Origin of the sequence: Bacillus sp. JHAA, assembly GCF_036961585.1 — a bacterium.
In the GTDB taxonomy this organism is placed as follows: Bacteria; Bacillota; Bacilli; order Bacillales; family Bacillaceae; genus Bacillus; species Bacillus velezensis.
The window spans coordinates 56636-284041 of record NZ_JBAMDE010000002.1; the positions used below are offsets into that span (position 1 = coordinate 56636).

At 46.4% G+C, this 227406-nt stretch carries 257 protein-coding genes, 4 pseudogenes, 1 riboswitch and 2 other annotated features (2 of these 264 only partly in view); of the genes and pseudogenes, 212 read left to right on the forward strand and 49 right to left on the reverse strand.

Features of this window, described 5'->3' with window-relative positions; all coding sequences use genetic code 11:
- Together V7728_RS04165 and V7728_RS04170 are read right to left on the reverse strand one after the other, a co-directional pair.
- Positions 1 to 419 carry the 5' end (the start) of an ABC transporter substrate-binding protein gene (locus tag V7728_RS04165; RefSeq protein ID WP_099567023.1) on the reverse strand. It extends 859 nt beyond the left edge of the window, so the window shows 419 of its 1278 coding nt (coding positions 1–419); it begins with the start codon at positions 417 to 419; its stop codon lies beyond the left edge, outside the window.
- Between the two features lie 41 nt (positions 420 to 460).
- The gene (locus V7728_RS04170) at positions 461 to 1486 is read right to left on the reverse strand and encodes a LacI family DNA-binding transcriptional regulator (protein WP_038459551.1); all 1026 of its coding nucleotides are present in this window, start codon (positions 1484 to 1486) and stop codon (positions 461 to 463) included.
- A gap of 200 nt (positions 1487 to 1686) precedes the next feature.
- On the opposite strand from V7728_RS04170, the gene V7728_RS04175 reads away from it, so the two are divergent.
- A complete protein-coding gene (locus V7728_RS04175; protein ID WP_003152309.1) occupies positions 1687 to 1869 on the forward strand; it encodes a sporulation protein Cse60 in 183 nt (60 codons plus the stop codon).
- 35 nt (positions 1870 to 1904) lie between these two features.
- Here the strand turns inward: V7728_RS04175 and opuD are convergent, their stop codons facing one another.
- On the reverse strand, positions 1905 to 3440 hold the full coding sequence (gene opuD / locus V7728_RS04180) for a glycine betaine transporter OpuD (RefSeq protein WP_007613202.1): 1536 nt from the start codon (positions 3438 to 3440) through the stop codon (positions 1905 to 1907).
- Between the two features lie 179 nt (positions 3441 to 3619).
- Positions 3620 to 4885 (reverse strand): NAD(P)/FAD-dependent oxidoreductase, encoded by a 1266-nt coding sequence (locus V7728_RS04185; protein ID WP_007408798.1) that lies wholly within the window; start codon positions 4883 to 4885, stop codon positions 3620 to 3622.
- Between the two features lie 207 nt (positions 4886 to 5092).
- Here V7728_RS04185 and V7728_RS04190 point away from each other — a divergent pair, with 207 nt between their 5' ends.
- The gene (locus V7728_RS04190; protein WP_003152313.1) at positions 5093 to 6730 is read left to right on the forward strand and encodes a putative polysaccharide biosynthesis protein; all 1638 of its coding nucleotides are present in this window, start codon (positions 5093 to 5095) and stop codon (positions 6728 to 6730) included.
- 56 nt (positions 6731 to 6786) lie between these two features.
- Positions 6787 to 7506 carry a pseudouridine synthase gene (locus tag V7728_RS04195; RefSeq protein WP_007613195.1) on the forward strand — a complete coding sequence of 240 codons (720 nt, stop codon included), beginning with the start codon at positions 6787 to 6789 and terminating at the stop codon, positions 7504 to 7506.
- Positions 7507 to 7633: 127 nt separating this feature from the next.
- On the opposite strand, the gene V7728_RS04200 is transcribed toward V7728_RS04195, so the two are convergent.
- A complete protein-coding gene (locus V7728_RS04200) occupies positions 7634 to 7855 on the reverse strand; it encodes a DeoR family transcriptional regulator (RefSeq protein ID WP_003152337.1) in 222 nt (73 codons plus the stop codon).
- 280 nt (positions 7856 to 8135) lie between these two features.
- Here V7728_RS04200 and V7728_RS04205 point away from each other — a divergent pair, with 280 nt between their 5' ends.
- Both V7728_RS04205 and V7728_RS04210 read left to right on the forward strand, forming a co-directional pair.
- Positions 8136 to 8840: an ABC transporter ATP-binding protein gene (locus tag V7728_RS04205; protein WP_007408794.1), complete on the forward strand. Its 705-nt coding sequence runs from the start codon at positions 8136 to 8138 to the stop codon at positions 8838 to 8840.
- Entirely contained in the window at positions 8837 to 9997 is a 1161-nt protein-coding gene (locus tag V7728_RS04210; protein ID WP_099567022.1) for an ABC transporter permease, read from the forward strand. Before V7728_RS04205 ends, V7728_RS04210 begins: the two co-directional genes overlap by 4 nt.
- Positions 9998 to 10030: 33 nt before the next feature.
- Here V7728_RS04210 and V7728_RS04215 read toward each other — a convergent pair whose 3' ends face one another.
- Positions 10031 to 11335, reverse strand: coding sequence for an NCS2 family permease (locus tag V7728_RS04215; RefSeq protein WP_012118223.1), 1305 nt, complete (start codon positions 11333 to 11335; stop codon positions 10031 to 10033).
- Between the two features lie 95 nt (positions 11336 to 11430).
- On the opposite strand from V7728_RS04215, the gene pepV reads away from it, so the two are divergent.
- Positions 11431 to 12822: a dipeptidase PepV gene (gene pepV / locus V7728_RS04220; protein WP_099567021.1), complete on the forward strand. Its 1392-nt coding sequence runs from the start codon at positions 11431 to 11433 to the stop codon at positions 12820 to 12822.
- 37 nt (positions 12823 to 12859) lie between these two features.
- Here the strand turns inward: pepV and cysK are convergent, their stop codons facing one another.
- A complete protein-coding gene (gene cysK, locus V7728_RS04225; protein WP_020954278.1) occupies positions 12860 to 13831 on the reverse strand; it encodes a cysteine synthase A in 972 nt (323 codons plus the stop codon).
- Positions 13832 to 13920: 89 nt separating this feature from the next.
- On the opposite strand from cysK, the gene thpR reads away from it, so the two are divergent.
- The 4 genes from thpR (at position 13921) to V7728_RS04245 (ending at position 17481) form a co-directional block, all read left to right on the forward strand.
- On the forward strand, positions 13921 to 14472 hold the full coding sequence (thpR, locus tag V7728_RS04230; RefSeq protein ID WP_003152349.1) for an RNA 2',3'-cyclic phosphodiesterase: 552 nt from the start codon (positions 13921 to 13923) through the stop codon (positions 14470 to 14472).
- Positions 14473 to 14498: 26 nt separating this feature from the next.
- Positions 14499 to 15431 carry a hypothetical protein gene (locus V7728_RS04235; RefSeq protein ID WP_099567020.1) on the forward strand — a complete coding sequence of 311 codons (933 nt, stop codon included), beginning with the start codon at positions 14499 to 14501 and terminating at the stop codon, positions 15429 to 15431.
- A gap of 52 nt (positions 15432 to 15483) precedes the next feature.
- Positions 15484 to 16413 (forward strand): YegS/Rv2252/BmrU family lipid kinase, encoded by a 930-nt coding sequence (locus V7728_RS04240; protein WP_099567019.1) that lies wholly within the window; start codon positions 15484 to 15486, stop codon positions 16411 to 16413.
- A gap of 270 nt (positions 16414 to 16683) precedes the next feature.
- Positions 16684 to 17481 carry a phosphotransferase family protein gene (locus V7728_RS04245; protein WP_003152355.1) on the forward strand — a complete coding sequence of 266 codons (798 nt, stop codon included), beginning with the start codon at positions 16684 to 16686 and terminating at the stop codon, positions 17479 to 17481.
- Here the strand turns inward: V7728_RS04245 and V7728_RS04250 are convergent, their stop codons facing one another.
- Positions 17482 to 17760, reverse strand: a complete 279-nt coding sequence (locus V7728_RS04250) for a YtzH-like family protein (protein ID WP_003152357.1) — start codon at positions 17758 to 17760, stop codon at positions 17482 to 17484.
- A 185-nt stretch (positions 17761 to 17945) separates the two neighbouring features.
- Here V7728_RS04250 and trmB point away from each other — a divergent pair, with 185 nt between their 5' ends.
- The 3 genes from trmB (at position 17946) to V7728_RS04265 (ending at position 21279) form a co-directional block, all read left to right on the forward strand.
- Complete coding sequence (gene trmB / locus V7728_RS04255) at positions 17946 to 18599, forward strand: tRNA (guanosine(46)-N7)-methyltransferase TrmB (RefSeq protein WP_003152359.1); 654 nt, start codon at positions 17946 to 17948, stop codon at positions 18597 to 18599.
- A gap of 58 nt (positions 18600 to 18657) precedes the next feature.
- Positions 18658 to 19503 carry a YtnP family quorum-quenching lactonase gene (locus V7728_RS04260; RefSeq protein WP_025285125.1) on the forward strand — a complete coding sequence of 282 codons (846 nt, stop codon included), beginning with the start codon at positions 18658 to 18660 and terminating at the stop codon, positions 19501 to 19503.
- Positions 19504 to 19581: 78 nt separating this feature from the next.
- Positions 19582 to 21279, forward strand: a complete 1698-nt coding sequence (locus tag V7728_RS04265) for an NAD-dependent malic enzyme (protein ID WP_099567018.1) — start codon at positions 19582 to 19584, stop codon at positions 21277 to 21279.
- 55 nt (positions 21280 to 21334) lie between these two features.
- On the opposite strand, the gene V7728_RS04270 is transcribed toward V7728_RS04265, so the two are convergent.
- Positions 21335 to 21652 carry a PepSY domain-containing protein gene (locus V7728_RS04270; RefSeq protein WP_003152366.1) on the reverse strand — a complete coding sequence of 106 codons (318 nt, stop codon included), beginning with the start codon at positions 21650 to 21652 and terminating at the stop codon, positions 21335 to 21337.
- Positions 21653 to 21810: 158 nt separating this feature from the next.
- On the opposite strand from V7728_RS04270, the gene V7728_RS04275 reads away from it, so the two are divergent.
- Entirely contained in the window at positions 21811 to 22884 is a 1074-nt protein-coding gene (locus tag V7728_RS04275; protein ID WP_003152370.1) for a M42 family metallopeptidase, read from the forward strand.
- Positions 22885 to 22917: 33 nt separating this feature from the next.
- Here V7728_RS04275 and V7728_RS04280 read toward each other — a convergent pair whose 3' ends face one another.
- Positions 22918 to 23364, reverse strand: coding sequence for a YtoQ family protein (locus V7728_RS04280; RefSeq protein ID WP_007408781.1), 447 nt, complete (start codon positions 23362 to 23364; stop codon positions 22918 to 22920).
- A gap of 197 nt (positions 23365 to 23561) precedes the next feature.
- Here V7728_RS04280 and V7728_RS04285 point away from each other — a divergent pair, with 197 nt between their 5' ends.
- The 12 genes from V7728_RS04285 (at position 23562) to motS (ending at position 35179) form a co-directional block, all read left to right on the forward strand.
- On the forward strand, positions 23562 to 23885 hold the full coding sequence (locus V7728_RS04285) for a thioredoxin family protein (RefSeq protein ID WP_003152373.1): 324 nt from the start codon (positions 23562 to 23564) through the stop codon (positions 23883 to 23885).
- Between the two features lie 15 nt (positions 23886 to 23900).
- Positions 23901 to 24710, forward strand: a complete 810-nt coding sequence (locus V7728_RS04290; protein ID WP_012118213.1) for a DUF1444 domain-containing protein — start codon at positions 23901 to 23903, stop codon at positions 24708 to 24710.
- 14 nt (positions 24711 to 24724) lie between these two features.
- Entirely contained in the window at positions 24725 to 25330 is a 606-nt protein-coding gene (gene ytpR / locus V7728_RS04295; RefSeq protein ID WP_007408780.1) for a YtpR family tRNA-binding protein, read from the forward strand.
- A gap of 167 nt (positions 25331 to 25497) precedes the next feature.
- Complete coding sequence (locus tag V7728_RS04300; protein ID WP_099567017.1) at positions 25498 to 28104, forward strand: DNA translocase FtsK; 2607 nt, start codon at positions 25498 to 25500, stop codon at positions 28102 to 28104.
- A gap of 240 nt (positions 28105 to 28344) precedes the next feature.
- Complete coding sequence (gene murC, locus V7728_RS04305) at positions 28345 to 29643, forward strand: UDP-N-acetylmuramate--L-alanine ligase (protein WP_007408778.1); 1299 nt, start codon at positions 28345 to 28347, stop codon at positions 29641 to 29643.
- Positions 29644 to 29798: 155 nt separating this feature from the next.
- The gene (locus V7728_RS04310; protein ID WP_007408777.1) at positions 29799 to 30221 is read left to right on the forward strand and encodes a DUF948 domain-containing protein; all 423 of its coding nucleotides are present in this window, start codon (positions 29799 to 29801) and stop codon (positions 30219 to 30221) included.
- 32 nt (positions 30222 to 30253) lie between these two features.
- The gene (locus V7728_RS04315; RefSeq protein WP_003152380.1) at positions 30254 to 30667 is read left to right on the forward strand and encodes a YtxH domain-containing protein; all 414 of its coding nucleotides are present in this window, start codon (positions 30254 to 30256) and stop codon (positions 30665 to 30667) included.
- A 25-nt stretch (positions 30668 to 30692) separates the two neighbouring features.
- Positions 30693 to 31019: a bacillithiol system redox-active protein YtxJ gene (gene ytxJ, locus V7728_RS04320; RefSeq protein ID WP_007408776.1), complete on the forward strand. Its 327-nt coding sequence runs from the start codon at positions 30693 to 30695 to the stop codon at positions 31017 to 31019.
- Between the two features lie 236 nt (positions 31020 to 31255).
- A complete protein-coding gene (locus tag V7728_RS04325; RefSeq protein ID WP_003152383.1) occupies positions 31256 to 32332 on the forward strand; it encodes a bifunctional 3-deoxy-7-phosphoheptulonate synthase/chorismate mutase in 1077 nt (358 codons plus the stop codon).
- 279 nt (positions 32333 to 32611) lie between these two features.
- The gene (ccpA, locus tag V7728_RS04330; RefSeq protein WP_015240399.1) at positions 32612 to 33616 is read left to right on the forward strand and encodes a catabolite control protein A; all 1005 of its coding nucleotides are present in this window, start codon (positions 32612 to 32614) and stop codon (positions 33614 to 33616) included.
- A 68-nt stretch (positions 33617 to 33684) separates the two neighbouring features.
- Complete coding sequence (gene motP, locus V7728_RS04335) at positions 33685 to 34500, forward strand: flagellar motor protein MotP (RefSeq protein ID WP_007408775.1); 816 nt, start codon at positions 33685 to 33687, stop codon at positions 34498 to 34500.
- Positions 34490 to 35179, forward strand: coding sequence for a flagellar motor protein MotS (gene motS / locus V7728_RS04340; RefSeq protein ID WP_007408774.1), 690 nt, complete (start codon positions 34490 to 34492; stop codon positions 35177 to 35179). The genes motP and motS overlap by 11 nt, the downstream gene beginning before the upstream one ends.
- Positions 35180 to 35188: 9 nt before the next feature.
- On the opposite strand, the gene V7728_RS04345 is transcribed toward motS, so the two are convergent.
- The 3 genes from V7728_RS04345 to V7728_RS04355 are packed head-to-tail and all read right to left on the reverse strand — an operon-like array spanning position 35189 to position 37653.
- Positions 35189 to 36355, reverse strand: a complete 1167-nt coding sequence (locus tag V7728_RS04345) for an acetoin utilization protein AcuC (RefSeq protein WP_015240398.1) — start codon at positions 36353 to 36355, stop codon at positions 35189 to 35191.
- Complete coding sequence (locus tag V7728_RS04350; protein WP_012118206.1) at positions 36352 to 36996, reverse strand: acetoin utilization AcuB family protein; 645 nt, start codon at positions 36994 to 36996, stop codon at positions 36352 to 36354. The genes V7728_RS04345 and V7728_RS04350 overlap by 4 nt, the downstream gene beginning before the upstream one ends.
- Before the next feature lie 24 nt (positions 36997 to 37020).
- On the reverse strand, positions 37021 to 37653 hold the full coding sequence (locus tag V7728_RS04355; protein ID WP_015240397.1) for a GNAT family N-acetyltransferase: 633 nt from the start codon (positions 37651 to 37653) through the stop codon (positions 37021 to 37023).
- 158 nt (positions 37654 to 37811) lie between these two features.
- Between V7728_RS04355 and acsA the strand changes: the two genes are divergently transcribed.
- From acsA to sr7p, 3 genes are all read left to right on the forward strand, one after another.
- Entirely contained in the window at positions 37812 to 39530 is a 1719-nt protein-coding gene (gene acsA, locus V7728_RS04360; RefSeq protein ID WP_015240396.1) for an acetate--CoA ligase, read from the forward strand.
- A gap of 53 nt (positions 39531 to 39583) precedes the next feature.
- Positions 39584 to 39816: a binding site (T-box leader), on the forward strand.
- 50 nt (positions 39817 to 39866) lie between these two features.
- Positions 39867 to 41132, forward strand: a complete 1266-nt coding sequence (tyrS, locus tag V7728_RS04365) for a tyrosine--tRNA ligase (protein ID WP_007613147.1) — start codon at positions 39867 to 39869, stop codon at positions 41130 to 41132.
- Between the two features lie 119 nt (positions 41133 to 41251).
- Positions 41252 to 41377, forward strand: a complete 126-nt coding sequence (gene sr7p / locus V7728_RS04370; RefSeq protein WP_007408768.1) for a small protein SR7P — start codon at positions 41252 to 41254, stop codon at positions 41375 to 41377.
- 40 nt (positions 41378 to 41417) lie between these two features.
- Here sr7p and V7728_RS04375 read toward each other — a convergent pair whose 3' ends face one another.
- The 3 genes from V7728_RS04375 to V7728_RS04385 all read right to left on the reverse strand — a co-directional run bounded on the left by V7728_RS04375 (position 41418) and on the right by V7728_RS04385 (position 43348).
- The gene (locus tag V7728_RS04375; protein ID WP_007408767.1) at positions 41418 to 41741 is read right to left on the reverse strand and encodes an AzlD domain-containing protein; all 324 of its coding nucleotides are present in this window, start codon (positions 41739 to 41741) and stop codon (positions 41418 to 41420) included.
- Positions 41738 to 42469, reverse strand: coding sequence for an AzlC family ABC transporter permease (locus V7728_RS04380; RefSeq protein WP_003152395.1), 732 nt, complete (start codon positions 42467 to 42469; stop codon positions 41738 to 41740). The genes V7728_RS04375 and V7728_RS04380 overlap by 4 nt, the downstream gene beginning before the upstream one ends.
- A gap of 72 nt (positions 42470 to 42541) precedes the next feature.
- Positions 42542 to 43348 (reverse strand): TrmB family transcriptional regulator, encoded by an 807-nt coding sequence (locus V7728_RS04385; RefSeq protein WP_007408765.1) that lies wholly within the window; start codon positions 43346 to 43348, stop codon positions 42542 to 42544.
- 222 nt (positions 43349 to 43570) lie between these two features.
- On the opposite strand from V7728_RS04385, the gene V7728_RS04390 reads away from it, so the two are divergent.
- The 4 genes and pseudogenes from V7728_RS04390 (at position 43571) to V7728_RS04400 (ending at position 45887) form a co-directional block, all read left to right on the forward strand.
- Entirely contained in the window at positions 43571 to 44440 is an 870-nt protein-coding gene (locus tag V7728_RS04390; RefSeq protein ID WP_099567016.1) for a cation diffusion facilitator family transporter, read from the forward strand.
- Positions 44441 to 44611: 171 nt separating this feature from the next.
- A pseudogene (locus V7728_RS20460) lies at positions 44612 to 44662 on the forward strand (hypothetical protein); the annotation flags it as partial.
- A 47-nt stretch (positions 44663 to 44709) separates the two neighbouring features.
- Positions 44710 to 44937, forward strand: coding sequence for a hypothetical protein (locus tag V7728_RS04395; RefSeq protein ID WP_038462250.1), 228 nt, complete (start codon positions 44710 to 44712; stop codon positions 44935 to 44937).
- Between the two features lie 197 nt (positions 44938 to 45134).
- Positions 45135 to 45887 carry an SGNH/GDSL hydrolase family protein gene (locus tag V7728_RS04400; RefSeq protein WP_007408762.1) on the forward strand — a complete coding sequence of 251 codons (753 nt, stop codon included), beginning with the start codon at positions 45135 to 45137 and terminating at the stop codon, positions 45885 to 45887.
- 15 nt (positions 45888 to 45902) lie between these two features.
- Here V7728_RS04400 and V7728_RS04405 read toward each other — a convergent pair whose 3' ends face one another.
- From V7728_RS04405 to V7728_RS20465, 4 genes are all read right to left on the reverse strand, one after another.
- On the reverse strand, positions 45903 to 46031 hold the full coding sequence (locus V7728_RS04405) for a hypothetical protein (RefSeq protein WP_007408761.1): 129 nt from the start codon (positions 46029 to 46031) through the stop codon (positions 45903 to 45905).
- A 151-nt stretch (positions 46032 to 46182) separates the two neighbouring features.
- On the reverse strand, positions 46183 to 46692 hold the full coding sequence (locus tag V7728_RS04410; RefSeq protein WP_007408760.1) for a type 1 glutamine amidotransferase domain-containing protein: 510 nt from the start codon (positions 46690 to 46692) through the stop codon (positions 46183 to 46185).
- A gap of 169 nt (positions 46693 to 46861) precedes the next feature.
- Positions 46862 to 47089, reverse strand: coding sequence for a hypothetical protein (locus V7728_RS04415; protein WP_007408759.1), 228 nt, complete (start codon positions 47087 to 47089; stop codon positions 46862 to 46864).
- Between the two features lie 5 nt (positions 47090 to 47094).
- Complete coding sequence (locus V7728_RS20465; RefSeq protein ID WP_141137932.1) at positions 47095 to 47166, reverse strand: SWIM zinc finger family protein; 72 nt, start codon at positions 47164 to 47166, stop codon at positions 47095 to 47097.
- Positions 47167 to 47326: 160 nt separating this feature from the next.
- Here V7728_RS20465 and hmpA point away from each other — a divergent pair, with 160 nt between their 5' ends.
- The 4 genes from hmpA (at position 47327) to V7728_RS04435 (ending at position 53325) form a co-directional block, all read left to right on the forward strand.
- Positions 47327 to 48517, forward strand: a complete 1191-nt coding sequence (gene hmpA / locus V7728_RS04420) for an NO-inducible flavohemoprotein (RefSeq protein WP_007408758.1) — start codon at positions 47327 to 47329, stop codon at positions 48515 to 48517.
- A gap of 1131 nt (positions 48518 to 49648) precedes the next feature.
- The gene (locus tag V7728_RS04425; RefSeq protein ID WP_406741333.1) at positions 49649 to 51169 is read left to right on the forward strand and encodes a collagen-like protein; all 1521 of its coding nucleotides are present in this window, start codon (positions 49649 to 49651) and stop codon (positions 51167 to 51169) included.
- An 853-nt stretch (positions 51170 to 52022) separates the two neighbouring features.
- A complete protein-coding gene (locus tag V7728_RS04430) occupies positions 52023 to 52430 on the forward strand; it encodes a hypothetical protein (protein WP_015240390.1) in 408 nt (135 codons plus the stop codon).
- A gap of 337 nt (positions 52431 to 52767) precedes the next feature.
- Complete coding sequence (locus V7728_RS04435) at positions 52768 to 53325, forward strand: SMI1/KNR4 family protein (protein WP_099567014.1); 558 nt, start codon at positions 52768 to 52770, stop codon at positions 53323 to 53325.
- 137 nt (positions 53326 to 53462) lie between these two features.
- On the opposite strand, the gene V7728_RS04440 is transcribed toward V7728_RS04435, so the two are convergent.
- Together V7728_RS04440 and rpsD are read right to left on the reverse strand one after the other, a co-directional pair.
- Positions 53463 to 54833 carry an aldehyde dehydrogenase gene (locus V7728_RS04440; protein ID WP_099567013.1) on the reverse strand — a complete coding sequence of 457 codons (1371 nt, stop codon included), beginning with the start codon at positions 54831 to 54833 and terminating at the stop codon, positions 53463 to 53465.
- A 252-nt stretch (positions 54834 to 55085) separates the two neighbouring features.
- Positions 55086 to 55688 carry a 30S ribosomal protein S4 gene (gene rpsD, locus V7728_RS04445; RefSeq protein WP_003152406.1) on the reverse strand — a complete coding sequence of 201 codons (603 nt, stop codon included), beginning with the start codon at positions 55686 to 55688 and terminating at the stop codon, positions 55086 to 55088.
- 290 nt (positions 55689 to 55978) lie between these two features.
- On the opposite strand from rpsD, the gene V7728_RS04450 reads away from it, so the two are divergent.
- On the forward strand, positions 55979 to 57727 hold the full coding sequence (locus V7728_RS04450) for a sensor domain-containing diguanylate cyclase (RefSeq protein ID WP_099567012.1): 1749 nt from the start codon (positions 55979 to 55981) through the stop codon (positions 57725 to 57727).
- Between the two features lie 34 nt (positions 57728 to 57761).
- Here V7728_RS04450 and V7728_RS04455 read toward each other — a convergent pair whose 3' ends face one another.
- A complete protein-coding gene (locus tag V7728_RS04455) occupies positions 57762 to 58244 on the reverse strand; it encodes a GAF domain-containing protein (protein ID WP_007408037.1) in 483 nt (160 codons plus the stop codon).
- A gap of 125 nt (positions 58245 to 58369) precedes the next feature.
- Between V7728_RS04455 and refZ the strand changes: the two genes are divergently transcribed.
- On the forward strand, positions 58370 to 58993 hold the full coding sequence (refZ, locus tag V7728_RS04460; RefSeq protein WP_007408038.1) for a forespore capture DNA-binding protein RefZ: 624 nt from the start codon (positions 58370 to 58372) through the stop codon (positions 58991 to 58993).
- Here refZ and hisJ read toward each other — a convergent pair.
- On the reverse strand, positions 58983 to 59795 hold the full coding sequence (hisJ, locus tag V7728_RS04465) for a histidinol-phosphatase HisJ (RefSeq protein WP_099567011.1): 813 nt from the start codon (positions 59793 to 59795) through the stop codon (positions 58983 to 58985). The two genes, refZ and hisJ, sit on opposite strands and share 11 nt — an antisense overlap.
- 195 nt (positions 59796 to 59990) lie before the next feature.
- Here hisJ and ezrA point away from each other — a divergent pair, with 195 nt between their 5' ends.
- The gene (gene ezrA / locus V7728_RS04470) at positions 59991 to 61682 is read left to right on the forward strand and encodes a septation ring formation regulator EzrA (protein WP_099567010.1); all 1692 of its coding nucleotides are present in this window, start codon (positions 59991 to 59993) and stop codon (positions 61680 to 61682) included.
- A gap of 113 nt (positions 61683 to 61795) precedes the next feature.
- Here ezrA and brnQ read toward each other — a convergent pair whose 3' ends face one another.
- The gene (brnQ, locus tag V7728_RS04475; protein ID WP_015240382.1) at positions 61796 to 63136 is read right to left on the reverse strand and encodes a branched-chain amino acid transport system II carrier protein; all 1341 of its coding nucleotides are present in this window, start codon (positions 63134 to 63136) and stop codon (positions 61796 to 61798) included.
- 193 nt (positions 63137 to 63329) lie between these two features.
- Between brnQ and V7728_RS04480 the strand changes: the two genes are divergently transcribed.
- From V7728_RS04480 to V7728_RS04500, 5 genes are all read left to right on the forward strand, one after another.
- Positions 63330 to 64475, forward strand: a complete 1146-nt coding sequence (locus V7728_RS04480) for a cysteine desulfurase family protein (protein ID WP_099567009.1) — start codon at positions 63330 to 63332, stop codon at positions 64473 to 64475.
- A gap of 3 nt (positions 64476 to 64478) precedes the next feature.
- Complete coding sequence (thiI, locus tag V7728_RS04485; RefSeq protein WP_099567008.1) at positions 64479 to 65684, forward strand: tRNA uracil 4-sulfurtransferase ThiI; 1206 nt, start codon at positions 64479 to 64481, stop codon at positions 65682 to 65684.
- A gap of 80 nt (positions 65685 to 65764) precedes the next feature.
- Positions 65765 to 65986, forward strand: coding sequence for an alpha/beta-type small acid-soluble spore protein (locus V7728_RS04490; RefSeq protein ID WP_007408043.1), 222 nt, complete (start codon positions 65765 to 65767; stop codon positions 65984 to 65986).
- 148 nt (positions 65987 to 66134) lie between these two features.
- Positions 66135 to 67721, forward strand: coding sequence for an acyl-CoA synthetase MbcS (gene mbcS, locus V7728_RS04495; RefSeq protein WP_012118182.1), 1587 nt, complete (start codon positions 66135 to 66137; stop codon positions 67719 to 67721).
- Between the two features lie 23 nt (positions 67722 to 67744).
- Complete coding sequence (locus V7728_RS04500) at positions 67745 to 69340, forward strand: amidohydrolase (RefSeq protein ID WP_038459494.1); 1596 nt, start codon at positions 67745 to 67747, stop codon at positions 69338 to 69340.
- A gap of 16 nt (positions 69341 to 69356) precedes the next feature.
- On the opposite strand, the gene V7728_RS04505 is transcribed toward V7728_RS04500, so the two are convergent.
- Positions 69357 to 70163, reverse strand: coding sequence for an NAD kinase (locus tag V7728_RS04505; RefSeq protein WP_025285105.1), 807 nt, complete (start codon positions 70161 to 70163; stop codon positions 69357 to 69359).
- A gap of 181 nt (positions 70164 to 70344) precedes the next feature.
- On the opposite strand from V7728_RS04505, the gene sppA reads away from it, so the two are divergent.
- From sppA to V7728_RS04575, 14 genes are all read left to right on the forward strand, one after another.
- Positions 70345 to 71352, forward strand: a complete 1008-nt coding sequence (sppA, locus tag V7728_RS04510; RefSeq protein WP_003152419.1) for a signal peptide peptidase SppA — start codon at positions 70345 to 70347, stop codon at positions 71350 to 71352.
- 13 nt (positions 71353 to 71365) lie between these two features.
- Positions 71366 to 71857 (forward strand): RDD family protein, encoded by a 492-nt coding sequence (locus V7728_RS04515; RefSeq protein ID WP_038464156.1) that lies wholly within the window; start codon positions 71366 to 71368, stop codon positions 71855 to 71857.
- A 77-nt stretch (positions 71858 to 71934) separates the two neighbouring features.
- Positions 71935 to 72624 (forward strand): DUF2953 domain-containing protein, encoded by a 690-nt coding sequence (locus V7728_RS04520; protein ID WP_038464154.1) that lies wholly within the window; start codon positions 71935 to 71937, stop codon positions 72622 to 72624.
- 12 nt (positions 72625 to 72636) lie between these two features.
- A complete protein-coding gene (gene ytfJ / locus V7728_RS04525; protein ID WP_003152423.1) occupies positions 72637 to 73077 on the forward strand; it encodes a GerW family sporulation protein in 441 nt (146 codons plus the stop codon).
- A 115-nt stretch (positions 73078 to 73192) separates the two neighbouring features.
- Positions 73193 to 73696, forward strand: a complete 504-nt coding sequence (gene tpx / locus V7728_RS04530) for a thiol peroxidase (protein WP_007613091.1) — start codon at positions 73193 to 73195, stop codon at positions 73694 to 73696.
- Between the two features lie 61 nt (positions 73697 to 73757).
- Positions 73758 to 74744 (forward strand): class I SAM-dependent methyltransferase, encoded by a 987-nt coding sequence (locus V7728_RS04535; RefSeq protein ID WP_082998831.1) that lies wholly within the window; start codon positions 73758 to 73760, stop codon positions 74742 to 74744.
- Positions 74745 to 75054: 310 nt separating this feature from the next.
- Entirely contained in the window at positions 75055 to 76242 is a 1188-nt protein-coding gene (locus tag V7728_RS04540) for an acetate kinase (protein ID WP_007408053.1), read from the forward strand.
- 100 nt (positions 76243 to 76342) lie between these two features.
- Entirely contained in the window at positions 76343 to 76855 is a 513-nt protein-coding gene (locus tag V7728_RS04545; RefSeq protein ID WP_007408054.1) for a MogA/MoaB family molybdenum cofactor biosynthesis protein, read from the forward strand.
- 152 nt (positions 76856 to 77007) lie between these two features.
- Positions 77008 to 78219, forward strand: a complete 1212-nt coding sequence (locus tag V7728_RS04550) for an argininosuccinate synthase (protein ID WP_003152428.1) — start codon at positions 77008 to 77010, stop codon at positions 78217 to 78219.
- Complete coding sequence (gene argH, locus V7728_RS04555; protein WP_082998830.1) at positions 78216 to 79592, forward strand: argininosuccinate lyase; 1377 nt, start codon at positions 78216 to 78218, stop codon at positions 79590 to 79592. The genes V7728_RS04550 and argH overlap by 4 nt, the downstream gene beginning before the upstream one ends.
- A gap of 73 nt (positions 79593 to 79665) precedes the next feature.
- A complete protein-coding gene (locus V7728_RS04560; protein ID WP_007408056.1) occupies positions 79666 to 79794 on the forward strand; it encodes a hypothetical protein in 129 nt (42 codons plus the stop codon).
- 137 nt (positions 79795 to 79931) lie between these two features.
- Positions 79932 to 80699: an SDR family oxidoreductase gene (locus V7728_RS04565; protein WP_043021560.1), complete on the forward strand. Its 768-nt coding sequence runs from the start codon at positions 79932 to 79934 to the stop codon at positions 80697 to 80699.
- 60 nt (positions 80700 to 80759) lie between these two features.
- Positions 80760 to 81446 (forward strand): metal-dependent hydrolase, encoded by a 687-nt coding sequence (locus tag V7728_RS04570; RefSeq protein ID WP_007408057.1) that lies wholly within the window; start codon positions 80760 to 80762, stop codon positions 81444 to 81446.
- 138 nt (positions 81447 to 81584) lie between these two features.
- Positions 81585 to 82901, forward strand: coding sequence for a CBS domain-containing protein (locus tag V7728_RS04575; RefSeq protein ID WP_082998829.1), 1317 nt, complete (start codon positions 81585 to 81587; stop codon positions 82899 to 82901).
- Positions 82902 to 82929: 28 nt separating this feature from the next.
- Here V7728_RS04575 and V7728_RS04580 read toward each other — a convergent pair whose 3' ends face one another.
- Positions 82930 to 83232 (reverse strand): YtpI family protein, encoded by a 303-nt coding sequence (locus V7728_RS04580; RefSeq protein WP_012118174.1) that lies wholly within the window; start codon positions 83230 to 83232, stop codon positions 82930 to 82932.
- Between the two features lie 116 nt (positions 83233 to 83348).
- On the opposite strand from V7728_RS04580, the gene V7728_RS04585 reads away from it, so the two are divergent.
- Positions 83349 to 84290: a DHH family phosphoesterase gene (locus tag V7728_RS04585; RefSeq protein ID WP_003152435.1), complete on the forward strand. Its 942-nt coding sequence runs from the start codon at positions 83349 to 83351 to the stop codon at positions 84288 to 84290.
- Positions 84291 to 84307: 17 nt separating this feature from the next.
- Here the strand turns inward: V7728_RS04585 and V7728_RS04590 are convergent, their stop codons facing one another.
- The 3 genes from V7728_RS04590 to V7728_RS04600 all read right to left on the reverse strand — a co-directional run bounded on the left by V7728_RS04590 (position 84308) and on the right by V7728_RS04600 (position 85446).
- Positions 84308 to 84499, reverse strand: a complete 192-nt coding sequence (locus V7728_RS04590; protein ID WP_007408061.1) for a hypothetical protein — start codon at positions 84497 to 84499, stop codon at positions 84308 to 84310.
- A gap of 105 nt (positions 84500 to 84604) precedes the next feature.
- Entirely contained in the window at positions 84605 to 85108 is a 504-nt protein-coding gene (ytrI, locus tag V7728_RS04595; RefSeq protein WP_007408062.1) for a sporulation membrane protein YtrI, read from the reverse strand.
- Entirely contained in the window at positions 85105 to 85446 is a 342-nt protein-coding gene (locus V7728_RS04600; RefSeq protein ID WP_003152438.1) for a YtrH family sporulation protein, read from the reverse strand. Before V7728_RS04600 ends, ytrI begins: the two co-directional genes overlap by 4 nt.
- Positions 85447 to 85588: 142 nt before the next feature.
- Between V7728_RS04600 and dnaE the strand changes: the two genes are divergently transcribed.
- From dnaE to V7728_RS04635, 7 genes are all read left to right on the forward strand, one after another.
- Positions 85589 to 88927: a DNA polymerase III subunit alpha gene (dnaE, locus tag V7728_RS04605; protein ID WP_099567007.1), complete on the forward strand. Its 3339-nt coding sequence runs from the start codon at positions 85589 to 85591 to the stop codon at positions 88925 to 88927.
- A 139-nt stretch (positions 88928 to 89066) separates the two neighbouring features.
- On the forward strand, positions 89067 to 90299 hold the full coding sequence (locus tag V7728_RS04610) for an NAD(P)-dependent malic enzyme (protein WP_015240371.1): 1233 nt from the start codon (positions 89067 to 89069) through the stop codon (positions 90297 to 90299).
- Positions 90300 to 90627: 328 nt separating this feature from the next.
- Positions 90628 to 91500, forward strand: coding sequence for an acetyl-CoA carboxylase, carboxyltransferase subunit beta (gene accD, locus V7728_RS04615; protein ID WP_003152441.1), 873 nt, complete (start codon positions 90628 to 90630; stop codon positions 91498 to 91500).
- Positions 91485 to 92462 carry an acetyl-CoA carboxylase carboxyl transferase subunit alpha gene (accA, locus tag V7728_RS04620; RefSeq protein ID WP_025285100.1) on the forward strand — a complete coding sequence of 326 codons (978 nt, stop codon included), beginning with the start codon at positions 91485 to 91487 and terminating at the stop codon, positions 92460 to 92462. Before accD ends, accA begins: the two co-directional genes overlap by 16 nt.
- Before the next feature lie 191 nt (positions 92463 to 92653).
- Positions 92654 to 93613, forward strand: coding sequence for a 6-phosphofructokinase (pfkA, locus tag V7728_RS04625; protein ID WP_007408068.1), 960 nt, complete (start codon positions 92654 to 92656; stop codon positions 93611 to 93613).
- Positions 93614 to 93652: 39 nt separating this feature from the next.
- Positions 93653 to 95410, forward strand: a complete 1758-nt coding sequence (gene pyk, locus V7728_RS04630) for a pyruvate kinase (RefSeq protein WP_007408069.1) — start codon at positions 93653 to 93655, stop codon at positions 95408 to 95410.
- Positions 95411 to 95520: 110 nt separating this feature from the next.
- Complete coding sequence (locus tag V7728_RS04635; protein ID WP_012118168.1) at positions 95521 to 95904, forward strand: FxsA family protein; 384 nt, start codon at positions 95521 to 95523, stop codon at positions 95902 to 95904.
- A gap of 31 nt (positions 95905 to 95935) precedes the next feature.
- On the opposite strand, the gene ytvI is transcribed toward V7728_RS04635, so the two are convergent.
- On the reverse strand, positions 95936 to 97051 hold the full coding sequence (gene ytvI / locus V7728_RS04640) for a sporulation integral membrane protein YtvI (protein WP_099567005.1): 1116 nt from the start codon (positions 97049 to 97051) through the stop codon (positions 95936 to 95938).
- A 97-nt stretch (positions 97052 to 97148) separates the two neighbouring features.
- Here ytvI and V7728_RS04645 point away from each other — a divergent pair, with 97 nt between their 5' ends.
- From V7728_RS04645 to coaE, 15 genes and pseudogenes are all read left to right on the forward strand, one after another.
- Complete coding sequence (locus V7728_RS04645; protein WP_015417989.1) at positions 97149 to 97613, forward strand: DUF441 domain-containing protein; 465 nt, start codon at positions 97149 to 97151, stop codon at positions 97611 to 97613.
- 125 nt (positions 97614 to 97738) lie between these two features.
- Positions 97739 to 97854: pseudogene (locus V7728_RS04650) on the forward strand (N-acetylmuramoyl-L-alanine amidase); the annotation flags it as partial.
- 164 nt (positions 97855 to 98018) lie between these two features.
- Positions 98019 to 98429 (forward strand): YjdF family protein, encoded by a 411-nt coding sequence (locus tag V7728_RS04655; protein WP_099567004.1) that lies wholly within the window; start codon positions 98019 to 98021, stop codon positions 98427 to 98429.
- A 191-nt stretch (positions 98430 to 98620) separates the two neighbouring features.
- Positions 98621 to 98751, forward strand: a pseudogene (locus tag V7728_RS04660) (peptidoglycan-binding domain-containing protein); the annotation flags it as partial.
- A 157-nt stretch (positions 98752 to 98908) separates the two neighbouring features.
- The gene (locus tag V7728_RS04665; RefSeq protein ID WP_015240368.1) at positions 98909 to 99346 is read left to right on the forward strand and encodes a hypothetical protein; all 438 of its coding nucleotides are present in this window, start codon (positions 98909 to 98911) and stop codon (positions 99344 to 99346) included.
- A gap of 329 nt (positions 99347 to 99675) precedes the next feature.
- Positions 99676 to 99828: a hypothetical protein gene (locus V7728_RS04670; protein ID WP_017418344.1), complete on the forward strand. Its 153-nt coding sequence runs from the start codon at positions 99676 to 99678 to the stop codon at positions 99826 to 99828.
- 724 nt (positions 99829 to 100552) lie between these two features.
- Positions 100553 to 101671, forward strand: coding sequence for a citrate synthase (gene citZ, locus V7728_RS04675; RefSeq protein WP_015417988.1), 1119 nt, complete (start codon positions 100553 to 100555; stop codon positions 101669 to 101671).
- Positions 101672 to 101831: 160 nt separating this feature from the next.
- Entirely contained in the window at positions 101832 to 103103 is a 1272-nt protein-coding gene (gene icd / locus V7728_RS04680; RefSeq protein WP_007408075.1) for an NADP-dependent isocitrate dehydrogenase, read from the forward strand.
- 45 nt (positions 103104 to 103148) lie between these two features.
- Positions 103149 to 104087 (forward strand): malate dehydrogenase, encoded by a 939-nt coding sequence (mdh, locus tag V7728_RS04685; protein WP_003152455.1) that lies wholly within the window; start codon positions 103149 to 103151, stop codon positions 104085 to 104087.
- Positions 104088 to 104302: 215 nt separating this feature from the next.
- A complete protein-coding gene (locus V7728_RS04690) occupies positions 104303 to 105022 on the forward strand; it encodes a response regulator transcription factor (RefSeq protein ID WP_003152457.1) in 720 nt (239 codons plus the stop codon).
- Positions 105015 to 106754 carry a two-component system histidine kinase PnpS gene (gene pnpS / locus V7728_RS04695; protein WP_099567003.1) on the forward strand — a complete coding sequence of 580 codons (1740 nt, stop codon included), beginning with the start codon at positions 105015 to 105017 and terminating at the stop codon, positions 106752 to 106754. The genes V7728_RS04690 and pnpS overlap by 8 nt, the downstream gene beginning before the upstream one ends.
- A gap of 246 nt (positions 106755 to 107000) precedes the next feature.
- Positions 107001 to 109640 carry a DNA polymerase I gene (gene polA, locus V7728_RS04700; RefSeq protein WP_059368240.1) on the forward strand — a complete coding sequence of 880 codons (2640 nt, stop codon included), beginning with the start codon at positions 107001 to 107003 and terminating at the stop codon, positions 109638 to 109640.
- 24 nt (positions 109641 to 109664) lie between these two features.
- Positions 109665 to 110495, forward strand: coding sequence for a DNA-formamidopyrimidine glycosylase (gene mutM / locus V7728_RS04705; protein ID WP_025285093.1), 831 nt, complete (start codon positions 109665 to 109667; stop codon positions 110493 to 110495).
- A gap of 136 nt (positions 110496 to 110631) precedes the next feature.
- The gene (gene ytaF / locus V7728_RS04710; RefSeq protein ID WP_003152461.1) at positions 110632 to 111264 is read left to right on the forward strand and encodes a sporulation membrane protein YtaF; all 633 of its coding nucleotides are present in this window, start codon (positions 110632 to 110634) and stop codon (positions 111262 to 111264) included.
- Positions 111265 to 111279: 15 nt separating this feature from the next.
- Entirely contained in the window at positions 111280 to 111873 is a 594-nt protein-coding gene (coaE, locus tag V7728_RS04715; protein WP_099567002.1) for a dephospho-CoA kinase, read from the forward strand.
- Between the two features lie 38 nt (positions 111874 to 111911).
- Here coaE and V7728_RS04720 read toward each other — a convergent pair whose 3' ends face one another.
- Together V7728_RS04720 and V7728_RS04725 are read right to left on the reverse strand one after the other, a co-directional pair.
- Entirely contained in the window at positions 111912 to 112754 is an 843-nt protein-coding gene (locus V7728_RS04720) for an aldo/keto reductase (protein WP_007408081.1), read from the reverse strand.
- 58 nt (positions 112755 to 112812) lie between these two features.
- Entirely contained in the window at positions 112813 to 114012 is a 1200-nt protein-coding gene (locus V7728_RS04725; RefSeq protein ID WP_038464123.1) for an MFS transporter, read from the reverse strand.
- A gap of 183 nt (positions 114013 to 114195) precedes the next feature.
- On the opposite strand from V7728_RS04725, the gene V7728_RS04730 reads away from it, so the two are divergent.
- From V7728_RS04730 to thrS, 9 genes are all read left to right on the forward strand, one after another.
- A complete protein-coding gene (locus V7728_RS04730; protein ID WP_003152469.1) occupies positions 114196 to 114582 on the forward strand; it encodes a winged helix-turn-helix transcriptional regulator in 387 nt (128 codons plus the stop codon).
- A gap of 207 nt (positions 114583 to 114789) precedes the next feature.
- Positions 114790 to 115812 (forward strand): glyceraldehyde-3-phosphate dehydrogenase, encoded by a 1023-nt coding sequence (locus tag V7728_RS04735; protein ID WP_007408083.1) that lies wholly within the window; start codon positions 114790 to 114792, stop codon positions 115810 to 115812.
- Between the two features lie 238 nt (positions 115813 to 116050).
- Positions 116051 to 116431 (forward strand): adenosylmethionine decarboxylase, encoded by a 381-nt coding sequence (gene speD / locus V7728_RS04740; RefSeq protein WP_003152471.1) that lies wholly within the window; start codon positions 116051 to 116053, stop codon positions 116429 to 116431.
- Positions 116432 to 116679: 248 nt separating this feature from the next.
- On the forward strand, positions 116680 to 117138 hold the full coding sequence (gene nrdR, locus V7728_RS04745; protein WP_003152473.1) for a transcriptional regulator NrdR: 459 nt from the start codon (positions 116680 to 116682) through the stop codon (positions 117136 to 117138).
- Positions 117139 to 117249: 111 nt separating this feature from the next.
- A complete protein-coding gene (locus tag V7728_RS04750; RefSeq protein WP_014418608.1) occupies positions 117250 to 118659 on the forward strand; it encodes a replication initiation and membrane attachment family protein in 1410 nt (469 codons plus the stop codon).
- A 24-nt stretch (positions 118660 to 118683) separates the two neighbouring features.
- The gene (gene dnaI, locus V7728_RS04755; RefSeq protein ID WP_012118157.1) at positions 118684 to 119619 is read left to right on the forward strand and encodes a primosomal protein DnaI; all 936 of its coding nucleotides are present in this window, start codon (positions 118684 to 118686) and stop codon (positions 119617 to 119619) included.
- Positions 119620 to 119651: 32 nt separating this feature from the next.
- The gene (locus V7728_RS04760) at positions 119652 to 120293 is read left to right on the forward strand and encodes a TVP38/TMEM64 family protein (RefSeq protein ID WP_025285089.1); all 642 of its coding nucleotides are present in this window, start codon (positions 119652 to 119654) and stop codon (positions 120291 to 120293) included.
- Between the two features lie 65 nt (positions 120294 to 120358).
- On the forward strand, positions 120359 to 121189 hold the full coding sequence (gene ytxC / locus V7728_RS04765; RefSeq protein WP_015240356.1) for a putative sporulation protein YtxC: 831 nt from the start codon (positions 120359 to 120361) through the stop codon (positions 121187 to 121189).
- A gap of 409 nt (positions 121190 to 121598) precedes the next feature.
- On the forward strand, positions 121599 to 123530 hold the full coding sequence (gene thrS / locus V7728_RS04770; protein WP_099567285.1) for a threonine--tRNA ligase: 1932 nt from the start codon (positions 121599 to 121601) through the stop codon (positions 123528 to 123530).
- A 55-nt stretch (positions 123531 to 123585) separates the two neighbouring features.
- On the opposite strand, the gene V7728_RS04775 is transcribed toward thrS, so the two are convergent.
- Complete coding sequence (locus V7728_RS04775) at positions 123586 to 124380, reverse strand: HAD family hydrolase (protein WP_015240354.1); 795 nt, start codon at positions 124378 to 124380, stop codon at positions 123586 to 123588.
- 186 nt (positions 124381 to 124566) lie between these two features.
- Here V7728_RS04775 and V7728_RS04780 point away from each other — a divergent pair, with 186 nt between their 5' ends.
- The 8 genes from V7728_RS04780 (at position 124567) to V7728_RS04815 (ending at position 130144) form a co-directional block, all read left to right on the forward strand.
- A complete protein-coding gene (locus tag V7728_RS04780; RefSeq protein ID WP_082998821.1) occupies positions 124567 to 126348 on the forward strand; it encodes a sensor histidine kinase in 1782 nt (593 codons plus the stop codon).
- Positions 126326 to 127060 (forward strand): LytR/AlgR family response regulator transcription factor, encoded by a 735-nt coding sequence (locus V7728_RS04785; protein ID WP_007408091.1) that lies wholly within the window; start codon positions 126326 to 126328, stop codon positions 127058 to 127060. Before V7728_RS04780 ends, V7728_RS04785 begins: the two co-directional genes overlap by 23 nt.
- A gap of 129 nt (positions 127061 to 127189) precedes the next feature.
- Positions 127190 to 127627 (forward strand): antiholin-like murein hydrolase modulator LrgA, encoded by a 438-nt coding sequence (gene lrgA, locus V7728_RS04790; protein ID WP_007408092.1) that lies wholly within the window; start codon positions 127190 to 127192, stop codon positions 127625 to 127627.
- Between the two features lie 12 nt (positions 127628 to 127639).
- Complete coding sequence (gene lrgB / locus V7728_RS04795) at positions 127640 to 128323, forward strand: antiholin-like protein LrgB (RefSeq protein WP_007408093.1); 684 nt, start codon at positions 127640 to 127642, stop codon at positions 128321 to 128323.
- Positions 128324 to 128505: 182 nt separating this feature from the next.
- Positions 128506 to 128636 (forward strand) — a sequence feature (ribosomal protein L20 leader region).
- Positions 128637 to 128694: 58 nt separating this feature from the next.
- A complete protein-coding gene (gene infC, locus V7728_RS04800; RefSeq protein ID WP_071543361.1) occupies positions 128695 to 129216 on the forward strand; it encodes a translation initiation factor IF-3 in 522 nt (173 codons plus the stop codon).
- A 12-nt stretch (positions 129217 to 129228) separates the two neighbouring features.
- Positions 129229 to 129429 carry a 50S ribosomal protein L35 gene (gene rpmI, locus V7728_RS04805; RefSeq protein ID WP_003152493.1) on the forward strand — a complete coding sequence of 67 codons (201 nt, stop codon included), beginning with the start codon at positions 129229 to 129231 and terminating at the stop codon, positions 129427 to 129429.
- A gap of 31 nt (positions 129430 to 129460) precedes the next feature.
- Complete coding sequence (gene rplT / locus V7728_RS04810; protein ID WP_007613019.1) at positions 129461 to 129820, forward strand: 50S ribosomal protein L20; 360 nt, start codon at positions 129461 to 129463, stop codon at positions 129818 to 129820.
- Between the two features lie 57 nt (positions 129821 to 129877).
- A complete protein-coding gene (locus V7728_RS04815) occupies positions 129878 to 130144 on the forward strand; it encodes a DUF1294 domain-containing protein (protein ID WP_032866549.1) in 267 nt (88 codons plus the stop codon).
- Between the two features lie 13 nt (positions 130145 to 130157).
- Here the strand turns inward: V7728_RS04815 and V7728_RS04820 are convergent, their stop codons facing one another.
- Positions 130158 to 130550, reverse strand: coding sequence for a hypothetical protein (locus tag V7728_RS04820; protein ID WP_007408095.1), 393 nt, complete (start codon positions 130548 to 130550; stop codon positions 130158 to 130160).
- Positions 130551 to 130733: 183 nt separating this feature from the next.
- Here V7728_RS04820 and V7728_RS04825 point away from each other — a divergent pair, with 183 nt between their 5' ends.
- From V7728_RS04825 to cstA, 12 genes are all read left to right on the forward strand, one after another.
- Complete coding sequence (locus tag V7728_RS04825) at positions 130734 to 131819, forward strand: M42 family metallopeptidase (protein WP_007408096.1); 1086 nt, start codon at positions 130734 to 130736, stop codon at positions 131817 to 131819.
- Between the two features lie 142 nt (positions 131820 to 131961).
- A complete protein-coding gene (locus V7728_RS04830; protein ID WP_012118149.1) occupies positions 131962 to 132927 on the forward strand; it encodes a glycoside hydrolase family 43 protein in 966 nt (321 codons plus the stop codon).
- Between the two features lie 182 nt (positions 132928 to 133109).
- Complete coding sequence (gene araA / locus V7728_RS04835) at positions 133110 to 134603, forward strand: L-arabinose isomerase (protein WP_041482503.1); 1494 nt, start codon at positions 133110 to 133112, stop codon at positions 134601 to 134603.
- Between the two features lies 1 nt (position 134604).
- Positions 134605 to 136290 (forward strand): ribulokinase, encoded by a 1686-nt coding sequence (gene araB, locus V7728_RS04840; RefSeq protein WP_076425080.1) that lies wholly within the window; start codon positions 134605 to 134607, stop codon positions 136288 to 136290.
- Positions 136283 to 136972 carry an L-ribulose-5-phosphate 4-epimerase gene (gene araD / locus V7728_RS04845; protein WP_003152509.1) on the forward strand — a complete coding sequence of 230 codons (690 nt, stop codon included), beginning with the start codon at positions 136283 to 136285 and terminating at the stop codon, positions 136970 to 136972. The genes araB and araD overlap by 8 nt, the downstream gene beginning before the upstream one ends.
- Positions 136950 to 137756 (forward strand): HAD-IIA family hydrolase, encoded by an 807-nt coding sequence (locus tag V7728_RS04850; protein ID WP_373467137.1) that lies wholly within the window; start codon positions 136950 to 136952, stop codon positions 137754 to 137756. The genes araD and V7728_RS04850 overlap by 23 nt, the downstream gene beginning before the upstream one ends.
- On the forward strand, positions 137753 to 138937 hold the full coding sequence (locus V7728_RS04855) for a sn-glycerol-1-phosphate dehydrogenase (protein WP_076425078.1): 1185 nt from the start codon (positions 137753 to 137755) through the stop codon (positions 138935 to 138937). Before V7728_RS04850 ends, V7728_RS04855 begins: the two co-directional genes overlap by 4 nt.
- Positions 138938 to 138968: 31 nt before the next feature.
- Complete coding sequence (locus V7728_RS04860) at positions 138969 to 140264, forward strand: ABC transporter substrate-binding protein (protein ID WP_012118143.1); 1296 nt, start codon at positions 138969 to 138971, stop codon at positions 140262 to 140264.
- Between the two features lie 41 nt (positions 140265 to 140305).
- Positions 140306 to 141247 carry a carbohydrate ABC transporter permease gene (locus V7728_RS04865; protein ID WP_007408105.1) on the forward strand — a complete coding sequence of 314 codons (942 nt, stop codon included), beginning with the start codon at positions 140306 to 140308 and terminating at the stop codon, positions 141245 to 141247.
- An 18-nt stretch (positions 141248 to 141265) separates the two neighbouring features.
- Positions 141266 to 142093, forward strand: coding sequence for a carbohydrate ABC transporter permease (locus tag V7728_RS04870; RefSeq protein WP_032871724.1), 828 nt, complete (start codon positions 141266 to 141268; stop codon positions 142091 to 142093).
- Positions 142094 to 142111: 18 nt separating this feature from the next.
- Entirely contained in the window at positions 142112 to 143611 is a 1500-nt protein-coding gene (gene arfA / locus V7728_RS04875) for an arabinosylfuranosidase ArfA (protein WP_012118142.1), read from the forward strand.
- Between the two features lie 110 nt (positions 143612 to 143721).
- Positions 143722 to 145518 (forward strand): carbon starvation protein CstA, encoded by a 1797-nt coding sequence (gene cstA / locus V7728_RS04880; protein ID WP_099567000.1) that lies wholly within the window; start codon positions 143722 to 143724, stop codon positions 145516 to 145518.
- A gap of 69 nt (positions 145519 to 145587) precedes the next feature.
- On the opposite strand, the gene V7728_RS04885 is transcribed toward cstA, so the two are convergent.
- The 4 genes from V7728_RS04885 to sspI form a co-directional block, all read right to left on the reverse strand.
- Positions 145588 to 146916, reverse strand: a complete 1329-nt coding sequence (locus V7728_RS04885) for a (Fe-S)-binding protein (protein ID WP_072589440.1) — start codon at positions 146914 to 146916, stop codon at positions 145588 to 145590.
- On the reverse strand, positions 146913 to 148325 hold the full coding sequence (gene glcD / locus V7728_RS04890; protein WP_015417962.1) for a glycolate oxidase subunit GlcD: 1413 nt from the start codon (positions 148323 to 148325) through the stop codon (positions 146913 to 146915). Before glcD ends, V7728_RS04885 begins: the two co-directional genes overlap by 4 nt.
- A gap of 99 nt (positions 148326 to 148424) precedes the next feature.
- On the reverse strand, positions 148425 to 149510 hold the full coding sequence (locus V7728_RS04895; RefSeq protein ID WP_309193380.1) for a CdaR family transcriptional regulator: 1086 nt from the start codon (positions 149508 to 149510) through the stop codon (positions 148425 to 148427).
- Positions 149511 to 149571: 61 nt separating this feature from the next.
- Positions 149572 to 149787 carry a small acid-soluble spore protein SspI gene (gene sspI, locus V7728_RS04900; protein WP_003152527.1) on the reverse strand — a complete coding sequence of 72 codons (216 nt, stop codon included), beginning with the start codon at positions 149785 to 149787 and terminating at the stop codon, positions 149572 to 149574.
- Positions 149788 to 149906: 119 nt separating this feature from the next.
- On the opposite strand from sspI, the gene V7728_RS04905 reads away from it, so the two are divergent.
- The 3 genes from V7728_RS04905 to pheT all read left to right on the forward strand — a co-directional run bounded on the left by V7728_RS04905 (position 149907) and on the right by pheT (position 154477).
- The gene (locus V7728_RS04905) at positions 149907 to 150653 is read left to right on the forward strand and encodes a TrmH family RNA methyltransferase (protein WP_059367992.1); all 747 of its coding nucleotides are present in this window, start codon (positions 149907 to 149909) and stop codon (positions 150651 to 150653) included.
- A 361-nt stretch (positions 150654 to 151014) separates the two neighbouring features.
- Positions 151015 to 152049, forward strand: a complete 1035-nt coding sequence (pheS, locus tag V7728_RS04910) for a phenylalanine--tRNA ligase subunit alpha (protein WP_003152530.1) — start codon at positions 151015 to 151017, stop codon at positions 152047 to 152049.
- 13 nt (positions 152050 to 152062) lie between these two features.
- Positions 152063 to 154477 (forward strand): phenylalanine--tRNA ligase subunit beta, encoded by a 2415-nt coding sequence (pheT, locus tag V7728_RS04915; RefSeq protein ID WP_012118137.1) that lies wholly within the window; start codon positions 152063 to 152065, stop codon positions 154475 to 154477.
- A gap of 36 nt (positions 154478 to 154513) precedes the next feature.
- Here the strand turns inward: pheT and rnhC are convergent, their stop codons facing one another.
- Positions 154514 to 155455, reverse strand: a complete 942-nt coding sequence (gene rnhC, locus V7728_RS04920) for a ribonuclease HIII (protein ID WP_012118136.1) — start codon at positions 155453 to 155455, stop codon at positions 154514 to 154516.
- A gap of 133 nt (positions 155456 to 155588) precedes the next feature.
- Here rnhC and zapA point away from each other — a divergent pair, with 133 nt between their 5' ends.
- The 5 genes from zapA (at position 155589) to V7728_RS04945 (ending at position 161004) form a co-directional block, all read left to right on the forward strand.
- Positions 155589 to 155846, forward strand: a complete 258-nt coding sequence (gene zapA / locus V7728_RS04925; RefSeq protein ID WP_007408114.1) for a cell division protein ZapA — start codon at positions 155589 to 155591, stop codon at positions 155844 to 155846.
- Between the two features lie 7 nt (positions 155847 to 155853).
- Positions 155854 to 156387, forward strand: coding sequence for a CvpA family protein (locus tag V7728_RS04930; protein ID WP_025285079.1), 534 nt, complete (start codon positions 155854 to 155856; stop codon positions 156385 to 156387).
- Between the two features lie 105 nt (positions 156388 to 156492).
- The gene (gene polX / locus V7728_RS04935) at positions 156493 to 158205 is read left to right on the forward strand and encodes a DNA polymerase/3'-5' exonuclease PolX (RefSeq protein ID WP_072589829.1); all 1713 of its coding nucleotides are present in this window, start codon (positions 156493 to 156495) and stop codon (positions 158203 to 158205) included.
- Positions 158206 to 158225: 20 nt separating this feature from the next.
- A complete protein-coding gene (locus V7728_RS04940; RefSeq protein ID WP_059367998.1) occupies positions 158226 to 160583 on the forward strand; it encodes an endonuclease MutS2 in 2358 nt (785 codons plus the stop codon).
- A 16-nt stretch (positions 160584 to 160599) separates the two neighbouring features.
- Positions 160600 to 161004 carry a DUF350 domain-containing protein gene (locus V7728_RS04945; RefSeq protein WP_003152541.1) on the forward strand — a complete coding sequence of 135 codons (405 nt, stop codon included), beginning with the start codon at positions 160600 to 160602 and terminating at the stop codon, positions 161002 to 161004.
- Between the two features lie 138 nt (positions 161005 to 161142).
- On the opposite strand, the gene V7728_RS04950 is transcribed toward V7728_RS04945, so the two are convergent.
- The gene (locus V7728_RS04950; RefSeq protein ID WP_099566998.1) at positions 161143 to 161817 is read right to left on the reverse strand and encodes a DUF2711 family protein; all 675 of its coding nucleotides are present in this window, start codon (positions 161815 to 161817) and stop codon (positions 161143 to 161145) included.
- Positions 161818 to 161922: 105 nt separating this feature from the next.
- Here V7728_RS04950 and V7728_RS04955 point away from each other — a divergent pair, with 105 nt between their 5' ends.
- The 9 genes from V7728_RS04955 (at position 161923) to V7728_RS04995 (ending at position 172554) form a co-directional block, all read left to right on the forward strand.
- The gene (locus V7728_RS04955; protein WP_025285075.1) at positions 161923 to 163611 is read left to right on the forward strand and encodes an AMP-binding protein; all 1689 of its coding nucleotides are present in this window, start codon (positions 161923 to 161925) and stop codon (positions 163609 to 163611) included.
- Positions 163612 to 163699: 88 nt separating this feature from the next.
- Positions 163700 to 164284 (forward strand): TetR/AcrR family transcriptional regulator, encoded by a 585-nt coding sequence (locus V7728_RS04960; protein WP_007408119.1) that lies wholly within the window; start codon positions 163700 to 163702, stop codon positions 164282 to 164284.
- 13 nt (positions 164285 to 164297) lie between these two features.
- Positions 164298 to 165077: an enoyl-CoA hydratase gene (locus V7728_RS04965; protein WP_032866568.1), complete on the forward strand. Its 780-nt coding sequence runs from the start codon at positions 164298 to 164300 to the stop codon at positions 165075 to 165077.
- A gap of 13 nt (positions 165078 to 165090) precedes the next feature.
- On the forward strand, positions 165091 to 165864 hold the full coding sequence (locus tag V7728_RS04970; RefSeq protein ID WP_007408121.1) for an electron transfer flavoprotein subunit beta/FixA family protein: 774 nt from the start codon (positions 165091 to 165093) through the stop codon (positions 165862 to 165864).
- A 31-nt stretch (positions 165865 to 165895) separates the two neighbouring features.
- Positions 165896 to 166873: an electron transfer flavoprotein subunit alpha/FixB family protein gene (locus tag V7728_RS04975; RefSeq protein WP_082998808.1), complete on the forward strand. Its 978-nt coding sequence runs from the start codon at positions 165896 to 165898 to the stop codon at positions 166871 to 166873.
- Between the two features lie 212 nt (positions 166874 to 167085).
- Positions 167086 to 168576 carry an alpha-N-arabinofuranosidase gene (locus tag V7728_RS04980; protein WP_082998807.1) on the forward strand — a complete coding sequence of 497 codons (1491 nt, stop codon included), beginning with the start codon at positions 167086 to 167088 and terminating at the stop codon, positions 168574 to 168576.
- A 152-nt stretch (positions 168577 to 168728) separates the two neighbouring features.
- Entirely contained in the window at positions 168729 to 169043 is a 315-nt protein-coding gene (trxA, locus tag V7728_RS04985) for a thioredoxin (protein ID WP_003152560.1), read from the forward strand.
- Positions 169044 to 169185: 142 nt separating this feature from the next.
- A complete protein-coding gene (uvrC, locus tag V7728_RS04990) occupies positions 169186 to 170958 on the forward strand; it encodes an excinuclease ABC subunit UvrC (protein ID WP_007408126.1) in 1773 nt (590 codons plus the stop codon).
- Positions 170959 to 171019: 61 nt separating this feature from the next.
- Positions 171020 to 171199: riboswitch (Lysine riboswitch) on the forward strand.
- Between the two features lie 125 nt (positions 171200 to 171324).
- A complete protein-coding gene (locus V7728_RS04995) occupies positions 171325 to 172554 on the forward strand; it encodes an aspartate kinase (RefSeq protein ID WP_025285071.1) in 1230 nt (409 codons plus the stop codon).
- Between the two features lie 46 nt (positions 172555 to 172600).
- Here V7728_RS04995 and V7728_RS05000 read toward each other — a convergent pair whose 3' ends face one another.
- Positions 172601 to 173047: a YslB family protein gene (locus tag V7728_RS05000; protein WP_013353101.1), complete on the reverse strand. Its 447-nt coding sequence runs from the start codon at positions 173045 to 173047 to the stop codon at positions 172601 to 172603.
- A 296-nt stretch (positions 173048 to 173343) separates the two neighbouring features.
- Here V7728_RS05000 and sdhC point away from each other — a divergent pair, with 296 nt between their 5' ends.
- From sdhC to V7728_RS05025, 5 genes are all read left to right on the forward strand, one after another.
- Positions 173344 to 173952 (forward strand): succinate dehydrogenase cytochrome B558, encoded by a 609-nt coding sequence (gene sdhC / locus V7728_RS05005; protein WP_003152571.1) that lies wholly within the window; start codon positions 173344 to 173346, stop codon positions 173950 to 173952.
- A gap of 33 nt (positions 173953 to 173985) precedes the next feature.
- The gene (gene sdhA / locus V7728_RS05010; RefSeq protein WP_003152573.1) at positions 173986 to 175746 is read left to right on the forward strand and encodes a succinate dehydrogenase flavoprotein subunit; all 1761 of its coding nucleotides are present in this window, start codon (positions 173986 to 173988) and stop codon (positions 175744 to 175746) included.
- A 2-nt stretch (positions 175747 to 175748) separates the two neighbouring features.
- A complete protein-coding gene (sdhB, locus tag V7728_RS05015; protein WP_003152575.1) occupies positions 175749 to 176507 on the forward strand; it encodes a succinate dehydrogenase iron-sulfur subunit in 759 nt (252 codons plus the stop codon).
- A 59-nt stretch (positions 176508 to 176566) separates the two neighbouring features.
- Positions 176567 to 177004, forward strand: coding sequence for an acyl-CoA thioesterase (locus tag V7728_RS05020; protein WP_043021579.1), 438 nt, complete (start codon positions 176567 to 176569; stop codon positions 177002 to 177004).
- 120 nt (positions 177005 to 177124) lie between these two features.
- On the forward strand, positions 177125 to 177304 hold the full coding sequence (locus tag V7728_RS05025; protein WP_016938666.1) for a helix-turn-helix domain-containing protein: 180 nt from the start codon (positions 177125 to 177127) through the stop codon (positions 177302 to 177304).
- 11 nt (positions 177305 to 177315) lie between these two features.
- Here the strand turns inward: V7728_RS05025 and V7728_RS05030 are convergent, their stop codons facing one another.
- The 3 genes from V7728_RS05030 to V7728_RS05040 form a co-directional block, all read right to left on the reverse strand.
- Positions 177316 to 177792 carry an ImmA/IrrE family metallo-endopeptidase gene (locus V7728_RS05030; protein WP_016938667.1) on the reverse strand — a complete coding sequence of 159 codons (477 nt, stop codon included), beginning with the start codon at positions 177790 to 177792 and terminating at the stop codon, positions 177316 to 177318.
- A 144-nt stretch (positions 177793 to 177936) separates the two neighbouring features.
- Entirely contained in the window at positions 177937 to 178974 is a 1038-nt protein-coding gene (locus tag V7728_RS05035; protein ID WP_016938668.1) for a hypothetical protein, read from the reverse strand.
- A 442-nt stretch (positions 178975 to 179416) separates the two neighbouring features.
- A complete protein-coding gene (locus V7728_RS05040) occupies positions 179417 to 179821 on the reverse strand; it encodes a helix-turn-helix domain-containing protein (RefSeq protein ID WP_129003952.1) in 405 nt (134 codons plus the stop codon).
- A 191-nt stretch (positions 179822 to 180012) separates the two neighbouring features.
- On the opposite strand from V7728_RS05040, the gene V7728_RS05045 reads away from it, so the two are divergent.
- From V7728_RS05045 to V7728_RS05385, 69 genes are all read left to right on the forward strand, one after another.
- Complete coding sequence (locus V7728_RS05045) at positions 180013 to 180243, forward strand: helix-turn-helix transcriptional regulator (RefSeq protein ID WP_129003950.1); 231 nt, start codon at positions 180013 to 180015, stop codon at positions 180241 to 180243.
- Between the two features lie 54 nt (positions 180244 to 180297).
- Positions 180298 to 180438, forward strand: a complete 141-nt coding sequence (locus tag V7728_RS05050; RefSeq protein ID WP_016938671.1) for a hypothetical protein — start codon at positions 180298 to 180300, stop codon at positions 180436 to 180438.
- Between the two features lie 52 nt (positions 180439 to 180490).
- On the forward strand, positions 180491 to 181189 hold the full coding sequence (locus tag V7728_RS05055) for a BRO family protein (protein ID WP_127010347.1): 699 nt from the start codon (positions 180491 to 180493) through the stop codon (positions 181187 to 181189).
- Positions 181190 to 181257: 68 nt separating this feature from the next.
- Positions 181258 to 181830 carry a helix-turn-helix domain-containing protein gene (locus V7728_RS05060; protein WP_127010345.1) on the forward strand — a complete coding sequence of 191 codons (573 nt, stop codon included), beginning with the start codon at positions 181258 to 181260 and terminating at the stop codon, positions 181828 to 181830.
- Positions 181827 to 182105, forward strand: a complete 279-nt coding sequence (locus tag V7728_RS05065) for a hypothetical protein (protein ID WP_016938674.1) — start codon at positions 181827 to 181829, stop codon at positions 182103 to 182105. Before V7728_RS05060 ends, V7728_RS05065 begins: the two co-directional genes overlap by 4 nt.
- Positions 182092 to 182292 (forward strand): YqaI family protein, encoded by a 201-nt coding sequence (locus V7728_RS05070; protein WP_073981971.1) that lies wholly within the window; start codon positions 182092 to 182094, stop codon positions 182290 to 182292. Before V7728_RS05065 ends, V7728_RS05070 begins: the two co-directional genes overlap by 14 nt.
- Before the next feature lie 111 nt (positions 182293 to 182403).
- Complete coding sequence (locus V7728_RS05075) at positions 182404 to 183021, forward strand: hypothetical protein (RefSeq protein WP_335371329.1); 618 nt, start codon at positions 182404 to 182406, stop codon at positions 183019 to 183021.
- A complete protein-coding gene (locus V7728_RS05080; RefSeq protein WP_335371330.1) occupies positions 183014 to 183199 on the forward strand; it encodes a hypothetical protein in 186 nt (61 codons plus the stop codon). Before V7728_RS05075 ends, V7728_RS05080 begins: the two co-directional genes overlap by 8 nt.
- On the forward strand, positions 183199 to 184149 hold the full coding sequence (locus tag V7728_RS05085) for a YqaJ viral recombinase family nuclease (protein WP_335371331.1): 951 nt from the start codon (positions 183199 to 183201) through the stop codon (positions 184147 to 184149). The genes V7728_RS05080 and V7728_RS05085 overlap by 1 nt, the downstream gene beginning before the upstream one ends.
- 2 nt (positions 184150 to 184151) lie before the next feature.
- The gene (locus tag V7728_RS05090) at positions 184152 to 184991 is read left to right on the forward strand and encodes a recombinase RecT (RefSeq protein ID WP_335371332.1); all 840 of its coding nucleotides are present in this window, start codon (positions 184152 to 184154) and stop codon (positions 184989 to 184991) included.
- Between the two features lie 166 nt (positions 184992 to 185157).
- Positions 185158 to 186132, forward strand: a complete 975-nt coding sequence (locus tag V7728_RS05095; protein ID WP_327948300.1) for a hypothetical protein — start codon at positions 185158 to 185160, stop codon at positions 186130 to 186132.
- 46 nt (positions 186133 to 186178) lie between these two features.
- Entirely contained in the window at positions 186179 to 186904 is a 726-nt protein-coding gene (locus V7728_RS05100; RefSeq protein WP_164969222.1) for an ATP-binding protein, read from the forward strand.
- 9 nt (positions 186905 to 186913) lie between these two features.
- Positions 186914 to 187057 (forward strand): hypothetical protein, encoded by a 144-nt coding sequence (locus tag V7728_RS05105; protein ID WP_185855137.1) that lies wholly within the window; start codon positions 186914 to 186916, stop codon positions 187055 to 187057.
- Positions 187058 to 187202: 145 nt separating this feature from the next.
- On the forward strand, positions 187203 to 187640 hold the full coding sequence (locus tag V7728_RS05110) for a YopX family protein (RefSeq protein WP_335371333.1): 438 nt from the start codon (positions 187203 to 187205) through the stop codon (positions 187638 to 187640).
- Positions 187627 to 188085, forward strand: coding sequence for a DUF1064 domain-containing protein (locus V7728_RS05115; RefSeq protein ID WP_335371334.1), 459 nt, complete (start codon positions 187627 to 187629; stop codon positions 188083 to 188085). The genes V7728_RS05110 and V7728_RS05115 overlap by 14 nt, the downstream gene beginning before the upstream one ends.
- Before the next feature lie 119 nt (positions 188086 to 188204).
- Positions 188205 to 188357 (forward strand): hypothetical protein, encoded by a 153-nt coding sequence (locus V7728_RS05120; protein WP_003155895.1) that lies wholly within the window; start codon positions 188205 to 188207, stop codon positions 188355 to 188357.
- 81 nt (positions 188358 to 188438) lie between these two features.
- Positions 188439 to 188642, forward strand: coding sequence for an XtrA/YqaO family protein (locus V7728_RS05125; RefSeq protein ID WP_061527813.1), 204 nt, complete (start codon positions 188439 to 188441; stop codon positions 188640 to 188642).
- An 85-nt stretch (positions 188643 to 188727) separates the two neighbouring features.
- The gene (locus V7728_RS05130) at positions 188728 to 189000 is read left to right on the forward strand and encodes a VWA domain-containing protein (protein ID WP_442893526.1); all 273 of its coding nucleotides are present in this window, start codon (positions 188728 to 188730) and stop codon (positions 188998 to 189000) included.
- Positions 188997 to 189371, forward strand: a complete 375-nt coding sequence (locus V7728_RS05135; RefSeq protein ID WP_335371336.1) for a YopX family protein — start codon at positions 188997 to 188999, stop codon at positions 189369 to 189371. Before V7728_RS05130 ends, V7728_RS05135 begins: the two co-directional genes overlap by 4 nt.
- Entirely contained in the window at positions 189368 to 189628 is a 261-nt protein-coding gene (locus V7728_RS05140; RefSeq protein ID WP_335371337.1) for a hypothetical protein, read from the forward strand. Before V7728_RS05135 ends, V7728_RS05140 begins: the two co-directional genes overlap by 4 nt.
- Before the next feature lie 3 nt (positions 189629 to 189631).
- On the forward strand, positions 189632 to 190045 hold the full coding sequence (locus tag V7728_RS05145; protein WP_335371338.1) for a hypothetical protein: 414 nt from the start codon (positions 189632 to 189634) through the stop codon (positions 190043 to 190045).
- Positions 190046 to 190155: 110 nt separating this feature from the next.
- A complete protein-coding gene (locus V7728_RS05150) occupies positions 190156 to 190293 on the forward strand; it encodes a hypothetical protein (RefSeq protein ID WP_335371339.1) in 138 nt (45 codons plus the stop codon).
- Positions 190294 to 190304: 11 nt separating this feature from the next.
- Positions 190305 to 190523, forward strand: a complete 219-nt coding sequence (locus tag V7728_RS05155; protein WP_073982313.1) for a hypothetical protein — start codon at positions 190305 to 190307, stop codon at positions 190521 to 190523.
- 56 nt (positions 190524 to 190579) lie between these two features.
- Positions 190580 to 190855 (forward strand): hypothetical protein, encoded by a 276-nt coding sequence (locus V7728_RS05160; protein ID WP_335371340.1) that lies wholly within the window; start codon positions 190580 to 190582, stop codon positions 190853 to 190855.
- Positions 190852 to 191286, forward strand: a complete 435-nt coding sequence (locus V7728_RS05165) for a YopX family protein (protein ID WP_335371341.1) — start codon at positions 190852 to 190854, stop codon at positions 191284 to 191286. The genes V7728_RS05160 and V7728_RS05165 overlap by 4 nt, the downstream gene beginning before the upstream one ends.
- The gene (locus V7728_RS05170) at positions 191286 to 191504 is read left to right on the forward strand and encodes a hypothetical protein (RefSeq protein WP_017417270.1); all 219 of its coding nucleotides are present in this window, start codon (positions 191286 to 191288) and stop codon (positions 191502 to 191504) included. The genes V7728_RS05165 and V7728_RS05170 overlap by 1 nt, the downstream gene beginning before the upstream one ends.
- On the forward strand, positions 191492 to 191674 hold the full coding sequence (locus tag V7728_RS05175; RefSeq protein WP_335371342.1) for a hypothetical protein: 183 nt from the start codon (positions 191492 to 191494) through the stop codon (positions 191672 to 191674). The genes V7728_RS05170 and V7728_RS05175 overlap by 13 nt, the downstream gene beginning before the upstream one ends.
- Positions 191671 to 191982, forward strand: coding sequence for a hypothetical protein (locus V7728_RS05180; RefSeq protein WP_335371343.1), 312 nt, complete (start codon positions 191671 to 191673; stop codon positions 191980 to 191982). Before V7728_RS05175 ends, V7728_RS05180 begins: the two co-directional genes overlap by 4 nt.
- Positions 191979 to 192167 carry a hypothetical protein gene (locus V7728_RS05185; protein ID WP_069007369.1) on the forward strand — a complete coding sequence of 63 codons (189 nt, stop codon included), beginning with the start codon at positions 191979 to 191981 and terminating at the stop codon, positions 192165 to 192167. The genes V7728_RS05180 and V7728_RS05185 overlap by 4 nt, the downstream gene beginning before the upstream one ends.
- A 15-nt stretch (positions 192168 to 192182) precedes the next feature.
- The gene (locus V7728_RS05190) at positions 192183 to 192365 is read left to right on the forward strand and encodes a hypothetical protein (protein WP_335371344.1); all 183 of its coding nucleotides are present in this window, start codon (positions 192183 to 192185) and stop codon (positions 192363 to 192365) included.
- 4 nt (positions 192366 to 192369) lie between these two features.
- On the forward strand, positions 192370 to 192780 hold the full coding sequence (locus V7728_RS05195; protein ID WP_335371345.1) for a hypothetical protein: 411 nt from the start codon (positions 192370 to 192372) through the stop codon (positions 192778 to 192780).
- The gene (locus tag V7728_RS05200) at positions 192777 to 193076 is read left to right on the forward strand and encodes a hypothetical protein (protein WP_335371346.1); all 300 of its coding nucleotides are present in this window, start codon (positions 192777 to 192779) and stop codon (positions 193074 to 193076) included. Before V7728_RS05195 ends, V7728_RS05200 begins: the two co-directional genes overlap by 4 nt.
- A 136-nt stretch (positions 193077 to 193212) precedes the next feature.
- Positions 193213 to 193359, forward strand: coding sequence for a hypothetical protein (locus V7728_RS05205; RefSeq protein WP_174165721.1), 147 nt, complete (start codon positions 193213 to 193215; stop codon positions 193357 to 193359).
- Positions 193360 to 193365: 6 nt separating this feature from the next.
- The gene (locus V7728_RS05210) at positions 193366 to 193800 is read left to right on the forward strand and encodes a hypothetical protein (protein WP_335371347.1); all 435 of its coding nucleotides are present in this window, start codon (positions 193366 to 193368) and stop codon (positions 193798 to 193800) included.
- A 33-nt stretch (positions 193801 to 193833) separates the two neighbouring features.
- Positions 193834 to 194124, forward strand: coding sequence for a hypothetical protein (locus V7728_RS05215; RefSeq protein ID WP_014471510.1), 291 nt, complete (start codon positions 193834 to 193836; stop codon positions 194122 to 194124).
- A 55-nt stretch (positions 194125 to 194179) separates the two neighbouring features.
- Positions 194180 to 194383 carry a hypothetical protein gene (locus tag V7728_RS05220; RefSeq protein WP_335371348.1) on the forward strand — a complete coding sequence of 68 codons (204 nt, stop codon included), beginning with the start codon at positions 194180 to 194182 and terminating at the stop codon, positions 194381 to 194383.
- Positions 194384 to 194558: 175 nt separating this feature from the next.
- Positions 194559 to 194687 (forward strand): hypothetical protein, encoded by a 129-nt coding sequence (locus tag V7728_RS05225; protein WP_014470571.1) that lies wholly within the window; start codon positions 194559 to 194561, stop codon positions 194685 to 194687.
- Positions 194688 to 194701: 14 nt separating this feature from the next.
- A complete protein-coding gene (locus tag V7728_RS05230; RefSeq protein ID WP_016938703.1) occupies positions 194702 to 194908 on the forward strand; it encodes a hypothetical protein in 207 nt (68 codons plus the stop codon).
- Positions 194908 to 195369: a sigma factor-like helix-turn-helix DNA-binding protein gene (locus V7728_RS05235; RefSeq protein WP_007408601.1), complete on the forward strand. Its 462-nt coding sequence runs from the start codon at positions 194908 to 194910 to the stop codon at positions 195367 to 195369. The genes V7728_RS05230 and V7728_RS05235 overlap by 1 nt, the downstream gene beginning before the upstream one ends.
- Before the next feature lie 390 nt (positions 195370 to 195759).
- Positions 195760 to 196056, forward strand: a complete 297-nt coding sequence (locus V7728_RS05240; RefSeq protein ID WP_335371349.1) for a YjcQ family protein — start codon at positions 195760 to 195762, stop codon at positions 196054 to 196056.
- Positions 196057 to 196218: 162 nt separating this feature from the next.
- On the forward strand, positions 196219 to 196974 hold the full coding sequence (gene terS / locus V7728_RS05245; RefSeq protein ID WP_335371350.1) for a phage terminase small subunit: 756 nt from the start codon (positions 196219 to 196221) through the stop codon (positions 196972 to 196974).
- Positions 196961 to 198166, forward strand: coding sequence for a PBSX family phage terminase large subunit (locus tag V7728_RS05250; RefSeq protein WP_335371351.1), 1206 nt, complete (start codon positions 196961 to 196963; stop codon positions 198164 to 198166). Before terS ends, V7728_RS05250 begins: the two co-directional genes overlap by 14 nt.
- Before the next feature lie 3 nt (positions 198167 to 198169).
- Positions 198170 to 199603, forward strand: a complete 1434-nt coding sequence (locus V7728_RS05255; protein WP_335371352.1) for a phage portal protein — start codon at positions 198170 to 198172, stop codon at positions 199601 to 199603.
- 266 nt (positions 199604 to 199869) lie between these two features.
- Positions 199870 to 200589 carry a DUF4355 domain-containing protein gene (locus tag V7728_RS05260; protein ID WP_327997730.1) on the forward strand — a complete coding sequence of 240 codons (720 nt, stop codon included), beginning with the start codon at positions 199870 to 199872 and terminating at the stop codon, positions 200587 to 200589.
- Positions 200590 to 200603: 14 nt separating this feature from the next.
- Positions 200604 to 201464, forward strand: a complete 861-nt coding sequence (locus tag V7728_RS05265) for a phage major capsid protein (protein WP_014470561.1) — start codon at positions 200604 to 200606, stop codon at positions 201462 to 201464.
- 13 nt (positions 201465 to 201477) lie between these two features.
- The gene (locus tag V7728_RS05270) at positions 201478 to 201681 is read left to right on the forward strand and encodes a DUF7302 family protein (protein WP_014470560.1); all 204 of its coding nucleotides are present in this window, start codon (positions 201478 to 201480) and stop codon (positions 201679 to 201681) included.
- 11 nt (positions 201682 to 201692) lie between these two features.
- Entirely contained in the window at positions 201693 to 202562 is an 870-nt protein-coding gene (locus V7728_RS05275; RefSeq protein WP_335371353.1) for a phage minor head protein, read from the forward strand.
- A 14-nt stretch (positions 202563 to 202576) separates the two neighbouring features.
- Positions 202577 to 202912: a phage head-tail connector protein gene (locus V7728_RS05280; RefSeq protein ID WP_335371354.1), complete on the forward strand. Its 336-nt coding sequence runs from the start codon at positions 202577 to 202579 to the stop codon at positions 202910 to 202912.
- Between the two features lie 4 nt (positions 202913 to 202916).
- A complete protein-coding gene (locus V7728_RS05285) occupies positions 202917 to 203420 on the forward strand; it encodes a hypothetical protein (protein WP_253600238.1) in 504 nt (167 codons plus the stop codon).
- Positions 203420 to 203809, forward strand: a complete 390-nt coding sequence (locus tag V7728_RS05290; protein WP_103042008.1) for a hypothetical protein — start codon at positions 203420 to 203422, stop codon at positions 203807 to 203809. The genes V7728_RS05285 and V7728_RS05290 overlap by 1 nt, the downstream gene beginning before the upstream one ends.
- Entirely contained in the window at positions 203766 to 204236 is a 471-nt protein-coding gene (locus V7728_RS05295) for a phage neck terminator protein (RefSeq protein ID WP_042635086.1), read from the forward strand. The genes V7728_RS05290 and V7728_RS05295 overlap by 44 nt, the downstream gene beginning before the upstream one ends.
- Before the next feature lie 4 nt (positions 204237 to 204240).
- Entirely contained in the window at positions 204241 to 205275 is a 1035-nt protein-coding gene (locus V7728_RS05300; RefSeq protein ID WP_014470554.1) for a DUF3383 family protein, read from the forward strand.
- 16 nt (positions 205276 to 205291) lie between these two features.
- Positions 205292 to 205687: a phage structural protein gene (locus V7728_RS05305; protein WP_253600236.1), complete on the forward strand. Its 396-nt coding sequence runs from the start codon at positions 205292 to 205294 to the stop codon at positions 205685 to 205687.
- Positions 205688 to 205787: 100 nt separating this feature from the next.
- Complete coding sequence (locus V7728_RS05310; RefSeq protein WP_014470552.1) at positions 205788 to 206087, forward strand: hypothetical protein; 300 nt, start codon at positions 205788 to 205790, stop codon at positions 206085 to 206087.
- Positions 206088 to 206097: 10 nt separating this feature from the next.
- Positions 206098 to 206232, forward strand: a complete 135-nt coding sequence (locus tag V7728_RS05315) for a hypothetical protein (protein ID WP_014472589.1) — start codon at positions 206098 to 206100, stop codon at positions 206230 to 206232.
- A gap of 13 nt (positions 206233 to 206245) precedes the next feature.
- Positions 206246 to 210859, forward strand: coding sequence for a transglycosylase SLT domain-containing protein (locus V7728_RS05320; RefSeq protein WP_335371355.1), 4614 nt, complete (start codon positions 206246 to 206248; stop codon positions 210857 to 210859).
- Complete coding sequence (locus tag V7728_RS05325) at positions 210860 to 211417, forward strand: LysM peptidoglycan-binding domain-containing protein (protein WP_071347911.1); 558 nt, start codon at positions 210860 to 210862, stop codon at positions 211415 to 211417. It abuts the gene before it with no gap.
- 14 nt (positions 211418 to 211431) lie between these two features.
- Entirely contained in the window at positions 211432 to 211791 is a 360-nt protein-coding gene (locus V7728_RS05330) for a phage baseplate plug family protein (protein ID WP_129003885.1), read from the forward strand.
- Complete coding sequence (locus V7728_RS05335; RefSeq protein WP_327948304.1) at positions 211769 to 212743, forward strand: phage protein; 975 nt, start codon at positions 211769 to 211771, stop codon at positions 212741 to 212743. The genes V7728_RS05330 and V7728_RS05335 overlap by 23 nt, the downstream gene beginning before the upstream one ends.
- Positions 212743 to 213090 carry a Gp138 family membrane-puncturing spike protein gene (locus V7728_RS05340; protein WP_016938720.1) on the forward strand — a complete coding sequence of 116 codons (348 nt, stop codon included), beginning with the start codon at positions 212743 to 212745 and terminating at the stop codon, positions 213088 to 213090. The genes V7728_RS05335 and V7728_RS05340 overlap by 1 nt, the downstream gene beginning before the upstream one ends.
- Complete coding sequence (locus tag V7728_RS05345) at positions 213087 to 213443, forward strand: DUF2634 domain-containing protein (RefSeq protein WP_042635093.1); 357 nt, start codon at positions 213087 to 213089, stop codon at positions 213441 to 213443. Before V7728_RS05340 ends, V7728_RS05345 begins: the two co-directional genes overlap by 4 nt.
- Complete coding sequence (locus V7728_RS05350) at positions 213427 to 214611, forward strand: baseplate J/gp47 family protein (protein WP_253600852.1); 1185 nt, start codon at positions 213427 to 213429, stop codon at positions 214609 to 214611. The genes V7728_RS05345 and V7728_RS05350 overlap by 17 nt, the downstream gene beginning before the upstream one ends.
- The gene (locus V7728_RS05355; RefSeq protein ID WP_042635095.1) at positions 214608 to 215237 is read left to right on the forward strand and encodes a hypothetical protein; all 630 of its coding nucleotides are present in this window, start codon (positions 214608 to 214610) and stop codon (positions 215235 to 215237) included. The genes V7728_RS05350 and V7728_RS05355 overlap by 4 nt, the downstream gene beginning before the upstream one ends.
- Before the next feature lie 14 nt (positions 215238 to 215251).
- Positions 215252 to 216493, forward strand: a complete 1242-nt coding sequence (locus V7728_RS05360; protein WP_335371356.1) for a hypothetical protein — start codon at positions 215252 to 215254, stop codon at positions 216491 to 216493.
- A 12-nt stretch (positions 216494 to 216505) separates the two neighbouring features.
- Positions 216506 to 216928 carry a hypothetical protein gene (locus V7728_RS05365; protein ID WP_253600232.1) on the forward strand — a complete coding sequence of 141 codons (423 nt, stop codon included), beginning with the start codon at positions 216506 to 216508 and terminating at the stop codon, positions 216926 to 216928.
- Positions 216918 to 217112 carry an XkdX family protein gene (locus V7728_RS05370; RefSeq protein WP_014470541.1) on the forward strand — a complete coding sequence of 65 codons (195 nt, stop codon included), beginning with the start codon at positions 216918 to 216920 and terminating at the stop codon, positions 217110 to 217112. Before V7728_RS05365 ends, V7728_RS05370 begins: the two co-directional genes overlap by 11 nt.
- A 116-nt stretch (positions 217113 to 217228) precedes the next feature.
- Entirely contained in the window at positions 217229 to 217456 is a 228-nt protein-coding gene (locus V7728_RS05375) for a hemolysin XhlA family protein (RefSeq protein WP_411859513.1), read from the forward strand.
- 15 nt (positions 217457 to 217471) lie between these two features.
- The gene (locus V7728_RS05380) at positions 217472 to 217735 is read left to right on the forward strand and encodes a phage holin (protein WP_095315831.1); all 264 of its coding nucleotides are present in this window, start codon (positions 217472 to 217474) and stop codon (positions 217733 to 217735) included.
- Between the two features lie 55 nt (positions 217736 to 217790).
- On the forward strand, positions 217791 to 218948 hold the full coding sequence (locus V7728_RS05385) for an N-acetylmuramoyl-L-alanine amidase (RefSeq protein WP_335371357.1): 1158 nt from the start codon (positions 217791 to 217793) through the stop codon (positions 218946 to 218948).
- A gap of 195 nt (positions 218949 to 219143) precedes the next feature.
- Here V7728_RS05385 and V7728_RS05390 read toward each other — a convergent pair whose 3' ends face one another.
- Complete coding sequence (locus V7728_RS05390) at positions 219144 to 219776, reverse strand: DUF6338 family protein (RefSeq protein ID WP_335371358.1); 633 nt, start codon at positions 219774 to 219776, stop codon at positions 219144 to 219146.
- A gap of 193 nt (positions 219777 to 219969) precedes the next feature.
- Between V7728_RS05390 and V7728_RS05395 the strand changes: the two genes are divergently transcribed.
- Positions 219970 to 220113 carry a hypothetical protein gene (locus tag V7728_RS05395; protein WP_164969218.1) on the forward strand — a complete coding sequence of 48 codons (144 nt, stop codon included), beginning with the start codon at positions 219970 to 219972 and terminating at the stop codon, positions 220111 to 220113.
- A 250-nt stretch (positions 220114 to 220363) separates the two neighbouring features.
- The gene (locus tag V7728_RS05400; protein ID WP_129003869.1) at positions 220364 to 220594 is read left to right on the forward strand and encodes a helix-turn-helix domain-containing protein; all 231 of its coding nucleotides are present in this window, start codon (positions 220364 to 220366) and stop codon (positions 220592 to 220594) included.
- 275 nt (positions 220595 to 220869) lie between these two features.
- On the opposite strand, the gene V7728_RS05405 is transcribed toward V7728_RS05400, so the two are convergent.
- Together V7728_RS05405 and V7728_RS05410 are read right to left on the reverse strand one after the other, a co-directional pair.
- Positions 220870 to 221808, reverse strand: coding sequence for a hypothetical protein (locus tag V7728_RS05405; protein WP_326244749.1), 939 nt, complete (start codon positions 221806 to 221808; stop codon positions 220870 to 220872).
- A 13-nt stretch (positions 221809 to 221821) separates the two neighbouring features.
- Complete coding sequence (locus V7728_RS05410; RefSeq protein WP_129003865.1) at positions 221822 to 222343, reverse strand: hypothetical protein; 522 nt, start codon at positions 222341 to 222343, stop codon at positions 221822 to 221824.
- A 286-nt stretch (positions 222344 to 222629) separates the two neighbouring features.
- Between V7728_RS05410 and V7728_RS05415 the strand changes: the two genes are divergently transcribed.
- A complete protein-coding gene (locus tag V7728_RS05415) occupies positions 222630 to 223742 on the forward strand; it encodes a response regulator aspartate phosphatase (RefSeq protein ID WP_335371359.1) in 1113 nt (370 codons plus the stop codon).
- Positions 223743 to 223892, forward strand: coding sequence for a PhrK family phosphatase-inhibitory pheromone (locus V7728_RS05420; protein WP_162885924.1), 150 nt, complete (start codon positions 223743 to 223745; stop codon positions 223890 to 223892).
- 112 nt (positions 223893 to 224004) lie between these two features.
- Here the strand turns inward: V7728_RS05420 and V7728_RS05425 are convergent, their stop codons facing one another.
- Entirely contained in the window at positions 224005 to 224193 is a 189-nt protein-coding gene (locus tag V7728_RS05425) for a hypothetical protein (protein WP_129003862.1), read from the reverse strand.
- A gap of 107 nt (positions 224194 to 224300) precedes the next feature.
- Between V7728_RS05425 and V7728_RS05430 the strand changes: the two genes are divergently transcribed.
- The 6 genes and pseudogenes from V7728_RS05430 to racE all read left to right on the forward strand — a co-directional run.
- Positions 224301 to 224528, forward strand: coding sequence for a WYL domain-containing protein (locus tag V7728_RS05430; RefSeq protein WP_151296291.1), 228 nt, complete (start codon positions 224301 to 224303; stop codon positions 224526 to 224528).
- Positions 224521 to 224748: a LexA family protein gene (locus V7728_RS05435; RefSeq protein ID WP_073982288.1), complete on the forward strand. Its 228-nt coding sequence runs from the start codon at positions 224521 to 224523 to the stop codon at positions 224746 to 224748. Before V7728_RS05430 ends, V7728_RS05435 begins: the two co-directional genes overlap by 8 nt.
- A 140-nt stretch (positions 224749 to 224888) precedes the next feature.
- A complete protein-coding gene (locus tag V7728_RS05440) occupies positions 224889 to 226415 on the forward strand; it encodes a recombinase family protein (protein WP_335371360.1) in 1527 nt (508 codons plus the stop codon).
- 31 nt (positions 226416 to 226446) lie between these two features.
- A pseudogene (gerE, locus tag V7728_RS05445) lies at positions 226447 to 226533 on the forward strand (spore germination transcription factor GerE); the annotation flags it as partial.
- Positions 226534 to 226719: 186 nt separating this feature from the next.
- Positions 226720 to 227160 (forward strand): MarR family winged helix-turn-helix transcriptional regulator, encoded by a 441-nt coding sequence (locus tag V7728_RS05450; RefSeq protein ID WP_003152580.1) that lies wholly within the window; start codon positions 226720 to 226722, stop codon positions 227158 to 227160.
- A 7-nt stretch (positions 227161 to 227167) separates the two neighbouring features.
- On the forward strand, positions 227168 to 227406 hold the start of the coding sequence (gene racE / locus V7728_RS05455; protein ID WP_012118125.1) for a glutamate racemase. The gene runs 580 nt beyond the window's last position; 239 of the gene's 819 nt are visible here — the first part of the coding sequence; its start codon is at positions 227168 to 227170; the stop codon falls past the right edge of the window.

Consider the following 227406-nt stretch of genomic DNA (forward strand, 5'->3'; position numbering starts at 1 on the left):
TTTGCCTGATTCAGAGGGAAGGCGTATATTCTGCCTTTGGCGTCTTTGAGCATGCTGTTTAAATTCGGATCGAGCCGCTTCGTCCAAGACATGCCGCTGAGGTCGGCGGTATATTCTCCGTAGCGGATTTTGGCCCAGCCGTGTGTGTCGAAAAGATCGGGCATATCACCGGCCGCCATTCTGACCCTCATCATATTTTCGTAGTCATTGCCTGGGAAATGAACGTTTACTTGAATGTCCGGATGTTCTTTTTGGAATGAATCAGCCAACTTTCTGAATACGGAGCGTTCGCTGTCTGAGGATATGGTGGAATAGACTGTCAATGTTTTCTGCTTTTCTCCGGCGCCGCTCTGTTCTGCCGAGCAGCCGGGAAGTATCATGCAAGTAAAAGAAAGAAACAAAGCCAGTAAGCGTTTCATCTTTTCCTCCTTTAAATATGATATAAACGCTGCGGGACACGTCACCTCCTTTCTTGTGAGCCGCAGCTTTGTCTGACAATCAATGAAGTGGGGAGCGTCACGGCCAGCGGGACGGTTCTGCCGTTTAAACGGTCGAGAAGCAATTTGACACCCGTCCGGCCCATCTCTTCCGTGTATACTTTTACCGTTGATAACGGCGTGCTGGCGTATTCTGCCTCATCAATTCCGTTGAAGCTGACAACCGCCGTATCGCGCGGGACTTGAAGACCGGCTTCCTGCAGGGCTTTTAAAGCGCCGACAGCCATCGAATCACTTGCGATAAAAAAGGCATCGGGGAGACTTCCGCCTTTGATGGCTTCATTCATCAGCCGGAACCCTTCGTGCATGCTGTATTCGCCGATCAGTACATGCTCCGGCTCGGCGCCGGCCATTTGTAAGAAAGCGGTCAGACGCTTATCCTCAATCGTTTTATTGCTGTTTACACCGTCTATGACGGTATGCTCCCGCTCTCGGCCGCCGATATAACCGAGCCGCTGGTAACCGAGCGACAGAAGATGTTCTATCGCCTTTTGCGCTGCGGCATAAAAATCCACGCTGACGGAATCGTAGCGGGCGGGATCGGGGGTGCCGTTAACAAATACCGCGTGCCTGAAAGCGGCGCTGATATTCGTAAGCGCCTCGTCTTGCAGGCTGCCGATGACGATGACGCCGTCCAGTTCGTGAAACATATGCTCTTGAAAAGAACCGAGATGGATAGAAGATGTGATAAAAACTTTTTGCCGAAAGCATTCTTCCTCAATGCCTTTTCGGATCGCCGAAAAATAAGGATCCTGCCGTTCTTCTTCCGGTGACAGGCAGCTGACAACGCCGATCAGGGGCGCTGAATCGCTGCGGCTGCGGTTCTTCCGTTTTTTTGCCGACGGCTGATAGCCCAGCTCATCGGCGATCCTCAGAACTTTTTCTCTAGTTTCATCAGTCACGGCCAAAGAGTCATCCTTATTCAAAATTCTCGATACTGTCGCGCTGGATACAGATGCCTGTAAGGCAATATCTTTGAGACGGACCATTTCGCATCTCCTTTTTACTAAATATTTACTAAACAGAAATGACCTGGTTATTGTTAAAATGATATTATCATACGAGAGTAAGCGTTTTCAACAACTATTTTCGGTTACTTTTAGTAAAAATCAGTAAAAAAGAAAATCTGTTTTTCTCTATCATATTTCAATTGAACCGGAATAAATTGATAGAGAAAGGAGAGGGTGATGTGCTGAAGATAGCTGTTTTTGATGAGGAGCATGAAAAGGATCTGCAGACTGAAGTCAATACATTTTTAAAGGGGATTTCTGATGAACAGCTCGTTGATATTAAATATACGGTAGCGGCGGCCTGTGATCCTGAAGGTGAGCAGCTTTATTGTTTTTCCGCTCTCATTTTATACCGAAAATAAAGAAGCCCGGACGAAATGCCGGGCTTCGTTGTTCATTATGCTTTTTTGACGCGGGGACTTCTTGGTTTTTGGTATTTCTCCGCTTGCTTGATTCCTTTTCTCTCGCTCGCTAATGACTTGTACAGAGACACGATCATCAGAAGGATCACGACTGAAAACGGAACCGCGGCGAGAATGGCCGTGTTTTGCAGTGCGGCCAGACCGCCGGAATATAATAATACCGCTGCCACGGCGGACTGGATGATGCCCCAGATGATTTTCACCCGGTTTGACGGGTCTAAAGAGCCGTAAGACGTTTGCATTCCAAGCACAAATGTCGCTGAATCCGCTGATGTAATAAAGAATACAGCGATCAGAACAAGCGTTAATACGGATGTCACCATTGTCAGCGGATAGTGGCTGAGTGCGCCGAACAGCATCGTATCCGTTGACATTCCCGCGACATTGAATACGCCTTTCTGCTGAAGATCCATCGCGGATACACCGAAGATCGCAAACCATAAGAAAGCCAATATACAAGGTGTCACCAATACCCCGATTAAAAATTCCCGGATCGTCCGGCCCCTTGATACACGGGCGATAAAAATGCCGACAAACGGCGACCAGGATATCCACCAGGCCCAATAGAAAATGGTCCAGCTGTTAATCCATTCGCGCTTTTGAGGATCATTCGGAGACAAGCGAAAGCTCATCTGCACGATATTTTGTATGTATTGGCCGATAGAATCGGTAAATGAGTTCATAATCAGCACCGTCGGGCCTGCAATGAGCATAAAGATCATTAAAATAGCCGCGAGCGCCATGTTGGTATTGCTTAAGTATTTAATCCCTTTGCCGATTCCGCTCCACGCAGAAATCAAAAATAACACGGTCACGACAGCGATCAGGATCAGCTGAATGGAAAATGTTTTCGGAATGCCGAATAAATAATGCAGACCGCCGTTGATCTGAGTCGCTCCGAGCCCTAAGCTTGTCGCCACACCGACAACGGTCGCAAACACGGCGATACAGTCAATCGCTTTGCCGATCGGCCCGTTTACTTTATCGCCCAAAAGCGGTGTCAGTGTGCTGCTGATCAAACCGGGCGCGTCTTTTCTGAATTGAAAATATGCGATACATAAAGCGACAACCGCATAGATGGCCCAAGCGTGCAGCCCCCAGTGGAAAAATGTGTACCGGAGCGCATCACGAAATGCTTGGGGCGTTTCTGTTTCACCTGAGGGAGAGCTGATGGCGTAATGGCTGATCGGTTCCGCAGCCCCGTAAAATACCAAACCGATTCCCATGCCCGCGCTGAAAAGCATGGCAAACCATGATAATAAGCCGAATTCCGGTTTTTCCCCGGGTTTTCCGAGTTTTATTGTGCCGATCGGACTCACAATGAGAAAGAGACAGAAACCGACAAATATAGAAACGACCAGCAGATAATACCAGCCGAAAGAATCCGTAATAAATTTTTGTGCCGTATCAGTGACTTGCTGCAGGCTGTCAGGAGAAATGGCCCCCCATAAAACCGCAGCGGCTGTGATGACAATCACAATCCAAAAAACACTGGAGATGTTCTTCTTCAAACGTTCTCACCCTCTGACTATTTTTTTCAATACGCCATTTTGTTTTAGTATGGTCGTACGATTGCAGATCATTCCTTTCTTCCTATTCCCTCAATCAGGTGAAACAAAACGCAGAAAACTCTATCATGTTTTTGGTCAATTATCAACGGGGACGCTCAGGTAAATGCGCTTTAAACCATTTAGAGCGAGCGTGAGAAACGTCCTGCATTCAAACCGGCGAGACGCCCTGTGACAAAGGCTGAAGTGATATTGTAGCCCCCGGTATAACCGTGAATGTCGAGTATTTCTCCGCAAAAATATAAGCCTTCCATTTTTTTAGACGCCATTTGTTTCGGCTCAATCTCTTTTACGGAAACACCTCCGCCTGTGACAAACGCTTTGTCCAAAGAAAGCGTTCCGTCAGCGGCAACCGTAAATTGTTTGCAGTCTTTGACAAAAGCCCTGAATTGATCCTTCGGCAGTTCCGTAAAGCTTGTCTGCGGATCAAGACCGTTCCGTTCCAGAAGAAAAAGCAGGTACCGTTCCTGCATCCACGGCTTCAGCGCATTTTTGAGCGCTTTTTTCGGTGCGTCTTTCAGTTCCTTGTGCATCTTTTGAAATAACTCTTCCTCGTTGATGCCGGGAAACAGATCGATGCGGAGTTTGACCTCTGGCTGCTTTTTCAGTTCTTTGACGACAAACTGGCTGCAGCGGAGAATGGCGGGGCCTGACAAGCCGAAATGGGTAAACAGCATGTCCATCACGTGTGTGACGATTGGTTTGCCTTTTTTATTCAGGACGCTGACGGCCGCGTTTCTAAGAGACAGCCCCTGAAGTGTTTTTTGTTTAATAAACGGTTCTGACGACGTAACCGGCACTTCCGTCGGAAAGAGTTCGGTCACGGTATGACCGGCCGCTTCCGCCCATGCATAGCCGTCTCCGGTGCTGCCGGTATGCGGGACTGATTTTCCGCCGACCGCGATAATGACGGCGTCTGCGTTAATGTGTTCGTCATTGTTTGTCGTAATGCCCGCTGTCCTGCCGTTCTCGTACCGCACTTCTTTGATTTTTTCATTTGTGCGGATGGTGACGTTCAGTTGTTTTAATCGGTTCAAAAGCGCATCGACAACGCTTTGCGCTTTGTCCGTCACCGGGAACATGCGCCCGTGGTCTTCTTCTTTCAGCTGAATGCCGAGTTTTTCAAAAAAGGCGATGATATCTTCATTATTAAATTCGGAAAACGCGCTGTATAAAAAGCGGCCGTTGCCGGGGATGTGTTTGATGATTTCTTCAACGGGGAGGCGGTTGGTCACGTTGCAGCGCCCGCCGCCGGAAATCGCCAGCTTCCGTCCCAGCTTGTTTCCTTTATCGATTAATAATACGTCCGCGCCTTCTTCGCCTGCCGCAATCGCAGCCATTAAACCGGACGGACCGCCGCCGATCACAATCACGTCATAATGTTTCATCTTTCATCAACAACTTTCTTTTTCACGTATAATAGGCGGAAATGTCCGCTTTCTGCTATTATAGCGAAAGAAAGGGAATCCTTAAACGTATTTTGTTTTTTAAAGAGTTTTCCCAAAAAGTTTCCCGCTGTAATTATTACCGTCTAATTGCCCAGTTGTGTTAAAATAGAAAAGTTGAATCTTCGTAGAAAATGGTGATGAGGAAACATGTCAAGCAAATTGTTAAGGGGCACGTTCGTGCTGACGCTCGGCACCTATATATCGCGGATTTTAGGGATGATTTATCTGATCCCGTTCGGAGCGATGGTCGGAGCGACGGGCGGAGCTTTGTTTCAATACGGATATAATCAATATACACTGTTTTTAAACATTGCCACGATGGGATTTCCCGCCGCGGTTTCAAAATTTGTCTCGAAATATAACTCCAAAGGAGACTATGAGACGAGCAGGCGGATGCTGAGAGCGGGAATGTCGGTTATGCTCGTAACCGGGATGATCGCTTTTTCAATTCTTTATATTTCGGCGCCGTTTTTTGCGGAAACATCTCTCGGCGGCACGAGTAACAACGGACTTACGATTGACCACGTCGTTTATGTCATCCGGATGGTCAGTCTGGCACTTTTGGTCGTGCCGATTATGAGTCTTGTGCGCGGTTTTTTCCAAGGTCATCAGATGATGGGGCCGACAGCCGTTTCACAGGTTGTGGAGCAGCTTGCCCGGATCATCTTTTTATTGGGCGCAACGTATTTGATTTTAAGAGTGATCAACGGCGGCCTTGTCATCGCAGTCGGATACGCGACTTTCGCGGCGCTGATCGGATCATTCGGAGGGCTTGTCGTCCTTTATATTTACTGGAATAAGCGGAAGGGCGATCTTCTGGCGATGAAGCCGAATCTCGTCCCGTCTGCGAACTTAAGTTATAAAAAAATGTTCATTGAGCTTTTCAGTTATGCCGCTCCTTACGTATTTGTCGGACTGGCGATTCCTTTGTATTCTTATATCGATACGAATACGTTTAATAAAGCGATGATTGCGGCGGGCCATAAGGATATCAGCCAGGACATGCTTGCGATTGTCACCCTTTATGTGCCGAAGCTTGTTATGATCCCGGTTTCTCTGGCGACCGCTTTCGGTCTGACGCTGATTCCGACGATTACTGAATCGTTTACGAGCAGGAATTATAAGCTTTTGAACCAGCAGATTAACCAGACGATGCAAATTATTCTGTTTTTGGTTATTCCCGCCGTTGTCGGGATGTCCGTGTTATCGGGCCCGGCCTATACGTTTTTCTACGGCTCTGAAAGTCTTCGCCCGGATATCGGACAGGATATATTGTTCTGGTACGCGCCTGTCGCGATTCTGTTTTCTCTGTTTACCGTAAACGCCGCGATCCTGCAAGGGATTAATAAGCAGAAATTTGCTGTCGTGAGCCTTTTCATCGGCGTCATTATAAAAGTGGTGCTGAACGTGCCGCTGATCAAGCTGTTTCAGGGAGACGGGGCCATCTTGGCAACGGCGCTCGGTTATATCGCTTCTCTTCTGTACGGTTTTATCATGATTAAGCGCCATGCGGGCTATTCGTATACGGTACTTATAAAACGGGTCATTTTAATCGCAGTCCTGTCCGTCGTGATGGGAGTCGCGGTCAAGCTGACTCAATGGCTGCTCAGTTTCTTTGTAACATACCAAAGCGGCCAGGTGCATGCGGCGATTGTCGTCTTTGTCTGCGCCGCTGTCGGCGGTGCGGTGTACATGTTTGCCGCGTACCGAATCGGATTTTTACAGAAAATGTTTGGAAATCGTCTGCCCCGTGTTTTGAGGAGAGGCAGGCATTCCGCCCATTGAGAAATAATGAATAGTCCGCTTATCGCGGGCTTTTCTTTTTAAAGGAGAGGATCAGGATGAGACTTGATAAGCTGCTTGCCAACAGCGGATTCGGCTCAAGAAAAGATGTGAAAAAAATCGTCAAGGCTGGGGCTGTCATGATTGACGGAGAGCCGGCGAAAGATGTGAAAACCCATGTCGATCCGGAAAAACAGGACATCACGGTATACGGAGAGCCGGCAGACTATCGTGAATTTATTTATGTCATGATGAATAAGCCGCAAGGAGTGCTGTCCGCTACAGAAGACAGCCGCCAGCAGACGGTGGTTGATCTGCTGACACCTGAAGAACAGCGATTTGAACCGTTTCCGGCAGGACGTCTTGATAAGGATACGGAAGGCTTTTTGCTTCTGACCAATGACGGGCAGCTCGCTCATCGCCTGCTTTCTCCGAAAAAGCATGTGCCTAAAACATATGAGGTCCGGTTAATTTCACCTCTGTCACCGGAAGACATCGTTCATCTGGAAAGAGGCGTCGTCATTGAAGGAGGCTATAAAACGAAGCCGGCAGCCGTTGAAATCATTACAGAAAGCCCGGATGAAACGGTGATTCATTTGACCATTACAGAAGGCAAATATCATCAGGTGAAGCTGATGGCAAAGGCTGTCGGAAATGAAGTGGCTTATTTGAAGCGGCTTTCGATGGGGGCTGTTTCTCTTGACCCGGATCTTAAACCGGGAGAATTCCGCGAGCTGACTGAAGAAGAGCTCGAAACGCTGAGAGGCGCTGAAGTGTAATCGATATCAGAAAAGCCCAAAACAGATTTGTTTTGGGCTTTTTATATAGAGGAACAAAAAACAAGGCAAAGACGCTGCTTTGCCTTGCAGCATGTCAGGCCGAAAAGGGCCTTATGTAATTGTTCGCTTAAGATGTAATTTTCACTTTTTTTCGTGTTGTCTCCCACTTGCCTCGGCTAGGACTATGAACAAGATCATTGTATGCTAACACATTTAAGTCTCGCTGAATGGTTCTAGGTGTAATGCCGAATTCATCAACCAGTTCCTGTGTTGTCACAAGGCCTTTTTCCTGGATGAACATGTAAACTGATTTAATCCGAGTCAGCATACGATTTGTTGAAGGTTTCAAAAAACCACTCCCTATCATAAGATCGGATGGACTTGATATACCACAACTTTCGACTCTAAAACTTCGTACGAATAAGCAACAAAGGATGACATTCTGTTTTTTCTCTTTTAACTGCCTCCATTATACACGATATGGACAACATGAATCTAGGAATAAGCGCAGATAATTTTTTCCAAATGGGTGCCGCCTTGGTGCATTACTATGCCCGGTCCGCTTTTATTATTATGGAAACTGAAACTTTTTTTATACATGTCCGTATGAAAACGGGGGAGTGAGAAGTTTGGGAGAATTATTGAATGCAAACATTGTCTGCGCCGGTTATGCTGACAGGCCGAAGGTGATTTCTGATGTATCTCTGTCAGTCAATGCGGGTGAAATTGCCGGTTTAATCGGAGCGAACGGCGCGGGGAAAAGTACAGTGATAAAGGCGGTTCTCGGGCTTTCCCGGGATATAGAAGGCGGTATTGAGTGGAATGATTCATCTTATGCTTACATACCGGAGCGTCCGAGTTTTTATGATGAACTGACGCTTTGGGAGCATCTCGAGCTGACCGGGTCATTGCGGGGCATGGAAGGGGAAGAGTGCCGTGAACGGGCAGGGCGGCTGCTTGAAGAGTTTTCGCTGACGTCTGTAAAACATGATTTGCCTTCCGGTTTTTCAAAAGGGATGCAGCAAAAATTGATGCTCATACAGGCATTTTTGGCGAAGCCGGATATTTACATCATTGATGAGCCTTTTATCGGACTTGATCCGATCTCAACGAAGCTGTTTACCGACATGCTGATTGCTGAGAAAGAAAGGGGCGCGGGGATTTTGATGTGCACTCATGTTCTGGATACGGCGGAAAAAATCTGCGACCGGTTTTATTTGCTGGATCAGGGCGCTCTGCTTCTTCAAGGCACGTTAGAGGAGCTTCAGGAAAAAACGGGGAGCCGTTCACTGCTGGATTGCTTTTATTCAGCGGTTCGGAGCAGTCAGCGATGACCGGGCGGGCTTTGTTTTTTCAAAGGCTGTTTCATTATTGGCGGTATCAATGGAAGGTGTTTCAGACGGTCATTGATTGGACGGTCGCGCTGTATATCGTTCTTCCCGCTGCCGCATTTGCCGTTTATCAATATGCTGAATGGCTGAACGGCAGGGGGCTTCTTAATGGAGCGGCAGGAGTATTAGGATGGGGCTGGCTGTATGTATTCAGTGCCCTGCTGTTGTGCACGGGTTTTATTCATACCTTTTTGCTGGAAGCGGATCACGTATTTTTGGTGCATGCAAAACATCTGATGCAAAAGCTGAAACGGTACGCGCTTTTGTATTCGATGTTCCTTTCCCTTATCAAATGGGGTGCGCTTGCCGTATTGTTATTTCCCTTATGGCGCCAATACGGTGACTGCACCTTACCGGCATATTCGGGTATGTTTTGCTGTCTGTTCGGCTTCCATACCGCAATATTAGCGGTGCACCGACACAGAAAAAACAGCAGGCGGACATTCGGGAATCAGGCGGCGGGCTGGCTGAAAGTGATGGTTCTGATGGCGGGTGCGTTTTTTATGATCGTCTTTGCCGCCGAATGGTATTGGCTTTGGCCGGCGGGATGTATATTGTTCATCTGTTCCGCTCTTTTGACTTGGAAAGGGACGGAGACATTATCGGCCTTTGAGGAAGAAGTGCTTGAGGAGAACAGGCGCAAGCTTTCACTCGCGGCCTCTGTTTTGATGCTCAGCCATGATGTGCAGCTCCCGAATGGTAAACATAAAGGGCGGAGCAAGCCGTTTTTATATCCCGGCTCAAAGCACATCTTTACAAAACGGTCGGCGTATACGGCGTGGAAAGAATTGTTCTTTAAAGTGCTGATTCGAAACGGCGGGTATCTCCGGCAGCTTTACCTTTTAACCGCGGCTTTTACGGCTCTTATTCTCGTTCTTCCGCTCTTAGTGAAGCCGGCAGTCCTCATTTTGTTTGCGATCGTCAGCCGCTATGCCGCGTCACTTTTATTTGACCGGATCACGGATAAACCGGTTTTAAGCGGTATCAAGAGAGACAGTGATGACTATTTCAGGGCGCGAAACAGCGCATTAACCGTCATTCAAATCATCTGTTCCGCCTGGTGTCTCATTGCCGCGATTCTTTCCGTTCTTTATATGTGAAAATCCCTTTCCGAAAAAGGAAAGGGATTTTTCTTAATGTCCGTTCAAAATAAAAAGCTGAATAAAAAACAGCACGGCGAAGATGATGACTAAAGGATGGATTTCGCGCCATTTTTTCTTAGCTGCTTTAACAAGCGGATATGAAATGAAGCCGAGTGCGATTCCGGTTGAAATACTGGACGTTAGAGGCATCGCCAAAATGACGAGAAAGGCCGGGAACGCTTCATCAAGCTCATTCCAGCGGATATTCGATACCGCACCCATCATCAGGCTGCCGACAATAATCAGAGCCGGTGACGTAATCGCGGACACTTCCGATAAGACGCTGACAAGCGGGCTGAAAAACATGGAAACGGCAAACATAACGGCAATCGTCAGCGCCGTCAGACCCGTTCTTCCGCCGGCCGCCACACCTGCTGAAGATTCAACGAACGCGGTCGTCGGGCTGGTGCCGAAGATGCTTCCCACCGTTGTAGCGGTCGAATCAGCCAAAAGCGCTCTTCTGGCATTCGGCAGCTGATTGTTTTTGATCAGTCCCGCTTGTTCGGCGACACCGATCATGGTGCCGGTCGTGTCAAAAATCGTAACGAGAAGAAAAGAAAACACAACGGCGTACAGACCGTGATGCACGACATCCCCGAGGGCTCCGAACGGATTTGTGATTAAAAGCCCCTCCGGCAGGTGCGGGAAGGACATGAATCCTTTCGCGAAATGAATCTGCCCGGTCAAAAAGGCAATGACGGCGGTCAGCGCCATTCCGATGAACAGAGCACCGTTAACATTCAGCACCATCAGTACAATACTGATGATAAGTCCGATAAGCGTTAAAATGACGGCGGGCGAATGAAGATCGCCGAGTGCGACCAGATTAGATTTATCAGCCGTGATGATTCCGGATTGGCGTAAGCCGATAAAAGCGATAAATAAGCCGATGCCGGTCGTAATTCCGTATTTTAAATTGTCCGGAATCGCTTCTATAAGTTGTTTTCTTAAAGGCGTTAACGATAAAATAATAAAGATGACTCCCGCGATAAAAACGGCGCTGAAAGCCGTCTGATACGTAATGCCGCTGCCTGTGCCGACAACGTGAAAGGCAAGATACGCGTTTAAGCCCATGCCGGGGGCAATGGCGATCGGAAAATTCGCAGCGAGAGCCATCCATAAAGTTCCGACAATGGAAGCGATAATCGTCGCGGTGAACACCTGGTCAAACGGAATTCCCGCATTGGAAAGGATCACCGGATTGACGACAATGATATACACCATTGTGAAAAAGGTGGTCAATCCCGCGGTAATTTCTCTTTTTATTGTCGTTTGATGCTTGTCGAGATGAAACATAAGTACCTCCAATGACGAACATTTTTTCAAAACATCATCTATATTATTCGTTTTATCGACATTTTGCAAGTCTTTATCAAGAAAGGGGATTTGTGATGAACTGGGAAGTTGAAGTCATCAGAAACAAAGAAGATCTGATCCGTGACACGCAGAAGTTTTTGCAGATCAACAGCGTAATGGACGAATCAACAGCCGGTCCCGGCCGGCCGTTTGGAGAAGGCGTCAATGCCAGCCTGACGTCACTGCTGGAATTCGGTGAAAAAGAAGGCTTCACCGTAAAGAATCTTGATGGCTATGCGGGCCATATTGAATGGGGAACGGGTGATGAAATCGTCGGCGTTCTGTGCCACGTCGATGTCGTTCCGCCCGGAGACGGCTGGACGAGCGATCCGTTTTCAGCTGATATCAGGGACGGCCGGATATATGCCAGAGGCGCCATAGATGATAAAGGGCCGACAATGGCGGCGTTTTATGCGCTGAAAATCGTCAAAGACATGCAGCTCTCTTTATCCAAACGCGTGAGAATCATCATCGGAACGGATGAAGAAAGTGATTGGAGATGCGTGGATCACTACTTCAAACACGAAAAAATGCCTGACATCGGCTTTGCTCCTGACGCGGATTTTCCGATCATTAACGCGGAAAAAGGAATTATAGATGCGTCACTGCGCATTGCAAAAAGCGCTTCTGACAAAGACGCAAAAAACGGGCTTCTGTCATTCCGTTCAGGACTGCGCTTGAACATGGTGCCGGATGCGGCTGAAGCGGTTATTGAAGGGGACGGTCTTGATGCCGTGCACGCATATTTCAGCAAATGGCTTGAGCAGTCAAAAACACAAGGTGAAGCAATTTCGGAAAATGGAAAACTGACGCTTCGGGTATACGGAAAATCATGCCACGCGATGGAACCGGATAATGGTGTCAATGCCGGCTTAAAGCTTGCTGAATGCCTTAACGGAACGGAGCTGGATGGAGCCGGAAAGCACTTTGTCAAAACCGTCAGTGACTATTTTTTAAATGATACACGAGGCAAAAAGCTGAAAATTGATTGCAGGGATGACATCAGCGGAGAGCTTACATTGAATGTCGGCACCTTTACATACAGAAAGGGTGAGGAAGGAGAACTCGGCATCAACATCCGTTATCCCGTCACTTCAGACAGCAATGTCATCCGTGATGCTTTTACGTCTGCTGAAGAATTCCGGCTTGAAGAATTTAAAGACAGCAAACCGCACCACGTTTCTGCCGATCATCCGCTCGTAAAGACGCTTCAAAAGGTTTACGAAGGACAGACGGGAAAGAAAGCGGATCTGATTTCAATCGGCGGAGGAACGTATGCGAGATCCCTTTCGGCGGGCGTCGCGTTCGGGCCGCTGTTCCCCGGCCGGCCTGACAGCGCGCATCAAAAGGATGAGTACATTGAAATCGATGACCTTCTCCGGTCAACCGCTTTATACGCCGAAGCCATTTATGAGCTTGCCAAGTGATAATAAAAAGGGACGCCGAAAGCGGCATCCCTTTTTATCATTCAAATGACCATAAATCCGTTGATAAATAACGTTCTCCCGTATCGGCCGTCATACAGATGACGATCTGTTCGGAAGGGAGGCGTTTTGCGGTTTCAATGGCGGCGAAGCAGGCGGCGCCTGAAGACGGGCCGACGAGTATACCTTCTTCCCGGGCCAGACGGCGTGTTGTCGTATACGCATCTTCATCAGATATTTTCATGATTTCATCGTAAACGTCCTGATTCAGTATGCCGGGAATAAATCCGGGGCTTGTCCCGACAAGCTTATGAGCGCCGGGTTTTCCGCCAGACAGGACGGGAGATCCCGCAGGCTCGGCGACATGAACAATCATATCCGGGAAAAGCTCCTTCAGCGTTTCTCCGGTTCCGGTAATGGTTCCGCCCGTTCCCGCCGTTGCCACAAAAGCACCGAGCGGTCTGTTGAGCTGCTGAACGGCCTGATAGATTTCAATGGCGGTCGTTTTTCGGTGGGCATCTGGATTTGCGCCGTTATCGAATTGCATCGGGATAAAACTTCCCGGAATCTGTTCGGCGAGTTCTTTCGCTTTTTTGATGCTGCCGGGCATTCTTTCCGCCCCCGGTGTTAACACAACCTCCGCGCCGTACGCTTTCAGGAGGTTGATGCGTTCTTTCGTCATCGTGTCAGGCATGACGAGGATTGCCTTGTAGCCGCGCGCCGCCGCGTTCATCGCCAGGCCGATGCCTGTGTTGCCGCTTGTCGGTTCGATGATGACAGAGCCGGGTTTTAAATGCCCGCTGTTTTCCGCTTCAATGATCATATTGTAAGCCGCTCTGTCTTTGACACTGCCGCTCGGGTTAAACGATTCTAATTTTAAATAGACCTGTGCTGCATGTTCTGGCTGAAGACGATTGAGCTTTACGATCGGTGTGCCGCCGATCAGCTCCGCCGTGCTGTTTACGATTTTCAAGGCCGGCTCATTCCTTTCTGTATAAAACGTTCGGTACATAATATCCTATCATAATGAGCGGACAGGGTTCTCCTCTCCGCTTATCCGTTTTATAATAACACCATAACCAAAGAGGGGGAGATCCTCGTATGAAAGCTTCATTGCCGCATTATTTTATCGGCATTCCGATTCCGGCTGACATTGCTGAACCGATTTGGGAAGCAGCCAAAAAGGAGCCGGCGTTATCATTCAAAAAATGGGTGCACCCGCATGACTATCATATTACACTCATTTTTCTCGGAGCCGCGGATGAAGAACGGCTTGCGAAATTATCGTCGCTGCTCGCAGATGCTGCGTCGGCAGCGCAGCCGTTTACCGTACAGTTTCAGCATCTGGATATTTTCGGCGACCGCAGACAGCCGAGAGTGCTTCACCTTGAGCCCGAACGGAATGAACTGCTCTTTGATTTGCGGGAAAAAACAAAACAGGCTGTTTTGAAAGCCGGTTTTCAAGTGGAAAAACGCCCGTATCACCCTCATATGACGATGGCACGGAAGTGGGCGGGAGACCGGCCGTTTTCTGACGATGTGCCGTTTGAAAGCGGCAGGGTGCAAAGTGCCGTCAGCCGGTTTTCCCTGTTTCAGACCCATCTTGACCGGTCGCCTAAATACGAAGAAATCGCACAGTTTCAATTGACATAAACAAATATTCGGAGTGGAGAAATCACATGGCACAGATCATCAAAATTCACGACTGCATATCCAGATATGAACTTGATCCATATCATTATATGAACCAGTTTATCCGGCTGAAGAAAGAACGCTGGGAGGCGCTTCTTGAAGCGTTTGACCGGAAGACGGAAGAAAAAGAAACGAAAACGGCTGCCGGCGGGGAAACCGATCAAGCGCCGGCCAGGAAAAAATTTTCCTTAAAAAAGAGAAAAGAAGAAAATACGGCCGATATAAATGAAAAGAGGCACCAATGGTTTGATGAGCCGGAGGGAGAAGAGGCGCTGTTCGGGAATCTTCCGTCTCAAAAGTCTGAGCTCGCGCCTTTTTTCAAAGATCAGCTGTATGACTTTCAATTAAAATGGGCGAGCTCCACGCTTTCTCAAAAGTCTGAGCTTTCGCAGGCGGTCAAAAGGGACGGGATGTTAAAAATGCTGGCTCAAAAGCTGCCCGATTCCTATTTTGTGATGTATCATCCGGTTCTTCAAATTCAGCAGGCGTCCGTCGAACTGAGCATGATCATCATCTCGCCGCTGGAGATTTTCTGCGCTGCTTTTATGGAAGCGGAAGAGGACAGCGTATATATCGGATCAAAACACCGTTTTTGGGAAGAAAGAGGCTCCGGCAGCACGCGCCAAGTATTGAATCCGTCTCTCAGCCTGCACCGGACGGGCTCGGTCGTTTCGCAAATCGTAAAAGAAAAGCAGGCCGACATTCCCGTGCGGAAGCTTTTGCTCAGCAGAACGTCTTATATTGATTATCCGGAGCCGCCGTACGGGCTGGAAATAGCTGATAAACGGACTGCCGCAGAGTGGCTGGAAAAGCAGCAGAAAAATACGGCGCCGATCAAGCACCACCAGCTGAAGGCGGCGAAGGCTCTTTTGTCTTACGGCTTGAGCGATTCAAGCCGGAGACAGGAATGGCTTGATTAAAACGGACGTTTGCCGGCTGTCTCTTCATCTATGAAGCAGGTGAAAACAAACGATGAGTCAATGGTTTTTTATTATTAATCCGGTCTCAGGAGGCGGGCGGGGCCGGCGTGTCTGGAAATCAGTTCAAAAAGAGCTGAACAGGCGCGGGGTCAGCCACCGCTCTTTTTTGACCGGGCATCCCGGACATGCGGAGGTGCTGGCGAGGCAGATTTCAATGATGCAGGATCATAAGCTTAAGCGGCTGTTCGTCATCGGCGGTGACGGGACGATGCATGAAGTCATTAACGGACTGAAAGGAACGGATCAGATTGAGCTGACCTTTGTGCCCGCCGGTTCGTACAATGACTTTTCCAAAGGGCTCGGTATTAAGAAGTCGGCGCTTCTCCAAGAAATCAAAAGTCTGCACCGCCCGCTCACGCGGAAATTTTTTGCGGGAAACATCAACTTTTTTCATGACAAAGCGCAATCACTTTATTTTATTAACCACCTGTCTGTCGGCTTCGATGCCTCAGTTTTGAAGGCAACGGCGAATTTTCCGTTTTCGCGCGTTCTTCGGTTTTTGCGTCTCGGCTTTGTGATTTACCCGCTCGCGCATTTACATACGGCCTCGGGGTTTCAGCCGTTCAGATTTGTTTGCACGGCAGACGGCCAGAGGCGTGAATTCCGCAATGTCTGGTTTGTCATTGCGGCTAATCACCCTTATTACGGAGGCGGCATGAAAGCGGCGCCTTCAGCAAATCCCCGTCAAAACCGTTTTGATATTGTCATCGCAGAAAACCTGTCCTTTTTCTCGCTGTATCGTTTTTTATGGGCGATGAGCTTCGGCCGGCATATCAAAATGGACGGAGTGACGATGATAAAGGGGAAGGAATTCGTTTTTGAAACAGATGGGAAAATTCCGTTTCACGCTGACGGCGAGCTGATCGGAACGACGCCGTTTCGGCTTATGCCGGGCGGTGCGCCGTTGAAAATAAAAACATAATAAACAAATGAAACCCGTCAAATGTTTCACGGCAAAGAGCGGTTCGCGGCATAAATCTTCAGAATTCACAGGTGTTCTTGCTAGTTTTGCTTGACGAAGTTTGTGCTGTAGCGCTAAAATTTATAGGACGGCTATTGATTAGCATATGAGACTCTCAATAGCTGTCTTTTTTATTCTCATGAAATTGTTTATGACAGGCCGCTCCGCCAATAGAGAAAGGCTGGAGGCCTATTCTAAAATATTTTAAGAAATGATGGGTTGAACATTGATATGAACTGGTTGGGACAATTACTAGGTAGCGATTGGGAGATCTTCCCCGCCGGAGGAGCTACAGGAGATGCATATTATGCGAAACATAACGGCCAACAGCTTTTTTTAAAACGTAATAGCTCGCCCTTTTTAGCCGTGTTATCCGCCGAAGGCATTGTTCCGAAGCTGGTTTGGACGAAACGGATGGAAAACGGTGACGTCATTACGGCTCAGCATTGGATGGCGGGCAGGGAGCTGAAGGCAAAGGATATGAGCGGACGCCCGGTGGCTGAGCTGCTCCGCAAAATCCACACATCAAAAGCTTTGCTCGACATGCTGAAAAGATTGGGAAAAGAACCGCTTGATCCGGGCGCCCTTTTGTCGCAGCTGAAGCAGGCCGTCTTTGCCGTGCGGCAATTTTCGCCGCTTATTCAGGAAGGCCTTGCTTATTTGGAAGCTCATGTGGATCAGGTGCAATTCGGTGAAAAAGTCGTTTGCCATTGTGATGTGAATCATAATAACTGGCTTCTGTCTGAAGACAACCAGCTGTATTTAATAGATTGGGACGGCGCCATGATAGCTGATCCGGCTATGGATCTCGGCCCTTTATTGTATCATTACGTCGAAGAGCCAGCGTGGGACAGCTGGCTTGGGATGTACGGCATGAAGCTCACGGAAGGGCTTCGGCTGCGGATGGCATGGTACATGTTATCGGAGACCATCACCTTCATCGCCTGGCACAAATCAAAAGGAAACGACAAAGCGTATCATGATGCCATGGAAGAGCTTCATGCCCTGATGAAGCGGATTGTCAAGTAGTCAGGAGTACGAATCCATCTGCTCCACCCATTGGGACAAATGGTTTTGGTGCTCCTGAATATGCGTGTCGATGGAATCGGCCGTGATGCCGGACTGGCTGTAGCGGTAGACATCCTCGAGCACGTTTTTTATATTTGAATCAAGCCCGGTGTTGGCCATCAGTGATTTGATGACGCGCTCCAGCTGTTCATACTCGGCAACCGTGCCGCAGCAATCCAATTGATGGTCGGCCAGTATGTCCTTTAATAACCGGACCTGATGTTCGCTTGTTAAGCCCATGATTCATATACACATCCTTTCTGTGTCATACATTGTGCAAAGCGGTGCGGTTTTATGCATCACATGAGTGTTCCGGACCGGGGAGCCTCTTTTTTTATGCAGCCGGCGCCTTTAAAAGGCGCTTGCGGCTCTTTATGTTTCATGGTATGTTGTTACTCGAAATTATAGATAGAGGTGTCAATCATATGAGAATGCGCCATAAACCTTGGGCGAATGATTTTCTGGCAGAAAACGCTGACATCGCCATCAGTGATCCGGCCCAGTATAAAGGGCGGTGGAACACGGTCTTTGGCAATGACAACCCGATCCATATTGAAGTCGGTACGGGAAAAGGGCAGTTCATTTCAGGAATGGCCAAGCAGAATCCGGATATCAACTATATCGGGATTGAGCTGTTTAAAAGCGTCATCGTCACTGCCGTCCAAAAAGTTAAGGACAGCGGGGCTCACAATGTCCGTTTGTTAAATATAGACGCGGAAACACTGAATGACGTATTTGAACGGGGAGAAATCAAGCGCGTATATCTAAACTTTTCTGACCCGTGGCCGAAAAACCGCCACGAAAAGCGCCGTTTAACATTTAAAACGTTCTTGAAAAAATACGAAGAAGTGATGGGCGAAACAGGTGAGATTCATTTTAAAACCGATAACCGCGGTTTATTCGAATACTCTCTGAAAAGCTTTTCCGAATACGGCCTGCTTCTGACGGAAGTCAGCCTTGATCTGCACAACAGCGATCCGAAGGGCAATATTATGACAGAATACGAAGAAAAATTCTCCGCGCTCGGCCAGCCGATTTACCGGGCCGAAGTTGAATGGAGAACAAAAGACAGACTCTGATGCGGGAGTCTGTTTTTTTATGCCGCCATTTGCTACCATTACATCAGGAGGGATCAAGATGGAGACATTGAATATTGGGAATATTTCATTAACATGGCTGGACGGCGGTGTAACACATATGGACGGCGGAGCGATGTTCGGCGTTGTTCCGAAGCCTTTATGGTCGAGAAAATACCCCGTAAATGACAAAAACCAGATTGAATTAAGAACAGACCCGATTCTGATCAGAAAAAACGGCCTGAATATATTGGTTGACGCGGGTATCGGCCGAGGGAAGTTCTCTGATAAACAAAAAAGGAATTACGGCGTAACACAGGAATCCAATCTGAAACAATCTCTTCGTGACCTCGGGCTTTCCTGTGAGGACATTCATATTGCCGCGATGACCCATCTTCATTTTGACCATGCATGCGGCCTGACGGAGTACAGCGGAGAGGAGCTTGTCTCTGTTTTCCCGAATGCCCGCATTATCACTTCTGCAACAGAGTGGCGCGAAATGAGAAATCCTAATATCAGATCGAAAAATACATATTGGAGAGAAAATTGGGAGGCGGTACAAGATCAGGTCGAAACCTTTGAAAACGAGTATCAGCTGACAGAAGGCATTACGATGCACCACACCGGCGGCCACAGCGACGGCCACAGCGTCATCGTCTTAGAAGACGAAGGGGAGACGGCTGTGCATTTTGCCGACCTGATGCCGACGAATGCGCATAAAAATCCGTTATGGGTGCTGGCCTATGATGATTATCCGATGACCTCTATTCCAGAAAAGCAGAAATGGCAGACGTTCGCGGCAGAAAAAGACGCCTGGCTCATTTTCTATCACGACGCGATTTACAGAGCGGTAAAATGGGGAGAAGATGGCGAAGTGGCCGCGTCTGTCAAACGGGAGAAAAAATAAGCGGATCGATGATTTGCCTGTATGAATTTCGGGAATAAAAGCAAACCTAAGACAAATTGCTTTGAAAGGAAGAGACAGGTGAATCAATTTCAAGTGACGAAAGATGGAGAAATCAAAACAACACTGCGCGGATTAGAAGTGCTTTCTACGCCTTTTTTAAATAAAGGGGTGGCCTTTACACAGGAGGAAAGAAAGGAACTCGGGCTCGAGGGATTTCTGCCGCCGAAAGTATTGACAATCGAAGAGCAGGCGAGGCGGGCCTACGAACAATTCAGTTCGCAGCCTGATGAGCTGAGCAAAAATGTGTACTTGACCGCTCTCCATGATCGGAATGAAACGTTATTTTACAGGCTGTTAAATGATCATTTAGGCGAAATGCTGCCGATCGTATATACGCCGACCGTCGGCACTGCGATCCAGCGTTACAGCCATGAGTACAGAAAACCCCGCGGTCTGTATTTGTCAATAGATGACCCTGAAGGAATGCGCGCCGCATTTCAGCAGTTCGGAAAAAATGAAAACATTGACTTAATCGTTGCCACAGATGCGGAGGGCATTCTGGGAATCGGTGACTGGGGCGTCGGCGGCATCGCCATTTCTGTCGGAAAACTCGCGGTTTATACGGCGGCGGCCGGAATTGATCCGTCACGAGTGCTTGCGGTCGTTTTGGACGCCGGAACAAATCAGGAAAGCCTCTTAAATGACCCGCTGTATGTCGGAAACCAGCATTCAAGAGTGCGCGGCGAGAAATATGACCGCTTTATTGATGAGTATGTCTCGCTTGCCCGGGAAACATTCCCGAATGCGCTGCTTCATTGGGAGGATTTCGGTACGGCTAACGCCCGCGGCATATTAAAACGGTATAAAGATAAAGTCTGTACGTTTAACGATGACATTCAAGGAACGGGCGCGGTATCGCTTGCAGCTGTTTTAGCGTGTGCAAAAGCATCAAAAGTGCCTTTAAAAGAGCATAAAGTCGTCGTCTTCGGCGCGGGAACGGCCGGTATCGGAATTGCTGAGCAGCTGCGCGAAGCCATGGTGCATGACGGATTAAGCGAAGAAGAATCCTACAGCCATTTTTGGTGTATCGACAGAAACGGATTGTTAACGGATGTTATGAAGGACTTGCGTGATTTTCAGGTTCCGTACGCGCGCCCTGCTGATGAAGTGAAAGAGTACGGCCGCAGCGGTGAAGGCGGATCAATTGATCTGGCGGAGACTGTGCGTCAGGCCAAGCCGACGATTCTGATCGGCACATCCACCGTATCAGGCGCATTTACGGAAGAAATCGTCAAAGAAATGGCCTCGCATGTCAAACGGCCCGCTATTTTGCCGATGTCAAACCCGACGACATTATCAGAAGCAAAACCTGAAGATTTGATTAAATGGACGGAAGGCCGCGCGCTTGTCACTACGGGTAGTCCGTTTCCGCCTGTTGCGTATAACGGCGTTACCTACCATATCGGACAGGCGAACAACGCGCTCGTATTCCCGGGACTCGGACTCGGCACGATTGTGACAAAAGCAAGGCTCATTACGGACAATATGTTCGTTGCCTGCGCGAATGCCATCGCCGGTATGGTGGACGTCGGCAAGCCGGGGGCGCCGATGCTTCCGAAAGTGGAGGATCTCAGGACGGTATCGGCAACTGTGGCGGTAGCTGTAGCTAAAGCTGCCATTCAGGACGGTGTAGCGGAAAAGGAACCCGAGGATCTGATCCAAGCGGTGCAGGACGCGATGTGGCACCCCGTATATAAACGAATTCGGCCGATGTAACCGAATAAAGCCCAAAACGCTGATGGTTTTGGGCTTTATTTTTTGCTTGTCCGAATTATGAGGCGACAGAATCAATGACATCGACAATCTGGCCTGTTTTTGCATTGACCATAACTTCATATTGCTCCAGTTCGCCGAATGCCGAACGTGTCACGCCGGTTTTGTATACCTGGATGGTTTCTCCGTTTACCTGGTAGGGCTCGGGCTCTGTGTAAATCCATGATCCGTCTATCGGCCCGCGCTGTTTAAAAGCCGCTTTCACGATACGGAGCGCTTTTTCTGAAGAGATATAAGGTTTCATCGCATACTTTTTCACTGCGATGGCAGCGCATAATCCGACTCCTGCACCTAAGAGAAAATGACGTAATTTCAATATGAAGCACCTCCAATTATGTCGTAGTTTTTATTATACAGAAGATGCCAGACGGTGTTAAGTAAAGCGGCGGTTTTCCAGCCCATTCAATCTGAGCGCTTGGAAAACGGTTGTTTTTCTAATAAAATAAAAGCATTACATAGAAATGAGGGGAAAATATGAATGAGGAAACGAAAACGCTTTTCCGGACGCTGACGCAGCTTCCCGGCGCACCGGGAAATGAACATCAGGTCCGCTCCTTTATGAAACGGGAGCTTGCGAAATATGCGGATGACATCGTGCAGGACAGACTCGGAAGTGTTTTCGGAGTAAGGCGCGGCGCTGAAGATGCGCCGACCGTTATGGTAGCCGGCCATATGGACGAAGTCGGGTTTATGGTAACGCAGATTACGGATAACGGCATGCTGAGATTTCAGACGCTCGGCGGCTGGTGGAGTCAGGTGCTGCTTGCCCAGCGCGTCGAGGTGCAGACGGATAACGGACCGATTATCGGCGTCATCTCAAGCATCCCGCCCCACATTTTAACGGATGCCCAGCGCGCAAAGCCGATGGAGATCAAAAATATGATGATTGATATCGGTGCCGATGATAGAGAGGACGCGGTCAAAATGGGGATCAGACCGGGACAGCAGGTCGTGCCTGTCTGCCCGTTCACCCCGATGGCCAACGAGAAGAAAATATTGTCCAAAGCGTGGGATAACCGCTACGGCTGCGGGTTAAGCATTGAACTATTAAAAGAGCTGCACGGAAAAGACCTGCCGAACAATCTGTACGCCGGGGCCACCGTTCAGGAGGAAGTCGGTTTGAGAGGGGCGCAGACAGCGGCCAACATGATTCAGCCTGATCTCTTTTTCGCGCTTGATGCCAGCCCGGCAAATGATATGAGCGGCGATAAGGAGCTGTTCGGCCGTCTCGGCGAGGGGGTGCTGCTCCGCATTCTCGACAGAACGACGGTCATGCACCGCGGGATGAGAGAGTTCGTCCTTGATATGGCGGAAACGCACAATATCCCTTATCAATATTTCGCTTCAGGCGGGGGAACGGATGCCGGACGGGTCCACATATCAAACAGCGGGGTTCCGTCTGCCGTCATCGGCATTTGTTCAAGATACATTCATACAAATGCCGCTATCATCCATGTCGATGATTATGCCGCGGCGAAAGAAATGCTCATTAAGCTGGTCATGGCGAGTGACAAACAGACGGTCGAAACGATCAGAGAAAATGTGTAAAAAAATAAGCAGGACCGCATAAAGGCGGCCTGCTTATTCTGTTTCAAATAAATAAGAGAGTGCTTTCATCGCTTGATTGACGGTTTCGACCGTGATATTCGCTTTTCCGGAAAGCTCTTTCAGCGGATGATGAAGTTCTTTCGGACGGATGAGAATGAGCGGCTTTCCTTTTGCGATGGCATAAGAAGCATCCATCGCGGTATTCCACTGCTTATATTTCTCGCCAAACAGGGCGATCACAAAATCGGCTTTTTCCATCAGCACCTCTGTACGGAAATTGTTGATATCAGAAGCTCTGGCGTCTTTTAAAACAGAATCGGGCTGCACGCCCATAATCTCTTCTCCGATATTGTCTGAGCGTTCATGGTTTTCCATCGGGCCGACAAACGTAATCGGCAGGTCCAGCGCTGTTGCTTTTTGCTTGATCTCGTCCCGCCAATTACTGTGGATTTCACCCGCTAAATACACGACAAACTGCATCTTTTGCCCCTCCTTATGTACATATTCAGATTTTCGTACGGTTACAAGCAAAATGGTAAACGAAACTTGCTTGATAATGCAAATGAAATATGATAATGATATTGCATATAGTTGGTCTTGCTGTAAACAGTCTGGTATGATCCAATTGGACAAACATCAGCATATAAAAAACTCATAATCCAGATGGAGGAATGACAATGAAAAAGATTGAAAGCACGGAAGAATTGCAAAAAGCGGTACAAGACGATTGGGCGGTATTTATGTTTTCAGCGGATTGGTGCCCGGACTGCCGCTTTGTGGAGCCGTTTCTCCCTGAGCTGGAAGCGGACTTTCCTGAATTCACTTATTACTACGTAGACCGCGATCAATTTATTGATACATGCGCGGAATGGGAAATTTACGGCATTCCGAGCTTTGTTGTGTTTAACGGAGGAAAAGAAGTGAACCGCTTCGTCAGCAAAGACCGTAAAACAAAAGAAGAAATTGAGCAATTTTTAACCGATTCCCTTGCTAAAGCATAAAGGAGGCCACGGGCTTTGAAAATGACGTCAAGGAAGCTGGCGGATTTATTAAAACAGCGCCTGCAGCACGAGAACCGATCCTTCTTTTTTGACAGAGAAAAAGACACCCTCCGTGTTGAGGATCAAACGACCAAAAAAGGCATCACATTGGAGCTCCCGCCTATCATTGCGAAGTGGGAGACGAAAAAAGAAGAAGCGATCGACGAAATCGTCTACTATGTGTCAGAAGCAATGGAGGCGATGGAAGGCAGCGGACAGGAGATGTCCGGAAAGGAAGCCGGAATCTATCCGGTCATCCGCTCCACATCATTTCCCGATCAAACGAGCGACGGCATTCCGCTCGTGTATGATGACCATACGGCCGAAACAAGAATCTACTACGCGCTTGACCTCGGTAAGACGTACCGCTTAATTGACAGCCGTATGCTCGAGAAAGAAAACTGGACAAAAGAACGGATCAGGGAGACGGCGTCATTCAATCTCCGCTCTCTTCCTTCAGTTGTGAAACAGGATACGGTTGCAGACAATTATTTTTATTTTTTCAGGGCGAATGACGGCTATGACGCCAGCCGGATTCTCAATGATTCGATTCTTCATGAATACAAGCAGGCCGCTGAAGGCGAATTGGCGATTTCCGTCCCGCACCAGGATGTATTAATACTTGCTGACATTCGAAATGAATCGGGTTATGATATTTTAGGGCAAATGTCCATGAGCTTCTTTGCAAGCGGCACGGTGCCGATTACGGCCCTTTCATTTCTGTATAATGAAGGCAGACTGGAACCTGTGTTTATCATGGCGAAAAGCCGGCCGAAAAAGGATTAGAAAGGATTTTTCTTATGAACGCTTTTTACAATAAAGAAGGTGTGGGAGATACGCTTCTGATCTCTCTTAAAGATGCGGCACGCGAAGAAATCGCCTATGAAAAAGAAGGCGATGTCATCAGAATCTTTAACAAAGAAACAAAAGAAACGACGGGCTTTAACATTTTTAACGTGTCTTCTTACTTACAGATTGAGGACAACGGCCCCGTCGCTTTGTCTGAGACATTCGTTCAGGATGTGAATGAAATACTGAACAGAAACGGTGTTTCAGAAACGCTGACAGTTGACCTTTCTCCGAAATTTGTTGTCGGTCACGTTGAATCGAAAGAAAAACATCCGAATGCGGATAAACTGAATATCTGCCAAGTGAATGTGGGAGAGGAAACCCTCCAAATCGTTTGCGGCGCGCCGAACGTGGACAAAGGGCAAAAAGTCGTCGTTGCTAAAGTCGGCGCGGTGATGCCGAGCGGGCTTGTGATTAAAGACGCTGAATTAAGAGGCGTTCCGTCAAGCGGCATGATCTGCTCCGCGAAAGAACTCGCTTTGCCGGATGCGCCGGCGGAAAAAGGGATTCTTGTTCTTGAAGACAGCCGCGAGGCCGGCGAAGCATTTCAATTCTAACTCCCATAAATAAGCGCACAGAATCGAATGATGTGAGAGAAAGCCGTTAAGCATGCCTGCTTAACGGCTTTCTTCAGTTGGGAGCTTAATCTTTTCTGAGCCGCCCGGCAATGGTATACTAAATATCGTCCCAGACTACTAAAAAGGGAGTTAGAGAGTGATTAAACATGAGTTGGCTGAATAAATTTTTTGACTTATTTTTAGGTGAAAAAGAAGAAGAGCATGAACGTGAACCAAACACGCATGCCCAAATCCCGAAACAGCAGATACCGGATCAGCCAGAAGGCAAATTCACGCGCATGGAAGATCCTAAAATATATTACGAATATCCGAAAGGGAATTTCCGCTTCCCTGTCGTTCCGGACGGCTATAAGCGAACGGAGCAAAACCAAAGACAGCGGGAAAGGCACGAACGCCGCCAGCCGTCCCGGGATTATGCCGCCGGGAAGGAGCAAACCGAGCGGAAACAGCATACACATAAAGAGCCTGATACGGTGAAAAAGCCCTTTAAACCGTCATCCATTCCTTCACCGGTTTACGGCTTTCAATCTCAGCACAGCATAAAAAAAGCGCCTATATCCGAAAAGCGGCGTGAAGAGAACGTAACATTGCTGTCAGAGGAGCAATTTGTTCCGCCAAAAGCCGGTCAGGAAACGGAAAAAGAGCCCGTCTTCACAACATCCGGCATAACAAAACAGACGAATGACCGGCCAGAACCGTTTGCGAAACAAGAAACGGAAGAAATCCCGGCCGTTAAAAAAGAGGAGCTTCACACCGAGGCTGAGAATGCAAAAGAGCAAGTGTTTGCAGCAGCAGAACCGCAGCAGACTGAAGAGCGGGAGCACACGGAAAGCGCGGAGTCTGCCGGCTTTACAGAAGAACAAGAGCATGAACAAACCCGCCCGCAGCCTATTAAAGAGCCTGAGTATGAAGCATCCCGAACGGCTGAAAACACAGAGGAACAAGCGGCGCCGCAGGAGGAACATCAGGAGCCTGAGCCGGAAAAAGCACCGCCTTTTGAAACCGCAGAAGAACCGGTGTATACATACACAGAACCCGGATACGATGAGGAAGTTCAGCCGCAGTCTGAAGACAAGCCCGAATCAGCTGAAACCGACGCGGAACAGGAAACAGACTCGCAGCCTGAGTACAATGAAGTCACGCGGCATTCAGACCCCCCCGAGCCTGAACCTGCAAGCATCAAGACGGCCGATGCCCCGTCCCGGCCTGCCGAAGAAAAAACGGAGCATCACGGACAGCCTCAGCCTGTGAAAAAAGCGGAGCAGCCGAAAGAGCGCAATGTTCCGTTTAACGTCATGATGCTTAAAAGTGATAAACACAAGCAGACGAAGACGCCAGAGGGCGGAGCGAGCTATGCCTTTCCGAATCTGTCGCTTCTGGACGTACCGCCGGCGCAAAGACATGACGACCAATCGTGGATTGAAGAACAGCGCGAGCTTTTAAACGTTACACTGAAAAACTTTAATGTGCGCGCCCAAGTCGTTCATGTCACACAAGGCCCGTCCGTCACACGTTTTGAAGTGCATCCTGAGCCCGGAGTGAAAGTAAACAAAATTACAAACTTAGCAGATGATATTAAATTGAGCCTGTCTGCCAAGGATATTCGGATTGAGGCGCCGATCCCCGGTAAAAACACGATCGGCATTGAAGTTCCGAACCGCGTAAGCAAAGTCGTCGATTTAAGGCAGATGATCAGAAGCGCCGCTTTCAGGACGAATCCGTCTCCGCTTACAGCCGCGCTCGGTGTCGATATTTCCGGAAACCCGGTCGTCATTGATTTGAAAAAGATGCCGCACGGGTTGATAGCGGGTGCGACAGGATCGGGAAAAAGCGTCTGCATCAATACCATTTTGGTCAGTCTGCTTTATAAGGCGGATCCGAGTGATGTCAAAATGCTTCTGATTGATCCGAAAATGGTCGAGCTTGCGCCTTATAACCAAATTCCGCATTTGGTCAGCCCCGTCATCACGGACGCCAAAGCCGCGACCGCCGCGTTAAAATGGGTTGTGGAAGAGATGGAACGGCGATATGAACTGTTTGCCCATTCGGGTGTGAGAGATATCGGCCGCTTTAATGAATTAACCGCCGATCATAAGACAGGCGAAAAGCTTCCGTACCTCGTAGTGGTCATTGATGAGCTTGCCGATTTAATGATGGTCGCGCCGAACGATGTGGAAGAAAGCATTGCCAGAATCGCGCAGAAAGCGAGAGCCTGCGGCATTCATCTGCTTGTCGCGACACAGCGTCCGTCTGTCGATGTCATTACCGGAATGATCAAGGCAAACATACCGACGAGGATTGCATTCTCCGTCTCAAGCCAGGTAGATTCCAGAACAATCATCGACATGGCGGGAGCGGAAAAGCTGCTCGGAAAAGGCGACATGCTGTACTGGGAAAACGGTACCGGAAAACCGGTGCGCCTGCAGGGCAACTTTGTATCCGACAGAGAAATTGACCGCGTCGTCTCTCATGTCAGAAAGCAGCTGCCGCCTTCTTATTTGTTTGAACAGGAAGAACTGATCAGGCAGGGAACCGCCCTCAAGGAAGAAGACGAACTGTTTCCTGAGGCGTGCCAATTCGTCGTGGAGCAAAACAGCGCCAGCACCTCAAGCCTTCAAAGAAGGTTCAGAATCGGTTATAACCGCGCCGCGAGGCTGATTGACATGATGGAAGCCGAAGGCATGATCTCAGAAGCGAAGGGCAGCAAACCCCGTGAAGTGCTGATTACGGCCGCTGACATTGCTCAAGAATAAGAATATCGTTCATTTTTCTCACAAACATGGTATGATAGTGGATGGACCATCAAAACTGCATCACTGTCACGCGCTGAAATATCATGCGGCAGGTTTAATCAAAAAGAAAGTTACAGATACTGACGATAACGTAAAAATAAATGGAAGCGCCGCTGTGCGGGCTTTTTGCCCGCGGCGGTCGCAAAATGAAATGAGCGTCATATACTGGGGAACAGATAGACGTTTGTTGGAGGTACGATTATGACTGTTTATCATTTTGTTGGAATAAAAGGGACAGGTATGAGCCCGCTTGCTCAAATCCTGCATGATACAGGGTATCAGGTGCAGGGATCGGATATCGAGAAGCAGATTTTCACTCAGGCTGCCCTTGAAAAAAGAAATATCCCGATCTATCCGTTCAGCGCCGATAACATCAAACCCGGCTTAACGGTAATCGCCGGAAACGCATTCCCTGATTCTCATCCGGAAATCGCAAAGGCGCTCGCTGAAGGGATTCCTGTCATCAGATATCATAAATTTTTAGCTGAATATATGAAAAAATACACAAGTGTCGCGGTAACGGGCGCACACGGCAAGACGTCCACAACGGGCCTCTTGGCACACGTGATGCAGCAGGCGAAGCCGACTTCGTTTCTTATCGGGGACGGAACGGGCAGAGGAAATGAAAGCAGCGAATACTTTGTATTTGAAGCCTGCGAGTACCGCCGTCATTTCTTGAGCTATCAGCCTGATTATGCGATTATGACGAATATTGATTTTGACCACCCTGATTATTTCGCCAACATTGACGATGTGTTTGATGCTTTCCAAAACATGGCGCTTCAAGTCAACAAAGGCATCATTGCCTGCGGTGATGACGAGTACCTGCCGAAAATTCACGCCAATGTGCCTGTCGTGTATTACGGCACGGGAGAAGAAAATGATTTTCAAGCGAGAAACATCGTAAAAAATACGGAAGGCACGACATTTGACGTCTTTGTCCGCAATACGTTTTACGATACGTTCTACATCCCGGCATACGGGCATCACAATGTCCTCAATTCCTTAGCGGTCATTGCAATCTGCCACTATGAAGAGATAGACGTGAACATGATTAAGCGCGGACTTGAATCATTCGGCGGCGTCAAACGCAGATTCAATGAAAAAGTGATCGGCAGCCAGGTATTGATCGACGACTACGCCCACCATCCGACTGAAATCAAAGTCACGATTGAGGCGGCGCGCCAAAAATATCCCGAACGTGAAATTATCGCGGTATTTCAGCCGCATACGTTTACACGGACGCAATCATTCCTGGATGAATTCGCAGAAAGTTTAAGCGCGGCCGATCGCGTGTATCTGTGCGACATTTTCGGCTCTGCCCGCGAGAACGTCGGCAAGCTCACGATCACGGATCTTCAGGAAAAAATCGATAACGCAGAACTCATTGAAGAAAATGACACATCAGTGTTAAAAGCGCATGAAGGCGCAGTGCTGATCTTCATGGGCGCCGGAGACATTCAAAAATATATGAGAGCCTATGAAAACGTCATAGCGTAACGAAAAAGCAGTGGGGCTCTCACTGCTTTTTTGCGCGTGCTGCAAAGGGATTTACCGAGAAACGGAGAAATAGTATACATACAGATCTTTCATATATGTTTATCATTTTAAGAATTGGGTATATACCACTATATCCTGCATTAAGGAGGTATTAGATGATCATCATTCTTTACTTAAGCGTCGCACTCATTGCCGTTGCATTTCTCATCCTCGTCATCTATCTGTCCAAAACATTAAAGTCCGTGCAGATGACTTTAACAAACGTTGCCTCGACTTTAGACGGCCTTGAAGGGCAGATGAAAGGCATTACCGCAGAGACAACCGAGCTGTTACATAAGACAAACCGTCTCGCGGAAGACATTCAGGAAAAATCAGAGAAATTAAATACGGTTGTCCATGCTGTCCAGGAAGTGGGAACTTCCGTCCAGCAGTTTAATACATCCATAAAGCAGGCAGCAGGTTCCGTTACGGCCTCTGTAAGAGAGAATCAGGATAAGATCAGTCAGGTTGTCACCTGGAGCCAGGCCGCTATGGAAATATGGGACAAGTGGAAGCAAAAGAAAAAAACATCGCTTTAATCATAAGAAAAATCCACTAAGGAGGAATCATAATGAGCAAAGATGGAATCAATAGTAAGGATTTTTTAATCGGAACGCTGATCGGGGGAATTATCGGCGCGACAACGGCGTTGTTTCTGGCGCCTAAATCAGGTAAGGAGCTGCGCGACGATCTCGGCAGTCAGGCTTCTGCGTTAAAGGATAAGACGGACAGAATGACGGCCGACGCGAAAGAAAAAGGCTCTCAATATGTCAGCATCGCCAAAGACAAAACATCTAATATCACCCAGCTGGTAGCTGATCAGTCAGGCCAGATTATGAATAAAGTGAAGGATTTAAAAGACCGTTCTAAGAGCACACTAACCGAGAAAGCCGAAGAGACGAGAAGCGAAATGCAGGACACGGCCCAAAGCATCAAGGCCGAAGCGGAAGACGCCGGGGAAAAAGCCGGTCAGGCAAATCGCTGATCTTCAATAAGGAGAGATAACCGACATGACAAAACAGCTGATATCGTCTGAAGAAGAGTTCAAAAATGCCGCTGAGAAAGAAAACACGCTCGTGTTTTTGAAACACAGCACAACCTGCCCGATCAGCCAAGCCGCCTTTCAGGAGTTTGACGCCTTTGCATCGGCGCATTCGGAAGTGCCTTCTTATTACCTGCAGGTGCAGGACAGCCGGCCGCTTTCAAACTATATCGCCGAGACATACGGCGTGAAACATGAAAGCCCGCAAGTATTCGTCATTGCAAACGGCGAAGTGAAATGGCACGCGTCTCATTCACAAATCACAAAAAACGCAATAGAGCAGCACCTTTCATAATTGCTGGCCGCCGGTTGATACCGGCGGTTTTTTTTTTGAAAAAAACTATTGATCATTTCAGCCGGATCATGTAGGATATCAATATATACCGCTTCAACGCATAAAAGCTTAAAAGCGTTTTTGTGATAAAGCCGAATGTGAAAAAATTTATTATTTCATATTCCTATTTTCGCATAACTGTAGTAAGATGCATGTTAACCATTAAAATAAAACATAGCATAGAAGGGATGAAAAAGATGAGCAACAAGGAATTAGAGAGCCTAAGACAGCAGGCAGACGCACTAAACTTAGAAATCCTTAAATTAATCAATGAACGCGGAGCCGTTGTAAAAGAAATCGGTAAAGCAAAGGAAGCACAGGGTGTCAACCGATTTGACCCTGTCAGAGAGCGTACAATGCTTAACCGCATAATTGAAAGCAATGACGGCCCATTTGAAAACTCAACGATCCAGCATATTTTCAAAGAAATTTTCAAAGCCGGACTTGAACTTCAAGAAGAGGATCACAGCAAAGCGTTGCTCGTCTCCCGGAAGAAAAAAGCAGAAGATACGATCGTTGATATTAAAGGTGAAAAAATCGGTGACGGCGATCAGAGATTCATCGTCGGACCTTGTGCCGTCGAAAGCTATGAGCAGGTTGCCGAAGTCGCGGCCGCAGCGAAAAAACAAGGCATTAAAATCCTGCGCGGGGGCGCGTTTAAACCCCGCACAAGTCCGTATGATTTCCAAGGTCTCGGCGTAGAAGGCCTGCAAATTCTTAAACGTGTCGCTGATGAATATGACCTCGCGGTGATCAGTGAAATCGTAACGCCCGCCCACATTGAGCAAGCGATTGATTACATTGACGTCATTCAGATCGGCGCGCGGAACATGCAAAACTTTGAATTGCTGAAAGCCGCCGGTTCCGTTAAAAAGCCGGTATTGTTAAAACGCGGTCTTGCTGCAACAATTTCAGAGTTCATCAATGCAGCTGAATACATCATGTCACAAGGAAACGACCAAATCATTCTTTGTGAGCGCGGTATCAGAACGTACGAAACGGCAACGAGAAACACACTCGACATTTCTGCCGTGCCGATTTTGAAACAGGAAACTCACTTGCCGGTGTTTGTTGACGTCACACATTCAACAGGCCGCCGCGATCTCCTGCTTCCGACAGCAAAAGCGGCGCTTGCGATCGGCGCTGACGGCGTGATGGCCGAAGTTCACCCTGATCCTTCCGTTGCCCTTTCAGACTCTGCGCAGCAGATGGATATACCTGAATTCGAGAAATGGCTGAACGAATTAAAGCCAATGCTGAAAGTAAAAGCATAATACAACGTTCCGCTCTTTAAAGGCCGCCACGCGCGGCTTTTTTTTCGTATCTTCATTTTATTTAATTATAAAATGAAAGTGAACGTTTTCATCACTGGGAAAAACGTGTATAATTTCATGAGAGATATTTAAATTTGATGAATAATGAAAAATAATGTACACTACTGACTTACGCTTACAATCATAAACGACAGAATGCGAAATCGTACGACATTTCTTTACATAAAGTGTTTATGCTATAGATAAGGATAAGTGTATCCAGTAAAAGGAGTGGTTTCAGTGAGCAACATTACGATATACGATGTGGCCAGAGAAGCAAATGTCAGTATGGCGACTGTTTCCCGCGTCGTGAACGGCAACCCGAATGTAAAACCGACGACCAGAAAAAAAGTATTGGAAGCCATTGATCGGCTCGGCTATCGCCCGAATGCGGTGGCAAGAGGGCTTGCAAGCAAAAAAACGACTACGGTCGGCGTCATCATCCCTGATATCTCAAGCATTTTCTACTCTGAACTTGCGCGTGGAATTGAAGATATCGCGACGATGTACAAATATAATATTATTTTAAGCAACTCGGACCAAAATCTTGAGAAAGAACTGCATCTGTTAAATACGATGCTTGGCAAACAAGTGGACGGTATCGTATTTATGGGCGGCAACATTACGGACGAGCATGTCGAAGAATTTAAGCGCTCTCCTGTGCCGATCGTCTTGGCGGCATCAGTGGAAGAACAGGGCGAGACGCCTTCTGTCGCCATTGATTATGAACAGGCGATTTATGATGCCGTTAAGCTTTTCATTGATAAAGGGCATCGCGATATTGCACTCGTCTCCGGACCGATGCAAGAGCCGATCAACCGTTCGAAAAAACTGCAAGGGTACAAACGGGCGCTTGAAGAAGCGGCGATTCCGTTTAACGAGCAATTCGTAGCGGAAGGCGATTACACCTATGATTCCGGTATGGAGGCGCTTCAAAGCTTGATGGGCCTTGACCGGAAACCGACGGCGATTCTTTCTGCGACGGATGAAATGGCCCTCGGCATTATCCATGCGGCCCAAGATCAAGGTCTTTCGATTCCTGATGATCTTGATATTATCGGTTTTGACAATACGAGATTGAGCCTGATGGTCCGCCCTCAGCTTTCAACAGTCGTGCAGCCTACGTACGATATCGGCGCCGTGGCGATGAGACTTTTGACAAAACTGATGAACAAAGAGCCGGTTGAAGAGCAGATCGTCGAATTGCCTCACCGCATCGAATTAAGACAATCAACCAAGTCATAAAAAAACGGAAAAGCAAGCTTCACTCTGAGGGGTGGAATCTTGCTTTTTTACTTGAGTAAGGAGAAGATATGAAACGTTTTGATTATCTGACGCCCGTTGGCTTTATGTTAGGCTGTATTATTGTCGCAATCGGTATTCTGTCAGGGACGGGACTGGCGGGAATCAGTTCATTTTTAGATCTGACTTCTTTTTTAATCGTCACAGGCGGCCTTGCTGCGGCGATCTTTATCAGCTTTCCGCCGAGGGATTTAAAGAAAACCCCTTCTGTACTGAAACAGGTATTCTCCCGTCAGGATGACAATGTGAAAGAGCTTGTCAGAGTATTTGTCAGCCTTTCGGAGCAGGCGCGCAGGCAGGGGCTTCTGTCTCTGGATGACCAGGCGCGTGAGATCAAGGATCCGTTTTTAAAAAAAGGGCTTTTGCTTGCGATTGACGGCTGGGACGAGGAAACGATCCGGCTGGTGATGGATTCTGAGATCGCCGCGATGGAAGAAAGACACAGAAAAGGAAGACGCGTTTTTGAAAAAGCCGGTGATTTCGCACCCGCCTGGGGAATGATCGGGACGCTCGTCGGACTCGTTCTCATGCTCAAAAACTTAAATGACCCGCATACCCTCGGACCGAACATGGCCGTTGCGCTATTGACGACGCTGTACGGAGCGCTGCTTGCCAACTTGGTATTTATCCCAATCGCGGCAAAGCTTGAAGAAAAAACGGAAAGTGAAATTTTCATCAAACAGGTCATGATCGAAGGGGTTGTCGGCATCCAATCGGGCAAAAATCCCCGCAACCTCGAAAGTCAGCTCGTCGTCTTCAGCTCAAGAGAAGACTGGCGTAAAGGACAGCCTGCGAACAAGAAAAAGGGCGCTGTCCATGAAGCTTAGAAAAGAGCGTTTTGAAAGAAGAAACAAACCGGAACATTCCGGCGGTTCACCGAGATGGATGGTGACGTTCGCTGACTTGATCACGCTCATTCTCGTGTTCTTTATATTGCTTTTTTCGATGTCGCAAATAGACGCGGAAAAATTTCAATCTGCCGTTTCATCGATTCATACAAAAGGCAGCGGGGGTGAACCGGCGTCATCAGACAAAGCAAACGAAAATAAAGAACAGGATTTGCTGTTACAAAACGTGAAGACATACATAAAAGCGCATCATTTGAGTTCGAAATTGACGGCGAAGCGCGATGAGCGCGGAGTGGTTCTGGTGCTGCAGGAGGCCGTTCTGTTTCAGACGGGAAAAGCGGATGTGCTGAAAAACGCCGAGCCGGTTCTGCATCAGATCGCGGTGCTTTTAAAAACAATTCCGAATGACATACAGGTAGAAGGCCATACGGACAGCCGCCGGATTTCCACCTATCAATTTCCGTCAAATTGGGAGCTGTCGTCTGCAAGAGCGGCGAGTGTGATCCGGTATTTTACCGCGAATGAAGACTTTTCCGCCAAACGGTTTATCTCTGCCGGGTATGCGGATACGAAACCTGTGAAGGACAACAAAAGTCCCGGACATATGAAAGAAAACCGCCGTGTAGAAATTGTGATCAAAAAAACGACCTCCTCATAAGGTCGTTTTTTATTTAGTTTTATACCGCTGCTCAGACCGGATGGCAAAAAGTGCTTTTTCCACGGTTTGGGCATTTTTTTCTGAAATTTCTTCTTTGCGGGGAATCGGAGGATATAATTGTTCAGGATCACTCCAAAAAGCGGGCAACGTGCAGGGGGAGTGCTTCTGCCATTTATCAATCCATTTCTGCGGTATGCGCTCCCCGGGATCAATCCCTTTCATCTCAAGCCAAATGCGGCTCCACGCTCTCGGGACGACTCTCCAAATATCGTATCCGCCGCCGCCGACCGCGATCCATCTGCCGCTGCAATATTGATGGGCTAATGAATGAGCAAGCCGCGGGATCTCCTGATAAATGGAGATTGTATTGGACAGGTGTGTCAATGGGTCGTAATAATGGGCGTCCGCACCGTTTTGGGTAAGAATCACATCCGGCTTGAAAAAAGCCGCGATTTCTGAGGCGGCCGTATTGTAAGCGTGAAGAAAGGAATCGTCCTCTGTGAAAGCGTCCAGCGGAATGTTAAAAGAATAGCCGTAGCCTTGCCCGCTTCCTTTTTCCAGTACTTGTCCCGTCCCGGGAAATAAATAACGCCCGGTCTCGTGAAAAGAAACAGTGCAGACATCAGACCTGTCGTAAAACGTAAATTGAACGCCGTCGCCGTGATGAGCGTCTGTATCAATGTATAACACTTTTGCCCCGTAGTTCTTCTGGATGTATTGGATGGCCACGGCGCTGTCATTATAGATACAAAAGCCTGAGGCCCTGCCGCGGAAGCCGTGGTGAAGGCCGCCTCCTAAATTGCAGGCGTGGCTAGCTTGTCCCGTCATGACATAATCAGCCGCCGTTAAGGTGCCGCCCACCAGAAGTGACGCGGCTTCATGCATGCCGGCAAAAACGGGGGTGTCTTCCGTTCCGAGACCGTAGCTTTCTCCTTCTGCGGCAGGGAGCCGGCCCGCACCCGCTAGTTCCACCGCCTGTATATAATCCTCCGTATGAACGAGAGCCAGCTCTTCTTTAGCGGCCGTGCGCGGTGTGACGATATCTCCTTCGTCAAACGCATCCGCCGCCTGAAGCAGATCGTATGTTAAAAGCACACGACGCTGATTGAACGGATGTTCCTGATGAAATTGATACGTCTGATAAGAAGGCGAGTAAACAAAAACGCTGTCTCTCATGGCTGATCCCTCAAATGTTTCGGCCATAAGACATTGTATCCGGCTTCTTGAACGGCACGGATAAAAGGGAGCGGATTCATCGTCTTCACCCGGAAGACGAGAATGTTCGACCCGGCGGAATCATGGGGATAGACGAGCACACTCAGGATTTGCAGCTGAAGATCACGGCACATGCAGCTGAGATCAGCAAGGCTTTTTGTCATATCCGTCACCAGGATTTCCACCTGTGATCCCGGCTGGGCCGCGCCTGTCAGGCTGACGAAAGTCCGGAGCACGTCGGTTTTCGTTAAAATGCCCGTCAGCTTATGGTTTACCGTAATCGGCAGACAGCCGATGCCGTGCTCATAAAAGGAAGCGGATATTTCTTCTACAAAGTCAAGCGGATGAGCGCAGATGACATTCCGCTTCATAATGGTCTCCACTTTGTTTGTCAGAAATGCGCCGCGTTCCTTTTGTTCAAAGCTGCCGGGGCCGGCCTGTTTAATGTCTCTGTCTGTGACAATACCGATGACGTGCAGCTCGTCGTCGATGACAGGGAGATGGCGGATATGATATATCTTCATTTTACGGACGGCTGTTTCAATGGAGTCGTGTTTTGAGACGGTGATGACGTCCCGTTTCATGATTTGTTCTGCAATCATCTTTTTATCCCCTTTGTATGTCAGTCAATACATAAATCGCTGATAAAAACGAAGCCTGTCGAACTGTTCAATTGACTCCTGACTGACGTGCCTGCCGATGCGGGCCATCAGACAATTGGCCGGATGAGAGCTGATTTCCGGTTCATCCGTTGCGAACCAGACAAGACCCCCGGCATTCATCATCTTTTCCATGATCTTTCTGTATTCCCACACATCTTTTTTCATTCCTTTTAAATCCCAATGCCAGTAATATTCCGTCGTCATGATGATGTACCGTTCCATCTGTTCATCCATCATGCTGACTGTCAGCAAAGTTTTTCCGACAGAACAGCCCCTGTAGCCGGGAGCGACCTCGATCGCCCCGAGTTCAAGGAGGTCTTCCATATTTCCGTCAGACCACCGTTCAAGCGGATCAGGATATAAATACGTCACATAGCCGATAATCGTCTGTCCGTCCCTGGCAATAATGATCCGACCTTCAGGAAGCCCGGCGATCTCGATTAACGCTTTGTGCTGTTCATGAGGAAGGCGAAAGGCTGTCAGGCCTTCATGAAACTCATACTGTGCTAGGTCCTCTGGAGGAACGGGCCCTTCTACTAAAAGAGGGCCGGCTGCTGTCTGAATTGATGAAGAATGGTACGTTTTATGATGTTTCACTGATTCACCGCCTGTCGGTTCTTAATAAAAACACATCTCTTTTAAGCATAACAAAATATAAAGCGTTTTCAATAGTGTTGTAATTTATATTTTAAAAATTGAGAAAACTGTGAACATCTACTATAATTAGTCTATAGATAAGCAAAGGGGGATGTTGCATGAATTTGAAAGCGTTGCCGGCGGAAAAGGGGAATTATCATCTGCGAAATTATGAGGAAACGTACCGCAGCTTCGATTGGAAAGAGGTCGAAGCGGCATTTTCCTGGCATCAGACGGGGAAGCTGAATGCGGCGTACGAAGCGATTGACCGTCATGCCGAATCATTTCGAAAAAACAAAGTAGCGCTATATTACAAGGACGCAAACCGGGATGAAAAATACACATTTAAAGAAATGATGGAGGAATCGAACCGGGCGGGAAATGTACTGAGACGGTATGGAAACGTGGAAAAAGGGGACCGCGTTTTTATTTTCATGCCGCGTTCGCCGGAGCTTTACTTTATCATGCTCGGCGCAATTAAAATCGGTGCGATCGCCGGTCCTTTATTTGAAGCGTTTATGGAAGGCGCCGTCAAAGACCGCCTCTTGAACAGCCAGGCAAAGGTTGTCGTGACGACACCTGAACTGGCCGAACGGATTCCGGCGGACAGCCTGCCCGACCTCGAGCATATTTTCATTGTCGGCGGCAGCAAAGAAACGGGAGATAAAATCATTCATTATGATAAAGCGGCTGAGGGAGAAAGCACGAGACTTGATATTGAATGGATGGACAGAAGAGACGGCTACCTGCTTCACTACACATCAGGATCTACCGGAACGCCTAAAGGTGTGCTCCACGTTCATGAAGCCATGATTCAGCAATACCAGACCGGCAAGTGGGTGCTTGATCTTAAAGAAGACGATATTTACTGGTGCACTGCGGACCCGGGCTGGGTGACCGGGACGGTGTACGGGATATTTGCGCCGTGGCTGAACGGAGCGGCGAATGTGATCGTCGGCGGCAGATTCAGTCCGGAAAACTGGTACGGCACGATTGAGAAGCTCGGTGTCAGCGTCTGGTACAGCGCTCCGACGGCTTTCAGAATGCTTATGGGCGCCGGAGATGAAATGGCATCCAGATTTGACCTTACTTCACTTCGTCACGTCCTGAGTGTCGGAGAACCTTTGAACCCCGAGGTCATCAAGTGGGGACATAAAGTATTCGGCAAGCGCATCCACGACACGTGGTGGATGACAGAAACGGGCGGACAGCTCATTTGCAATTATCCTTGCATGGAGATCAAGCCGGGTTCAATGGGGAAACCGATTCCGGGAGTGGAAGCGGCGATCGTTGACAATCAGGGAAATGAGCTTCCGCCGTACCGAATGGGAAATCTCGCCATTAAAAAGGGCTGGCCGTCGATGATGGATTCCATTTGGAACAACAAAGAGAAATATGATTCTTATTTCATGCCGGGCGGCTGGTATGTTTCCGGAGATTCTGCTTATATGGATGAAGATGGTTATTTCTGGTTCCAAGGCAGAGTCGATGATGTCATCATGACATCCGGCGAGCGCGTCGGCCCGTTTGAAGTCGAAAGCAAACTTGTTGAACATCCGGCGATTGCCGAAGCCGGCGTCATCGGAAAGCCGGACCCTGTCCGGGGAGAAATTATTAAAGCGTTTATCGCGCTCAGAGAAGGGCATGAGCCATCCGATCAGCTGAAGGAGGACATTCGCCTCTTTGTAAAACAGGGGCTTGCCGCGCATGCCGCACCGCGGGAAATTGAATTCAAAGATAAACTTCCGAAAACACGGAGCGGAAAAATCATGAGACGTGTGCTAAAGGCGTGGGAGCTGAACCTGCCGGCAGGCGACCTGTCCACAATGGAAGATTAAAGACGGCGTTGACATCGTATCTTATTTATGTTAAAAATGAGTAAGCTTCATACGAAAAGGTTTTGATTGAGACAAGTAGGGTATCTGATTGTTCAAGAGAGCTGATGGCCGGTGAAAATCAGCACATAAGATATGCCGAATACACTCATGAACCGCTTTTGCGAACAAAGCCATTCCAAGGCTTTCAGTAGTGAAAGAACGGACACGGTCCGTTATCAAAAAGAGTGATAAAAGCTTTTTTATGCTTTTATTAGTAGGGTGGTACCGCGATTATATCGTCCCTTCGTTTTAAACGAAGGGGCGTTTTTTATTTTCATAAACAAAGGAGCAGACAAAATGACTAATTTATTAGAGGATTTATCATTCCGCGGCTTAATCCAGCAAATGACGGATGAAGAAGGACTGAATAAACAGCTGAACGAAGAAAAAATCCGTTTATACTCAGGGTTTGACCCGACGGCTGACAGCCTGCACATCGGACACCTTCTGCCGATATTGACACTGCGCCGTTTCCAGCTTGCAGGCCACCATCCGATTGCGCTTGTAGGCGGCGCGACGGGACTGATCGGCGATCCGAGCGGCAAAAAAGCGGAACGTACGTTAAATACTCAGGATATCGTTGTCGAATGGTCGCAAAAAATTAAAAATCAGCTTTCCCGATTTTTAGATTTCGAGGCCGGAGAAAACCCCGCTGTCATAGCGAACAACTTTGATTGGATCGGAAAGCTGAGCATTATTGAATTTCTCCGTGACGTCGGAAAGAACTTCGGAATTAACTACATGCTTGCGAAAGATACTGTAAGCTCAAGAATTGAAACCGGAATTTCTTACACGGAATTCAGCTACATGATCCTGCAATCCTACGATTTTCTGAATCTGTACAGAGAAAAGAACTGCAAACTCCAAATCGGAGGCAGTGACCAGTGGGGCAACATCACGGCCGGTCTTGAACTGATCAGAAAATCAGAAGAAGAAGGGGCGAAAGCTTTCGGTCTTACCATTCCGCTCGTCACAAAAGCTGACGGCACGAAATTCGGCAAAACGGAAGGCGGCGCCATTTGGCTTGATAAAGAAAAAACATCGCCGTACGAATTCTACCAGTTCTGGATCAATACAGATGACCGTGACGTCGTCAAATACTTAAAATACTTTACTTTCTTATCAAAAGAGGAAATTGAAGCTTATGCTGAAAAAACGGAGACGGCTCCTGAGAAAAGAGAAGCGCAGAAACGTCTCGCTGAAGAGGTGACTGTTCTTGTACACGGCCGCGAAGCGCTTGAGCAGGCCGTTCATATCTCCCAGGCGCTGTTCAGCGGCAATATTAAAGAGCTTTCCGCTCAAGACGTCAAGGTAGGATTTAAAGATGTACCTTCGTTTGAAAAAGACCGCTCTGAAGAACTGTCTTTAGTAGACGTGCTTGTGGAATCTAAATTGTCGCCTTCAAAACGGCAGGCCCGCGAAGACATTCAAAACGGAGCTGTTTACATTAACGGCGAGCGCCAGACGGACATCGGGCATCTTCTGACTGCGGAAGACCGCATTGAAGATCAATTTACCGTACTGCGCCGCGGAAAGAAAAAATACTTCCTGATCACGTACTGAAAATAAAAAGCAGTCCGGCCGCTCAATGCGGCAGGCTGCTTTTTTATGTTTTGTGAATACTGCACGGGGAAATGAGTACAGTACATAGTATAAGCAAAACAGGGAAGGGGTGCTGCGCCGTGAATTTCATGTTTACCATCGCAAAAGAAAGATTGCAGCGGGATCATTGGGAACAGCAGCAAAGCATAAACGCCGAAGCCAAAGCCGAGGAATCAGAGACGGAAGAAGAAAATCCGACATCATAAAGGGAAAGCCTCCATTCTGCGGAATGGAGGCTTTTGATTGTCACCATATCAGCCTGACGGCGGCCATCAGCACGACTCCTGTGATGACCGTGATGGATAAGCTTTTTGTCCGCATCGCGCAAAGCAATGTCGGGATGAGAACGATCATTGCTTTCCAATCAAAGGTCAAAGCGCTGTTTGTTTTCACAATCATGCTTTCCGTTACCAGAGCCGTCAAAATGCAAAGCGGAATAAAGGAGAGCCATTTTAAAGCCAACTCAGGCATCTGAATGTTCCGGACAAATATAAACGGAACAATGCGCGGCACAAGTGTAACAATCATGCAGCCGAGTATAATCCAGATCATTTGTGTGCTGATGCTCATTTGTCCGTCACCACCCCGATCGTTGCCACAATCACGGTTGAGACGATGACCGCGATGTGTGACGGGACGAAATACGATAACAAGACCATAAAAATGATCATATAGAGAATTAAGGAGAGGCTGTGCTTCAGCTTTTCCGAAGCGGACGATTGCAATTGCAGCACAAGCAGCGCCGCAAACATAGCGGGCAAAGCAAAGTCCAGGCCGAGCGCGTAAGGATCAGATATCCATTGTCCGAGAAGCCCGCCCATCACGCAGGAAATAACCCAGCACATGTAAGCGGTTATATTGAGGCCGTTCATCCACTTATCGTATAACCTGCCGTTCTGAGCCGCTTTGTTCACCGCTACTCCGAAAGATTCGTCAGTAAGCAAAGCCCCGAAGCCGATATTTTTCGCCAAAGAGTATTTCGTGAAATACGGCGCGATGGTCAGGCTCAGCAGAAGGTGCCGCAGATTGACGATAAACGTCGTTAAAATAATGGCGGAAATCGGACTCCCGGAAACAAGGAGCGAGCAAATAATAAATTGGGCGGCGCCGGCATAGACACACAAAGATAACAAACAAATTTCAAGAATGCTTAGATGAGAGGCAACGCCAACGATGCCGAAAGCAAAACCGATGCTCATATAGCCCAGCAGCGTAGGCACACAATCCCGCACCCCCTGTAAAAACGTATCGTTCATTTCCCGGGAAACGGCGGTTTTTTGCACTTCTGTGTTAATCATTTTTTATACTCCTTTCATAGAGATTATAATGATAACGACTAATGAAAAAATCAAAGAAAATACGGTTCACATTTATATGAACCGATTTCCGGTGACGACATGAAATAACGAATGGTTTTGTTTCATCAGGCCTTCAACTTTCTCAGCCCCGACTTCTTTCACAAGCTCCGCGAACATCAGATCGTGCCTCATATATTCCATGGCCACGAGAACGAGAGCGGGATCTTCTGATTTAATGGCCCAGGCATTCGTCTGCGGAGAAAAATTGGCGATTAAGACTTCTTTATTATCGCGGGCAGCTATCGTTAATCTTCCGCCCATCCGTTTCTCCGCCACTTCAGGAGACATATTATGATTTGTCGTATTTCCGAGCTTCACTTCCGGAGGGCCGAACACAATCGAAAAGACGGGCAATTGTTCGGCGGCGCGTTTGTTAGCGGCTTCTTGAATAAAGGGAATCTGCTGTTCCCAGACAGACAGCCACAACTCTTCCTCGGCTTTTTCAATCATATCCTTCATCTCATTGATGACATGATCATTCGTGCTGATGCGGCGGATGACATTCATCTCCTGCTCGCTTTCCAGTGCCAATAACTTTTCCTCAAGGTAGCCGAATGAGCTCTCGAAATCGTGCCGGAGCCGGTCGATTAATTCCTTTCCGGCAAGCGGAGCATATGTAACCGGATCAGACGGCACAATATGGACAGCGCCTTTATCAACTAATTTCCCCAATACTTCATAGATCATTGAGCGGGGGACGCCTGACCTTTTGCTGATTTCATATCCGGTAACAGGCGAGTGTTTCAACAAGCCGATATATGCTTTACATTCATATTGAGAAAATCCAAACTTCTGTAATTCTTTCAGAACATCCTCCATAAACATCCTCCGTAGTGGTTATTCATGAAACTACTATAATGTAAGCGGTTATATCTTGTCAATGGGACTTGAGTGCTGAAAGAAAGATGCGCCTGTTTTGTCGCTTTCCAACTTAGTTTATGGTGAGTTACATGTATGGCTTTTGTGAAAAACGTTGCCGTAGACCCACACGAATGCCGTTTGATACGATAAATTCAAGAAGTTAAAAAGAGGAGGATCACGGTGGAAAACACCTCTAAAATCGCTTTTTTATCGGTTATAAGCAATTCCCTGGTCGTCATGCTCAAAATAGTGGTGGGTATAATAACCGGATCTGTCGCGATACTTTCTGAAGCCATTCATTCTTTTTTAGATTTGATCGCCGCCTTCATTGCCTTTATCTCCGTCAGGATTTCAAAAAAGCCGGCTGATACAGGGCATCCGTACGGTCATGGAAAAGTCGAGAATCTGTCGGGGACTATCGAGACGATTCTGATTTTTGCGGCAGGGATTTGGATGATATATGAATGCGTTCAAAAACTGGTGAACCCGGCGCCGGTTCATCTGCCCGTATTGGGAATTGTTGTGATGCTTGCGGGGGCTCTCATTAATTTGATCGTTTCGAAGTTCGTAAAAAGAGAAGCCGAAAAGGTTAATTCCGTGGCAATGAAATCAAATGCCCTGCATTTACTGACTGACGTGTACACATCATTAGGCGTAGCGGCAAGTCTTTTGGTCGTTACCGTAACGGAGTGGTACATACTTGATCCCATTATAGGTATGGTGCTGGCGGTGTATATCATATATGAAGCGTTTAAGTTAATGAAAGAAGCATTCCCGCCGCTGATTGATACCCGTTTGTCGGAAGAGGAAGAAAAAACAATTTTAAAGATTATTGAAACATTTCAACAGGAATTTATTGAAATTCACGATTTTCGTACAAGGCGCTCCGGCCCGCAGGAGTATATTGATTTTCACCTGGTCGTAGCCTCTCACGTGACGATTAAAGACGTGCATAACCTGTGTGACCGCATTGAAAGAGATATTACGAATGAATTCAAACAAGCACAGGTAATGATTCACCCCGAGCCGGAGAGCGAGAGGAAGAAATAAATCGATCTTAAGTTTGCTTTTGTTCCCGGCAAAATGCCTGCAAAAGGCCCGTTCCCACGGGTCTTTTTGTTGTATAAATGACTATTTCTCGCTCATATGAGAGATAAGCTTATACACGTGAGGGGTTCATTTCATACGTTATGTTGTAAAGAAAAAGGGAGGTGAACAGAATTGAACGCTATTTCTGTTAAAGAAATTGAACATGGAGTTGCCGTTGCGGAAAGAGAAGGTTTAGGGGAGTATTTATACCAAGAACCGGTTTCTAAAAAATGTTCGCGCCGTTCCCGCAGCAGAAAACGGACACACCGTTCTCGCAGCAGAAGACGGACGCATCACCGGACACACCGTTCCCGCAGCAGAAGACGGACGCATCACCGGACACACCGTTCCCGCAGCAGAAGACGGACGCATCACCGGACACACCGTTCCCGCAGCAGAAGACGGACGCATCGCCGGACACACCGTTCCCGCAGCAGACGGTCTCATCAAAAACGTAGCCGCAAACGCTGTTTTAAATGCTGACTGCAGACTCTATTACAAGTAACGGGGATCTGCTATAATGGCAAGAGAACTGCATAAAAGATCCAGTATCATCATCTGCGGACACTGAACTGACAACATGGCGCTGTTTGTTCGTGTCCGTTTTTTATGTTAAAAAAGATGCCGGAGGGTAAAAAGGAAGGGATGACGCCGAATGAAGCTGAATGAGGATTTTTATAACTCTGAAGGAAAGACAGTCTCTTTGCCAAACATCAGCAGCAAGCTTTTGCATATCACGGACAGCGGGCATATCAGCGTTGACTTCATCAGCATAAGCAGGCTGCGGAAGGCTTCAAAAATCGCGATCTTAGGTGACAGCGTCGCCCGGGGGCTGCGTGCGGAATACGGCTTTGGTGACATTCTGAAAGACCGGACAAACGCTGAAATAACCAATCTGTCTGTCAGCGGCGTTAATATGAGCAACAACGGAAGCGATAACATTTATCAGCAGGCGCTTAAAACAAAGGGACATGATGTCATCATTGTCCAGGGAACAGATGATGATTGGTGCAACCACATTCCCATCGGCACAGATGAAAAGGATATCACCACATTTTACGGAGGCTTCTGCCAAGTGATTCAGCAGCTGCGAAGCGGAAATAAAGGCGCGAGCATCATTGTGGTGACCCCAACGAGACAAGCAAAAATGTCAAAAGGAAAAATCGTCCGCCGTGATACTGATAAAAATAAACTGGGCCTGAAGCTGGCTGACTATGTGAAAGCCCAAAAAGAAGCCTGCACACTCCTCTCTGTACCATATGCCGATCTATTTGATACTGATCTCATCGACCCATATAATCCCGCTTTCCGCAGCATGTGCATGTCAGAAGGTCTTCATCCGAACGAGAAAGGGCATCAAATCATATTTCAGGAAATCTGCCGGAATTATTATTACTATTATGGGTAACACAGCGCTAACAGATTATTTTCGGCTTTGCTTTTCTAAAAGCTCAATTATTCTTTGAGATGCGTGTTTTTGCGCTCTCAAAAGCGAGACGATATTACCGGTAAAACCGATTAAAATGATAAGCAGCAAAATGATCATCCACATAGCGAACCTCCCGTCGGGTTTTAAAACATTCTCTTTTTATTTTACTTATGATGGATGGGCCGGAGAATAGTCTAACGGATGGTGTTTTTTGAGAGCCGGTGAAAAGTCCATAAAAAAAGCACAGACTAAACGGGTCTGTGCTTTTTTTCTCTTATTTCAGCAGGTTCAATGATTCACGATTAAAGGCTTCCAAATCGTCAGGTGTTCTGCTTGTTACGATGTTATGGCTCACGACGACTTCTTCATCTTTATAATGTGCGCCGGCATTGATTAAGTCTTTGCGGATGCTGCGGAATCCCGTGATATCTTTTCCTTTAAGAAGGTCGGTATCAATCAGCAGCTGCGGGCCGTGGCAGATCGCGAAAACGGGTTTCTGATTTTCCACGAATGCTTTAGTGAATTCACCCGGGCGGTCATCTCCGCGCAGAAGATCCGGTGAAAAGCCTCCGGGAATCAATAACGCATCGAATTCCTTGGCGTCTGCGTCTGAGATCGCTTGATCGATCTTTACTTTCTCACCGTGCTTGCCCGTCACTTCTTTCCCAGCTTCCAAATCTATTGTCACCACACTGTGGCCCGCTTCTTTAAATGCTTCCGCCGGGCTTGTATATTCAATATCCTCAAATTGATCTGTCATCAGAACTGCGATTTTTTTGCTCATACATCATGCCTCCTGTGAATTTGTATATGACAAGAATATCAGGCAGATTCCCGCCTCACAACGTATTTGCTTATGAAAAAAGACCCCTCTGAAAAAGAGGAGCCAAAAGGTACGGAGGTCTGCTTAAACTTACGTGTTTAACCTGAGATAAGGCAAGAAATCGAACCAATTACTTTTTGCGTCTTTTTTTCTGCTTTTTACACCCGCATTTCCCCGGATCGCCCGGATCAATGACTTCGTGAATTGTTTCTTCCTTATAAACGTGGCGGGGAACATAACGGATATGCTCTCTGTTAATGTGTTTGATGGGATGGACGTAAACCACTTCTTTGTCAGTATACTTGTCAGTCACAATATACTTAGGGTCACAGTAATACACTTTCGATTTTTTACCCATTCATCTCACCTCCCGTACTTTATTAAATGCTGACAAGGAGGATTTTGCATCGGACAAGTACACCATGGCAAGTCCACAATTTTTCAGCTGCAATTTCGTTTTTCTGATTTTTCCTGAATCCGCCTCAAATTGGAACGGCTAACCCTTTTTGAGCGGGGAAATCTATAAAAAAGAATTCAAAAACGATTCTTTTCTCAGGTCAATCGAGATGTATACATCTTTAGGGGGATTTTTAGAATGCTCGATGAAAAAACGATTGAAATCATTAAAAGCACAGTGCCGGTCTTAGAAGAGCATGGTGAAGAAATCACAGGCCGATTTTATGACCTGCTGTTTCAGCATCACCCTGAGCTGCTGAATATCTTTAATCAGACGAATCAAAAGAAAAAAACACAGCGTACGGCCTTGTCGAATGCTGTGATTGCAGCCGCAGCCAATATTGACCGGCTGGAAAACATCGTTCCCGTCGTCAAACAAATCAGCCATAAACACCGGAGTATCGGTGTTAAACCCGAGCATTACCCAATCGTTGGAAAGTACTTGTTAATCGCGATAAAGGATGTGCTAAAAGACGGGGCTGCTCCTGAGGTCATTCAGGCATGGGAAAAAGCATACGGCGTCATTGCAGACGCTTTTATCGGAATTGAGAAGGACATGTATGAACAAGCGGAAACGCAAAAAGGCGGCTGGAAAGACTATAAGGCGTTTAAAATTGATAAAAAGGTAAAAGAAAGCAAGGAGATAACGTCGTTTTATTTAAAACCGGAAGACGGACAAGTTCTCCCCGAGTTCAAAGCGGGACAGTATATCAGTGTAAAAGTATACATTCCGGACACGGGTTATACGCATATCCGCCAGTACAGTTTGTCGGATGTATCCGGTAAGGATTATTACAGGATTTCCGTGAAAAAAGACGGAATTGTTTCTTCATATCTGCATGACCAATTACACGAAAAGGATTCAATTGAGATCAGCGCTCCGGCCGGGGATTTCGTATTAGACCCTGATTCCAAAAAGAATCTGGTTCTCATCAGTGCCGGTGTCGGAATTACCCCGATGATCAGCATGTTAAAGACGGTTGCCAAAACCCAGCCGCAGCGAAACGTTCTCTTTATCCATGCGGCAAGGAGCGGAGAGTATCATGCGTTGCGGCATGAAGCTGAAGAAGCCGCGGAACACTCATCCGTTGACACCCTCTTTATTTACAGCGAGCCGTCCGAACAAGACCGTTCAGAAAACATTCGTTTTCGGGAAGGCCGGATTGACAAACAGCTGTTAGAAGAAGTGATGACAGATAAAGATGCTGATTTTTACCTGTGCGGATCACCGTCATTCATTAAAGAAATGAAAAAGCTGATTTCTGAATTCAATACACCGCCGGAATCCATTCACTATGAATTATTTGAACCGCAGCTGAGTATGGTGTGATTGAAGAAGGAAGGACGATGATTTTAATGTATGAAGCATCCGGACTGGGTGCTTTTTTTATTCTCTTGCAAGGAAGGGTTGCTGAGGAATCACTCTGTAGAGGAAAACCACTTTTTGTCTCAACTCGCTTAATTATCGAATGAAATAAGTGCCGCATGTTAAAAACATATGGCCCGCGAGTTTATTGCTCACTTATCCTGCTGCTCGGATTTTTGGTGTGTGAGAAAAAAACGGTACGGTTGCATAATCCGGAAGAGACGCTGACCTTTTACTTGTAAAAGAAGTTTAAAGACAGGATGAACGCTTATTTGCTAGTGTACGAGCGGCAAAAGCAAAAAGAGGAATCGGTATTTTAAAATTAAAAATAACAACTGATAGAAATGAAAGTTTCAGGATACAATGGGATTTATATATTCGGGTTTTGTGATAGCAGTATAGGGAGGGGAATAATAGAGTGAGTAACTTTTTTGAGGAATCGGTACAGGGAGGGGTTGTATCTATGCTTACTGATATTAAACAAAAGGTTTGGGGATGCTCTTTTATCTGAGAATCGATTTGAGATGAAGCGGGGATGCCGAGGGGATCAGAGGGCGAACGTCAGGCAGAATTACGCCAAGTGGACCGCCGAGAAAAATGGCTCTGGAAATGTGAATCTATTGTTGATTTTCTTGAGTGAGCTACTGAAGAAATAGTTGACGAGAAACACCGGACTGTCTTTGTAGTAGACGGGGTGAAATATCGTGAAATCGCTCTGCATTCTGGCGTTTCCCGCGAAACGGTCAGACGCATCAAAGAGAAGATTTTTTGCCAAATATGTAATTTTTATTGTTGAAACAGATAAAATCCGCAGTGTAGACTGGAAGGCAAAATATTTCTGCGTCCCCATCGATTCAAATAGGGATTACAATAATGTGAAGAGTTATTTATAAACAGAAATTGATAAATAATATAAGATCAGCTGACAAACTTAATGAGGATCAAACTAGTGCTCACTTATTTATAAATTAAACATATTATAATGATATATTAATCATTAAGGGAGATGAGCAGCTGATGGGTTATGATCAGCATAGAAGATGCCCTAAATGTAAACAAAAACTACCGAAACCAAACTGCTGTAAGTGCTGTCCCATCTGTTATACAAAAGTTATTGTAGGACAACGAGGATTACGAGGGGTGCGAGGGATTCCAGGGGTTACAGGACCAGCCGGACCAGTCGGAGCCACGGGACCAGCCGGACCAGCCGGAGCGACCGGGGCCACAGGAGCTATCGGTCCAGCCGGATCCACCGGAGCAACCGGGGTAACTGGAGCGGCGGGAGTCACAGGAGCGACCGGGGTAACTGGAGCGGCGGGAGCCACCGGAGCGACCGGGGTAACTGGAGCGGCGGGAGTCACTGGAGTGACCGGGGCCACCGGAGATATCGGTCCAACCGGACCAGCCGGAGCCACAGGAGTGACCGGGGCCACCGGAGCTATCGGTCCAACCGGAGTCACAGGAGCGACCGGAGCCACCGGAGCTATCGGTCCAACCGGAGTCACAGGAGCGACCGGAGCTATCGGTCCAACCGGAGTCACAGGAGCCACGGGAGCAGCCGGAGCCACGGGAGCGACCGGGGTAACTGGAGCGGCGGGAGCCACAGGAGTGACCGGGGCCACAGGAGCTATCGGTCCAACCGGAGTCACAGGAGCCACGGGAGCAGCCGGAGCCACGGGAGCAGCCGGAGCCACGGGAGCGACCGGGGTAACTGGAGCGGCGGGAGTCACAGGAGCGACCGGAGCTATCGGTCCAACCGGAGCCACGGGAGCGACCGGGGTAACTGGAGCGACGGGAGTCACTGGAGTGACCGGAGCCACAGGAGATATCGGTCCAACCGGACCAGCCGGAGCCACCGGAGCCACCGGAGCCACGGGAGCAGCCGGAGCTACCGGAGCGACCGGGGTAACTGGAGCGACGGGAGTCACTGGAGTGACCGGAGCTATCGGTCCAACCGGAGCCACGGGAGCGACCGGGGTAACTGGAGCGACGGGAGTCACTGGAGTGACCGGAGCCACAGGAGATATCGGTCCAACCGGACCAGCCGGAGCCACCGGAGCCACCGGAGCCACGGGAGCAGCCGGAGCTACCGGAGCCACCGGAGCCACTGGAGCGACCGGGGTAACTGGAGCGACGGGAGTCACTGGAGTGACCGGAGCCACAGGAGCTATCGGTCCAACCGGAGCAACCGGAGCCACAGGATCTGGGCTATCAGAATATGCTTATGTGTACAATCTAAGTGCAGAAACGGTAGCTATAGAGGCTCCGGTAATTTTTGACTCAACTGGAATCACTACTGCTGGCATTACACATGCCCCTGGAACAGCTCAAATTATAGTAACCACTCCAGGAGATTACGAGGTCACTTTTTCAGTCTCGGGTGTAGAGCCTAACCAATTCACTTTATTTGTAAATGGAGGGCCGGTGACGAACACAGTTTACGGTTCAGGAGCTGGTACTCAACAGAACAATGGTCAGGCCATAATTACTCTAGCAGCAGGTGACATTCTTACTCTTGTAAATCATACTTCTGCAGCAGCAGTTACTCTTCAAACTTTAGCAGGGGGAACGCAAACAAACGTAAACGCTTCTATTGTTCTCAAAAAATTAAATTAGATAAGTGGTTTAAATCTCCATATTAAACAAGAAATGAGAATGACTTAAAAAAGCTTATAGAGCTTAATATACAGCTTTAGAAGGATGAAGAAATTTAAAATATAAGCAAACTCATCTAATTTTTTTATATAAGGTATTATGGTAATAGGTAATAAACAGGCAGGCACTTTCCCGCAGGGGAGGGTGCTTTAAATTTAAGGACAAAAGCCTCCAACTGTTAAGCGAGTCAACACAGTAGGAGGCTTTTCTCTTATGGGTGGTACAGCAGCAGTATTCTCTTACAAATCAAATATTCCCAGAAAGTTATGGCAGTATTCGTCTCTCGAGTAATGAAAAAAGTTTTATGTTCTCTGTAAACTGCGTCCGGTAAATCTCGGGATAAACGATTGGCGGTTAACGACTGAGTACGGGGGCAGTTTAGAAAGAATATGATTGGAGGGATTACATAAAATAATTAGTCAAGCCTTAGAGGAATTAGGAAAGAATGTGAGGTGTGCGGCTGAAAGGGTGCCAAATCTCAACCCTGTTATTATCCATAAAAAAGACATGGCAGCGCAACTACAGGAATTCAGTTCGGATTTAGGCTTGTCAGCAGATCTCCATCATTGCCTAGATAAAAAGGTAAAGAACTTATTAACGGCGTATATGGCTCACAAACGGCATATGCAATCCATGATTCCTGACGGCATTTAGGGTTAAAACAAAAGCAAAGCGCGAATCTCTACTAAACAGTTACTTTAGGACTTCTCAAAAAGGAACTCCTATTAAAGGGAGCAGGGTTAATTTTCAAATTGTTTAAATAAAAGTAAAAATATAGCATGATAGACCAGAAAACAAATGAAGGAGGATTTGTATGAGGTTGTTAAAAAACTCAATCTGTTTACTTGTCGCAACTCTATTGTTTGCTATTGGATTTTCGCCGCAAACGAAAGCAACACAAGAGCACTCGTTTGGATTAGCAAAACCAGTAACCTTTGAAGAAAAAGAAACTTTAACAGTAGATAAGAATGGAGTGGCTAAGAGCAATAATGATGGCCAGGCTTCCATCATTAAGGAGGCACGACAACTTGCCAAACAGGATAGCCACAATGAAATTACCTATAAGAACCCCTTAGCTAAAGAAGAAAACAACATTGTTAATGTGCCAGTCGTTGAGAAAAAAGAAGAGAAAGCGCACACTAAAGCAGCTAGCTTAGTTACGATGTCCTACACAACAATATATGACCCCAACAAAAAATCCACACAACCACAATTAAAATAGCAAGCATAGTTGGCGAAAAGCCGATAGTTATCGAAGCAAGAAACGATTTATATGAAAGTAACACTTATAGCGGAAAATACGGAAGGGTTTTTCTCCATAACAGAGAATTTTTAGGTAAAAATATTAAAGCAGGTAAATCATACTCAAAGTCATATTATCCTAAACAGACAAAGTTGATCCAAAGTGGAATTGGAGTTCATTCGATATTCACCATGTGCTTCCGCTAAAGTATGGAGGAAAAAATAACTTTAATAATTTGTATCCTCTCCCTCGTGATATGCACCAAAATCTATTAAATCCTTGGTGGGATAAATATTAATAAGTAAGAGGTGGCTCAATGGCAGTTTTTGTTGAAAAAACGCTCCAAGGTCTAAAAGAATTAATTGATGAAAAAGGCCGCTTAAAAATTTTAGGGAATGAAGGAACTCTTTTAGAGACAGAATGTACTTTCTCTAAAGGTGCAACAGATCTGGAGATTGAGAGTTTTGAGAAGAAAATAAAAGTCTCACTTCCTGAAGATTATAAAACCTTTTTAAAATTGCATAACGGAGCCAGAATATTTGATTTGTTGATTTACGGTGAGAATGTGGGTGGGGGATTGCATATTCTTAATTTAGAAGAGATTGAAAAGTATATGCAAAATGGTTTTTTAGAGCCTCAGTTTATTCCCGTCGCACATCTGTTAGACGGATGTTATTTGTTAATTCACAAAACCAAAATGTCCACAGATCCAAACTATTTATGGTTCCGCGGATTTATTGAGTATGAACCAATTCAACTTAATTTTGAGATATTTTTAGATAGGTATATCATGTCTCAAGGAGCAGATTTTTGGGAGTGGAATATCTATACTGCTGAAAATTATTATAGGACTCACCAGGGTGATGAGGATTAACCTTTCCTACAGTTGGGTTGGTTCATTTTTACTATTAGACTTCGATTTGAACTTTTAAAAATAGGTTTAATTTAGGAGACGAACCGATTAATTGGTGTATAGAGGATTTATAAAAAGCGCAGATACTCTGCGCTTTTTTATTTAAGTATTTTCCGAATCATTCGCAGCCCGTTTTTGGAAGAAGGATAACGGAAAGCGAAGTCGAAGCGGTTCGTTTGTTTGACGACGCTTTTTTTGTGCGTAAACGTGTTAAAGCTGTCAAATCCGTGATAGCTCCCGATGCCGCTTTCCCCGACGCCGCCGAATGGCAAATACGGCGTCGCAACATGCATTAACGTATCATTGATGCAGCCTCCGCCAAACGACAGATTCTCTAAAACAGTGCGCTCAGTTTCTTTGTTTGTGGTGAAGAGATACAGAGCGAGCGGCTTTGGGCGCGATTGGACTTTCTCGATGACTTCATCGATATCACCGTATGTAAACAGCGGAAGAATCGGCCCGAAAATCTCCTCCTGCATCACTGGAGAGTCATCCTTCACTTGATCTAGAATCGTCGGCGCTATTTTGTGGTGATCAGGATTAAATTGTCCGCCTGTGAGCGGGACGCCATCATTTAGAAAGCTGAGCAGCCGCTGATAGTGGCGTTCACTGACGATTTTGCCGTACTGCGGATTTTGTTCAGGCTGAGGGCCGTAAAATTCGCTGATCGCACGCTTCATTTCTTCTGTGAGCTTCGTTTTGATATCTTGGTGGACAAATAAATAATCCGGTGCGATGCAGGTTTGCCCTGCATTTGTAAATTTCCCGAAGACGATGCGTTTGGCGGCAAGCTGTATATCAGCATCCTTATGGACAATGCAGGGACTTTTGCCGCCGAGCTCCAAGGTAACGGGAATTAATTGTTTGGCGGCGGCCTCCATGACGATTTTTCCCACGGCAACGCTTCCAGTGAAGAAAATATAGTCAAAGGGCTGCTGTAATAACACAGTGCTGACGTCGGGCCCGCCTTCCGCCATAGCGACATAGTCACTCGGAAAAACGCTGCTGATGAGTTTGGAAAGAACAGCGGAAACCGCCGGGGTATATTCTGACGGTTTAAGAACGACCGTGTTCCCCGCTGCAATGGCTCCAATCAACGGAGAAAGCGCCAGCTGCAAGGGATAATTCCAAGGCGCAATCACCAAAACGGTTCCATATGGCTCAGGGATAATGATGCTTTTCGAGCCTAGGTGAGTCAGAGGCGTTTTGACTCGTTTCGGTTTGATCCATTTTCCCAGCCGCTTCATCACAAAACTGATTTCCTCCAGTACAATTCCGATTTCTGTCGTGTACGACTCCTGTTCGGATTTGTGGAGATCCTGATAGAGAGCGGCTGTTATATCGGCTTCTTGTGTTTTGATGGCTTGTTTCAGCTTTTGCAGCATGTTCAGTCTCGTTTCTAGCTGTCTCGTATGCCCCGCCGCAAAATAGGCTTTGTGCTTGCTGACGATAGAGGGGATGCTGTTCATTTCGTCTCTCCTTTTTGTAAGGTATGGTGATTTATTATGTGGAAAGTTTCTTCTGCTTGTCAAATGGGGGTTTCTAATGTGCATGTAGCTGAAAAGCCAGTAGGCACATAAAAAAAGCCCCGGACAGGGGCTTTTTTAATAAAGAGAGGAGCATCTGTCCATTATTCTGACAGCCCAAAAGAAAAACCCCGGAAACATTGTCATCACAACATGTCCGGGGTTTAATCCAATGCTCTTTAAAGAGCGTTTTACTTAACGGGAGTAGAACTCAACGATAAGCGCTTCGTTAATTTCCGGAGCAAGCTCAGAGCGCTCTGGAAGACGAGTGAATGTACCTTCAAGCTTTTCAGCGTCGAAAGTAAGGTACTCAGGAACGAAGTTGTTTACTTCTACAGATTCTTTGATGATAGAAAGGTTTCTTGATTTTTCGCGAACACCGATTGTTTGACCAGGTTTTACTTGGTAAGACGGAATGTCAACGCGGCTTCCGTCAACAAGGATGTGACCGTGGTTAACTAATTGGCGAGCTTGACGGCGAGTGCGCGCAAGACCGAGCTTGTACACAACGTTATCAAGACGTGCATCTAAAAGAATCATGAAGTTTTCGCCGTGTTTACCAGTCATTTTTGCAGCTTTGTCAAACAATGTGCGGAATTGACGTTCGTTTACACCGTACATGTGACGAAGTTTTTGCTTTTCTTGCAATTGCAAACCGTATTCTGATAGTTTTTTACGCTGTCCCGGACCGTGGGGACCTGGTGCGTAAGGGCGTTTTTCTAATTCTTTACCTGTACCGCTAAGAGAGATTCCTAAACGGCGAGACAGTTTCCAAGATGGACCTGTATAGCGAGCCATAATGTGACTCCTCCTTTGGTTTTATTTTGTGGAAAATAAAAACCGTCTGTTCGATCCGACCGTGCACATTTTGTTTTCATGTATCCTCGCTCCAGCAGCAGAGAGTTACACGATACACCTTACAGCTAAGGAACAAAATGCAAACACAGAAGCTGAACAAAAAGGCTGCAATATTTCACACAAAGAACATTATATGATTTTTCTCCGCCGCCGTCAACCATTTCTCCATGAAGAGTGCCGGTTTATGATATAATGTACAAAAATGAGTAGTACATGTTTAGGTGATAAAAATGAAAAAACAAACAATTGATGAAGTGACGGCCTTTCATCAGAAAATGCTTTCTTTTTTCTTAACGAAATCTGAATCCGTCTCATTATCCGACTCGCTGTTATGGCTGGCCTCAGCTCTAGAATCCTGCTTTACATCTCTTTCATTGACCCTTTCACCGGCAGAATCAACACGTTTCACCATAAAAACAGAAGATGAACCGCATTATGCTCCGCTGAAAGAGAGTGACGGCCGTTTTATTATCAGGAATCAGACCTCCGGCAGATCCTTTTATCTGTGCTCGGAAGGCGGGCTGCCGATCCCGGAATCATTGCCTGAGATCGTTACTCAGTTTATTAATCAATCTGTGAGACAAAGCGGGCTGTTTGACAAAACGAAGCATCAGCGGAAAATTCACAGAATGACAGAAATGTTCCATTCGCTTTTGGACCAAAATGAGGTTTTGGAAAAACTGCAGGCAAGTTTGAGTACGGCTTTCCGGTCTTTCCGTTTTTCACTGTTTATCACGCAGGATCAGGATACGGACAGACAGCTTCCCGCAAAAGAATTACATATGGACGGAAAAGATGCCGATCCGTCTGCCCTGAAGGTTTATTTATCGGGGAGACTGCTCAGAAAAGGCAGGTCATCTGCTTATCTGCCGATCAAAGGCCAGCAGGGGACTTACGGGGTTCTGAAGACGGAGGGGCTGCAGGATGCCGTTCTTTCGTGCAGTACTCTCAGTGAAATGCTGCTGCTTGCGGGCGCAGCGGGAAAAGCATTTGAAAATGCGCAGCTCTATGAGCAATCGAAAAAAAGCATTGCGAATCTGGAGCTCATTAATGAAACATCGCGCCAGCTGAATCAGCGCCTCAGACTCACTGATACGATGCGGGAGCTCGCCGCCATTATGACCCAATCGTTTCATGCGGAAGAAGTGGCTTTTTTTCATATTGATCATTTTGAGACGCAAAATCTGCTTCCGGGACATACCGCTTTTTTTAAGACAGAACGTGCGAACCCCTATATCAGCATTGTGAAAGAAAAGCTGTTCGAGGGAGAAAAGGGCGTGTTTATCGGCAGCGGAAAGACTGTATTCGGCGAAAACGGTTTCGGCTCGCTGATGGCGGTGCCGATGATCGAAAATGACACCGTCTTCGGGTTCGCGATTTTATTGAAAAAGGATTTGTATGCTTTTACGTTTGAAATGTATAAACTTTTTCAAGCGCTCATTCACCATGCGACATTGGCGGTTACGAACTCCATGCTGCGCGACAGGCTTGAGCATCTTGTTCAGACAGACCAGCTGACGGAGCTGTATTCAAGAACCTATTTGGATGAGAAAATTCAATACAGCATGAAAATTCATAAACGGGGTGTATTCATCCTCGTTGATATCGATAATTTCAAAAATATTAATGATACATACGGTCATCAAACGGGAGATTCGATCCTGATTCAGGTGGCCTCCGTTATGAAGAACCATATTCGTGAGCATGATGTCGCTGCGAGGTGGGGGGGCGAGGAGCTGGCTGTCTATCTGCCGAATATCAACGTGTCATCCGGAGAACGCATCGCTAAAAGGCTGGTTAGCGCCATCCGGGAAAATACCGAGCCGCGCGTGACGATTTCCTGCGGCGTTTCCTGCTGGTCAAAGACCGGCCCGATGCCGTTGAAATTGCTCGTTCAGCAAGCGGATGAGGCGCTTTATATCGCCAAACGGAACGGCAAAAACCGGCTGATCATCCATCAAAACAGCACGACGACATAAAAAAGGAGCCGGCCTGCCGGCCGGGCTCCTTTTTTTATCCTAATCGTTTTTCAAGCGTTTCAACAAACTTTGCTAAATAGGTTTCGTCCGTTTCATCAAAACGGTTTTTCACGGGGCTGTCAATGTCCAGCACACCGATCACTTCACCGTTTACGCGGATCGGGAGAACGATTTCTGACTGGGAAGCCGCGTCACAGGCGATATGTCCCGGGAACGCATTCACATCGGCAATCCGCTGCACGTCGCCATTAGAGTAGGCAGTGCCGCATACGCCTCTGCCGAACGGAATGCGCACACAGGCAGGAAGTCCTTGAAACGGTCCGAGCACGAGCTCGCCCTCTTTAGCGAAGTAAAACCCCGCCCAGTTGACTTCATGTAATGAATGGTATAAAAGCGCTGACGCATTCGCGTAATTTGCGATCGCATCCGTTTCATCTTCTGTCATGGCTTCGAGCTGTTTAAGCAGAAGCTGATAACTTTTTTCTTTATCTCCGGATTGTTTTTCGACATGAAACATGGAAAACCCTCACTTTTTCTATAATATCAAACAAAGTTCCGGCCGTTCTGCCGGCATTTGTCGAGAAGTTCTTACAGGAACGGCGCCTTTCTGCTTGAATTGTTACACATAAAGGGGTGAGCCGTATGAAAGTAAGCACCAAAGACAAAATTATTAACGCCGCTGTCCAGCTGTTTAACCAAAAAGGTTATTCCGGCACGTCCGTCCGTGAAATCGCAAAGTCAGCTGATGTAAATGTTGCGCACATCTCCTACTATTTTAAAGGGAAAGGCGGATTAATGGAACATTTAGTTTCCGAGTTTTACGAAGGCTATACTGAAGCGCTGGAAAAAGCCGCCGTCAGTATGAACGGTGAAGACGCGCAGGAACGCATCCTGCGGGTGATTTTCGATATTTTATCCTATCAGCACGATAACCGTCAATTAACGCGGTTTGTATACCGGGAAGTGACGATTGATTCCGTGCTTATCAGGGAAATTATGTCTACTTACTTAATGAAAGAAAAATATATTTTCCAGCTGGTGATTGAAGAAGGGCAGTCACGCCACAGGCGGCTGACGCTGCCCGTGCCGCATTTTATTCTGCAATTGAAATCCCTCTTGATGATGCCGTATCTCCAGCCTCAATATATTACGGAGGTGCTCTATATGCAGCCTCATGAGCCGTACTTTTATAAAAGGTATTTTGAAGAGGTGAAGATCTGGATCGAAAGCGTGTTCCGACGGCCTGATGCAGCGCTTATGAAGTAATGATGTTTTTGTACGTTTCGTAGGAACTGCCGACATCTTCCGCTTGATGGGCGTCCGACCCGAATATGAGCGGGATTTTTTTTTGCTTCGCCGTCTCAGCCATCCAATCCTCCATGTATACTTCCCCGGCAAATTTCTTTCTGAGCCCGGATGTATTCACATCCAGCTCCATTCCGTGTTCTTTCACGGCGTCAAGACAGCGGGCCGCAAGCTCTCTTATTTGAGGTGACATGCTGTAAGGGAAAAGGCGCGCGAATTTTTTGACGAGCGTGATATGGCCGACCCGTTTTGGCTTAAAGGGGCCGAGCGGTGTTACAATGGAAGAATACACGGTTTCATAGTATTGTTCATATACGGCTTCAACGCTTCCGAAGCGGTCGGCAAGCTGCTGAAAGGCGTGCTCGTCAAAATCGAGGCATATATAAGACGGACCGGTCTTCAAAAAATGAACGGATAAAATGCCGTCATCCAGTGAGGGGCCGTACGTGTTCAGAAACGCCGCGGTTTCCTCTTCATACCCTATGATAAAATCGGTTTCTAGCCCAGTCAGAATGCTGATTTGTCCATCGTATTCCTTTTTCAGCTGTGACAGCCGCTCCAAATAAACCTCCATCTGTCTGAGATCCATCGCGCTGTCCTGAAGCGGTACGGGATCTTGAAATGACGGAGGAAGGGGGGCGTGCTCTGTAAATGTGATCGAGTCAAAGCCTCTTTCCAGGGCCTTTTCGACATATTGTTTCAGCGCATCCTTCGAGCCGTGAGGGCAAAAAGGGGTGTGGATATGAGCGTCTCGTTTTTCCATTTGTGTCACTCCATTAAAAAATTGCAGAATCCTGCCGAAATTATGCAAAAAGTTTTTGATTTCTGGTCAAAAAATGTTGGTTACATGGTATCATAATAACAATGAAAACGACAGATTTTCTCAATACATATATTGAAATCTTTCTGAATACATAAAACACCCTGACAGATTAAGAGAACAACAAGGGGGCTCATTATGGAGTTAGTCATCGGATTATTGGTTATACTGCTCGCGCTCTTTGCGGCGGGCTACTTTTTCAGGAAAAAAATTTATACGGAAATTGACCGGCTGGAATCATGGAAGATTGAAATTTTAAACCGTTCGATAGTGGAAGAAATGTCCAAGATCAAACATCTGAAAATGACCGGAGAGACGGAAGAGTTCTTTGAAAGATGGCGCGAGGAGTGGGATGAAATTGTCACAGCCCATCTGCCGAAAGTAGAAGAGCTCCTTTATGATGCCGAAGAGAACGCCGACAAATACCGGTTTAAAAAAGCGAATCAGGTGCTTGTCCACATCGACGACCTCCTCACTGCAGCCGAATCAAATATAGAAGGCATACTGCGTGAGATCAGCGACCTTGTGACGAGCGAGGAAAAAAGCCGCGGAGAGATTGAACAGGTGCGTGAGCGGTATTCAAAAGCGCGGAAAAACCTTCTGGCGTACAGCCATCTCTACGGAGAGCTTTATAACAGCCTGGAGACGGATCTCGACGAAATCTGGAGCGGGATAAAAGAGTTCGAAGAAGAGACGGAAAGCGGCAATTACATCAAAGCGAGAAAAGTGCTGCTTGAACAGGACCGCAGACTGGATCAGCTTCAGACATACATAGATGACGTTCCGAAACTGCTTGCGGACTGTAAACAGACCGTGCCGAACCAAATTGCCAAGCTGAAAGACGGCTACCGGGAAATGACAGAAAAAGGCTACAAACTGGAGCATATTCAAATCGAAAAAGAGCTGGATACACTCACAAATCAAGTGAAACGGGCCGAAAACGCGCTTTTAGAAGAATTGGATGTCGACGAAGCGTCCGCCATCCTTCAGCTGATTGATGAAACCATTCAATCGATGTATGAACAGCTGGAAGGCGAAGTGGAAGCCGGACAGTCCGTATTAAGCAAAATGCCTGAGCTGATCATCGCGTATGAGAAGCTTGAGGAAGAAAAAGACCGCACAAAAACCGAAACGGAGCTCGTCAAGGAAAGCTATCAGCTGACGGCGGGAGAAATCAGCAGGCAGCATGCCTTCGAAAAACAGCTGGAAACGATCGGCCGGCTCCTTGAGCAGGCGAGAGAAAAGCTTGACGGCGAGCATGTCGCTTACTCGCTGCTGATTGAAGAAGTCGAGGCCATCGAAAAGCAGATGGAAGAGGCTCAGAAAGAACATGCCGAATACCGTGAAAATCTGCAGGCGCTCAGAAAAGAAGAACTGCTGGCGCGGGAAACGCTGATGCATCTTCGGAAAACCATTTCTGACACGGCCCGAATGCTGCAAAAAAGCAACGTGCCGGGAATTCCTGAACAAGTCAAGGACAAGCTCGAGACGGCAAATCATCATATAGAAGAAACCGTCAGCCAATTGGAAGAGCTGCCGCTGAACATGGAGGAAGCCGCCAAACATCTGGCTGAAGCCGAAAAGGTGGTTGAGGAAGTCAGCGAAGAGGCGGAAGATCTTGTGATTCAGGTGAAGCTGATTGAGCGAATCATCCAATACGGCAACCGCTTCCGAAGCCAGAATCATATTTTATCCGAACAGCTGAAAGAAGCGGAACGGCTGTTTTATGCTTACAGCTATAATGAAGCTTATGAGATGGCGGCAGATGCTGTTGAAAAAGCAGCTCCCGGCGCCGTGAAAAAAATTAAAGCTGATCAATCTGCTTCATAGACGCATAAGCAAAAACTGCACCCTGATGGAAATCAGAGGTGCAGTTTTTTAGTTTCTCACGGAATATAAAAAGCGCCTGCGGCTGATATACATCAAACCGCAGGCGCTGAATGTTACGATTTTGCTTTATTTAATTCGATGGGCGGGCTGGTAAAAAACGTGATAATGCAGCCGATGATCGCTCCGGCAATGCCCGGAAGCACCCAGCCGATTCCCATGCTGTAAAGCGGAAGATTTGCGTTTAAGAATGAATCTAATGATCCGAGCGGAATGCCTGCTGCCTTCAAACCGTCCAAGATACTGAACAGCCCTGTTCCGATCAGGCAGGCGATATAGACTTCGCGTCTTTCCTTAAAGATTTTATCAATAAAGGAAAGGACGATAATGACAATCGCCAGCGGGTAAATGGCTGATAAAATAGGAACTGAAAATGCAATAATCTCAGCAAGTCCGAAATTTGAAATCGCCAGACTGAACAGCGTGACAATCGTAACCACCATTTTGTATGATAAAGCGGGAATCAATTTTGAAAAATATTCGCCGCAAGATGTGACAAGCCCGATGCTTGTCGTTAAACACGCAACGGTGATGGCGGCGCCGAGAACGATGTTTCCCAGTGAACCGAACAGGTAATCAGATGAAGCTGATAAAATCTTTGCGCCTTCGCCGAGCGGCCCCACAGCGTCCGTGCTTGTCGCTCCCAAATAGGCCAAAGATAAATAAATGAATGTCAAACCTGCCGCTGCAATCAGACCCGCTTTAATACAAGCGGCGGCGAGCGCTTTACGCTGGGTGACGCCCCTGCTTTTAACAGCGTTGACGACAACGACGCCGAAGACAATCGAGGCGAGCGCGTCCATTGTTTTATAGCCTTCCAAAAATCCTTTGAACACCGGCGTTCCGGAATATGCCTGATGTACGGCGCCCAGTCCGCCCATCGGAGTGACAATGGCTTTTACAACGATGATTAAAATAATACCGAATTTAATAGGAGTCAAAATCTTTCCGACTCTGTCCACGATTTTGGAAGGATTAAGAGCTAAATAATACGTAATAGAAAAAAAGATCAACGTGAAAACAAATAAAGATAATCTTTCCGGAATGCCGCTTAAAAACGGAACTGCACCGATTTCATATGAAACGGTTCCGGTTCTCGGAATCGCGAAAAGCGGCCCGATTGATAAATAAAGCACAACGGTGAAAATAGTCCCGAATACCGGATGAGCTTTATCGGCAAGCCCTTTTGCGTCTTTGCCCGTTAATGCGATGGCGATAATACCCAAAAGCGGCAGACCTACGCCGGTCAGTAAGAAACCGCCCATCGCTTTCCAGACATTATGCCCCGCCGCTTGCCCGAGCTCCGGCGGATATATCATATTTCCTGCCCCGAAAAAAAGTGCGAAAAGCATGAAACCGATAATAACGGTATCTTTGACAGGTAGTGAGTGTTTCATAAAAATCCTCCTAAATACTATGTTGAAATATTCTGTCAATTAATTGTCAGATAATATAACAAAACGAACATTACTTATTATATGGCAATGTACAGAGAAGTCAATACTCGATTTATTGCGAATTTATATTTACTTTTGTTATGGTAGCATAAATATCATACGATGTACCGTTTTCATTAAAGGAGTAAAAAAAATGATATATTTAGACAACAGCTCAACGACCGAGCCGTATGAAGAGGTTTTGGAAGTGTATAAACAGACGAGCAGCCGGTATTTCGGCAATCCTTCGTCTCTGCACCGGTTAGGAACTGAGACGGAACAGCTCCTTGAAGCGGCCGCTCAGCAAATAAAAAAAACCTTGCGTTTAAAAAATTATGATATTGTATTTACATCAGGCGCGACTGAAGCGAATAACGCTGCGTTAAAGGGAGCGGCCTGGGCAAACATGAGTAAAGGAAGGCATATCATTGCTTCGGCGATTGAGCATCCTTCTGTGACGGAGACACTTGATCAGCTGACAGAGCTGTTCGGCTTTGAAGTCACATATCTTCCGGCCGATCAAAACGGCTTCGTTTCTTTGAAAGACGTCAAATCGGCTATCAGGCCGGATACGATAATCGTCAGCGTCATGCATGTCAATAACGAAGTCGGCTCCATTCAGCCCGTAAAGGAAATCGGCGGGTTTTTGAAGCAGCACCGGAATATTCTGTTTCATGTTGATCATGTGCAGGGCATTCATAAAGTTCCGCTGTCTATAGAAGAAGCGGGCATTGACCTTTGTACCGTTTCAGGGCATAAGTTTCACGGCTTAAAAGGGACAGGAGCGCTTATCGTGAAAAAAGGAACGCGGCTCATTCCGCTTATCACGGGCGGCTCGCAGCAAAAAGGTGTCCGCGCCGGAACGGAACACACGGCAGGCGCCGTTTCCCTTGCGAAAGCGATCAATCTTTCCGCGCGTGACATGAACGAGCGGCTTTCTTCCGTGGAGGCTGCCAAGAATGCGCTCATGGAAAGGCTGAGCGGGACGGACGGGGTCGTTATCAACACCCCCGCTGAAAACAGCGCGCCGCATATCATTAATTTTTCCGTTCCGGGCGTGAAGGCGGAAGTGCTGCTGCACATGCTTGAGGAAAAAGAAATATATGTCTCCACAACCGCGGCATGTTCGGCAAGAGAGCACAAACCGAGCCGTGTTCTTCTGCAAATGAATAAAGGCGAACAGATTGCATCAAGCAGCATCAGAGTCAGCCTGAACTTCAGCCATACGGCTGACATCACAGAGCCGTTTATGGCCGCGCTGGCGCCGGCTGTTCAAAAACTAAAAAAAATGATGAGGTAGCATATGAATTACGATCATATTTTAATCCGTTTTGGTGAAATATCCACAAAAGGAAAAAACAGACGCAGTTTTATTGAAAGATTAAAACAGAATATCCGCCTGGTATTAAAGGATTATAAAAAAGTAAAATACTTTTCAAACCGGGACCGGATGTCAATTACACTTAATGGAGAAAACCCGGAGGAAATTTGTTCCTTATTAAAGAATATATTCGGCATTCAAAGCTTTAGTCTCGCAATTAAATGCGAAAGCAAGCTGGAAGACATAAAAAAAACGGCTTTAGCCGCGATAGAAGGCGAATATAAACCGGGGAATACGTTTAAGGTCGAGACCAAACGGGCTTACAAACAGTTTGAATTAGATACGAATGCGATGAACGCTGAAATCGGCGGCCATATTTTGAAAAACACGGATGGATTAACCGTCGATGTGAAACATCCCGATATTCCGCTTCGGATTGAAATCAGGGAGGAAGCGACGTTCCTGACCATTCGTAACGAAAAAGGCGCCGGAGGCCTTCCTGTCGGTTCCGCGGGTAAAGCGATGCTGATGCTTTCCGGCGGTTTTGACAGTCCGGTCGCCGGTTTTTACGCGATGAAACGGGGATTATCAGTTGAAGCCGTACATTTCTTCAGTCCGCCGTATACGAGCGAACGGGCAAAGCAGAAAGTCATGGATCTCGCGGGATGCCTCGCGAAGTTCGGCGGCAGTATGACAATTCATATCGTGCCGTTTACAAAGACGCAGGAACTCATCCAAAAACAAATCCCGGAGAACTATACGATGACGGCGACGCGGCGTCTTATGCTGCAAATCGCGGACAGAATCAGAGAAGAACGGAAAGCGCTCGCGATCATTACGGGAGAAAGCCTCGGGCAGGTAGCGAGCCAGACGCTTGAAAGCATGTATGCGATCAATGCGGTGACGGCAACGCCGATTTTACGCCCTTTAATCGGAATGGACAAAACAGAAATCATCGAGAAATCAAAAGAAATCGGCACTTATGAAACAAGCATTCAGCCGTTTGAGGACTGCTGCACCATCTTTACGCCGCCAAGTCCGAAAACACGCCCGAAAAAAGAAAAAATCGAGCACTTCGAAAGCTTCGTTGATTTTGAACCGCTGATTGCAGAGGCCGCTGCCGGCATCGAAACCATCACTGTTTACTCGGAGCAGGAAGCTCACGATAAGTTTGCCGGCCTGTTTTAAAACTGTATACAATTACCAAAGTTTTTTTGAATGAAGACATGTGTTTTATCACATTCTATACTCACAAGGAGGTGATACACATGTCACAACAATCAAACAGCGGAAACAGCAACCAGCTTTTAGTGCCAGGCGCTGCTCAAGCTATCGACCAAATGAAGTATGAAATCGCTTCTGAATTCGGTGTAAACCTTGGACCGGAAACAACTTCTCGCGCCAACGGTTCTGTCGGTGGAGAAATCACAAAACGTCTTGTCTCTTTTGCTCAGCAAAGCATGGGCGGAAGCAGCCAGCAGCAGTTTTAATCACAACTTCACATAATGGCTAAGAGAGCGGGGAATTCCCCGCTCTTTTTTCATGAGTATAGATAGAAGGCGGGAAGCAATTTATGCATATTTTTATTGTAATGGCCTATGTTTATGTATAATGGGGAAAGAAAGTGAGGAGTTGTTCGTGTTAAAACGAGAAGATTTAATCGCCCCAAAGAACTATAACCTTGTAAATGAAATCGAAAAGTTCAGCCGTTCCAAAGAGAAGAACGCGCTTATTTGGGAAGATCAAACAGGCGGTAAGAAAGTCTGGACGTATGAAAAATTGATGGAAGAAACGAATAAAATCGGAGCCCGCCTGAAAGGTCTCGGATTTGAAAAAGGCGATAAGCTGATTGTCATGGTTCCGAGAGTGCTTGAAGCGTATGCCGTTTATTTAGCGATCTTAAAAGCGGGGATGGTCGTCATTCCTTGCTCGGAAATGCTGCGCGCCAAAGACCTTGAATACCGGATCAAACACGCCGAAGTGAAAGGCGCTATCGTTTATCCTTCATTTATAAACGCGTTTGACGAGGTGAATACCGAGCAGCTGGTGACATTGTCAATCGGTGAAAATAATGTCGGCTGGAAAAACCTCCTAACGATTGAAGCGGACGGAGACAGTTTTCAAACAGCTGATACAACAAGAGAAGACATGGCGTTTTTGTCCTATACTTCAGGCACGACCGGCCAGCCTAAAGGCGTTGTACATACACACGGCTGGGCCTTTGCCCATTTAAAAACATCAGCCGGTGCATGGCTGGATATTTCTGAAGACGATACAGTGTGGGCCACCGCGGCGCCCGGCTGGCAGAAATGGGTGTGGAGCCCGCTGCTCGCAATTCTGGGAAGCGGCGCGACAGGAGTCATTTATCACGGCAGATTCAACGCCAAGACGTATTTAGAGCTGCTGGAGCGCCATCAAGTAAATGTCTTCTGCTGTACCCCGACGGAATACCGCCTGATGGCAAAAGTGGAGGAGTTGGACAAATATGATCTTTCTGCCCTTCACAGCGCAGTTTCTGCGGGTGAGCCATTAAACCGGGAAGTCATTGACGTATTCCGGAAGCATTTCGGCATTAAAGTGAGGGACGGATACGGCCAAACGGAGAGCACCCTGTTAGTCGGCGTCCTGAAGGACATGGATATTAAGCCGGGAAGCATGGGCAAACCGACCCCTGGAAATCAAGTGGAGATTATAAACGATAAAGGCGAAATATGCGAAACTGGCGAAACGGGCGATATCGCCGTGCATTTGAGCACACCGGCCTTATTCAAGGAATATTATAAAGATCCCGAAAGAACGAAAAAGCAGATTCGCGGAGATTATTTTCTTACAGGAGACCGAGCGAAAAAAGACGAAGACGGCTACTTTTGGTTTGAGAGCCGCAATGATGACATTATCGTCAGCTCCGGATATACAATCGGGCCTTTTGAAGTAGAGGACGCGCTCGTGAAGCATCCGGAAGTGAAAGAATGTGCCGTCGTGGCGAGCCCGGATGAAATCAGAGGTTCAATCGTAAAAGCTTATGTCGTTTTACAAGACGATGAAAAGCGCAGTGACGAACTTGTCAAAGAACTGCAAAACCACGTAAAAACGATTACGGCGCCTTACAAATATCCGAGAGAAATTGAGTTTGTCGAAAGCCTGCCGAAAACGGCGTCCGCAAAAATCAGACGTGTGGAGCTGAGACAGCGTGAAGAACGGCTGAAGGCTGATAAAAAAGCATAATACAGGATAAAGGGTGAGCGGGGATGAAAGCGATTTGGCACGGCGGCACCATCTATACAATGCTGGACAAGAATCATGTCACTGAAGCCGTTTATACCGAAGAAGGCGTCGTCAGGCAGACGGGCAGCTTCCGGGAGCTCCAAGGAACATACGGTGCGCCTGATACGGAGGAAATCGATTTACATGGAGCTGTGATGTTCCCGGGGTTTACGGACAGTCATATGCATTTAATCGGACACGGGGAAAAACAGCTTCGCCTCGATTTGTCGCAGCTGACGTCAAAAGAAGCGATACTGCGGGCCGCAAAAGAAGCAGAGTGTGAATTGGAAGATGGCGAATGGCTGATCGGCGAAGGCTGGGATGAAAATCTGTTTGAGCGGCCGGTTTACGTCACGAAGCATGACCTTGACCCGCTCTTTCCCGACCGCCCCGTCCTGCTGAAGCGGGTATGCCGGCACGCCGCCGCGGTTAATTCAGCCGCATTGCGCGCGGCGGGAATTACAACCGAAACACCTGATCCAAACGGCGGGATTATCGTCCGGGACGGCACCGGTCCGACAGGCCTCCTGCTGGATAAAGCCCAAGAGCTTGTGACACAGGCCCTGCCGCCCGTCTCACTTCACTATGTCAAACGCGCGCTTCAAACGGCGATTACGGACTGCTGGTCAAAAGGCCTGACCGGCGGGCATTCAGAAGATCTGGCATACTACGGAGACGCGTCCGTTCCCGTTGCCGCGTACGAGTCATTAACCGGCAGCGGCCTTTATCCTTTTCGCGCCCATCTGCTCGTACATCACGAAGCCGTCGACAGCTGGAGCGCTCTGGATAAATCGACCGGACCTTATCTGGAATACGGAGCGATGAAAATTTTTGCTGACGGCGCGCTCGGAGGCAGAACCGCTCTATTGAAAAAGGCTTACCATGATGATCCGTCTGTTTCCGGCGTTCAGGTGCATGATGACGAAACCCTTGCCGCTCTTGTTTATAAAGCGAGAGAGAAAGGGATGGAGATCGCCGTGCACGCGATTGGCGACCTTGCATTTGAAAAGGTGCTGGATGTTATCGAAAGATACCCGGCAAAGCCCGGACAGCTTGACCGGCTCATTCATGCGCAAGTATTAGATGACGGATTGATTGAAAGAGCCGCCCGGCTGCCGATCGGACTTGATCTTCAGCCGCATTTTGTGGCCAGTGATTTTCCGTGGGTGATTGACAGGCTCGGAGAAGAGCGGATGAAAACGGCTTTCGCCTGGAAAACACTGCTGTCAAAAGGGCTGCTGTGCGCCGGAGGTTCAGATGCCCCGATTGAGCCGGCCGATCCGCTTCTGGGCATTCAATCGGCTGTGCTCCGTACGAGCAAGCAGCACCCGGAAGGTCCGGCCTATTATGAAAAAGAGTGTCTGACCGTGTACGAAGCCATTCAGCTTTACACGGAGGGAAGCGCGGCCATCATCCATAAAGAACATAGCCGCGGACGGATCGCCCCCGGCTATGATGCCGACTTTACCGTACTCAGCGGTGATCCGTTCAGGACGGACCCGAAAAAGCTTCATGAATTGGAAGCGGTCAAAACCGTCGTCGGCGGCCGTATCGTATATGAAAAAGAGGACAGGCAGTGATGCCCGTCCTCTTTTTTTATGATAAAAATGATCGTTTTACTTTTTCCCAGAAAGAGTTGTCTTTCAGTTTCACCGTTTTGATTTTTTTATCGGATAGTCTAATCTCAACCTTTTTGACATTCCGCGTGCTGAGCGCTTCATTATCAAGCCCGATAATCGGATGCTCATTGCCGTCTTGCACCACCTGCAGTGTCAGCTTCCGGTCTGAGCTTAAAATAAACGAAGATCCGAGTGTACGGTATGTGTTGTTGTTCAACGATGCCAGTTCGGATACCTGCATGCAGGAAATCAAAGGATCAACAACGGCGCCTGAAACAGATTTATTGTAGGCGGTGCTGCCCGTCGGGGTGGAAATGATCATCCCGTCTCCTCTGAACGTCTCAAAATGAAGATCATCAATTAACACATCCATCACAAACGTTTTAATAATGCTTGAACGGATGGAAACCTCGTTTAAACAGTGAAAATGATTGCTGCCGTCCACCGTTACGTGAATGAGCGGGTATTTTCTGACCTCAAGCTGTTCCGCGGTCATGCTGGCCGCCATTTTTTCAGGCTCATCGCTGTGAAAATCACAGTACAAATGGGCTTTCCCTTTTTTAGCGATGCCGACATACAGGCAGTCATCACGGAATCCGGTTTTTCTGACGGCTTGCAGAAATGAGCCGTCGCTGCCGATGCTGGCGATAATTCCGGCATCCTCCGGTTGAGCCGCAACTGTAAAACCGTGCGATTCAGCAAGCTGCTTCAAAGAGCTGACTTGTTCTTTTGTTTCGTTGTTTTGTTTGTGAAAAAAATAAACATTGCGGCGAAGATCGGTCATATCCCCATTCCCCTTTGCTGTCATATTTACGTTTTTCTCCCAGCAGGTATTGTGTTAAAATACCTGTGGCAATAGTGTAACATGTTTCCTGTTTATCCGTTAAGGGAAAGCGCTTCATGAAAAAAATGAATCTTTTTTTACGGGGGAACGTACGAATATTGACAGAAAAGGAGGAGAACAAATGAATGCAAAAAGATGGATTGCGCTCGTCATCGCGCTCGGCATTTTCGGCGTATCAGTCATTGCAAGTGTGACCGTCGGGGTGCTGAAGAATATCGGAGATACAGGGTCTGACTTTGCATCACTGACAGATGACACAGAGGAAGTGACGCTGGATAAGGGCAGCCCCGGCAGTAAAATCGCCGTGCTTGAAGTGGACGGCACGATTGAGGATAACGGCGGGTCCGCTGGCCTGCTCAGCTCAGGCGGATATGATCACAGATCATTTTTAAAACAGGTTGAGCGTGCGAAAGAAGACAAAAGCGTCAAAGGAATTGTGCTGAAAATCAATTCCCCTGGCGGAGGCGTGTACGAAAGCGCGGAAATACATAAAAAACTGGAAGAACTAAAGAAAGAAACGAAGAAACCGATTTATGTATCCATGGGTTCCATGGCGGCATCGGGAGGCTACTATATTTCAACGGCCGCCGATAAAATCTATGCTTCACCGGAAACGCTCACGGGTTCACTGGGCGTCATCATGGAAAGCGTCAATTATTCCAAGCTCGCCGATGAACTCGGCATCAAGTTTGAAACCATTAAAAGCGGCGCGCATAAAGACATCATGTCCCCGACCCGCGACATGACGAAGGAAGAAAGAAAGATCATGCAGACAATGGTCAACGATTCTTATGAAGGATTTGTCAATGTCATTTCAAAAGGCCGGCACATGTCAAAAGCGGATGTGAAAAAAATTGCCGACGGCCGTGTTTACGACGGCAGACAAGCGAAAAAAATCGGCCTCGTTGATGAGCTCGGTTTTTACGATGACACGATCAGCGCGATGAAAAAGGACCATAAAAATATGAAAAACGCTTCAGTCATCACATACGAGGAAGGATTCGGATTAGGCTCGCTCTTTTCCATGAGCGCAGCGAAAATGTTTAAAAGCGAAATTGATTTTCTGAATATGAAAGAACTCATTTCGCAATCCGGTTCGCCGCGGATGATGTATCTCTATGCAAAGTAGGGGGGAAGAAAGAATGGACGCGACTTACGAAGGCTTTCACGGCAAAGAAGAGGAAGCCGAACAACAGAGGGCGCCCGAGCAGGCATATGCGGGCTTTTGGATCAGGTTTTGGGCGTTTCTTCTTGATTGGCTGGTGGTCTGGGGACTTAACCATCTCATCGTTTCACCGGTTTTCACGCTGATGAAGCTCCCGGCAACAAGCGGAATGTTTACAATCTCAGCTTATTCCGTCACAACCCTGATCGTCTACCTCGCCTATTTTGTGTTCATGACGAAATGGTTTCATCAGACACTCGGCAAGATGGTCTTCGGGTTAAAGGTCACTTCTTTGACGCCCGGAAAGCCGCTGACTTGGAGCACCGTCATTTTCAGAGAAGCGGTGGGGCGTTATATCGATAAAATCTGGATTCTCTATATCGTCATTGCGTTTACGCCCAAAAAGCAGGGCATTCATGATCTGATCGCCGACACAACGGTGATTCACGAAGCGCTGTACCGCAAATAAAAGCAGTAAACCCGGAATAAACGTCCGGGTTTATTTTTTTTGGTTTTGGCGATAATGCTGCTAAGGAAGTGAAGCTTATGGGATATGCCGCAGCAGCTGTTATTCTCATTCTCATTTTGGCCTGGCTGCTCATGAGGATGAAAATCCACCTGACTTTCGAATATCTTCACGATAAAGATAACGACAAACTGACGTTTAAAATCTCGGCCTTATACGGGCTGATCCGTATTAAAAAAACGCTGCCCGTCATTAAAGTAAACAGCGAAGACGCGTCAATTGATGTCAAACAGGACACAAAATCAGAAATGAAAGGTCAGAAAAAAGAGAAGAAAAAAATCACATATGAAGATGTCAAACAGAGCATTCACAGAATAGAAATGATTCTGCACCAAGTCTTTCAGATGCGCCAAATCGCCGCTTCATTTCTTGCGGGAGTCCGTGTTACGAAGTTCGAATGGGTGACGGTTATCGGAATAAAGGACGCCGCCGTTACGGGAATCGCCGCCGGCGGATTGTGGGCCGTAAAGGGAGGACTTACGGCGATGCTGTATGATCATCTGCGTTTCATACATGAACCGGTGTGCGAAGTCATTCCGTCTTTTCAAGTGCCTGCATCCAAGACGCATTTGCAGTGTATATTCTTTTTTCGTTTTGGACATCTTATAGGTGCAGCTTTCAAATTGCTCAAATACGGGCGGAACGGACTTTCTATCATACGAAAGAAACAGCCGGTTCCGGTTGCTTCAAAGAATGATTCATCAGTTTAAGGAGGAGCGCATATGGCAGACCATCCCATTCAAGGTTTAATGAAAACCGCTATGGAAAATTTAAAAGAAATGATTGACGTGAATACAATCATCGGCGATCCTGTTGAAACGCCTGACGGCAGCGTAATCTTAACGGTTTCAAAGGTCGGCTTCGGATTTGCGGCGGGCGGAAGCGAGTTTGGAGGAAAGCCGGCTGAAAAAAGAACCGATGATGATGAAAGAAAAGAGCAGAAGCTCCCGTTCGGCGGCGGAAGCGGCGGCGGAGTATCCATTACGCCGATTGCGTTTCTGATTGTCGGAACAAACGGCGTGCGTATGCTTCATTTAGACGAAAACACCCATCTGATTGATAAACTGTTAGACTCCGCGCCTCAAACGATTGAACGCATCCAGCATATGTTTAAAAAGAATGAAAAAGGCCGGAACCAAAAAAGAACGGATATCGATTTATAACAGAAAAGTTAACTGCCGCCCGCAGTTAGCTTTTTTTACGATGCGGCATAACCTTTGCAGTTTGCATAAAACTCGACTATGATAGAGCTATACATAGATAAAGGGAGGAATCAGAATGGCTGAAATTACATTTAAAGGCGGAGCCGTGACGCTGATCGGACAAGAAGTGAAACCGGGGGACCAAGCTCCTGACTTCACGGTTTTGACAAACGGATTAGAAGAGAAGACATTAGCAGATATGAAAGGGAAAGTAACGATCATATCCGTTATTCCTTCCATTGACACAGGCGTATGTGACGCGCAGACACGCCGCTTCAACGAAGAAGCCGCAAAACTCGGTGATGTGAACGTTTATACAATCAGCGCCGACCTTCCGTTTGCACAAGCGCGCTGGTGCGGAGCGAACGGAATTGATAAAGTTGAAACATTATCGGATCATAAAGAGATGTCATTTGGTGAAGCATTCGGTGTTCACATCAAAGAACTTCGTCTTTTAGCGCGTTCCGTATTTGTCCTTGATCAGGACGGAAAAGTCGTTTACGCGGAATACGTAAGTGAAGCGACAAACCACCCGAATTATGAAAAGCCTATCGAAGCTGCAAAAGCGTTAATCAAGTAAAGAGAGAAAAAGAGCTCCGGGTGCTGCCGCGGAGCTCTTTTCATGGCAAGGAGGAAACAGCATGCAACACGACCATGTCGGTCAGATTTATGAACTTTTAGATGAAGCCGCCCAAGTGATAGCAGAAGGCCTTCAGATTTCTTATATTGAGGGGCTTGCGGAAGCGGGAGAAATGTATTTTCTTGAAAAGGCCGACCAGCTTCCGCTTCAGGAAAAGCAAACCGGCGAGCTTAAAAGCCTGCTCGCGAAAGCAGACTTCAGAAAATGGGAGCATGAATGGATCCGCAAGGCGTTCCAGCTCGCCATTTTAAAAGGGCTGAAAGATAAGTCCCATCCGAACAGACAGATGACGCCTGATACGATCGGCATTTTCATCAGTTACCTCGTGAATAAATTTACGGGCGGCCGAAAAGGCCTGACATTGCTGGACCCCGCCTGCGGCACCGGAAATCTTCTGCTGACCGCGGCAAACCAGCTTTCTGACAAAGCGGCAAAAAGCTTCGGCATTGAAATCGACGATGTCCTTCTGAAGATCGCTTATGCTCAGGCGAATCTGCAGGAAAAAGAAATGGAGCTGTTCTGCCAGGACAGTCTTCAGCCGTTATTTATCGAGCCGGCCGATGCGGTCATCTGCGATTTGCCGGTCGGCTACTATCCGAATGACGAAGGCGCTGAAGCGTTTGAGCTGAAAGCGGATGAAGGCCACTCTTTTGCTCACCACTTATTTATTGAGCAGAGCGTCAAACATACAAAACCGGGCGGATACTTATTTTTTATGATTCCGAACCATCTGTTTGACAGCGCGCAAAGCGATAAACTGAAGCGGTTTTTTGCGGAAAAAGTGTATATCAACGCCCTTCTTCAGCTGCCGGCTACTATGTTTAAAGACGAAGCGCAGGCAAAGAGCATTTTAATCTTGCAGAAAAAAGGCGAAGACGCAAAGCCGCCGAAACAAGCGCTTTTGGCGAATCTTCCTTCTTTTGCGAACCAGCAGGCGATGCGGGAGATGATGGCAAAATTGGATCAATGGATTCAAAAAGAAAAATAATGGCGAAAAAGCAGTGTGAGATGCAAAATCCCGCGCTGCTTTTGCTTTTTAAAATGAATGGGAATCAGGACGATAACACAAATTAAGGAAAGAAAATAACATTCCGTAAGACCGTGCCGTCCATTTGGCACAAATGAAATTTATCAGAAAATATCGACTTCATATTGTAAGCGGTACCAATGTGGATGTTGACTTGAAATGCTGAGTTGACAATGTTTAAATGGAAAAGTCAGATATTTTTTAGACTGCAATTATGGTCTGGGAAAAAAGAACGAACAAACGAAGAAGAATTTTGATAGGAGCGTCATTTATGTCTAAAATTATTGCAATTAACGCAGGAAGCTCATCTTTAAAATTTCAGTTATTCGAAATGCCTTCAGAAAAGGTGCTAACAAAAGGTTTAGTAGAACGGATCGGTATCGCCGACAGCGTTTTCACAATCTCTGTTAACGGCGAAAAAAATACAGAAGTGACAGATATTCCGGATCATGCGGTTGCGGTGAAGATGCTGCTTCACAAGCTGACTGAATTCGGTATTATAAAGGATCTAAATGAAATTGACGGAATCGGCCACCGTGTGGTTCACGGAGGAGAAAAATTCAGCGATTCTGTTTTGCTTACGGATGAAACAATCCGTGAGATTGAAGAGATTTCAGAACTAGCGCCGCTTCACAACCCGGCTAACATCGTCGGCATTAAAGCCTTTAAAGAAGTGCTTCCGAATGTGCCTGCGGTTGCAGTGTTTGATACGGCGTTCCACCAAACGATGCCTGAACAATCCTACCTGTACAGCCTACCGTACGAATACTACGAGAAATACGGCATTCGCAAATACGGTTTCCACGGTACATCTCATAAATACGTGACACAGCGCGCAGCTGAGCTTCTCGGCCGCCCGCTTGAAGATTTGCGTCTGATTTCCTGCCACCTTGGTAACGGCGCAAGTATCGCGGCCGTAGAAGGCGGAAAATCCATTGATACGTCAATGGGCTTCACACCGCTTGCGGGTGTTGCGATGGGAACACGTTCAGGAAACATCGACCCTGCATTGATTCCGTACATTATGGAAAAAACGGATCAGACGGCAGATGAAGTATTAAATACGTTAAATAAAAAGAGCGGACTGCTTGGCGTATCCGGTTTCTCCAGCGACCTTCGCGATATCGTAGAAGCTTCAAAAGAAGGAAACGAAAGAGCGGAAACGGCTCTTGAAGTGTTTGCAAGCAGAATCCATAAATACATCGGTTCTTACGCTGCGAGAATGAGCGGCGTTGACGCGATTATTTTCACTGCGGGTATCGGTGAAAACAGCGTTGAAGTCAGAGAACGCGTGCTTCGCGGCTTAGAATTCATGGGTGTATATTGGGATCCTGCGCTGAACAACGTGCGCGGCGAGGAAGCGTTTATCAGCTACCCTCACTCTCCTGTCAAAGTCATGATCATTCCGACTGACGAAGAGGTCATGATCGCACGCGACGTTGTCCGCCTTGCACAGTAATGATCAAAAAAAGCACATCCTTTTAGGGTGTGCTTTTTTATTGAATGCCCCAGAATCAAACGTTACGATATGTTTATTACATAAACGATGAGGTGAAGCAATGAGTGTGCATGAACATAAACAAGAAGCCCCGTCAGCCGTGCGCTGCAAGGTGATTACAGTCAGCGACACGAGAACGAAAGAAACCGACAAGAGCGGGCGCGTCATGATGGACTTCCTCAGGGAAGCGGGATTTGAAACGGTCGCTTATGACATTGTTAAAGATGAAAAAGATGAATTGCAGAAAGCCGTTTTATCCGGCTGTATGGATGAATATACAGATGCGGTGCTGTTAAACGGAGGGACGGGCATTGCCGAAAGGGATGTCACAATTGAAGCGGTCACGCCGCTGTTTTCAAAAGAACTCCCGGGATTCGGCGAGCTGTTCCGCATGCTGAGCTATACGGAGGACATCGGTTCCGCCGCCATTTTGTCCAGAGCGGCAGCGGGTGTGATCCAAAATACCGCAGTCTTCTGCACGCCCGGCTCCTCAGGCGCCGTAAAGCTTGCAATGAGTAAACTGATTATTCCTGAACTGCCCCATGTGCTCCGGGAAATCCGAAAAGATTTATAAATGTATAAAAAGGCTCTGCTCCGCTCAAAAAATTGGGTGGGGTTTTTTTTATAAAAGGCTTGAAAAAACAGAATTTACTTGTTACAGTGTATACATACAAAATGCATTTTTATTAATTAAAACTAATTTTTATACAAAAGGGAGCTTTTAACATGGCAGAACAAAAAAAGGTTGTATTGGCATACTCAGGAGGTCTTGATACTTCTGTAGCGATAAAATGGCTGCAAGAACAGGGATACGATGTTGTTGCCTGCTGTTTAGACGTAGGGGAAGGAAAGGATTTGGCATTCGTTCAGCAAAAAGCGCTGGAAGTAGGCGCCGTAAATTCCTATGTGATTGATGCGAAGGAAGAATTCGCCCGGGAGTACGCGCTCATTTCTATGCAGGCCCATACAATGTATGAAGGCAAGTATCCGCTCGTATCTGCACTATCCCGTCCGTTAATCGCGAAAAAACTCGTTGAAGTCGCGGAAAAGGAAAACGCGGTGGCTGTAGCGCACGGCTGCACGGGAAAAGGCAACGATCAGGTGCGTTTCGAAGTATCCATTAAATCATTAAATCCTGATCTGGAGGTCATTGCTCCGGTCCGTGAGTGGCAATGGTCGCGTGAAGAAGAAATTGAATATGCCGCAAGCCGCGGCATACCGATTCCGATCAATCTTGACAGCCCGTATTCCATCGACCAGAACCTATGGGGACGCGCCAATGAATGCGGTATATTAGAAGACCCGTGGGCGGCGCCGCCTGAAGGGGCATATGACCTGACAGCATCTCTTGAAAACACGCCGGACGTTCCGGAAATCATCGAAATCGCATTTGAAGCCGGTGTTCCGGTTTCAATCGACGGCGTAACCTACCCGCTCGCTGATTTAATTCTCAAGCTGAACGAGACTGCCGGAAAACACGGCATCGGCCGGATTGACCATGTGGAAAACCGCCTGGTCGGCATTAAGTCCCGTGAAGTTTATGAGTGCCCGGGCGCCATGACTTTGATTACGGCTCACAAAGAGCTTGAGGATCTGACTTTAGTGAAAGAAGTGGCCCATTTCAAACCGGCAATTGAACAAAAACTGTCTGAAATCATCTATAACGGTTTATGGTTCTCGCCGTTAAAAGACGCGCTGCTTGCATTCTTGAAAGAAACCCAAAAACACGTCACCGGCGTCGTGCGCGTCAAGCTGTTTAAAGGCCACGCCATTGTAGAAGGACGTAAGTCGGAATATTCACTCTACGACGAAAAACTTGCGACATATACAAAAGACGATGCTTTTGACCATCACGCGGCAATCGGTTTCATTGAGCTTTGGGGGCTGCCGACGAAAGTAAACAGCATTGTGAAAAAGAAGGAGCAGATTGAAGCATGAAGAAGCTTTGGGGAGGCCGTTTTCAAAAAACACCGGAAAAGTGGGTCGATGAGTTCGGCGCATCCATCACATTCGACCAAAACTTAGTCAAAGAGGATATTACAGGGTCTCTCGCTCATGCGGCAATGCTGAAAAAATGCGGCATTCTGACGGAAGAAGAAGAAGGCGCCATCCGACAGGGGCTGCAGACCCTCCTGCAAAAAGCAGAGGAAGGAACGCTTGAATTCTCTGTTGATTATGAAGATATCCATTTGAATATTGAAAAAATGCTGATCGAAGAAATCGGACCGCTAGGCGGCAAGCTCCATACCGGCAGAAGCCGGAATGACCAGGTGGCGACCGACATGCATTTGTATTTGAAAGATCATGTCTCACATATCATCGTGCTGATTGAACATTTCCAAAAAGCGCTGATCGAAAAAGCGGAGGCCAATGTCGAGACCATTCTGCCGGGGTACACCCATTTGCAGCGGGCTCAGCCGATTTCTTTCGCCCACCATCTGCTTGCTTATTTTTGGATGCTTGAACGGGATAAAGAGCGTTTTCGCGATGCTATGAAGCGGATTAACATATCGCCGCTCGGATGCGGGGCGCTTGCCGGAACCACGTTTCCGATAGACCGTAACTATTCGGCGGAGCTGCTCGGTTTTGACTCCATTTATGAGAACAGTCTTGACGGAGTCAGTGACAGAGATTTTATTCTCGAGTTTTTAAGCGGCAGCAGCATGCTGATGATGCACCTTTCGCGTTTATCAGAAGAAATCATTCTATGGTGCTCGCAGGAATTCAGATTCATTGAACTGGATGATACGTATGCGACGGGAAGCAGCATGATGCCGCAGAAGAAAAACCCCGACATGGCGGAGCTGATCCGCGGTAAAACCGGACGCGTATACGGTGATATGATGGGGCTTTTCACGATTATGAAAGGGCTCCCGCTCGCTTACAACAAAGACCTGCAGGAAGATAAAGAAGGCATGTTTGACACGGTGAAAACCGTTGAAGGAAGCCTTCAGATTTTCACGGGCATGATTGAAACGATGAAAGTAAACAAAGACATCATGAAACAAGCGACAAAACAAGATTTTTCAAACGCGACGGAACTTGCCGATTATTTAGCTAAAAAAGGCATGCCGTTCAGAGAAGCGCATGAAGTGGTCGGCAAGCTTGTGTACAGCTGCATTGAAAAAGGAATCTATTTAAGTGATATGGCATTTGAAGAATTCCTTCAAGCCAGCAGTCTCTTTGAAGAAGACATCTATACCGTGCTCGATCCGCATCATGCGGTTGAAAAAAGAATGAGCGCCGGCGGAACGGGTTTTCAGCAGGTAGAACAGGCGCTCGTAAAAGCAAAAGCCTGCGCCGGCATTTAATTTGCTGAAATTTCCTTCATATTTTCCCGTCATATCAGACACCCTACATCTATAAAGATGGGAGGTAGAAGGAATGCGCAAAGAACAAGACCGTTACATCTATGATGAAAAAGAAAGTGAAGAAACGGCCAGGCTCATCTCAGAGGCATACGAAAGCGGTTATGTCGGCATGGAGGAAGCCTCTGCTCCTTCAGAAAATTAAGCTGTCTGTAAAGACGGCTTTTTTTTCGTGCGGACGAAGTGCAAAAAAGTGATATTGCCGTTTGTTTATAGTAAAGTAGAGGGAGAAACGTCTTGATTTTATTGAAGCGGCAACGTTGCCTGGGGAGGGTATTCAATGTGCGACATGCTCTAATCACTGCCGGTACAAAGGGATTGGGCCGAAAAGTGACTGAAATGCTTCTGGAAAAAGGCTTTTCTGTCACAGTGAATTACAGACAAGACGAAGAAGCGGTCGCCTGTCTGAAGGCGGATTATCCCGGGTGCCATGACAGATTGCAATTCGTTAAGGGCGATGTAACCCGGAAAGAAGATCTCAAGCGGATCGCCGATGCAGCCCTTCAGCGGTTTGGAAGGATTGACATACTGATTAACAATGCCGGACCGTACATATTTGAGCGCAAAAAGCTTGCCGATTACTCCGATGACGAATGGTATGACATGCTTGAAGGGAATTTAAGCGCCGTTTTCCATCTGTTTAAAGCGGTTATCCCGGTCATGAGACAGCAGCGGTTCGGCCGGATTATTACATACGGTTTTCAAGGAGCGGACCATGCCCCCGGCTGGCTTCACCGTTCCGCTTTCGGAGCGGCTAAAGTCGGGTTGGCTTCGTTAACGAAAACCATTGCGATTGAAGAAGCTGAATCAGGCATTACGGCCAATATGGTCTGCCCGGGTGATATTGTAGGAGATATGAAAGAAGCGTCTATAGAGGAAGCAAGACGGAAAATCGGCAAAGAAAAGACGCCGATCGGCAGGTCCGGAACCGGAGAGGACATTGCGAGAATCATCGCCTTTTTATGTGAAGATGATTCCGATCTTGTAACCGGAACGATCATTGAAGCAACAGGCGGGCTGAATGTGATTAACAGGCATCAATCCCTGTAAGTTTTTTCGTTTGTCAAAAAGGGAACTTGATAAATATTAATTTTTTATGAGGTGAAAACGATGAAAGTGACTTATCACGGACATTCTGTCATTCAAGTGGAAACGAAAACCCATAACATTATTTTTGATCCGTTTCTGACCGGAAACAGTCTGACAAATTTGAAACCGGAAGAAGTGAAAGCGGATGTCATCCTGCTTACTCACGGACACAATGACCATGTCGGAGATACAGAGCAGATCGCTAAACAAAACGATGCGCTCGTTATTGCGCCGAATGAGCTGGCCGTTTATCTCGGCTTTAAAGGTTTAAAGGTCCACCCGATGCATATCGGAGGGGCGCGCCAATTTGATTTCGGTAAAGTGAAACTGACACAGGCATTCCACGGATCGGCGGTCACTGATGAAGAAAACAAAACCATTACGTACACGGGGATGCCGGCCGGGATTTTATTGACGATTGACGGCAAAACGATTTTCCACGCCGGGGACACGGCGCTGTTCTCTGATATGAAACTGATCGGGGAACTGAATCACATTGACCTGGCGTTTCTGCCGATCGGTGATAACTTCACCATGGGCCCTGAAGATGCGAAACTCGCGGCTGAATGGCTGAGAGCGAAACAGGTCGTTCCCGTTCATTACAATACATTTCCTGTCATTGAACAGGACCCTGACGCTTTCGCCGAAAGTCTGCCCGGAGGCGTCGGCAAAGTCATGGCGGTCGGCGAGACCATTGAGCTTGCCTGACATATGTGTCAAAGACCTTCTGAATCAAGCATTCAGAAGGTCTTTTTGTGATGCCGCCTTTTTTCGGGCGTCTCATTGCGAATGAATCCCTCGTACCCTTATAATAAAAGCAGAAGACTGTCCTTAGAGGTGAAACGCTTGGCAACAAAGCATGAACAAATCATATCATACATAGATTCGCTTCCTGTCGGTGAAAAAATTTCGGTCAGAAGAATTGCGAAAGAAATGAAAGTCAGTGAAGGAACGGCTTACAGAGCCATTAAGGAAGCCGAAAACAAAGGATTCGTTTCCACTATTGAACGTGTGGGGACCATCCGGATTGAACAGAAGAAAAAAGAAAATATTGAAAAGCTGACATACGCCGAGGTCGTCAATGTGATAGACGGCCAGGTGCTCGGCGGAAAAGCCGGTCTGCATAAAACGTTGAATAAGTTTGTGATCGGCGCGATGGAGCTTGACGCGATGATGCGTTATACGGCGGCGGGGAACCTGTTAATCGTCGGGAACCGAATCAACGCCCACCGTCAGGCGCTTGAAGCGGGCGCGGCTGTTTTGGTAACAGGAGGGTTTAATACCGACGACAGCATTATCGAGCTGGCCGATATGCTTGAGCTTCCGATTCTCTCCACGAGCTACGATACCTTTACGGTAGCCGCGATGATCAACCGGGCGATCTATGATCAGCTCATAAAAAAAGAGATTGTGCTCGTGGAAGACATTTTGACGCCCGCAGATCGGACAGTGACGCTGTCCCCTAAGGATAAGCTGGAGAAATGGTACGAAAAAAACTATGAAACCGGACACGGCCGCTTCCCGGTTATCGATCAGCAGATGAAAATCCACGGAATCCTCACATCGAAAGATATCGCGGGGCATGACCGGTCAGTTCCGATTGAAAAAGTAATGACCAAAAACCCTGTCACGGTGATCGGGAAAACATCTGTCGCCTCAGCGGCTCAAATGATGGTTTGGGAAGGAATTGAAGTGCTTCCGGTGACAGACGGGCATCACAAATTGATCGGAATGATCAGCCGCCAGGATGTCTTAAAAGCGCTTCAAATGGTTCAAAAGCAGCCTCAGGTCGGGGAAAAGCTGGATGATATTGTTTCAAGGGGATTTAAAGAAGACGAAGATGACAAAACGCCGGCCGTTTATCAATATGAAGTCACGCCGCAAATGACCAATCAGCTCGGCACGATTTCTTACGGGGTGTTTACGACGATTTTAACCCAGGCCGCCAGCCGATTTTTACGCTCCCGCAAACGCGGCGAGCTGGTCATTGAAAGCATTACGATTTTCTTCCTGAAGCCCGTACAGATGGAGTCGGTCATTGAAGTGAAACCGCGCATTTTAGAGGCGGGCCGGAAATTCGGGAAAATGGAAGTGGAAGTGTCAAGCCAAAGCGGCATCGTTTCAAAAGCGATGCTCATGGTGCAGCTGATGGAGAGAAGTTAAGGGACGCACCCGGGTCCCTTGGCATTCATTATGCGTGGTCCCTCTCCGCTTCCTTTGCATGGATGGGCTCATAATGCTTATAGGCTCTATACCCGGCCCATGCGCTGCCTGCTCCGATTAAAATGAAGACGCCGCCGATGACCAGAGTCAGGACGGAGTGAAACAGAATCATTTGGTTTACTCCGTACAAAAACACCAGCGCGCCTAATGCCATACTTGATTTAGCCGAAAAACATTCTTTCTCCAGCGCCCGTTTCGTCTGGATTCCTTTTACTTTGTAATACACGTAAAAGCAGGCAGAAAGCCCGATGAGAAAAACAAAAACCAGCATAAATGAAATCCTCCATTATATGAGTTTGCAAAACCGTTTATACCGTTGCTGAAAGATTTTCCTTTTCCATGGATAAAGAGTATGATTAAATGAATAAAAACGAAAAGGAGAAAGCGATGAAATCCGAACTGATCAGAACCATATCATTATATGACACCATTATCTTACATAGACATGTGAGGCCTGACCCGGACGCCTACGGTTCACAGTGCGGCCTTACGGAAATCCTGCGGGAAACGTATCCCGAAAAAAATATTTTTGCCGTCGGACAGCCTGAGCCGTCCTTGTCTTTTTTATATTCCCTCGATGAGGTGGATGACGAAACCTATAAAGATGCTCTTGTCATCGTGTGCGACACCGCAAACCAAGGCAGGGTCGACGATCAGCGCTACCATTCCGGCGCAAAGCTCATGAAAATAGACCACCATCCAAATGAAGATCCGTATGGCGATCTGTTATGGGTCGATACGAATGCAAGCTCCGTAAGCGAAATGATCTATGAGCTGTACCTGGAAGGAAAACAGCACGGCTGGAAACTGAATACGAAAGCAGCTGAGTTGATCTACGCGGGTATCGTCGGTGATACGGGGCGCTTCTTATTCCCGAACACCACAAAAAAGACATTAAAATACGCGGGAGAGCTCATTGAGTTCCCATTTTCATCGTCAGAGCTGTTCAATCAATTGTATGAAACAAAATTAAATGTGGTGAAGCTTAACGGCTTTATTTATCAAAATGTGTCACTGTCTGAAAACGGCGTCGCTTCCGTGTTCATTAAAAAAGACATTTTGGAGACATATGGAACCACCGCTTCTGAAGCGTCGCAGCTTGTCGGAACACTCGGAAATATTTCGGGTATCCGCGCTTGGGTGTTTTTCGTAGAAGAAGACGATCAAATCAGAGTCCGGTTCCGTTCAAAAGGTCCGGTCATCAACGGAATTGCCCGGAAATACAATGGCGGCGGACATCCGCTTGCGGCCGGCGCATCCATCTTCAGCTGGGATGAAACCGATCAGATTCTTGCTGATCTGGAAGAGGTATGTAACGAACACAAGTAGAGGGGAGACCCTCTTTCTTAGTGTTCATCTGTCACGGGGATGAACCAGCAGCCGAAATCAGTCAGGTCTTCGTAGACGCGGAGATTACAGATTTGGAGTTCTTTTTTTATGAGGGAAGCGAGTGTGTCTGTTTCTGCATATGCGGAATAGCCTTGTCTGATTCGGGCTGCATGATCTTTTGCCAAGCGTCGTTCACTAAAAACCTCCATTTTCCCTTCCTCCCTTCAGAATCATTGAAAATGTCTCATCTACAGTTTATAAAAAAGCGGAGAAAAAAGCGACAGATCTATGGAAAATTTTTAAAAATGACATAATTACGTCGCAAAAGAAATATGAATTTCGACAGACAATCTCGTATAAATCGTCAGTTCCTTTACTTCAGCTTTAAATTCCTTCTCATTTATGGTGTATATTTTGTTTTCGATCGTCCGTTTTAAAAGCTCCTTTGTTTTATACACGCTTTCAATATCTTTTGTGATGACTTCAGAAATGTTATCTTTCACTTGTTCCTCAAATTTCATCTTGTCAGGCTGGGCGATTCTGTATTTTTCCCCATTGATCAGCTTCACATCAACACTTTGGATGAGAAGTCTTTGCTTATTATCCTCATTTAATTTATGAAGATCCTTCTGATAGATGGAGATTTGGTTTTTTAAATCCCGCGCGTGCTCACGCTGCTTTTCAATTAACGTCACTTGTTCTTCCTGAAACGTTCCGTATGTAAACAGAAAGAACAGCCAGCTGACGATGGCTCCGCACATCATTCCCGCGAAAAAACGCTGCCATCCCGGTTTTTTATAATACTCGGGAATTCTCATGATGACATATTCTCCTGGGTCAGCCATGAAATAATCAGCCAGCCGGTCTGCGCGCCGCCCATTGCTGAAATAATTAAAAGAAGCTGTTTGAAAATGTCGCGCGTGTTGCCTTCAAACAGCCCCCGCTCGAAACTGTATACCGCGTCAAATGTTCCCCCGATCGCCGCGACAAGCGCCCAGATCTTCAGCCTGTTCGCCAATTTTGTGATCGCCGTCAGCGGAGGCTCGCCTGATAAATAAGCTCCGAGGCCGCCGATCAGCGCGCCGCCGAGCAACACACCGAGGGCGATAAAATAACTGCTGATGAAATTCGCCATAAATCCGGCTTCCTGATCCATATATACACCACCTCACTTTTCTATCATATTGAGCGAAACGGACAAGTATGATGATGAGTCAAAAAAGAACATTTGTTTCTTAAGAAAACCCGTCTTATAATGTAGAAAGGCAAAATGAACGTATGGGAAAGGAGTGGCGGCATTGTCTTTTGTTCACCTGCAAGTACATAGCGGCTACAGTCTGTTAAACAGCGCCGCTTCTGTAAAAGAGCTTGTTACACAAGCGAAGGAACTCGGATATTCATCATTGGCGCTGACGGACGAAAATGTGATGTACGGCGCCATTGAGTTTTATAAAGCATGCAAATCAAACGGAATTAAGCCGATTATCGGTCTGACGGCTTCTATATACACGGACGATACGGAGCTTGAAGCACATCCGCTCATTCTTTTAGCAGAGACAAACACCGGATATCAGAACCTGGTGAAAATCTCAAGTGCGCTGCAATCCATGGCAAAGGGCGGCATGAAGCGAAAATGGATGAAGAGCTATCATGAGGGGCTGATCGCCATTACGCCCGGTGAAAACGGCTACATTGAAAGCCTGCTTCAAGCCGGGAAGTTTGAAGAAGCAGTCCGGGCTGCCGAAGGATTCCGGGAGCTGTTCGGAGACGGCCGTTTTTATTTAGGGTACCAGCCGTTTAAAGGACATGAGACGTTATCAGAAGAGATTCTCCGCCTGTCAGCCGAGACGGAAATCGCTGTCTGCGCTGCGGGGGATGTCCGTTATATCAAGAAAGAAGATCAAGATGCGTACCGCTGTCTGTGCGCTATTAAAGCCGGAGAGAAGTGGGAGGATCAGAGCGGGAATCTGCCGGACTTATACTTGAGGGCGCCTGAAGAAATGGCAGAGCTTTACACGCGGCATCCGGAAGCGATTGAAGCAGCCGCGCGTATCGCCCGGCAATGCCGGGTCGATGTCAGCCTCGGACAGACACAGCTTCCGTCTTTTCCGGCGCCGGACGGCAAATCAGCCGATGACTATTTGGCGGAGATCTGTCATGAGGGGCTGCGCCTCCGTTTCGGTACTCCTGATGAGCGCGCTGTCCGCCGGCTTGAATACGAGCTGGACGTCATCAGGCGCATGAAATTCAGTGATTATTTTCTCATCGTATGGGACTTTATGAAGTACGCGCATGAAAAGGGCATTGTGACAGGCCCGGGAAGGGGGTCCGCGGCAGGATCGCTTGTCGCTTACTCCCTTTTCATTACCGACGTGGATCCGCTTAAACATTCTCTGCTGTTTGAGAGATTTCTTAATCCCGAGCGGATCAGCATGCCGGATATTGATATCGATTTCCCTGACACGAGAAGGGATGAGGTCATTCAGTATGTACAAAATAAGTACGGGGCCATGCACGTCGCCCAGATTATCACCTTCGGGACATTGGCCGCAAAGGCGGCGTTAAGGGATACCGGGAGAGTGTTCGGAATCAGCCCGAAAGAAGCCGACCAGCTTGCCCGCCTGATTCCGTCAAAACCGGGAATGACGCTTGATGAAGCGAGGCGGCAGTCCGCTCAGCTGAAGAGGAGGCTGTCCGAATCCGCCGTTCTTCATAAAGTGTTTCAGATCGCAAGGAAAATTGAAGGTCTTCCGCGGCACACGTCAACACACGCGGCGGGGGTCGTTCTCAGTAAAGAGCCGCTTTCGGAAGTTGTCCCTCTTCAAGAAGGGCATGACGGCGTGTATTTAACGCAGTATGCGATGGATCACTTGGAAGATCTCGGTCTTTTAAAAATGGACTTTTTAGGTTTGCGCAACCTTACGCTTATTGAATCCATTAAAACGATGATTGAAAAAGAGACGAATACGAAAATTGATTTTTCCGAGATTTCTTATCAGGATGAAAAAACGTTCTCACTATTGTCAAACGGTGATACGACGGGTATTTTCCAGCTGGAATCATCAGGAATGAGAAACGTGCTGAAGCGCCTGAAGCCGTCAAGACTGGAAGACATTGTCGCGGTTAACGCGCTTTACAGGCCGGGACCGATGGAAAATATTCCGTTATTTATCGACCGGAAGCACGGGCGGGCGCGTGTGGAAGTGCCGCACGAGGACGTACGAAATATTCTCAGTGACACTTACGGCGTCATCGTCTATCAAGAGCAGATAATGATGATCGCCTCGCGCATGGCAGGGTTTTCATTAGGTGAAGCGGATCTGCTCAGACGGGCTGTCAGCAAAAAGCAAAAGGACATTCTGGACAGAGAGCGAAGCCATTTTGTTGAAGGGTGCTTAAAAAAGGAGTATTCTGTAGTCACTGCAAACGAGGTCTACGATCTGATTGTAAAATTCGCTAACTACGGATTCAACAGAAGCCATGCTGTCGCATACAGCATGATCGGCTATCAGCTCGCCTATTTAAAAGCGCATTATCCGTTATATTTTATGTGCGGGCTGTTGACGAGCGTCATCGGCAATGAGGACAAAATATCGCAATATCTGCATGAAGCGAAGGGGAGCGGGATTCAAGTCCTTCCGCCGTCAATAAACAAAAGCGGTTTTCCGTTTGCGCCGGAAAACGGAGCCGTCAGATACAGTTTGCGGGCCGTTAAAAACGTAGGCGTCTCGGCAGTGAAAGATATTTATAAAGCAAGAACACATAAACCGTTCGAGGATCTTTTCGATTTCTGCTTTCGCGTACCCGCAAAAAGCGTGAATCGGAAAACCATCGAAGCCCTTATATTTTCTGGCGCCATGGACGAATTCAATCAAAATCGCGCCGCCTTGCTGGCCTCCGTTGATGTGGCTTTAGAGCACGCTGAACTTTTTCGTGCAGACGATGACCAAATGGGATTGTTTTTGGAAGAATCGTTCTCCATTAAGCCAAAATATGTAGAGGCTGAGGAATTTCCGCTCGTGGACAAGCTTCGGTTCGAAAAAGAAGCTCTCGGTGTTTATTTCTCAAGCCATCCTTTGTCTGCTTTCAGGGATCTCCTGAAAAAACGGGGGGCGCAAGCGATCACAGCAGCGCGGCAGATGCCGAAGGGGCAGCTGTCAATTGGCGCTTTGCTCGCGGGCATTAAAACGATTCGGACAAAGACAGGTCAGCATATGGCGTTTCTCACATTAAGCGATGAAACGGGAGAAATGGAAGCCGTCGTGTTTCCTGACCAATATAGAAGGCTGTCTCCGCTGTTAGAAGAAGGCGCGCTATTATTCGCCGCCGGAAAAATGGAAGAGCGTCAGGAGAAGACACAATTCATCATGTCATCTTGCTCTCTTCTTGAGCAGACGGAGGCAGACAGAGCGCCGTCTGTTTACATCAAAATCGAAGGCATCCGGCACAATCAGGAGTTTTTGGAAAAGATGAAGCGTATTTTACTGGAGCATAAAGGGGAAACCGGCGTTTATCTATATTATGAAAAAGACAAGCAGACGATCAGGCTGCCGGATACTTTTCATATTCAGGCGGACCATCAGGCGTTATACCGTTTAAAAGAGCTGCTGGGCCGCGAAAACGTCGTGTTAAAATAGTGGTAACAATAATCGTTTTGTTATACAATTGAAACAATTGTGCTATCTTATTTAAAGATTCTGAAATTTTTCACCTCCAGCGATTGTACCAGTCTATGCGGCAGAATATGTAACAAAGTACTTAAAAGGAGTGTTTAGAATGTCATTAAGAGAAGAAGCGTTACATTTACACAAAGTAAATCAAGGAAAGCTGGAATCAAAAGCAAAGGTAGAAGTCAGAAATGCAGATGACTTAAGCCTTGCCTACTCTCCCGGAGTAGCTGAGCCTTGTAAAGAGATTTATGACGATAAAAACAAAGTATATGATTATACAATGAAGGGGAACATGGTAGCAGTCGTAACAGACGGATCAGCCGTTCTCGGACTCGGTAATATCGGGCCTGAAGCTTCACTTCCGGTCATGGAAGGGAAAGCGGTGCTGTTCAAAAGTTTCGCGGGCGTGGATGCATTCCCGATCGCGCTTGACACAAACGATGTGGACAAAATCATTGACACTGTAAAGCTGCTTGCACCGACATTCGGCGGTGTCAACCTTGAAGATATTGCGGCGCCGAACTGCTTCATTATCGAAGAGCGCCTGAAAAAAGAAACAAACATTCCGGTTTTCCACGATGATCAGCACGGCACTGCCATCGTAACCGTTGCCGGACTTGTAAACGCGCTGAAATTATCAGGTAAATCCATGTCATCCATTAAAGTTGTGGCAAACGGAGCGGGAGCGGCAGGCATCGCGATCATCAAGCTTCTTTACCATTTCGGCGTACGCAACATCGTAATGTGCGACTCTAAAGGGGCGATTTACGAAGGGCGTCCGGCCGGCATGAACGCAGTGAAAAACGAAGTGGCGAAGTTTACAAACCAAGACCGCAACGACGGTTCGCTTCAGGATGTCATTAAAGATGCAGACGTCTTTATCGGCGTATCAGTCGAAGGCGCGCTGACGAAAGAAATGGTGGAAAGCATGGCGAAAGATCCGATTATCTTCGCAATGGCCAACCCGAATCCGGAAATCATGCCTGAAGACGCGCGCGCAGCCGGCGCAAGCGTAATCGGAACAGGCCGTTCTGATTTCCCGAACCAGGTTAACAACGTTCTGGCATTCCCTGGAATTTTCCGCGGGGCGCTTGACGTTCGCGCGACTCACATCAACGAAGAAATGAAAATTGCTGCGGTTGAAGCGATTGCTTCCCTTGTTACAGAGGAAGAATTAAGCGCTGATTATGTCATCCCGGCTCCATTTGACAAACGTGTGGCTCCTGCCGTTGCGAAAGCTGTTGCGAAAGCAGCGATGGAAACGGGCGTCGCCAGAATTACGGTCGATCCTGAGGAAGTGGCTGAAAAAACAAGACAGCTCACGGTCATCGGCGAATAATAACACAAAAATGAAATGGCAGCGCGTTGGAAAAAAACAACGCGCTGCTGTTCAATATACGGACTGCTGGCATTTTTTTAAGGGCAGGTCTTAAAAAAATTTCAGCAGAATCCTTATTTCTTTTGAAAGCGCTGACAGATAAGGCTGAACAACGCTTTTTACGGTATGAAATCCGTCCGTTTCCGTCTGTTTTGAAGCAAAAAATGTCGAATGGAGGATGACACCGTTTGACAAAAAAAGTACAATAGTTTCGGTAAAGTTATTATTAAGTCTATCTAATCGGAAGACATGCAGTGAAGAGAACCCTTCACAAAAGGGAGGTAATCATTTGTTAAAGGATATATTCACAAAAAAGAAAAAATATGCTTCCGTGCCGTCTGAGCAGGCAAAACATGATGTTCCGGAAGGCATTATGACAAAGTGCCCCAAATGTAAAAAAATCATGCTCACAAAAGAGTTAGATAAAAACCTGCGCGTCTGCATGAACTGCGGGCACCATTTCCCGATGAATGCAAAGCAGCGCATTGAAAGCCTCCTGGATGAAGATTCATTCGAAGAATTCAACCAGGGAATGATATCTGAAAACCCGCTCGGTTTCCCGGAATACTTAGAAAAAATCGAAAAAGACCGTGAGAAAACATCGCTGAATGAAGCGGTGGTTACCGGAAAAGGAACCATCAGCGGATTCCCGGCCGTGATCGCGATCATGGATTCAACATTCCGAATGGGCAGCATGGGTTCGGTTGTCGGCGAAAAAATCACGCTTGCAATTGAAAAGGCAAAAGAGGAAAAAGTCCCGTTTATCATCTTTACCGCTTCCGGCGGCGCACGTATGCAGGAGGGGGTCTTAAGTCTTATGCAAATGGCAAAGACAAGCTCTGCATTAAAATTGTTCAGTGAGGAGCAGGGACTGATTATTTCTGTCATGACCCATCCGACGACAGGCGGCGTATCGGCCAGTTTCGCGTCTCTCGGTGATTATAATTTCGCTGAACCGGGCGCCTTGATCGGATTTGCCGGAAGACGTATTATTGAACAGACGATCGGGGAAAAACTGCCGGAAGATTTCCAGACGGCGGAATTTTTATTAAAGCACGGCCAGCTTGATGCGGTGATTCACCGAAACGACATGAAAGACAAACTCGCATTTCTGCTGGACATGCACCAAACAGGAGGTGAGCATGAGTGGCTGCAAGATTAGAATTTGAAAAACCAGTGATTGAACTGCAGACGAAAATCGCCGAACTGAAAAAATTCACCCAAGATTCGGAGATGGATTTAAGCGCTGAAATCGCAAGGCTTGAAGACCGGCTCAGCAAGCTTCAGGATGAGATTTATAAAAACCTGAAGCCGTGGGACAGAGTGCAGATCGCACGCCTTCCCGACCGGCCGACGACGCTTGATTACATTCAATACCTGTTTACCGACTTTTTTGAGTGCCACGGAGACAGAACATACGGAGATGATGCGGCGATTGTCGGCGGAGTCGCCAAATATCACGGCATGCCGGTCACCGTCATCGGACATCAGCGCGGAAAAGACACGAAAGAAAACCTTGTCCGCAATTTCGGGATGCCTCACCCTGAGGGCTACCGCAAAGCGCTTCGTCTCATGAAGCAGGCGGATAAATTCAACCGCCCGATTATCTGCTTCATCGACACGAAGGGAGCGTACCCGGGTAAAGCGGCGGAGGAACGGGGACAAAGTGAAGCCATCGCCAAGAACCTGTTCGAGATGGCCGGCCTGACAGTGCCTGTCGTTTGTATCGTCATCGGGGAAGGCGGCAGCGGAGGCGCGCTTGCGTTAGGTGTGGGCAACCGCATGCTGATGCTTGAGAACTCGACGTATTCCGTTATTTCTCCTGAAGGAGCCGCGTCCATTTTGTGGAAGGACTCCAGCCTTGCGAAAAAAGCGGCCGAATCCATGAAGATTACTGCGCCCGATTTATTAGAATTAGGAATTATTGACGATATGATTAAAGAAGTGAAGGGCGGAGCTCACCACGATATCAAGCAGCAGGCGGGCTACATTGACGGTATACTTAAAGAAACGTTAAAATCTCTTCTTCAATTGAACGCCGAAGAATTGATCTCACAGCGCTATGAAAAATATAAAGCAATCGGGAAAGTTTCGGTTGAGGATCAATATATCGGGGTAAACTGAATAGACGTGAAGCCTATGGCTCACGTTTATTTTTTGTGATTTTTGTGATATTCCTTAAATTTTATTTAAAAACAATTTATTTAATTGTATAATAGGTAAGGTTTCATGGGAGCTCAGGCGTCCCTTTTCATTGTTTTAGGGCAATGATCATGATATGTTTAACATATATATGTTGCTGAGGTGAATAGGAAATGAAGCGTATAGGAGTTTTAACGAGCGGCGGGGATTCCCCGGGTATGAACGCTGCGGTGCGCGCGGTTGTGCGGAAAGCTATCTACCACGACGTCGAAGTGTACGGAATTTATAACGGTTATTCAGGATTAATCAGCGGAAAAATAGAGAAACTGGAGCTTGGTTCGGTCGGTGACATCATCCACCGCGGCGGAACAAAGCTGTATACGGCCAGATGTCCTGAATTCAAAACAGTTGAAGGCCGTGAAAAAGGAATCGAAAATTTAAAGAAACTCGGCATTGAAGGTCTTGTCGTCATCGGCGGAGACGGTTCATACATGGGTGCGAAAAAATTAACGGAACACGGGTTTCCGTGTGTGGGTGTACCGGGTACGATAGATAATGACATCCCGGGAACTGATTTTACGATCGGATTTGATACGGCGTTAAACACCGTAATTGATGCGATTGATAAAATCCGTGACACCGCTACGTCTCATGAGCGTACATACGTTATTGAAGTGATGGGGCGCCATGCGGGCGACATTGCTTTATGGGCAGGTCTTGCAGGCGGAGCGGAATCAATTTTAATTCCTGAAGCGGACTACGATATGCAGGAAATTATCGGCCGTTTGAAGAGAGGGCACGACCGCGGCAAAAAACACAGTATCATCATCGTTGCAGAAGGGGTAGGCAGCGGGGTTGAATTCGGAAAACGCATCGAAGAAGAAACGAACCTTGAAACACGGGTATCCGTTTTAGGGCATATCCAGCGCGGCGGATCTCCAAGCGCTTCTGACCGGGTTCTTGCAAGCCGCCTCGGCGCTTACGCGGTTGAGCTTCTGCTTAAAGGAAAAGGCGGACGCTGCGTAGGTATACAAAACAACAAGCTTGTAGACCATGATATTATAGAAATTTTAGAATCAAAACATACTGTTGAACCAAACATGTATCAGCTTTCAAAAGAACTGTCTATTTAAGGCGGAAGAAGCTGAAGATTTCAGAAGGAAGTGAACGAGTTGAAAAAAACAAAAATCGTTTGTACAATCGGTCCGGCCAGTGAAAGTGTAGAAATGCTGACAAAATTGATGGAAGCGGGTATGAACGTTGCTCGTCTGAATTTTTCACACGGTGATTTCGAAGAGCACGGCGCAAGAATCAAAAACATCAGAGAAGCAAGCAAAAAGCTCGGCAAAAACGTGGGGATTCTCCTCGATACGAAAGGTCCGGAAATCCGCACGCACGATATGGAAAACGGCGCGCTTGAGCTTCAGGCGGGAAATGAAATTATCGTTTCTACGAAACAGGTGCTGGGAACGCTTGAAAAATTCTCAGTTTCTTATGAAGGCCTGGCAGACGACGTGTCAGCAGGGTCTATCATCCTGTTGGATGACGGTTTAATCGGATTGGAAGTGCTAGAATCAAATCCGGAAAAACACGAAATCAAAACAAAAATCTTAAACAGCGGCACGCTGAAAAATAAAAAAGGCGTAAACGTTCCCGGCGTCAGCGTCAACCTTCCCGGAATTACTGAAAAAGACGCCAAAGACATCGTATTCGGTATCGAGCAAGGCGTTGATTTCATCGCTGCGTCATTTGTACGCCGTTCTACGGATGTCCTGGAAATCCGCGAACTGCTTGAAGAGCATAACGCGTCTGACATTCAAATCATTCCTAAGATCGAGAACCAGGAAGGCGTGGACAACCTGGATGCGATCCTGGAAGTATCTGACGGCTTAATGGTAGCGCGCGGAGACCTCGGCGTAGAGATTCCGGCCGAAGAAGTGCCGCTCGTGCAAAAAGAAATGATCAAAAAATGCAACGCGCTCGGCAAACCGGTTATTACTGCGACTCAAATGCTTGACAGCATGCAGCGCAACCCTCGTCCGACACGCGCTGAAGCAAGTGACGTTGCCAACGCCATTTTCGACGGCACAGATGCTATCATGCTTTCCGGTGAGACGGCTGCGGGACAATATCCTGTCGAGGCGGTTCAAACAATGTTTAACATCGCCACACGCACGGAAGAATCTCTGAACTACAAAGAAATTCTGTCTAAACGCAGAGATCAGGTCGGCATGACGATTACCGATGCGATCGGCCAATCAGTTGCGCACACGGCGATCAATCTGAGTGCGGCAGCTATCGTTACCCCTACAGAAAGCGGCCATACGGCGCGTATGATCGCGAAATACCGTCCGCAGGCTCCGATTGTAGCCGTTACGGTTAATGAGTCTGTATCACGCAAACTCGGCCTTGTATTCGGCGTATTTCCGGCAAGCGGCCAAAACGCGAATTCAACCGATGAAATGCTTGAAGACGCGGTTCAAAAATCACTTGACAGCGGCATCGTGAAACGCGGTGATCTGATTGTCATTACAGCAGGTTCTGTCGGTGAATCAGGCACGACGAATCTGATGAAAGTCCACACTGTCGGCAGCGTTATCGCGAAAGGGCAAGGCATCGGACGCAAATCTGCATTCGGTCCGGTCGTTGTTGCAAAAAATGCGAAAGAAGCTGAACAAAAAATGACAGACGGCGCAGTATTGGTTGCTTCAAGCACTGACCGCGACATGATCGCTTCACTTGAAAAAGCATCAGCGCTCATCACTGAAGAAGGCGGTCTGACAAGCCATGCAGCCGTTGTCGGTTTAAGCTTGGGCATTCCGGTTATCGTCGGTCTGGAGAACGCAACTTCAGTTTTAACAGAAGGACAGGTTATCACAGTTGACGCTGCCCGCGGCGCTGTGTATGAAGGCCGCGCAAGCGTTCTTTAAACAGCTTTAAAAAAGAGAGGGGGGTTCTCCCTTCTCTTTTGTCTTTAGGCTGATTTTTCTATTCCCATGCGGGCGGTGACGCGCTTTTAGAAGGGCAGGAGGGCAGAAAAATGAGAGTGTTATTCTTACTGTTTATCGTGTGTCCGGCAATTGAAATCGGTTTGTTTCTGCTGGCGGGAAAATGGCTCGGTATTTTTCCGACCTTCCTTCTCATCATTTTGACAGGCGTGTTAGGCGCCTTGGTGGCAAAAAGACAGGGAACCGATGTGTATCATCGGGTGATGCGCGACCTGCAGCACGGCAAAATGCCGGGGGAAGCGCTTCTTGACGGAATATGCGTCTTTTTCGGAGGCCTGCTTTTGATGCTTCCGGGTTTTCTGTCCGATATTGCAGGGGCCTGTCTTCTGATTCCGTTCACTCGGAACCGCATGAAGCCGCTTTTGTTCAAATGGCTGAGAGGAATGTCAAAAAACAAGCGGATCATTATCAAATAAAAACGGCAGCCTTCTTACAGGGCTGCTGTTTTTATTTGGACTGAACAGTAATATAGGCCCATATTTCTTTTAAAGCGCCCGTTGTGATAAAGGCCTGAATGAAAACGAGCAGCGCGGGCCCCGCAGCCAGTCCTAAAATTCCGAACAATTTAAAGCCGGCAAACAGAGCGATTAAGGTCGCAAGCGGATCAAGTCCGATTGACTTGCTTAAAATTTTCGGCTCCGTCAGCTGGCGCTGGATAAGAACCACAATATATAAAACACCGAGACCGATCGCTTGAGGAAGCTGACCGGCAATGGCCAAATACATAATCCAGGGAACAAAGACCGACCCGGCGCCGAGATACGGGAGAAGGTCCACCAGGCCGATAAAAAAGGAGATGGTTGCCGCATGCTCAATCCCTAAAAGAAAAAGTCCGATAAAGACAATGATCATCGTGAAAAGTATGAGCACGGCCTGCGCCTTAATGAAACCTGCCATCGCTTTTTTCAGCTCTCCCGATACGGCCTTGGCGTTTGCCGAAACCCGTTCCGGAAAAATGGAATAAAGCAGCGCCTTCAGCTTATGCCAGTCCTTTGTCATAAAAAAAGTCGCCAGCATTGCGAAAATGAAGACGGCAGCTGTATTGGGAAGGAAGGCAATCCATTTCGGCACCAGCTCCAAAAGATGTGAAAGCATGAGCCCCGCATTTTTAGCTGCTGTATCACCGAGGGTCTGAATATGCGTCACGATGGATGCCTGCTGATTGGTTTCAAGCCCGTTAAATAAGACGGTCAGCTCGTGGTACAATGGCTGGATGCGGGAAGTGAACAGCTCTTCGCAATACGTCATAAAGGCGCTGATATGGGGAGGGAGCGTTTTGGCCAGATAGGCGGTTCCCGAAATGATTTCCGCAACGAGAAATGTCGCCGCGCCGAGAAGAATAAGCAAAAAGAAGACCAGGACAATGACTGTATTGACTGATCGGGGCATCCCCGTCAGTTTGTCCAGCCAGTCAACTACGGGAATGATCGCTGATGACAGAATAAGGGCGATCAGAAACGGATAAGTTAACGGAAATGAGGCGTAACCGGCCGCTAAAGCGCCGCCGGCCGCAGCGAGTACAAACAGCGCGCGGAAAAAAACAGTTGCATAGTGCGGATTCACATCGATCCTCCTCTCGGTCGGCACGTCCTATTACATTAGTTTATTCGTCAAAAAAAAGGATATGAATACAGATATGATGAAAGAAGGTGCTTTCAGGATGTTTACACAGGCGAATTTATTTTTACTATTATTGCTGGCCATCGCATTGGTAGCCAAAAATCAGTCATTGCTTTTTGCCGTCGGCTTTCTCATTGTGATAAAAGCTGTCGGTCTTGATCAGAAACTATTTCCGGTTATTCAGTCAAAAGGCATCAACTGGGGAGTCACCGTCATTACAATCGCCGTTTTAGTGCCGATTGCCACAGGCGATATCGGTTTTAAACAGCTCGGAGAAGCGATGAAATCATATTATGCGTGGATCGCTCTCGGTGCCGGGATCGCGGTTGCCTTAATCGCCAAAAACGGTCTCACCTTATTGGAAAACGACCCTCATATTACAACGGCGCTGGTCATCGGCACGATACTTGCCGTCGCGCTTTTCGGAGGCGTCGCCGTCGGCCCGTTAATCGGCGCCGGAATCGCCTACTTGGCCATGCAAATCGTTAAAATGTTCACTTCGTAAAGTAAAAAAGCGGCGTAAAGCTGCTTTTTTTGTGGAGAAAATTAGAGTTTGCACCTTCGCATTTTGTAGTTCAGACAAATGCCATTTGCATTATTCCGATGAATGAAGCGGCTTACCATGTAACAAAGAACTTCGGGATTGACGGCGCACATGGAGCGAAAACAGCGATTGCAGTAGATTAAAAGCTGATGGGATTTATGGGCCTGATACCAAAGCAAAACTTGAAGTGTTGTTAAAATAAGCGGAGACCCTCTTTCCTTCAATTTGAAAGTTTGTTAGATTTATAATGAGAATGAAAAAACACAATTCGGTTGGTAGTCCGGATGCATGATTTAAAATGTCAGTAACCTTCCCCTCCTCGGGATGTCCATCATTCTTCAGTAAATTTAGGAGGAGGGAATCGTTATGAAATTAACGGTTTACTACGATGGTCAGTTTTGGGTAGGAGTCATTGAAGTTGTGAATGACGGGAAATTAAGAGCAATTCGTCATTTGTTTGGACAAGAGCCAAAGGATTCAGAAATAATGCATTTTGTTAATAATCAACTTTTACAGACTCTCTCCCACACTGAACAAGAAGGGGTTTGTGTTAAAGCAAAATCTAAGAAATTAAACCCAAAAAGATTGCAGCGACAAGCTTCTAAAGAGATGAAAAATATCGGGATATCAACTAAGGCACAAAAAGCGATAAAACAGGAGCTTGAAGCAAGAAAAGAAAAGAAAAAACAACTGAATAGAAAACAAAGAGAAAAAATAAAGGAACAAAAATATTTAATCAGAAAACAAAAAGCAATAGAAAAGCATAGGGGAAAATAGTTGGAGAGCCCGATGAAGCCCTTCGATTGAAAAGTTGAGCGGCATCAGTTAGTTTCTTCGGACTGATTTAGAGAAAAAGAAGTATAAGTCAGAGCCCTTCTCGAGATGAGGAGGGTTTTTCTGCCATTTATTTAAATTCACTTATATCAGTAAATGAGTCAGTTTCAATTGATGAACGGTTTGATAAGGATATTTACAGCCCGAAAACAGCGCAAATGCAGTCAAACGATTCCAGTCCATGTGCGGCATGACTGCTGACGGCATTTATTGGCCAAAGACAAAGATGAAAATCAGCGTTAAAGAAACAGGAAAAATTAGATAAAGAACGAAAAAAAATTTCTAAATATAGTTGGATTGGTATATTATTGAACCCTGCATATGTGCTAACAATAGCAGCTTTAAATAGGTGTAACAGCAGGTAAATTACTAAAGAATCTAAGGTTAGTATTTGGGTTCTAATATTTGGGTAGGGGGAAATAATGCTATCACTTAATAGAGCTTTAAAATTACGTGATTTAGAAGTTTTTCGTGTGCTGAAAGATGGTAACATTTTATCTTACGTAATAATTGAAGATACTCGAAAGCCATTTACAGAAGAAGACAAAAAATTAGAACCACTGTGTTATATGGACGAAGAAGATATTAATGCGATTTTAAACGTTTTTAAGATTTCAATTGTTAATGATGAAAAATTAAATGAAGATGATTCAATTTTTATAAGATCTTACTTTTCTGAATTTGTTAATCATACAAATTTAACGAATTTTATTATTAAAGAATATGTTCAAAAGAATTTATATGATTACGATGATGAAGATGACATCATTTTTTTTAATAGAATTTTACGTAGTATAGGATCAGATTATGTTATCAAAGAATTTGACGATATAAATTGGATTTATTTATCTCAAGATTGATTTCTTATTTAGATTTTGAAGGAGTACAGAAGATAATTTCTGTACTCCTTTTTAAGGCGAAAAATAGACTTCTAGTTTCTCTTATAGCATAAATACACTTGACAAAATCGTAAGTTCAGCACGCGCAAGGAGTGTATATAAGTGCTTTATTGTCATGGATGTTCTATTTCCAAAATCGCTATCAATTTTTTGTTATTTTCGGTTAATTAGGAAAATTGCGGTATTTTTCGTTTACAGAAAATAAGAAAATAGTGGAAAATAAATCAAAAGAGGAGGAGGGGAATGCATGGTGGAGTCTCAACTTCAAATACAGCGGGGGGATTGTTTGTATGAATATTAAAAAAGCAATTTGTTTCTCTGTCTCTGCTTTCGCTATTACGTTCGGTGTAATTGCTTTTGTAGGAAACACGACTCATCTTCACCATAATGCAGCCAAAACTGATAACGAGGTAATACAACTAGCTGCGCGACTGCAAACATGATTTCGAAACAAAAAAGATGTGGCCTTTTTAGGGCTGCATCTTTTTTTGTCATGTATTTTCGTTTTTTCTCTTTTTAGGCGGGGCTGCGGCTGCTGCATTTATAAGCATGTAACAGGTTATGTTGCTTCAAAGGGTGATATTCGTTTGAAGTCCGCAGAAAAATGGATCGTTCTATACACAAAAGCGAAATACGAAGTAACAACAAAGATATATATAAGAAAATTTGAGCCAACTAAAACCAAGACATGGATTTCTGAAGCTGATCCGAACATTGATTCAGTCGAGTAAACAAAATAACCCCCTTCTCCGGTAAAGAAGGGGGGTTAAATTTGCGGTGAAGTTGTCGCGCCTGTCCTTTTAAAGTCTCCTCCAAAACTCCCCCAAATGAAAACATGAGAATACATGGTTTTACAAAGCGCCTGAAAGCAAACGATTAAATTTATCAACGCCAAGCCTTGATATATAGGGCTTTTAAAACATTTTTAGTTAAAAGTCTACAAATTAATCAGATTATTGTTTATAATAAGAATAGGCTTAAACTTAAATAAGCTTATAAGAATTTGTTATGTTCCTCTATAAGCATATCGGTTATGTAACCGCAACCAGTGAAATGTAAGCATTTTCTTGAAGGGGAAAGGGAGTGTTTGCATGACTCATTTTAAGTAAGCCGTATGTTTTATATACTCTTTAAAGGGGAATTTTGATTGAAAAGGAGAGGTTGAATATGACAGCAACACGCGGTCTTGAAGGGGTTGTAGCAACAACATCATCTGTAAGCTCTATTATCGACGATACCCTTACATATGTAGGGTACGATATTGACGACTTGACAGAGAATGCAAGTTTTGAAGAAATCATTTATTTGCTGTGGCATCTGCGCCTGCCGAATAAAACGGAACTTGCTGAACTGAAAAAACAGCTTGCGAAAGAAGCTGCCGTTCCACAAGAAATCATTGAGCACTTCAAATCCTATCCCCTCAATAACGTACATCCAATGGCTGCTCTCCGGACGGCGATTTCATTACTCGGTCTGACTGACAGTGAAGCCGATGCCATGAATCCGGAAGCGAACTACAGAAAAGCCATCCGTCTGCAGGCGAAAGTGCCGGGCATTGTCGCCGCTTTCTCAAGAATCCGCAAAGGACTTGATCCTGTTGAACCGAAGGAAGAGTACGGAATCGCGGAGAACTTCCTTTACACCTTAAACGGTGAAGAGCCTTCTCCGATCGAAGTGGAAGCGTTTAACAAAGCGCTCATTCTTCATGCGGATCATGAGCTGAACGCATCAACATTTACGGCGAGAGTATGTGTCGCCACCTTATCTGATATTTACTCAGGCATCACTGCCGCCATCGGCGCTTTAAAAGGGCCGCTTCACGGCGGAGCCAATGAAGCCGTCATGAAAATGCTGACAGAAATCGGCGAAGTGGAAAACGCCGAGCCTTATATCCGCAGCAAAATGGAGAAAAAGGAAAAAGTAATGGGCTTCGGACACCGTGTGTATAAGCATGGAGACCCGCGCGCCAAACACTTAAAAGAAATGAGCAAACGCCTGACGAATCTGACGGGTGAAAGCAAATGGTACGATATGTCAATCCGTGTCGAAGAAATCGTGACGTCGGAGAAAAAACTCCCGCCTAACGTTGATTTCTATTCCGCATCTGTATACCACAGTCTCGGCATTGATCACGATCTGTTCACGCCGATCTTTGCGGTCAGCAGAATGTCAGGATGGATCGCCCATATTCTTGAACAGTACGATAACAACCGCCTCATCCGCCCGCGCGCTGATTACACGGGTCCGGATAAGCAGACTTTTGTTCCGATTGATGAAAGAGCCTGATCAAACGGGAGGCTGGTGATTTTCATGTCGTTAGCCTCTTGTTAATCAAGCCCGGATTGGTTTACAATTTTGATAGAATCTTGAGAAAAGTCATTTTATTTTCTATACAAGAAAAATAAAATGTTTTCTAAATATGAATTACATACTGGGAGGTAATATTGTGTCACAAGGTGAAAAAATTACAGTCTCTAATGGAGTATTAAACGTACCAAATAATCCGATTATCCCGTTTATTGAAGGCGACGGCACAGGCCCTGATATTTGGAACGCCGCTTCTAAAGTATTGGAAGCCGCTGTTGAAAAAGCATATAAAGGCGAGAAAAAAATCACATGGAAAGAAGTTTATGCCGGTGAAAAGGCTTATAATAAAACAGGTGAGTGGCTTCCTGCCGAAACGCTGGAAGACATCAGAGAGTACTTCATCGCCATCAAAGGTCCTCTGACGACACCGGTCGGCGGCGGTATCCGTTCTCTGAACGTGGCGCTGAGACAGGAGCTTGATTTGTTTACGTGCCTGCGCCCTGTCAGATATTTCACGGGAGTGCCTTCTCCGGTCAAACGACCTGAAGATACGGATATGGTCATTTTCCGCGAGAATACGGAAGATATTTACGCCGGAATTGAGTATGCGAAAGGTTCTGAAGAAGTTGAAAAGCTGATCAGCTTCCTGCAAAATGAAATGGGTGTTAACAAAATCCGTTTCCCTGAAACGTCAGGAATCGGCATCAAACCTGTTTCTGAAGAAGGCACAAGCCGCTTAGTCAGAGCTGCCATTGAGTATGCGATCGAAAACGGCCGTAAGTCTGTCACGCTTGTCCACAAAGGAAACATCATGAAGTTCACTGAAGGGGCATTTAAAAACTGGGGCTATGAGCTTGCCGAAAGAGAATACGGAGATAAAGTATTCACTTGGGCTGAATATGACCGCATTGTCGAAAAAGACGGAAAAGAAGCGGCTGATAAAGCACAGAGCGACGCGGAAGCGGCAGGAAAAATCATCGTCAAAGACAGCATCGCTGATATTTTCCTTCAGCAGATCTTAACCCGTCCGAGCGAATTCGACGTCGTGGCAACAATGAACTTAAACGGAGACTATATCTCTGATGCGCTTGCCGCTCAGGTAGGCGGAATCGGAATCGCGCCGGGAGCGAACATCAACTATGAAACAGGGCATGCGATTTTCGAAGCGACTCACGGAACGGCTCCTAAGTATGCCGGCCTTGACAAAGTCAACCCGTCATCCGTCATCCTTTCAGGAGTGCTTCTTCTTGAACACCTGAACTGGAATGAGGCTGCTGACTTGATCATTAAATCTATGGAAAAAACGATTGCTTCAAAAGTAGTAACGTACGATTTTGCTAGATTAATGGACGGCGCAACTGAAGTGAAATGTTCAGAGTTTGGTGAAGAGCTAATTAAAAACATGGACTGAACCTAAAGCAGACTTCTAATGAAGCCAAAAAAGGAGAAGAGAATCATGGGAAAAACACGCAGTAAAGTTTCTGTTATCGGAGCAGGATTTACGGGAGCGACAACAGCCTTTCTTACAGCTCAAAAAGAGCTTGCGGACGTTGTGCTCGTTGATATTCCGCAATTAGAAAACCCGACAAAAGGAAAAGCGCTAGACATGCTCGAAGCAAGTCCGGTTCAAGGATTTGACGCGAAAATCACAGGCACGTCCAACTACGAGGACACAGCCGGTTCTGATATCGTCGTCATCACAGCCGGAATTGCGAGAAAACCGGGCATGAGCCGTGATGATCTCGTATCTACAAACGAAAAAATCATGAGAAGCGTCACACGTGAGATCGTGAAATATTCTCCTGACTGCATTATCGTTGTATTGACAAACCCTGTTGATGCGATGACATATGCGGTGTACAAAGAATCAGGCTTCCCGAAAGAACGCGTCATCGGACAATCCGGAGTGCTTGACACTGCGCGATTCAGAACATTCGTCGCTGAAGAATTAAACCTGTCTGTAAAAGATGTGACCGGTTTTGTTCTTGGCGGACACGGTGACGACATGGTTCCTCTCGTCCGTTATTCCTATGCGGGAGGCATTCCGCTTGAAACGCTTATCCCGAAAGACCGTCTTGATGCGATTGTAGAACGTACAAGAAAAGGCGGCGGGGAAATCGTCAACCTTCTCGGCAACGGAAGCGCCTACTACGCGCCTGCTGCATCACTGACTGAAATGGTAGAAGCCATTTTGAAAGATCAGCGCCGCGTGCTTCCGACCATCGCTTACTTAGAAGGCGAATACGGTCATGAAGGCATTTACTTAGGCGTACCGACGATTATCGGAGGAAACGGCCTAGAGCAAATCATCGAGCTTGAACTGACAGACTATGAAAAAGCGCAGCTGAGTAAATCAGTTGAATCTGTCAAAAATGTGATGAAAGTATTGTCATAAGAAAAAAGGGAAGGCTTCCGAATCAGAAGCCTTCCTCTTTTTACAATTAATGAAAGCGTTTTCTTTTTCCCTGAGCGATCCTTTCTCTGAAAATGATCAAAAAGGCGAATTGTCTGAACGGGCAGTATTGGATAAAATGAAATCATAAAGTGATATGCAGCACATAAAATAGAGAAAATTGGATGTCGGGGAAAATAGACAGCGGAGGGCGCAGCATGAACAAAAAAATTTTAGTTGTAGATGATGAACAATCTATCGTTACTCTTTTACAGTATAATCTGGAACGGTCCGGCTATGATGTCATTACCGCATCAGACGGTGAAGAGGCTCTGGAGCTGGCAGAGAATGAAAATCCGGATTTAATCGTACTGGATGTCATGCTGCCGAAAGTGGACGGAATCGACGTCTGTAAGCAGCTCAGACAGCAGAAAATGATGGTCCCGATCTTGATGCTGACAGCAAAAGATGAGGAGTTTGATAAAGTGCTGGGACTGGAGCTCGGAGCGGATGATTACATGACAAAGCCGTTCAGTCCGCGGGAAGTCACTGCGCGGGTGAAAGCCATTTTAAGAAGGGCTGACATTTCTTCGCTGTCACAAGGCAGAGAAGAGGAAAAGGACGGGCAGATCCTCATCGGTGAGCTGAAAATTCTTCCGGAGCATTACGAAGCGTACTTTAAGTCAGAACAGCTGGAATTGACACCTAAAGAATTTGAACTGCTTCTGTATTTGGGAAAACATAAGGGAAGAGTGCTGACGAGAGATCTTCTGCTGAGCGCGGTCTGGAACTATGATTTTGCCGGGGATACCCGGATTGTTGACGTTCATATCAGTCATCTGCGCGACAAAATCGAATCAAATACCAAAAAACCCATCTATATTAAAACAATCAGAGGTTTGGGGTATAAACTGGAGGAGCCAAAAATGAATGAATAAAGTCCGTGTGCGTCTGTTCGCTTTACTCGTTGTATGTATCATATTGGTTTTCAGTGTTCTCGGCCTTTTTTTACAGCAGCTTATTTCTTCATCCGCTGAAGAAAGAACGGCGGATCAGCTGAAAAAGGAATCGGTATACATAGCGGGCCTTCTTGACGCCGGCAGAATCGGCAATAAAAGCAATGAAACGGTAATCCGTGACGCCGGCCGCACCCTGGGTATAAACGTCTCCGTGCTCAATGAGAAGGGGGACGCCGTATATCATTCCGGCAGTCGTGCTGATGATTCAGCCGTAAAGGAGTTCATTTCTCACAATAAAAGCGAGGAAGCCGTACAGTCGAAAACCAAAGTCATCCGCGGCACTGCCGTAAAAAATGACGCCGGGAAAATTGCGGGGTATGTACTCGTTTCCGCTGAGATCAACGGCGGTTCAAGCGTTACCGGAGAAATGTGGGGCATGCTGGCAGCAAGTCTTTGTACCGCTTTTATCATTATCGTTTTCTTTTATACAAACATGACGTCCCGTTACAAAAAATCAATCGACGCCGCGACAAAGGTGGCGACGGAGCTGTCCAAGGGGAATTATGACGCCCGCTCCTACAGCGGTTACGCAAGGCGGTCGGACCGTCTCGGGCGTGCGATGAACAGCCTGGCGGTCGATTTAATGGAAATGACGAGAACGCAGGATATGCAGCGCGATCGTCTGTTAACCGTCATTGAAAATATCGGATCTGGTTTGATTTTAATAGACGGGAGAGGTTTTATCAATCTCGTGAACCGGTCATACACGAAGCAGTTTCATACAAAGCCTGAACGTCTGCTTCGGCGCCTTTACCATGATGCGTTTGAACATGAGGAGATCATTCGGCTTGTCGAAGACATTTTTATGACGGAGACGAAAAAATGCCAGCTGCTCAGACTTCCCATCAACATTGAGCGGCGCTACTTTGAAGTTGACGGCGTTCCGATCATGGGCCCTGACGATGAATGGAAGGGCATCGTCCTCGTCTTTCACGATATGACGGAAATTAAAAAATTGGAGCAGATGAGAAAGGACTTCGTCGCCAATGTCTCCCATGAACTGAAAACACCGATCACCTCCATTAAAGGCTTTACGGAAACACTGTTAGACGGAGCGATGAAAGACGAAAAGGCGCTTTCAGATTTTCTGTCTATCATTCTGAAAGAAAGTGAGCGGCTCCAATCTCTCGTGCAGGATTTACTGGATTTATCCAAGATGGAGCAGCAAAACTTTACGATGCGCGTAGAGTCCTTTGACGCCGCAAAAATTCTGCATGAAATTGAAGCGCTTTTGCGGCATAAGGCTGAGGAAAAAGGCATCAGCTTTCAGCTCGATCTCCCGGAAGAGCCGATTTTTGTGACGGGTGATGCGCACAGGCTGAAGCAGGTGTTTTTGAATCTGGCGAACAATGCCCTGACCTACACGCCTGAAAAAGGGACGGTGGGGATTTCGGTACATGTGAAAGAAACCGTTGTCGATATCAAAGTGTCCGATACGGGAATCGGCATTCAGAAGGAAGAGATCCCGCGGATATTTGAGAGATTCTACCGCGTGGATAAAGACAGAAGCCGCAACTCGGGAGGAACCGGGCTCGGCCTCGCCATCGTGAAGCACTTAATAGAAGCCCATGAAGGTAAAATCGAGGTCACAAGCGAGCCGGGACAGGGGACTGTATTTACCGTGACGCTGAAGCGGCAGCCGGAAGCGTGACCAGCTTTACAAAGGATTAACAATTTCTTCATGACCTGTTAAACCTATCTTGTTAGGATATAACAGAACCCCTTCATCCAAGGAGCCAATTTTGACGGCGGGAACGTGTTTTCTTGTTCCCGTCCTTTTTTGCGTTTTCACGGGGTTCGCTCATTTTCCTTTCAAATTGAACTTTGTTAAAATAAGAGAAGCTGTGAGATTAAAAAATAGAGGAATGACGAGCTTTTGCTCTTAGGAGGATATTGAATGACGGAACGAAAAAAATTAGTGCTTGTCGACGGAAACAGTCTGGCGTACCGAGCGTTTTTTGCATTGCCGCTTTTAAGCAATGAAAAAGGCATCCATACAAATGCCGTATACGGGTTTGCGATGATTTTAATGAAAATGCTGGAAGATGAAAAGCCGACCCACATGCTGGTGGCTTTTGATGCGGGAAAAACCACTTTCCGCCACAGTACGTTTAAAGAATATAAAGGCGGAAGACAAAAAACGCCGCCGGAGCTTTCAGAACAGATGCCGTTCATCCGCGAGCTCCTTGATGCCTACAAAATCAGCCGCTACGAGCTTCCTGAATATGAAGCGGACGATATTATCGGCACCCTTGCCGTATCTGCTGAAAAAGAAGGCTTCGAAGTAAAGGTAGTTTCGGGGGACAAGGACTTAACCCAGCTTGCAACCGGGAAAACGACCGTTGCCATTACGAGAAAAGGCATTACCGACGTGGAAGATTACACGCCGGAGCACGTGCAAGAAAAGTACGGTCTGACCCCTTTGCAAATCATTGATATGAAGGGATTAATGGGGGATTCATCCGATAACATACCGGGCGTCCCCGGCGTCGGAGAAAAAACCGCGATTAAGCTTTTAAAGCAGTTCCATTCGGTTGAGAAACTGCTTGATTCCATTGATGAAGTCAGCGGAAAAAAATTAAAAGAAAAGCTTGAAGAATATAAGGAACAAGCCCTGATGAGCAAAGAGCTGGCGACGATTATGACAAATGCGCCGATTGAAGTCAAGCCCGAAGATTTAGATTACCAAGGGTTTGACCGTGAACAAGTTGTTGCCATTTTTAAAGACCTCGGTTTTAATACGCTTCTTGAGCGGCTCGGTGAAGAAAGCGGCGAAACGGCGGAAGAAAATTTTGAAGACATCAATGTTGAAACGGCAGAAGAAATCACTGAAGATATGCTCGTTTCGCCGTCCGCTTTGGTTGTTGAACAAATCGGTGATAACTATCACGAAGAACCGATCCTCGGCTTTTCCATCGTGAATGAAACAGGTCTTTATTATATTCCGAAAGAAATCGCCATTCAGTCTGAAACTTTTAAATCTTGGGCTGAAGATGAATCGATGAAAAAGTGGGTGTTCGACAGCAAACGTTCAGTCGTCGCTTTGCGCTGGCAGGGAATTGAGCTGAAGGGAACGGAATTTGACGCGCTTCTTGCTGCCTACATTATAAACCCGGGCAATTCGTACGACGATGTCGCGAGCGTAGCGAAAGAATACGGGCTGAATATCGTTTCAAAAGATGAAGCGGTATACGGAAAAGGCGCAAAGCGCGCCGTTCCGGCTGAAAAAGAGCTTGCCGATCATCTCGCGCGGAAAGCGTCTGCCGTTAACAGCCTCCGTGACAAACTGCTGCATGCGCTGGAAGAAAATAATCAGCTTGAATTATATGAAGATCTCGAACTCCCGCTTGCGCTAATTCTCGGAGAAATGGAATCAATGGGCGTCAAAGTGGATGTTGAAAGACTGAAGCGAATGGGCGAAGAGCTCAAGGCAAAGCTGAAAGAATATGAAGAAAAAATCCATGACATCGCCGGTGAGCCGTTTAACATCAATTCACCAAAACAGCTCGGCGTCATTCTGTTTGAAAAGCTCGGCCTGCCGCCAGTAAAGAAAACAAAAACAGGCTATTCCACTTCAGCCGATGTGCTTGAGAAGCTCGCAGACAAACATGATATCGTCGCGCACATTCTGCAATACAGACAAATCGGCAAACTCCAATCGACTTATATTGAAGGGCTGCTGAAGGTCACGCGCAAGGATTCTCATAAGGTGCATACACGATTCAATCAGGCATTGACTCAAACCGGACGCCTCAGCTCAACGGATCCGAACCTGCAAAATATTCCGATCCGGCTGGAGGAAGGGCGGAAAATCCGTCAGGCTTTCGTACCGTCCGAACCGGACTGGCTTATTTTCGCCGCCGATTATTCACAAATTGAATTAAGGGTGCTTGCGCATATTTCAAAAGATGAAAATCTGATTGAAGCGTTTACGAATGACATGGACATTCACACAAAAACCGCCATGGACGTGTTTCATGTCAGTGAAGATGAAGTGACACAAGCGATGCGCCGCCAGGCGAAGGCCGTCAATTTCGGCATTGTTTACGGCATCAGTGATTACGGGCTGTCACAAAACCTCGGCATCACCCGGAAAGAAGCGGGCGCTTTTATAGACCGCTATTTGGAGAGCTTCCCGGGCGTTAAGGCGTATATGGAAGAATCGGTGCAGGAAGCGAAGCAAAAAGGATATGTCACGACCCTTATGCAGCGCCGCCGCTATATTCCTGAGCTGACCAGCCGCAACTTCAACCTGCGGAGCTTTGCGGAACGGACGGCCATGAATACGCCGATTCAGGGAAGCGCCGCCGATATTATTAAAAAAGCCATGATTGACATGGCAGCTGAGCTGAAAGAAAAAAACCTGAAGGCGCGACTGCTGCTTCAGGTGCACGATGAATTGATTTTTGAAGCGCCTAAGGAAGAAATTGAAATATTAGAGAAGCTGGTTCCTGAAGTGATGGAGCATGCTTTGGCATTAGACGTGCCGCTGAAGGCGGATTATGCTTCAGGGCCGTCTTGGTACGATGCAAAATAAACAGAGAAAAAGGAAGTGATGATTGTGCCGGAATTACCAGAAGTTGAAACGGTCCGGCGCACTCTGACCGGTCTTGTGAAGGGGAAAACGATTGAATCGGCGGATATCAGATGGCCGAATATCATCAAAAAACCCGCTGAGCCGGAGGAATTCGCGCGGCAGATTGCAGGAGAAACAATCCGATCCATCGGAAGAAGGGGAAAGTTTTTGCTTTTCCATCTGGATCATTATGTCATGGTGTCCCACCTGCGGATGGAGGGGAAATACGGTCTTCATCAGGCCGATGAGCCTGACGATAAACATGTGCACGTCGTGTTTCACATGACGGACGGAACACAGCTCCGCTACCGGGATGTCCGGAAATTCGGCACGATGCATTTGTTTGCGCCGGGAGAGGAACAGAATGCATTACCGCTTTCACAGCTCGGGCCCGAACCCGATGATGAAGCATTTACCGCTGCTTATTTAAAAGAGCGGCTTGCAAAAACGAACCGCGCAGTGAAAACAGCCCTGCTCGACCAAAAAGCGGTCGTCGGCCTCGGCAATATTTATGTCGATGAAGCTTTATTCCGGGCGCGTATTCATCCTGAGACAAAAGCGAACAGTCTGTCAGACGGGCAGATAAAAACGCTTCATACAGAAATTAAAGACACCCTTCAGGAAGCGATTGACGCGGGCGGGAGCACCGTCCGGTCTTATATCAATTCTCAAGGGGAGATCGGAATGTTTCAGCTCAAACATTACGTATACGGCAAAAAGGATGAACCGTGCAAAACGTGCGGCACGATGATTTCTAAAATCGTGGTCGGCGGAAGGGGTACGCATTTTTGCGCCCGCTGCCAAAAAAAATCATAAACTGAAGCTGTTCAAGCAGGCGGCAGCAGAATGACTTTTTTCTAACACAGTTGATGACCTTTCTCCATATATATATTGTGATTCACCCAATAGGCATATGTCACAATTGCCGATCAAGAGAAAGGGAGAAACGGATATGGAGATTGTTTCTTTGCTGCTTTTGGCTTTTGCTGTCAGCTTGGACAGTTTTTCAGTCGGGTTTACGTATGGTTTGAGAAAAATGAAAATCCCGTTCAAAGCGATTGCCGTGATCGCTTGCTGTTCAGCCTCTGTGATGTTTATATCCATGCTGATCGGCCATTTTCTGACAAAGATTTTTCCCGTATCCGTCACGGAAAAACTGGGCGGGCTGATCTTAATCGGAATCGGGGCATGGGTCATCTGGCAATTTTTCAAACCGGCTAAAGAGCCGGATTACTTATTGCATGAAAAAACGTTACTTAATCTTGAAGTGAAATCGCTGGGCATCGTCATTCATATTTTGAAAAAACCGACCAGCGCCGATATTGATCAATCCGGAACCATTAACGGAGTCGAGGCGCTTCTGCTCGGTATCGCCTTATCCATTGACGCGTTTGGCGCCGGGCTGGGAGCGGCCATTCTCGGCTTTTCTCCGGTTATGATGAGCGTGACTGTCGGGCTGATGAGCTCGCTGTTTGTTTCACTCGGCATAAACGCGGGGCATTTGCTTTCAAGATGGAATTGGATAGATAAAATGACATTTTTGCCGGGAGTCCTGCTGATTATCATCGGGATTTGGAAAATGTAAGAAGGAGTGGGCTTTTTGAGCTTGGTCATCGGTTTAACGGGAGGCATCGCAAGCGGCAAAAGCACGGTAGCGCGTATGCTGATCGACAAAAAAATAACAGTCATTGATGCGGATGTCATCGCAAAACAGGCGGTGGAAAAAGGAATGCCGGCTTACGGACAAATTGTGGAGGCATTCGGAAAAGACATCCTGCTGGAAAATGGCGGTATTGACAGAAAAAAACTCGGTTCTATCGTTTTCACTGACGAACAGAAGCGTCTGAAGCTGAATCAGATCGTTCATCCGGCGGTGCGTGCGGAAATGCTGAAACAGCGGGATGAAGCCGTTGCGCGAAAAGAGCAGTTCGTCGTTTTGGATATACCGCTTTTGTATGAAAGCGGGCTTGATTATCTTGTCGGCAAGGTGCTCGTCGTCACCGTACCGGCAGACATTCAGCTTAAACGGCTGATAGAGCGGAATTCCCTTACAGAAGAAGAAGCGATGAGCCGGATAACGTCGCAAATGCCTTTAGCGGATAAAACAAAAAAAGCTGACGCCGTCATTGATAACAGCGGCAGTCTTGAATATACAAAGCACCAGCTTGAGGAAGTATTGAGCAGCTGGGCATAAACAAACACCGTTCGGAAAGCCGAACGGTGTTTTTCTGGTTAAAAATCAAAATTGTCAGGGTCCGGACCGACACGGAGGTTTTCGTTCAGATCATCAATCCGCTTCATATCGTCAGCTGACAGTTCGAAATCAAAGACATTTGCATTTTCTTCAATACGGTGTTTTTTAGTTGATTTCGGAATGGTGATGACACCGTTCTGCAAATCCCAGCGCAAAATCACTTGAGCGGCTGATTTGCCGTACTTCTCAGCGATTTCCTGTAAGACGGTGTGATCAAGCAGCTGACCTTGCATCAATGGCGACCACGCTTCAAGCTGAATGCCTTGTTCAGTGCAGAAAGCAAGCAGTTCTTTCTGTGTCAGACGAGGATGGTACTCCACCTGGTTGATCATCGGCTTGATTTCCGTCTCTTTCATGAGATGTTTCAGGTGGTGAATTTGGAAATTGCTGACCCCGATCGCCTTAATGCGTCCATCCCGGTAGAGGGTTTCGAGCGCCCGCCACGCATCGATGTACTTTCCTTCGACAGGCCAATGGATCAAATATAAATCCAAATAATCTAAACCGAGTTTTTCTAAGCTTGTGTCAAACGCTTTTAACGTTTCTTCATATCCTAAATCGGCATTCCATACTTTTGACGTGACAAAAATGTCTTCACGTTTTAACCCCGCTTCTTGCAGCCCTTGGCGGATGCCTTCGCCGACACCTTCTTCATTTCCGTAAATCGCGGCGGTATCAACGCTGCGATAGCCGTGCACCAATGCCGTTTTCACCGCGTTGACGAGTTCCGCGCCTTCCTCTACTTTGAAAACTCCGATGCCGAACCAAGGCATCTCTACTCCGTTATGCAATGTTGCTTTTGCTTGTAAATGTGTTGTCATGTATATATTCCTCCTATTAGTTGTCTGTTGAAACAATCAAAATGCGCTGAAGAAAAACTCACCTCCTTTCAAGGGCAGTGCGATCCCGCTTTTCAAGCTTCCTGCTCCATCCGGTTAATACGACCGCGCTGAGCACCATCAGCGCCCCGATCCAAGCGGTATGAATGATTCCGATTGAGTCTGTAATGATTCCGCCGGCAAACGAGCCGATCGCGATTCCGGCATTAAATGCCGCGATATTTAAGGCTGATGCTGTATCAACGGCGCTTGGCGCAAAACGTTCACTCAGCATCACAACATATACCTGAAGCCCCGGCACATTCATAAACGCCAACAGCCCCATGAAAATAATGGTGATCAGCCCGGCTGTTTTAAACGGTGCGGTAAAAGTCAGAACAAACAGCACAGCAGCCTGGACAATGAACATATAAAACAAGGCTTTCAGCGGATTTCGGTTTGATAAACGGCCGCCAATCATGTTTCCGATGGCAATCGCAATTCCGTAAACGAGCAGGATGGCCGCGACGGTTTCTTTCTGAAAACCGGTTACCTCCTGAAGAAGCGGAGATAAATACGTAAACACGACAAACGTTCCGCCGTAGCCTAACGCGGTAATGATAAATAAAAGCAATAACCGGCCGTTTGTGACGAGTTTGACCTGCTCGGAAAATGCGGTTTTCGTCCCTTTGCGCAAATGCGACGGAACGAGGAGCGCGTTTGTGAGGAATGCGATGATTCCTACCGCCACAATGACGGCAAATGCGATTCTCCATCCGAATTGCTGGCCGAGATAGGTGCCGAACGGAACGCCGGTCACCGTAGCCACCGTCAGCCCCGTAAACATGATAGAAATCGCGCTTGCTCTTTTATGCTCCGGCACGATATTGGCGGCGATTGTTGCCCCGATTGACATGAAAATGCCGTGGGAAAAAGCCGAAATGACCCGTGCCGCCAGTAAGACGCCGATTGAGGAAGCGCTCGCTGCGAGTGTATTTCCGGCGATAAAAATTAACATCACCCAGAGCAGCAGCGTTTTCCGCGACATGCCGGATGTGAGAGACGTTAAAACCGGCGCGCCGAATGTCACGCCCAGAGCATACATGGAAACGGTAAGTCCCGCCGTTGTCACAGGTATATGCAGATCTTGAGATATAAGCGGCAGCAGCCCGACGCTGATAAATTCGGTTGTGCCGATCGCAAAAGCGCTGACGGCTAATGCCAGCAGCGCTGGTAAATAGCTTTGGCGATGTGAAGACATCTGTTTTCCTCCTTGAACGATAATGTATGGTTGAAATGATGCCGGGTAAACGATATAAGTATAAGAGTACATTCCTTTTCAGCCGGCAAATGTCATTATGATCGATAGAAGTGTCATTGAAAAGAACGTACTTTTAAGTGCCATAGGCACTTTTTAGTTCCTATAGATGAGGAGGAATTACCGTTGCTGAAGAAAAAATACAATATATCCGTAGAAGCGGCGCTTGAAGTGATCGGCGGAAAATGGAAGTGTGTGATCCTCTGCCACCTCATGCGCGGGAAAAAACGCACAAGCGAATTGAAGCGGCTTATGCCGGACATCACCCAGAAGATGCTGACACAGCAATTGCGGGAGCTGGAAGCTGACGGCGTCATCAACCGGATCGTGTACAATCAGGTGCCGCCGAAAGTGGAATACGAGCTGAGTGAATACGGGCACAGTCTGGAAAGAATTTTAAACGCGCTGTGCGACTGGGGCGCGATGCATATTGCTAAACGGTACGGCGAGGTGTCTTCCGTTTTAGAGGACAGCATTTTAAATGACAAATTTAAAGAACCGGGACAAATATAAGAAAAAAGCAGGCAGCCTGAGACGCTGATCCTGCTTTTTTTATGGAAGAAAGATCATTTTATATGCAAAAAAACCGATTGAACAACATATTGATCGGTATAAGGGTGGATTTTTATCAAGTTGTACTGGCGGATTTCTTTTAATGTGTTATACTATATATAAATAAAGGTAAATTAGAGTGGCATATTAAAAAGGGGTGACCTGAGCATGAAGGTAAAAGTAGCAATCAACGGGTTTGGAAGAATCGGAAGAATGGTGTTCAGAAAAGCAATGGAAGATGATCAAATTCAAATAACAGCCATTAATGCAAGCTATCCCCCGGAAACGCTTGCTCATTTGATAAAGTATGACACAATTCACGGCAAATACGATCAAGAAGTTGAGACCTCCGACGACAGCCTGATCGTCAACGGAAAACATATTATGCTGTTCAATCGCCGGGACCCGAGAGAGCTTCCGTGGAAAGAATGCGGAATAGACATCGTCGTAGAGGCAACGGGGAAATTTAATTCAAAAGAAAAAGCGATGAGCCATATTGAAGCAGGGGCGAAAAAAGTCATTTTAACGGCTCCGGGCAAAAATGAAGACGTTACCATTGTCATGGGAGTAAATGAAGAGCAGTTCAATCCCGATGAACATGTCATTATTTCAAATGCATCCTGCACGACAAACTGTCTTGCGCCGGTCGTCAAAGTGCTTGATCAGGAATTCGGGATTGAAAGCGGCCTGATGACGACTGTTCACGCTTACACGAATGATCAAAAAAATATCGACAATCCGCATAAAGATCTGCGGAGGGCGAGAGCGTGCGGAGAATCCATCATTCCGACTTCTACAGGCGCCGCCAAAGCGCTGTCGCTCGTGCTGCCTCATTTGAAAGGAAAACTTCACGGTCTCGCTTTGCGTGTTCCCGTTCCGAATGTGTCATTAGTGGACCTTGTCTGCGATCTGAAAACAGATGTGTCGGCCGAGCAAGTAAACGCCGCTTTCCAAAGAGCCGCAAAAACGTCGATGTACGGAATTCTTGATTATTCGGATGAGCCGCTCGTTTCTTCGGATTATAATACGAATTCACACTCTGCGATCATCGACGGACTGACAACAATGGTGATGGAAGACCGAAAAGTAAAGGTGCTCGCCTGGTATGACAATGAATGGGGATATTCCTGCCGGGTCGTTGATCTTATCCGTCACGTCGCCGCGCGAATGAAACACCCGTCAGCTGTGTAGACTAAAGATCATGGACATTTGTTAGAAAAAAACCCTTAACGGCATATTCGCAAAAAACACACCTTGCAAAATAAACTTAAACACAGTATACTATCTTTCGTGAACTTCTTGCTCGTGACTGCTTCGGAATTACTTAAAGGGTTAGGACCTCTCCGGACTAACTTTCCCCCGTGGTAAATGGCCGGGTCAGTTCTCGGAAATTCACTTTTTTAATTCTTGTTAAGGGGGGTCCATGATTATGGAAACAATGGGGCGTCACGTCATCTCCGAGCTGTGGGGATGCGATTTTGATAAGCTCAATGACATGGATTTTATTGAAAAAACGTTTGTAAATGCTGCTTTGAAATCAGGAGCTGAAGTGCGCGAGGTCGCATTTCACAAATTTGCACCGCAAGGCGTAAGCGGAGTCGTTATTATCTCTGAGTCACATTTAACGATTCACAGTTTTCCTGAACACGGATATGCAAGCATTGATGTTTATACTTGTGGAGACCTGGATCCTAATGTGGCTGCGGATTACATTGCGGACGCATTACATGCAGATACAAGAGAAAACATTGAAATACCGAGAGGAATGGGGCCTGTACAGATTAAACAGGCACAAGCGAAAGTACTGTAATTTTCAAAACGCAAACACAAGGGAGCTAAGCTGAAAAAGCCATTACGCGCTTTGAAGCTGATGCTCCTTTTCTAATGTAAAAAAACAGCATTGCTTTTTCTTTAAGCATTTTTTTTGTAAAATAGAAAGGATAAGGCCGGTCTATCGGCTCTCCCAACAAATAGGCTCATCCTAGAAACGTTGGCGGGCATTTACCGGAAGCTTGCGAACCGCATTACAGCAACGAAACAGATGGGAGCTGATCCAATTTGAAATGTCCTTCATGCCAGCACAACGGTTCCCGCGTACTTGATTCACGGCCTGCGGACGAAGGGAAATCAATCCGCAGAAGGCGGGAATGCGAAGCCTGCCATTACCGCTTCACTACATTTGAGAAGTTTGAAGAGATGCCTCTGATCGTCGTGAAAAAAGAAGGCGTCCGGGAAGAATTCAGCCGTGAAAAAATGCTGCGCGGGTTAATTAAAGCTTGTGAAAAAAGGCCCGTTCCTTTAAAAACATTGGAAGACATGTGCTTTGACATTGAAAAAGAGCTGAGAAACCAAGGTGTATCTGAAGTCAAAAGCGAACTTGTCGGAGAAATGGTAATGGACCGTCTGGCGAAAATCGATGAGGTGTCTTATGTCCGCTTTGCCTCCGTCTACCGGCAGTTTAAGGATATAAACGTGTTTATCGATGAATTGAAAGATTTAATAAAGAAAGAACGCTGAGAGAGCTAAGAGATTGTGTCTGGCTCTTTTCTCATGAGCAAAATTGGCATTTGATAGATCGCAGAAACGGTGTAAAATGAGAGTAGAAACATATCGGAAGGTTTGAGAATCATGGCTGACTATTGGAATGACGTATTGCCTGTAGATCCTTATACGGTCAAAAGCCGTTCGCTTCTTCAGGATGTCGACAGACAGGTTTTGACACATCTGTACCAGCCGCTGATCGGTTCTTTTGCATTCTCCCTTTATATGACCTTATGGGGGGAGCTTGAGCAGAACCGCTTGTGGGGAGCGGAATCCACGCACAGGCAGCTGATGGGCATGATGCAGTCAAATTTAAAAAAGATTCATCATGAACAGGGAAAGCTTGAAGGAATCGGGCTGCTGAAAGTGTATATCCGGGAGTCCGAGCAAAAAGAGCGGATGTTTATTTATGAGCTGCTGCCCCCGCTCAGACCGAATGATTTTTTTGAAGACGGCATGCTGAATGTCTTTCTTTATAACAGAGTCGGTAAAACGAAATACCAGCAGCTGAGACAATTTTACACGCACCCTTCCGTCGGCGCGGACGCAAGGGAAATTACCCGTCCGTTTAATCACGCCTTTGCCTCTTTTCAGCCGAGTGAATGGAAAATGACGCCTGATATGGAAGAGGCGATGAAGCTCCCCGAGGACTATGAGACAGCGTCTGTCGGACAAGCGCCTTCCTATACGGTGACGGAGGAAGTATTTGATTTTGAGCTTTTCATGGCGGGACTGTCAGAAACGATGATACCGCGTAAATCAATCACGCAGGACGTGCGGGAGAGCATTAAAAAGCTTTCATATTTATACGGAATAGATCCTATCTCCATGCAGCACGTCGTCATGACCGCAATTAATGAACAGGATACGATAACGGCCGAAGCGCTGAGGAAAGCGGCCAGCGACTGGTACCAAATTGAAAGAAGCGGTAAGCTTCCGGAACTGATTGATAAAACACAGCCTGTCACCTTGAGAGAAAACCGGACGGAAAAGGACGATTCATTGAACGGCGAACTCATCGCACAGCTTGAGACCATATCACCGAGAAAGCTTCTTCAGGACATTGCGGACGGGACCGAGCCGTCAAAAGCCGACTTGCAGATTATCGCCGATATTATGTTCGAACAAAAGCTTGAGCCCGGCGTCACCAATGTGCTGATTTATTATGTCATGCTGAAAACGGATATGAAGCTGTCCAAAAACTATATCCAAAAAATCGCCGCCCACTGGGCCAGAAAGAAAGTCAAAACGGTACGGGAAGCAATGAAGCTCGCAATAGAAGAGCACAGGCAATATCTTGATTGGGCGGACGGCAAAACAAACGGCGCGGCGCGCGGCAAAAAAACCGTCCGGGAAGAAAAGCGCCCTGATTGGATGAAAGAAGAAGAAACCGGGAAGAAACAAGAACAGCCGGCTCTTTCCGCGCAGGATCTTGAAGAACAGAAGAAAAAAATGATGGAAGAAATGAAAAAACTGAAAAAATACTCTGCCTATTGAGACAGAGAAGCGGGGTGATATTGAATGGAACCGATCAGCCGATCCTTAGAAGGCGTGACGAAAAGACCTGACTTTCAAAAACGCCTGGAACGAATGCAGCAGCAAGTCATGGCCGACGAAGACGTCCAGGCTTTTTTGAAGGAACAGAAAGATGTAATCAATCAAAGCATGATTGACAGAGGGTTAAATAAACTGTACGAATTCGTTCAGCAAAGCAAACAGTGCGCCTTCTGTTCGAAAGACAGCCGGACGAACAGCCTGCTTGAAGGCTATCATCCGAAGCTTGTGATCAACGGGCGTTCCATCGATATTGAATATTACGAATGTCCGGAAAAGAGAAAGCTCGACCGCCAGAAAAGGCAAAAGTCCCTGATGAAGAGCATGTATATCCAGCAGGATCTTCTCGGCGCGACCTTTCAGCAGATCGACATTACCGATCCGAGCAGAGTCGGCATTTTCCAGCATGTGACGGATTTTCTGAAGAGCTATAATGAAACGGGAAAAGGCAAAGGGCTGTATCTGTACGGAAAATTCGGAATCGGAAAGACATTTATTTTAGCCGCCATTGCTAACGAACTGGCGGAAAAAGAGTATTCATCAATGATCGTATATGTTCCCGAATTTGTCAGAGAGCTGAAAAACTCGCTCCAGGATCAGTCGTTGGAGGCGAAACTGAATATGGTGAAAACGACGCCCGTATTGATGCTTGATGACATCGGAGCGGAGTCAATGACAAGCTGGGTCAGAGATGAGGTCATCGGCACCGTGCTTCAGCACAGAATGAGCCAGCAGCTTCCCACTTTCTTCTCGTCTAATTTCTCACCTGACGAGCTGAAGCATCATTTTACGTATTCACAGCGGGGAGAAAAGGAAGAAGTAAAAGCGGCAAGACTGATGGAGCGGATTTTATATTTGGCTTCGCCCGTCCGTCTTGACGGGGAAAACCGCCGCCGTTCATGATGCCGGCGTCCAATGGGAAGGATTTGAAGGGAATGAGGAATAAGAAGGCTGTCACTTGGGCTGCGGCTGCGGCGGGAGCGGGCCTTTTGCTGTGGGCAAACCGCAAATATCTGAATCTGTCGCCTAAGGAGATCCGGCTGTGGGTATTATCGTTCGGTGTTTTTGCGCCGCTTGTGTTTATCGGAATTTCCATCGTCAGGCCTTTTGTGCTGTTTCCCGTATCAATCGTTTCCGTCGCCGGAGGATTGGCGTTCGGCCCGTTTTTCGGCACCATGTATACGCTGGCGGGCTCAATGGGCGCTGCCGCCGCGTCTTTTTTTGCGGCGGGGCTGTTTGCCTTTAATGAGAAAAGCCGTCATGGAAAAATGGAAGCCATTCAAAAACAGATGAAAACCAATGGCTTCTTTTATATTTTTATCCTGCGTATTCTGCCTGTTAACTTTGATGTGATCAGCTATGCCGCGGGCCTATCGAAAGTCAGGCCGATGACGTATTTTTTGGCGACCGCAGCGGGCATCATTCCGGGGACGATCGTCTTGAATGTGCTCGGCGCGAGCTTTATGTCCGGAAATGTGCTGACCGTACTCGGCGTGATCTGTCTTTACATCGTATTTTTATCGCTTCCCGTTATATTTAAAAAGAAGGTGCGCCATTTGTTCGGCGGTGAAAGCTAACCTTTACGTCTATTTTAAAAACATCCCCCATATACTTGTAACAGATGCCGTAAGGGGGGACAAATATGCTTGAAGTGATCTTTGAAGATGACCACGATACCGCCGCTTTTTTACATCTCATTCAGCAATCGGACGACCGGAGACATTTTATTGTCCGTGAAGGCATAAAAAAAGTCGGAATCGCAAGGTCTGAAACGGCTTTTTGCGTTCAGCGCTTTATTGAGCCGATACTTGTCAGGTTTTTTTTGGAATGCAAAGAAGACGAGCATATGCTTTCGCTTATTGAGGATGCATACTGCTTCACCGATCAGGATGAACAGCAGCAAATCCTTCAGCTTGCACACAGCATTATGGAAGGAGAGCTTGATGATCATCCGTTCGAGCCGAAGAAAGAGCCGCGCACACAGTTTATTTCAGATGCGCTCCGGACGATTTCACTTGATGCGGGTGTTTTTTCCGTGCGTTCGTTTCAGACGTTCCGGCTCGGCAGGTATTATGAGCGGCTCAGAGAATACGCGGAGGCTGCGATAGATGAATACCGGATGGAACAGGAATATCAAAACTTTATCCAGTCTCTGAGAGATTATGTGACATCCAATCCGCCGCGGATGAAGAAAGTCCGCATCGTACATGACCGGGCTTTTACGCTGTGGGAGCTGCGCTATTTGTCAGAACGGGAACAGAAAAAATACATAGACAGACGGTTTGTGCGGGAGCACCCGATGTATATAGATTCCCATCTCCTTGCGCCGCTGATCTCCATTGCGCCTGAGACGGTAGAACTGTATACGGACAAACCGGAGCATATGATGTCCAGAACGATTCAAAACGTGTTTCAGGAGAGGGTGCGCCTTTTTCCGCTGGGCGCATTTGCAGCCGAGAAGACGGAAGGATAGCCGCACGGACGGCCTTGTGTAAGCGGCAAGGCTGTCTTTGCGAAATCAGACGGAAAACCGAGTTGCATTTTTCTCACAGACATTTTATAATACATAAAAGATTAATGATTGCTACACGTATTGATAAGGACATGAAGCATTGATACCGGCTTTATAAGAGAGGAGAGCCCAGGCTGAAAGCTTTCCAGCTATGGATCATTGTCTTTACCGCCTTTGAACTTCAGCTGTGAACGCCGGAAGAAGCGCCAGTAATAGCTGACGGGAACTCCCGTTACAGAGTTTAGAGCCGCAGGTGCCGAAACAATCGGCCGCGCGGAAAAAAGGGTGGAACCACGATTCCGTTTATTTAACCTCGTCCCTTTCATAGGGGGCGGGGTTTTTGATTTGCATAAAAAAAGGAGTGACGAAGATGTCAGATATGATCAACATCACATTTCCGGACGGAGCGGTAAAGGAATTTCCGAAAGGAACAACAACAGAAGATATCGCGGCATCCATCAGTCCGGGATTAAAGAAAAAGTCTTTAGCCGGAAAACTGAACGGACAGGAAATTGATTTAAGAACGCCGATTCAAGAGGATGGTGCCGTAGAAATCATTACAGAAGGCACAGAAGAAGGCTTGAACATCATGCGGCACAGCACGGCGCATTTATTGGCCCAGGCGATTAAACGCATTTATAAAGATGTGAAATTCGGAGTCGGCCCCGTCATTGAAAACGGGTTCTATTATGACGTTGAAATGGAGCAGGCGCTGACGCCGGATGACCTTCCGAAGATTGAAAAAGAAATGAAACGCATCGTCGGTGAAAATCTGCCGATTATCCGAAAAGAAGTGAGCCGTGATGAAGCAAAAGCCATGTTTGCGGAAATCGGCGATAATCTGAAGCTTGAACTGCTGGATGCCATCCCTGAAGACGAAACGGTCTCCATTTATGAGCAGGGCGAATTTTTTGACCTGTGCCGCGGCGTGCACGTGCCGTCTACAGGCAAAATTAAAGAATTTAAGCTGCTGAGCCTTGCGGGCGCATACTGGCGCGGCGACAGCAAAAACCAAATGCTTCAGCGCATTTACGGCACGGCCTTCTTTAAAAAGGATGACCTGAAAGAGCATTTGCGGATGCTTGAAGAAGCGAAAGAACGTGACCACCGAAAACTGGGCAAAGAATTAAAATTGTTCGCCAACTCTCAAAAAGTCGGACAAGGCCTGCCGCTCTGGCTGCCGAAAGGCGCAACCATCCGCCGCGTGATCGAGCGCTACATTGTGGATAAAGAGCTGAGCCTCGGTTATGAGCACGTCTATACGCCTGTTCTCGGAAGCAAAGACCTGTACGAAACATCAGGGCACTGGGATCATTATCAGGATACGATGTTCCCGCCGATGGAAATGGACAATGAAACACTCGTGCTCCGTCCGATGAACTGTCCTCACCATATGATGATTTACAAACAGGACATTCACAGCTACCGCGAGCTTCCGATCCGCATCGCAGAGCTGGGAACGATGCATCGTTATGAAATGTCCGGGGCGCTTTCAGGTCTTCAGCGCGTACGCGGCATGACGTTAAATGACGCGCACATTTTCGTCCGCCCTGACCAGATTAAAGAAGAATTCATCCGCACGGTCCGTTTGATTCAAGACGTATACGAAGACTTCGGCCTGAGTGATTACACATTCCGCCTGTCTTACCGCGATCCTGAAGATACGGAAAAATATTTTGATGATGATGAGATGTGGAACAAAGCGCAATCCATGCTGAAGGCGGCAATGGACGAAATCGGCCATGACTACTATGAAGCGGAAGGCGAAGCGGCGTTTTACGGCCCTAAGCTTGACGTACAGGTGAAAACGGCGATCGGCAAAGAAGAGACATTGTCAACTGTACAGCTTGACTTCCTTCTTCCGGAACGCTTTGATCTCACTTACGTCGGAGAAGACGGCAAACAGCACCGCCCTGTCGTTATTCACCGCGGTGTCGTGTCAACGATGGAGCGTTTCGTTGCTTTCTTAATCGAAGAGCACAAAGGCGCCCTTCCGACATGGCTTGCGCCGGTGCAGTTCCAAGTCATTCCTGTATCACCGTCCGTGCATCTTGACTATGCGAAAAAAGTGCAGGAGCGCCTGCAGCGTGAAGGCCTGCGTGTCGAGCTTGACAGCCGGGACGAGAAAATCGGCTATAAAATCCGTGAAGCGCAAATGCAAAAAATCCCGTACATGCTTGTGGTCGGTGACCAAGAAGCGGAAAACGGCGCGGTAAACGTCCGGAAATACGGCGAGCAGAAATCAGAAACCGTCTCATTGGACGATTTTGTGAAAAAGGCTGTAGCCGAAGCGAAAAAATAACCGGAAATACAAAAAACCCCGTTCATTCAGAATGGGGTTTTTTTTGCGTATAAAATTATCTTTCTTTTTGTTTCTCTATAATCGCAAACAGCTCGTGAAGATCGCTGATCACGTAATCAGGCGCAATGTCCGTATCATTTTTCTTTTGCGTCCGGTTTACCCAGACTGTCGTAATGCCTGCCCGTTTCGCTCCCAATATATCAGTATTGAGGTTATCTCCGACCATAATGGCGTCTTCTTTTTTCAGGTTCAGGAGGCCGAGGCAATGTTCGAATATGGAGGCGTCGGGTTTCCCTTTTCCGAAAGCGCCTGAGATGACGATTTCATTAAAATAAGGCGCAAGCTCAGGAACGCCGGCGAGTTTTTCTTTCTGCAGGCTGGGATCGCCGTTTGTCAGCAGAAGCAATTCATAAACACCTTTCAGCTTATCAAGCACCGCAAACGTTTCATCATACACGTACGGACGCTGTCTGCGTTCCGCCGCGAAAAACTCCGCCAAATATTCGCCGTAAGCCGCATCGTCTATACCGACGCTTTTTAAGCCGTTCGTCCAGGCGTTTCGTCTGTATTCCGGCGCAATCCGATTCAGCTGTTTAAATCCTTCGCTGACCGGCTCGGAAAAATTCGCCCACAATCCTTCAAACGGATTAATGCCGATCATGACCGTATAAGGATAGGTTTCGTATGACATATACAATTCCCGTGCCGCCTTCCGAACCGCATCTTCAAATGTATGCGGGTCAAGGCCATATTTTTTTTCCGCTTGTAAACATGTTTCCCTGAATGTTGTTCTGACGCTTTTTTCATCCCATAACAGTGTATCGTCCAAATCAAAAAATACGGCTTTCATGATCTTCTCCTCTTTGTTATATTCTGAAACTCTCTGCCGCAAGGCTCCCGTTTATTCTACAATAGATATATAGACTGTGAAAGATTTGTTTTCAGATGATTTGAAAAAAACAGGCAGGTTTGTGTCAGATTCTGTCTCAGGCTCTAAAACGTGATAAAATTAAATTTGAAAGAACAGGTGAAAAGTATGCTGCATTTGATCATCATGATGCTGGAAAGAGTCGGAATTATCGTCATATTGGGATTTGTTCTGGCTCATACCAGATTGTTCAGACAGGCGCTCCAGCAGCCTGAGAGCTATAAAGGCAAAGCGGTGCTGATTTCAATTTTCTCGCTGTTCAGTATCATCAGCAACTATACGGGAATAGAAATTCAGCGGAATACAATCATGAATAATGACTGGGTGTTTCAAATTAATCCGTCCGGTTCAATTGCCAATACAAGAATTATGGGCGTTGAAATCGGCGGACTCTTAGGCGGCCCGTATGTGGGGATCGGCGTCGGCATACTGGCCGGCCTGCATCGTTTATCACTCGGCGGCGCGACCGCAGTCAGCTGTGCCGTCTCATCCGTTTTAGCGGGCATTTTGTCCGGCTGGATCGGACGGTATTTCAGAAAACGCTATGCGATGCCGACACCGCGGGTGGCCGCGCTTGTCGGACTCGGAATGGAATCGCTGCAAATGCTGCTCATCCTCTTGATGGCCAAGCCGTTTTCTGATGCTTGGACGCTTGTGAGCATCATCGGCATCCCGATGATATTGGTAAACGGGTCAGGGACTTTTATTTTTCTTTCGATCATTCAGTCGATTATCCGGAAGGAAGAACGGGCGAGAGCCCTTGAAACCCATAGGGTGCTGATGATTGCCGATCAGACGCTTCCGTTTTTCCGCCAGGGGCTGAATGAAAGCTCATGCAAAAGCGTCGCCGCCATCATTCACAGGCAAACAGGAACGGACGCGGTATCGCTTACGGATAACGAAAAGATTTTGGCGCACGTCGGCGCGGGTGCCGACCATCATATTCCGTCTGAAAGCCTGATCACCGGATTGTCAAAACGCGTCATTAAAACGGGTCATATTATGAAAGCGACATCAAAGGAAGAAATTGAATGCACGCACGATCCCTGTCCGCTGCATGCGGCGATCGTATTGCCGCTGACGTCAAACGGCAAAACGATCGGGACGCTGAAAATGTACTTTAAAAGCCCGTCAGGTTTAAGCCGGGTTGAAGAAGAGCTTGCAGAAGGACTCGCCATGCTGTTTTCCACCCAGCTTGAACTCGGCGAGGCGGAACTGCAGAGCAAATTGCTGAAAGACGCAGAAATAAAGGCGCTTCAGGCACAGGTCAATCCGCATTTTCTGTTTAATGCGATCAATACGATTTCTGCTCTTTGCCGTACGGATGTGGAAAAAACCCGAAAGCTTCTGCTGCAGCTCAGCGTCTATTTCCGTTCCAATCTGCAGGGGGCAAGGCAGCTGCTCATCCCGCTTTCTAAAGAACTGAACCATCTGCAGGCGTATTTATCATTGGAGCAGGCCCGTTTTCCCGGGAAATATAAAATCAGTCTTGAAATCGAACGCGGTTTGGAGGACATCGAAATTCCTCCTTTTGTGCTGCAGATTCTCGTCGAAAATGCGCTCCGCCATGCATTTTCAAGAAAGCAGGACAGCTGTGCCGTCAATGTCAGCGTGGTATCCTCCGGTCAGTCGGTTTTAATGCGGGTTGGAGATAACGGGCGGGGAATTGATCCGGAATTGCTGTCCGTGCTCGGAAACCATCCGCTGCCGTCTAAAGAAGGGACGGGAACCGCGCTTTACAATTTAAATCAGCGGCTGATCGGGCTGTTCGGCCCCAAAGCAGCCCTGCGATTGGAAAGTGAGGCCGGCAAAGGTACGGACGTATCATTTGAGCTGCCTTTGAAACTGATGACTAAAGGAGAAGAACATGCTGAAGGTGTTAATCGTTGATGATGAAATGCTGGCAAGAGATGAATTAGCTTATTTGCTGAAACGGACGAATGAAGTAAGTGACATAAACGAAGCTGAAAATATTGAATCCGCTTTTGACAGTATGATGGATCAAAAACCGGATCTGCTGTTTTTGGACGTTGATTTGTCAGGAGAAAACGGATTTGACATTGCCAAACGGCTGAAAAACATGAAAAATCCGCCGGCCGTCGTTTTTGCGACGGCGTATGACCAATTTGCTTTAAAAGCCTTTGAAGTCGACGCGCTCGATTATTTAACGAAGCCTTTTGATGAAGAAAGAGTGCGCCAGACGATCAGAAAGTTTAAAAGAGTGAAGCGGGACAGGGCAGGAGCCGTCTCAGAGCAGCCGTCCGCAGCCGGAGCGCATAAACTGGCTGTATCAGCCGGTGAATCTATTGTCATTTTAGATACGAAGGACATTATTTTCGCCGGCATGGAGGACGGACACGTTTCCGTTAAAACGTTTGCCGCGTCTTATTCCGTTCACGAAACTTTGGCGGTCATTGAGAAAAAACTGCCTGATACGGGTTTCTTGAGAGTGCACCGCGCGTTCATCGTGAATACGGAGCATATTACAGAAATTCATCCGTGGTTTAATTCGACGTACAATCTTATCTTAAAAGACGGCTCTAAAATTCCCGTCAGCCGTACATACGCCAAGGACTTAAAAAAGCTGCTTCATATTATATGAGGCGGCTTTTGCATTTCAGCAGCCGTTTTTTGCATTTCAGAATGAATATTCAGCCGTTTGTTATGAAAGCGCTTTAAAAGGCGATTTCTCTTTTATAATGGACCTAACAAAGAGAAAGAGGTGAAGAAAATGAGTGCGAAAAAAGTGTACGGATTTCTGACACAAGCATTTATTTTTGCCGTAATTATGCTCATATCTAATGGGATTGCAGCGATTGTCCCCATTCCTATACCCGCTTCCGTAGTAGGTTTGGTGTTATTATTTGTCCTCTTATGCCTGAAAGTGATTAAGCTTGAACAAGTAGAAACGCTGGGAACATCATTAACGTCACTGATCGGATTTTTATTTGTCCCGTCGGGCATCTCCGTGATGAATTCACTTGGCGTCATGCAGCAGTACGGCGTGCAGATCGCACTCGTCATTTTACTCGCCACCATCATTCTGTTAGGGGCGACGGGCCTTTTTTCTCAGCTGATCTTGTCTGTCAGCCAAAAACGTCAGAAGGCAGCCCCTGAAAAACAAACGGTGCGCCGTTCCAATCAGGAAAAAGAACTTGTGCAGCATTAGGAGGGAAATCGGATGAGTCCATATTTCGGTATTGTCGTTTCACTTGCGGCCTTTGGCATCGGCACGTATTTATTTAAAAAAACGAGAGGCTTTTTCCTCTTCACCCCGCTGTTTGTCGCGATGGTGCTTGGAATCCTTTTTCTGAAGCTCGGCGGTTTTTCATATGAAGATTATAAAAGCGGGGGAGACATTATTAAATTCTTCCTGGAGCCCGCGACGATCGCTTTTGCCATCCCTTTATACAAACAGCGTGACAAACTGAAAAAATACTGGTGGCAGATCATGTCTTCTATCATTGTCGGCTCTATCTGCTCAGTCACGATTGTCTATTTGATCGCAAAAGGCATTCATCTTGACGCGGCCGTTATGAAAAGCATGCTTCCGCAGGCGGCGACAACGGCAATTGCCCTTCCGCTGTCAAAAGGAATCGGCGGCATCACCGACATCACCGCTTTCGCCGTTATTTTCAACGCCGTTATCGTCTATGCTCTGGGCGCTCTATTCTTAAAACTCTTTAAAGTGAAACACCCGATCTCTAAGGGACTGGCTCTCGGCACATCCGGACACGCACTCGGTGTTGCGGTCGGTATTGAGATGGGAGAAGTAGAAGCGGCAATGGCAAGTATCGCGGTTGTCGTCGTAGGAGTGGTGACGGTGCTGGTCATTCCGGTATTCGTTCAGCTCATCGGAGGATAAACCCGGGTCATAGACCCGGGTTTTTTTATTGTGTTGGCACGTCCGCGGGCGGCAAAGAATGAAATTTCACATTTTTCCTTGCGCTCGACCCGGCATCGTGTTAAAATGAAAAAGTTGATCCGGAGAAGTCATTCTTGACTAATGATCCGGTATTGTGTAGAATAGTTATTGAATTGAATATAAATCACAAGCAGAGGCACCCGCTTCTCACCTGATTGACACATTCATGTAGTTGGCAGGTTGACCGTACATTTTTATTTATGCAGATGTTCGTAGTGTGGGTGTGTTGTCATGCCCGCACTTTTTGTTTGCCTGCAGAATGCAGTCAACAAGCGTTGTGAATCAATTCGAAGAAACTATGGAGGTGGCTCATTATTAGCAAAGATCAATTGGTTAATGAGGGTATCCGTGCACGTGAAGTTCGTCTGATCGGACAAAATGGCGATCAGCTCGGCATCAAGTCCCGTCAGGAAGCACTTGAAATCGCCGGCCGCGCAAATCTTGACCTTGTGTTAGTTGCAGCAAATGCAAAACCGCCTGTCTGCCGCATCATGGACTACGGTAAGTTCAGATTCGAGCAGCAGAAAAAGGACAAAGAAGCACGCAAAAATCAAAAAATCATTAACTTAAAAGAAGTTAGATTAAGTCCGACGATCGATGAGCATGACTTTAACACGAAATTGCGCAATGCGATTAAATTCCTTGAAAAAGGCGATAAAGTGAAAGCTTCTATCCGCTTTAAAGGGCGCGCAATCACTCATAAAGAAATCGGCCAGCGCGTATTGGACCGTTTCTCTGAAGCATGTGCGGAAGTTGCGACAGTCGAAACAAAACCAAAAATGGACGGCCGCAGCATGTTCTTAATGCTTGCGCCGAAAAACGAAAAGCAATAAGGAGGAAATCCCATGCCAAAAATGAAAACTCACCGCGGATCTGCTAAACGTTTTAAAAAGACAGGTTCTGGGAAGTTAAAACGTTCTCATGCATATACAAGTCACTTATTCGCCAACAAATCCCAAAAGCAAAAGCGTAAGCTTCGCAAGGGTGCTATTGTGAGCGCAGGAGACTTCAAACGCATCAAACAACAGCTTGCCAACATCAAGTAATCGGACAAGGAACAATTAGGAGGGAAATATAATGCCAAGAGTAAAAGGCGGAACTGTGTCGCGTCAGCGTCGTAAAAAGGTTCTTAAATTAGCAAAAGGTTATTTCGGTTCAAAACATAGATTATACAAAGTAGCAAACCAGCAGGTCATGAAATCAGGAAACTATGCATTCCGTGACCGCCGTCAGAAAAAACGTGATTTCCGTAAGCTTTGGATCACTCGTATCAACGCTGCTGCACGTATGAACGGTCTTTCTTACAGCCGTTTAATGCACGGTCTTAAGCTTTCAGGCATCGAAGTAAACCGCAAAATGCTTGCTGATCTTGCTGTAAACGATCTTACTGCTTTCAATCAGCTTGCTGATGCTGCTAAAGCTCAGTTAGACAAGTAAGTTGAAAAAGCCGCTCTCTTTCCGGGAGCGGTTTTTTTACGTAAAGGGTGACAATCAATGGCTCTCCTCATTTACGCCGTGTTGATAAACGGATACGGCTTTTGGATCATGGGCGCTGATAAAAGAAGAGCAAAGGCGCACAGGTGGAGAATATCAGAGAAACGGATATGGCTCACAGCCGCCATGTTCGGCTCACTCGGCGTATGGATCGGCATGCGCACCTTCAGGCATAAGACGAAACACAAATCCTTTTTATACGGGGTGCCGCTGCTTTTTCTCACTGAAGCCGCCCTTGTGCTGATGTATTTGGTGTATAAAGAATAAAAAGCAGGAGAGCTTATCGCTCGCCTGCTTTTTTCGCTTTTTTGATGGGCTGGTCCCAATCAATCTTGCAATTCGGGTACCGCTCCAATACCTTTTTTTCGACTTCTTCAAAATCACCTGCAGAAAAGCGGTTCAGCTTTTCCGGATTTTCGGTCCATACAAATATCGTATGAATAAACAGCGGATGATCTTTGGAAGGGATATGCTTTTCTCCTTCAAAGAGCACTCCTTTATAAGTAAGCTGGAGATTTTTTCGCGTGTTTTTCTGTTCGTCAATAAAATAAAAATTCTCTTTTGATTGCGCCAGTCTGAGCCTTCTTTTCGGGTTTGCGTAGAATTTGACGCCCATGTAAATAAAATAAATAAGAAGTGCAAGCAAGACAATCCTCAATACTGTAATGGCCATATGTGTGAAGGCACCTCCTCACCTTTGTCATGATCTGATGTAATACGAAAAACAAAACAAAAGGTTTCATTTTTTTAAAAGAAATAGATAAAAACATTTACCCGTTTTTCAGGCGAATTAATCGTATGCTTCAGCATTGGTTTTGTATAATAAGAAGGGTAGTGAAAAAAAGGAGGTTTATTGATGACAAAATTAGATGAAACGCTCACCATGCTGAAAGCGTTAACGGATGCAAAAGGGATACCGGGAAATGAGAGAGAAGTAAGACAAGTGATGAAATCATACATAGAACCATTTGCTGATGATGTCACAACAGACCGGCTGGGAAGCTTAATCGCCAAAAAAACCGGCAAAGAAAACGGTCCGAAAATCATGATCTCAGGGCATTTAGACGAAGTCGGTTTTATGGTGACGCAAATCACTGATAAAGGCTTTCTCCGCTTTCAAACCGTCGGCGGCTGGTGGTCTCAGGTCATGCTGGCCCAGCGCGTTACCGTCGTGACAAAAAAAGGGGACATCACGGGGATCATCGGTTCGAAACCGCCTCACATTCTGCCTCCTGACGCCAGAAAAAAAGCCGCCGATATTAAAGAGATGTTCATCGATATCGGGGCGTCCAGCCGTGAAGAAGCAATGGAATGGGGCGTTCTTCCGGGTGACCAGATTGTGCCGTATTTTGAATTTACAGTGATGAACAATGAAAAGCATTTATTGGCAAAAGCATGGGACAACCGTATCGGCTGCGCGATTGCCATCGATGTATTAAAAAATCTGAAAAACAGCGATCATCCGAATGAAGTATACGGGGTCGGAACGGTTCAGGAAGAAGTCGGGCTTCGCGGGGCGAAAACAGCGGCACATACGATTCAGCCTGATATCGCGTTCGGTGTGGATGTCGGAATTGCCGGAGATACACCGGGAATTTCTGAAAAAGAGGCACAAAGCAAAATCGGCGAAGGGCCGCAAATTATTCTGTATGACGCGTCAATGGTATCTCACAAAGGGCTGCGCGACCTTGTCGTGAACACGGCGGAAGAAGCGGGAATTCCTTATCAATTCGATTCCATTGCCGGAGGGGGCACGGATTCAGGTTCCATTCATTTAACCGCAAACGGAGTGCCGGCGCTGTCCATTACGATCGCGACGCGCTACATTCACACTCATGCCGCTATTTTGCATCGGGATGATTATGAGAATACGGTAAAATTGATCACAGAAGTGATTAAAAAATTAGACCGGGAAACGGTTGACCGTATTACTTATCAATAAAGATACGGAAGAATCTGCTTTTTTAAGCAGATTCTTTTTTTTTGTCTGTACAAATATGAACCCTGCGTCTACAATAAGAGAAGACATAGAAAAATCTGACAACATGTTTTTGAAAGCGCTTTAAAAAAGGGAGGGTTTACAAATGAAAAACAGATTCAGACGCATGATCCGCTTTTCATGCGCAGCCGTTACAGCCGGTCTGCTGCTGATGTCTTCATCTCCGGCATCTGCCGCGTTTTGGGGGGCATCAAATGAATTGCTGCACGATCCGACAATGGCGAAGGAAGGAAACACGTGGTACGCTTTCGGAACCGGTTTGGAAGGGGAGAGGGGGCTTCGCGTCTTAAAGGCGGGCAGCGGCGGCGTATGGACCGTTCAGAAATCAATCTTTACTTCCCCGCTGTCATGGTGGGGCAATTATGTGCCGAATTACGGGCTGAATCAATGGGCCCCCGATGTTCAATATTTTAACGGAAAGTATTGGCTGTATTATGCCGTTTCTTCATTCGGCAAAAATACCTCCGCGATCGGTCTTGCATCATCTACAAGCCTCAGTTCGGGAAACTGGAAGGACGAAGGGCTCGTCATCCGTTCAACAAGCGCCGATAACTACAATGCAATTGATCCGGAGCTGACAATTGATAAAGACGGAAACCCTTGGCTTGCCTTCGGTTCTTTTTGGAGCGGCATTAAGCTGACAAAGCTTGATAAAAATACAATGAAACCGACGGGATCACTTTATTCCATCGCTGCCAGACCGAATAACGGCGGAGCTTTGGAAGCGCCGGCCATCACCTATCAGAACGGCTACTATTACTTAATGGTGTCGTTTGATAAATGCTGTTCAGGCGTGAATAGTACGTACAAAATCGCTTATGGAAGATCCAAAAGCATCACCGGCCCATATCTCGATAAAAGCGGGAAAAGCATGTCAGAAGGCGGAGGAACGATTCTTGACTCCGGCAATGACCGCTGGAAAGGCCCGGGCGGCCAAGACATTGTGAACGGGAATATTTTAGTGCGTCATGCGTATGATGCCGAAAACAGCGGAATTCCGAAGATGCTCATCAATGATATTGATTGGAGTTCAGGCTGGCCTTCCTATTAATTGATCAGCCGGGCATGTGTGTCCGGCTTTTTTACTTGCAATAAAAGATTGACAGTTTGATTCCTCCTTAACTATAATAAAATTGTTCGTACAAATAAAAGGATAAAAGTTTTATATTTTATATTCGTACGTATATTTTTAAAAATGCAAGCGCTTTATTTTGATGGGAAGGGGAAATGAATGTGCTTCAGAACAAAGAATATGAATTTTGGTTTGTAACGGGAAGCCAGCACTTATACGGAGAGGAAACGCTGCAGCTTGTCGATAAACACGCAAAGGGGATATGTGACGGCCTCAGCGGGGTGTCATCAAGATACAAGATCAGGCATAAACCGGTTGTCACGTCATCTGAAACGATCAGAGAGGTTTTGCGGGAAGCGCAGTATCAAGAAAACTGTGCCGGGGTCGTGACGTGGATGCATACATTTTCCCCTGCGAAAATGTGGATTGAAGGTCTTTCCGCTTTTCAAAAGCCGATGCTTCATCTGCATACCCAATATCATCGCGACATCCCGTGGGAAACGATTGATATGGACTTTATGAACAGCAACCAATCCGCTCACGGAGACCGGGAATACGGGTATATCCAGTCAAGAATGGGGCAGACGAGAAAAGTCATCGCAGGCTATTGGGATGATGAGGAAGTCAAACATGACATTTCGCAATGGATGAACACTGCTGCCGCCTGGAATGAAAGCAGGAATATTAAAGTAGCCCGGTTCGGCGACAATATGCGGAATGTAGCGGTTACTGACGGAGACAAAGTCGGCGCCCACATCCAATTCGGCTGGCAGGTTGACGGGTACGGAATCGGCGATCTTACCGAGGTGATGAACAACGTCACCGACGCAGAAATTGAGGCGCTTTATGAGGAATACGACAAATTGTATGTCATCAGCGGCGAAACAAAACAAGATGAAGCAAAAGTTGCTTCCATTAAAGAACAGGCGAAAATTGAACTCGGATTAACGGCCTTTCTCGAACGGGGCGGATATACAGCGTTTTCGACCTCCTTTGAAGTTTTGCACGGAATGAAGCAGCTTCCGGGACTTGCCGTTCAGCGTCTCATGGAAAAAGGGTACGGATTTGCCGGCGAAGGCGATTGGAAAACGGCTGCCCTTGTGCGAATGATGAAAATAATGGCGGACGGAGAACAAACCTCCTTCATGGAAGATTATACGTACCATTTTGAACCGGGGCGTGCGATGATTCTCGGATCACATATGCTTGAAGTATGTCCGACGATCGCCCTTGATCAGCCGAAAATCGAAGTCCATCCTCTCTCAATCGGAGGGAAGGAAGATCCGGCCCGGTTGGTCTTTAACGGAATCGGCGGTTCAGCCATCATCGCCAGCATCATTGATATCGGCGGGCGATTCCGTCTCATTCTGAATGAAGCAGAAGGTAGGGAAATTGATCATGATATGCCGAATCTCCCTGTGGCGCGGGTGCTATGGAAGCCGGAGCCATCGCTGAAAACAGCTGCGGAAGCATGGATTTTGGCGGGAGGCGCCCATCATACTTGTATGTCTTTCCGGCTTACGGCTGAACAGATGCTTGACTGGGCTGAGATGGCAGGCATTGAAAGCATCTTTATTTCCCGCAATACCGAAATACATGAGCTGAAAAAAGAGCTGAAATGGAATGACGTATTATACCGGTTGGGAGGGAATTGATATGGCGTATACGATTGGTGTTGATTTCGGCACATTGTCCGGCCGGGCGGTGCTTGTCAATGTCCGCACGGGCGAAGAGATCGCGTCTGCGGTAAAAGAATACACTCATGCCGTCATCGACCGCACGCTGCCGAAGACGGGTGAAAAACTCCCTCGGGACTGGGCGCTTCAGCATCCTGCCGATTATATCGAAGTTCTGGAAACGGCGATTCCGAACCTGCTTCAAGAGGCGGGCGCTGATCCAAAAGACGTGATCGGCATAGGAATTGATTTTACCGCCTGCACGATTTTGCCGATAGACGTCGCGGGGCAGCCGCTTTGTATGCTGCCGGAATTTGAACGGGAGCCCCACAGTTATGTGAAGCTGTGGAAGCATCATGCGGCTCAAAAACATGCAGACCGTTTGAACACGATTGCCGAAGACACAAAAGAAACATTCCTTAAAAGATACGGCGGTAAAATTTCTTCTGAATGGATGATCCCGAAAATCATGCAAATCGCGGAAGAAGCGCCGCATATATACAAGGCGGCAGATCGGATTGTGGAAGCGGCAGACTGGATCGTCTATCAATTGTGCGGTTCATTGAAGCGAAGCAACTGCACGGCCGGCTACAAAGCAATCTGGAATGAGGAGACGGGGTATCCGCCGGATCATTTTTTTGAAAAGCTCAACCCGTTAATGAAAACGATTACAAAAGATAAATTAAGCGGCACCATTTATTCAGTCGGGGAAAAGGCAGGAGGTTTGACCGAAAAAATGGCGGAGCTGACCGGGCTTCTGCCGGGGACGGCCGTTGCCGTCGCCAATGTCGACGCCCACGTGTCAGTGCCCGCGGTCGGTATTACAGAGCCGGGGAAAATGCTGATGATTATGGGAACGTCTACCTGCCATGTGCTGCTCGGCGAAGAAGAACATATCGTCCCCGGTATGTGCGGGGTCGTCAATAACGGCATCTTGCCCGGATATGCGGGATATGAAGCGGGACAGTCCTGTGTCGGCGACCACTTTGAATGGTTCGTCAAAACGTGCGTTCCGAGAGACTATGAGAAGGAAGCTGAGGATAAACACATAGACATTCACGAGCTGCTCAGCAAAAAAGCAGCTGTACTTGTTCCGGGGGAAAGCGGCCTTCTCGCGCTTGACTGGTGGAACGGAAACCGGTCAACCTTGGTGGACGCCGATTTGACGGGCATGATGCTCGGCATGACGCTGCACACGAAGCCGGAAGAAATCTACAGGGCATTGATTGAAGCGACGGCGTTCGGAACGAGGATGATTATCGAAACGTTTCGGGAAAACGGCGTTCCGGTCGAGGAGCTTTACGCAGCCGGAGGAATCGCCGAAAAAAATCCGTTTGTCATGCAGATTTATGCAGACGTCACAAATATGGATATTAAATTATCCGGTTCTCCGCAGGCGCCTGCACTGGGCTCCGCGATTTTCGGAGCGCTCGCCGCGGGACGGGAAAACGGGGGATTCTCCAATATTGCTGAAGCATGTGCGCATATGGGGAAATTAAAAGACGGCTTTTATGCCCCGAACCGGGAAAGAGCTGAGATTTATGACAGCTTATATGCGGAATATAAAGAGCTCGTTCACTACTTCGGCAAAGAAAACAATGTCATGAAACGCCTGAAAGCCATTAAAAACCGTGATTTTGCGAAAGGGGGGAGCCGCCATGCTTGAAGCGTTAAAAGAAGAAGTGCTCGCCGCCAATCTGAAGCTTGAGGAACATAACCTTGTCACGTTTACATGGGGGAATGTCAGCGGCATTGACAGAGAGAGCGGGAGAATCGTCATTAAACCGAGCGGTGTCGATTACAGTGAGCTGACCGCTGACAAACTGGTCGTCCTGAATGAGGACGGAGACATTCTCGAAGGCTCGCTGAAACCGTCTTCTGACACGCCGACCCATCTTTATCTGTATAAAGCGTTTCCGGCTATCGGCGGAATCGTTCATACGCACTCCCGCTGGGCGACGAGCTGGGCGCAGTCCGGAAGAGACATACCCGCTCTCGGAACGACTCACGCGGATTACTTTGAAAGCGCTATACCCTGCACGAGGGAAATGTATGAAGAAGAAATTGTGAAAGATTACGAATATCATACAGGCAAAGTCATAGCCGAAACTTTTCAAAACGAACCGTATGAACAAAATCCGGGTGTCCTCGTCCACAGCCACGGCCCGTTCTGCTGGGGAACGGACGCGCTGAATGCCCTGCATAACGCCGTTGTGCTCGAAACGGTAGCGGAAATGGCCTACCATTCGCTTATGCTGAACAAACAGCTCAGTCCGATCGACAGAGTGCTGCATGATAAGCATTTTTACAGAAAACACGGGGCGAATGCTTATTATGGCCAAACTTGACGCAGCCGGGTTTCTGATTGATTTAGACGGAACCGTATTCAGGGGGCGGGAGCTGATTGACGGCGCAAAAGAAGCCGTTCATACCCTTCAGTCACTGGGCAAAGCCGTTGTCTTTTTAAGCAACCGCGGCAATCTATCAAGAGCAATGTGCCGAAAGAAACTGCTGGGTGCCGGTATCCGCACGGATGAACGGAGCATCGTGCTGTCCTCCAGTGTGACGGCATCATTTTTAAAGAAGCATTATCCTTTGTCAAAGGTGTGGGTGTTAGGAGAGAAAGGGCTGACTGATGAACTCGCTTTAGCGGGTGTCGCCCTGGCGCAAAACCCGCAGGCGGCAGACTGGCTTGTCATCTCCCTGCATGAAACCGTCACCTATGAGGATTTGAATCTCGCTTTTAAGGCGGCTTCCTCCAGCGCGCGCATCATCGCCACGAACCGGGACCGCTCCTTTCCGAATGAAGGCGGCCATGCCATGGATGTCGCGGGAATGATCGGGGCCATTGAAGCATCCGCCGGAGCAAAAACGGAGCTTGTCATCGGCAAACCGTCTTGGCTGATGGCTGAGGCGGCATGTGAAGCGCTCGGACTTCCCCCTGAGGAATGCGCCATTATCGGAGACAGCCTCGAATCTGATATTGCAATGGGCAGCCTGTACGGGATGAAAAGCGTATTGGTTCTGACGGGGTCGGCCAAACTTGGGGAGCCCCGTCTATATGAACCTGACATCGTCCTTGATTCTATTAAAGACCTGACAGAATTAGCGAAGGAGGGAATCCTTTTATGAAACGTTCTCCTGAGGACATTCAATCCGAGTTTGACAAGGAAGGGGCCAGCCGCTCACCGATTCAAATAGAAGATATCGTGATCGGGGCGAATGCAAAAGAAGAGCTTCTCAGATTTCTGCAAAAAAAATGCTGGAATCATCCGGTCATCGTCTGTGACCGGAACACGTACGAGGCGGCGGGGCGTCTGCTTGCGGACGAATTGAGGGCAGGCGGGATCAAAGCGTCAAAAGTCATCATTCCGGAGCATGAAGCCGGGGCCGCCGCGGCTGATGAGAGGACATTGGTCTATACGCTGATCAATCTCGCGGAAGAGACGGATGTCATCATTGCGGCCGGTTCAGGAACGATTCACGACATTACGCGGTTTGCCGCCTGCCAGCGCGGATTGCCGTTTATCTCATTCCCCACCGCTCCGTCAGTCGACGGTTTTACGTCGGCGGGAGCGCCGCTCATATTAAACGGTATCAAAACGACGATTCAAACGAAAGCGCCAATTGCCTTATTTGCGGATACGAATGTATTAAAAGAAGCGCCCCGTTCAATGACAGCCGCGGGCTTCGGAGACATGCTCGGAAAAATAACATCGCTGGCAGATTGGGAGATTTCCCGCAGGCTTGCGGGTGAGCCGTACTCAGAAGCCGGGGCGAAGCTTGTGAAAGACGCGCTTTGGCAGTGCATTGATCACCGCGCTGCCATTGCCATGGGAACGGAGGCCGGCATTCAGATACTGATGGAAGCGCTGATCGTTTCGGGTCTTGTCATGCTTGCGCTTGACCACTCCCGCCCCGCCTCAGGAGGAGAACATCACATCTCGCATTGGATTGAGATGGAAATGCTGAAGGCAAAACAGCCTCCGATTCTCCACGGTGCGAAGGTCGGTTGTGCGTGCGCGGTGCTGAGTGATACTTACAAAGAACTGGCTTGTCACGAAAAGCTTGCTGAACTGCCGCCGCACTTTCGCGAGGCGATTCAATCTGCATATGAAGGGCTTCCTGACGGCAAGACAATTGCCGGGTGGCTCGCATCTGCGGGAGGTCCCGCCTGTTTCGATGAGATCGGTGTAAAACAGGACCTTGTCAGCGATGCGCTTAAGCATGCGCACACACTGAGAGACCGTTATACCGGTTTAACCATCATAAATGAAAATGCAGCGCTCTTTGCACATCATTTGCATCAATAGCCGCACGGCCTAAAGTGGAAGGGGTAATGACATGAAAAAAACGACCGCTGTATGTTTGGTGCTGATGATGCTCTTCTTGTTTACCGCCGGCTGTTCACAAGAACGGACTGCCGGCCGGCCGGGAGAAACGGAGCTGACGTTTTGGACGTTTAACGGTCTGCACGAACAGTTTTATCAGGAAATGGTCAAAGAATGGAATCAGAAATATCCGGATCGCAAAATCAAGCTGAATACCGTTGTTTATCCTTATGGACAAATGCATGATAATTTATCGGTTTCGCTGATCGCGGGTGAGGGGCTTCCCGATATAGCCGACGTGGAATTAAGCCGGTTCTCGAACTTTCTGAAGGGGAAGGATATCCCGCTTGCCGATCTGACGCCGCTGATTGAAAAAGACCGCGATAAGTTTGTGGAAGCGCGTCTGGCCTTATACAGCAAAAACGGAAAATTGTACGGCCTTGATACACATGTGGGGACGACCGTCATGTTTTACAACATGGATATCATGAAAAAAGCGGGCGTTGATCCCGCCTCCATTAAGACATGGGAAGATTACCGGCGGGCAGGGAAAAAAGTGCGTGAAGCCGCTGGGAAACCGATGGGAACGGTTGAAACAAACGACTCCGCCACATTCCTATCCATGATTTCGCAGCAAGGGTCAGGCTACTACAGCAAAAACGGAAAATTGATTCTGAACAGCAAGACGAATACAGACACACTGAATTATGTAAAGGACATGGTAAATGATAAAACCCTTCTGCCGGCTCCCGGCGGCGGCCATCACAGCGAAGAATACTACGGTTTTATGAATCAAGGCGGGGCAGCCTCAGTGCTGATGCCCATTTGGTACATGGGACGGTTTATCGATTATATGCCTGATTTAAAAGGAAAAATGGCGATTTACCCTATGCCGGCCTGGAAAGAAGGCGGTGACAGATCAGCGGGTTTAGGCGGAACAGCCACCGTCGTGCCGAAGCAGGCTGAACATCTGAAGCTCGCGAAAGAATTTCTCGGTTTTGCGAAAGGTTCGAAGGAAGGGAATATAAAGCTTTGGACGGTGCTCGGCTTTGACCCGCTCCGCTGGGACGTGTGGGATTCAAAAGAATTGAAGGAGAAAAACAAGTACACGGATTTCTTCCGGAACGGTACGTCAATTTTTTCCTCGCTCCTTGAAATAAAAGATGAGATCAATCCGATTTATCTGCATGAAGACTTCTCTAAAGCGGCTGATCTCGTTGTCAGACAAGTGCTGTTCGATGCGCTGAAGACGCAGGAAAAAACACCTAAGGAAGCCTTGGACGAGGCGGCAGAGCAATTAGAGAAATAGGAGAAGCCGCCCTATTTAACAGTGAAAGCGGGGGAGCTTTTATGAGACCTGTAAAGACAGAGACAGCGCAAACCGTTTCTGCAGTCCGGAAGAAGCCGCGCCGGCGCAATGTGCTGTATTCAAAAAAAGCGGCGCCTTATCTTTTTACGGCGCCATTTATCATTTCGTTTCTCGTTTTCTTTTTGTATCCGATTATCAGCGTGTTTATCATGAGCTTTCAACGGATACTGCCGGGAGAAATTACATTTGTCGGGTTTTCCAATTATACCGCTCTTCTTAATCCAACCTTTTATACGGCATTATTTAACACATTGGAATATACCTTCTGGACGCTGATCGTGCTGATTCCGGTGCCGCTTCTTTTGGCGGTGATTCTGAATTCGAAGCTCGTCAGGTTCAGAAATGTGTTTAAATCGGCTCTGTTTGTACCGGCTTTAACATCGACGATCGTAGCGGGGATTATTTTCCGTCTGATGTTCGGAGAAATGAATACGTCGCTTGCAAACGAGCTTATGATGAAGCTTGGCGCATCACCCCAAAACTGGCTCAACAACAAAGGTACCGGCATGTTTTTAATGGTGCTGCTTGCGTCATGGAGGTGGATGGGGATTAACATTCTTTACTTTCTGGCGGGATTGCAAAACGTGCCGAAAGAATTGTATGAAGCGGCTGAAATTGACGGGGCGAGTACGTGGAAAAAGTTCCGGCATATTACCCTTCCATTTTTAAAGCCGGTGTCCGTTTATGTGTTAACGATCAGTATTATCGGCGGTTTCAGAATGTTTGAGGAAAGCTATGTGCTTTGGCAGAATAATTCCCCGGGCAATATCGGCCTCACGCTTGTCGGTTATTTATATCAGCAGGGGCTTGCATACAACGAAATGGGGTACGGGGCCGCAATCGGAATTGTCCTTTTGCTTGTCATCTTACTAGTCAGTCTTGTTTCACTGAAACTGTCCGGTTCGTTTAAAGGGGAGGGATAAGCGTTGCGTAACAATCACATGTCTTCCGTGTACAGAGTTGCGTTTACCTTGTTTTTTATCATGCTGAGCCTGTTGTATATCTTTCCGATGATCTGTCTATTGCTCGGTTCTTTAAAGCCGTCATCTGAGCTGATGCGTATCGGGCTGAATCTGCGCCTTGATCCGGATGTGATGAGCCTTGATAACTACACCTATTTGTTCAACGGGGGGAGCATTTATTTCAAATGGTTTTTTAACAGCCTGCTGCTCGGCGTTCTCACCACGGTTCTCACGCTGTTTTTTTCCTCTTTGATCGGCTACGGACTCGGTGTCTACGAATTTAAAGGCAGAAATATTATTTTCGTTCTTGTGCTGATCATTATGATGGTGCCTCTTGAAGTGATGATGCTCCCGTTGTTCAAATTGACGGTGGGTCTTCATTTGATCGATTCTTATACTGGGGTGATTCTGCCGTTTATTGTGTCGCCTGTCGCCGTGTTCTTTTTCCGGCAATATGCGCTCGGACTTCCGAAGGATCTGCTTGATTCAGCGAGAATGGACGGCTGCACCGAATTCGGCATTTTTTTCAGAATTATGGCGCCGCTCATGAAACCGGCATTCGGGGCAATGATCATTCTTCAATCTTTAAACAGCTGGAATAACTTTTTATGGCCGCTGATCGTGCTTCGGTCGAAAGAAATGTTTACGCTTCCAATCGGACTTTCAGGGCTGCTGAGTCCGTACGGCAACAACTATGACATGCTGATTTCCGGGTCCGTTTTTGCGATACTGCCGGTGATCATCATATTCTTGTTTTTCCAAAAATACTTCATTTCCGGACTCACAGTAGGCGGAGTGAAGGGATAGAGAGAGGGAGGAAATATAATGAAAAAAGCGGGGATTACAGCAGATAAAGAATATATCATCGGTGAAGTGGACAAACGGATGTACGGATCATTTATAGAACATATGGGCCGGGCGGTGTATGAAGGCATTTATGAGCCCGGACACCCGAAAGCCGACAAGGACGGCTTCAGAACAGACGTGCAGGAGTTAATCAAGGAATTGCAAGTGCCGTTCATCCGCTATCCGGGAGGGAATTTTCTCTCGGGCTACAATTGGGAAGACGGCGTCGGGCCGGTGAAGGACCGCCCGCGGAGGCTTGATTTGGCATGGCAGACGACAGAAACGAACGAAGTAGGGACGAATGAATTTTTAACGTGGGCGAAAAAAGTGAACGCCGAAGTGAATATGGCGGTCAATCTCGGGACGAGAGGGATCGATGCCGCCCGGAACCTCGTCGAATACTGCAACCATCCTGAAGGGTCATACTGGAGCGACTTACGAAAATCGCACGGATATGAAAAACCTTACGGCATCAAAACATGGTGCTTAGGAAATGAGATGGACGGCCCTTGGCAGATCGGTCATAAAACGGCGCATGAATACGGACGGCTCGCCGCTGAAACGGCAAAGGTGATGAAATGGACGGACCCGACGATCGAATTGGTGGCTTGCGGAAGCTCAAACAGCGGCATGCCGTCCTTCATCGAGTGGGAGGCCGAGGTGCTTGAGCATACGTACGAGCATGTGGATTACATCTCACTGCATACGTATTACGGCAACCATGAAAATGATCTTGAAAACTATTTGGCGAAGTCGATGGATTTAGACCATTTTATTAAATCCGTCACAGCCGTATGTGATTATATGAAAGCGAAAAAACGCAGCAAAAAAACGATTCACCTTTCTTTAGATGAATGGAATGTGTGGTATCACTCAAATGAAGCGGATAAAAAAGTGGAGCCATGGATTACGGCCCGGCCGATTCTCGAAGACATCTACAATTTTGAAGATGCACTGTTGATCGGTTCACTGCTGATTACGATGCTGCAGCATGCGGACAGACTTAAGATCGCCTGTCTCGCCCAGCTTGTCAACGTGATTGCGCCTATCATGACCGAAAAGGGCGGAGAAGCATGGAGGCAGCCGATCTTTTACCCTTACATGCACGCCTCTGTCTACGGGAGAGGGACTTCAATGAAGCTGCTGGTCACCTCCCCGAAATACGACTCAGCGGATTTTACGGATGTGCCGTATGTTGATGCCGCGGCCGTTTACCATGAAGAGGATGAAGCACTTACCATTTTTGCCGTCAACAAAAGCAAGGAACTGATGGAAACGGAGATCAAACTGAGGGGGTTTGAAGATTACCGCATCATTGAGCATATCGTGCTGGAGCATCAGGATATGAAAGCGACCAATCAAAAAAACAGAAAAGAAGTCACGCCTCACTCAAACGGAACGTCTTCGGCAAATGCTGAAGGGATAACGGCTCATTTTACTCCGCTGTCCTGGAATGTCATCCGTTTATCAGGCAAATAATGTTCCGAAAAGCCGGGCTGCGCCGCCGGCTTTTTTTTACGCAAAAATCATCTCCCGTTATCTGATAATTGTGATAATATTTAGAAAAAGAGAAAAGGGGCTGGGATTAAATGAATGCGATTACAATCGTCATAGCGTCTATATGTATTCTGGCGATCGCCTATCGGCTTTACGGTACCTTTATGATGGTCAAAGTATTAAAAATCAATGATCAGACACCGACTCCGGCCCATGTGCTTGAGGATGGGAAAGATTATGTGCCGACGAATAAGTGGGTGTCATTCGGCCACCACTTCGCGGCAATCGCCGCTGCCGGCCCGCTTGTCGGACCGATTCTGGCAGCTCAGTTCGGCTATCTGCCCGGGCTTTTATGGCTGTTAATCGGGGCGGTGATCGGAGGAGCCGTGCACGATATTGTCGTATTGTTTGCATCAATGCGGAAAAACGGGAAAACGCTTTCTGAAGTCGCCAAAGAAGAGCTCGGCCCGGTGGCGGGTTTTTGCACGGGTCTCTCGATGCTGTTTATCATTACGATCACGATGGCGGGGCTGTCCATGGTTGTGCTGCACGCGCTTGAGAAAAACCCGTGGGGAACGTTTGCGGTGGGCATTACGATTCCGATCGCGATGGGGGTCGGCCTCTACTATAAAAAAACGGGCAATCTCAAACTCGCATCAACTGTCGGGTTTCTTTTGTTAATGGCCGGTGTTGTCATCGGGCCGCGGCTGCAGACAACGGCTCTCGGGGACATGCTGACACTGGATGCGAAAACGCTTGCAGTGGCGCTTCCTGTCTATGCGTTTTTCGCCGCGGCGCTTCCGGTTTGGCTTTTGCTGGCTCCGCGTGACTATTTAAGCAGTTTTATGAAAATCGGGGTTTTTGCCGCTTTGATCGCAGGCGTCTTTTTCGTCAATCCCGCCATTAAATTTCCGGCCGTAACGGAGTTTATTCACGGCGAAGGGCCGGTGATCGCGGGTCCTGTCTGGCCGTTTATTTCAATAACGATTGCCTGCGGCGCCATTTCGGGTTTTCATGCATTTGTCGGTTCCGGCACAACACCGAAAATGCTGGATAAATGGAGTGATATAAAGCCGGTTGCTTTCGGAGCGATGCTTGTGGAATGTCTCGTCGGAATTATGGCGCTCATTGCAGCTGCCGCTCTTGAGCCCGCCGACTATTTTGCTATTAACAGCACGCCTGAAATATTCCGCACCCTCGGGATGAATGTCGTCCATCTGCCTGAATTGAGTAAAGAAATCGGGCTCAGTCTGGAAGGAAGAACGGGCGGCGCTGTTACGCTTGCCGTCGGAATGACGTATATCTTTACGGAGATTCCGTTTTTCAGTCATTTGGCTTCATACTTTTTTCAATTCGTCATTATGTTTGAAGCGGTGTTTATTTTAACGGCGATTGATGCGGGAACCCGTGTCGCCCGGTACTTGATTCAAGAGTTTTTCGGAGAGGTCTATAAGCCGCTGAAAAAAACAGACTGGCTGCCGGGCTCGATTTTCTCAAGCGCGCTCGCCTGCCTGCTGTGGGGCTATCTTCTGTATTCGGGCGACATCAGCTCCATTTGGGCGCTGTTCGGCGTATCCAATCAGCTTATGGCGTCTGTCGGCTTAATTATCGGTGCGACCGTCGTATTAAAAATAGCGGATAAGCGGCGCTATATGCTGACATGCCTGATTCCTCTCGCTTATTTGTACGTGACCGTCAACTATGCGGGTTATTGGATGGTGCGGTATGTGTATTTGAACCCCGAAGCGGCGGGATACAACGTGCTGAATGGCGTTTTATCCATTATCATGCTCATTCTCGGGCTTGTGATTATCATTGCGGCTGTGAAAAAATGGGCGAATGTATGGCGTGATCCGAGTGCCAGACTAGAAGCTTCAATACCCGGATAAATCCGCGGCCGTCCGAACATTGCAGCATCATAAAAAAGCAGAGAGCCGATATGTCTCTCTGCTTTCATCTTATGACAAATCCGCCGCTTCCAAAAGGTAATCCGCCAAATGAACCGCGCGGACACGGCCTGTTAATCCTTCGCGTAAAATGCCGAGCTGCATTTGCAGAAGGCATCCGGGATTGGCTGTCACGATGACGGCCGCCTCCGTTTTTCCGGCGGCTTTCATCTTACTGTCTAATATTTTCATAGACATCTCTGACTCTGTTATATTATAAATTCCCGCCGACCCGCAGCAGCTGTCGGCCTTTTCCATTTCTCTGTACTCAGCCCCTTTAATGCTTTTCAAAAGCGTGCGCGGTTCCTCTGACGTATGCATCACATTGCGGAGATGGCAGGAGTCCTGATATGTGACGATATGAGGAGACTGCGCCCGCAGGTTTTTTTGATGGAACTTCAGATCAACCAGTACGGATGAAAAGTCTTTGAGCTTCCGGACGAATTGTTCGGCACGTTCCGCCCATCCAGGTTCATCTTTCAGTAAATGCGGATATTCCTGAAGAAAGGCGCCGCATCCGCCGGCGTTTGTAATGATATAATCAGCGTCAAGCGCCTCAAAAGCCGCGATATTCCGCTTGGCCAGTTCTTTTCCCATCTCTTTTTCTCCGCTGTGCCCGTGAAGCGCGCCGCAGCACGCCTGGCCGTCCGGAACCGCGATTTCACACCCGGTCGCCTGTAAAAGCGCCGTTGTCGCATGATTTGTCGCTAAAAACATCGTATCCATTAAGCAGCCCGAGAAAAAAGCGGCCCGTTTTTGGACGGGACCCGCGGCAGGAAGAAAACGCGGCCTTTCCTTCATGTCTTTCCGTTTCGGGGCGGGCGGGAGCACTTGTTCCATTGTGCGCAGATGTTCAGGCAAAACGCGCAGCATACCGGTTTTTCTGACGGCGGTCTGCAGTCCTGATCTTTGGTATATTCCGAGAAGATTCACGGCTGTCTGCATGCGGTTTTGATGAGGGAAAAGCCCGGTGAAGGCGGCTTTCCGCAAGAGGCGCACGCCCGGCTTATGTTTTTTATTTTGATGAATGATATCCCTCGCTTCTTCAAGCAGCTGTCCGTAATTGACCCCTGCCGGACAAACGGGCTCGCATGCCCGGCATCCGAGACACAGCGAAAGTGAGCGCTCGACATCTTCATCCGGCTCGATCAGTCCGTCAGTGACGGCTTTCATCAGGGCGATCCGGCCGCGCGGCGAATGGGATTCTTGAAATCCCGATTCAATATAGGTCGGACAGGAAGGAAGGCAGAAGCCGCAGCGCATACAGTTCAGCAATTCACCTTCATCCATGCGGGTTTTGAATTCTGTTTGAATTTGTTGCTGCTCTTTAGCCGTTGTCATTTCATCACCACCACGCGTTTCCTTGATGAATTGGCGAATATTTTTCCCGGATTCAGCAGATTTTGGGGATCAAGCGCTTGTTTGATCGCTTTCATGGCGGTGATGCCTTCTGTTTTCAGTTTCATTTCTAAATACGGCGCTTTTACGATGCCGACCCCGTGTTCACCCGTTATCGTCCCGCCCAGCTCAATCGCTTTTTCAAAAATGGCGGCAAAAGCTTTTTCGACACGTTCCATTTCCTCTGTATTTCGGATATCGGTGGTGCACGTCGGATGGAGGTTGCCGTCTCCGGCATGGCCGAATGTGCAGATGGACAGGCCGTATGTTTCTGCAATCTCGTTAATGGCTTTGACCATGCTCGCAATTTGTGATCTCGGCACGGTCGCATCTTCCAGAATCGTTGTCGGTTTCAGCCGGGCAAGGGCTGATAATGCGGACCGTCTGGCCTCTGTAAGCGCGAATGCCTCTTCCTCGGTTTCAGCCGTTTGGACGGATACGGCGGCTCCGTTTTTACAAATCGCTTCGATTTTTTCCATATCTCGTCTGACCGTGTCGATGTCACCGTCCTGTTCGATCAGCAGCACCGCTTTTGCGTCGGTCGGAAGCCCGATCTTGGCGTAATCTTCAATGACCTGCAGTGTCGGCTGATCCAGAAATTCGAGTGTCGCCGGAATGATTTTTTCAGCGATGATGGCAGAAACCGATTCCGCAGCCGCTTCAATATGTTCATAGAGTGCAAGCAGCGTTTTTTTCGTTTCCGGCTTCGGAACCAGCTTTAAAGTCGCTTCCGTCACAACGCCGAGCGTCCCTTCTGATCCGACGAAAAGCCGGGTCAGATCATAACCGGCGACATCCTTTGTCAGCTTTCCTCCTGTGCGGATGATATCGCCTGAAGCCAATACGGCTTCAAGGCCGAGGACATAATCCCGGGTGACGCCGTACTTCAAACCGCGCAGCCCGCCGGAATTTTCATTAATATTCCCGCCGATTGTCGATATTTTCATGCTGCTCGGATCAGGCGGATAAAATAAACCTTTTTGTTCAACCGCACGGATCATATCTTGCGTAATCACGCCCGGCTGGACGGTTGCCGTCAAATTTTCTTCATCGATTTCTAGAATGCGGTTCATATGTTTGAATAAAAGCACAAGCCCGCCTTCAGACGGACATGTGCCGCCGCATAGGTTTGTGCCTGAACCCCTCGGCACGATCGGAATGTCATGCCTGCTGCAAATCGTTAATATACGGGACACGTCATCCGCGCTGCGGGGGGCGATGACCGCATCCGGCATGGCTTGCAGCTGAGGAGCCGCATCATAAGAATACACAAGACGGCCCGCCGCCGAATCATCATAATTCTCCTTCCCGACCGTCCGGATGAACGCTTCTTTTGCCTCTCGTGAAATCATGTTCTCCCAACCTCCCTGATAAGAAAAGCGTTTTCATTTAATTGTAAAGAAAAACGATTCCGCACACTATGGAGAAACATATGAAAAATGATGATATGATTACGTGCTTTTTGTATGTTGATCTAAAAAGCGCAGCGCCAAATAAAAAGCCGTTATGTCTTCAGGGCGGTCCAGCTTCATATTTGTCAGTGATTCCAGTTTGGAAAGACGGTAGCGCAATGTGTTGATATGAATATGCATGTCGTCGGCGGTGCGCTTTAACGATAATTGCCGGTCGAAAAAGGCGCGCAGCGTATCCAGAAGTTCTTCCCGGCCGAGTACATGCTCGAGAACCCGCCGTGAAAATTCCGACTTCGTGCGGGGTGTGATATCGGTAAGACACATATCCAGTTTTAAATCTTCTTCAAAGACGGCCTGCTTGTCACCGATTCCGGCTGAAAGTGCTTTATCTGCCTGTTCGTATGATTCCGTGAGGCGCTCTCCCGGAACGATCCGTCCGATGCCGGCGGTGACATGCTGCCCAAAAACGGCTCCGATCTTTTTAATGAGCTGTGTTTTGGAAGCCGAATTTGCTTCATGATTAATGAGAATTCGTTCATTTCCCCAGCGGACAAACAGGTCTTCAGGGCATTCGTACTGCCAGAGCCGCCCGAGCTCCTCCGCTTTATATTGCTCATAACGTCCTTGAATGAGTATGATCCGGCGGTATGCGTGAAGGTCTGTGCCGATGAGCTTTGCTTTTTCTAAAAAGCCCGGAGACCATTCTTTCAGCTGCAGCCAATCAACCATAAAGGATTCAAGCATTCTCGCACGCCACTGCGCTTCTTCCATATGGCGCGTTTCTTTAATAAACAGCTCCGTCATTTTTCTGAGCAATTCTCCGAAAGGCAGGATATCGTCAGGGTCTCCTGTCAGGCCGAATACTCCGATCACTTCATGACCTGAAAAAACGGGGAGGTTCAGTCCTGCTTTTACGCCCTCGAGCCGTTTTTCATCTTCTTTCGTAATGATGACATTCCGTTTTTCGCGCGCGCAGATCAGTGCGCCTTCATGAAACCATCCGGCGCGCGCCTCGTTGGTGCCCGCGATGATCATGCCTTTTGTATCGGCAATAATCACTTCGCGGCTGTACATATGTTTGACTTCGGCAATCAATTTCTTTGCCAGTTCCGGCTGTAACTGCATGGCGATCCCCCTCGCCATTATTATACAAAAAAAACCGGGTGTCCCATCACCCGGTTCATGCTTATTGCGCAGGTTTTAATCCGCCTTCAAGTGTTTTGAGCATTTCATTTTTTTCTGAGTCCGACGCATGCTGCCAAAGAACTTCGAATAAGACGCCGAGGCCCGGAAGCATTTTTTCTTCACCGCTTTGGATGGCGTCAACGATAGTATGCTCCAGCTGATCCTGGTTATTGCCGGTTACATTGGCAATAACGGCGTTGCGTAAATTAAGATCCATTACAACCGCTCCTTTTTCTGAATGTGATACGCATATTCTTACCGCGCACGCGGTTTATTATGTGCTGTTCTTAAGATATAATAACAACATGCATGAAAAAAGGAGAGCACAGACATAAAGTGAAACGAATCGACTCTGCAAAAAACCAAAAAGTGAAGGACTGGAAAAAACTTCACACAAAAAAAGAGAGACTTAAAACGAATACATTTCTGATAGAAGGAGAGCATCTGGCAGAAGAAGCGCTCAAATCAAAGGGAACGGTAAAAGAAATTCTCGTAAACGATGAGAGCGCCATCCCGGCCGATCTGGACATGAGCATTCCGTGCTACGTGCTGAGCGAAGACGCGTTTTCAGCCGTGACGGAAACAGAAACGCCGCAGCGGATCGCCGCGGTCTGCCATATGCCGGATAGGCAGCCTGATCAGCTGAAGCGGCTGCTTCTGATTGATGCCGTGCAGGACCCGGGGAATTTAGGAACAATGATCAGAACGGCAGATGCGGCGGGAATCGACGCCGTTGTCCTTGGTGAGGGAACAGCAGACCCGTACAATGGAAAAACGCTGCGTTCAGCACAAGGTTCTCATTTTCATATTCCCATTTTGAAACGTCCGCTTGATGAGTTTACCGCTGAGCTGAAATCACAAGGCGTCGCGATCTACGGCACGGCGCTTGAAAACGGTGCGGCTTATCAAAGCGTGAAGCCTGAAGAATCGTTCGCGTTAATCGTCGGGAACGAGGGGGCGGGAGTGGACGCCGGCCTTCTGCAAAAAACGGATCTCAACCTGTACGTTCCGCTGTACGGGCAGGCGGAATCGCTGAATGTGGCGGTAGCGGCCGCCATCCTCGTTTATCATCTCAGAGGATAGGTTGCGAAAAGCCTTGGATTTCACTATAATAGATAGCAATAATGTAAAAACCGTGACAGAGGACGTCAATTTTTGCACACACTGCCTTCCAGGGAGAAAATGCCGCTGACTGAGAGCATTTTTATCGCAGCACAAAAATTGATTTTCACCTCTCGAGTTGTCACCGGGACCGCGCCAAACGCGCGTAAAGGTGAACCGGAACGATCGTTTCCGTTATGTCAATGAAGCTGTCGGCAGATGAAGTCTGCCTTAAAAAGGGTGGTACCGCGGCCACAACTCGTCCCTTCTCTCAAGGGGCGGGTTTTTTTGTTTTCTGAAAAAGGCATAGAACGGTTTGGTTTACATAAAAGGAGGATGCATGATGGAAGAGAAGCTTAAACAGCTCGAACTGGAAGCTGCAGAAAAAGTAGAAGCGGCGGGTTCATTAAAAGAAGTTAACGACATTCGGGTGCAATATCTCGGAAAAAAAGGGCCGATTACAGAAGTTCTCCGCGGCATGGGCAAACTGTCCGCCGAAGAGCGCCCGAAAATGGGAGCGCTCGCCAATGAAGTGAGAGAGCGCATTGCAGCAGCCATTACGGCGAAAAATGAACAGCTTGAACAAGAAGAAATGAATAAAAAACTCAGCAGCCAGACGATTGACGTCACGTTGCCGGGCAGTCAGGTAAACATCGGCGGACGCCATCCGCTGACGGTCGTTATTGAAGAAATTGAAGATTTATTTATCGGCATGGGATATACCGTCGAAGAAGGCCCTGAAGTGGAAACGGATTATTACAACTTTGAGGCGCTGAACCTGCCGAAGGAACATCCTGCCCGCGACATGCAGGACAGCTTTTACATTACAGAAGAAATGCTGATGAGAACGCAGACGTCACCGGTGCAGACGCGCACGATGGAAAAGCATAAAGGAAAAGGCCCTGTCAAAATCATTTGTCCCGGTAAAGTGTATCGCCGCGACAACGATGACGCGACACATTCCCATCAGTTCATGCAGATCGAGGGTCTCGTCGTCGACCGCAAAATCAGCATGAGCGACCTGAAAGGCACGCTTGAATTGGTCGCCAAAAAAATGTTCGGCCAAGACCGTGAAATCAGGCTCCGTCCGAGCTTTTTCCCATTCACAGAGCCTTCTGTCGAGGTGGATGTGACCTGCTTTAAGTGCGGCGGACAAGGCTGCTCCGTCTGCAAAAAAACAGGCTGGATCGAAATTCTCGGCGCCGGCATGGTTCACCCGAACGTGCTGAAGATGGCCGGATTCAATCCTGAGGAATACCAGGGTTTTGCTTTCGGAATGGGTGTTGAACGTATCGCGATGCTGAAATACGGCATTGAAGATATCCGCCATTTCTATACCAATGATGTCAGATTCATTTCGCAGTTTAAACAGGCGTAAGAGGAGGATACACATGTTTGTTTCTTATAAATGGTTAGAAGATTACGTTGACTTGCAGGGAATCGACCCGGCCGTGCTTGCAGAAAAAATTACGAGAGCCGGTATTGAAGTTGAGGGTATCGAGTATAAAGGGGAGGGCGTAAAAGGCGTTGTCATCGGACACGTGCTTGAGCGCGAACAGCACCCGAATGCCGACAAACTCAACAAATGCCTTGTTGATATCGGTGCGGAGGAACCCGTGCAGATTATCTGCGGCGCCCCGAATGTTGATAAAGGACAGAAGGTTGCCGTTGCAACGGTCGGAGCCGTGCTTCCCGGCAATTTCAAAATTAAAAAAGCCAAGCTGCGCGGCGAAGCGTCTCACGGCATGATCTGTTCCCTTCAGGAGCTCGGCATTGAAAGCAAGCTCGTGGCGAAAGAATATGCGGAAGGCATTTTCGTTTTTCCGAATGATGCTGAAACGGGAGCTGACGCAATGGCGGCCCTTCAGCTTGATGATGCGATTTTAGAATTGGGCTTAACGCCGAACCGCGCCGACGCGATGAACATGCTTGGCGTGGCTTATGAAGTTGCGGCTATCCTCGGCGCAGAGGTAAAGCTTCCGGAGGCTTCATATGAAAAAGCGGCAGAAAAAGCGGCGGATGCTGTTTCCGTTAAGGTTGAAGATACGCAGGCCAATCCGCATTATGCCGCAAAAATCATTAAAAACGTCAAAATCGGCCCGTCTCCGCTATGGATGCAGACGAAGCTGATGAATGCAGGCATCCGCCCGCATAATAACGTCGTGGACATTACAAACTTCGTCCTCCTTGAGTACGGACAGCCGCTTCACGCTTTCGATTACGACCGGTTCGGTTCAAAAGAGGTCGTCGTCAGAAAAGCGGCGGAAAACGAAACCATCGTAACGCTGGATGAACAAGAGCGCAAGCTGTCAAGCAGCCATTTGGTCATCACAAACGGAAAAAAAGCGCAAGCCGTTGCGGGAGTCATGGGCGGAGCTGAGTCTGAAGTCCGTGAAGACACCACTGCGATTTTACTGGAGGCCGCTTATTTCGACGGACAGACCGTCCGCAAAGCGTCGAGAGACCTCGGATTGAGAAGCGAAGCGAGCGCCAGATATGAAAAAGGCATTGATCCGGCACGCGTTTTGCTGGCGGCTGAACGGGCCTGCAGTCTCATTCAGGCATATGCCGGCGGAGAAGTGCTCTCAGGCACGGTTGAAGAAAACCATCTGAAAATCGAAGCAAACAATATTCACGTGTCTGTTGAAAAAGTGAACGCCGTGCTCGGCATGACAATCGCTAAAGAAGAAATCATCAGCATTTACAAGCGCCTCGGGTTTGCAGTCGGTGAAGCTGAAGACGTTCTCGTCGTAACGGTGCCGTCGCGCCGCGGAGATATTAGAATAGAAGAAGACCTGATTGAAGAAGCGGCGAGATTGTACGGATATGACAATATTCCGTCCACGCTTCCGGAAACGGCCGGCACGACAGGCGGCTTGACACCGTATCAGGCAAAACGCCGGAAAGTGAGACGTTTTCTTGAAGGAGCGGGTCTTTCACAAGCGACCACTTATTCATTAACGAATGATAAAAAAGCGGCCGCTTTTGCGATCGAAAAATCATTCAACACGATGCTTGCTCTGCCGATGAGCGAAGAAAGAAGCATTCTCAGACACAGCCTCGTGCCGAATCTTCTTGAAGCCGTTTCATACAATCTGGCCAGACAGACTGATTCCGTTGCTTTATATGAAACGGGTTCTGTATTTCTGACGAAAGAAGAAAACACAAAACCGGTTGAAAAAGAACGGGTTGCCGGAGCTGTAACCGGATTGTGGCGCAAAAATTTATGGCAGGGTGAGAAAAAGCCGGTTGATTTCTTCGTCGCCAAAGGAATCGTTGAAGGCCTGCTGCATCAATTGAATGTGTCAGACCGGGTTGAATTTGTCCAGTCAGAACGCAAAAACATGCATCCCGGCCGGACGGCAAACATTCTATTGAACGGTTCGCTTGCCGGATTTATCGGCCAGGTGCATCCGGCAATGGAAAAAGAGCTGGATATCAAAGAAACGTATGTGTTCGAGCTTGATCTGCACGCGCTTCTGACCGAGGAAACAGAACCTGTCGTGTATACGCCGATTCCGAAGTACCCGTCCGTCACGCGCGATATTGCGCTTGTGGCAGATAAAACCGTTACAAGCGGACAGCTCGAAGCCGTGATCAAAGAAGCCGGCGGCGCGCTGCTGAAAGAAGTCACCGTATTTGATGTGTACGAAGGTGAGCATATGGAAGAGGGCAAAAAATCCGTCGCCTTCTCGCTCCAATATGTTAACCCTGAACAAACATTGACAGAAGAAGAAGTGACAAAAGTACATGAAAACGTGCTGAAAGCGCTGGAAGAAACGTATCAGGCCGTATTAAGAGGATAAAGAAAAAGCTTGCAGATCACTCTGCAAGCTTTTTTATTATGACCGCTTCCGTTCAACAAGGCGTTTCGCTTTTTGCGTATTGGCAAAATGAAGTTTGGTGAACGTTCTGAGCGCACCTTCTCCCTTATTGATGATCAGCTTGGCGGCAGCTTCATCGACATGCGGCCCCGCGCCTTTCGGAATCGTCATCCCAGCCTCTCGGGAAAGCTTATCCATTTCAATTAAGAAAGAATATCGCGCAATGATAGAGGCTGCGGCGACGGAAAGATGTATGCTTTCCGCTTTCGTGCTGAAAAACGTTTTTTCTTTTACGATATCCCGTCCGGAAAGATGCTTAAAATAAATGCCGGGCTCTGCGAATTGGTCAATCAGAATCGCTTCCGGTTTAACGCCGTTCATTTTTCTCAGCAGATTGGAAATCGCCTGATTATGAAGGAGCGCCTTCATTTTTCCTTGGCTCATGCCTTTTTCCTGCATCTGATTGTATTTTTCGTTTTTTAACACAAGCAGGCTGTAAGGAATGGTTTTAATTAACAGTTTGGCGATTTCAATAATCTGCGGATCTTTTAAATCCTTCGAATCCTTCACACCGAGTTCTTTCATTAAAGAAAGTTTTGTTTTGTCGGCGTAGGCGCAGGCAACCGTTATCGGCCCGAAGTAATCGCCTGTTCCGACTTCATCAGAGCCGATTACTGACATGGAGGCAATGCCCGCCGGGGGAGCGTAGAGCGGGTCGGCCGCTTTTTTGACGGTTTTCTTTGCTTTCGGCGCCTCAGCCGTTCCCCAGCGGGCCGCTTCTGTGCCGGCGTTTTTTCCTTGAAAGAGAACCTTGCCCGAGCGGTAGGCTGTAATGGTACAGCCCGGAGGCTTGGCCTGGAAGACGGCGCCCTGCGGAACGGCGGGAGTAAGGGAGCCGGCATAGGATTGTTTCATTTGTTCCATAGCGGAAGCGGATACTTTTATAACAGAATGGGACACGATATAATCTCCTTTTTTGGCACTTTTCACTGTATATACCAGTGTATCATAACAGCCCGAGGCTCGTCTTTCCATTCAAACGATAATCGTGGTATGATAGGAACTAGGATTCTCGCGGAATGGAGGAGAAACGTTGTCTGACGGCAAAAAAACCAAAACGACAGTAAACATTTACGGCCAGCACTTCACCATTATCGGGGAAGAAAGCAAAGCGCATATGCGCCATGTGGCCGGAGTGGTTGATGATAAAATGAGAGAAATCAACGAGAAAAATCCATATCTTGATATAAATAAGCTCGCTGTATTGACTGCGGTCAATGTCGTGCATGATTATATGAAACTGCAAGAAAAATATGAAATACTGGAGCGGCAGCTTAAAGAAAAGGAATGAACACCATATGATAGATATCATCATCTTAGTTTTGCTCTTAATGGGCACATTGCTTGGATTAAAAAGAGGATTTATCCTCCAATTTATATATTTAACGAGTTTCATCCTCTCGATTGCGTTTGCGGCGCTTTTTTACAAAAATCTGGCCCCGCATCTGAGCTTTATACCCGCGCCTGATTTTTCCGGCGGGCAGGCGGCTCTGTCTTTTATTAAAGGAAACGTAGAGACGGCTTATTACAACGCGATCGCGTTTGTCATTTTGTTTATCATCGCAAAGATTCTGCTTCGGATTATCGGAGCGGCGCTTAATATCATCGCCAGCATTCCGGTCATTAAACAGATCAACAAACTGCTGGGCGGGGTGCTTGGGTTTCTGGAAGTCTATTTATTTGCGTTTATCCTGTTATACGTCGCATCCGTACTGCCGGTAAGCGCGCTTCAGGGTATGCTCGCACAATCGACGCTTGCAAATATCATCACACATCATACGCCGTATCTGTCAGGGCTCCTGCAAGAACTGTGGGCCCAGTACGGGGCATAAAAAACTTCTCTTGACCGGAGAAGTTTTTTTCAAGCTCTGCGTCAGTTGTGCCGGAGGAGAAAAATTTGTATGATGAAAAGCAGGAAACGACTGGGGGTTAACAGTATGCATAAAAAAGATATCATCAGGCTGCTTGAAACGATTGCGGTCTATATGGAACTGAAAGGGGACAACCCGTTTAAAATATCAGCCTTCCGAAAAGCGGCAGCGGCGCTTGAGCAGGATGACCGCAGCCTGTCGGAAATCGACGACATGATGTCTTTATCCGGAATCGGAAAAGGCACCTACGGCGTCATTCGTGAATATATGCAGGAAGGTGTGTCCGGCACGCTTCTCCAATTGCAGAAAGAAGTTCCGGAAGGCTTGGTTCCTCTTTTGAAGCTTCCGGGCCTCGGCGGCAAAAAAATCGCCAAGCTGTATCAGGAACTGGGCGTTCATGACGCGGAATCGCTGAAAGAAGCGTGCGAGCAGCAAAAAGTACAGGGGCTCGCCGGTTTCGGCAAAAAAACGGAGGAGAAAATCCTTCAGGCTCTCGGAGAAGCCGGAAAACAGCCGGAACGGTTTCCGATCGGCTATGCGCTCGGCATTGCTTCAGTAATTGAAGAACATTTAGCCCGGCTGACGGATATTCAGAAATATTCCCGGGCCGGCAGTCTCAGAAGAGCGCGGGAAACCGTAAAAGATCTGGATTACATTATCGCTACAGATCATCCGGAGGCTGTCAGAGAACAGCTTCTTTCCCTCCCGAACGTAAAAGACGTGATAGCGAGCGGGGACACAAAAGTATCAGTCATCCTGACCTTTGAATATGAGACGAGTGTGGATTTCCGGCTTGTGACAGAGGAACAGTTTGCCACCACACTGCATCATTTTACCGGTTCTAAAGATCACAACATTAAAATGCGCCAGCTGGCGAAAGAGCGCGGTGAACGGATCAGTGAATACGGAGTAGAAACCATAGAAACAGGAGACGTCAAAACATTCCCGAGCGAAGAAGCGTTTTACGCCCACTTCGGTCTGCCGTTTATTCCTCCTGAGCTCAGAGAAAGCGGGCAGGAGGTCGACACGTACCGGGAAGAAACGGATCTTGTGGAGCATAAAGCGATAAAAGGCGATCTCCACATGCACTCAGCCTGGAGTGACGGCGCTTTTTCCATCAGAGAAATGGCAGAAGCGTGTATGGCAAAAGGCTATCAGTACATGGCGATCACCGACCATTCCCAATATTTAAAGGTAGCCAACGGGTTAACGGCCGAACGGCTCAAAAAACAGGCGGAAGAAATTGACGCGTTAAATGCTGAATTTGAAAATTTTCATATTTTTAAAGGCGTAGAAATGGATATTCTCCCCGACGGTTCGCTCGATTATGATGACAGTGTTCTGTCTGAAATGGATCTTGTCATCGCATCTATTCATTCAAGCTTCAGCCAGCCGGAACATGTCATTATGAAACGGCTTGAACAGGCGCTGACGAATAAGCACGTGGACATTATCGCCCACCCGACGGGACGCCTGATCGGCAGACGGGCCGGCTATGAAGTCGACATCGACATGCTGATTGAACTCGCCGCCAAAACAAATACGGCGCTTGAACTGAATGCAAACCCCGCGCGTCTCGATTTGCGGACTGAGCATCTGATCAAAGCAAATGAAAAAGGCGTGACTTTGGTCATTAATACAGATGCCCATAATATCGAGATGCTCGATGATATGAAAACGGGCGTGACCGCTGCGCGCAAAGGCTGGACGGAAACAAAACATGTGTTAAACGCCCGGCCGCTACACGAGGTCAAAGCATTTCTGACGCGCAATGATTAAGTAAGGAGGATCACAAAACCGTGCAGCAAAAAGTGTTATCATCACTTGAATTTCATAAAGTAAAAGAACAGATTACCGCACATGCCGCCTCATCGCTCGGCCGGGAGAAGCTTCTGCAGCTGAAACCTTTGACGGATCTCTCAGACATCCAAAAACAGCTGGATGAAGTCGAAGAAGCATCCGCGGTCATGCGCTTGAGAGGCCATGCTCCGTTCGGCGGCCTGACCGACATAAGATCCGCTTTACGGCGGGCGGAAATCGGCAGTGTGCTGACGCCGGCGGAATTTACCGAATTGTCCGGGCTGCTGTATGCCGTTAAACAAATGAAGCACTTTATCAGCCAAATGACAGAAGACGGCGTCGACATTCCGCTGATACAGGCCCATGCAGAAGAACTGATTACATTGGGCGATTTGGAAAGGGAGATTAACTCCTGCATTGATGATCACGGCGAAGTGCTTGATCATGCATCCCCCGCTTTAAGGGGAATCCGCACGCAGCTCAGGACACTTGAATCAAGAGTCAGAGACCGGCTTGAATCGATGCTGCGTTCATCTTCCGCTTCTAAAATGCTGTCTGACACCATCGTTACGATTCGGAATGACCGCTTTGTCATCCCGGTCAAACAGGAATACAGATCAAGCTACGGCGGAATTGTCCACGATACATCTTCATCCGGTGCGACACTGTTTATTGAACCGCAGGCGATCGTAGATATGAACAACTCGCTTCAGCAGGCGAAAGTAAAAGAAAAACAGGAAATCGAACGGATTCTCCGGATGCTGACGGAGCATACGGCTGAACACACACAAGAAATCGCTCAAAATGTGGAAGTGCTGCAGACACTGGATTTCATTTTCGCCAAAGCGCGATACGCAAAAGCAATGAAGGCGACAAAACCACTCATGAACGGAGACGGCTTTATCCGGCTGAAAAAAGCGCGCCATCCGCTGCTGCCCCAAGATCAAGTCGTGGCCAACGATATTGAACTGGGCGGAGATTATTCAACGATCGTTATCACGGGACCGAATACGGGCGGTAAAACCGTTACGTTAAAAACACTCGGGCTGCTGACGATAATGGCGCAGGCGGGATTGCACATACCGGCTGATGAGGGATCGGAAGCAGCAGTATTTGACAATGTGTTTGCCGATATCGGCGATGAACAGTCGATCGAACAAAGTCTGAGTACGTTCTCATCCCACATGGTCAATATCGTCAATATTTTAAAAGACGTGTCTGAAAACAGTCTTGTGCTGTTTGATGAACTCGGTGCCGGAACAGATCCGCAGGAAGGAGCGGCGCTTGCCATGAGCATCCTTGACGAAGTTCACCGGACAAACGCCAGAGTGCTTGCGACAACCCATTATCCGGAACTGAAAGCATACGGATATAACAGACAAGGCGTCATGAATGCCAGCGTTGAATTTGACATTGAAACGCTTTCGCCTACCTATAAGCTTCTGATCGGAGTGCCGGGCCGAAGCAACGCATTTGAAATCTCAAGACGCCTTGGGCTTCCGGAGCATATCATCGGCCAGGCGAAGTCAGAAATGACCGCCGAACATAACGAAGTCGATCTGATGATCGCATCGCTTGAAAAAAGCAAAAAAAGAGCGGATGAAGAGCTTTCTGAAACCGAATCAATCAGAAAAGAAGCAGAAAAACTGCACAAAGATCTTCAGCAGCAAATTATTGAGCTGAACGCCCAAAAAGATAAAATGATGGAAGAAGCCGAGCAGAAAGCTGCGGAAAAACTGGAAGCCGCCGCAAATGAAGCAGAACAGATTATCCGCGAGCTCAGGTCCATCAAGCAAGAACACAGATCCTTTAAGGAACACGAGCTGATTGACGCCAAAAAACGTCTCGGAGACGCGATGCCGGCTTTTGAAAAATCAAAGCAGCCGGAAAGAAAGACAGAGAAAAAACGCGAGCTGAAGCCGGGCGACGAAGTAAAGGTGCTCACATTCGGACAAAAAGGGGCGCTGCTTGAGAAAACCGGCGAGAAAGAATGGAACGTCCAAATCGGCATCCTCAAAATGAAGGTGAAGGAAAAAGATCTTGAGTTTCTCAAGTCCGCTCCTGAACCGAAAAAAGAAAAAGCAATCACCGCCGTAAAAGGGAAGGATTATCATGTATCCCTTGAACTTGACCTCAGGGGAGAGCGTTACGAAAACGCCCTCAGCCGCGTCGAAAAATATTTAGATGACGCGGTGCTTGCCGGCCATCCGAGAGTGTCCATCATTCACGGAAAAGGCACGGGCGCCCTCCGAAAAGGGGTGCAGGATCTTCTGAAAAACCACCGCAGCGTGAAAAGCTCGCGGTTCGGGGAAGCGGGAGAAGGAGGATCAGGCGTAACGATTGTCGAACTAAAATAAAAAGGGAGTAAACGTCATGAATGCTTTTTGGGAAAATGAGCTTGTTGAAATCGCGGCTTATTACAGTGTAGCCGTCTTGTGTCTCGTCATTTTTCTGACCGTGTTTGAATTGGTGACATCCTATAAAAACTGGGTGGAAATCCAAAAAGGCAATCTTGCGGTGGCAATGGCGACCGGAGGGAAAATTCTCGGTATCGCAAATGTCTTTCAGCACAGCATCGCCCAGCATAATTCGCTTTTGCAAATGATCGGCTGGGGCGTATACGGATTTATTATGCTTTTAATCAGCTATTTTATCTTTGAATTTCTGACGCCCCGGTTTAAAATTGATAAAGAAATTGAAAAAGATAACAGAGCTGTCGGCTTTATTTCATTTGTCATCTCAGTCGGCCTGTCATTTGTGGTGGCCGCCGGGATTTAAGGGGACGGGGAAAAATGGAGAAGCTTGCGAAAGTGCTGCTGTCGGCAGCGGGAATTTTTCTGTTCATCGGACTTATTTATCTGGTCATGACATCTTAATACTGAAAAAAGGCTGCCGAACTAAAATCGGCGGCCTTTTTTATTGAGAATACCAGTTTATGCAGGCCGTATCAGAGCAAATGACGGCTTCCCAACTCATGGCGCGGATGACAGACGGCATGTCTTGATCTTCCATAAGAAAGAGTGTCGTAAAAGAATCATATATGCTCATAAAAGCGGCGCGCCGTTTTTCGTCGGCAATGATCATGTCAGCCCGCAGCAGTCCGCATACATCCGAAGCCGCCGTTTGATTGAGTGAAATTATGCCTTTCTCTTCGACCGGCTCATAATAAGTGCAGCGCTTTATGCCTTTTGAACGGAACACATCCAAAAGTCCCGGAATTAAAAATGGTGAAGTGACATCATCGCTCGGCAAGTACAGATCGGGATGAAGCCGATTAAACAGCCTGGCGGATTCAGGATGTGCATATTCCTCCCGCAGTGCCGTGACAGCAGTCATAAGCGCAAGCGCCGTCTCTTTTTCAGAGCGCAATCCGCAAACGGTCATGACGGTTTGCCAGGAAACGGGTCTGCCCATCGCGATGATCTCCTCATCACTCGGATACATATGTTCATAAGGCCGTTTGCGCTTTTGCTCTTCCCACCCATCCGGCATCCGGACAAAGGGATGGAGCAAAAAGGCGGCCGACGTAAACGGCTTCGGCAGCTGGCGCAGGATAGGAACTCCCTCTTCAAAATGCAGCGTTTCCAGCAAGCTCAACACCTCCTGAAACTCGAAATTTCGCATGAAACGCTTTCCAATTCCAATCACCCTTCTGCTATAATAATAGCGTATAGGAAAACAGAAGGGAGAGGTATTATGCAGTCTGAAAAGCCATGGCTTTCTCAATATCCCGAAGAGATTCCGCATGAGCTTGAATTTACCGATCAAACCCTGCCATCCAATCTGACAAACTCCGCAGCTCAATTCCCGAACCATACCGCCATTTATTTTCTCGGAAAAAAACTCACATTCCAGGACGTTCTCACAGATTCGTTAAAGCTAGCCGCTTTTTTACGCAAAACAGGCCTGAAAAAAGGGGACAGAGCCGCCATTATGCTGCCCAATTGTCCGCAGTCGGTCATCGCTTTTTACGGCGTATTGTTTGCCGGCGGCATTGTCGTTCAGACCAATCCTCTCTACACGGAACACGAGCTTGAGTATCAGCTGAAAGACAGTGCGCCGCGCGTGATCATCACCCTTGATATGCTGTTTCCGAAGGTGATAAAAATGAAAACGTTATCACTCGTCGAACGCATTATTACAACGAGTATAAAAGATTTTTTGCCGTTTCCGAAAAATATGCTGTATACGCTCACACAAAAACAACAGGTTCATATTGATTATGACGGCTGCGAACAAATTCACAAATTAGCGGATATTTTAAAAAACGAAAGAGCGGAGGAAGCGGAGTCATTTGATATTGACACTGCGCATGACATCGCCGTGCTTCAATACACGGGCGGAACAACCGGCTATCCGAAAGGCGTCATGCTCACACACCGGAACATTCAGGCCAATACAGAAATGTGCGCCGCCTGGATGTACAAAATGAAAAAGGGAGCCGAAAAGGTGCTCGGCATCGTGCCTTTTTTTCATGTGTACGGATTGACCGCCGTGCTCAATTTTTCCATTATGCAGGGATGTGAAATGATCCTTCTTCCCAAATTCAATCCTTTGGATACCCTGAAAACAATCGACAGGCTGAAGCCGACGGTTTTTCCCGGGGCGCCGACGATTTACATCGGGCTGTTGCATCACCCGGAGCTGAATAAGTATGATTTGTCCTCCATTGAAAGCTGTCCGAGCGGTTCAGCGGCGCTGCCGGTTGAGGTCAAACAGAAATTTGAAAAAGTGACCGGAGGAAAGCTTGTGGAAGGCTACGGATTATCCGAAGCATCACCGGTTACCCATTCAAACTTCATTTGGGGAAAAAATAAACCCGGCAGCATCGGCTGTCCCTGGCCCAATACCGATGCCGGAATCTATTCAGAAGAAAAAGGCGGGCTTGCGGGGCCGTATGAGCATGGCGAGCTGATCGTAAAAGGCCCTCAGATCATGAAAGGATACTGGGATAAGCAGGAGGAGACGGCGCGTGTCATCAGAGACGGCTGGCTGTTTACCGGAGATATGGGATATATGGATGAGGAAGGATTTTTCTACATCGCCGACAGGAAAAAAGACATCATCATTGCCGGCGGATACAACATTTACCCCCGGGAGGTGGAGGAGGCGCTTTATGAGCATGAAGCCGTTCAGGAAATCGTCGTAGCGGGCGTCCCTGATTCCTACAGAGGGGAAACGGTGAAAGCATTTATCGTTTTGAAAAAAGGCGCCGAGGCAGATGCCGATGAGCTTGATGCGTTTGCAAGAGAGCGGCTTGCGCCGTACAAAGTCCCGAAGCTTTACGAATTCAGAAAAGAGCTTCCGAAAACGGCCGTCGGAAAAATATTAAGAAGGCGTTTAGTCGAAGAGGAAGATGCTTCCCGTGAAAACAAGGTGCCTTAAAAGAAAAACTTGACAAAATCCGGATTCCTTTTTATCATGAAGTTATGAATGAATAGTCATTCATTTATCGAAGGAAGGAACGATGACATTGAACCAAAAACGGCCAAAGTATATGCAGATTATTGATGCAGCAGTAGAAGTCATAGCGGAAAACGGCTATCACCAATCACAGGTGTCCAAAATCGCCAAGCAGGCCGGCGTTGCGGACGGCACCATCTATTTATATTTCAAAAACAAAGAGGATATACTCATTTCTCTTTTTAAAGAAAAGATGGGCCAGTTCATTGAACGCATGGAAGAAGAAGTGAAAGAAAAAACGACGGCAAAAGAAAAACTCGCCCTCGTTATTAAGCAGCATTTCACACTGCTCGGCAATGACCGCCACCTCGCGATTGTGACCCAGCTTGAGCTCAGACAGTCAAATATCAAGCTGCGCCTGAAAATCAATGATATTTTAAAAGGTTATTTAAACATGCTGGACACCATTTTGACCGAAGGAATCAAGTCGGGGGAATGGAAAGACAATCTCGACGTCCGCCTCGCCCGGCAGATGATATTCGGGACGATAGATGAAACAGTGACAACATGGGTGATGAACGATCAAAAATATGATCTTCCGGATTTGTCAGACAAGGTATTGGAGCTGTTGGTGTCAGGAATTCATCAAAACTAAAGGGGGTTGACGGATGAACAGCCTTTCGATGGCGGTAGAACAATCTGTTGCGGTGATCACCATTAATCATCAGCCGGCCAACGCGCTATCCGGTGCGGTTTTAGACGAGTTGTCCGGTCTGTTCGACCGATGTGAAACAGATGACAGCGTCAGAAGCATCATCATTCGCGGTGAGGGGAAATTTTTCTCGGCGGGCGCCGATATAAAGGAATTTACGTCGCTTGAAAATCTTGAGCAATCTTCTGCCATGGCGGATAAAGGCCAGCAGCTGATGGAAAGAATTGAAGGGTTTCCGAAGCCCGTTATCGCAGCGATTCACGGCGCTGCGCTCGGAGGCGGTCTTGAGCTAGCCATGGCCTGCCATATCAGAATCGCTACATTAGATGCAAAGCTCGGCCTGCCCGAGCTGAATCTCGGCATTATTCCGGGCTTTGCCGGGACGCAGCGGCTTCCCCGGTACGTCGGTACGGCGAAAGCGCTTGAAATGATCGGCACTTCAGAACCTGTGTCCGGAGAAGAAGCGCTCAGCCTCGGTCTTGTCACGATAGGCGCCGAACATGAGGAAGAGCTGCTGAAAAAGGCGAAAACACTCGCGGGCAAGTTTGCGGAAAAAAGCCCGCAGTCGATGGCTTATCTGCTTGAGCTCCTTTATTCAAACAAGATCTATTCTTATGACGGCGGCTTAAAGCTTGAAGCAAAGCGCTTTGGGGAAGCATTTGCATCAGATGACGCAAAAGAAGGCATTCAGGCATTTCTCGAAAAAAGAAAGCCTCAATTCGGTGGGCGAAGATAAAGGGGATAAGATTATGAATCTATTTGTACTGATGAAACGGACGTTTGACACAGAAGAGAAAATCGTCATTGAAGCAGGAAAGATTCAGGAGGACGGGGCCGAATTTATCATTAATCCGTATGATGAATACGCCATTGAAGAAGCCATTCAGCTGAAGGAAGAGCACGGCGGAACCGTTACCGCCGTAACCGTCGGCGGAGAAGATGCGGAGAAAGAACTGAGAACCGCCCTTGCGATGGGCTGTGACCAGGCGGTGTTAATCAATATTGAAGATGATCTGAGCGATCCTGACCAATACTCCATTTCAACTATCTTATATCATTATTTCAAGGACCGGGAATATGATCTGATTCTCGGCGGAAATGTCGCGATTGACGGCGGTTCAGGCCAAGTGGCTCCAAGGCTTGCCGAACTGCTGAACATTCCTTGCGTCACAACGATCACAAAACTGACAATCAGCGGCGATGAAGCTGTGGCAGAGAAAGACAATGAAGGGGATACCGAAATCATTAAAACCTCACTTCCTTTAGTCATCACGGCACAGCAAGGCTTAAACGAGCCGCGCTATCCGTCGCTTCCGGGCATTATGAAGGCGAAGAAAAAACCGCTGGAAGAACTTGAGCTCGATGACCTCGACATTGATGAAGATGATGCCGCACCGAAGCTCAAAACGATCGAACGTTTTCTGCCGCCGCAAAAAGAAGCGGGCAGACTGATCGAAGGAGAAGCCGCTGAGCAGGCGAAAGAGCTTGTGTCACTGCTGAGAAAAGAAGCCAAAGTCGTATAAACCGATATTAAAGAAACTGGGGGATGTCAGAATGGGAAAAAAAGTGATCGTACTCGGAGAAATTCGTGACGGCGCCTTACGGAACGTCACCTTTGAAGCCATAGCCGCAGGCAAAACCATTTCCGGCGGAGGAGATGTCATCGGCGTGCTGATGGGAAAAGGCGCGGCTGATGCAGCACCAGAACTCATTCAGTACGGCGCCGACAAAGTATTTACGGCCGATGCGCCGGGGCTTACTCAGTATACGGCGGACGGATATGCCGCGGTTCTCGGGGATTTGATCGAAAACGAAAAGCCTGATGCGGTCATTTTCGGCCACACTTCTATGGGAAAAGATTTGTCACCTAAGCTTGCGGCCCGGTTTGAAACGGGGCTGATTTCAGACAGCACGGATGTAAGCGTTACCGGAGACAACATCGTTTTTACAAGACCGATTTATTCGGGCAAAGCCTTTGAACAGGTGATTTCAACCGATCCGTTCATTTTGGCGACAATCCGTCCGAACAACATTCAGGCATTAGAAAAAGACGCGAGCCGCACGGGTGATATTGAAGAGCTTGCGGCACCTCCGGCAGATTTGCGGACGGTCATTGAAGAAGTAGTCAAAAAAACGGCGGACGGCGTGGATTTATCAGAAGCGAAAATTATCGTAGCAGGCGGCCGCGGTGTAAAAAGCAAAGATGGATTTGAACCGTTAAAAGAACTTGCCGACGTGCTCGGAGCAGCGGTGGGCGCTTCACGCGGCGCGTGTGACGCGGACTATTGCGATTATTCCCTTCAAATCGGCCAGACGGGAAAAGTCGTCACGCCGGATTTGTATATCGCCTGCGGAATTTCCGGAGCGATTCAGCACTTGGCGGGCATGTCAAACAGTAAGGTCATCGTTGCCATTAACAAAGACCCGGAAGCGGAAATATTTAAAATAGCGGACTACGGAATTGTCGGCGATTTGTTCGAAGTGGTTCCGCTTCTGACCCAAGAATTTAAAAATGCCAATATTCATTCATAATCAAAACCCTCTGGCTGATTTGTCAGAGGGTTTTGGTTTTTGTTAATTGGTTCGGACAAATTAAAGATTAATAAAACAATAGATTGACATGTACGAACCAATGTAATAAGCTTTTGTAAAGCGCTTACAAACTTATCCATTCAGCATACATCCCAGATACATAGATCGGCTGTAGTGCTTTCATTCTTATTAAGGGAAAGGAATGATCAAGTTTGTCTCACAATACGGCAGTCATTCAAACTGATATCACACGGGGAACCATTAATAAAAACATATACGGACATTTCGCGGAACACCTGGGAAGAGGCATATATGAGGGCATCTGGGTCGGAAAAGATTCCGATATTCCGAATACCGGCGGGGTCAGGACGGATGTCGCCGCCGCCCTCAAACAGCTTCAGATTCCCGTCCTCAGATGGCCGGGCGGCTGTTTTGCTGATGAATACCATTGGGCAAACGGCGTAGGGAAACGCAAAACCATGCTGAATACCCATTGGGGCGGGACAATTGATTCCAATGAATTCGGCACGCACGAGTTTATGATGCTTTGTGAACTGCTCGGCTGCGAACCGTACATCGCCGGAAACGTCGGCAGCGGAACGATTAAAGAAATGGCTGAGTGGATTGAATACATGACGTTTGAAGCGGGCACGCCGATGTCCGACTGGAGAAAAGAAAACGGGCGGGAAAAACCGTGGAAGCTGACATATTTCGGAATAGGAAATGAGAACTGGGGCTGCGGCGGAAACATGCATCCTGAGTATTATGCCGACCTTTACAGAAACTTTCAAACCTATGTCCGCAATTACAGCGGTAATGAAATCTATAAAATTGCCGGCGGCGCGAATGTCGATGATTACCGCTGGACTGAAACTTTAATGAAAAAAGCCGCTGATCTCATGGACGGGCTGAGCCTTCATTATTACACAATACCGGGCGATTTCTGGAAGGGGAAAGGATCTGCGACGGAGTTTACGGAAGATGAATGGTTCATCACGATGAAAAAAGCGGCGCATATGGATGAATTGATCACAAGGCACAGCGCCATCATGGATCAGTACGATCCCGAAAAAAGAGTCGGGCTGATCATTGATGAATGGGGCACGTGGCTTGATCCTGAGCCAGGCACGAATCCGGGCTTTCTGTATCAGCAGAATACGATCCGCGACGCCCTTGTCGCAGCCACGCATTTTCACATTTTTCATCAGCACGCAGACCGCGTACAGATGGCCAATATCGCGCAAACCGTCAACGTGCTTCAGGCAATGATCCTGACAGAAGGGAAAGACATGCTGCTGACGCCGACATATCATGTGTTTGATATGTTTAAGGTGCATCAGGACGCTTCTCTTTTGGCGACAGAAACAAAAGCAGCCGGGTACGAATGGAATGACGGCCGGCTCCCGCAAGTCAGCATTTCAGCGTCCAAACAGCAAAACGGAGACATACATATCAGCCTTTGCAATATCGATCATCTGCACAAAGCTGATGTGAAGATTGAACTGCGGGGCATGAAAAAGGCAGGGAAGCCTTCGGGAACGATTCTGCACGCGGAAAAAATGAATGCCCATAATACGTTCAGCAGTCCGGAAAACGTCAAACCGAAGCCGTTTTCCGGGTTTTCTCAAAAGGGCGGAAAACTTGAGGCGGAGCTTCCTCCGATGGCGGTTGTACTAATCACGCTGCCTGCGAATCCATCTTAAGTTTTGAACGCCTGCCGCCCGGTTATAATACACTGTATAAATAAGATTATTTCCGGCGGGATCGGGAGAAAATAATATAAGCATTAAATTAGCATGAACGAATGGGAGATGCTATACTAAAAATCATCATTTGACAATTGGAGGAATAACAAATGGCTATCGTAAAAGCAACTGATCAATCGTTCTCAGCTGAAACAAGTGAAGGTGTCGTATTGGCTGATTTCTGGGCTCCTTGGTGCGGACCTTGTAAAATGATCGCGCCCGTTCTTGAAGAGCTTGATCAAGAAATGGGAGACAAACTGAAAATCGTCAAAATCGACGTGGATGAAAACCAAGAAACTGCCGGTAAATACGGCGTCATGAGCATCCCGACACTTCTCGTATTGAAAGACGGAGAAGTCGTTGAAACATCTGTCGGTTTCAAACCGAAAGAAGCTCTTGAAGAGCTTGTAAACAAACATCTGTAAGCCGAAAGCTTCCGTTACGGCAGGGCGATTCCTTTGAAAGGGAATCGCCTTTTTTGATCTTCCAAAAGCTGAGAATGGAGAAAAACAAATGTTCGTGATACACTGAATGGACACGAGAAATGAATGTAAGGAAGGGTAACGTATGAATAAACAACTGAAAGAAAAGCTGGCCCTCCTTCCCGATCAGCCGGGCTGTTATTTAATGAAAGACCGTCAAAAAACAGTCATCTACGTGGGGAAAGCGAAAGTCTTGAAAAACAGGGTGCGATCTTATTTCACCGGTTCTCACGACGCAAAAACCCAACGGCTTGTGTCGGAGATTGAGGACTTTGAATATATCGTGACTTCCTCCAATCTTGAAGCGCTTATTTTGGAAATGAATCTGATTAAAAAATACGATCCGAAATACAATGTCATGCTGAAAGATGATAAAACCTATCCCTTTATTAAAATCACCCATGAACGCCATCCGCGGCTGATTGTCACCCGGAATGTCAAAAAAGACAAAGGACGCTATTTCGGCCCGTATCCGAATGTGCAGGCGGCGCGGGAAACGAAAAAACTGCTGGACCGCCTTTACCCGCTCAGGAAATGCTCAAAGCTTCCGGACCGCGTCTGTCTCTATTATCATCTCGGACAATGCCTCGCCCCATGTGTAAAGGATATATCTGAGGAGACAAACCGCGAGATTGTTGAAGACATTACCCGTTTTTTAAAGGGAGGGCATAACGAAATCAAAAAAGAGCTCGAAGCGAAAATGGCAGAAGCGGCGGAAAAGCTTGAATTTGAACGGGCTAAAGAATTCCGCGATCAGCTTGCTCACATCGAATCGACGATGGAGAAGCAAAAAATGACCATGAATGACCTTCTGGACCGCGATGTGTTTGCATATGCCTACGATAAAGGCTGGATGTGCGTCCAAGTCTTTTTCATACGCCAAGGAAAACTGATCGAACGCGACGTCAGCATGTTTCCGATGTATCAGGAAGCGGATGAAGAATTTCTGACCTTCATCGGCCAGTTCTACTCTAAAAACAATCACTTTCTGCCTAAGGAAATTCTGGTGCCTGACAGCGTTGACAGGGACATGATCACCGAGCTGTTGGAAACCGCCGTGCATCAGCCGAAAAAAGGCCCGAAAAAAGAGCTGCTTTTGCTTGCGCACAAAAATGCGAAAATCGCTCTGCGGGAAAAATTCTCGTTAATCGAGCGGGATGAGGAACGGTCAATCGGTGCAGCCGAACGGCTCGGCGAAGCGCTGAATATTTATACGCCGCATCGGATTGAAGCGTTTGACAACTCCAATATTCAAGGCACAAACCCCGTATCGGCCATGATTGTCTTTATTGACGGAAAACCGAATAAAAAGGAATACCGCAAATATAAAATTAAAACCGTAACAGGGCCGGATGATTACGGCTCAATGAGGGAAGTCGTCAGAAGAAGGTACACGAGGGTGCTCCGCGAAAATCTTCCGCTGCCGGATTTAATCATTATTGACGGCGGAAAAGGGCAGATTAACGCGGCGCGCGACGTGCTTGAGAATGAGCTCGGCCTTGATGTCCCGGTAGCGGGATTGGCGAAAGATGATAAACACCGAACATCCAACCTTTTGATCGGCGACCCGCTTGAACCGGTGTTTCTGGAGCGGAACAGCCAAGAGTTTTACCTGCTTCAGCGCATTCAGGACGAAGTTCACCGTTTTGCGATCAGCTTTCACAGACAGATCCGGGGAAAAAGCGTCTTTCAATCCGTTCTGGACGATATCCCCGGAATCGGCGAAAAACGCAAAAAAATGCTCTTAAAACATTTCGGATCTGTCAAAAAGATGAAGGAAGCAAGCCTTGACGATATCAAAAAAGCGGGTGTGCCGGCCGCGGCGGCCCAGCTGCTGTTTGAAAAATTAAAAAAATAGTATTGTGCTTTTCTGAAAAATCTGCTAGAATGTGAACTAATTTCATAAGATCGTGTTATATGGTGAAGATAGAGGTGCGAACTTCAATAGTAAGCCTTTGGAGAATGATGGATTCTGCGAAAAAGGCTGAAAGGGGAGCGTCGCCGAAGTGTATCACATCCCATCGGTGTGATTCGCTGGCCTTGCATTAAATAAATGTAAGGCTGTCAAGAATTCATTTTCTTGGAGGGCTATCTCGTTGTTCATAATCAATCGTAATGATATGAAAAAGCAATGAGAGCTATTCCTCTCATTGCTTTTTTTATTGTGGACAAAACGCTCTTTTCTCCTCACCCGCACGAACCAAAATGTAAAGGGTGGTCTAGTATGGGTCTTATCGTACAAAAATTCGGAGGCACTTCCGTCGGCTCTGCCGAAAAAATTCAAAATGCCGCAAATCGCGCCATTGCTGAAAAGCAAAAAGGCCATGATGTCGTAGTCGTCGTTTCGGCAATGGGAAAATCAACCGACGCGCTCGTTAACCTCGCGGCTGAAATCACATCTGAACCAAGCAGACGCGAGATGGATATGCTTTTGTCTACGGGAGAGCAGGTCACGATTTCGCTTTTGGCCATGGCGCTTCAGGAAAAAGGATATGACGCCGTCTCTTATACGGGCTGGCAGGCGGGTGTCCGCACGGAAGCCGTTCACGGCAATGCGAGAATTACGGATATTGATATCACGGCGATTCGTTCGCAGCTTGCAGAAGGCAGGATTACAGTCGTTGCCGGTTTTCAGGGCGTAACGGAAGACGGAGGCATCACGACGCTCGGACGGGGCGGTTCCGATACGACGGCGGTCGCTCTTGCCGCAGCGCTGGAAGCGGATAAATGCGACATTTATACAGATGTTCCGGGCGTATTTACGACAGATCCGCGGTATGTCCGGTCAGCGAGAAAACTGGCGGGAATTTCTTATGATGAAATGCTGGAGCTTGCAAATCTGGGAGCGGGTGTTCTTCACCCGCGGGCGGTTGAGTTCGCGAAAAACTACCAAGTGCCTTTAGAAGTGCGGTCTAGTACGGAACATGAAGCGGGAACATTAATTGAGGAGGAATCATCAATGGAGCAGAATTTAATCGTCAGAGGAATTGCATTTGAAGACCAGATCACGAGGGTGTCCGTTACAGGCCTTGCAAGCGGATTGACAACACTTTCAACAATCTTCACCGCGCTGGCAAAACGAAACATCAACGTTGACATTATTATTCAGACACAGTCGGACGATGGGGAAGCGGATATTTCTTTCTCAGTGAAAACGGAAGATGCCGCGCAAACGGTCGCCGTGCTTGAAGAATATAAAAACGCGCTTGACTATGAAAAAATTGAAACCGAAAGAAAACTGGCGAAAGTCTCCATTGTCGGGTCGGGCATGGTTTCAAATCCCGGCGTCGCCGCGGACATGTTTGCCGTACTGGCGGAAAAAAATGTACAAGTCAAAATGGTGAGCACATCTGAAATAAAAGTATCAGCGGTTGTCAGCGAAAATGATATGGTGAAAGCGGTCGAAGCGCTTCATGATGCGTTTGAGCTTTCTAAACAGCCGTCTGCCGTGTAAACGGGCAGGCAAAAAGGCGGGACTTGGAGTCACCGCCTTTTTTCAATTATACAGGGTCTTTCATATCCCATTTTACAGTCAGGACGACTTTATCCGCTCTCTTTTTTACCTGTTCATAAGATTCTGCAATCTGATCGTTCATCAATTGAATCTGTTCGGCTATAAAACCGGCTTCAAGCTGAAAACAAGGCTCTTTCTGATGTTTGAGCCTGCTGGATACGAGCGGTCCTTCCAGTTCAAATTCCAGTTCTTGTTTTTTTGATCCTGTGTTTGTCAAAGTTCCCCAGCCGGCTTTTTCAAAAAAGGCGGGGATTTCTTCCCACGATTGAAGAGGAAATTTGCGGGCGAGGCGTTTTCCCGCCCAATACATCATCGATGAATGCTCCGGGCCGAGGATATCCGGAAGCACGATTTCCCGGATTAATTCGTAGCCGTATGCGCTGACGTCGAGTTCAGTTAAAGGTTCTAAAGCTGCTTCATAATTATTCTTCATATTATGTATTCCCCTCTCTCCTTCGTTTATTATAGCTTAAACAGGGGGGAGGATTACAGGATGATCCTATAAAACACGCGAAAAAATGTGAGAAAGATATCGCAGGAAAATAAAATTTTCCCTCCAGATAATCAATTCCGAAAATTATAATTTATGTACACGTTTTCTTGACGCCCTTTTGAGGTAGGAGTAAAATGAAATTGTCAATAAATTTTAATAAAGTGCTTACAATTGAAACGAAGTGGGGGCAGAGATTTTAGTACATTTCGCACTTAAATCAAACAGGGGGTAAAGTAATGTCTGGGAACAGAGAGTTTTATTTTCGAAGATTGCATTCCTTGCTCGGTGTTATTCCGGTCGGCATCTTTTTGATCCAGCATTTAGTCGTCAACCAATTTGCCGCAAGGGGAGCGGATGCGTTTAACAAGGCGGCCGGCTTTATGGACAGTCTGCCGTTCAGGTATGCGTTAGAAATTTTTATTATTTTCTTACCTTTAATTTATCATGCGGTTTACGGTGTGTACATAGCATTTACTGCGAAAAACAACGCTGGCCACTACAGTTATTTCAGAAACTGGATGTTTGTGCTTCAGCGTGTCACTGGTATTCTCACCCTTATTTTCGTCAGCTGGCATGTGTGGCAGACGCGGATTGCCGCGCAGATGGGCGCTGAAGTCAACTTCGATATGATGGCGAATATTTTGAGCTCGCCGTTTATGCTCGGTTTTTACATTGTAGGCGTTTTATCGGTCATTTTTCACTTTTCAAACGGCTTATGGTCTTTTGCGGTCACATGGGGGATCACGGTCACGCCGCGTTCTCAAAGAATTTCGACTTACGTGACGCTGATTATATTTTTAGCGCTTTCATACGTAGGTTTAAAAGCGATTTTTGCGTTTGTGTAAGAGAACTAGATTACTAGAGGGAGAGGGGCTATCATGAGTCAATCAAGCATTATCGTAGTCGGCGGGGGTCTTGCCGGCCTCATGGCGACAATTAAAGCAGCGGAATCAGGCACGGCCGTTAAATTGTTTTCCATCGTTCCGGTCAAACGCTCTCACTCGGTCTGCGCGCAGGGCGGGATAAACGGAGCTGTCAACACAAAAGGGGAAGGAGACTCTCCGTTTGAGCATTTTGATGACACGGTATACGGAGGCGACTTTTTGGCAAACCAGCCTCCTGTAAAAGCGATGTGTGAAGCGGCGCCGTCCATTATCCACTTATTGGACCGCATGGGGGTTATGTTTAACAGAACGCCGGAAGGGCTCTTGGACTTCCGCCGTTTCGGGGGTACACAGCATCACAGAACCGCATACGCGGGAGCGACGACGGGTCAGCAGCTTCTTTACGCACTGGACGAGCAGGTGCGCAGATATGAAGTGGCGGGTCTCGTCACAAAATATGAAGGCTGGGAATTCCTCGGCGCCGTTCTTGACGATGAGCGCACGTGCCGCGGTATCGTAGCCCAAAATCTGACCAATATGCAAATCGAGTCATTCCGTTCTGACGCCGTTATTATGGCGACGGGAGGTCCCGGAATCGTATTCGGAAAATCAACAAACAGCATGATCAACACGGGATCTGCCGCATCAATCGTCTATCAGCAGGGCGCTTATTATGCAAACGGCGAATTTATCCAAATTCACCCGACAGCAATCCCGGGGGACGATAAACTGCGTCTGATGAGTGAATCGGCGCGCGGCGAGGGCGGAAGAGTCTGGACGTATAAAGACGGAAAACCTTGGTACTTCCTTGAGGAAAAATATCCGGCTTACGGAAACCTCGTGCCGCGGGATATTGCGACACGTGAAATCTTTGACGTGTGCGTGAATCAGAAACTCGGCATCAACGGAGAAAACATGGTGTATCTCGATCTGTCGCACAAAGATCCGAAAGAGCTTGACGTTAAGCTTGGCGGCATTATCGAAATCTATGAAAAATTCATGGGCGATGACCCGCGCAAGCTTCCGATGAAAATTTTCCCTGCCGTTCACTATTCAATGGGCGGACTGTGGGTTGATTATGATCAGATGACAAGCATCCGCGGACTGTTCGCAGCGGGTGAATGTGATTATTCAATGCACGGAGGAAACCGTTTAGGGGCGAACTCTCTGCTTTCCGCCATCTACGGAGGAATGGTGGCCGGACCGAATGCGGTGAAATATGTTTCCGGACTTGAAACATCAGCGGAAGACCTGTCTTCTTCATTATTTGATTCCTATGTGAAAAAAGAAGAAGAAAAATGGGCCGATATCATGAAGATGGACGGCGACGAAAATGCCTACGTGCTTCACCGTGAGCTCGGAGAATGGATGACGGCCAACGTCACGGTGGTCCGCCACAACGACAAGCTTTTGAAAACGGATGACAAGATCCAAGAGCTGATGGAACGCTTTAAGAAAATCAATATCAACGATACGACAAAATGGAGCAACCAAGGCGCGATGTTCACCCGCCAGTTCTCCAATATGCTTCAGCTTGCCAGAGTCATCACGCTCGGCGCATATAACCGAAATGAAAGCCGGGGAGCGCACTATAAACCGGATTTCCCTGAAAGAAATGACGATGAGTGGCTCAAAACGACGATGGCTAAACATGCCGGTCCGTTTGAAGCTCCGGAATTTGAATATCAGGATGTCGATGTATCACTGATTGCGCCCCGTAAACGCGACTACTCGAAGAAGAAGGTGGCGAAATAATCATGAGTGAGAAAAAGATACGGTTTATCATTACACGTCAGGATACGCCCGAAAGCGCGCCATACGATGAAGAATTCGAAATCAATTACCGCCCGAATCTGAACGTGATTTCCGCCCTGATGGAAATCCGCAGAAATCCCGTGAATGCAAAAGGAGAGAAAACCACTCCGGTCGCATGGGACATGAACTGTCTTGAAGAAGTATGCGGCGCCTGCTCCATGGTCATCAACGGGAGACCGCGCCAGTCATGTACGGCGCTGATTGATAAGCTGGAACAGCCGATCCGTCTGAAGCCGATGAAAACATTCCCGGTTGTCCGTGACCTTCAGGTTGACCGCAGCAGAATGTTTGATTCACTGAAAAAAGTGAAAGCATGGGTGCCGATTGACGGAACTTACGATTTGGGGCCGGGGCCGAGAATGCCGGAAAAACGCCGCCAGTGGGCATATGAATTATCTAAATGCATGACATGCGGCGTCTGCCTCGAAGCCTGCCCGAACGTCAACAGCAAGTCGAAATTCATGGGGCCTGCCCCGATGTCGCAAGTCCGTCTGTTTAACGCCCATCCGACGGGCGCGATGAACAAAGCAGAACGTTTAGAAGCGTTAATGACAGACGGCGGCCTCGGAGATTGCGGGAATTCACAAAACTGTGTTCAATCCTGCCCGAAAGGCATTCCGCTTACGACTTCAATCGCCGCTTTGAACAGAGATACCAATTTACAAGCATTCCGTAATTTCTTCGGAAGCGACAGAGTATAAGAAAGAGAAAAAGAGCCTCTTCCGCACGGGAGAGGTTTTTTTATAAGGAGCTGAAGGTGATGAAACAGCCGCAATATATTGATATCCCGTTTGAAGAATGGAGACAGTCGTTTTCTTTCTTTACTGAAGTATCGGTTCGTTTTTCAGAAACGGATATGTTCGGCCATATGAATAATGTAACCCCTTTCATCTATTTTGAAGAAGCGCGGATCGCTTATTTTAAACAGCGAGGCATAACGGCGCAAAACTCGGAAACGATGACGGTCGTCGCAAGCCAGCAGTGCGACTATATGCGTCAGGTGATGCCGTATGAAAATCTGCGGATTTATGTGAAAGCAAGCGCTGTCGGAAATGCGTCCGTCACCCTTCATTACCTTGGAGAAAATGAGTCGGGCCTGCCGTGCTTTACAGGTTCCGTCGTCATGGTTCAAGTGTCGAAGAAAAGCGGCAAAGCGGTCAGCTGGACGGAGCGGGAGAAAGGCATTCTGCTCGCCTGAACGGATAACTATTTCTCTAAGAGACGTCACCTCCGAAGCGCCTTTTACATATGATATCTTGACTATATAAACCCATTCGTTTCAGATTCGCTCTCACCTTAGCAAGGAGGGTTACAATACTTGAAGGAGAAAGATTTTCAATCAAAGCCGCTGCTGACCAAAAGAGAAAGAGAAGTATTCGAATTGCTCGTTCAAGACAAGACAACAAAGGAAATTGCAAGCGAGCTATTTATCAGTGAAAAAACTGTACGGAATCACATTTCAAATGAGATGCATACCTGTTGCAAACAAAGAGCCTGAAAAGGCTCTTTTTATATGATCAGCCTGGCTTTGTTTAAGTACATATTTAAGCGGAGATATGCAAATGATTCAGGCACTTTGAATATGTCGGCAATGACCTGCGCCGCGAAGTATTGATTATGAGGGATTTCAATTTGCCGGAGCATAAATGTTGGGATGCAGAAATGATATGCAAAATAATTCGCCTGACACTCTAAGTATTCTTTCCAATAAATCGGCATGATCTTATCATTATTTTCATGTCTGAACTCGTGGCAAACCTCATGAGAAAAATCGAGCCATTGTTCTTTTCTGGACTTTCGGGAATCTAAAGAAATGGTGAACATTCCCTTAAAGCGCAGCGCAAAACTGGTTACCGGATTGTATACGATTAAAATATCCAGCGCATGAGCGATATGATCAAAATTAATGTCAGATGGATGGAGAATGTTTATTTCTCTATATAGCCTTTCAATCCAATCTTCCAGATGACTTTTTGTGTATACCAAGGTGAACGCCCCCTTAAATATGTGGAAATTAAAATGTGTACAATCTTCCTATGGTAAATGTGTCCAATAGCCTATTGAAAATTATGGATCAAACATATGTTCTATTTTAAGCGAAAAAGAAATGCCCCCGCAAGAGGGCAATTGTTATTTTTCGTCCTTTTTCTTCGCATCCTCAAAACTAAGAATGTTGAAATCGATCCTTTTTTCTGTTCCGAGCTCATCAAATGTTTTGGAATCGGTCGGAGCTGGAATAATCATTTTAATATTTTTAATATCCTTTGAATTATCCTTTAAAACCCACCATGTCTGATCTTCTTTCTTTACTTTTCCTAAAAAGTCTCCGCCTACTTCGCCCATTAAGCCCATATCAGTTTCGACTTGTTCGCCTGTGTTTGTTACAATCACAGATTGATTCGGATGGAATGTAATATCCTTTGAAGAAGTGTTTTCGGCCTTCAATTCCATTACAACTGATCGTACCTTGTCTTGATCATTAAAATAAAGGGACTTGGCGTCTTCCGTTGGCGTAATCTCCAAGACTCTGACGCTTTCGATATACAGTTTCATATCACCCATTTTAACAGGCTTCAGTGGTGTGTCTTTTCCGTCAATACCTACTTCATCGCTGTACCCGATGCCAATAGTCTTTACATGTCCTAATCCTTCAATATCGCCTTCGCCTGTTTTTTGGAATTTGTCTTTAATTGCAGCGTCTTTTTTTGCTTGCTCTTTTTTCTTATCGACTTTTTCCACTACAACGGCTTTGACTTTAGGCATGGAGGTGCCTGATTCACGCCCCTCGTATGTACCATAGATTTTAACAGTATCTTGCAGTTTGAATTTGTCAGAGCTTTTATTGCTGACAGTGTAAGCCTCTGAACCATCACTGTTTTTGCTCACAGTGAACGCTACATTTTTCGAAACTGTCTTCCCGTCATCATCCACGTTATCTGCATATGTTACGTCACCTTCAATAACAATTTTGGTGCCCTTTTTTATTCCAGCGCTATTAACTTGAGCGTAATCATATGGCTTTGCATCTTTTTTTAACTGGTCTTCTAAGGAAAGTGACTTTGTTTTGTTCGAAGAGTCATCCCCTTTAGAAGATGTTGAGTCAGAATTGCATGCAGCTAAAGAAAAACTTAATGTTAACGCCCCAATACCTAACAACCATTTTTTCAAAGCAATTTTCCCCTTTTTTGTAGAAATGAATACACTTTATTTATATCGGCAGAAGCCGGAATTTTTTATTGTCTTCTCTGTATAAAAGCGGCAATTTTCTCTCTATATAAGCGCTTTTTAATGCGATTTAACACCGTATTTTCCTCTGATTTTTTTGGTACTACTCTGGTATACCATTGGGACACGGGAGGAACACGATTGGGATACGGGATATTTCGCGAAGCCTTGATAAACGTAGGTTTATCCACTTGTAATATTTAACATTGGGATACGGATTGACTTACATTAGTTTCCATTCGTTTTTGTTGGGTTTCTTCTATTAGATAACTAAATAACTAAAGATAACTAAAATAACAAAGACGTCGTTTTTTGATAAACAAAAGATCGGTTTATCAAGGTGATGAAATTATGTAATTATTTGTGTCACTACATACTAAAAAAATCAACTTTCATCAGTTGGCTTGTCCGGCTTATATTTGTTGTTGCGAATATCCCCCGGTTTGCGGCCTGCCTCTAATTGCTGCGCAATTATCTTCTGTGCTGCCTTTAGGATAGAATCAGTGATCTTACCATCAGCAGCGGCAATTAATGTGTCAGGGTTCTCTAAAATTTTTAGCGCTTCGTCATTAAAGATTTTTTCTCGCTTTTCTTCAGTTACCCCTTTTAAAAGATAATCAGTTGAAACATCTAATATATTCGATATGGCTATTAAGGTTTTATGATCTGGCTCTCGGCTGCCTAATTCATATGCAGTATAGGCAGGACGAGTTATGCCAAGCTTATCGGCCATATACTGCTGTGTGAATTTCCTTTCTTTTCTGGCCTGCTTCAAGTTGTCTTTAAACAATGATATACACCTGCCTTTATTAAAAGTTACTTTGTTTATCATTTTAACGTAACAATTAGTTACATATAAGTGTATGTAACGAATAGAAACTTTTTTGCGCTTTTTTTGATATTTTATGTTGACAATGTAACGATATGATACTATTATGTAAGTAACGAAACGTTACATTTTGTTTTTGGAGGTGATAAAACTTGAGAGAATGGTTGAAACATCAACGCTTAGAAAAGGGGTATACACAGCAGGATGTCGCTACAGCAGCAAAAATCGAACGTGCTTATTACACAATGATCGAGAACGGTAGCAGAAAGCCGAGTGTCCCCGTTTCAAAAAGAATCGGCGTAATTCTAGATTTACCTTGGACGTTTTTTTTTGAAGATGAAGGTAACGATATGAAACATAAGGGTTCTCAGGAATCAGCTTAATTCCTTGGGTAGTCCATCTGTCCAACATGAATACACTGTCGTGAGGTGAGCGCAATGGCTAAACAAACAAAGACTAAAACAACGAACATCAAAATCGGCAAAGAGTATTACGGAACAATGGACAGAGAAGAATGCTTCCGTAAAGCTCTGGAACCGTATTTCACTTCAAAAAAAGACCTGAAGTTAAACGCTTAAAATTTTCTGCTTCACCTTTTTTTGGTGGACAAGCAAAGGAGGCCACAACAACATGAATCAACTGCAAAACTTCTCCCATAAGCAGTTTGGAGAGCTGCCAATCATTCAAATTAACAACAAAGACTATTTCGGCGCAACTGAAGCTGCTGAGGCACTCGGCTACGCAAATCCACATGACGCCATATCAAAACATTGCTTGGTAAGTGGGGTCGCGTTTCACGAGGTCACCGATTCAATGGATCGGACACAACAGAAAAAATTTATCAACGAAGGAAATTTGTATCGGCTGATCGTAAAATCAAGGCTTCCCGCCGCAACTCAGTTCGAATCATGGGTGTTTGATGACTTGTTACCAACATTACGCAAAACAGGCCAGTACGGCGGCCCGAGAGTATTATCCGATGAAGAACAGCGAATCGAATCGCTAAAACTCACTTTAAGTACAGCAGAACAACAGCAAAAAATGCAAAAAGTGTTGTTCCATCATGAAAAACAGATCGGTGAGCTCAGTCAAAAAGTGGACGAGCAAATCACCCTGGATTCCGGAGAACAGCGCCGGTTTCAAAAAGTAGTCGCGCGCCGGGTTTATAGCATCACGGAAGGTAAGGAAGAAGCGGCCAGGCTTTTCAGAGAAATACACCGTGAGATAAAAGACCGGTTCGGCGTTGCAAGCTACAAAGACATAAAGCGCCGGGAGCTGTTATCCGCAATCAAATATATAGAAAATTGGATTCCTCGGAAGGTTTCCTAAAGCCTTTCGAGTTCCTTCATTAATTAAATTTTACCAGTGAACAACTGGATATATCAGGAGGCAAACATATGGAGAACAACCCATACAATTTGCATAATCTACCCCGGATCATGCGTAGTGTTCGCAAAGCGGCAGGGCTTGCACAATACCAGATCGGTAATTTGATAGGTGGGAAGGATCAGCGGTATGTTTCGGACGTTGAAAATGGATTCAGCAAGCTTACTCCGGAATTATGCATCAAGTGGTTTGAAGCGTGCGGCGCATACGAACATATTGATCTCGTACATTACCTCTTCAAACTGCATCCGACAGCGGCGGCGCCAATTGATCCAGCTCTTAACGAGAGTGCAAGCGCGGCGGTAATTAACATGATCCATCAGCTTGAAGAAGCATTGCAAGCAACACGGCAGTTATCGCGCTGGCTGGCGAACGATAGGCCGGGCCGACAGTCGGAAGAACTGCCAATGGCTGATATTAAGCAGATTTTCGATCTGATCCCAGCGAACAAAACGTTGATATATTCACTGGTCCGCAGTCATGGTTTGAACATGAAGGACCTGGCCGACAGGTGGACGCGTAAGGCGCTCATGAGTCAGGTTGCAATGGCAAAACAAGAGGGAAGGCAGGCGGTGCTGGTGTGATTGATGACAAAGTGCTGGTGAAGAGGCGTAACGCGGCCAAATTAGAAATGATAGTGATTGAAGAATATTCGAAAATTCTCAGCAAATCTTTAATAAGCGGTGACTTTAAACAAGCAGATGCAGCATATACAAGGATGCAGCAAGCAAGCGCGAGACTGGAAGATTATAAGGCCGAAAAAAGAGAGTTTCTTCGGATGGTACAACCAGTTAAGTATATGAGTCCTGCAACTGCTCAGGAATTTCAAAGGAGGTTTTTGGTTGATGCAGCATATTGAAAATCCGATGGTTCTGAACAACTGGCATGACAAGGCGACTGAACCGGAAACAAAAAAGGACTTTTTCGGGGACGAAGTAACGTCAGCAGATAATTATGTAATCGACTGCGGCGAGATAATTCTACAAGACAATCTTAAACGCTACTTAAAGGAGCAACTTGGATTTAAATTTCATTCAGCACAATAAAAAAAGCCCACTTTGCAGAGTGGACTTCAAAAGGTCTTTTGGTAAAGAAATGTTCCTTTAATTATACCAAATTACCTGTCTAAAAACAATTAGAAATCGGGGGAGATAACAATGATCAAATTAAACCTTGAAAACAATATCGGTAAAAAAGCGAATTTTGAAGCTGACAGTTTAACAGCTCGGGAAGCAAGCTCAATTATCCATCAAATTATTACTTACATGAATGCCGATGAAATGCCTGGCCGTATCCGTCCCGAACAAATATCTACGGCAGCCTGTCAAACAGCAGAGTCTATTACTGCTATTCCTCAAAAGGATGACGTAGAAAAAAACACCGATAAGGCAGGCGCGGCAGATGCGAGAGAGGCAACAAAAACAGTGACAAATCGGCTTGCTGAAAAAGCTGAACCTGCCGAAAAAATCAATTCAAGACCAAGACAGGTTCAATGGTTGAACAGTGAACGCCGTTTGGCGACGCCAATTGTTTTCCCTACAAACGAAAAGGGGGAGCGTGAAAAGTGGAAAACAAGATTTTCATGCCCTTCATGTGGATTAAGTGAAACAAAACACGTCCCCCAAGGATTCCGTTTTACACCATGTGATAACTGCGGAACGCGTGTTCAAATCAAACCTGCAAACGATGCGTGGGGGCAGGAAGATTCAGAGGGATTCGTATACAGAGCCAATAACTTCTATGAGGAAAAAAAGGAGGGAAGATACGATGCCTAAACCAGTAACAGCATCTTTCAGTGACCGAACGGACGATCAGAAGCGTTTGAGACAAGTCGGCGGCTCGATCATGTTCAGTAAAGGCAAACCCGTATTTTCTTTCCCATCAATGGCCGCATATCGAGAATGGCAGCAACTTGGTGCGGAAGCATACAAGAGAAGGGTGGGGCTGCTCTGATGCAGGCTGAGATATTTGCAAAAACTGCAGATATGAGCCGTGAAGAATGGCTAATGGAAAGACGGAAGGGCATCGGTGGTTCTGATGCCTCCGTAATCCTGGGGTTAAACAAATGGAGAACCGCATTCGAATTATGGCTGGACAAAACGGGACAAGTTCCGGTCAGTGAGTCAGCCAGCGAGGCGGCTTACTTCGGCTCAATCCTTGAGGACATTGTCGCAAAAGAATTTGAAGTACGGAGTGGGAAAAAAGTTAGGCGTAAAAAATCCATGCTGAAGCATCCTGAACATGATTTCATTTTGGCGAATGTTGACCGAATGATCGTTGGAGAAAAGGCCATTCTGGAATGTAAGACCACATCGGAATACAACTTGAAAGAATGGGAAAATGACGAGATCCCTGCTGACTATATTGTTCAGGTCCAGCACTATCTTGGCGTGCTTGGTCCCGAGTATAAAAAAGCATACTTTGCTGTTCTGATCGGCGGCAATAAATTCGTCTGGAAAGAAATTGAGCGGGATGATGAATTAATCGAAATGATATTCACTGCCGAAGTCGAGTTTTGGAATACTGCGGTGTTAGGTGGGGTTGCTCCCGCATTGGACGGATCAAGCGCAGCAGAAGAATATCTGAAAAAAAGGTATGCGGAAACGGAAAGCAACAAGGTTATTGATCTTACAGCGGTAAACCGTGAACGGATAAAGCAGTATTTGCAATTAAAGGAAAGCATCGCTGAATTGCAATTGCAGGCGAAAGAATTAGAAAACCAAATCAAGCACGAAATGAAGGAAGCAGAATACGGATTCATTGGAAACTATCAGACTAGCTGGAAACCGGTTATAACTAACCGGATCGACACTAATAAACTGAAAGAGCAGTTTCCAGATGTATATGAGAAAGTCACAAAAGAAGTGCAATACAGACGCTTTGGAATTAAGGAGGTTGGCTAAATATGGCTACAAATGAATCACTTAAAAATAACATTCAAAAACAGAATAACGCGCCAGGGCAGCCGCAGGGAACAACGATGAAGGGGCTTCTTGCTTCACCTGCTGTAATCAATCGGTTTGAAACGGTCTTAGGGAAAAGGGCGCCCCAGTTCACTGCATCCATTCTGAGTCTGTACACAAGCGAGAAGATGCTTCAGAAGGCAGAGCCAATGTCTGTTATCTCTGCGGCTATGGTAGCGGCTACGCTTGATCTGCCGGTTGATAAAAATTTAGGCTATGCGTGGATAGTTCCGTATAGCGGCAAAGCGCAATTCCAGCTTGGATACAAAGGATATATCCAGCTTGCGTTGCGGACAGGTCAATACAAATCTATTAACTGCATAGCAATTCACGAGGGTGAGCTTCAGAAGTGGAATCCGTTAACAGAAGAAATCGAAATTGATTTTGAAAAGCGAGCATCAGAGAAAGTGGAGGGCTACGCTGCCTACTTCGAATTACTGAACGGTTTCAGCAAAACAGTCTACTGGACAAAAACGCAAGTAGAGAAACACAAAAAGAAATTCAGTAAATCAGATTTTGGATGGGGTAAGGATTGGGACGCAATGGCGCTTAAAACCGTTCTGAAATCTATGCTTAGTAGGTGGGGGATTCTCTCAGTTGAGATGCAAAAGGCAGTTATCGAGGATGACGAGGAACGTGAGCGGGTTGATATTACTGACGAAATGGCAGAGCCGGAAATCATTGATGCCGAAGTGTCAGAAGAAAAACCAAGCGCGCAGGATGTCGATCCCTTTGACGGTAAGCCTGTAGACATTAGTGAAAATGACCTGCCATTTGATTGAGGTTAGCATACCCTTCTGTTACAAGTGGATGACAGAAGGGGCGCCTAACCGGGCGCAACTGTTCCGTGATTATGTTCAGGGTTATATCCGAACAAATGAACCGGGCTTGAGTTTAGTCCGCATCAGCGGCATGACAGCACTGTGTGAAAGGAAGTAGGTGAGCGGCTTGGAAATGCAAGGCATGGGTTATGTTATTCAGCCCCGCCAGCAGTTTGCAAATAGGCGCGAAAAGATTCTTTATATGTGTTTACTCGAAGAGGCCGTTTTCGCTCCCGTTGGATCATTAAAAACAGGTGAAGCAATGATTAATGTGGCGGAGCTTGCGAGGGACCTATCTATTGATCTTAAAAAAATGCGGTACTCTCTCGGCAAACTTGAGACAGCAGGATTGATTAAAACAAGACGAATGAAGCAGAACAAAGCAACTATTATCACAATTGTTGATTATGAGAAGCTTCAAAACATAAAGAATTACGGGAAAAAATCAGATTCATTTCCGCCAGTGGATACCGGGGATTCGGAACAAGAACATAAAAAGGGTGAGGACATGCAAGACCAAGGTAAATTCAAAAACATTCCTGATTACGCTGATCACTTAATGCCGCAACAGATCAGCAACGAAGACACACTAAAGGACGCTTTAAGTGCAGCAGAATTAAAAAATATGAATCTGGCGAGTGAAAAAGAAATTGAAAAATTCGCTGACATGGTTATTAAAATGGGCGCGCTTCCGGAAGGCATCAAAAAAGGCATACTTGTTCAATATCTTGACTGCATCCGGCTTACACGTTCGCATTGCAAAATTTCCGCGAAGTTGCTTGCGAACCATATAGAAAAAATGAGTAAGTACAGCGTCGATCAGCTTCATTACGCTATGTGGGAACATGCTGAGAAATACGACGACCGCAAAGAAGCGTACACACTCGGTATCCTCCGGGGAACGAGTGATCATAAAGCACGGCAGGGCCTTATGAAATTAATGAACCGGGGAGGACGAGGAAATCATGAACAGTTTAGCAACCGCCCTAAAGCAGTTGGAGAAAGCCAATCCACATCTAGCGCAGAAGTTGAAAGACTCGAAGCGCTTGCCCGTGAAAAGGGCCTCTCAGGAAAGATACGAGACACTCACTGTGATTTCTGAGGAAAACTGCATTTATAAACAATGCGACGGCTCAGGGCTCATATGGGTGAAGGATCACAAAGAAAACACGGAGTTTATGAAAGAGTGCCCTTGTAAAGCCATTAAGGCGCTAGAAAATAAACTGCTCAGCGCCCGGCTACCGGAAGAATTTAAGGATGTCACTTTAAACTCTTTTGAAATTGATGTTTACGATCAGGATATTTCTAAAGAGCGGGCAGCCAATGCCAAAAGGGCCTCAAAAAACTATGTACTTAAATTCGATATGATGCGCGAGCAAGGAAAAGGACTTTATTTCCACAGTCATGAGAAGGGCAGCGGGAAAACGCGGCTTGCTGCAAGTATCCTAAAGGCCATCATAAAAATGCATGATAAGCCGGAAAGCCCTATGAAGATTCTTTATTCATCAACTGCTGATCTAATCGGTGAAATCAAAAAAACCTTTGATGGAGAATCAAAGGTGAAAAGCTCGGACATTATCGAGGCTGTCAAAACGGCTGATCTTGCCATTCTGGACGATATAGGCGTTGAGAAAGTCAGCGATTGGGTTGAAGAAACGTTCACACGCATTCTTGATTACAGACTGCAAAATAAGAAACCGACTATCTTCACAAGTAATCTGAGTATTGATGAATTAGACCTTAAATATCCTGAAGGGCGTATCAGCAGCCGGATTGAGAAAATGACATTTCCAATTCGTATGCCAGATGAAAAAATCAGGAGCAAAAAAGCCAAGCAGGAAAATGACCTACTGCTCCAATCACTATACGAATAGGAGATTGCTATGAAAGAGAAAACAAACGTTATGATATCCGGCGGTATGTATCTGTTCGGGCCCGCCGAGCAAACGGCCGGCCAGGACCTTACCCCGGCGATCCGGGTGCTTGAGGAAAAAATCAAACAAATGGAGCTGATGCACAGTGCTTAAAGCGGTTATCCTACTGCCGGCCATCATCCTCACAGCGCCGTACAAGGAAAAGCAGATTCAGCACTGGGAACAAATTGACGGTAGGTAACGACGGCACTTAGGAACGGGCCGATAAGAAAATAGTCAGAGATATGGAGGCGGAAGAATGAGAGAGATTAAGTTTCGGGCTTATCATACAGAGAAAAGAGACGGTCAAGAATTTCCGCGAATGCTTGACTGGGATGAACTTCTCAATAACGACGAAGAGGAATTAGCTTGTTATTTCAAAAACGAGTTTTCAAATGTATCACCTTTAATGCAATACACCGGATTGAAGGACAAAAACGGCAGGGAGATTTATGAGGGAGACATTGTAAGGAACCACCGTGATAATTCAAATGAGCTATTAGAAGTTTTATGGCAGGAAGAAGTGGCTGAACATGCTTCAGACGGGATCTATTGGACAAAAGAGGTGCCAGGTTTTAGATTCAAGCGAATAAAGCGAGGCTTGACTACTGTATTTGTAGCTCATGTTGATTTAGAAGTCATCGGCAATATTCACCAAAATCCTGAGCTTTTGGAGGCATCGCATGCCAGCAAATAAGTACGGCGCCAGAAAAACGCAGATGGACAGCATCACGTTCGATAGCCGGGCCGAAGCCAAATACTATGAGCAACTGAAGTGGCTCAAGATGAGCAAGCAGATCAAAGATTTCAAGCTGCAGCCGCGGTTCCTGCTTCAAGAAGCATTCAAAAAGAACGGCAAAACTTTTCGGAAGATTGAATATATTGCAGACTTTGAGGTTCATAATCTTGACGGCAGCATCGAGATCATTGATATCAAGGGCGTGGAAACAAAGGAATTTGCCATCAAACGCAAGCTGTATGAGCGGCTTTACGATACACCACTCAAGGTGCTGGCTCTGGATAAGTCACTCGGCTTCATTGAGCTGGACGAGCTGAAAAAACTCAAAAGAAAGGCGGGGAAGACCACTGCAAAACGTGGTAATCGCAGACGATCGGCCGTTGTGGGTGCAGGAAGAAGATAAGCTCATGGCCTGCATGACGCTCTGTTCCGATTACAAACGATGTGCAAGTCGAATGGGAGCGGAATGCAAAAAGCTTGGAGGTTCAGAAATACCAAAAATCAATTCAGGAGGTTATCGCTATGCAAGAAAAAATCAATCCATACAAGCCTGGTCCAGTTAAGGAGTGGAAAATGACGCCGGAGCAGTTGGCGGCATACGTCGAAAAGCATCCAATCATCTACCGTGAGGAATTAAAGCCATCTGCTGGCGTAACGATGCGGCTGCCGTCATAAAACGTAAAAAAGCACCGAAGCTGCGCCTCAGTGCCCTTGATATGAACTGGTACTTCTATCATAGCACAGGGGGCGGCCAGAGTGAACAAGCCAACAGAAATAAAAAATTATGAAACAACTATTCAGCAAAGCATCGAGCCGGGGAAAGTCCGCATCATCGTTTTAGATGGCACTGAAGGGACTGCTCATCTAATGGACGCCCCGGAACACGGTAAAACAATCATTCAAACAATAAAAGGCGGCCTGGCTCGTTGTGATTACGAGATCGGCCACAAATTCAAATAGCAGGGGTTCCCCCTGCGGGGGAGGAACGGGCATGAAAGAGAGAATTGAGTGGTTAAAAGGGCTTACGTATATTCCACAAAAGGAAATGGGATGGCTTCTTGAACAAGCTGAATTGTCTGCTAAACAACAGGAAATCATCGAGGAAAACAAGCGCCAGCAGGAAGTCACGGTAAACCAGTTTCGGCAGGCGCAGGAAGATATTAAGTTGCTGCAGGCAGAGAACAAGCGTTATAGAAACGCATTAGAATTTTACGGCAATGAAACGACGTATACAAACGAATTTGAAGACTGTCCGCCAGCTGTCGAACTCGACGGAGGGCAAACGGCCAGACAAGCATTGGAGGGGGCTACGGAATGAATAACATAAAAATCCGATATGTATTCCGACATAAGGAAACAGGCAATGTCGAATTGAAAACATACTTTATCAGTCAGCTTGAAGAACGCCCGGCGCGCAAACTGTCTCCCGTCTTTTGTGAAGAGTTTGGTTACGAGTTGATCAGCCGCGATTTATGGACGGGCAAAAAGCTTATGGAAAAAGAAATATATGCCGGAGATATTATCTGTTATAAATCACACGGCCGGGTGTTTAATCTAGTCGTTAAATGGTCAGAAGATGATGCCGGATTTTATGCGGGTGGAATACGTTGGAATTTTGTTCAAATGTATGGTGAGTTAATCGGCAACGTACATCAGAATCCCGAAATGTTAGGCGGTGCTGCAAAATGATGCCATTACAAGTAGAACTGCAACGGAACGTGAAGGCCACGAAGGACGAAGCAATGACCGTCGAGCAGGCGGCCGAGCTTTTAAAGGTTCACCCGGACTACATCCCGACGCTTGTCGCTCGTTCTGACGATCTCAAAATGATCGGCGACCATACCATTATCGCTAAACGGGATAAAACAAATATCTGGCTGGTCGGGGCATGCGTGGGGCTTTTCTTCTTCGCTGTCGCTGTGTTGCCGAATTTGATCGGGGGTTAAGGGATGGCAACAGCAGAGCAATTGAAACGAATGAACGACATAAACGATTTGATCAAGCTTATCGCAAGTATTGATAGATGTACTTTCTACTGTAAGTCAAAGAATCGGATAGCGTATTTCAGGTTTAAGAAAAAACTGTTCTTCGTTGATGATTACACGGGCGCTGACGTTTACCCATATGAATTGGGATACGGGCGCGCAAACGGTTTTTCGCATGGGGGCAACATGTGGCAACTGGTCAACAGTTTTCGAAAGTTCATCATAACAGGGAAATGCGGCGAGCTGAGGGATTATAAAGAGATATGGGCCTATAGCTATGAAGGATGTATGAAAATCCGTCAGAAGGCGAAAGAGATCGGTTTCATTGAAAGTATTGATTACCCCTACAGCTTTGATGAATGGGCTGATAATAAATGATCGAATACCATTGCCCGGACTGCGATTATAAAAAACTCGATTTAGAAATCTGCACAGATGCACGCTGCCCCATTGTGTGGGCGCTGCATGGGTGCTGAGGAGGAAATAGTGTGAAACAGGATTACAGGCAGGCTTTCGAACAAGCATTGGCTGTCTTCCGTGAAAAGTACGGACCGGAAACAGGCGGCATGCTGCTTATGTGTCATGTGCATGAATTTCTACAAAATACCGTCGGCGGGTGGAAATAGGGGGAACCGAAATGAAAATAGGGAGCATCTCATCAACGGAAAGTAAACCATGTGCATTGTGCAATAGAAAAACTAGCACATATAAAATCTATGAACAGTCCAACATAGCCATAAAAATTCCTCTGTGCGATACAGAAGAGAGAAAATGTTTCCGTGTAACAGATGTGAAAGACATAGCTGCTCTCGCTTTGAAAATGATCAAAAAAGTTATACCGGGGGCAGCGGAATGAACCACACCGACAACCCGATCATTTCAGACATCCAAACATTTGAAGGGGGAAGAACAATGAAATTTTATGAAATCCATGATCCATATTACGCGCTTATCAAAGCGAAAGACGAGACGGATGCTGAAAGGATTTACAACGAGTATATTTCTGACACGGACGATTACGAAAATTTTCAAGACGATGAAATCCGAGAAGTGGAACGAGACTATGCGCTCATTATGTATTCGCAAGTAAAGGGTGAAGATGGAGAGCTGATGTCTTACACCTATATTTCAGGCACTTTCAACGATCCGGACATTAAAGTACTTATCATGGATGGTTCGCTTCTATGAACACAGCATACAGAGTTTGGGACGGCGAGCAGATGTGTTATTGCGGTGATGAAGGCATATGCCTTTCCATCGGTGAATTGGGTTCAATTGAAGGAAAAGTTTTCGGATGGTCCGTATGGTTAAGAGGTTATGGTGTGATCGCACACAGCGGAGACTTAAAATCCGTTCTCATGAATGGAACTGATCAGTTTCAAACACACTCGAGACTGAAGCGAATTTATGCGGGCGATATCGTTAAACAGGAGGAAACAGCGCCCGGCGGTTTGTATGACCCGCAGCCATTCATAGGCGAAGTGAAAATGATTGACGGCTCATGGTGCATCGTCAATGAGAAAAAAGAAGAGTGCAGACCGTTGTTTTCTGAGACGGCGACAAATAAAGTCATCGGAGACATTTACCAAGATCCTGAGTTATTGGAGGGCGCGGAGTGATGGCATACAAAGATAAATCAATTCAACTTTTCAATCTGTTTGATGAATTGAGCGAACAGGTTAACAACGTCATGCATGACGCGGTGATTTATAGAAAGCGAAACAGACTCAATGTGATAGATCAAGGCGCAAAAGAGGCCGAGCGGATCACAAGAGAGATTCAAACGCTTGTCAATTCGATGCGGCGGAAGAAGGTGGACACGGAATGCCAAAAGTGAATGGAACATTAATCGGATACTATTGCGACGACTGCGAGGAATGGACATTCTTAGAAAGGCCTGCCAGCACGTCCGAAATTTATTGCCCTTTTTGTGGAGAACAAAATCTTGCGATAGATTCTGATGATTTAAGCTTACTGGAAGAAATGATGAAGGAGGGCGCGGAATGACAGGAACAAAAATCACAATCAAAACAAGCGATAAGGTTGAAGTCACACGGGAACAGGCACGGGCTATTGATGAAGGCATGAAGTTTTATTTAAAAATGGCTGATGCTGAACCCGAAAGAGTGAACGCGTTGACCAAAGGAGACAAAAAAGAATTTGCGCGCCTTCAATTCGTCGGGAAACAATTTGTTATCAATAATGAGGATGTCGAACCGTGGACCGGATTGTTTGATCCGCTGAACAGCATGTCTGCTTATGATCTAAATAAGGCGATTTTGAAGGGGTATATTGTGAAGGAGGGCGCGGAATGAACGAATACACCGAATGCCCCGAATGCGGGAACGACCAGATTATTGATTATGGAGAAATGGCGGTTGAGTATGAAACGTCAGTTAAAACAGGGAAGCTGTTGAAACGGAATAAAGAAGGGCATTCAATATGGTGCGCGCAAAAGTGCCGTTGCGGTTGGGATAGTTATTCAGAAAAATATGAGTGAGGAGGTCGCGGAACAATGACAGAAAACGAAGAGCTTCAAGCAAGATGCATCGAATTGGAAACGCGTAACGAAGATTTAGCGCGGACGATTCAGGAACAAAACAAAATGATCCGGGGGCAAAACTGGCGAATTCTGTCTTTCGCCCTCTCTTGGATCATATATGGCGCTGTGATTGCCGTGAATTATTTATGGGGGTGACGGAATGAGTGTGAAAATATTGTTTGACGGCAAAGAAGTGGGAACGATTGAGGCTGATTTACATCAAATCACAAGAGAGAGCCGCCAGAAGAAAAGTGCGGGAGTTTCACGCGGAAATGTAATCGGCGTAACTTCGAATCGAAAAGGCGAGGTTTATGATGAGAAAACAGGGTTTGACTTTGAACCTTCTTGGAGCAACTTTGAAAAGTTGATAGGCGTTGTCAACATAGACAAGGAAATAAAAATCTGGATCGGGGGCACAATCCTGTGCTCATTCGATAAAAAAGACGTTGTGGACATCATGAGACTATCGGGGGGCGGCTCCCGGATTGAATTTGCAGATGGCAGTTGGTACGAACTAGATAAGACAGTCGAATACATGAAAGAGATTCTCGGAGTGGAGGAAACAAAATGATTGAATTTACAAGGCCTATACCCATGAAGAAAACATGCACACTGCATTCGTTCCGAAAAGCAGTAAGATCAGTGACATTCACTAATGACAACGACCATTCCACAACCATTACTCTGTGTGAAATATGCCTAAATGAATTGCGATTCAAATCGGGGGTTGAATTTGAAGAATTCGTCAATGAAGGAAATCATCCCGAAGACGAGGCTTCACAAAAAAGAGACTACAGACCGGATGATCTTTCGGGTTTGGGCGTTCATTCAATAAGCGGACATGATATGGAGGATGAAAGAGGGTGAGCAAGTGCAGGCGTTGCAGGAAAGAATACAAGAAACATACTTTCCCAGTTTTCAGAGACTTATGCCGTGAATGTGATATGGAGCATCTCAATGAAAAGTTAGTGATGATGGGACTTAAAAAGGAGGATGATGGAGAATGACGAATCGCGATTTGATTAAACAGTTACTTGAATTTGATTTAGACAGCAAGGTTGCTTTATCTATAAGTGAAGAATATTTATCTGATTTTAAAGTTAGTGAAGGTTACGACGATAAAATAATACTTGGAGAACCGATGGGGTGATGGGGAATGAAAAAACTATTCAAATTAATCATTCTATCAGCAGTATTACTTATGGGAGCCGCGGCCGTTGCGCCGTCTGCTTCCGCAGCATGGTCAGGCTGGCAAAACGAATCCGGGTACAGCAGCCGGGTATTTACGGATGCCGCGACATACACGGGCGGCGCCTCAACGGTGGACTGGAAAGCCGAGAAAAAAGGCTCAAGCACACTTTATTATACGGCCGGCGTATACAAGAAGCGAAGCGGCGGTGGGCTGACTGATACGAATTTAGTGCAACGGGGCAGCTTCAAAACGGCAACGCCTCTGAAATCATTCAACGTGAAAACGATCCGAAATAAGACCGGGAAAGGAACCTATGTCATCCAGCTGGACTGCTATTCTGATTCCGGCAAGTGGAACTATATCGGAACATTTGAATCAGCAAAATTCATTGTGAAGTAAGATAAATTCAAAGAAGAATCGGAGGAAAATACAATGCTACAATTAACAAAAGAACAGGCTGCGGCTTTTGAGAGCCTACGGAAAAGTGTTAGCTTAGGGAATTGGCAGGGAGAATGGGCCCCGTTAAACAGTCTTGATCCTGTCGCTCTTGCAACTGCCCTCGCTACCAATGAATATGAGATTTTAAAGACGCCCGCCGATGAATTTGAAGAGGCTTTTGACGCAATTCGGGAAGAGGCTGAAAGCAAAAGCCCCGAGGCTGCAAGTTACTTGGATGAAGTGAACGGCTTTTGGGAGCAATATAAAGAGAAAGCCGGCCTCTGAAGGAAAAATAAATCAATGGGTTTTATCAGATACATTATAGGGGGTTCCAGTGACAATGAAATTTTCAGATATTGAATTAGAAATGTTTCAAGATGAATTTAAAAAAATAATTCCTTTTCATTTGCAAACGGTAGCCGAATCATCAAAGTTAATTGTGGCTTACTATCAGGAATTCAAAAAGAATCCAAATGTAGAACCGGGCGATGTTTTGCCATTGGCGGTATGCTCTGCCATGAAACAACTTGGTTTCGATATTTAGGCCGAATCATGGTAAAATAAAGTATACCAAGAACTAAAAAGAACCTGCTGAATACCAGCCAGGGAGCTTAAAAATAAATAAGTCCAAGACGGAAAGCCTGCGGACACTGATCATTGCACAGAATCTTTTCTGCGCTCTGGTTGGTGTCCGTTTTTTTGTTATCAGGAGGGATGACATGAAGCGGAAGAAAAAGGAGCCAGATAAAAACGTTTCTGAGCGATCAGATCGCTTTTGGCAGCGGATGATGGGACAAAATATGCAAACTCTGAAAAGGGGCAAGGGCGGCGCTTTGAGACGCAAATAAAGGGAGTGTTTTATGTGAAGTATGGATTCGCCTATCAAAATGGGAAAATCGTGAATCTTTTGTGCGGAAAAGAAGATTTATTTGAGAATATGAAAAGTTTCTTGATGGAAAAGTGCAGCCTAACAATTCAGGAAGTATCTAAAACTGAATATCTGGCAGAACAAAAAAAGAACGGTTGGAATGAGAAATATTCTATTTACGGACAAAAGGAGAGTTTATAATGTCTGATCAAATGATGGCTTGGGAAATCGAAGAATGGATTCGTGATTATAATTTTATGCTGCGGGAGATCAGTCGATTGAGCCGCATTCTCAACAAGGTGGAGTTTGCCGGGCAGAAGCTTGTGGCTACTTACGGTGACGAAGCAGGAATGCCGAGAGGATCAGCCGGAATAAGCCAGGCGGAATTACGTCAGATGGATCGTCGTGAAAAGCGGCTCCGTAAATATGAAACTATCGTTGATTTTCTTGAGCGCTCTACTGAAGAAATAGAGGACGAAAAAAACCGGATTGTCTTTGATTGTATGTTAGAAGGGATGAAGTTTCGTGAAATCGCGCTGCATCTTGGCGTTTCCCGCGAAACAGTCAGACGCATTAAAAATGATATTGTGTGCCATTTGTGCCAAATGTGCGAAACGTGTCAGCTTTTGCAATTGTTGAATCAGATAAAATCCGCAGTGTAAACTGGAAGGCAGGACGGGGAGGCGAAATATTCCTGCGTCCCCACCAATTTCATATAGTGATCATTAAGCTCTATGCCCTTATTGGGTGTGGGGCTTTTTAGTAGCAGCAAAAGCCTCCTCCTATTGGAGAAAGGCTAATGCGACAGAGATTATCATATGAAATACGCACTCTCTGTTAATGTTTATGTTAGCATTCACGCTTACACTTACTTTAAACTTGAACATTTAATCATCCACCTTTCAACGACGATATGCAGATTCAAGGGAACCACGCCCTCGTATATAACTGCGTACGAAAGGTGAAAAATGGACATGTAAATAATTCGACAAATTCTGCAAATTGTTCCCTTATTCCTTCCATTTACCGATAATAAGACGGGAGGTGAGGAAATGGATCGCAGAAAACTAATTTATAGCATCTTAAAGGAAATAGACAAAGGTAGTGAGCCTAGATACACCGATTATAATGTTGACCTTCAATTTTTCGGTGAAGTTGTTGAAATGATGCGAGATAAAAATTTAATTGAAAATGCAACTGTCATTAGAGGGGGGATGGGTAACCCTGTAAAAATGACATTACTAAAACATGCAAAAGTTACTTTTGGCGGTATGGAATATCTCGAACAAAATAATGTTTGGGCTAAAACATATAACACTATTAAAGAATTAAGAGATTGGATTAAATGAACAAGAGCATCCTGCGGGGTGCTTTTTTTGTTCCCTGTAAACTGCTTCCGGTAAGTCTCAGGATAGACAATTGGCGGTTAACGGCTTGAGCACGGTGGCAGTTTAGAGGGAATATCTTTTTCCAAAACAACTCAATTCAAAAGGAGGCGGCGGTGGATGTAGATGGCTGAAAAGCACATTCAGGCGTATAAGGATTACGCCAAAGGCATGAAATACAAGGACCTTGCCGAAAAATACGGGGTGTCAATGAACACCATTAAATCGTGGAAGCAGCGGCATGGATGGGAACGAAAAAAGGGTGCACCCTCTGAAAAAAGTGTGCACACAAAAAAGGCAGGCGCCCCACCCGGTAATAAAAATGCATTGGGAAACAACGGCGGCGCCCCGGAGAGAAATCGAAACGCGGTTTCGCATGGATTTTTCTCAAAGTATCTGCCCGAGGAAACGCTTAAAATCATGGAAGAGATTCAGGAGCGTTCCCCTGCTGATATGATATGGGATCAGATTCAGATACAATACGCGGCCATTCTGCGGGCACAACGAATTATGTTTGTGCAGGATAAAAATGACACTACGAAAATTGTCTCTAAAATAAAAGGTGACCTCAGCATAAATGAGGACGGCAGTCTTTCAAAAGCTCACTTTGTGGAAGAGTTGCAGCACGATATACAATTCGCATGGGATAAGCAGGCGGCATTCCTTAACGCTCAATCTCGGGCAATGGGGGAGCTCCGGAGCTTGATCAAGCAATTTGACCAGCTGGCGCATGAGCAAGATGAGCGGCGCCTTAAATTGGAACAAATGCGCTTGAATATCGAGAAGACCAAGAAGGCTATTAACGGCGGCGACGAAAACACCAAAGAAAATGAGATTGCTACAATGTTGAGAAAAATGGTGGATGCCGATGGAACTGAATAAAAAGCAAAAGGAAGTTTGGGACAGCTTCATAAAAGAGCAGCCCAAAATTTTAATTTGTAGCGGCGCAAAGAGGGCAGGAAAAACATTCGTGCTCCTTTTGGCGTTTCTTGCTCACGTCAGCAAGTATCAAAACATGGGTTTGAATTTTGTTATTGGCGGGGCGAACCTGGGAACTATCAGGCGGAACGTTCTGAATGATTTAGAACAGATTCTCGGCAAGGAATTGAAACTCAATAAGTCGAGCGCCGTTGAGATATTCGGTAATCAGGTATATTGCTTTGACGGAGCAAACGCAAATTCATGGAAAAAGGCGCGGGGGTTCACGTCAGCCGGCGCGTTTCTGAATGAGGCGACCGCCCTGCATGATTCATTTGTAAAAGAAGTCATTTCCCGGTGCTCTTACAAAGGCGCTGTGGTCATGATGGATACAAACCCCGAAAACCCGATGCACACCGTCAAAACCGATTATATCGACAAAGACGGGCAAAAGTTGAAGAGCGGCCGGCTGAACATCCGATCATTTCATTTTTCGCTGTTCGATAACAATTTTCTTGATCCGGAGTATGTGGAGAGTATCGTGGCATCGACGCCCAGCGGCATGTTTACCGATCGAGATATAAACGGTTATTGGGTGGCGTCTGAAGGAGTCATTTACCGGGACTTCAATAAGGACATTCACTATATCAGTTCTGAGGAATTGGAGAACAGGCGTGTCAACTTCAAGAAGTATTTCGCCGGCGTTGACTGGGGATATGAGCACCCGGGTTCTATTGTCGTAATCGGGCAAGATGACCAAGGGTGTTTTTATTTGCTCGAAGAACATGCCAAGCAGCATGAGGAAATTGACTACTGGGTGAAAGTAGCGAAAGGCGTAAAGGAGCGGTATGGCAATATTAATTTCTACTGCGATTCTGCGCGGCCAGAGCATGTGCAGCGCTTCAGGCGGGAGAAGTTGCGAGCCCTGAACGCTGATAAGGCGATCGTATCCGGTATTGAAGAAGTAGCCCGTCTGTTTAAGCGAAATGAATTATTCATCGTGAAAGACAAGGTTGAGCGCTTCAAAAAAGAAATTTTCATGTATGTATGGAATCCCAAGACCGGCGACCCTGTGAAGGAATGGGACGACGTGCTGGATGCTATCCGGTACGCTCTGTATACCCACAACAAGCCGAAACATAGAAAGGGGGAGTGACCAATGAAGGAATATATAAATCTAATTCGCCAGAGTGGAATCAACGGTGACATTATCAAGATGATGATTAATGAACACGTCCCTGTCCGTGAAAAATTGATGAGGCTATATGCAAGATATAAGGCTGATCCGGCAGGCGTTCCCATATTAACACGGTCCATCATTGATTATGGCAGCGCGGGAACCGATAAGGTGCAGCGTATTGATGACAAGGTAAACAATAAGCTGAACAACTCATTTGACTCTGAAATCATTGATACCAAGACAGGCTATATGTTTGGACATCCCATTTCTTATGAAACCGAAGATAAGCAATTAAAAGATCAAGTGAGCACCTTCAATACGAGAAATAACATTGAGGACGCCGATTCCGAACTCGGGAAAATGGCTTCCATCTGCGGTTACGGCGCCCGCCTGCTGTTTGTTAATGAAGACGGAAACGAATGCCTGCGAAACGTTGATCCGTGGGAATGCATTATTCTCGCTTTAGACGATATAACAGAGCCCACATATGCTTTGCGGTATTATTCAGTGTTTGAGTGGGCGAGCGGCAAAAAAGTCGAGTCATATCGGGCTGATTTCTACGATGAAACGTTCATTTATTCGTTTAAGTCGTCTGATAAAACGAAGTACGATCTTATTGAGACGAAGCCGCATCTTTTCAATGGATGCCCGTTGTTTGGTGTTCCGAACAATAAAGAAATGAAAGGCGACACTGAAAAAGTCATTTCGTTAATTGATGCATACGACAGAACTTTGTCTGACGCATCGAACGAAATCGAACAGTTCCGGCTTGCATACTTGATTGTCAAAGGTGCTTCACTCGATGATGAGGATATGGAAAAGCTAAAAAAGAATGGTGTGTTTGAAGTCTTCGACGATAACGGTGACGTGAAATTTTTAACCAAGGAAATAAACGACGCCATGATTGAAAATCACTTGAACCGGCTGGAAGAAAATATTTTACGATTTGCGAAGACGGTCAATTTTTCTGACGGCTCTTTCGGGGGCACTATTACAGGCGTTGCCATGCGGTATAAGCTTATGGCGCTGGAGCACAAGGCAATTACCATGGAACGCAAAATGACCGCGGCATTCCGGTATCAGTATAAAATACTCTGCTCGGCATGGTCCAAAAGGATACTGGCCGACAAAGACGCATATCTGAAACTATGGTTTCAATTCAAGCGGAATCTTCCTGCAAACATTCTCGAAGAGGCTCAAGCATCCGCGGAACTCAAAGGGCTGGTAAGCGAAGAAACGCGGCTTGCTCTACTATCGTTCATTGATGATGTGCGTTTTGAGATTGAAAGAATGAGAGCGGAAGCAGATGCTTACACCATTGATGATAATCAGGATGAAGACGAGGAACAGGAGGCGAATGAGGATGAGGAAGCTTTTCAAAAGGACGAAAGAAAAAAACAACCGTCTGAATGAAGAGTTTAGAATTAATTCTTTGTTGAGAATGCTGGAAAACGAAAACCTGCTGCTTGAATCTGAAGAAATATATGCTGAAGTGAAAAAGTCTCTGTTTCTAAACAGGAAGAAGGATAACGTTTCTGACTAATTAGCAGCAAGCTACTCTTTTGAGTGGCTTTTTTTTATGCCTTTTTTTCGCGTTGTAGGCGTTAAAGAGCAACCGAAATACTTTTGAACTTGTTAGGGGCTTCGGCAACTGATAAGGGCAAGGAGGACACACAGAAATGAAACGATTAAACACGGATAAGTCAGTCAGTCCGTCAATGAATTTCATGAAAAAAGAAAGGCTACCACTGCGCATTAACCTTCAGCATTTTTCCGAACCTGGGGGAGCGGCTGATCCAACACCGGGAGCCCATCCAGCAGGTGGAACCGGTACCGATCCGGCACCGCAGCCGAGCGGCGGAGAACTCTCGCTGGATGCAGTACGGGCTTTCCTAGAAACAAATGATGAGGGAAAGAAGCTGCTTCAATCAACATCTGATGCAAGGGTGACAGAGGCGATCAAGACGTATGAGAAAAATACGTTGCCGAAGAAACTTGAGGAAGAGATTTCAAAGCGGTTTCCTCCTGAAACAGAGGAACAAAAGCAATTACGTGAGTTGCAGGAAAAATTCCAGAACCTTGAGCAAGAGAAAACGCGGGAGTCGTTGAGAAATACGGCCCTTTCAATTGCAACGGAAAAGGGCTTGCCTACTAATCTTGTTGACTTTTTTATCGGTCAGGACGATACGACCACAGAACAAAATTTGAATACCTTGGCCGAAGCCTTCAAGACTTTTGAACAAAGCATCGTAAACGATCATTTCAAAAAGAACGGCAGCACGCCGACACCTTCAGGCGGAGCATCAGCCCCGTTAACAGAAGAAGACATTAAAAAGATGAGTCCCGAGGAAGTCAATCAAAACTGGGATCGCATCCAAGCTCTTTACAAGAATCAATAGGAGGATAAAAACACATGGCATTAGACAATTTTATTCCGGTATTATGGAGTGCAAGACTGCTGAGCAATTTACAAAGAACATTGGTTTATGGTCAAACGGGAGTCATTAACAGAGATTACGAGGGAGAAATCACTGCTGCTGGTGACTCTGTGACAATCAACAATATGGGGCGCGTTAGTGTGGGCGACTACACTAAAAATCAAGACATGGATAACGCGCAAACACTTGATTCTACAAGCCGCAAGCTTCTCATTGACCAGTCAAAATATTTCAACTTTCAGATTGATGATGTTGATAAAATTCAACAAAATCCAAAGTTGATGGATGCGGCTATGCAAGAGGCAGCATACGCTCTGAAAAATACTGCTGATTCATATATTGCTTCTCATTATGTGGATGCAGCTCATACGATCGGCAGCGATACAAAAGTTGTTTCACCAACAAAAAACGACGCATACGAATATCTGGTTGATCTTTCAGTGAAATTGGATGAAGCAGACGTGCCGGAACAGGGGCGATGGGTAGTTGTAACGCCTTGGTATGAAGGATTAATGCTAAAAGATGACCGTTTTGTAAAGGCTGGGAACATGTCTTCAGAACAACGCCTTTTAAATGGTGTTATCGGACAAGCGGCCGGATTCACGGTATTAAAATCAAACAATGCTCCACTTTCTAAACCAGAGGGTGGCACAGAAAATCATAAGATTATTGCTGGTCATGGCATGGCGTGGTCTTATGCAGACCAAGCAACCCAAGTCGAGGCGTATCGCCCTGAGAAACGTTTTGCTGATGCAGTAAAAGGGCTTCACTTGTACGGCGCCAAAGTAACAAGACCGGAAGCGCTCGCGGTATTAAGCGCAGCCCGTCCACAATAGGAGGGGCTTTTTTATGTGGATTCAAAATACTGATACCGGTTCAACTTGGTTTGTTGAGGATGAACACGGTAATAAGCTTTTGAAAGAGGACAGATACAAAAAAGTACAGTCGCCCATTAAAAAAGCTGAAAAAAACAGCAAAAAGGCAGCGGACAAAACAACAGATGAAGAGAATCAAGAATCTGCTGACGCTGGTGAAAAAGCATCTGATGAATAGGAGGGATAGCGGTGGATAAAGAACAAACTGAAAAAGAGCTTTTGAAGCCGTTAACCCGTAAGATGCAGGAGTTTTTACGGAAGCTGAAGCGGCTTTTTCGTGGTACTTCCGAAAAAATACTTTCCAAGTTGACTGCTCTGTTTGTCAAGCTTGATAAAGGGCGCGAAATCAGCCTTGCTGACGCGAATCGGAGTAATGATCTTTCTCAGATTAAGAAGGATATAGCGTCATTGATTACTGCCCTTTCTGCAAAGGTTAAAACGGCTGTTCTTGATTTTCTGAATGAAACCTACGAGTCATCGTATAACTGGCTCATGCTTGGTATCCTATCGGCCGTCGGCTTTAAATTGTCCCGTTCATCGAAAGGAAAATTGCCTGTCACATGGGCGGCGCCCGCATCAATCTCGCAGACTATCACAAGCAAAAATATGCTCAAAGCAATCGAAACCGACCGTAAAAAGACAGTTCAGAAGATCACTCATACGATTGAACGCGGCTTTATTGAGCGGAAACGCTTTGTTCAGGTAGCGAAGGAGCTGCAAGCTGATGTGGGTGTCAGTTATAGCCGTGCGCAGCGCATTGCCAGAACAGAAATGCATCGAGTGCGGGAGAAAGCGACACTGGACGCAGCTACGAAAGCTGATTCCAATGGTATTGCCATGAAAAAGATATGGCACAACATGGGTGACGAGCGGGTTCGTGAGGGAAGAAACGCGGATCATGTTCATTTAGAAGGCCAGGCCAGGTTTGTAAATGAGCTGTTTGATCTCGGTCAAGATAAAAACGGCAAGTCTGTGAGGGCGCCGGCACCGGGACAAAGCGGAGATCCCTCAAATGATATAAATTGCAGGTGCTTCGCGACATATGAACCCGTGCTTTGAAAGGACTGAGAGAAATGGACCTGTCAGAATTAAAAATACGGTTGGGAATCCCCGAGGATGACACCTCGCAGGATGCAAAGCTACAAATTGACCTTGAAGACGCAATTTCTTTTGTTAAGGATTATTGCAATAACTCTTTTGTGGGGCCGGATGGAGTTGAATTATTACCGGGCCCCGTGAAAAAAGGAATTGCCCTCATGATTGAAATAGACCGGGATAGCCCGAAAGGCGTCCAGGCTGAATCAATTGGCGGAATGAGCAAGACATACACGGCGGATGACGTAAGGTATAAACCTGCGTTTGATTTTTTTCGGCCATACAAAAAAATTCGTTTTAAACCATTGAGGTGATCAAATGGGGCGCCGAAATATCCGGGTGCGGGATACAAACCGTATACCGGAATTACTTAGGAACCTTGGACCAAAAGGAAAAATGAAAGTCGGTGTGCTGGACGGCGACCGCCAAATGATCGCGGCTGTTCACGAGTTCGGTTGCCGTATTGCTGTAACTGAGCGCATGCGGAATTATCTTGCTGCCAAAGGTCTTTATCTCAAGAAGGATACACAATTTATTAATATCCCTGAACGGTCATTCTTACGGTCTGGCTGGGATGAAAATGAAGCTGAGATTGTACAAAAGGTAGAGGAACTGGTCAATAGAGCCATAGAGAACGGCGATTCTATTAATGACATCATGAACGCGGTCGGATTACTGGCAAAGGGCCGGCTGCAGACTTATGCAAGAGACTTGCGGAGTCCTGCCAATCATCCTTTTACAATGGAGGAAAAAGGCTCTTCAAATCCGTTAGTAGATACCGGGGAAATGATCGGTTCTATGGATTACGAGGTTGAAAGCTAATGAAAAATCACTTTCAGTTCGGTGATCTGATTGAGAAATACAGCGTTGATTTTACATTGTTGCTCCCGGCGTCTGAGGGGTTTTATGACGATCTCGGAAAATGGGTAGAGGGCAAGCCGGTGGAATCGGAAGAAAAAGGCGCTATTGTCCCATTGCAGGCGCAATTAATTTATCAATCCGGCGGACGGCTTACACAGATGGACAGGCAACTGTACTTCCAGAGGAAAATCCCTTTCAAAGCTCAAGTGGTTTTTGATGGAGTAACCTTTTTGGTGGAAGCAATGACGCCATACGGGACATACGCCGATTTCAATTCCTATATCTTAAAGGCGGTGAGCAATTCAGATGGATTACAACAGCATAATCAGAACGGTTCTCAGAATGATTAAAGAGAAAACCGGCCATGTCGTTATCGAAGCAAACGGGACAGGTAAACAGCCTGAATACCCTTTTTGCACGTATACCGTTACTTCTCCGTATTTACCGCAACACAGGGGTGTTGAGGAACAAGGAGTGTTAACGGAAGACATTGAGCTGGTTTTTTCTTTTACATGGATTTCAAACAGTCACATTGAAGTCATTTCTCTTGCTCAAGAAACAGCTTCTTACTTCAAAACTGCTGACGCGCGCCAAACGCTTCATGATAACGGCATGGCGTGGGTGAGAAACGATGGCTTCGGGAATCGGGATACATTTATCACGATAGACACAGAACGCCGTCACGGCTTTGATATGCGTCTTAGAACGCGAGCGGCTTATGGCGAGACACAAGCGGAGTTTTTTGATTCCGCGCAAATAGAAACCATAGGAGGTTAAACACATGCCACTTAGTGATGTAACGGTCAAAATCGACCTGGTGAAACCGTCGAATCTTAAAGGGTTAGGGACACCCCTAATTCTTGCGAAGGTTGCCGGACACAACACCTATAAAGAATATGGCTCAATAGAAGCTGTCAAAGCGGATTACCCAGAAGGAACACCCGCATATAAAAAGGCTGCTGCTATTTATGCGCAGGGCGACAATGCTCCATCAAAAGTAGCCATCGGTACTTACGGAGGTAACCCGGAAAACGGGGAAAGCGACGGAGCGGGAGCGGCTGCCACATTTACGATTCGGAATGCTTTTGACGAGTATTTTGATAATGATTGGCACTTCCTCATTCTTGCTGATGCGACGGCAGACGAGAAGCTGGAAGCAGCAAAGGCGATGGAAGAAAAATCATACAAATTCCTCGTTCTGCAAGTAACAGATCGGGAAGAAGTCACTTCCTATACCGGGAAGGACCGGACAATCGTTTTTTATCATCCGATAACAAGCGAGCATCCGGACGCCGGGCTGGTTGGTGCCGTCGGCTCCCTGACAGTGGGTTCAGTTACTTGGAAGTTCAAAAACATTGTGGGAGTCACCCCGCAAGACCTGAAAGCGGACGAGCTGCAAAAGCTCCACAAAGAGGGAGCCATCGCTTATGTGACCAAAGCAGGCCACAGCGAAACGTCAGAGGGCATTACTGCTTCAGGTGAGTACATTGACGTCCTGCACGGCAAGGACTGGGTGAAATTAAATATTGAAACATCCATTCAATCGGCATTCTCAAATAACGGTAAAATCCCGTTCTCGAATGCCGGTTTTTCATTGTTGAGCGTTCAGGTTACGAATGTACTTCAAAAAGCCTTTTCAAATGGGATTGTCGCTTCTGATGAAGACGGCTTGCCCGTTTACACCATCAGCACAAAAAAACGCTCTGAAGTATCAGACGAGAACAGAAAAAATCGCGTGTATGACGGCCTTTCTTTCACGTTCGAATTAGCCGGCGCGGTTCATTCCGCCTCCATTACAGGCGAAATTTCAATCTAAAGGGGGAGAATAGTCAATGGCTGCTTATGTTTATGATGCGAACGAGGTCAACACGAATATCGACGGAAAAATTGTTACTGGTTATTCAGAGGGTACCATGGTTTCGTGTGCAAAAGACGAAGAAAAGTTTTCAACAAAAGTCAGCGCTAAAGGTGATGTGAGTGTTGCAACAAAAAACAATCCGCTAGGTACAATTACGCTTACTCTGTCCATGGGTTCGCCGTTTGTGCCTTATTTAAATGGATTGGCGAACACGTCAAAAAAATTTCCCATCTGGGTAACTGGCGGACAAGAGAAAATCGGCGGCACTGAAGCTATGGTAAAAAAGCCTGCTGATGCAGAATTCAGTGACGAAATCGGAGATCGTGAATTTGAAATTCAAGTTTTCGATTATACAGTTTTAGATCAGTAAGGTATTAATCATGTCGAAAAGAAAAAAATCAAATGCAAAAAAGCAGTCCACTAGGGCTGCTTTTCAATATATGCAAACCAAACAATCGGAGGGAAAACCTATGTCAAAATTCGGTAAACAAAAAACAGTTAAAATCCAAGGAATCGAGTACACTCTTCAGCACCCAGGAACAAGACGGATGGTAGAAATTCAAGATGAAGCAATTAACATTAATACAGGCCGCCCAACTTCTTCACAATTGTATGAGCTGTACATGAAAGAAGTTGTGGTAAATCCGAAAGTAAACTTCGAATACTTCGATGAACATGCTGGATTCAATGAATTAATGTATGAGGTTTCTACCTTTCTTAGCGATGAAACCGTCGAAACCAAAGCAGTTTTACAAAAAGAGGGCGAGTGACAACTGGCCCATGTATCGGCTTGTGATGTCTGAGAAGTTTTCTTTCACAGAGGTTGCAGCAATGGACCTCGATACGTTACTCGAAGCCAATGCGGCTTTGGACATTCATCTGGCCGAAGAAAACAAACGAAACAAAAAGAAATAAGGGGGGTTAAACGTTGACAGACGCCTTGCGGAGTACGCATATTGATGTGGAATTAAACGTTGATACCTCCCCTCTCGAACGAGCCAACCGCCAGATTGATAGACTTGTTGATCATACGGATAATGCGGCCGGCCATTTTTCTCAAATGCGAACGCAAATGTCCAACATGCACAGGGAGCAGCGAAGGTTCAGGAACATGAGTATGATTCTGGACAGTTCTTCTTTACAAACTGCTGCGCGGACAATTGAGAATCTCGGCCCCGCATTTGACCTTATGACGTCTCATGTGGAAAGCCTAAACCGGACCATTCAACAAACGAACAGATTAGTGCAAAATATACCGTCACGCGTGAGCATCGACGTTGACCAATCATCATTGAACAATGCAAATGATCAAGTTGATAGGCTGCGAAACAATTTGCAAAATGTGGACATGCGCCGGGTTAATGGGGGATCATCACAAACCGCGGCGGCCATGCCTGCACCTGATTACAGGGGTATGCGTTATTACGGGCGGGAAATGGACTTTTTGCGCGGCTCTACACGCGGACTTGAAGCAGATACTATTCAAATGGTCAACGAAATGCGCCGGGCTTGGTATGAGGAAAGATACGGAATGAACGGTTTCCGTAATGAGCTTATACGGGCAAGATATGGCTTCTTTCAGTTAGGCCAAGAAATGGACAACTGGACCGGGACAAATGAACAGTTCATGGATGAAGTGTACAGGCTAGGGCGTGAGCATAAAGCGGTTACTGACAACATGATCAAGAATAATAAAATGATGCGCATGAGTATGTTGCAGTCCATCGGAACGATTATGGCAATGTCAACACAATCAGAAAAGATCGCTGCCAATTATGACAGGATGGCGAACCCGTTATACCAAGTCAACAAAGCGGGGCTTGCCGTCTCAAATACCCTTGAAAATATGGCGAAGCAGGGAACTGCGGCACACTTGGCCTTGAAGATGCTCGGGCCTACTGCAAATATGAAACAGCTTCAAGATATGACAGCTATGATAACACAGGGGTATATGCGTTTTCAGATGGTAGCGCTTGGCGCGGCCTTCACAAACTTTTTCCTATTCCAAGGGTTACACAAGGCGGCCACACAGACCGTTCCCGGTTATTCAAAGGCTTGGGAACAAATGTGCAGCACTCTTTTAAAAGCCATTCAGCCAGCCCTTGAAGTATTCGGAACCGTTGCCATGTCAATTTATAAAGGCGTTACCGCGATCGGAAAAATGATTATTCAGTTCAACAAAGCTCATCCGGTGCTGGCGAAAATGATCCAAGGATTTTTATTGCTCATCCCTGTTTTAACCCTGCTTTTATCGCCATTGGCAATAGGAGTGGGGTTACTTAATGGGTTTCTGGGGGCTTTGAGCAGCCTTTGGATGTTCATTGGCCCGGTAGTAACGGGGCTTGCTGCCATGTCCGGAACAGTCTATGTAGTTGCCGGCTCAATTGTCTTGCTTGTAACAGGCATTTATATGCTTTACAAGAATTTTGACAAGCTTCAAGAGCGATTCAAACCGGCGACGGATGCCATGAAGCGCTTTGCGGATACCGGAAAAACTGCGGTAGTCAGTGCCTTCCATACCATGATTAAAGAGGTGCAGGGGCTTAAACCTGCATTTATGAAAGGATTTGAGGATTCACAAAAGGTTGCTGTATCCGCAATTCATAAGATGCAAGCCGAATCTTTAAAATTATGGGATCGGTTGGGCGAGTCACACCCTCATTTGGTCGCAGGGATTGAGGCTGCATACAAAACGGCAGTTGATACTGTTTCCTCATTTGTTCAGAATGCAGGAAAACGAGTAACCGACTTTTTCGGAAAGGGATTAACCGAAGGGTTGAACAGCTTTATTAAAGGCTTCATGAATCAACTCAAGATTGGTTTATCAAGTTTTCAAGGGATTGTGTCAATAATTGCGCCTATTATTGCGTCGATTGGCCTTTCTTTCTTGGGAGTATCCGGACCGATAGGAATAGCAATTGGGGCGATCCTCAGTTTTGTAGGGTATTTGTATCGTTTGAAAGATGCAAACCAAGCGGTCAGCAGTGCAATTCATTCGGCGTGGGCGACTGTTCAATCTGTGCTGACAACGGTATTCACGGCCATTCAGCCGATTATCGCGACAGTACAGCAGGTTTTCAGTCAACTGGTAGCACAACTGACACCGCAATTTCAGCAATTAGCTGGTCAAATGCAACAGACGTTCATTCAGCTTGCAGGAAATCTTGTTCTTTTAGCCGCAGCCGTTTCACAAACACTTTCAACGATCGGCCCACAATTGATTCCATTGATCCAGCAGCTATTAACTGCATGGATGCAGGTATCAGGGCAATTAATGACGAGTGTATTGCAAATTGTCAGTTCAATTTTGCCGTTACTTGTTCAAGGATTTCAGACTGTTTTTCCGGTCATTCTCAGCGTGATAAATGCGGTCTTACCTATCATCATTCAATTAGTCAGCAGTTTTTCAGGGGTTATCGTTACGATAATCCAGACTGTTCTGCCTATCCTGGTTCAGACAATTCAGATGGTCTTTCCTTTGATTATGAATATCATCCAGCAGGCTCTGCCGATTGTGGTTCAACTGATTCAATTACTCGGATCAACAATCGGACAAATTGCCATGCAAATTCTGCCGTTGATTTTAACGGCGGTGCAACAGGTATTTCCGATCATAGGGCAGGTCATTTTGGCGGTCCTCCCGGTTGTCGCGCAGCTTCTTACTTTAGCGGCAAATATTATTTTGCAGCTTGCGCAGGCGGCTTTACCAATTTTAATTCAGGTGGTCCAGCAGGTCTTTCCGCAAATTGTGCAGATCATTCAGATGGTGCTGCCTATTGTTGTTTCTCTACTGCAAGCCTTGGCAAACATCATTACTACGGTTGTAATTCCGGCGATCCGTTTCATCCTAAATATCGTGACTGCTGTGTTTCCGGTTGTGCTCTCGATAATTCAAGTTGCACTTAAAAATATCATTGCGATCATACAGGGTGCAATCGGCATTATTATGGGAATAGTGAAGGTTTTCAAAGGCTTATTCACTGGGAATTTCCGCATGATGTGGGACGGAGTGAAGCAAATCTTCTCTAGTGCAGTAGGAATGGTGAAAAAGCTTGTAAGCAATATGGGTGCAGCAATCACTGACAGATGGCTTTATATAAAAAATAAAGTCGCGTTATTGGCATATGATCTGCGAAAGAAAGTCATGGATCGTTTCAACGATTTAGTTGACGGGGCCAAGAAATTACCGGGCAGAATCGGTGATGGAATTAAGAACATGGCTCACAAGGCTGTATCTGGTGTGACTAGCTTAGCGAACAAACTTTCCGGCGCACTCGGAAAAGGCGTAAATGGTGTAATCGGCGGAGTAAACTGGGTACTCGATAAGATCGGTTTGAAAGATAAGCATATCCCAAAATGGGAAGTACCTAAATATGCACACGGAACCGGAGGACACCCAGGAGGTCCGGCGATACTGGGAGACGGTAAAGGGGCAAACGCTGGCCCTGAAATGTATCGGACACCTTCAGGACAAGTAGGGCTCAGCCCTGCAACAGATACACTGATGAACCTTCCAAAAGGCACTGCGGTCTTATCTGCAAAACAGACAAGGGCTGCATTAGGGGGAGTTCCAGCATACGCGAAAGGCACAGAAGGAAATATATTCACAAATGCATGGAATGGTGTGAAATCCGTTGCTGGCAAAGTGAAAGATGTTGCTGTTGATGTTTTTGATTACATCGGGCACCCCTCTAAGCTTTTAACAAAAGTGTTAGAAAAAATGGGTGTCTCTGCACCTTCTATGGCTGGCTCGTTCGGTGATCTCGCAAAAGGGGCTTTTAACTTTGTCAAAAATAAGGCTGTAGGTTTTGTCAAAGGCAAAATGTCCAGTTACTCTGCCAGCTTTTCAGGCGGCGGCTCGAAAGCCGTTAAAAAGTGGGTAGCTCAGGCGCTGTCAATTAAGCATTTAGGCCCTGAATACGCAGGGGCACTCGAAACAATCGCAATGAAAGAATCAGGCGGAAACCCCAATGTTGTTAACAATTGGGATTCCAATGCGAAAGCCGGCCACCCGTCACAGGGGTTAATGCAGTTCATCCCAAGCACCTTTAACGCCCATAAAGAACCTGGACACGGAAATATTAAAAATCCGGTTGATCAAATTCTAGCGTCTATTAACTATCTGAACAGCAGATATGGCGGTATCATGAAACATCCCGGCTTGGTATCAATGGCGCACGGCGGGCCGTACAGAGGATATGCAACAGGCGGCGTAATCAATAGCCCGCAGGTTGCGGCACTCGGGGAAAACGGTTGGCGGGAATATGTCATCACGACTGAACCGCGTTACCGCAATCAATCACTTGGAATGTATGCTGCGCTCGGCAAAGAGCTTGGGGCTGAAACTGGATATACACCAGAAAAAGCAGCAAGCAGCAGCGGTGGAACGTCTGTAAATATTACTTTCAGTCCGTCTATCAATGTAAAAGTTGAGGGCGGAAGTGCAAAAGTTGAAACGGATATTTCAAAGGCTATCACCCAATCACTGGAAGACTCTTACGACAGCCTGGCGGCTCTTTTTCAAGCGGAGGGGGTTTATTAATTGGCGAAGCTTGGGAAGGTCAATCTTGTTAACGAAAAAGAATCAGACGGGGCGGATGTGGAAGTCACATCTTATCCCGTTGAAAAAGGCGTGCCGATTACCGACCATGTGCAGAGAAAACCGGAAACCACAAGTGTTTCCGGTTATTTACTTGGGAAGACGGCAAACAGCGACTATGAATATTTAAAAAAGCAAGCATATGCCGGCAATCTCCTAACCTATACCGGGCGAAAGGTCGCAAAAGACGTGATCATTACGAAAATCGACCGAGATACAGGGGAATTTTCAAACGGGTTTGCGATAACAATCTCTTTACAAGAAATCCGTATTGCAAAAAGTCCGTGGGTTAAGAAGAAAGTGAAAACAGCCGGGAAAAAGAAAAAGGCCAACAAGAAAAAAACCACAAAAAAATCCAGTAAGGTTTATCACAAGGTGAAAAAGGGTGATACGTATTGGGGCTGCGCCCGCAAATACGGAACTACTGTCAGCGCATTGAGGCGGCTCAATCCATGGCCTGACAGAAGAATACCTATCGGGGTAAAGATGCGGATTAAATAGGGAGGGTACGGGAAATGGCTACGAGGGACTATATTCCTTTTGATAAAGAGGATATTCCGCAGCAGTTCGAATTTGATTTAGCGGATGACACGTTTATTCTGCGTATAAATTACAATCAATCCGATGATAGTTTTTCACTGGATTTATATGAGCAGGATATGACGCCTATCGTGCTGGGCGAGAAGCTTATACTTAACGTTCCTCTGTGGACTGACATTGTAAATGAAAACCTGCCGGCCCCCGCACTTATCCCTTTAGATGAATCAAATTCAGAAACACGGGTTACATATAAGAATTTCATGGAAACCGTGTTTCTTTTTATTGATGATGTAGCTGACGGATCGGAGGGGGATGACATTGGCGACGACGAATAAAAAGTTGTTTGGCCGGGTTGTCAAAATAACCATTGATAACGGCAGTTCGCAGACCACATTTGATTACAAGGATTTAGAAATTCATTTTGAAGTGCCCTTCGATGATGATTTCAAACCCAATGAAACAAAAGTTGAGATTTACAATCTTAGCAAAGATTCGATCAACAAGATAAAAAAAGGCAGCACAATAACGGTTCAGGCCGGGTATCGAGACGATTACGGCGTTTTGACGATTGGCAAAGTGACAAAGGTTCTGAATAACTGGAACGGTTTGGATAAGGTAACGTCGATTTATTCAAAAGACGGCGACGATTATACTCATATGAAAGTGACAACTGCCAATGCTGATCCAGCCGAGAAATATTACGTCAAAAAAAGATATAAGCTTGCAAAGCCGGTTGTTACTGTCAGGAAAGACAAAAACGGCCGAACGTACAAGACTGTCAGGAATTACGGGACGAGGGAAGAGGTTAGGTATCGCAAACGATACATGAAGATTACTTTTAAAGCCGGAACCACTTCGAGGCAAATTATAGATAAACTGCTGCGCGTTCTCGGAATTAAAGTGAAAAACATTATCCTGCCGAAAAATAAGGTGTACAAAAAGGGTTACCGGGTGACTGGCTTAATAGAAAATAATTTAGAAGAAGTCATACATGATGCCGGAGCCGTTATGTACTATCGACGAGGAAAACCGGTCATTCGCCCACTTAATCAGGGCGATGATGAGCGTTTCAAATTAGAAGAGGCCACCGGGCTAATTGAGACACCTGAGCAGGTTGAGGAAGATGATTTCAAAGGTTACAAGACGAAGTGTCTTCTTCAGCACCGTATCGCTGTTGCTTCAATTATTGAAATCAACAGCAAAACAGCAAAAGGAAAATATCGAGTGAAAGAGGGTATTCATTCGTTTGATGGAAGAGACTTTTTCACAGAATGCAAGGTGATGTAATGAGTAAAGCGACGAGGTTTTTCGATGCTTTTGAGAAAAGAATCAAACTATCCATCCATACACTGGCCCCGGCTCGCGTTGTGAAATACAATGCGGAAAAGCATACTGCTGATCTGCAATTGTTGTTTCTTATGAATGATGGTGAATACCTTCATGAATACCCGTTGATCGAACATGCACCAGTTTTAAAGCATGTTGAGCCTGATATAAAGGTTGGTTCCTCGGTCTTTGTTTCATTCGCTGAAAGATCCCTTGATAACTTGGATGGAAACAAAACGTTTGATCCCGATTCTCGACGAACGCACAGTATCAATGATCCGGTGGTCATAGGAGTGTGGGAAGGATGAAAACGCTCAAGCTTGTTGACGGTGATTTGTGTTTTGAAAACGGCACTCTTCAGATGGTCGAAGGTGACGAGGAAATCGCTCAATCAGTCGAATTAACCTTAAAAACAAGGTTAGGGGAATTTACTCTGGATGAACATTTCGGATTGGATCGAAGTAACATTGTCGGGAAAGGCTTTGACCAAGAAGAGGCGCAATACGACATCATTAATGCTGTGACTCAAGACGAGCGCATTGCGAGCGTTGAATCGGTTGAGTTTTCTCATGATAAAGAGACACGAAACCTATCTGTCCACTTGAAAATGAAGAAAGAGGATGACCAAACAATCGAACTGGGAGGTGTTGATCTTGCTTGATGAAACAGGATTCCAACGGCTGACCTATTCGGAGCTTCTTGACGACATGGAGGACAAAGCGAAGGAGCTGTTTGGCGAAGATATAAACACGTCAAGCAAAACACCATTAGGCATTATCCTGCGTATTTTCGCTTGGTTTTTAGCGGGAATTTGGGACATTGCAGAGCGGGTTTATAATAGCGGCTTTGTCAGTAAGTCGGAGGGTGTTCAGTTGGACAGGTTGGGAAGTAATTTCGGTATAAGCCGGGAGCCGGCGGCTGAGGCGGTCACAACTCTGTTTTTTACCGGAGAACCCGGATTCGTCATAGAAGAACAAACCCAATATACAACGGAATCCGGTATTTATTTTGAACTAATCGAAGATGTTGTAATCGGGGATGATGGAACGGGCACAGGGGCGGCTGTATCGCTGTCTAAAGGGATTATTAACAATGTCGCGGCCAATACCATTACTGAACAGGCTGAGACGTTAGAGGGAGTTTATTCAGTTAATAATCCGGAAGCAGCTACCGGCGGCACTGACGAGGAATCTGATCCGGAATTTCGGGCGCGAATTAAAAAATCAGTTGAAGGCAGTTCTGCTTCTACGAATAGCGGCATCATTTCGGCATTGCTTGCTGTTTCAGGCGTTCGTTCAGCGAATATAGTCGCGAATAATACCATGCAAACGGATGCAGACGGCAATCCACCGAAAAGCATTCATGCTTATGTTCTCGGGGGAACAAAAGTAGACGTGGCCCAAGCTCTATTTGACAGCGTGGCGGCCGGTATTGAAACAGTCGGAGAACAATCGGTTGTCATTACAGATGCAAGTGGTTTGGATCACGATGTCAAATTTGATTTTGCAAAAGAAGTGAAAATTTATGTGCAGCTTGATTTAAAAACAAACGCTTCATTCCCTGCTGACGGCGTGAGGCAGATCAAAAACAATCTCGTATATAAAATTGGCGGGATTGATGAAAATGGTTCATCTTTTACCGGCTCGCAGATGGGTGATGACGTTATTCTGTCGCAACTTTTTAACGCTGTATATCAGGTGAATGGGGTTTCAGATGTAACTATACAAATCGGGAAGGATGCGGCGGCTCTCAGTCAGTCAAATATTACAATTGAACCGAGAGAAGTTGCGCAAGTTCACTTCTCTGAAATAGTGGTGAATCTGATATGATCAAAGATTTAATAGGAAAGCTGACTGATGCGTTCTTGAAAGACGAAAAGAGCAATATCGGGAAGCTTTTTTTAATTGTCGATGAACAATTGACAGCATTAAAAAATTCACTGACAACGGCGGAACAATGGCGGGATATTGACGCGGCGCGCGGGAAATCGCTGGACCTTCTCGGGGATAACGTTGCCCAGGACCGGGGCCGGGCCACTGATGAAATATACCGCGTGCTCATTCGTGGAAAGGTAGCCCGGAATGCCTCAGACGGGACAACGAACCGGATTATTGAAGCGCTGGCGAAAACATTGAACTGCAAGCCGAGTGAAATAAACATTGTGAGCAGCAAAGAAAACAACCAGGATGAACCAGCTGCAATCATTGTGAAAAAGGCACCGATCGAGGCATTAAGTAAGGTAGGAATGAGCGAAACGCAATTTTCGAACATCGTTCAAAAAACGGTGGCTGCGGGGGTTCGAGTTGCTTATGTGGATTTAAACGGCACTTTCTGTTTTTCATCATCAGCCAGCACCATAGAAACAGGCGAATATGGGTTTTCTTCTGATGGAAAAGACGGCGGGACCCTGGGGGGCATCTTCCGGCCAGAAGATGATTACCCGTTACCAATTTAAGGAGTGTGAAACATATGCCTTTTACAAAAGAATTACCAGAATGGGGGAACCCCGGTCAGCGACCGCCGCAAACGTCCATTGATCAAGGGTATAAGCCGATGGACCACCCGCCGGCAGATTGGTTTAACTGGTATCAATATACGGCCTATCAGGCTTTAAAAGAGTTGCAAACGATCGGAGCAACGAAAGAAGATGTTTCTTCTGCTGTATCTGATGCCAAAGCTTATACTGACAAGCACGAAAGACGGACTGACAACCCGCACAAGACAACAAAAGCACAAGTGGGGCTGGGTAACGTTGACAATGTGCAGCAGGCTTCCAAAGTCGATTTTGATACACATACCAATGACAATGACCGCCATATTACGGCTACAGAGCGCGTAAACTGGGATGCCAAGGAGACAACAGCAGGTGCATCAAATAAAGCTGCTACGGCCGAAAAGAATGCCAAGGAATACGCCGATAAACATATCGACGATAAAAACAACCCTCATGAGGTTACAAAGGACCAGATCGGGCTTAGTAACGTTGAAAATGTTAGACAGGCCGACTATTATGCGTTTCGCCAACACGACAACAACGGAGAACGCCACACATCAAAGGCAGAACGGGAGAAATGGAACAATGGGCAATTATCGAAAATAACTGATGACGCGGGAGGCGCTCTTGTATCTATTAGTGATACAGATGACTTTTACAGCAAAATTGTTCAAAGTGGGAAGCGATTCGGTACTTTTTATTCAACGGGAAAAGCGGTAAATGCCCCCAGCACAAGCTCTACAAGGGGGTTTTTTCATTTAACCTCATTAGACAGCGACGGAATGGGGACATACGGTTATGTAATCGCGGTAGACTTCAAAAATAATGTTTTTTCCAATTATGTAGACGGCAGCCTGACTTGGAGCGGGTGGAAACGTCTTTTGTCAGATGGTGATTTATCACCGTCTTGGAATACTGTATCACTTATTAACGGGGCGAAGCAGGATTTAAGTTTCCCGTTTATGTTTTCGGTAGTAAATAATACCTTGTGGCTGGCTGGATCATTCGGTTCCCTGCCATCTATAGGAACCGTTGTGGCAAAATTCGCATATAAACCGACCCGCCTACTTGATTTTGTTGTTCCGACAATTGGATCATACGGGACTGCCCGGTTTGCTTTCACAACAAATGGCGAGTTGAGGTATGACGGTATGATGGCAAATGATAACTCAGCGGTAACCCGGGTATCATTCGATAAACCAATCCCATTATGGTAAGGGGGGGAGAATATGCATGTTCTATTTTACGACGAGAATAAAAAGTATATAGGTGAAGCTGATATTGAGGGGAAAGAGCTGCCGCCGAATAGTACAAAAGCGCAAATTAAACCTGGCATGTACGACCCGGAATTTGACGAGATTAAAGGTGAATGGGTTGAAGCTGCGACTCGGGAGTACATTGATCAAACCAAAGGCATTCCTGAACCCAATCCCTTAATGGAGCAGATTTCTGCAATCGGTAAACAACTATCAGCAGAAGAGCTTGCAAGAAAGCAAGCTGAAGAAGGCCAGCAGGCTCTTGGGATGCAGCTTACAGATGAAATCATAGCACGAAAGCAGGCTGAAGCAGTAAATATTTCAATGGGCAAACAGCTTGCCGCCTTAAAGCTTAAATTGTTGGAATTGGAAGGAGGGGTGACCAGTGAATCTTAATTTCTGGGTATATGCCTTGTTCTACAAGTGGGCGACAACCGCAATGGTAAAGCAGGCAATGGGTTTTAACGATTGTACCATCGACGATATGAAAGAGGGTGTGGCTGCTGCGTATGTTACACCGGATCAGTTTCAGGAAGTAACAGGGCAACCATACGAAGAACAAACAGAAGCCAATAAATAAGGCTTTTTTATTTTGCCTCGAAGGAGGTGAAGCGTATGAGATAGATATAAAAGGGGGGCGTACTAATGTCAGAAGTGACGGAGGTACCAGATGTGCATGCATTACAAAAAGAGATAATGGAAATGAAGGCAGGTCAGAGATCAATCGAACAGCGTGTAAATGTTCTTGAGCGCGTTTCTGATAGGCAAGACCAGCAGATCATGACATTAAACGAAAAACTCAACAAGATCGAAGAGAACACAACTTGGATCAAGCGCACAATCACTGGCGCTATCATTACAGCGGTATGCACTGGCATCATCGGCGGCGCAATCGCTATTTTTTATACTGTTTTGCAAAAATAAGGAGGAGTACACAAAATGAAAAAATTTGACAAAGGCACGGTCGTCCGGACAGTGCTTCTTTTAATTGCGCTTATTAACCAAACTATGCTGATGTTTGGCAAATCATCTTTGGATATTACAGAGGGTCAGGTGAATCAGCTTGCTGATGCCCTGTATACTGCCGGCTCTGTAATCTTTACAATCAGCACTACGCTTGTAGCATGGTTTAAAAACAACTATGTGACTGAAAAAGGCCATAAGCAAAAAGCCGTTTTAAAACAGCATGATTTAACCAAGTAAGGGCTGCCGTTCGGCGGCCTTTTTATATTTCAAAACAGAATAGGAGAGATTTTTTATGTCAGCATTTAAAAACCAATATATTGATATTAATAAATGGACGCGGCCGGGAATTAAAAACAACGGCGTGAAGAAACTGGCCGTACATTACACGGCAAACCCCGGCGCGGCTGCTGCCAATCATTATAGATACTTTGGTCAAACGCTCCCCGCACAGAACAGAAATCTATCTGAGAAAAAACAGACCTTTGCATCTGCACATATCTTTGTCGATCGCACAGAGGCTATTTGCATCATTCCGTTGAATGAGGTGGCCTATCATGCGAATGACGTTCAGCAATTCGTCAACGGGCAGCCATACCGGGGTGTCGCGGCGCTGAAGCCGAATGCGAATTTCTTGTCTGTAGGCGTGGAGCTTTGCATCGAAAAGGACGGAACTTTCCATCCTGATACCATTGCCCGCGCAGAACAAGTTTGTGCCGAGCTGTGCAAAATGTATAAACTTGATCCAATCAATGACATTGTGCGACATTACGACATTACACATAAAATCTGCCCGGCGCCGTGGGTAAGCAATTCTAAAGGGTTTGCTGATTTTAAGACCCGTGTTAAAAAGAGAATGTCCGGCGCGGTTGTAACAGTGCCTGCGGTATCAAATCCAGATGTTACCCATACGGATACAGGAAGATTCATCAAAAACACGGTGGTTTCAAGTGATGGCCTTGTTTTACGTACACAACGAAGCGCCTCTTCTTCCATGGTGCTTAACCTGCCGAATGGCACGGTTGTAAAATATCAGCTTGGATCAACTATCAACGGATGGGGATATGTTGAATACACCAATTCTAAAGGCCAGACATTCCACGGATATGTGAATGTCTCCTATATCAAAAGTGATAACGAACTGAAAAGCGGCAACAAGAAGAAAGCAACGTCAAAGCCTAAATCCACTCAAAAATCAAAAACCAGCCTGCCTGCGGGTATTTTTAAAGTCACAAGCCCGTTGACCCGAGGGGAGGCCGTAAAACAGATTCAGACGGCGTTAGCGGCGCTCCACTATTACCCGGATAAGAATGCAAAGAATTTCGGAATCGACGGCGCATATGGCCCGAAAACAGCAAATGCAGTCAAACGGTTCCAGTCCATGTATGGCCTAGCTGCTGACGGTATTTATGGACCAAAAACTAAAGTGAAGCTTGAGGCGCTATTGAGGTAAATAACTCTTTCCGATTATTTAACCCTGTATTATGATTTTGAAAAAACAGACAGTCAGGACTATCCCGACTGTCTGTGAAAAAAAGTTTGACCATATTAATTTTGGCTGGGTGGCTTTGGTGGTCTTTGAGTTTTTGGGACACCCTTTAACCCATGATTGATTTTTGTTCCTGGTTTTATTTCTCTAGGATCAGGTTTATTCGTGTCTTTGTTCAACGTCAACACCCCTTTCAATTTCAATTTCTATCTTTGAGTTAACATCAAAGTTAAAATAAATAAAATTCTGTTGATAGAGCTCCTTTAGCTCTCCGGAATCTTCGTCCTTGTAAACTTTTACCTCAGATAATACAAGCTCTCTTTTGTCGTCCTTTTGTGAGTAAGCAGAAATGGCGCCTTGATAAACGATATTGGTTTCACGGTCGCGAAGAATAACCCATTCTGATCTTTCATCGCTAAATATATAATCCCAAACATCATCTTCTCCATGTTTATTGGAGATTCCCAGAAGGTTTGCAACTTTGAAAATATACTTTTTATTTATGATTACCACTAAGATAATTGCCAAAATTGCACCGATTAAAGTTGCGAGGAAAACCTCGGACACCTTGATTTGCTCTTTACTGTTTAACAGTGAACTTAAAAATGTAACTTTCCAATAAAGTTTATCATTTAACTGGTTGCAGATATAAACGATAAACATAAGAATCCCATATGCAAACACACCAATTAGATATGAATGTAAAATGAAATGGAACATTTGTCGTTTTCTATGAGTTGTTAATAGATCAAGGAGTGTTGCACCAATTATTCCAGGGAGAAACAAGAACAAAAGCCTTACTGCTAAATCTGATATATCTATATCATCACCTCCAATTTATTGAACTCTTCCTGATAAACTCTTTCCTTTCAATCCAACAAGAAAATTATAGCAGTTCGGTGAAAAAGTTCTAGTTTTTTCACAAAACCTATTTACAACGGTAAATAGGTTTTGTATAATTAAAGTATAGAAAGGAGGTGCTGAGGTGGACGAGATCAGAAACATCGTTCTTATCATCGCTGGTATCGTGACCATTATCAAAAACATCTATGATATATGGCAGAAGGAAAGCGAAAAGCGAGAAAAGAACATGAAAAAGCGCTCCCGCCGGGTAAGCAAGAAGCGCTAAAAACATAGTGAGACAAGGGGAGAAAATCCCCTTGCTCCATTATTATATCACGTCCACGACGATATGAAAAAATATTTTAAGCAGTACAGCTCGTTTGATATGACCACTATTATTATCATCATTGCTGGTATAGTGGCTATTGATTACGAAAAAGCCGGTATCCTTGGTAAAATTACAACGTTTGTTTTATGCTTGGCTGTAACGGTTATTTTGTTAAAAGGATTTTTTATGATGTGGAGAGAAAGCCGACATGAAAGAAAGTGAAAAAATTAGGTTTATCCAGGAAGAAGTTTTGACGGCTGCTGAAGTTGCCGAGCTGCTTTCTGTTAGCCGGCAGCGCGTAAGCCAGCTTGTCAGCGGCGGCCGGATCAAGGCGGTAAAGAAAGTGGGAACGGTGGCTTTATTCTTGCTGGAACATGTACATGCTTTAAAAAAAGAATTAGAGGCAGAGCGGAAAAAGTATCGGCCGTATGATGAATGAAAGCCCTTCTTATGACGAGAAGGGTTTTTTTGTTTTTTAAGCCCATGTATGGCTTGCCTGCTGACAGCACTTAGAGGCCAGAAACGAAAGTGAATTTGAAAACATTGTTAAATGAAATAACCCCCCGTTTAGGGGGATTATTTGTTTTTCTCTTCTAAGAGTTGAATAATTCTTTGATTAGCCTGTTTTTGTGCTCTCAATAACGAGACAATATTCCCTGTAAAACCAATCAAAATGACAAGCAGAAAAATTATAATCCACACAAGCCATACCCCCTAAGGTGTTATTACCGTCCTGAAAGTCGATTCACTTGTATTGTTTAGACCTTCATACATTGTACTTGTCTTGTATGGGGTTGGAAATAGGACAATTTGATAGTTTTCTTTATCTTCAACTTTCGGCATGTCAATTTCATATATATTTGTGGCATTCTCTTTAACACTGGTAAATGAAACAGGTTTCCCATTAACTGAGCTTTGTTCTGTCCCTGATAAGGCAACTAAGGCATAATCAAGATTCGTATCATGCGAATTAAAAATTTGCAAGTATGTTTTTTGGTTGCTTTTTGATTTGAATAGGATTTTATTTCCGGTTTGTTTTGACGTTAAAAATACTTGTTCGCCCGTTAATTCATCAGTTGTTTTTTGGGGTTTTAGGTCTTCTTTTTCATCCCGGCTTTTCCTGATGTAACGGAGAGTAAAGTTTTCCTGTAAACCTGATGCTATATCAAGGTTAGTGCTTTCTTGTTTGTAATCAGGCTCAGGAATAATAATGAAACTTAACTCGCTGAAATTAGAAGGCGGCTCAAATTCCAGCTTGATTTTTTTTACCGAATCTTTATCCATTTTGAATGTATAAGATTTTTTGTACCCTCCGTTATCTGCTTTGAAAGGAATTGTCTTGAAGTCTGAGAGGATAACCAATCCATATTTTCTTTTGTCATTAAAATAATGACTAAACGATAATACTTTTTTGTATCCCTTCCCATTTTTCTTTCCAATATCCAAAGAGTCTAAAATTTGCCCGTCCTCTTCATATAAACCGTATGAAACGGTGTCAGTGCCGGGGCCGGTCACATCTTCTTGTTCATCATTGTACTTTTCATCGTCTGTAACTGCAGAAGTCTGTTTGTTTTGATCTTTATTAAAAAAGTAAAGGGATGCGGCAACTGCCAAGATTACGAAGGGAACACAAATTAAAAGAATCTTTTTCATTCTCATTTATATTTTAAAGAACGTCTTTTATGTTCCATTTTTTCTGATGTGTAACAGTTTTATATTTTTTTCTCGCGTATTTGGAGTTGCCATATGCTTTCCCTTTACATCCATATCCCCCTGTTACTGTTCCCACAGCTTCGGCCCCGGCATAGTTTGAATTACTATTTGTGTCAGTTTTGCTTTTTGAAAGCGCGCCGTTATTATAGTACAATCGTGATTTTGCCTCGATTGTATTTATTCTCATTTTTGCGCTGGCCTTTGTCAGCATGGCGTAATTGCATGCGAAAAAGTCCAGTCCCTGCCTGCGCTTTTTTAAATTCCAGTTTGTCTTATAATCAGGTTTTGACGCCATTACAGTATACGGACTTTCGGTTGCTGTCTGAAGAATAGAGCCAGAACCTTGCGAACTGTCTTCAATCGTAATCCATTCTTCATCAGTATTAGATGCAGCAGAGGCGGTGTCTTGATAGGAAAGCAACGATCCGGAAGCTAAAGTAAAGGTAGCCAGGAAAGGTAAAACAAATTTTTTCATCTCAAAATCTCCTTTTTTGTTATTTTGTTACAGTGCCGATTATACAGGTCTATATTTTTTTATGAATGGGGAAAAACATCTGTAGATTCGACAATAGAGAGAAATAGTCCACTATAATACCGTTCTGAAAAAGTGGGTCAATAGCCTTTTTTTGAAATTGCGCGATGTCGAAAGGGAAAATTGCGCGATGTCGAAAAAAACTCCTATTAATTACATTTTATGTTAAAGGTATGCTAGAATATTGTTTGAGAAAATTTAGAATATTTGTAGAAAGAGGGGTTTATTGATGAGTAAACTGGCTTCTGAATGTGTTGCAAATATATTAAATGATTGGTATATCGCGATAAAACAACAAGACACTGAGTCTGCTGAGAGATATTTTGAAGAGGTCAAACCATTGTTTGATGAAATGGAAGAGGATCAGGAAGTTTTGATGTATTATTCTTTGTTGGAGGAAAGGCATAAAATGCTTTTGTATCAGGTGAAAGGGGAGGAGCTTCCGCCCCATTCATATTTTAATGAAAACCACGCTGATGAAATAAAAAAAACAGACCATATGATTGAATATTATTTCTTTCTATTTGAAGCGTTATATGAGTCGCACAAAAGGAATTTTGAAAAAGCAATTACTTTGTTCAAAATAGCAGAGAAAAAATTGAAGGATATACCCGATTGTATAGAGCGGGCAGAATTTTATTCGAAAGTGGCGTCTATGTATATGATGCTGCGGCAGAGTCTAATTTCTTTGAATTATATCAATGACGCGCTACAAATTTATAGAGAAAATGAAGGCTATAAACGAAAGCTCGCCACGTCTCTTATGATTGTTGGCCAAAACTACACTGATTTAGGGCTTTACGAAAAAGCAGAGGAAAGTTATTTAGAAGCAATCAGAATTTCGAGAGTTCTTCACGATTCACTTTTCACAGCTTTAATACATCATAATTTAAGTATTACATATTCTGCAGCAAACCGTCCCCAAGACTGTATAAATGCCTTGAAAAAGGCCATCAGAAATAAAGAGTGGAGGGAATCGATTTATTATATAAATTCCCTGTATATGTTTTTGAAAGAGCTTTATAAAATAGGGGATGTAAATAAAATTCCATATTATTATAAAAAGACAAAGGAATATTTTAAACGAAAAGAGAATAAGGTGTATGAGGCTAAAATAAATATTATTTACGGACTTCTGCAACAAGATCAGAGGAAAAGCATTGAAACTTGTCGAGGTGGTATTTCTTACTTGTATGAATTAAATGACCTTGATAGCGTTTTTGATCTTTCTTTGGTTATTTCAGAACACTGTGAGCAGCATGGACTCTTTAAAGAGGCGCTTGAATTTTCTAAACATGCTATTTTAGCCGAGAAGAAAATGAGGCACCTGGAGGGATTGTAATTGAAAAAAATTATTCTTTGTGCAGCTCTAACCTTCGTTGCGTTAAGTGGTTTAGCTGTAGTCAAAATTAATCATGCATCATCGGATGTTAAGATAACAGAGCGACCGGTGGGTACTCTAAAATTAGCAGAGCGACCAGTAGGCACATAAAAAGCAATAGCCCCAGCCAGGGCTTTTTTTTATGCTTTTAGCGGAAGCTATTAGATCGCGTGAATAAGCGGAGAGACGGGGAAAGCTATTTTAGTTTCTTCATTATATTGTCTCAAAACATCCACTTGTTTTTATGCTTATCCCATTTCAGCATACGTTGCCTCATGAGGTTCTTCACTGCTTCCCGAATAGCGCGTTCATCCTTGCCAGTTTTTCTCTTCAATTCATCCAAGGAGGGGTTTTTCCCGAAGCGGGTCATATTAATGATGATCCTGTATACTTTCCTCTCAAAGTCATTCATTTGAATTACCTCCTGAAGAGAATAATACCAGAACAAATATTCTCTTTTCAACTTGAAATAGAACAAAAGTTCGTATAATATGATAGTAAATAAGGAGGGGCAGCAGCATGAAAGCATTGCTAAATCGTTCGTTAAATGAAAAATCAGCATTAGACATGATTTATATAAAAGCTGATGGAACAGTCTCGAAAAGAACCATCATAGTGCGCCAGGTAAAACAGAATTTTATCCGGGCATTTTGTTTTAAGAGTAGGCAGACAAAAACATTTAGGATAGACAATATTCTTGCCGTTGCCCCGGCCAATTATAAAAAAGGGGTAAGGAATCATGCGTGATATGACGAAAAGGCAATCCGAAACACTGCAAGCGATTATTCATTTCATTAATGAACACGGTGTGGCTCCGACTTATAGGGAGTTAATGAAACACCTCGGTTTAAGCTCTACGAGCACAGTAAAGGGGCATCTCGACAAATTAAAAGAGAAGAATTACATCACGTGGCAGAATGGTTGCCCGCGTACGCTGAAATTAGAAAAAAGAGCTCAGCAATTCTGAAGCTCTTTTTCTATTGACTGCACTTTTTCCGGGCCAGCGTACGAATTGGACAAGAACTGACGTTCGTTAAAGTTGTAGGCTGCCCGCAACCATTATGATATAATTTTGAAAAATGTACCTTTTGCAAACGGGGTGATATTTTGTTTTTTGAGGAAAAAAATACAGAGGAATTGATCAGATATGAAGATTATCCCTACGCGGTTTATGCCAGGGTTTCGTCTGAAAAGGATAGCCAAACAACATCCATACAAAACCAGATAGACATATGCCATCACTGGATTGAAAAAAACAACTATGAATGGAAAGACGAGGCTATCCAGCTGGACGATGGTATAAGTGGAACAATTCTTCTCGACCGTAAAGCCATGCAGTTAATTTTAAACAAGGCCAAGAATCACAAATTGAAAATGGTTGTATTTAAATCCATCAGCCGGCTTGCAAGGGATCTGAAGGATGCGCTAGATATAAAAGAGGTTTTGCTGGCGCACGGCGTTCGTGTAGTTACGCTGGAAGAGGGATATGACAGTTTATATGAAGGAAAAAACTCAATGAAGTTCGAAATGTTTTCCATGTTTGCTGCTCAATACCCACAGACAATATCGGTTTCAGCAAGTAGCGCGCTCGCAGCGAAAGCAAGGCGCGGGGAACATTCAGGCCGGGTTCCGTATGGGTATAAGAAAAACGGCAAGTTTCTTGAAATTTACGAAGAACAAGCAAAAGTGATTCGCATGATTTTTGATTTATACAATAATCACGGTTACGGCCAAAAGAGAGTTGTGCACAAATTAAATGAAGAATTGCTGCTCGGCAATATTCCCAAGCCTCAGCAGAATGAGCGATGGCAACTATCAACTGTTCAGAGGATTTTACAAAATCCGATCTATTGCGGTGTGTTCATTGCAAACCGGTATACTCAAGTGAAAATCGGGGGCCGAAAAAAATTCATCCGTAACCCAGAGGAAAAATGGACGATTTATAAAGATTGGGCGCCGAAGATCATTACACAGGAAGAATACGAAAAGGCGAATAATAAAAAGCATGTGCTGAAAAAACGACGTTTCAATCCGAAAAACGAACTTCGCGGCTTAATGAAGTGCGGTGTTTGCGGCGCGAATATGGTCATCCTGTTTAGCTATAGACGCAGGAAAAAAGATGGCGTAAAAGTAGAGCACAATTATGTGAAGTGCAGCGCCTACCGACGCGGAGGGAAAAACATGTGCATTTCTCACCCGCCCATCCAGTATAAAGATTTACGCGAAATAGTTATTGAAAAGCTCAAGGAGAAGGGCCGTAAATTAAAACTGAATGTGAAATCAGATTATGAAGAGAAAAAGAAACGGCGGATCAGAGAAACAAAAGTTCAAATTGAAGCAGCTGAGAAAAAACATAAACGGCTGCTGGAATTATTCCTCGAAGACCAAATGATCTCAAAAGCCGAATTCCAATCCAAGCGGAAAGAGATCGAGGATCAATTGGAACAGTTAAATGATAAGCTGTTTCTGCTTGAGCGTGAAGAAGAAGAATCAATTGACATTACCAACATTAAAATTGCCTTTAGTCTTCTAAAGAAAAAGGACCAGGATTTGTATGAGGCGTTTCATGCGCTTATCGAAAAATTGGTCATTCATGAAGATGGAACCGTTGATTTTCATTATAAATTCCAGTGATCATTCTCATTTATGTTTGCAAAAGATATGCATAACAAATGCCATGCAGAAGTTAGGTGTGAAAGGGCGTTCGCAAGCTGTTGTCGAGCTTCTTAGAATGGGTGAGCTAGAGCTCTGATTCTTGCCGGTTTTCCTTCTTTTCGAGAAGGAGCCGGTTATTTGCGTTGGCGCCCGGGCTGATGGGCATGCGGTGAAAATCCCGGTTTTTCCTTTTTCTCCGTCAGTCTTGCATTTTCTTAAAAAAAGAAGGAAAATAGACACGGAGCGCATAGCCCAGAAAGATCCTTGAGTGAGGGATGGACAAATGACATCAAAATCTGTAGAGCATGTTGCGGATATCGAAAAATCACTCCGCCATATCGCTGCGATCATTAAACAAAAAGGAAGAGAAATCCTTAACCAATATGCAATTACACCGCCGCAATTCGTGGGGCTTCAATGGCTTTATGAATTGGGGGATATGACAATAGGCGAATTATCAGGCAAAATGTATTTGGCTTGCAGCACGACGACGGATCTGATAGACCGCATGGAAAAAAATAAGCTTGTCGAGCGGGTCAAAGACCCGGCTGACAGACGGGTCGTCAGAATTCATCTTCTCGCTGAAGGAGAGCGCATTATCCAAGAAGTGATTTTGAAAAGACAGGCTTATTTGCGGGATATGTTTGCGACATTTTCCGAAGAAGAAACAGCCGCTTTCGAAAAATCATTATTGAAACTGCAGCATGAAATGAAAAGAAAATGAGGCGATTTTGTTGGAACAGCCGATAGGAGTCATTGATTCCGGGGTTGGCGGGTTAACCGTTGCTAAGGAAATCATGAGACAGCTACCGAAGGAAAATATCATCTATGTGGGAGATACAAAACGCTGCCCGTACGGCCCGCGTCCTGAAGAAGAAGTTCTTCAATACACGTGGGAAATGACCGATTACCTGCTGGAAAACCACCATATCAAAATGCTCGTGATCGCCTGCAATACGGCCACGGCCAT

Excerpts from the sequence above, each read along its gene's own strand:
- V7728_RS04170 (WP_038459551.1), bottom strand. The coding sequence starts at position 1,486 with ATGGTCCGTCTCAAAGATATTGCCTTACAGGCATCTGTATCCAGCGCG.
- V7728_RS04185 (WP_007408798.1), bottom strand. The coding sequence starts at position 4,885 with ATGAAACATTATGACGTGATTGTGATCGGCGGCGGTCCGTCCGGTTTA.
- V7728_RS04190 (WP_003152313.1), top strand. The coding sequence starts at position 5,093 with ATGTCAAGCAAATTGTTAAGGGGCACGTTCGTGCTGACGCTCGGCACC.
- V7728_RS04195 (WP_007613195.1), top strand. The coding sequence starts at position 6,787 with ATGAGACTTGATAAGCTGCTTGCCAACAGCGGATTCGGCTCAAGAAAA.
- V7728_RS04210 (WP_099567022.1), top strand. The coding sequence starts at position 8,837 with ATGACCGGGCGGGCTTTGTTTTTTCAAAGGCTGTTTCATTATTGGCGG.
- V7728_RS04215 (WP_012118223.1), bottom strand. The coding sequence starts at position 11,335 with ATGTTTCATCTCGACAAGCATCAAACGACAATAAAAAGAGAAATTACC.
- pepV (WP_099567021.1), top strand. The coding sequence starts at position 11,431 with ATGAACTGGGAAGTTGAAGTCATCAGAAACAAAGAAGATCTGATCCGT.
- cysK (WP_020954278.1), bottom strand. The coding sequence starts at position 13,831 with ATGTACCGAACGTTTTATACAGAAAGGAATGAGCCGGCCTTGAAAATC.
- thpR (WP_003152349.1), top strand. The coding sequence starts at position 13,921 with ATGAAAGCTTCATTGCCGCATTATTTTATCGGCATTCCGATTCCGGCT.
- V7728_RS04235 (WP_099567020.1), top strand. The coding sequence starts at position 14,499 with ATGGCACAGATCATCAAAATTCACGACTGCATATCCAGATATGAACTT.
- V7728_RS04240 (WP_099567019.1), top strand. The coding sequence starts at position 15,484 with ATGAGTCAATGGTTTTTTATTATTAATCCGGTCTCAGGAGGCGGGCGG.
- V7728_RS04245 (WP_003152355.1), top strand. The coding sequence starts at position 16,684 with ATGAACTGGTTGGGACAATTACTAGGTAGCGATTGGGAGATCTTCCCC.
- V7728_RS04250 (WP_003152357.1), bottom strand. The coding sequence starts at position 17,760 with ATGGGCTTAACAAGCGAACATCAGGTCCGGTTATTAAAGGACATACTG.
- trmB (WP_003152359.1), top strand. The coding sequence starts at position 17,946 with ATGAGAATGCGCCATAAACCTTGGGCGAATGATTTTCTGGCAGAAAAC.
- V7728_RS04260 (WP_025285125.1), top strand. The coding sequence starts at position 18,658 with ATGGAGACATTGAATATTGGGAATATTTCATTAACATGGCTGGACGGC.
- V7728_RS04275 (WP_003152370.1), top strand. The coding sequence starts at position 21,811 with ATGAATGAGGAAACGAAAACGCTTTTCCGGACGCTGACGCAGCTTCCC.
- V7728_RS04280 (WP_007408781.1), bottom strand. The coding sequence starts at position 23,364 with ATGCAGTTTGTCGTGTATTTAGCGGGTGAAATCCACAGTAATTGGCGG.
- V7728_RS04285 (WP_003152373.1), top strand. The coding sequence starts at position 23,562 with ATGAAAAAGATTGAAAGCACGGAAGAATTGCAAAAAGCGGTACAAGAC.
- ytpR (WP_007408780.1), top strand. The coding sequence starts at position 24,725 with ATGAACGCTTTTTACAATAAAGAAGGTGTGGGAGATACGCTTCTGATC.
- V7728_RS04300 (WP_099567017.1), top strand. The coding sequence starts at position 25,498 with ATGAGTTGGCTGAATAAATTTTTTGACTTATTTTTAGGTGAAAAAGAA.
- murC (WP_007408778.1), top strand. The coding sequence starts at position 28,345 with ATGACTGTTTATCATTTTGTTGGAATAAAAGGGACAGGTATGAGCCCG.
- V7728_RS04310 (WP_007408777.1), top strand. The coding sequence starts at position 29,799 with ATGATCATCATTCTTTACTTAAGCGTCGCACTCATTGCCGTTGCATTT.
- V7728_RS04315 (WP_003152380.1), top strand. The coding sequence starts at position 30,254 with ATGAGCAAAGATGGAATCAATAGTAAGGATTTTTTAATCGGAACGCTG.
- ytxJ (WP_007408776.1), top strand. The coding sequence starts at position 30,693 with ATGACAAAACAGCTGATATCGTCTGAAGAAGAGTTCAAAAATGCCGCT.
- V7728_RS04325 (WP_003152383.1), top strand. The coding sequence starts at position 31,256 with ATGAGCAACAAGGAATTAGAGAGCCTAAGACAGCAGGCAGACGCACTA.
- motP (WP_007408775.1), top strand. The coding sequence starts at position 33,685 with ATGAAACGTTTTGATTATCTGACGCCCGTTGGCTTTATGTTAGGCTGT.
- motS (WP_007408774.1), top strand. The coding sequence starts at position 34,490 with ATGAAGCTTAGAAAAGAGCGTTTTGAAAGAAGAAACAAACCGGAACAT.
- V7728_RS04345 (WP_015240398.1), bottom strand. The coding sequence starts at position 36,355 with ATGAGAGACAGCGTTTTTGTTTACTCGCCTTCTTATCAGACGTATCAA.
- V7728_RS04350 (WP_012118206.1), bottom strand. The coding sequence starts at position 36,996 with ATGATTGCAGAACAAATCATGAAACGGGACGTCATCACCGTCTCAAAA.
- acsA (WP_015240396.1), top strand. The coding sequence starts at position 37,812 with ATGAATTTGAAAGCGTTGCCGGCGGAAAAGGGGAATTATCATCTGCGA.
- tyrS (WP_007613147.1), top strand. The coding sequence starts at position 39,867 with ATGACTAATTTATTAGAGGATTTATCATTCCGCGGCTTAATCCAGCAA.
- V7728_RS04375 (WP_007408767.1), bottom strand. The coding sequence starts at position 41,741 with ATGAGCATCAGCACACAAATGATCTGGATTATACTCGGCTGCATGATT.
- V7728_RS04380 (WP_003152395.1), bottom strand. The coding sequence starts at position 42,469 with ATGATTAACACAGAAGTGCAAAAAACCGCCGTTTCCCGGGAAATGAAC.
- V7728_RS04385 (WP_007408765.1), bottom strand. The coding sequence starts at position 43,348 with ATGGAGGATGTTCTGAAAGAATTACAGAAGTTTGGATTTTCTCAATAT.
- V7728_RS04395 (WP_038462250.1), top strand. The coding sequence starts at position 44,710 with ATGTTCGCGCCGTTCCCGCAGCAGAAAACGGACACACCGTTCTCGCAG.
- V7728_RS04400 (WP_007408762.1), top strand. The coding sequence starts at position 45,135 with ATGAAGCTGAATGAGGATTTTTATAACTCTGAAGGAAAGACAGTCTCT.
- V7728_RS04405 (WP_007408761.1), bottom strand. The coding sequence starts at position 46,031 with ATGTGGATGATCATTTTGCTGCTTATCATTTTAATCGGTTTTACCGGT.
- V7728_RS04410 (WP_007408760.1), bottom strand. The coding sequence starts at position 46,692 with ATGAGCAAAAAAATCGCAGTTCTGATGACAGATCAATTTGAGGATATT.
- V7728_RS04415 (WP_007408759.1), bottom strand. The coding sequence starts at position 47,089 with ATGGGTAAAAAATCGAAAGTGTATTACTGTGACCCTAAGTATATTGTG.
- hmpA (WP_007408758.1), top strand. The coding sequence starts at position 47,327 with ATGCTCGATGAAAAAACGATTGAAATCATTAAAAGCACAGTGCCGGTC.
- V7728_RS04430 (WP_015240390.1), top strand. The coding sequence starts at position 52,023 with ATGAGGTTGTTAAAAAACTCAATCTGTTTACTTGTCGCAACTCTATTG.
- V7728_RS04435 (WP_099567014.1), top strand. The coding sequence starts at position 52,768 with ATGGCAGTTTTTGTTGAAAAAACGCTCCAAGGTCTAAAAGAATTAATT.
- V7728_RS04440 (WP_099567013.1), bottom strand. The coding sequence starts at position 54,833 with ATGAACAGCATCCCCTCTATCGTCAGCAAGCACAAAGCCTATTTTGCG.
- rpsD (WP_003152406.1), bottom strand. The coding sequence starts at position 55,688 with ATGGCTCGCTATACAGGTCCATCTTGGAAACTGTCTCGCCGTTTAGGA.
- V7728_RS04450 (WP_099567012.1), top strand. The coding sequence starts at position 55,979 with ATGAAAAAACAAACAATTGATGAAGTGACGGCCTTTCATCAGAAAATG.
- V7728_RS04455 (WP_007408037.1), bottom strand. The coding sequence starts at position 58,244 with ATGTTTCATGTCGAAAAACAATCCGGAGATAAAGAAAAAAGTTATCAG.
- refZ (WP_007408038.1), top strand. The coding sequence starts at position 58,370 with ATGAAAGTAAGCACCAAAGACAAAATTATTAACGCCGCTGTCCAGCTG.
- hisJ (WP_099567011.1), bottom strand. The coding sequence starts at position 59,795 with ATGGAAAAACGAGACGCTCATATCCACACCCCTTTTTGCCCTCACGGC.
- ezrA (WP_099567010.1), top strand. The coding sequence starts at position 59,991 with ATGGAGTTAGTCATCGGATTATTGGTTATACTGCTCGCGCTCTTTGCG.
- brnQ (WP_015240382.1), bottom strand. The coding sequence starts at position 63,136 with ATGAAACACTCACTACCTGTCAAAGATACCGTTATTATCGGTTTCATG.
- V7728_RS04480 (WP_099567009.1), top strand. The coding sequence starts at position 63,330 with ATGATATATTTAGACAACAGCTCAACGACCGAGCCGTATGAAGAGGTT.
- thiI (WP_099567008.1), top strand. The coding sequence starts at position 64,479 with ATGAATTACGATCATATTTTAATCCGTTTTGGTGAAATATCCACAAAA.
- V7728_RS04490 (WP_007408043.1), top strand. The coding sequence starts at position 65,765 with ATGTCACAACAATCAAACAGCGGAAACAGCAACCAGCTTTTAGTGCCA.
- V7728_RS04500 (WP_038459494.1), top strand. The coding sequence starts at position 67,745 with ATGAAAGCGATTTGGCACGGCGGCACCATCTATACAATGCTGGACAAG.
- V7728_RS04505 (WP_025285105.1), bottom strand. The coding sequence starts at position 70,163 with ATGACCGATCTTCGCCGCAATGTTTATTTTTTTCACAAACAAAACAAC.
- sppA (WP_003152419.1), top strand. The coding sequence starts at position 70,345 with ATGAATGCAAAAAGATGGATTGCGCTCGTCATCGCGCTCGGCATTTTC.
- V7728_RS04515 (WP_038464156.1), top strand. The coding sequence starts at position 71,366 with ATGGACGCGACTTACGAAGGCTTTCACGGCAAAGAAGAGGAAGCCGAA.
- V7728_RS04520 (WP_038464154.1), top strand. The coding sequence starts at position 71,935 with ATGGGATATGCCGCAGCAGCTGTTATTCTCATTCTCATTTTGGCCTGG.
- ytfJ (WP_003152423.1), top strand. The coding sequence starts at position 72,637 with ATGGCAGACCATCCCATTCAAGGTTTAATGAAAACCGCTATGGAAAAT.
- tpx (WP_007613091.1), top strand. The coding sequence starts at position 73,193 with ATGGCTGAAATTACATTTAAAGGCGGAGCCGTGACGCTGATCGGACAA.
- V7728_RS04535 (WP_082998831.1), top strand. The coding sequence starts at position 73,758 with ATGCAACACGACCATGTCGGTCAGATTTATGAACTTTTAGATGAAGCC.
- V7728_RS04540 (WP_007408053.1), top strand. The coding sequence starts at position 75,055 with ATGTCTAAAATTATTGCAATTAACGCAGGAAGCTCATCTTTAAAATTT.
- V7728_RS04545 (WP_007408054.1), top strand. The coding sequence starts at position 76,343 with ATGAGTGTGCATGAACATAAACAAGAAGCCCCGTCAGCCGTGCGCTGC.
- V7728_RS04550 (WP_003152428.1), top strand. The coding sequence starts at position 77,008 with ATGGCAGAACAAAAAAAGGTTGTATTGGCATACTCAGGAGGTCTTGAT.
- argH (WP_082998830.1), top strand. The coding sequence starts at position 78,216 with ATGAAGAAGCTTTGGGGAGGCCGTTTTCAAAAAACACCGGAAAAGTGG.
- V7728_RS04560 (WP_007408056.1), top strand. The coding sequence starts at position 79,666 with ATGCGCAAAGAACAAGACCGTTACATCTATGATGAAAAAGAAAGTGAA.
- V7728_RS04570 (WP_007408057.1), top strand. The coding sequence starts at position 80,760 with ATGAAAGTGACTTATCACGGACATTCTGTCATTCAAGTGGAAACGAAA.
- V7728_RS04580 (WP_012118174.1), bottom strand. The coding sequence starts at position 83,232 with ATGCTGGTTTTTGTTTTTCTCATCGGGCTTTCTGCCTGCTTTTACGTG.
- V7728_RS04585 (WP_003152435.1), top strand. The coding sequence starts at position 83,349 with ATGAAATCCGAACTGATCAGAACCATATCATTATATGACACCATTATC.
- V7728_RS04590 (WP_007408061.1), bottom strand. The coding sequence starts at position 84,499 with ATGGAGGTTTTTAGTGAACGACGCTTGGCAAAAGATCATGCAGCCCGA.
- ytrI (WP_007408062.1), bottom strand. The coding sequence starts at position 85,108 with ATGAGAATTCCCGAGTATTATAAAAAACCGGGATGGCAGCGTTTTTTC.
- V7728_RS04600 (WP_003152438.1), bottom strand. The coding sequence starts at position 85,446 with ATGGATCAGGAAGCCGGATTTATGGCGAATTTCATCAGCAGTTATTTT.
- V7728_RS04610 (WP_015240371.1), top strand. The coding sequence starts at position 89,067 with ATGTCATTAAGAGAAGAAGCGTTACATTTACACAAAGTAAATCAAGGA.
- pfkA (WP_007408068.1), top strand. The coding sequence starts at position 92,654 with ATGAAGCGTATAGGAGTTTTAACGAGCGGCGGGGATTCCCCGGGTATG.
- V7728_RS04635 (WP_012118168.1), top strand. The coding sequence starts at position 95,521 with ATGAGAGTGTTATTCTTACTGTTTATCGTGTGTCCGGCAATTGAAATC.
- V7728_RS04645 (WP_015417989.1), top strand. The coding sequence starts at position 97,149 with ATGTTTACACAGGCGAATTTATTTTTACTATTATTGCTGGCCATCGCA.
- V7728_RS04655 (WP_099567004.1), top strand. The coding sequence starts at position 98,019 with ATGAAATTAACGGTTTACTACGATGGTCAGTTTTGGGTAGGAGTCATT.
- V7728_RS04665 (WP_015240368.1), top strand. The coding sequence starts at position 98,909 with ATGCTATCACTTAATAGAGCTTTAAAATTACGTGATTTAGAAGTTTTT.
- V7728_RS04670 (WP_017418344.1), top strand. The coding sequence starts at position 99,676 with ATGAATATTAAAAAAGCAATTTGTTTCTCTGTCTCTGCTTTCGCTATT.
- citZ (WP_015417988.1), top strand. The coding sequence starts at position 100,553 with ATGACAGCAACACGCGGTCTTGAAGGGGTTGTAGCAACAACATCATCT.
- mdh (WP_003152455.1), top strand. The coding sequence starts at position 103,149 with ATGGGAAAAACACGCAGTAAAGTTTCTGTTATCGGAGCAGGATTTACG.
- V7728_RS04690 (WP_003152457.1), top strand. The coding sequence starts at position 104,303 with ATGAACAAAAAAATTTTAGTTGTAGATGATGAACAATCTATCGTTACT.
- pnpS (WP_099567003.1), top strand. The coding sequence starts at position 105,015 with ATGAATAAAGTCCGTGTGCGTCTGTTCGCTTTACTCGTTGTATGTATC.
- polA (WP_059368240.1), top strand. The coding sequence starts at position 107,001 with ATGACGGAACGAAAAAAATTAGTGCTTGTCGACGGAAACAGTCTGGCG.
- ytaF (WP_003152461.1), top strand. The coding sequence starts at position 110,632 with ATGGAGATTGTTTCTTTGCTGCTTTTGGCTTTTGCTGTCAGCTTGGAC.
- V7728_RS04720 (WP_007408081.1), bottom strand. The coding sequence starts at position 112,754 with ATGACAACACATTTACAAGCAAAAGCAACATTGCATAACGGAGTAGAG.
- V7728_RS04725 (WP_038464123.1), bottom strand. The coding sequence starts at position 114,012 with ATGTCTTCACATCGCCAAAGCTATTTACCAGCGCTGCTGGCATTAGCC.
- V7728_RS04735 (WP_007408083.1), top strand. The coding sequence starts at position 114,790 with ATGAAGGTAAAAGTAGCAATCAACGGGTTTGGAAGAATCGGAAGAATG.
- speD (WP_003152471.1), top strand. The coding sequence starts at position 116,051 with ATGGAAACAATGGGGCGTCACGTCATCTCCGAGCTGTGGGGATGCGAT.
- V7728_RS04750 (WP_014418608.1), top strand. The coding sequence starts at position 117,250 with ATGGCTGACTATTGGAATGACGTATTGCCTGTAGATCCTTATACGGTC.
- dnaI (WP_012118157.1), top strand. The coding sequence starts at position 118,684 with ATGGAACCGATCAGCCGATCCTTAGAAGGCGTGACGAAAAGACCTGAC.
- V7728_RS04760 (WP_025285089.1), top strand. The coding sequence starts at position 119,652 with ATGAGGAATAAGAAGGCTGTCACTTGGGCTGCGGCTGCGGCGGGAGCG.
- ytxC (WP_015240356.1), top strand. The coding sequence starts at position 120,359 with ATGCTTGAAGTGATCTTTGAAGATGACCACGATACCGCCGCTTTTTTA.
- thrS (WP_099567285.1), top strand. The coding sequence starts at position 121,599 with ATGTCAGATATGATCAACATCACATTTCCGGACGGAGCGGTAAAGGAA.
- V7728_RS04775 (WP_015240354.1), bottom strand. The coding sequence starts at position 124,380 with ATGAAAGCCGTATTTTTTGATTTGGACGATACACTGTTATGGGATGAA.
- V7728_RS04780 (WP_082998821.1), top strand. The coding sequence starts at position 124,567 with ATGCTGCATTTGATCATCATGATGCTGGAAAGAGTCGGAATTATCGTC.
- V7728_RS04785 (WP_007408091.1), top strand. The coding sequence starts at position 126,326 with ATGCTGAAGGTGTTAATCGTTGATGATGAAATGCTGGCAAGAGATGAA.
- lrgA (WP_007408092.1), top strand. The coding sequence starts at position 127,190 with ATGAGTGCGAAAAAAGTGTACGGATTTCTGACACAAGCATTTATTTTT.
- lrgB (WP_007408093.1), top strand. The coding sequence starts at position 127,640 with ATGAGTCCATATTTCGGTATTGTCGTTTCACTTGCGGCCTTTGGCATC.
- rpmI (WP_003152493.1), top strand. The coding sequence starts at position 129,229 with ATGCCAAAAATGAAAACTCACCGCGGATCTGCTAAACGTTTTAAAAAG.
- rplT (WP_007613019.1), top strand. The coding sequence starts at position 129,461 with ATGCCAAGAGTAAAAGGCGGAACTGTGTCGCGTCAGCGTCGTAAAAAG.
- V7728_RS04815 (WP_032866549.1), top strand. The coding sequence starts at position 129,878 with ATGGCTCTCCTCATTTACGCCGTGTTGATAAACGGATACGGCTTTTGG.
- V7728_RS04820 (WP_007408095.1), bottom strand. The coding sequence starts at position 130,550 with ATGGCCATTACAGTATTGAGGATTGTCTTGCTTGCACTTCTTATTTAT.
- V7728_RS04825 (WP_007408096.1), top strand. The coding sequence starts at position 130,734 with ATGACAAAATTAGATGAAACGCTCACCATGCTGAAAGCGTTAACGGAT.
- V7728_RS04830 (WP_012118149.1), top strand. The coding sequence starts at position 131,962 with ATGAAAAACAGATTCAGACGCATGATCCGCTTTTCATGCGCAGCCGTT.
- araB (WP_076425080.1), top strand. The coding sequence starts at position 134,605 with ATGGCGTATACGATTGGTGTTGATTTCGGCACATTGTCCGGCCGGGCG.
- araD (WP_003152509.1), top strand. The coding sequence starts at position 136,283 with ATGCTTGAAGCGTTAAAAGAAGAAGTGCTCGCCGCCAATCTGAAGCTT.
- V7728_RS04850 (WP_373467137.1), top strand. The coding sequence starts at position 136,950 with ATGCTTATTATGGCCAAACTTGACGCAGCCGGGTTTCTGATTGATTTA.
- V7728_RS04855 (WP_076425078.1), top strand. The coding sequence starts at position 137,753 with ATGAAACGTTCTCCTGAGGACATTCAATCCGAGTTTGACAAGGAAGGG.
- V7728_RS04860 (WP_012118143.1), top strand. The coding sequence starts at position 138,969 with ATGAAAAAAACGACCGCTGTATGTTTGGTGCTGATGATGCTCTTCTTG.
- V7728_RS04865 (WP_007408105.1), top strand. The coding sequence starts at position 140,306 with ATGAGACCTGTAAAGACAGAGACAGCGCAAACCGTTTCTGCAGTCCGG.
- V7728_RS04870 (WP_032871724.1), top strand. The coding sequence starts at position 141,266 with ATGTCTTCCGTGTACAGAGTTGCGTTTACCTTGTTTTTTATCATGCTG.
- arfA (WP_012118142.1), top strand. The coding sequence starts at position 142,112 with ATGAAAAAAGCGGGGATTACAGCAGATAAAGAATATATCATCGGTGAA.
- cstA (WP_099567000.1), top strand. The coding sequence starts at position 143,722 with ATGAATGCGATTACAATCGTCATAGCGTCTATATGTATTCTGGCGATC.
- V7728_RS04885 (WP_072589440.1), bottom strand. The coding sequence starts at position 146,916 with ATGACAACGGCTAAAGAGCAGCAACAAATTCAAACAGAATTCAAAACC.
- glcD (WP_015417962.1), bottom strand. The coding sequence starts at position 148,325 with ATGATTTCACGAGAGGCAAAAGAAGCGTTCATCCGGACGGTCGGGAAG.
- V7728_RS04895 (WP_309193380.1), bottom strand. The coding sequence starts at position 149,510 with ATGCAGTTACAGCCGGAACTGGCAAAGAAATTGATTGCCGAAGTCAAA.
- sspI (WP_003152527.1), bottom strand. The coding sequence starts at position 149,787 with ATGGATCTTAATTTACGCAACGCCGTTATTGCCAATGTAACCGGCAAT.
- pheS (WP_003152530.1), top strand. The coding sequence starts at position 151,015 with ATGGAAGAGAAGCTTAAACAGCTCGAACTGGAAGCTGCAGAAAAAGTA.
- pheT (WP_012118137.1), top strand. The coding sequence starts at position 152,063 with ATGTTTGTTTCTTATAAATGGTTAGAAGATTACGTTGACTTGCAGGGA.
- V7728_RS04930 (WP_025285079.1), top strand. The coding sequence starts at position 155,854 with ATGATAGATATCATCATCTTAGTTTTGCTCTTAATGGGCACATTGCTT.
- polX (WP_072589829.1), top strand. The coding sequence starts at position 156,493 with ATGCATAAAAAAGATATCATCAGGCTGCTTGAAACGATTGCGGTCTAT.
- V7728_RS04945 (WP_003152541.1), top strand. The coding sequence starts at position 160,600 with ATGAATGCTTTTTGGGAAAATGAGCTTGTTGAAATCGCGGCTTATTAC.
- V7728_RS04955 (WP_025285075.1), top strand. The coding sequence starts at position 161,923 with ATGCAGTCTGAAAAGCCATGGCTTTCTCAATATCCCGAAGAGATTCCG.
- V7728_RS04965 (WP_032866568.1), top strand. The coding sequence starts at position 164,298 with ATGAACAGCCTTTCGATGGCGGTAGAACAATCTGTTGCGGTGATCACC.
- V7728_RS04970 (WP_007408121.1), top strand. The coding sequence starts at position 165,091 with ATGAATCTATTTGTACTGATGAAACGGACGTTTGACACAGAAGAGAAA.
- V7728_RS04975 (WP_082998808.1), top strand. The coding sequence starts at position 165,896 with ATGGGAAAAAAAGTGATCGTACTCGGAGAAATTCGTGACGGCGCCTTA.
- trxA (WP_003152560.1), top strand. The coding sequence starts at position 168,729 with ATGGCTATCGTAAAAGCAACTGATCAATCGTTCTCAGCTGAAACAAGT.
- uvrC (WP_007408126.1), top strand. The coding sequence starts at position 169,186 with ATGAATAAACAACTGAAAGAAAAGCTGGCCCTCCTTCCCGATCAGCCG.
- V7728_RS04995 (WP_025285071.1), top strand. The coding sequence starts at position 171,325 with ATGGGTCTTATCGTACAAAAATTCGGAGGCACTTCCGTCGGCTCTGCC.
- V7728_RS05000 (WP_013353101.1), bottom strand. The coding sequence starts at position 173,047 with ATGAAGAATAATTATGAAGCAGCTTTAGAACCTTTAACTGAACTCGAC.
- sdhC (WP_003152571.1), top strand. The coding sequence starts at position 173,344 with ATGTCTGGGAACAGAGAGTTTTATTTTCGAAGATTGCATTCCTTGCTC.
- sdhA (WP_003152573.1), top strand. The coding sequence starts at position 173,986 with ATGAGTCAATCAAGCATTATCGTAGTCGGCGGGGGTCTTGCCGGCCTC.
- sdhB (WP_003152575.1), top strand. The coding sequence starts at position 175,749 with ATGAGTGAGAAAAAGATACGGTTTATCATTACACGTCAGGATACGCCC.
- V7728_RS05020 (WP_043021579.1), top strand. The coding sequence starts at position 176,567 with ATGAAACAGCCGCAATATATTGATATCCCGTTTGAAGAATGGAGACAG.
- V7728_RS05050 (WP_016938671.1), top strand. The coding sequence starts at position 180,298 with ATGGCTAAACAAACAAAGACTAAAACAACGAACATCAAAATCGGCAAA.
- V7728_RS05055 (WP_127010347.1), top strand. The coding sequence starts at position 180,491 with ATGAATCAACTGCAAAACTTCTCCCATAAGCAGTTTGGAGAGCTGCCA.
- V7728_RS05060 (WP_127010345.1), top strand. The coding sequence starts at position 181,258 with ATGGAGAACAACCCATACAATTTGCATAATCTACCCCGGATCATGCGT.
- V7728_RS05070 (WP_073981971.1), top strand. The coding sequence starts at position 182,092 with ATGCAGCATATTGAAAATCCGATGGTTCTGAACAACTGGCATGACAAG.
- V7728_RS05075 (WP_335371329.1), top strand. The coding sequence starts at position 182,404 with ATGATCAAATTAAACCTTGAAAACAATATCGGTAAAAAAGCGAATTTT.
- V7728_RS05080 (WP_335371330.1), top strand. The coding sequence starts at position 183,014 with ATGCCTAAACCAGTAACAGCATCTTTCAGTGACCGAACGGACGATCAG.
- V7728_RS05085 (WP_335371331.1), top strand. The coding sequence starts at position 183,199 with ATGCAGGCTGAGATATTTGCAAAAACTGCAGATATGAGCCGTGAAGAA.
- V7728_RS05090 (WP_335371332.1), top strand. The coding sequence starts at position 184,152 with ATGGCTACAAATGAATCACTTAAAAATAACATTCAAAAACAGAATAAC.
- V7728_RS05105 (WP_185855137.1), top strand. The coding sequence starts at position 186,914 with ATGAAAGAGAAAACAAACGTTATGATATCCGGCGGTATGTATCTGTTC.
- V7728_RS05110 (WP_335371333.1), top strand. The coding sequence starts at position 187,203 with ATGAGAGAGATTAAGTTTCGGGCTTATCATACAGAGAAAAGAGACGGT.
- V7728_RS05115 (WP_335371334.1), top strand. The coding sequence starts at position 187,627 with ATGCCAGCAAATAAGTACGGCGCCAGAAAAACGCAGATGGACAGCATC.
- V7728_RS05120 (WP_003155895.1), top strand. The coding sequence starts at position 188,205 with ATGCAAGAAAAAATCAATCCATACAAGCCTGGTCCAGTTAAGGAGTGG.
- V7728_RS05130 (WP_442893526.1), top strand. The coding sequence starts at position 188,728 with ATGGGATGGCTTCTTGAACAAGCTGAATTGTCTGCTAAACAACAGGAA.
- V7728_RS05135 (WP_335371336.1), top strand. The coding sequence starts at position 188,997 with ATGAATAACATAAAAATCCGATATGTATTCCGACATAAGGAAACAGGC.
- V7728_RS05140 (WP_335371337.1), top strand. The coding sequence starts at position 189,368 with ATGATGCCATTACAAGTAGAACTGCAACGGAACGTGAAGGCCACGAAG.
- V7728_RS05145 (WP_335371338.1), top strand. The coding sequence starts at position 189,632 with ATGGCAACAGCAGAGCAATTGAAACGAATGAACGACATAAACGATTTG.
- V7728_RS05155 (WP_073982313.1), top strand. The coding sequence starts at position 190,305 with ATGAAAATAGGGAGCATCTCATCAACGGAAAGTAAACCATGTGCATTG.
- V7728_RS05160 (WP_335371340.1), top strand. The coding sequence starts at position 190,580 with ATGAAATTTTATGAAATCCATGATCCATATTACGCGCTTATCAAAGCG.
- V7728_RS05165 (WP_335371341.1), top strand. The coding sequence starts at position 190,852 with ATGAACACAGCATACAGAGTTTGGGACGGCGAGCAGATGTGTTATTGC.
- V7728_RS05170 (WP_017417270.1), top strand. The coding sequence starts at position 191,286 with ATGGCATACAAAGATAAATCAATTCAACTTTTCAATCTGTTTGATGAA.
- V7728_RS05175 (WP_335371342.1), top strand. The coding sequence starts at position 191,492 with ATGCCAAAAGTGAATGGAACATTAATCGGATACTATTGCGACGACTGC.
- V7728_RS05180 (WP_335371343.1), top strand. The coding sequence starts at position 191,671 with ATGACAGGAACAAAAATCACAATCAAAACAAGCGATAAGGTTGAAGTC.
- V7728_RS05185 (WP_069007369.1), top strand. The coding sequence starts at position 191,979 with ATGAACGAATACACCGAATGCCCCGAATGCGGGAACGACCAGATTATT.
- V7728_RS05190 (WP_335371344.1), top strand. The coding sequence starts at position 192,183 with ATGACAGAAAACGAAGAGCTTCAAGCAAGATGCATCGAATTGGAAACG.
- V7728_RS05195 (WP_335371345.1), top strand. The coding sequence starts at position 192,370 with ATGAGTGTGAAAATATTGTTTGACGGCAAAGAAGTGGGAACGATTGAG.
- V7728_RS05200 (WP_335371346.1), top strand. The coding sequence starts at position 192,777 with ATGATTGAATTTACAAGGCCTATACCCATGAAGAAAACATGCACACTG.
- V7728_RS05205 (WP_174165721.1), top strand. The coding sequence starts at position 193,213 with ATGACGAATCGCGATTTGATTAAACAGTTACTTGAATTTGATTTAGAC.
- V7728_RS05210 (WP_335371347.1), top strand. The coding sequence starts at position 193,366 with ATGAAAAAACTATTCAAATTAATCATTCTATCAGCAGTATTACTTATG.
- V7728_RS05215 (WP_014471510.1), top strand. The coding sequence starts at position 193,834 with ATGCTACAATTAACAAAAGAACAGGCTGCGGCTTTTGAGAGCCTACGG.
- V7728_RS05220 (WP_335371348.1), top strand. The coding sequence starts at position 194,180 with ATGAAATTTTCAGATATTGAATTAGAAATGTTTCAAGATGAATTTAAA.
- V7728_RS05225 (WP_014470571.1), top strand. The coding sequence starts at position 194,559 with ATGAAGCGGAAGAAAAAGGAGCCAGATAAAAACGTTTCTGAGCGATCA.
- V7728_RS05235 (WP_007408601.1), top strand. The coding sequence starts at position 194,908 with ATGTCTGATCAAATGATGGCTTGGGAAATCGAAGAATGGATTCGTGAT.
- V7728_RS05240 (WP_335371349.1), top strand. The coding sequence starts at position 195,760 with ATGGATCGCAGAAAACTAATTTATAGCATCTTAAAGGAAATAGACAAA.
- terS (WP_335371350.1), top strand. The coding sequence starts at position 196,219 with ATGGCTGAAAAGCACATTCAGGCGTATAAGGATTACGCCAAAGGCATG.
- V7728_RS05250 (WP_335371351.1), top strand. The coding sequence starts at position 196,961 with ATGGAACTGAATAAAAAGCAAAAGGAAGTTTGGGACAGCTTCATAAAA.
- V7728_RS05255 (WP_335371352.1), top strand. The coding sequence starts at position 198,170 with ATGAAGGAATATATAAATCTAATTCGCCAGAGTGGAATCAACGGTGAC.
- V7728_RS05260 (WP_327997730.1), top strand. The coding sequence starts at position 199,870 with ATGAAACGATTAAACACGGATAAGTCAGTCAGTCCGTCAATGAATTTC.
- V7728_RS05265 (WP_014470561.1), top strand. The coding sequence starts at position 200,604 with ATGGCATTAGACAATTTTATTCCGGTATTATGGAGTGCAAGACTGCTG.
- V7728_RS05270 (WP_014470560.1), top strand. The coding sequence starts at position 201,478 with ATGTGGATTCAAAATACTGATACCGGTTCAACTTGGTTTGTTGAGGAT.
- V7728_RS05280 (WP_335371354.1), top strand. The coding sequence starts at position 202,577 with ATGGACCTGTCAGAATTAAAAATACGGTTGGGAATCCCCGAGGATGAC.
- V7728_RS05285 (WP_253600238.1), top strand. The coding sequence starts at position 202,917 with ATGGGGCGCCGAAATATCCGGGTGCGGGATACAAACCGTATACCGGAA.
- V7728_RS05290 (WP_103042008.1), top strand. The coding sequence starts at position 203,420 with ATGAAAAATCACTTTCAGTTCGGTGATCTGATTGAGAAATACAGCGTT.
- V7728_RS05295 (WP_042635086.1), top strand. The coding sequence starts at position 203,766 with ATGGATTACAACAGCATAATCAGAACGGTTCTCAGAATGATTAAAGAG.
- V7728_RS05300 (WP_014470554.1), top strand. The coding sequence starts at position 204,241 with ATGCCACTTAGTGATGTAACGGTCAAAATCGACCTGGTGAAACCGTCG.
- V7728_RS05305 (WP_253600236.1), top strand. The coding sequence starts at position 205,292 with ATGGCTGCTTATGTTTATGATGCGAACGAGGTCAACACGAATATCGAC.
- V7728_RS05310 (WP_014470552.1), top strand. The coding sequence starts at position 205,788 with ATGTCAAAATTCGGTAAACAAAAAACAGTTAAAATCCAAGGAATCGAG.
- V7728_RS05315 (WP_014472589.1), top strand. The coding sequence starts at position 206,098 with ATGTATCGGCTTGTGATGTCTGAGAAGTTTTCTTTCACAGAGGTTGCA.
- V7728_RS05330 (WP_129003885.1), top strand. The coding sequence starts at position 211,432 with ATGGCTACGAGGGACTATATTCCTTTTGATAAAGAGGATATTCCGCAG.
- V7728_RS05335 (WP_327948304.1), top strand. The coding sequence starts at position 211,769 with ATGACATTGGCGACGACGAATAAAAAGTTGTTTGGCCGGGTTGTCAAA.
- V7728_RS05340 (WP_016938720.1), top strand. The coding sequence starts at position 212,743 with ATGAGTAAAGCGACGAGGTTTTTCGATGCTTTTGAGAAAAGAATCAAA.
- V7728_RS05345 (WP_042635093.1), top strand. The coding sequence starts at position 213,087 with ATGAAAACGCTCAAGCTTGTTGACGGTGATTTGTGTTTTGAAAACGGC.
- V7728_RS05355 (WP_042635095.1), top strand. The coding sequence starts at position 214,608 with ATGATCAAAGATTTAATAGGAAAGCTGACTGATGCGTTCTTGAAAGAC.
- V7728_RS05360 (WP_335371356.1), top strand. The coding sequence starts at position 215,252 with ATGCCTTTTACAAAAGAATTACCAGAATGGGGGAACCCCGGTCAGCGA.
- V7728_RS05365 (WP_253600232.1), top strand. The coding sequence starts at position 216,506 with ATGCATGTTCTATTTTACGACGAGAATAAAAAGTATATAGGTGAAGCT.
- V7728_RS05375 (WP_411859513.1), top strand. The coding sequence starts at position 217,229 with ATGGAAATGAAGGCAGGTCAGAGATCAATCGAACAGCGTGTAAATGTT.
- V7728_RS05380 (WP_095315831.1), top strand. The coding sequence starts at position 217,472 with ATGAAAAAATTTGACAAAGGCACGGTCGTCCGGACAGTGCTTCTTTTA.
- V7728_RS05385 (WP_335371357.1), top strand. The coding sequence starts at position 217,791 with ATGTCAGCATTTAAAAACCAATATATTGATATTAATAAATGGACGCGG.
- V7728_RS05400 (WP_129003869.1), top strand. The coding sequence starts at position 220,364 with ATGAAAGAAAGTGAAAAAATTAGGTTTATCCAGGAAGAAGTTTTGACG.
- V7728_RS05405 (WP_326244749.1), bottom strand. The coding sequence starts at position 221,808 with ATGAAAAAGATTCTTTTAATTTGTGTTCCCTTCGTAATCTTGGCAGTT.
- V7728_RS05410 (WP_129003865.1), bottom strand. The coding sequence starts at position 222,343 with ATGAAAAAATTTGTTTTACCTTTCCTGGCTACCTTTACTTTAGCTTCC.
- V7728_RS05415 (WP_335371359.1), top strand. The coding sequence starts at position 222,630 with ATGAGTAAACTGGCTTCTGAATGTGTTGCAAATATATTAAATGATTGG.
- V7728_RS05425 (WP_129003862.1), bottom strand. The coding sequence starts at position 224,193 with ATGAATGACTTTGAGAGGAAAGTATACAGGATCATCATTAATATGACC.
- V7728_RS05430 (WP_151296291.1), top strand. The coding sequence starts at position 224,301 with ATGAAAGCATTGCTAAATCGTTCGTTAAATGAAAAATCAGCATTAGAC.
- V7728_RS05435 (WP_073982288.1), top strand. The coding sequence starts at position 224,521 with ATGCGTGATATGACGAAAAGGCAATCCGAAACACTGCAAGCGATTATT.
- V7728_RS05450 (WP_003152580.1), top strand. The coding sequence starts at position 226,720 with ATGACATCAAAATCTGTAGAGCATGTTGCGGATATCGAAAAATCACTC.